Origin of the sequence: Streptomyces sp. NPDC058198 (assembly GCF_042882605.1) — a bacterium.
GTDB lineage: Bacteria > Actinomycetota > Actinomycetes > Streptomycetales > Streptomycetaceae > Streptomyces.
In genome coordinates, this window is the sequence record NZ_JBHVVP010000003.1 from 383,529 (window position 1) to 612,857 (window position 229,329).

Consider the following 229,329-nt stretch of genomic DNA (forward strand, 5'->3'; position numbering starts at 1 on the left):
AAGCGACAGCCCGACGGCCGGGTGCCGGCAGGCGGCGTGCAGGACCCGGGTGCGCCCGCGCGGATCCCACCGGGCCGTTCTGAGGGTCTCGTGCAGCTCCGCGAGGTCCACGGCGTATCTGATCCCGAGGTGGTCCACCACCACGTCCGGCAGCATTGTCGGGTCGATCGCCAGCCGATGGGCCACGGTCAGCAGGGCGACGAGGAGCTGCTCGCGGACGCGCTGTTCGACCGGCGTGGTGCCGGCCAGCTGGCTCACCGGCCGTGCCTTGCGCGGGTCGGGCGCCATCTGCAGGGCGCGCAGCAGCGGCAACAGGCGCTCCGCCCCGAAGACTTCGGCGATCAGCCGGCTGTCGGCCGTCGACAGACCGCTCCCGAGGGAGGCCGCACCACAGGTCAGCTCCGTCAGGGTGTCGTCGCGGTGTTCGTGGGGCTGGAGGGTCAGCCAGCGGTGGAACAGCCACCATCCGATCCCCGAGGCCCCGGCGGTGTCACCCGTATCGGCGGCGCGCCCCGCGCGGCGTACCAGCCTGGACTGGCCGGCGAAGAACCGCTCGTAACGTGCCCGCTCTTCGGACGGCTTCGCCACCCGGGCGAGGTTCTCCGGCTCGACCGTCAGCGCCCGGGCGGCCGCGCGGTTCCGGTAGGCCGTACAGAGGAACGGGGTGACGGCCAGCAGAGCCCCCTCGGCCGGGGACAACGCCAGCTTCTCGGGATTGAGCACCTTGGAGAGCAGCCAGCTGAGCCGGTCGGTCATCCGCTCGGCGAACCCGACGGGACGCCAGGGATCGGCCTTCAGAAGACGGTCGTCCTTGTCGCTGCAGTGGCTGAGCCGGCCGACGAGCGCGGCGCTGGCCTCTTGGAGCGTCCGGGCGCCGGGACCGTCCTCCACCAGCTTCCATACGGGGTGTTCCCTGAGCAGCACCGACCAGATGTGCTGGTCGGGGTGTTCGCTGAGGCGCTCCGGCCGCTCGAAGACGACGAAGCTGTCGAGGTCGGTCTCGGTTCTCACCCGCACCTGCTGCCGCGGGCAGTTGTGCTCGGCGGTCAGCGCGTCGACGGCGCTCTGGAGCTGCTCCTTCACCTCATCGAGCGTGCCCGGGCCCATCTCGTCGGCCACCAGGCCGCTGAGCGCTCGCGAGAACAGACTGAAGGTGCTGGTCCCCGACGTGGTGTAGCGGGCACGCTCGCCGGGCGAGCACGCGTACACATGGCAGTAGTGCCGCTCCCCGGTCTGCCGCACCTGCATCTGCGACCAGCCCGCGGTGTTGGAGGCGGCCATGTCCCGCAGGGTGATGCCCTCGCGGCAGGCGTCGACGAAGACGACGACGTTTCCGGCGCGGCTCCGCTCGACGTAGCTGCCGAAGTCGAGGGACAGGCATCGGCGGCGGAAATCGTGAGAACTGGTTCTCGCGCCGCGAGGCACCAGATAGTCGACATTGTTGTGGTGGATGCCGTGCCCACTGAGATAGAGCAGCAGCGTCTCGCCGTCGCGGGCGTCCTGGAAGAAGCTCTCGACCGCCGAGTCGATGCTGTCGAGATCGGTCTCCTGGACGTCATGGATGGCGACCTCGTACCCCGCCGCGTCCAGCGCCTCGGACAGCTCGGCGAGGTCGTCCTCGATGAACGGCAGGTCGTCGATGTCCTGGTCGCGGTAGTACGGCACACCGATCAGCAGGGCGCGAAACGATTCGCTCATGGCGCGATGCGGTCCGCTACGAGCCGAAGGTCAGCGTGATGGCGCCCTTGGCCGCCACCTGGGCCGAGGTGCCCACCAGGGCGATCCCTCCACCGGCCGTCACCTCGAAGGAGACCTGCGCCTGCATGAGCGGCATTCCGCCCTCCGGCACCGTGATCTCGCCGATCACCTGCTGGAGACCGTTCACCGCGCGCTGGAGATTGTCCCGCAGCACCGCCACCGGGATGTCCCGGATGGATCCCTCCCCGCCGCCGCGGCGGAAGATCCCCTTCTCACCGGCGCTCGCACCGGGCGGCGGCGGCGGGGTGTCGTCGATCGACACCAGGAAGGACAAGGTCTGTACGGGTGGTACGGATACGGGCGGTACGGGCGCCTCGGTGTCGGTGCCGCTTTCCTGACTGCTCCGGAACATGGTCCCCCCAATGTGCCTGCGGTGCGGAAGCTGACACATCATAAGACCGCCCGGGGGCGGCGGCTGTCCGGCGTAACGGATCGGCGACGCGGGGGCGTCAACACGCGCCGCCGCCCGTACGGTGAACGGCACATTCCACACTTCCGGGGGGCCCTCGTGTCGAGTCCGTATCCGCCGCCGCACGGGCAGCGGCCCCAGTGGGGGCCTCAGTCCCCGCCGCCGCAGCGGTGGGACCGTCCGGGCCCGGGATGGGGGCCGCCCCCGCCACCGCCGAAGAAGACCCCGGTCGCCCTGATCGTCACCTTGTCGGTGACGGGCACTCTGGTGCTGCTCGTGCTGCTCGGCGCGCTGGTCTCCGCCGCCGGGGACTCGCCGTGGAAGGAGCGCTCCTCGCCGCCCACACAGACGCCGCAGGGCGCCGAGCAGCCGGCCAAGGACGTGAAGGTCACGGGCTGCGAGGTGAACGGCCTGACGATGTGGCCCGCGGCCGACCTGGAGATAACGAACTCGACCGGGGCGAAGGCCAATTACGTCGTATCCGTGGAGTTCGTAGACGCTGCCGGCACCCGCCTCGGCGAAGGAATGGCAGCCACCAGCAACCTGGCGGCGGGCCAAACGGCCAGAGAAAAGGCCCAGGGCCTCGACCAGGTCTCGGGCAAGGTCGCGTGCAAGGTGACAAAGGTAATGAGATACCCCTCCCGCTAGCCCCTGTCCGCATCGCTCGACGGCACCCACCCACCCCGGCGAAGACGACCGCACCCGGTCCGGCAGGGGCTCCGGGTGGGGAGGTCTGCGGGCCGGGTACGGGCGGGTGGGCGCTGCGGGGAATGTGACCGCAGGTCAGGCCTTCTTGGTCTCCTAGTAAAGGAGACCTCCGGTGATGGGCGCCGCAGGTCGCCGGCCTGGTCTTTTGGTGATGGCTGGCGATGGGGTGCGATGGTCTCGATCGGGTGCCCTGCGGACTGTGTGCGGACTGATGCCACTCGGCATTGACTCTGTGATCAGGACTTGTGATTGCTGCCGCCTCGCACTCGTGCCGTATCCGATCATCCTGTCCGGGTCTGTCCGTCTTCCACCCTCCCTACCGGTTGTGCAGGTCAGTCCCAGGGGAGTGACCGAACTACGGTCACTGTCAGGTGGCGACAGCGAATGCGCTCGTCGAGCCAATGAACGACTTTCGGTCCGTCCAGCACTTCCAGCAGCTCCCGGCAACGTGCCACGCCACCTGTCAACGGCTCCGCCACGATCAGGTGGTTGTCCACGGCCACTGGCTGGTCACCTTGAATGAGAATCCCTGTTCCACGGGCGCCTCCTTTAGCCCCTTGCCCCGGCCTGGATGTACGGCGCATAACCACGAAGGGGGGTTCGAGCAAGCGCCCACCGAAGCGGCGCCTTCGCAGTGGAAGGCCCATCTCGCCTTGACCCGGCAGTTCCCTCGCCGTGAGATAGGGAACCTCTGGTCCGTCGTGAGAGTCTCGGTTGTCGACGACAGGGCCGACTCCAACACGGAAATGGTCGCCTATGGCCCTGTCCGTGGTGGCGGCGGACGGCGGCCACCAGGCGACTGCCCCGGGGTGGCCGCCTGCTCTCCGTATAGCGGAGAGCAAGAAGACGTCTACGTCGGTGTGGTCGTCGAAGAGGCCGTGCGGGCGGATCTCCTCCAGCTCCAGCTGCTGGGTGAGCTGGCCTCGCCATGCTCGGTAGCGGCTTCCGCTGCGTAGTACGTCGGGCAGGACTGCGAAAAGCCTCCCGCCTGGGGCCATCGCGGCTGATGCCTGAGCGGTGAACGTCGCGGCCAAGGATGTCTTGCCCGTCGACCATGTACAGCCGGGGAGTGCCGCGTCCATGCCGTAGGGAGGATTCAGAAGTAGTTGGCCTCCGAAGCCACGGTTTTTGGACACTTGACGCAAGGCCTCCAGACCATCGCCGACTTGTACCCGCAGGAAAGCAGTACGCCACCGCTGTTCCGTGAGCGGGGCATCGGATCCGACAGCGCGATGACGTTCCAGCACGGCCAGGACCAGCCGCATGCGCGCCACCGTTACGAAGGGATCGTGAAGGTCATGCCCCCGTACTCGGCGGTTCCACACAGTGAGCGTCTCCGCTGGCGTCGCCCCCAGTAGGAACTGCGCGGTGCCAGCGATGAGCAGGTCGCCGCCACCACAGGTGGGGTCCCAGATCACTGGTGTCCGTACGGGTGCTGTGCTGCGCGTCAGGAGTTCCTCGTACGACTGCCGGACTCCGCCGGTTGTGAAGAAGGATCCGGTAGCACGGCGGTCGGCTCGTGAAACCATACGTCGCAGTTCCGCCGACGCCTGGCCGTTGAGGGCATGCGCCACGTCGTCCGCCACACGGCGCCAACGGCCTGAGGCCACGTCGGTCACCAAGGTCTCAAGCTGACGTGCGTAGGCGTCGTAGGCGGCAATACTCATGTGTTCCCCTCCTGCTGATCCGGAAGGGATGACGTCCTGGATCAAGTATCTGGATTGGCTGCGATGTCATTCTGCAGCAGCGTCAGGGGCGTTGGGAGCGGATCACCTAATCCCGTCGCGCTATGACCCACCAGCCACTTCCTACAGGCCGACGTTGTCGGGAGCCTTGCGCGGACCGGGGAAGGGGAGTCGGCAGAGCGGATTGGCCACGGCACCGCCGTCGACGAACGACCGATGGGTCTCCAGCGGCGGGTCAAAGCGCAGTCCCGCCTCGACGCGTGACACGGTTACGCTGCCCGCACAGGCCCGGCCGGATTTGCGGCCCGCTGCCGGGAGAACCGCCAGATGCCGGTCGGTGACGAGTTGCTTCTCCTCGTGGCAGTGGACGGACAGTTGCGTGCATGCGATGTGGGCTTCCGGAGCCGCCAGCCGTACGCCCGCCATGATCGCCTGATTCGGATTGGCAGGGCGCAGTCCACCTCGGATGGAGAAGATGACCAGCTGAGGGTCCACCAGCTCCGTCAGCTCTTTGGCGAAAGACTGCGGATCAGCCTTGCCCGGGAGTCCTCCGTGGTGGGGAAAGACGAGGACTGGCGCCGAGAGCTGCTGGCCGTTCCCTTGAATGTGCTTGAGTGCTACCGCGTCCATGTCAGCCGCGAGGAGGACGGCGGGTTCCTCCTCAAGGTGCACGCGGACCACGATGGACACTGTGTTGGTGTCCAGATTGCCGAAGGTCGGGGAGTTCTCCGTTGGGCCGGTGCCGGCCATCAGGAAGCTAGGGTGGCAGACTTCGAGCCTCGCCCGGCCGCAAAACAGCGTTTGCGGTGTCTCCGTGTGCAGCATCTGGTGTCCACCGAAGCCGCCGCGCCTGTGGCGGGTGTAAACGGCTCGGATCAATCGCTCCCAGATTCGGGTGTTCTTCTTCGCATCCGGATTGAACCAGGCAATTCCCACCGTGCGCAGCGGATCTAGCAGGATCTGCGGCCCGCCCCCGGCATGGTCCTGGTCCGAGTGCGAGATGATCAGGTGCTCGATGTGCTGGCATCCAACGCGATCAAGTTCGCGCTGGACGATGTCGCCGGGGGCTGCGTCGATGACAGCGCAGGTTGCGCCATCGCGCACCACCGCAGAGTTGCCGTGCCCGACGTCCAGCACGGTGACAGCTAAGTCTCCTTCTGCTTGCTGGCTGAGAGGCAGTTCCGGGGAAGGGGTTGGGTCAGTCATGCGCTGAGCCACTCCTGCGGAAGATCGGGAGCGAGGATGATGTTGCGATAGAAAAGGTCGGAGGCTTCCTTCGCGTAGCAGTTCACCTCGGCCTCAAGCCACCGACCGGGAAGTTCTTCCGGACGAACACCCGTTGCCTCCTCAATGGGGCGCAACGGCATCCAGACGGAGGAGTCGATCTTCCAGCCGACCACGACGACCTTTGCCTTGGGTTCCTCACCCCCGGGCTGGACCTCGAGGACTTCGATCGGTGTTGCGAATGCTCGACGCTCCCGGGCAAGGTTTCCCGCCAGCTCATCCAGCGTGTACCGGAGCGCCTCGACTACCTCATCAGAGGCATCGGTCTTGTCGACAACGCTCGGGATGCCCTCCCGCCAGCGCAGAATCGCGCCGTTCTGCTCAGTGTTCACATGGCTGCTGATGAGCACGGCGGGCAACGGCGTACCCGCGCGTCGGTTGGCCTTGCAGACCAGCTCCGCGCCCGTGAAGCGGACGTTGCCGCGCCCCGCAAGGATGTGGTCGCACACCACGGCGTCGTAGCGATTGCCCAGGGAGGCAAGAAACGCGTCGGCGTCCTGGCCAGGCGTAAACTGGGTGATCATTTCCGCGCGGAAACCCGCGTCCTGAAGTGGAGGGATGAGGCTGACCGCGTCATTGACGTCGTCGTCGATGACTACGACCGACGATCCCGCTGTCAGTGGATGTACGCTCACTCGGCCCCCAGTTCATGCCCCTTGGCCCCCGGCGGCTTGGGCCGGCAGCCAGATCATGATACGTGCCCCACCCAACTCACCGTGCTCACGGGCTTCTTGGGATCCCCCAAGGTCGGCGACGATGTCTCGGACGATCGTGAGGCCCAGCCCGGTCCCGTTGTCGCGCGTCGTCTTGCCCGGCAGCCAGATCGCGCTCAACGAGATTTCTTTGATTCCAGGACCTGAGTCATCGACACAGAGGCAAAGACGAGTTGTGCCTCCCTCCACGACCAGGCGCGTTCGGACGCGGACCGTGCGCTCAGGCCGGATGGCGTCCGTACGGGTAAAGGCATGCGCGGCATTCACGATCAGATTGGACAGGATCGACTCGATGTCGGCGATCGTGCTGCGAACGATCGCGCCCTCCGCATCCAGATCGTATTCGACCTGAATTCCGCGCTCGTCGAGATAGCGGGAGAACAGTAGGACGATGGCCGGGCACTCCCGGTCGAAATCGACGTCGGTGATCTGCCGCTTGTTCTTCGTGAGGAGGGTCAACGGAAGACGAGCGAAGGTCTCCAGGGTCCTGGCGCTGTCGATCGAGTTCTCAACCGACGAGTGGAACCTGTCTTTGTACTCGTCCTCTGAGACATGCTGTTTGACCCGACGGCTGACCGTCTTAACCTCGTTGATGATGCGCGCCGCTGGCTTCATCGCCTCGTGGGCGAAGACCGCGGTGCTGGTGCCGACTGTAGCCAAGGTCCGATACAGGAGCAGGTCTTCGCGGAGCGCTTCGATTTCCTGGCGCTGCGAGTCGAACACCTCGGATGCTCCGGCGGTGAAGGACTCCAGTACGGCGGAATCAGCGGAGCCATCCAGAGTTGGCGCCTCCGAATCCTTTGGGCTGATGGCCTCCAGGAGGTTCTGGAACTGCTTCTCGGCTTCTTTGACCCGGTCGCGCGCTTTCGGCGCCGCGCCGATGCGACGCTGTTCCCGAAGTTCGAGTCGTTGATCCGCCGACCAGTCTAGAGCGCGCTTGGCGAACTCCTGCAGTTCTAGGAAAGCCAGGTTGTCCACGAAGCCGCTGCGATCCGTCTTAGGCTGGAGGAGGTCATCCGAGTCCTCCACCTGAATGCGGCCCACGGAGTTGTTTGTGGACGGGCGCACCTCGGGGCTCGCGGCGCGCCTCAGGTTAGTGAGCAGCCAGTCATTGCCTATGTCCCCGTAGGGCTGTACGCGCAACTGTCTATGATATAGGTGAGCTCCGCCTACCTGCCTGAGCCACATCTTGATCTCTGGTGTGGGTTGCTGCGCGAGTCGAACTTCCTTGGATGCCCCAGGATTGAGATTGAACATCCACATCTCGAACATGGCTGGTGGTGCAGAAAACCCCAGAGGCGCGTTGCGATTGCCACGCCCTTGGCGTCTCCTGCCCACATCATCGTGCGCCGCCGACTTGATGACTTCGCCACGCCAGTTGTAGAGGGTCGCGGAAGCCTTGCCCCGCTCGTCCAGCTCGGCCATCAGACGAAATTCAGCCCATTGGAGCAGATCTCCCGTGATCACCCTTGAAAGGTACTCGAACTCTGGTGAATCACAGGTCACTCGAAACGCCGAGCCATCCGCGAAGGAAAATGGGCCTGTAAGCATGAGCACTGACCGTGCTAGACGATCAGCGTCCTGCTTGGTGACTCCCTGGCGGAGCCCAGTGATCTCGACGGTTGTGCCGGTCCGTCCCTCGCATCGCTGGGTCGCGACTGTCAGTGGGACGTCTTCAACCGCTTCAGCCCCGTCGATACGGTCCCAGTCAATGGTCAGGGTGTGCTCGAAGTCGGGGTCGTCCACGGAGCGCGTTCGTACGGTGGCTTGCGTGCCGAGCCGGAGGGCGGCAATTCTGCCCAGCCCCTTTTCGCCCACCTTGCGTCGAAATTTACGGGTGTGAGTGTTCGACGATTTTCCGGACTTTCCAATGAGGAGAAATCCATTGGCGAGCTGCTCCGCAGTCATTCCGTCACCGTCGTCCGAGACGATAAGAGTGCCGCCGGGCTGCTCGGCCTCACTCGTCCGTAGTTGACAGTGGGTGGCGTCCGCATCGTAGGCGTTACGGACGAGTTCCATGATGCCCAAGTCGGCGTGTGGGACCAGTTCTTCACCGAGCCGGGCGAGGATCTGCGGGGCGAAGCGGAGGTGGTGCTGCGTCAAGGCGTTCCTCCCGTACGGTGCGGCCAAGGCGCGCCGTTCGGTCGATCGGGCGGGCCATCGAGAATCGTAGCCCTCTCCTCTTCGGCGAACATGAGCGACGAGAAACCACATGTCGCCAGGGCGAGCGTGTCGCGTCTGCCGTCAGGGAAGATCGGGCCGCCGAAGACCGCCAGGTCACGTCGGACCGTACCGTTGGCGAGGTCGCGACCGACGCACTCCTCGGGCATCTCGCCGCCCGACCGTCGAAGCAGTGGCTGTTCACCATGGAGGAGGGGGAGCCGCTCAACTACCGGCGGTGGAAGACCGAGTGGAACGGGGTCCGCAAGGTGCTCCAGGCGGCCGAGAACGGGGCCGCCGAGCGCGAGGGGCGTGAGGACGTCGAGCTGTCGCACATGGTGACGCACGATCTGCGCCACTTCTGCGCCTCTGCCCTGATCGCCGGCGGAGTGAGCGGCAAGCAGGTCCAGCTCGTCTTCGGACGCGTGGCCGCCGTCATCACGCTGCGGACCCAAGCACACCTGTGGCCCGGCAAAGACGACCGCACCCGGTCCGGCAGGGGCTCCGGGTGGGGAGGTCTGCGGGCCGGGTGCGGGCGGGTGGGCGCTGCGGGGAATGTGACCGCAGGTCAGGCCTTCTTGGTCTCCCAGAAGATCTTGTCGATCTGGGCGATGTAGTCCAGAGCCTTCTGGCCCGTCGCCGGGTCCTTCGAGCCCTTCGCGGTCGACAGCGCCTTCAGGGTGTCGTTGACCAGCTGGTGCAGCTCGGGGTACTTCTCGAAGTGCGGCGGCTTGAAGTAGTCGCTCCACAGCACTGAGACATGGTGCTTGGCGAGCTCGGCGCGCTGCTCCTTGATGACTGTCGCGCGCGCCTGGAAGTGGGCGTCGTCGTTGCCCTGCATCTTCTCCTGGACGGCCTTGACCGACTCGGCCTCGATGCGGGCCTGAGCGGGGTCGTAGACACCGCAGGGGAGGTCGCAGTGAGCGCTGACCTTCACCTTGGGGGCAAACAGGCGGGAAAGCATGGAGCTGTCCTTCCTCGTGATCGTCTTCTCAGGTGGGACATTACTCCGTGAGAAGCCTGTTTTCGCGAGTGCCCCCTAGGTCCTGTCCGGCGGATTTCGCGGATCGGCCCGCGGCGTCTGGTGCCGTGCATCGCAAGGCGGAGGATCGCCCATGTACTGGATGTACTGGGGTGACTCCGACAACGCGGCGAGGTGCGGTACCAGGCGTCGCGGGCCCGCGAGGTCCGCCGGACAGGGCCTGGGGCTTAGGACAAAAGTCCGGGGTGAATATGGGACTGGTGGCGGAACGTACCGTGAGACCGGGAGGTGCCGGATGACGGAGCACGGGCGGGAGCCCGGAGCGCGGTTGGGGATCGCTGAAGTGAGGGGTCCGTCCATGTATCCGACGCTCAAACATGGCGATCAGCTGCTGGTGCAGTACCGGGCTCCGGTGAAGGCGGGCGATGTGGCGGTGCTGAAGCATCCGTTGCAGCAGGACCTGCTCATCGTGAAGCGGCTGGTGGAGCGGCGCGACGGGGGGTGGTGGGTGCTCGGGGACAATCCGGGGGCCGAGGGGGACAGCCGGGTGTTCGGCGCCGTGCCCGAGGAACTGCTGCTGGGGCGGGTCAGGGCCCGGTACCGGCCGCTCGGCGATCAGCGGTCGGCGCGCGCGGTGGTCTCGTGGCTGGTGTCGGCGCTGCGTCCGGTGCGGGCCGAGCGCTCGGTCTCCAGGCGTTTGCGGGCCCGGTAGGCGGCGACATTGGCGCGGGTCGCGCAGCGGTCCGAGCAGTAGCGGCGCGAGCGGTTGGTGGAGGTGTCGAGGTAGGCGTTACGGCACGGCGCCGCCTGGCACAGGCCGAGCCGGTCGACGCCGTGCTCCGTCAGATGGAACGCGAGGCCCATCGCGGCGGTCGCGGCGTATCCCGCCGTCGCGTTGGAGGGGTGGTCCGCGAGGTGCAGGTGCCAGCGCGGATGGCCTTCGTCGTCGAGGAAGTCATGGCCGGAGATCTGCGGGCTGACCGGGAACTCCAGCAGCAGGGAGTTGAGCAGGTCCACCGCCTGGGTGGCCTCGCCCGAGTCGGCGGCGGTGAAGACCGCGCGCAGCCTGGCCCGTACCGACCGGAAGCGGGTGACATCCGCGTCGGTGGCGCGGCGTGCCGCCTGGGAGCTTGCGCCGAAGAGGGCACGGACGGCCTCGACCGAGGTCAGGGTGTCCGTGCCGCGGGCCGGTTCCTCGGTGTTGACCAGGCGTACGGCAGAGTCCGAGTAAGAGGCCAATTCCACTTGTAGTCCTTACGGCAGCGGTCTAGAGTCGACGTAATAGCTGATCGTGCTTCTAGGGTATTACGGAGGAGGGTTTCCATGTCGGAGACCGGGACCGGTACGGCGGCCGGCACCGACTGGCGGGCCTGGCAGGAGAGCTGGGACCGCCAGCAGGAGTGGTACATGCCGGACCGCGAGGAGCGCTTCCGGGTGATGCTGGAGATGGTCGAGGCCGTGGCCGGCCCCGAGCCGCGGGTGCTGGACCTCGCGTGCGGTACGGGGAGTATCACGGACCGGCTGTTCCGCCGGTTTCCCGGCGCCACCAGCACCGGCGTGGACCTCGATCCGGCCCTTCTCGCCATCGCCCGCGGGTATTTCGCCGGGGACGAGCGCGTGAGCTTCGTGACCGCCGACCTGAAGGACCCGGGCTGGGTGGAGCGGCTGCCGTACACCTCGTACGACGCCGTGCTCACCGCCACCGCCCTGCACTGGCTGCACAGCGAGCCGCTGACCGCGCTGTACGGACAGCTCGCCGGGCTGGTCAGGGACGGGGGCGTCTTCATGAACGCCGACCACATGAAGGACGGGAGCACCCCACGCATCAACGCGGCCGAGCGCGCCCACCGGCACGCCGCCATGGACCGTGCCAAGGCCGCCGGCGCTCTCGACTGGGCGGACTGGTGGGATCTGGCGGGCAAGGATCCGGTCCTCGCCGGGCCGACCGCCGAGCGCTTCGCGATCTATGGCGAACACGCCGACGGCGACACGCCGTCCGTGGACTGGCACGCGCGGACGCTGCGCGAGGCCGGCTTCGGCGAGGCGCGAGCGGTCTGGTCCTCGCCCTCCGACTCCGTCGTCCTCGCGTTGAAGTAATAAGCAGTCAAGCGAGCGCTGAAGCGAGCACCGCGCATACGTCAGGGGCGGCACGGACCCGTCCGTACCGCCCCTGAACGCTCTCACAGCACCCCTACAGCACCTTCGACAGGAACGACTTCGTCCGGTCGTGCTGCGGGTTCGTCAGTACGTCACGCGGGTGGCCGGACTCGACCACCACACCGTCGTCCATGAAGACCAGCGCGTCGCCCACCTCACGCGCGAAGCCCATCTCGTGCGTGACCACGATCATCGTCATGCCGTCCTGTGCCAGGTCGCGCATGACGTCGAGGACATCACCCACCAGCTCCGGGTCGAGCGCCGACGTCGGCTCGTCGAAGAGCATCAGCTTCGGCTCCATGGCCAGCGCACGCGCGATGGCCACCCGCTGCTGCTGGCCGCCGGAGAGCTGTGACGGATAGTTGGCCGCCTTGTCGGCCAGGCCGACCCGGTCCAGCAGCCGTTCGGCGCGGGCACGGGCCACGGCCTTCGCCTCGCCCCGGACCTGGACCGGCGCCTCCATGATGTTCTCGATCGCCGTCAGGTGCGGGAAGAGATTGAAGCGCTGGAAGACCATGCCGATGTCCCGGCGCTTCCTGGCGACCTCGCTGTCCTTGAGCTCGTACAGCTTGTCGCCCTTCTGGCGGTAGCCGACCAGCTCGCCGTCGACCGACAGCCGGCCGGCGTTGACCTTCTCCAGGTGGTTGATGCACCGCAGGAAGGTCGACTTGCCCGAGCCGGACGGGCCGATCAGACAGAACACCTCACGCGGCGCGACCTCCAGGTCGATGCCCTTGAGGATGTGGGCGGCGTCGAAGGACTTGTGGACGCCCTCGGCCTTCACCATCTGGGTCATGCCATGCCTCCCTTGGGCCGGCCGAGGGACAGCACATTGACTCTGATGCGCTGGAACGGCGTCGGCGGCAGGCTGCGGCTCGACCCGCGCGCGTAGTGACGCTCCAGGTAGTACTGGCCGAGGCTGAGCACCGACGTCAGGATGATGTACCAGACCGCCGCCAGGAAGAGCATCTCCACCGCGGCGCCCGACGTCTGCGCCACATTCTGCGTGGCCCGCAGCAGCTCGGTGTACTGCACGGCCACCGCCAGCGACGAGGTCTTGAGCATGTTGATGACCTCGTTGCCCGTGGGCGGCACGATCACCCGCATGGCCTGCGGTACGACGATCCGGCGCAGCGTCTTGGCATGGCTCATGCCCAGCGCGTGCGCCGCCTCGGTCTGGCCCTCGTCGACCGACTGGAGGCCGGCCCGGCAGATCTCCGCCATGTACGCGGCCTCATTGAGGCCGAGGCCCAGCAGCGCGCACAGGAACGGGGTCATGAAGGACGACCACTCGTCCTTGTAGATCGGCCCGAGGTTGATGTACTCGAAGACGATGCCCAGGTTGAACCAGACGAGCAGCTGCACATAGACGGGTGTGCCGCGGAAGAACCAGATGTAGAACCACGCGATGGCGGAGGTCACCGGGTTCTTCGAGAGCCGCATCACCGCCAGCACGATGCCGAGCACCACGCCGAGGATCATCGCGAGGACCGTGATGATCACCGTGTTCTTGACGCCCGTGAGTATCTGGCCGTCGAAGAAGTAGTCCGGGATGGCGGCCCAGTTCACATCGCCCTGCGCGAAGGCGTAGACGAGCGCGACCAGCACCCCGATGGCCACGACCGCGGACACGTACCGCCCGTAGTGCCGCACCGGAATGGCCTTGATGGACTCCGGTGGGATGCTCGGCTCGTCCCGGGGTGCGTCCTCGGGCCCGTCCGACTTGTTGATCTCAACAGTCACGGATGCTGCCTTTCAGAGCCGGGAGCGGATCAGGAGCCGCCGTTGAGCTTGGCTTCCGTGACCGCGCCGGCTTCGACACCCCACTTGGCGATGATCTTGCCGTACTCGCCGTTCTTGATGATCGCGTCCAGGGCGGACTGGAGCGCCTTGGTCAGTTCGTTGCCCTTGGCCACGGCGATGCCGTACGGAGCGGCCTCGACCTGCTCGCCGACCAGCTGGAAGTCATTGCCGCCGCCCGAGGTCTTCACCGCGTACGCGGCGACCGGGAAGTCACTGGAGCCGGCGTCGGCGCCGCCGCCGCGCAGCCGGGTCTGGGCCTCCAGGTCGTTGTCGAAGGCCTCCAGCGCGATCTTGCCCTTGCCGGCCGCGGTGCACTTCTCGCTCTCGGCCTTCGCCAGGTCGTGCGAGACGGTGCCGCGCTGGACGACCATCTTCTTGCCGCACAGGTCCGACCAGCTCGCGATGCCCTTGTCGGCGCCCTTCTTGGTGTAGATCGAGACACCGGCGGTGAAGTAGTCGACGAAGTCGACGCCCTGGCCGACCTTCTTGCCGGTCTCGCCGTCCACGCCGTCCTGGCGGTCCTTGGTGTCCGTCATGGCCGACATGGCGATGTCGTACCGCTTCGAACGCAGACCCGTGAGCAGCGTGTCGAAGGTGCCGTTCTCGAACTCGAACTTCACCCCGAGCTGCTTGCCGAGCGCGTCGGCGAGGTCCGGGTCGATGCCCACGGTCTTGCCGGCCTTGTCCTTGAACTCGACCGGCGGGTACGCGATGTCGGAGCCGACCTTGATGACGCCCTTGTCCTGGACCGCCTTGGGCAGCTGGTCGAAGAGGGGCGCCTTGGCCGAGTCGGAGGATTCGACCTTCTTCGAGCCACTGTCCGTCTGGTCGCCACAGGCGGTCAGCAGCATGGCGCCCGCGACCGCGATCGCGCCAACCGCGGCGATCCGGGACTTCGCGGCGGTCGTACGACGGGTGGTGCTTGCGGTCATGATCAGGGTCCTCCGACGGGTGAGGGAGCTGCCAGGTGGTCGGGCACGCTTCTTCGAGTGTCGCGACCGTGTGTGATTAGGGCATCCTGCCATTTGGACTGGCCCATTCAGGGGACCAGGCATGTCAAAATCGGGTAACGGGAGACCCCCGCACCCCAATATGGCGGTACATCAGAACCGGACCATCTGTTGGAACGCCTTCTTCCGGCCGGATAATCTCCGGCCCCTTTCGTCCCTCGAACGCGATTCATACCGTGTGACGGAAGTGTCCGAATGTTCGGCTATGAGTCATGTCACCGCGGGGATGTGGACTCGTGGACGATGCGACCGTCGGGTAAGAAGGACGATTACACCCCTCATCCGGGGCTCAGGGCGCGTGTGCGGCGCGCCCGCGCGTGCGCATATCCCCCTGCCGGGCGGGCCAACCGTCGACGCGGGGCGCGGACGCGGTGCCCACCCACCCCTCCTCAACCAGGAGTGGCCACCCTCAACTGATGAAGACTTTAAGGGGTCACCTACATGGCAGCGGAGATCGTCAATCCTCGCAGCGACAGCGCTACTGGCAGCGCTGATGACACCGCTTCTCCCGGCGCCGACAGTACGCGGAACGCCACCGAGGAGCCCTTCGATCCGGCCTTCGCGCTGCACCGCGGCGGCAAGATGGCCATCCAGGCCACGGTGCCGGTGCGCGACAAGGACGACCTGTCCCTCGCGTACACGCCCGGTGTGGCGAAGGTGTGCAGCGCGATTGCCGAGCACCCCGAGCTGGTGCACGACTACACCTGGAAGTCGCAGGTCGTCGCCGTCGTGACGGACGGTACGGCGGTGCTCGGGCTCGGCGACATCGGCCCGGAGGCCTCGCTCCCCGTGATGGAGGGCAAGGCGATCCTGTTCAAGCAGTTCGGCGGCGTCGACGCGGTGCCGCTCGCGCTCGCCACCACCGACACGGACGAGATCATCGAGACGGTCGTGCGGCTCGCTCCCTCGTTCGGCGGGATCAACCTGGAAGACATCGCGGCGCCGCGCTGCTTCGAGATCGAGCGCAAGCTCCAGGAGCGGCTGGACATCCCCGTCTTCCACGACGACCAGCACGGCACGGCCGTCGTCACGCTCGCGGCCCTGCGGAACGCGGCGAAGCTGACCGGGCGCACCCTCGGTGATCTGCGCGCCGTCATCTCGGGCGCGGGCGCGGCCGGTGTCGCCATCGCCAAGTTCCTGCTGGCGGCGGGCATCGGCGATGTGACGGTGGCCGACCGCAAGGGCGTTGTCAGCGCCGACCGCGACGACCTGACCGACGTCAAGCGCGAGCTGGCCGGGATCACCAACCGGGCCGGGCTCTCCGGCTCGCTGGAAGCCGCGCTGTCCGGCGCGGACGTCTTCATCGGCGTGTCCGGAGGTACGGTCCCGGAGCCCGCCATCGCCTCGATGGCGCCCGGCGCGTTCGTCTTCGCGATGGCCAACCCGAACCCCGAGGTCCACCCGGACATCGCGCACCGGTACGCGGCGGTCGTGGCGACCGGGCGCAGCGACTACCCGAACCAGATCAACAATGTGCTGGCCTTCCCCGGGATCTTCGCGGGGGCGCTCCAGGTGCGGGCCTCCCGTATCACCGAAGGCATGAAGATCGCCGCGGCGAACGCGCTGGCGGATGTCGTCGGCGACGAACTCGCCGCGGACTACGTCATTCCGTCGCCGTTCGACGAGCGGGTCGCGCCGGCCGTGACGGCGGCGGTGGCCGCGGCGGCCCGCGCGGAGGGCGTCGCGCGCCGCTGACCGCCTCTGGCGCCTGTACGGCTCGTACGGGCCGCGTCGTGGCCTCCTGGGGAGGTACGACGCGGCCCGTAGCGCTTTCCCGGCGTCCGGGACGTGCGCTTTCCCGGCGTCCGGCCCGTGCTTTCCCGGCGCCCAGGACGCGTGTCACACGCCCGTACGGTTCCTTGCCGTCCGGCTCCAGCCCTAGGGTCAAGGTCATGTTCGCCGCCTACGCAGCACGCATCGACCGCGACCACCCCCTCAACGGCCTTGAGCTGGGCGAACGCCCCGCGCCCGAGGCGCGCCCCGGCTGGACCACCGTCACGGTGAAGGCCGCCTCCCTCAACCACCACGATCTGTGGTCGCTGCGCGGGGTGGGGCTGAGCGAGGACAAGCTGCCGATGATCCTCGGCTGTGACGGAGCCGGCGTCGACGAGGACGGCAACGAGGTCGTGCTCCACTCCGTCGTCGGGCAGACCGGCCACGGGGTCGGGCCGCGCGAGACCGGTTCGATCCTCACCGAGCACTACCAGGGCACCTTCGCCGAGCAGGTGACCGTGCCGACCTGGAACGTGCTGCCCAAGCCCGCCGAGCTGACCTTCGAGCAGGCCGCTTGTCTGCCGACCGCCTGGCTGACCGCGTACCGCATGCTCTTCACCAACGCCGGTGTACGGCCCGGGGATTCGGTCCTCGTCCAGGGCGCGGGCGGCGGGGTCGCCACCGCCGCGATCGTGCTCGGCAGCGCGGCGGGGCTGCGGGTGTACGCCACCAGCCGCGATGCGGCCAAGCGGGCGCGGGCCGTCGAACTGGGCGCGCTCGACGCCTTCGAACCGGGCGCCCGGCTGCCGCAGCGCGTCGACGCCGTCATCGAGACGGTCGGCGCCGCGACCTGGTCCCACTCCATCAAGTGCCTCCGGCGCGGCGGCACCCTGGTGATCTCCGGCGCGACGAGCGGCGACCGGCCGGAGCACGCCGAACTGACCCGGATCTTCTTCCTGGAGCTGAGGGTCGTCGGCTCGACGATGGGGTCCAAGGACGAGCTGGAGGATCTGCTCTCGTTCTGCGCGACGACAGGCGTACGGCCGGTCATCGACCAGGTGCTGCCGCTGGACCGGGCGCGGGAGGGCTTCGCGAAGATGGCCGCGGGTGATCTCTTCGGGAAGATCGTCCTGACCAGCTGAGCGACGGTCAGTCCTCGGACTGGTGCACGAGGATGAAATCGCCGTACGGGTACGAGCCCGGCCGGCCCGCGGTCTCCGTCAGCGCCCGGCGCAGCGTGCGCAGATGCGCGGTCGTGAGCGCGAGCGGGGGCTCGTCCGGCTGGTGGACCGTACCGCGCGGATAGTCCACGTCCGGTGTGGTGGTCATCTCGATATGGCAGCCCAGCACATCGGTGACGGTCCGGGACGCGCAGAAGTCGAGCAGCCGGTCGACGGTCCGGGTGTACGCGGGCGCGTCGCGGACGTAGAGGCGTCCGGGGTAGAGGGAGTCGCCGGTCAGCAGCAGCCCGGTGTGCCGGTCGTGGAAGACGACGGCGGCCCTCTCGTGGCCCGGCCCGGGGATGAGATCGACGACGCGGCCGCCCAGATCCAGTTCACCGAGCCCGTCCGGCCAGCCGGTCAGTCCGTACGCGGCGAGGACGTCGTCGAGGCCCGGTCCGACGACCGTGGTGTGCGGGCGGCCCGCGAACTGCGCGTCCGCCGCGATGTGGTCGCCGTGCCCATGGGTGTGGGCGACGAGCAGGCCGTACGCCTCCGGGCGCGGATGGCGCCGCAGCCAGTCCGCCACCAGCCCGTCGACGGTCTCGCGCAGCGGGAAGCGGGCGGGGTCGGCGGTCGCTCCGGTGTCGAGGAGCAGCGCGCGCTCGTTCCCGAACAGCAGGAAGAGGAACGGCGCCTCGAAGTGCACCGACTTGCCCTGACGCAGGATCAGCGTGTGCTCGCTGTGGACGTGGACCTGAAGGGGTACGTCGGCGTGCCAGTCGACGTCGAGCGTGCCGGGCACGGGTGCGTCCGCGAGGTAGTCGATCACCTGTCCACCCTAGACCCGTCAACTTTGGTTGACAGACGCTTGATGTCAACATAAGTTGACATCATGACCGAAGCAACGGATCTCGCCGAACGGGCGGGTGACCGCGACCCCCGGGTCGGGCTGAGGGCCGTCGCCGCACTGCGGCGGCTGCTGGAACAGCTCGAATCCGTACAGGTGCGCAGCGCCCGCAATCAGGGCTGGTCGTGGCAGGAGATCGCGGACGAGTTGGGCGTCAGCCGGCAGGCCGCGCACAAGAAGTACGGGAGGCAGTGATGTTCGAACGCTTCACCGAGGGCGCCCGAGGTGTGGTCACCGGGGCTGTCGGACACGCCGAGCGCACGGGTGCGGACACGGTCACCGAGGAACACATGCTGCTGGCGCTGCTGGACCAGGAGGGCACGCGCGCGTCCTTCGCGTTCGCCTCGCTCGGGATCGGCGGGCGGCGCGAGTCGGTGGAGACCGCGCTCGCGGAGGCCCGGCGGCGGGGCGGCCTGTCGCAGGCGGAGGCGGAGGCGCTGGCCGGGATCGGGATCGACCTGGGGGAGATCGTCTCGAAGGTCGAGGAGGCGCACGGGGAGGGGGCGATGCGGGTCGGCGCGAAGCCGAAGCGGTGGTGGCCGGGGCGCCGGGGGTTCACGCCGGCGGCGAAGGGGGCGCTGGAGAAGTCGCTGCGGATCGCGGTGGGGCGCGGTGACCGGCATATCGGCGACGAACACATTCTGCTGGCGCTGACGGCGTGTCCTGGTGTGGTGGCGGAGGTGCTGGCGGACCACGGGGCGACGTACGCGACGGTGTCACGCGCGATGTTCGGCGAGCCGGAGTGAGGCGCGCGGGGGCGCGGGCGGCGCGATGCCGGCGCCCCCGCCCTCGGCCGGCCGCGCGTGCTCCCGCGCGCCCCACCCCGCGCCCCACCCCACGCCCCCCACTGCGACCGTCAGGCCCGCGGCGTACGCAGAAGCGCGCTGATGTGGGCCGCCGCCGTGGACAGGTGACGGCGTGCCTCGCCCAGTTGCGCCTCCGTCACCCCGTGGTCCCTCGCCGCGTCGCGGATGTCGTCGCGGAAGCGGTCCAGCAGCCGGTCCAGGGTGCGCGCCGGATCGTCCGTCTCCGGCGTGTCCTTCGCCCAGCCGGGCTCGGGGCCGGGCTCGGGGGAGGGTTCGGCGGCCGACTCGGGAGCCGGAGCCGGAGCCGGGTCCGCCGGCTTCGTACGCGACGGACGTGCCGTACCGGCCAGCCCGCCCAGCTGGCCGACCAGGTCCGAGAGCCCTTCCCGTACCCCCGTCGGCCAGTCGCCCCGCACGAAGTGGTCCTGCACCTGGTCCTGGACCTGCTGCGCGATGCGCTGCATCGCCTCGCGGGCCCGCTGCGCGTCCTCGCGGGCCCGGCGGGACTCGTCCTTCGCCCGGCGGGCCTGCTCCTTCCACTCCTGCTTCGCGCGCCGCAGCTCTTCCTTCGCCGCGCGCCACGACTCCGCGTCGCCGAAGACCGTGTCCCCGAAGGCCGCGTCCCGGTCGCCGTCCCCGGGACCGCCCTGGGCCGTGGAGGACTTCGCGGAGGATTTACGGGTCGCGGACGCCGCCGCCCGCATCTCGCTGCGCAGCTGGCCCGCAGCCCCCCGTACGTCGTCGCGGATCTCCGCGGCGAGTTCGGAGACCGAATCCCGGATCTCCAGCTCCAGATCGGCCAGTTCACCGCTGCGCCCGGCCAGCTCCGCGCGTCCCGCGTCGGTGATCGAGTAGACCTTCCTGCCGCCCTCGGTGGCGTGCGTGACCAGGCCCTCGGCCTCCAGCTTGGCGAGCCGCGGATAGACGGTGCCCGCAGAGGGCGCGTACAGGCCCTGGAAGCGCTCCTCCAGTAGCCGGATCACCTCGTAGCCGTGGCGCGGGGCCTCGTCGAGGAGCTTGAGCAGATAGAGCCGGAGTCGCCCGTGGGCGAAGACCGGAGGCATGTCAGAGCTCCTTCGTGTCGGCCGCTACCGGAACGGTGTCGTGCGGTTCGTCCTCCGCCGGCGGTCTTCTCAGCAGCGCGATCGAGCCCGACACCGTTGTCGCCCTGAGCGTGCCCGTGCCCGCCCCCAGCGTGCCGGTGATCTTCTTCGCGCCCCACTGCCCGCTGACCCGCAGATCCTCGAACGCGTTGGAGACGGTGCCGCTCGCCGTGTTCGCCTCGACCCGCACGTCCGTGGGGTGCGGCAGCCGGATCGCGACCTCGCCGGAGACCGTGGCCAGCTCGAGCTCCGTGGGCTTTCCCGCCGGGGCGAGGTCGATGACCATGTCGCCGCTGACCGAGTCGGCCCGTACGGACGCCCCCGCGCCCTCGATGAACGTCAGATCACCCGAGACCGACTGGAAGCGGAGGTCGCCGGTGACGGCCTGGGCCTCCAGGTTGCCGGAGACGGTGTCGGCGCGGACCGGGCCCGAGAGGCCCACGAGGGTCGTGTCGCCGGTGACCCCGCGGATGTCCGTACGCCCCCGCATTCCGGAGATCACGGCCCCGGCGCCGACCAGTCCGACCTCGACCGCCGTCCCGGCCGGGACGGCGAGGGAGACGACGGCGCTGCGGTGCCGGCCCTTGCGGTCGAGCCACTTGAGGAAGCCCTTCCAGGGCAGGTCCTCGTAGGCGACCGTGAGCGTGGAACCGCTCTTGGTGACGATCAACGGCGGGCCTTCGACGTGGGAGATCTCCAGTCGGGCGCCGCCCTGCTCGTTGAGCACGGCTTCATCCGTGCCGACGACATTCACCGTCCCGTTGACGATGCGCACGTTGAGTGCCGTCACCGGGTCGTCGAAAGTGAGCTTCTTCCGCTCAGCGACTTCCCACGTGGACTCTGCCATGGTGCTGACCTCCCTGGCCGGGCGTGACGCAACATATCGCGTCTTCGATGTAACACGATATATCGCGGTTACGGGAAGTCAAGGCCAGTGGCAGGCCGTAACGGGGCGCAGCGCTCGTATCGGGGCAAAGTGCCCTAGCGTAAGGGCCATGAACGCGACATCCGCAGGGGCGCTGCTGCTGTGCCGGGCCGAGCCGGCGGCGGTACGGCCCGCCGCCCAGCTGCTCCGCGAACGGCTGCTGCTCGCCCCGGCCGGCCGGAACTGGAGCGTGCTGGTCCCGGAGGGGAAGCGCTGGCTGGACGGCGACCACCCGGTCGACCGGGTGGTCGCGGGCTGGGCCACGGCGCTCGCCGTCGGCGCCGACTGGCCGGTCCTCGCCCTGTGGTGGGACACGGACCGGGCCGGGTACACCCTGGCGGCCGGTTTCCGCAGCCCCGTCGGCTACATCTGGCTGGCGGACGGTACGCCGGCCGGCGAGGACGAGGCGATGCGTACGTTCGCGGCCCGCCTCGGCCTCGACCCCGTACTGGACGTCCAGGCGCTGGAGCCGATGACCCGTCAGGCTCCGGAGGCCGATGCCCGGGGCCGGCTGCTCGCGCTGGCCGAGTTCCTCACCCGTACCGGCCTCAGGCTTCCGGCCGGCCTCGCCCCGGGCGAACCGGCGGACCGGTTGCGCGAGGTGGCGCGGATCCGGCCGGGCGCCGAGCAGATCGAGGGGGCCGGCCGGCGCGATGCCGTACGGACCGAACCGGACGTGGTGGAGGGCAGTCCGCTCGGCCCGTGGCTCTGCGGCCCCCGCGCCAGGGCGCTCGGTGCCGCGCAGCTCGCGGCCGGCGTCTCACTGGCCCTCTGGGCAGCCCGCCGCCGCAGCGGTGGCTGGGCCTTCGCCGGCGCGCTGCTGATCGCGCACGGCGCGCTGGGACTCGCGTACGACCGGCTGCGCGCCCAGGACTGAACCCGGCACGTCCCCCATTCAGAACCTCCGCCGGAGACGGCCCGCCTACTCGTCCTACTCGTCCTACTCGTCATCGTCCTCGTCGTCCAGCCGCGCCAGATAGGTGGCGAGGCGCTCGACCGGGACCTCGAAATCGGGATTGAGGTCGACGAACGTACGCAGCTGTTCGGCCAGCCACTCGAAAGTGACCTCCTCCTCGCCGCGCCGCTTCTCCAGTTCCTCGATCCCACGGTCCGTGAAGTACATGGAATCAGCCTAATGCCTGGTGGGGGCGGTGCGGCGGCCAGGAGTACGGACCGTGGGAACGCCGAGAACCGGCCGGGCGCGAATCGCCGTCCTGCTCCATGTACCTCGCTTCGCCGCCGTACTGCCGCTAGCCTGCGGGGAATTGGGGGAACGGGGGATGTCACGGTGGACGGTGAGGCCCGTATTACGCGCATTGAGATGCCGGACGGTACGCCCGTATGGGCCCGGATCTCCGGCGCCGAAGAACTGGAGCGCCCCTCCGGTGGCCTGACGTTCTCCGACACCGGCTTCGGCGACCAGGTGCAGGCGAGGGTCGAGAGCCTGCACGGCGTGGTGACCAGCGTCGCGCGGTCGCTCGTCGGACCGCTGCGCGCGGTGCGGCCCGACGAGGTCAGTATCGAGTTCGGAATCGAACTGACGGCCAAGTCGGGCAAGGTTGTCGGACTGCTCGGGGGTGGCGAGGCCAAGGGGGCGATCAAGGTCACCCTCACCTGGAACGACGGCGGTCCGCCCACCGACCTGTCGTCGCCGCTGGTGCCCCCGCAGGCCGCCGCCCCGGTCCCGCCGCCCGCCGCCACGCCTCCGCCCCCGCCCGGGGGCGCACCGCAGTCCCCCGCCGCCGGAGCATCCCCCGGCGCACCGGCGCATCCGGACGGGCCCACACCGCCCGCCGGGAGCACACCATGATCGACGGGGGCGGCCGGGGCGCACGGGGCGCCTCGGACGACACCCGGCGTGCGCTCGTGGACCTCGTCATGGCGGCCACCGTGCGCATCCATGGCCCCGCGGCCGGGCATGCTCCCGGGGGACCGGGTGGCGGCTTCCTCGGGAGCGGCTTCTTCATCGCCCCGAGCTGGATTCTTACGTGTGCGCACGTGGCGATGCAGGGGGAGGGGCGGGACGTGACAGTGATCTTCGAAACCGGCCCCGGCAGCGGCGAGACCTCGGTGGCGGGCACCGTGGTCGCGGCGCTTCCCGAGCCGTCTCGCGGCCCCGACGCCGCACGCTCGTTCGCTACGGCCGGGGGCTGGCCGGCCCCGGACCTCGCGCTCATCCGGCTCGGCCGGCCCGTCGACCACGCCTGTGTGTACGTCACCGAGCGCCCCGCGGCCTTCTTCGGCGGCGGCCAGGTGCTCTACTCCGGCTGGACCGAAGTGGGCGGGCGGCTGAAGCGGCTCAGCGGACAGTGCGCCGTGCAGGGCACGGTCGGCGGATGGGCCGACCCCGACGAGCAAATGCGGCTCGGCGGGGACGTGCTGCCGCCGGGCGTGTCCGGCGGGCCCACCGTCGACCTGACCCGCGGTGAGGTGGTCGGGGTGCTCAAGTCGCAGCTCGTCGGCGGCATGGGCGGGACATCCATCGGCGTCGAGCGGCTGCGCTCCCTGCCGGTGCCCGCAGCGATGGCCGGCGCGGAGTCCGACGACGACTACCAGGGGGTGTTCCACGCCCACGACCGCTACCACGCCGACCGGCACACCAACCGGGTGGGCACCGGCTGGACCTGGACCGATGTGCAGAGCGGACTCGGCGCGGGAGCCGACCGCGCCCTCAGCCCCCAGCAGCGCGTCGTCCTCCTCGGCGCCCTCGCCGAGCTGCCGCCCCCCGTCAGCACCCACAGCCTGCTCGACCTGCTCGTCCGGCTGCCGGGCGTCCACTCCGTCGACCGCTATCCGGCGCCGCGCAGCTGGCGCGACGGGCTCGGCGCGCTGTACGAGACGCGGGGCGGCGAGGCCGCGCTCGAACTGGTCCTGCGCTACTGCATGAGTGTCATCGCCGCCGAGCGCCCCTATGTCACCCAGTCCACCGCGGCGTCCGAGGAGAGGCTGTGGAAATGGGTGAAGTGGATCGCCGACGAGCGGCTCTCGCGGGAGTTCCGTAACGAGATCACCCGGCTCTGGTCGGCCGGCCGCCATCGCACGGACCGTGAGGAGCGGCGCGCGTCCCCGGCGTACGGCGAGCGGCCCCGGGACGGCGAGCGCCCCTTCGTACTGCTGGAGCTGGAGCCGCGCGGCTGGGAACGGGACAGCTACGACTGGCGGGTCGGGGTCGCCCGGCACACCGGAGAGGTGCAGCCCGTCGCCGAGGACAGCCGGGGCACCCCGGGCCATGCCCTTCAGGACCGGCTCACCGCCTCGCTGACCGAGGCGTTCCGGCGGTGCGACGAGCCGGACAGCCCCGCCGTGCTCCAGGTCGCCGTCGTCCAGGCCCTGCTCGGCATGGACGTCGACACCTGGCAGCTGTCGGCCGACGAGCCGCCGCTCGGGGTCGCCCGTCCGGTGGTCGTCCGCTGCTCGGACCATGAGCCACCGCTGTCGGAGGACGAGGCGCGGGAGCGCAGGGCGCGCTGGAGCCGCGCGTGGAGCGCCGCCATGCGCGCCGAGATCATCGACTGCGAGGACGGATTGCGGGTACCCGTACCGACGGAGGAAGACCTGCGCTCCCTGGCGTACGAAACCGTGCCCGTGCTCTGCCGTTTCGCCGACCGGCCCGACGCGGAGACCGCCGCCGGGCTGGCCCGGATGATGCGCGGCGGCTTCCACATCGCCCTGCTGCGGCGGGGCAAGGACCGGCCGGACGTGGTCTGCGCGGACTTCCACCGCAACGCCGCGGACACCGTCGCCGAGGCCGGGACGGCCGATCAGCTGCCGCGGATGATCCACGAGCTGCGACAGGGCGTGCGCGCGGGCCGTACGGAGACGTACTGGTCGGACGGCGTCGCGCTGTTCTACGACGATCCGCACCATCCGCTTCCCGGTTCCGGCCAGTTGCTGGAGGCGCCGTGAACCGGCCTGTCCGCGGACCTCTTACGGGGCCCGCGGACGATCGCTACCGTGAGGCACGTTCGGCGGTCGCAGCCCCTGGCGGACGAGTGACGACGAGGAACACGCTATGAGTGAACCCAGCGAGTGGCTCATCTACCGCGGGGCCGGCGAACCGCACGCGGGCATCAGCCAGTTGCCTCCGCCGCCGCCCTGGCGGGACTTCGCGGGCCCCGACGGCGGCTCTCCCGATGACGAGAGCGGCGACGGCTCGGCCGACCGGCGGCTCGGCGGCTACCGGCACGAGGCCGAGCTGCACCGGCCGGGCGCCGAGGAGCTGGAAATGATCAACGCCGCGCTCTACTTGAGGCGCCCGCTGCTGGTCACCGGAAGCCCCGGCGCGGGCAAAAGCACCCTGGCGCACTCCGTCGCGCACGAACTGGGACTCGGCCGGGTCCTGCGCTGGCCCATCGTCAGCCGGTCCACTCTCCTCGACGGTCTGTACCACTACGACGCCATCGCCCGGTTGCAGGATGTACAGATCGCCGCGCACAGCGCGGCGGCCGGCGCGGGCGCCGCGGACGGCCAGGATCCCTCCGCGGACATCGGCGGCTATATCCGGCTGGGCCCGCTGGGCACCGCCCTGCTGCCCTCGGAACAGCCCCGCGTCCTGCTGATCGACGAGCTGGACAAGAGCGACATCGACCTGCCGAACGACCTCCTCAATGTGCTGGAGGAAGGCGAGTTCGGCATTCCCGAGCTGGAGCGGATCGCCGACCGGCTGCCCGACGGCGAGGCCGAGGTCCTCACCGACGACGGGAGGAAGGTGAAGGTCAGGGGCGGCCGGGTGCAGTGCAGGGCCTTCCCGTTCGTCGTCCTCACCAGCAACGGGGAGCGCGACTTCCCCGCGCCCCTGATGCGCCGCTGTATCCATCTGGAGCTGGGCCGCCCCGATCACCAGCGGCTCGCGACCTTCGTACGCGCCCACCTCGGCGACGAGGCCGCGCGCGCCGGAGACGATCTCATCGCCCACTTCCTGGAGCGTTCGCGCAGCGAACTCATCTCCACCGACCAGCTGTTGAACGCGATATACCTGACCGACGCCGCCGCCCCCGCCGGCCGTGACCGGCTGGCCGACCTGCTCATCCAGCGACTCGACCGGCCGAGGTGATGCGCTGATGCCCGGCGTCACGTCACGGCACGGACCGGACGACGAGCCGGAGCCGGGACGCGGGTACGACCCGGCGGACCGTACGCCGGACGGCCGGGCGGACGGCGCGGCTGATGCGGACGGGAGTGGGGCCGGGCGGATACCGTACGACGGTGCTCTGCTGACGGCGCTCGTGGCCCGGCTGCGCCAAGCCGGACTCGACCCCGACGTCGAACGGCTCTGCGATGCCCTCTGGCTGGCCCAATGGACCGGTCGCGGGCAGGCGGAGCAGCCGCCCGGCGAGGACACTGGAGCGGCACGCCGTACTGACACGCATCTCGAGGGCCCCGGCCCGTCGGCCCTCGCATCGGCGGCCGGCCCCGACCGCACGCAGGAGACCGAGCCGGTGGACGAGCCAGCGCAGCAGCCGGACCCCCGGGACGACGACCGCCGGATCGCGCTCTATCCCGTGCCGCGTCACAACGCGGCGCGGGAGCGGTTCGACGGCCGCTCCACCACGCTCACCCTCGGGGTGCCCGCCGCTCCCGCGCTCCCCGCCCCGCTCGAACTCCAGCGCGCGCTGCGTCCGCTCCAGCGCTACCGGCCCGCTCTCCCGCCGCTGCGCCGCACGCTGGACGAAGGGGCGACCGCGGAGCTGAGCGCCCGCGCCGGCGGACTGATCATGCCGGTGTTCCGTGGGGTGTCACGGGCGGACGCGCTCCTTCAGTTCGTCATGGACGCCTCGTCGTCGATGCGGGTGTGGGAGCGGCTCTTCGCCGAACTCCAGCAGATCTTCGGGCAGTTGGGGGCCTTCAGGGACGTACAGGTGCGCTATCTGCACCAGGGCCCCGACGGGGCGCCCGCCGTCAGCAGGAGCCCCGACCCGGCCGCCGCGCCGCTGAGCTCCGCCGACCGGCTCAGCGATCCGACCGGACGCCGGGTCACCGTCGTCGTCAGCGACTGCGCGGGACCGCTGTGGCACAGCGGGCGGGCCCAGCGGCTGCTGCACCAGCTCGGCCGCCAGGCCCCCACCGCCGTACTGCAGCCCCTGCCGCAGCGCATGTGGAACCGCACCCGGCTGCGCGTCAGCTACGGCGTGCTGTCCCGGGGCGAAGGGCCGGCCGGGGCCGCGGTGCTGAAGGTCGCTGGCGAGGCCGCCGCGGCGCCGGCCGCGCGGCAGGGAGCCCTCGCGATCCCCGTACTGCCCCCGGTCGCCGGCGCGCTCGGTGCCTGGGCCCGGCTGCTGTCCGGCACCGGCGCGGGACAGATCTCCGGAGCCGTCGGCTGGGTGCGCTCCGACCATCCCGCGGCGCCCGCGCCGCGCCCCGGCGCCGGGATGTCCTCGCTCCAGCTGGTCAGCCGGTTCCGCTCGGCGGCCTCCCCGGTCGCCGGGCAGCTGGCCGTCTATCTCGCCGCCGCCCCGCTGTATCTGCCGGTGATGCAGCTGGTGCAGCGGACGATGCTGCCCGACTCGGGGCCCTCCGAACTCGCCGAAGTGCTGCTCAGCGGGCTGCTGACCCGTGGCAAGGGACATGGCACGGACGACGAGCCGTGGTACGAGTTCGCGCCCGGCGTCCAGGAGGCGCTGCTCGGACCGCTGGGACGGGACGAGGCCCTGCTTGTCCTCAAACACTGTTCCGAGTACATAGAGCAGCGTTTCGGCAGGGGCGGACCGAACTTCCCCGCCCTGGCCCTCGCCCAGCTGGGCGACGGCGGGTACCGCCCGTTCCACCCGCCCGGCGGCCTGGACGAGGACGGCGAGTTCAGCGGCGAGAACGGCGAGAACGGTGATCTCGGGGAGAACGGCGAGCCCGGCAACGGCGGCCCGCGCGTCCCGCATCCCTTCGCCGAGGTCGCGGCCCGGGTGCTGGAGCGGTTCATGCCGCTGCCGGAGGAGTTCGCACCGCACCGGGACCGCGCCGGCCGTCACGACCCCGACCCGACCACGAACGCCGCGGTGGAGAGCGCCCGCGGACTGCTCCGCCAGTTCGAGTCGGACAGCATGGTGCAGTACCTGATCGACGCCGTACAGCTCCTGCGGGGCGCCACCGAGCGCGAGGAACCGGGCGGCGGCTCCGATCCGGAACTGTGGGCCGAGTTCGCCCGCTGTCTGCTGCGGCTGTGGGAGGTCCAGGGCGGCGGCGGCCTGCTGCGCGACGCCGAACGGGCCGCCGAGCGGGCCGCCGCGCACCCCCGGGCCGTACGGGAACGGGCCGTGCTGGCCAAGGTGCTGCACGCCGCGGCCGACGACCGGCGCCGGCGCGGCGACCGCAGGGGCGCGCTGGATCTGCTGCGCCGCGCCGACCGCGAGTACACCGTCGCCTGCGCGGCGCCCGGCCTGGAGCCCGGCGAGGCGCTGCGGCTCACGCTGGAGCGGGTGCGCGCCCTGGAGGCGCAGTGGCGGCTGGGCGGCGACAGCGCGCTGCTCCAGGGTGCCATCGGCATGCTGGAGGCGTTCGCCGACGTCTGGCCCGATCAGGAGAACCGGCCGGCCGGGCTGCCCCTGGCCCATGGACGCACCCTGCTGCGGCTGTCCGGGGCGACCAGTGACACCGAACAGGCGCAGGTGTACGCGGCACAGGCGGCGCGCTCACTGCGCGTGGCGCTCGCGCCGGGCGGCGCCCAGCACACCGTGGGTACCCAGGGCCGGATCCTGCTCGATCTGGTGGACGCCCTGCTGGGATCGGGCGACGGCCTCGACGAGGCGGCGACCCTGGTCGACCAGGCGCTGGCGACGGTACGCGACGAGCGGCTGCTCGCCTCGCTCAGGATCCGGGCCGGCCGGGTGCGGGTCGCCCGGTACGAGCGCTCCGGCGACCCGACGGATCTCCAGGAGGCCGCCGAGTGCTTCAGCCGTGCGGCCCGCGGTGTCCCGCGCGACTCCCGGGCCCACGCGGATCTGCTCGCCGAATGGGGCAGGGCCCTGCTGCGGCGTGCCGAACTGCCGGACGGCAGCGCGCATATCGGCGCGGCGGTGCGGGTGCTGCGCGACTGCCGTACGGAGACGCCGGTGTCCACCGCGCGCCAGGCGGACCGGCTGCTGATGCTGGGGCAGGCCCTGATGCTGCGGCACCGGCTCAATGACGACCGGGTGGATCTGCGGGAGGCCGAGCATCTCTTCGGGCTCGCGGCCCAGGAGGCGCGTGATCCGCTGACGGCGGCCCGCTGCTGGCTGGAGCTGGGGCGCTCTCATCTCGACGCGTACCGCAGTCTGAACCGGCCCGCCCGTCTCGACGAGGCGGCCGAGGCGTTCCGGGACGCGGCGGACGCGGCCAGGACCGCGGAAGCGGAGCTGGACAATCCACAACAGCGGCTGCAAGCAGCCGAGTTGTGTGCTGCGGCCAGCCACTGGCGGGGTATGACCTATGAGGAGGCGGGACGGCCCCGGGCCGCGCGTGAGGCGTACCGGACGGCCCGTACGGAATGGCGCAAGCTGCCGGACGGCGGCGGCGAGGCGGCCCGCGCGACCACGGACCGGCTGGCCGAGCTGGAGCGCTGAGCGTCCGGCGGTGCGCGTTCGGCGGTGCGCGTTCCATGACGAACGTTCGACGGTGCGCGTTCGGCGGTGCGCCGACGGGTGCACGGAACCGGCACGACGACCACGGGGAGACGTGATGAGCGACATGACACAGAACGGGGAAGCGGGCGCGCCCGACGGTCCCGGCGGGATCGTCGACACGGGCGGACTGCCCGATCTGCTGGACCTGGACCTGGAGGCGCTGCGGACCCTGGACCATCCGGTGCTGACCGAGGTGGTGGCGGATCTGCGGGCCAGGGCCGAGCAGCCGAGGGAAATGCTGTGGGGGTTCACCAGCGCGTTCTGAGCGGCGTTTCGCACACAGTTTCGGTCCGGGACGCGGTTGAACAGGACAACCTGACTCCCGCTGTGTTTGCCTCCCGGGCCTTCCAGGGAAACACGCCATCGGCCGGGCAGCCACGGCTGCCCCGGACGCCGTACAGCATGGGGGTTCCGGAGTGTCTCGACGTGCGGTGCCGCGCGTGCCGGGGGCGCCGCGGATCCCGGCGGCGAGGGCCCCGGCGCACGCGACGCCAGGGACGCCCTCCGCCGCCCGGATACCCGTCCCCTTCGGACAGTTCATCGTCAAGGTGCACGGCCGCTGCAACCTCGCCTGCCGCTACTGCTATCTGTACGAAGGCCCCGACCGGACCTGGCGCACCCGGCCCGCCGCCGCCTCGCCCGCCGTCCTGGACCGCGCCGCGACCCGGATCGCCGAGCACACCGCGGCCCACTCCCCGCGCGAGATCTCCCTCGTGCTGCACGGCGGCGAGCCGCTGCTCGCGGGCGCCGGCCGGCTGGCCGCCTTCGCCGCTCTCGTACGCGAGCGGACGGGATCCGGCGGCGCCGTCCCCACCACCGTCCACACCACCGTGCAGACCAACGGCACGCTGCTCACCGAGGGCAGGATCGCCACGCTCGCCCGGCACTCCATCCGCGTCGGCATCAGCCTCGACGGCGGCCTGGCCGCCCACAACACCCTGCGCACCGACCACGCGGGACGCCCCTCCTGGCCCGCCGCCTCACGTGGCGCCCGGCTGCTCGCCGCGCACCACCCCGAGGCGTACGCGGGCATCCTCACCGTCATCGACCCACGGACCGATCCGGTCGAGATGTACGAGTCGCTGCTCGCGCTGCGCCCGCCCGCCCTCGATCTGCTGCTGCCGCACGGGAACTGGAGCCGCCCGCCACCGGGGCTGCCGGCGGCCGTCCCCGGCGGTGAGATTCCGGGCGCCAACCGCCCCACCCCGTACGGCGACTGGCTGTGCACCGTCTTCGACCGCTGGTGGCGGGCCGGCCGCCGGGAGACCCGGATCCGGCTCTTCGAGGAGTGCCTCGCCCTGCTGCTGGGGCTGCCGGGCGCCACCGAATCCCTCGGACTCGACCCCCTCAACGCCATCGTGATCGAGACCGACGGCGCCATCGAACAGGTCGACTCCCTCAAGTCCGCCTACGACACGGCCGCCGCCACCGGACTCGACATCTTCCACCACACCTTCGACGACGCCCTGCGCCATCCCGGTGTCGCGGCCCGCCAGGCGGGCGCGGCGGCGCTCTCCGCCGTGTGCCGTGCCTGCCCCCTGCTCGGCGTCTGCGGCGGCGGCCACTACGCCCACCGCTACCGCGAGGGACACGGCTTCACCAATCCCTCCGTCTACTGCGCGGACCTCGACCGCCTGGTGCGCCATGTGGCAGCCCGGCTCACCGAAGCGACCAGAGCCGAAGCAACCACGGCCGAAGCGACCACGGCGGGAGACGTACGGTGAGCCCCGCCGTCCCCGAGCGGCTGCTGCGTGAACTCGGCCGTACGGAAGGCGGAGCCGAGGCCCTCGGACTGCTCGTACGCGACCAGCACACCCGCCGCCTCGTCCTGCTGCGCGCCCTGCTGGAGGCGGCGGCCGCCGCACCCGCGTCGGTCTGCCCGCCCGGCGCGCTCGACCGGCTGCGCCGCGACTGGGCCCTGCTGGAGGCCGCCGAACGCGCCGACCGCGACGCCGTGCGGACCGTCCTGCTCTACCCGCTGGCCGGTCCCTGGGCGCAGCGCTGCCTGCACGGCCTCACCGCCGGCGCGCCGACCCCCGGACTCGCCGCCGACCTCGCCCACTTCAGCGCCCTCGCCGCGGCGGCCGCGATCCGGGCCCGGCTGCCCTTCACCGGGCGTCTCACCGCCCACGGCGGGCTGCTCGCCCTGCCCACCCTGGGCGCGCTCCGCACCCGACCGGGACCGCCGGCCCCGGTCGGTATCGCCCTGGCCGAAGGCCGTGTGACGCTACGTCAGAAAAGTGCTACGCCTGTCGTCGTACGGATGATGGACGGCGGCGCCCGCTCCGGCGACCCGCGCTGGCTGCCCGTGCGCACGCTGCCCGCCGTACGGGCCGGCGCGGCCCCCGTACCGCTGGACGACATCGACCGCTACCGCGCCGCCGGCAGCGGGCCGGAACGGCAGGGGCCGCGCGCCGACACCAGCCTCGACGACACCGAGCACACGGCGTGGGCGGCGTCCTGGTCGGGCCTGGAATCCCAGCTGCGCGTCGGCGGCGCACACCGGCCGGCCGAGGCGGTGGCCCTGCTGCGCTGTCTGGTCCCGCTCGCCCCGCCGCCGGGATCCGGACCCGACGGCGGGAGCGCGGCGCATTGCAGCGGAACCAGGCGGGAGGCCTTCGGCGCGGTCCTCAGCAGCAGACCGACCACTCCCGCGCACTTCGCGGCGACCCTCGTGCACGAACTCCAGCACACCAAACTCGCCGCGCTCAGCGCGCTCACGCCGCTGCACCACGAGGGCACGGCCGCCCGCTACTTCGCACCCTGGCGGCCCGACCCCCGGCCGTTCGACGGGCTGCTCCAAGGGGCGTACGCGCACCTGGGGCTCGCCGACTACTGGCAGCGTTTCGCGCTCGGCGCGCAGCGTGTCTCGCACCGCGACCCGGCCTGGGCGGAGCACGCCCGCTGCCAGGAACAGGTGGGCGCGGTCCTGCCGGCGCTGGCCGGCTCCGGCGCGCTGACCCCGGCGGGCCGCGTTCTCGTCAACGAGATGATCGCGATGTACCACCGGCTGGCGGACCGTCCGCCGCCGGCCGGCCACCTCGCGCGAGCCACTGCGTATGTCCGTACGGCGCGGGTGATCTGGCGCCAAAGGAACGGAAGCTGAGGCGGCGCGCTCCAGGATGGATTCCGGGGGCTCCGGGGTATGTTAAAAGGGCGTATGACTATGCAGGGAGACGGTCGAATGCCCGGAGCGCGTAAGTCAGTTGGAGCGACCGGGACGCAGGCCGTCACCATCAGTTTCGCCGGGTTCAACCGTGCCTGGGCGGCCTGGATCGGGGACCGTCTGGAGCGGCGCGGACACGTGGTCGTCTACCAGCGCTGGGATCCGCCTGTGGAGACTCCGCTGGAGGAGGCGCTGCGGGATCTGCTGCTCGCCCCCGGCCCCGTCCTCGTCATCCTCAGCGACTGGTACTTCCAGGTCGGCCCCCGCAGCCACGACGAGTGGAACCAGGCGCTGCGCGCCGTGGTGGCCGCCGCCCCCGGCCGGTTCGCCGCCGCCACCGTCACCACCTCCGCGCTGCCGAGCGCCACCGCCGTCTTCGCCGCGGCCGACCTGACCACCGTCGGTGAGGAAGAGGCCGAGCGGCGCATCCTGGGCCGCCTCGGCCTGCCGGCCGATCCGCTGCCCGAGGCCGCCGACCCGCGCCGCGGCCCCCGCTATCCGGCCGAGACCCCCGATGTGTGGGGCGGCGTTCCCCGGCGCAATACGCGCTTCACGGGCCGCGAGGCCCTGCTCAACGACGCGTACCACGCGCTCCAGGAGGCCGGCCGCGGCGCGGGCGTGCTGACGCTGCACGGCATGTCGGGCGTGGGCAAGACCCAGCTGGCCGCGGAGTACGTGTACCGCTTCGGCGCGGAGTACGACGTGGTGTGGTGGGTCTCCGCCGACAAGCGGGTCACCTGCCGGCAGAAGCTCGCCGAACTCGCCCCGGCGCTGGGCCTGTCCACCGGTGTGGAGTACGGCGAGCGGCTGCGCGCGGCACGGGACGCGCTGCGCCGCGGCGACCCGTACGCGCGCTGGCTGCTCGTCCTCGACGGAGCGGACGAACCCGAGCAGATCTGGGACCTGGTGCCGAGCGGCCCCGGCCATGTGCTGATCACGGCGCGCAATCCGGAGTGGGGCGAGTACAACAGCACCCTGGTCGAGGTGCCGGTCTACGACCGGGACGAGTCGGTGGCGTTCGTACGCCGCCGCGCCCCGCGCCTGACGCAGACGGAGGCCGACCAGCTCGCCGTGGCGCTGGAGGACCTGCCGCTGCTGCTGGACCAGACGGCGGGCTGGCTCAACGACTCCGACATGTCGGTCGGCCAGTACATCGAGCTTCTCGAGGACGGCATCGACCAGGACGTGGTCAAGGTCTCCGCCGACTTCCCGCTGGCCTTCCAGACCGGCTGGTCGATACTCCTGAACAAGCTCCGCGAAACCGTCCCCGAGTCCGTCGACCTGCTCCGGCTGTGCACCTTCTTCGCGCCGGGCGCCATTCCCGTACGGCTGGTGCGCGACCTGCCGGTGGACGGGCTTCCTGAGAAGCTCCGCGGACTGGTCGACGACCCGGTGCGGTGGGCACGGGCGATCAACAAGTTACGGCAGTACGCGGTCGTGCGCGCCGCCGGAGTCGGCGAGCGCGAGGTCCACGACCTGGTGAACGACGCCGGTCCCACCGGCATGGCGGGCGACACGCTCTACATGCACCGGATGGTCCACCAGATCGTCCACCAGGACATGCCCGCGCAGGACCACGAGGAGTTCATCGAGGTGGTGCGCAGGGCGCTCGCCGCGGCGGACCCCGGCCGGCCGACCGACACCCGGCTGTGGCCCCGGTACGCGGAGATCACCCCGCATCTGAAGTGGGCCGACGTCCTGAAGAGCACCGACCCCGCGGTGCACACCCTGGTCCTCAACTGCCTGCGCTACATGTATCTCTCCGGGGAGTACCGGGCGGGCATCAACCTCGGCCGGCGTGCCATGGAGACCTGGCAGCGGCTGCTCGGTGCCACCCACCCGAGGATCTGGGACCTGAGCTTCCACTACGCCAATGTGATGCGGGCGGTCGGCGACTACGCCGGCACCGAGGCCATCGAACGGGCCGCCGTCGAGCATCTGCGCGCGGAGCGGGGCCCGATGGACCTGGAGCATCTGCGGGCCGCCGGCGGGCTCGCCGCCGACCTGCGCGGCCTCGGCCGGTACGACGAGGCGTTCGAGGTCTCCGACTGGATCCTGGCCGCCTACCGCGAACTCCTCGGCGACCAGGACTTCCGCACCCTCAACGCGCAGAACAACCTCGCCGTCTCGATGCGCCTGCTCGGACGCTTCGCGGACGCCCTGGAGCTGGACCGGCGTACCCTCGACGCGAGACGCCAGCTGCTGCGCCCCCGCCATGCCTGGGCCCTCTACTCGGAGATCAACTACGCCACGGACCTGCGGCTGCTCGGCCGCTACAGCGAGGCCGAGTCGCTCCAGACGCAGAGCGCGCGCGTGCACCGGACGGTCCTGGGCGTTGACAATCCCCAGACCCTGCGCGCCGAGTACAACCTCGCGCTGTGCCAGTACCGCTCCGGCGACCGCTCCACGGCCGGGGAGCTGCTCACCCAGGTGCTCGAGCGCAGTGAGCGGGTGCTCGGCGAAGACGCCCCGGACACCATGAGGTTCGCGTCCGGCCAGTCCTGCTTCGCCCGCGAGCACGGGGACATCGACCAGGCCAGGGACATAAGTGACCAGGTCGTCGGCGGCTATCTGATGATGCTGGGGGAGACCCATCCCTACGCCGTCGGTGCCCGCGCCAACCATGCCCTGATCCTGCGGGGCGTCGGGGAGCGCGAGCAGGCGCATGCCCTGATCGAGGCCTCCCTCAGAGAGATGACGCGGGCCGTGGGGGCGACCCATCCCTGGACGCTGGGCTGCGCCGTCAACGCCTCGGCGCTGCGCAATATCGTGGGCGACGCGGAGGGCGCCGCCGCGCTGGGCGTCGACACCATCGCCCACGCCACCGAGGTCCTCGGCCGTACCCATCCGCTGACGCTCTCCGCCCGGATCGCGTACGCGGCGGATCTGCGCGCCCTGCGGCACGGGCGGCGCGCCGAGAAGGTCGAGCAGGAGGCCCTGGACGACCTGGCGGCGACGCTCGGCGCACAGCACGTCCACACCGTCTCGGCCCGCTCCCGCAACCGTCCGTACTGGGACTTCGAGCCGCCGATCATCTGAGGCCGCAGTCTTCCGGGGCGGATTCATCCGGGGCCCGCACTCATCCGAGGTCCGCATGCCGGAGGGCCCGGTACCGCGCTCACGCGGTACCGGGCCCTCCGTACTGTCCTCAGCGTCGTACTGTCCTCAGCGCCGTCAGGCGTCGAAGACCTCGCTGACCAGCTGCTGCTGCTCCGCCTGGTGGCGCTTGGCCGAGCCGACCGCGGGGGACGAGGAGTGCGGACGCGAGATGCGGCGCAGACGCTCGTCGTGCGGGATGTCGGCGCCGACCGCCAGGTCCAGGTGGTCGATCAGGTTGAGCGCGATGAACGGCCAGGCACCCTGGTTCGCCGGCTCCTCCTGCGCCCACAGGTACTTCTCGGCGTTCGGGAACTTGGCGATCTCGGCCTGCAGTTCGGCACCCGGGAGCGGGTACAGGCGCTCCAGGCGCAGGATCGCGGTGTCCGTGACGCCACGCTTCTGACGCTCGGCGTCCAGGTCGTAGTAGACCTTGCCGGTGCAGAAGACGACCTTGCGGACCGCGTTCGGGTCCACGCTCACGTCGCCGATCACCGGGCGGAAGCCGCCGGTGGTGAACTCCTCCGCCTTGGACGCCGCGGCCTTCAGACGCAGCATCGACTTCGGGGTGAAGACGACGAGCGGCTTGTGGTGCGGGTTGTGGACCTGCCAGCGCAGCAGGTGGAAGTAGTTCGACGGCAGGGTCGGCATGGCGACCGTCATGTTGTGCTGGGCGCACATCTGGAGGAAGCGCTCGGGGCGGGCGGACGAGTGGTCCGGGCCCTGGCCCTCGTAGCCGTGCGGCAGCAGCAGCGTGACGCCGGAGGTCTGGCCCCACTTCTGCTCGGCCGAGGAGATGAACTCGTCGACGACGGACTGCGCGCCGTTGACGAAGTCACCGAACTGGGCCTCCCACATGACCAGCGCGTCGGGGCGGGCCAGGGAGTAGCCGTACTCGAAGCCCATCGCCGCGTACTCGCTGAGCAGCGAGTCGTAGACGTTGTAACGGGCCTGCTCCTCGGAGAGGTACTGCAGCGGGGTGTAGTCCTCGCCGGACTCCTGGTCGACCAGGACCGCGTGCCGCTGGCCGAACGTGCCGCGGCGGGTGTCCTGGCCGGAGAGCCGGACGGGCGTGCCCTCCATCAGCAGCGAGCCGATGGCCAGGGTCTCGCCCATGCCCCAGTCGATCGTGCCGTCCTCCACCGAGGACGCGCGACGCTGCATCTGCGGCATCAGACGCGGGTGCACGGTGACCGTGTCGGGGATGTTGACCTGCGACTCGGCGATCCGCTTGACCATCTCCTGGGAGACCGCCGTCGTGACGGACACCGGGAACTCGGCCTGGACGTCCGGGACATGGGCCGGGGCGGGCTGCGAGGTGGCCTCGCGGACCTCCGCGAAGACCTTCTCCAGCTGGCCCTGGAAGTCCTGGAGCGCCTGCTCCGCCTCTTCCAGCGTGATGTCGCCGCGGCCGATCAGCGACTCGGTGTAGAGCTTGCGCACCGAGCGCTTCTTGTCGATCAGCCGGACCATCTGCGGGTTGGTGAACTGCGGGTTGTCGCCCTCGTTGTGACCGCGGCGGCGGTAGCAGATGAGGTCGATCACGACGTCCTTGTTGAACGTCTGGCGGAACTCGAAGGCGAGACGGCCGACGCGGACCACGGCCTCCGGGTCGTCACCGTTCACATGGATGATCGGCGCCTCGATCATGCGGGCGACATCGGTCGCGTACATGGAGGAACGCGACGACTCCGGGGAGGCGGTGAAGCCGACCTGGTTGTTGATCACGATGTGGACCGTGCCGCCGGTGCGGTAGCCGCGCAGCTGGGACATGTTGAGCGTCTCGGCGACGACACCCTGGCCGGCGAAGGCCGCGTCGCCGTGGAGCGCGAGCGGCAGGACCGTGAAGTCCGTGCCCGCCTTGTTGATGATGTCCTGCTTGGCGCGGGCGATGCCCTCCAGGATCGGGTCGACCGCCTCCAGGTGGGAGGGGTTCGCGGCCAGCGAGACCTTGATCTGCTCGCCGTCCAGCCCGGTGAAGGTGCCCTCGGCGCCCAGGTGGTACTTCACGTCGCCGGAGCCGTGCATCGACTTCGGGTCGAGATTGCCCTCGAACTCCCGGAAGATCTGGGCGTACGACTTGCCCACGATGTTCGCGAGGACGTTCAGGCGGCCGCGGTGGGCCATCCCGATGACGACCTCGTCGAGGCGCGACTCGGCGGCGGAGTCGATGACCGCGTCGAGCAGCGGGATGACGGACTCGCCGCCCTCCAGCGAGAAGCGCTTCTGGCCGACGTACTTCGTCTGCAGGAAGGTCTCGAAGGCCTCGGCCGCGTTGAGCCTGCGCAGGATCCGCAGCTGCTCCTCGCGCTCCGGCTTGGCGCGCGGACGCTCCACCCGGTCCTGCAGCCACTTGCGCTGCTTCGGGTCCTGGATGTGCATGAACTCGATGCCGGTGGTGCGGCAGTACGACTCGCGCAGCACACCCAGGATGTCGCGCAGCTTCATCATGGACTTGCCGGCGAAGCCGCCGACCGCGAACTCGCGCTCCAGGTCCCACAGCGTGAGCCCGTGCTCGGTGATGTCCAGGTCGGGGTGCTTGCGCTGGCGGTACTCCAGCGGGTCGGTGTCGGCCATGACATGGCCGCGCACCCGGTAGGAGTGGATCAGCTCGAAGACGCGGGCGGGCTTGGTGACGTCGTCGTCGTGCGAGGCGTCGATGTCCTTGAGCCAGCGGACCGGCTCGTACGGGATACGCAGCGCCTTGAAGATCTCGTCGAAGAAGTCGTTCTCGCCGAGGAGCAGCTGGCTGAGGATCCGCAGGAACTCGCCGGAGGCGGCGCCCTGGATGACGCGGTGGTCGTACGTCGAGGTCAGCGTCATGACCTTGGAGATGCCCAGCTTGTTCAGGGTGTCCTGCGAGGTGCCCTGGAACTCCGCCGGGTAGTCCATCGCGCCGACGCCCAGGATGAGGCCCTGGCCGGGCATCAGACGCGGCACGGAGTGGACGGTGCCGATACCGCCCGGGTTGGTCAGCGACGCGGTGACTCCGGTGAAGTCCTCCATCGTCAGCTTGTTGTTCCTGGCGCGGCGGACGATGTCCTCGTACGCCTGCCAGAACTCGAAGAAGTTGAGCGTCTCGGCCTTCTTGATGCCGGCGACGACGAGCTGGCGGTCGCCGTTCGGCTTCACCAGGTCGATGGCGAGACCGAGGTTCACATGCTCGGGCTTGACCAGGGTCGGCTTGCCGTCCCGCTCCGCGAAGGAGTGGTTCATCGACGGCATGGCCTTGAGCGCCTGCACCATCGCGTAGCCGATGAGGTGCGTGAAGGAGATCTTGCCGCCGCGCGCACGCTTCAAGTGGTTGTTGATGACGATGCGGTTGTCGAAGAGCAGCTTCACCGGGACGGCGCGCACGGACGTGGCCGTGGGCAGCTCCAGCGAGGCGTTCATGTTCTTCGCGACGGCGGCCGAGGGGCCACGCAGCGTCACATACTCGGGGCCGGCGTCCGTTCCCGTGGCCGCGCTGCCGTTGGCGGCGGCCTTGGCCGGAGCCGGGGCGGGGGCCGCGGCGGGCTTGGTGGCGGCCGGCTGCGCCGGGGCGGGCGCGGGCTGGGCGGGGGCGGCGGCCGCGGGCTTGGCCGGCGCGGCGGGAGCCGCGGCCGGGGCGGCTGCCTGGGTCGGGGCCGCGGCCGCGGGCGTCGCCGGAGCGGTGGGCGCGGCAGGGGCCGGGGTGGCGGCCGGGGTCGTGGGCACCGCAGCCCCCGCGGCTGCGGTATCGACGGGCTTGTCCGCCGTGCCGGGCGTGCCCGGCTTGTAGTCGGCGAAGAAGTCCCACCAGGCACGGTCGACCGAATTCGGATCCTGGAGGTACTGCTGGTAGATCTCGTCGACGAGCCATTCATTGGCACCGAAGGCAGCGGCAGGGTTCTTCCCCTGCCCGTCTTCGTCGGTCGAGATGCTCGCGTTACTGGGGGACTGAGACGACACGGCGTGAACCGCCCTCTTCCGCTTCACAAGGTGATGGACAGCGGGAATCAAGGCTACGCCTTCCTGGCCGACAGATGGAGACCGGGCGGGGCATCGTCGCGCAAGTCACATCGGACGGCGGGTTTCAGCGTATGAATTGGCGGGAAACTAGCCGGGTTCCGGTGCGCCTGGCACCCACAAATCCCAGGCCACGGTGGGTCCGTGGCCCGTGCCCGCCCGTTCCGGGCCCCGTACCCGTAAGCCGCGCGCTGTACGTTCGAACCCTACGTCAACCGCGTGCCCGGGGGATTCCCGGAAGAGTGACCTGTATCCGGCAGCCACGAGCGGATTCGGCCACCCCGATGCGCCCGCCGTGCAGATCCACCGCCCAGCGCGCGATTGCCAGGCCGAGACCCGTACCGCCGTCGCTGCCCGGACCGTGCGGAGCCGCCGCGCTGCCCCGGTTGAACCGCTCGAAGACCCGGTGCCGCTCCTGCTCCGGGATCCCAGGGCCCTCGTCCTGGACCTCCAGATCCAGGGACTCCGGCTGGGCGCCGCGCCGGGCCCGGACCGTGACGCGGCCGTGCGGCGGGCTGTGCTTGACGGCGTTGTCGATCAGATTGGCGACCACCTGATGCAGCCGCTCCGCGTCCGCGTGCGCGGTCAGCTCGGGCGGCGAGACATCCAGATGCAGATGTACGTCCGTACGGGTGTGATTGCCGGAGCCGGAGCTCAGCCCGCGCTGCGAGGAGGCCAGATTGGCCTCCTTGAGCACGCCGGAGAGATACGGCCACACCTCGAAGCGCCGCGCCTTCAGCGGTACGACACCGCTGTCCAGCCGGGACAGGTCGAGCAGCGTCTCGGTCAGCCTGCCGAGCCGCTCCGTCTGCCTCAGGGCCGTGAGCATGGTCTCGGGGTCGGCGGCCGACACCCCGTCGACGACGTTCTCCAGCACGGCGCGCAGGGCCGCGATGGGGGTGCGCAGCTCGTGCGAGACATTGGCGACCAGCTCTTTGCGGTGCCGGTCCACGGCCTCCAGGTCGTCGGCCATGCGATTGATCGTGGAGGCGAGGTCACCCAGCTCGTCACGGCGGTCCGCGCCGCTCACCCGGCGGGTGTAGTCACCGTGCGATATGCCCTTGGCGACGGTGTTCATCTCGTCGAGCGGGGCGGTGAGGCCATGGGCCACGAACTGGGTGATCAGGAGGGTGGCGATCACCGAGAAGACGGTGATGAAGCGCAGCTCGGTCTCGGTGCGCAGGGCCACCATCAGCAGCCCGGTGGTGATGAAGACGGAGACGACGACGAGGGTGCCGAGCTTGGTCTTGATGGAGAAGGGCCGCAGCCCCGTTCGCTCGGGGCCGCCCGTGGCGCCGCTCCGGGTTCCCCTGCCGGGGCCGGCTCTGTCGTGCCCCGGCCCGCGTCTGCGTCCTTCTCCGTCGGCGCCGCCGCCGCCCCCGGGCCGGGTCACGGCGCGGGGGTCTCCAGCGCGTAACCGACACCGTGCACGGTACGGATCCGCTCGGCGCCGATCTTCCGGCGCAGTGCCTTGATGTGGCTGTCGACGGTACGGGTGCCCGAGGCGTCCGCCCAGTCCCACACCTCGGCGAGCAGCTGCTCACGGGACAGCACCGCGCGCGGTGTGTTCGCCAGGCAGACCAGCAGATCGAACTCGGTGGGCGTCAGATGGACGTCCTCGCCGCGCACCCGCACCCGGCGCTGCGCGTGGTCGATCTCCAGCTCGCCCAGGCGCAGGATGCCGCTGCGCGGTGTCACCGCGGCGAGCGCCGCGCGCTCCACCCGGCGCAGCAGTACGTGCACCCGGGCCGCCAGCTCCCGCATGGAGAACGGCTTGGTCATGTAGTCGTCGGCGCCGACCCCGAGGCCGACCAGCATGTCGGTCTCGTCGTCGCGGGCCGTCAGCATCAGCACCGGCACCGGGCGCTGCGCCTGCACGCGACGGCAGACCTCCAGGCCGTCGAAGCCGGGCAGCATGACGTCGAGGACCATCGCGTCCGGCTGCCACGCCTCGGCCGCGTCGACGGCCGCGGGGCCGTCCACCGCCGTCTGCACCAGAAAGCCCTCGGCCCGTAGCCGCGCGGCGATGGCGTCGACGATCGTCGCGTCGTCCTCGACGACGAGGACCCGGCGCTGGGCGCCGGGCGTGGCCGCGACTCCGCTGTGGCTGGTGTGTGTCTGCTCCATCGCCCCGCCCCTGGTACGCGTTCCGCGATCCTTGATCTCCGATCTCCATGGAGATGGAGATCCGTGTGTGTGGGGAGCAGCGTAGAGGCAGCGGGAGGGTCGCGGCTACGCAGTGCGAACAGCGAGATGGATGACGTCGGGTACGCCTCGGGCAACCTGGATCTCTTCCGTCCTTACCCCAGTGAATCCGGCATTACGTAATGCTTCGTCGAAAGCGGGGGAGGGCTGCGCCGACCATACGGCGAGGACACCCCCTGGATTCAGCCGCGCCAGGCAGTGGGCGAGTCCGTCCGGTGCGTACAGGTTCCCGTTGCTGTCGGTGACGGTCCAGTCGGGTCCGTTGTCGATGTCCAGGCAGAGCGCGTCGTAGCTGTCCGTAGTCGTCCGTACATGTTCCAGCAGGTCGGTGTGCAGGATCACCACGCGCGGATCGGCGAGCGCCGCGCCGGAGATCCGGGCGAGCGGACCCTGGTGGTGCCAGTCGATGACGGCCTGTTCGCGCTCGACGACCACGATCCGGCCCCAGTGGGGATCGGCGGCGGCGTGCGCGAGCGAAAAGCCCACGCCAAGGCCTCCGACCAGGACGGACGGCAGCCGGTCGCGGCGCTCGGCGGGGAGCGCGGCGAGCGCCGCGTCGATCAGCCGCCGCTCGGAACGTCCGTCCGAGGTGTCCATCAGGAAGCAGCCGTTGGCGATGATCTCCAGCCGCTTGCCACGCTGCCGCAGGACGATCTCCCCGTACGGTCCGTCACGACGGTCCAGCGTGACGGGCTCGGTGCCGGCTTCGCCGCCGGGCTCGGCGCCTGCGGCGGACGGGGGCTCGGGCTCTGACACGGTGGGGACCTCCTCGTGCGGCGGATGCTGTCCCGGCCATCCTGACCGGGCAGGACGGAAGGCGGCAATCCGTTTCGGTGGCGCCACGCGGGGGGTGAGGAGAAGGTGGTCGGGTGTGGCCGACGTCATAGACGCGGTCGGGAGCCGTCGCGCCGGCCGGGGAGCGTTCGGCACGGTCCCTGCGGAAGGAGCCGCGGTGAACAGACTCGCTATACGCCGGATCGAGGACGGCGCACGACTCGACGGCGTACGGCTGGACGGCGTACGGCCGGCCGGGTTTCCCCGCCAGCGGACCGCGGTGGTCCGGGTGCGGACGGCTCCTCCTGAGGAGGCGGTCTCCTCAAGGACTCCGCAGGCAAGGACTCCGTCGGCAAGGGCCGGGGCCGCGCTGTTCGGGGACGTACCACCGCTGCGGTGGCGCATCGGGGTGCCTCTGGCGCTGATACCCGGCCCCAGAGGCACCCCGTTCACCTTCGGCTACGCCCTCGTCCTGCTCGCCACCTCGTTCTTCACCGCGTACGGCGATCCCGCCACGGTCTCCGCGCTGCTGCGCGGATCCAGCACGGACGTCGCGCATCTCGTCCACCACCCCGTGCTGGTGCTGCTCGCCAGCGCGCTGTGGATCGCGGGCGGGCCTGCCTCCCCGTACGCCGTGGGGCTCGTCCTCGTCCTGACCGCGCTGGAGCGCCGTATCGGCGGCCCGCGTACGGCCGGGGTCTTTCTGCTCGGGCATGTCGGAGCGACCCTGGCGACCGAGATCCCGATCGGGCTCGCCGTACTGGCCGGGCAGTTGCCCACCACCTCCCTGCACCGCCTCGACTACGGCATCAGCTTCGGGCTGATGGCGAGTGTCGGGGCGCTGGCCGGGCTGCTCGCGCCGATCGTCAGATGGCCCCTGCTCGGGGCGGTCGCCCTGATGCTGGCCCAGGAACTGCTGGCCTACCGGGATCCGATCACCGATTGGGGCCATCCGACGGCGCTGGCGATCGGCGTCGCCTGCTGGCCGGCCGTCCGCCGGGTCAGGAGGGCAGCGGCGTCGCCGCGATGACGCGTCGCAGGCCGGGCACCGGCTCCGCGTCGGACATCACCACTTCATCGCCCCCGTGGCTGATGGCGTAGAGGAAGGCGTCGGGGGCGGGCCGGTCGTAGAGCACGCGGGGGAGCCGTTCGATGCCCGAGGCCGCCAGGGCGTCCCGCAGCTTGGTGAGGGCGGCGGGCCGCATCTTTCCCGAGCCGGTCGTGCGGCCCTTGACGAGGGTGGTGTACGTGCCGTCCGCGTACACCACCACGATGTCGTGGCGTCCGGCGATACCGCCGGTCCTGGTGACGGTGAGGAGGGTCTCGCCGCGCGACGCGGGGAGGTCCTGGGAGGGGGATTCCGACGTCGCCGGGTCCGGCGCGGTCGCCGTCCCGGAGGGGGCCGCGGTCGCCGTCGGGCCGCTCGATTCCGTACCGCGCCCGCTCGGCGGTTCCGTACCACCCGCGCCGCATCCCACCAGCAGTAATCCCGCCAGCGCCACCCCGGCCGCCCCGGTGATCCGCCTCATTCCGGTACCTCCCCCATCTGTCGTCCGTACCGCACCAGCACGTGCCAGAGCTGCTTGACGTACTGCAGCATCTCGTCCTGCGTCCCCCATTCGGCCCATGCCCCCGGCTCCCGTACGACCGAGGCCGCCGCACGCCCCAGCACCTCGGCGTCGAGCATGCCCGCACGTGCGTACGAGCGACAGACCCGGGCGGCGAGCGGAACCATCATCGGGCCGCGGAACTCCGCGGTCACCTCGTCCGGCGCGAGGACGAATCCGGTGTGCCACTCCACCGCGATGCCGCACCGCCGTGCCATGCCGGTCAGCAGCCGGCCGGTCTCCGTGCCGCGGAACGACGGGTCCAGGACGAGGGCTTCCGCGTCGGCCGCGAGATCGAGGTCGCCGTGGACCTGCGCCTCGATGTATTCGTCGAGCTTCCGGCCCGGATATGCGGCGGCGCCGCCGTCGGCGGGGTCCGCTCCGGTGGCGTACGGCAGCTTCGCGATGACCTCGGCGGCGTCCGGCCGCTCCTCCAGCAGCCCCGCCAGCACACAGCTGAACGCGTCGATGGTGCCCACGTCGGCGGGCGCCGCATGGCTGTCGCCGTGGCAGTACGTCGCGCGGTCGTTGATCTCCGGGCGCAGCCGTACATGACAGGAGCCGAAGCGCGGGGAGGCTCCGTCGGGGTGGCCGTACAGATTGACGGCCCCGTACTTGGGCCGGTCACAGGGCCGGACCCCGGGCGCGTGGTACGCCCCGCCGAACAGCCGCTCCTCCCAGCCGTCCCTGGCCCCGCCGGGGACGGCGGAGCGGCTGCCGTTGGAAAGACCGGTCTCGTACTGGCTGCGATAGCGGCCGTCCCGCGCCATGGACCCGGCGATCGTCGTGCCGTCCGCGAGGAGCCGGTCCGGGTGGAAGTTGAGGGTGATGCGCGCATGCGCACGCATCAGCGCGGTGAGCGCGCCGGCTTCCCGGGCGTCGATCCTGGCGGGACGGGCCTCGGAGCGTGCCACCGCGGTCGTCCGCACATGCTGGAGCGCGGCGCGCTGGGCCGGAGTGAGCGGGGTGCCGGGACCGTTCATCGCGGAAGTATCGAGCGCTCCCACGCGGGCGGCAACTGATATCTCCGTCCGGTATCTCCGTCCGGGGCATGGACGGTGAGGCGTGCGCGTTGCACACCATGCGGCAGCTGCTGATCGCTCAGAGCGAACGGGGCCGGGGGAACATCCGGGGGCTCACATGCATTGAGTCGGTATAGCTCAACTTGACTGCCGAAGGGGAGATCATGGCTGCCACGTCCACACCGCTCACGCTTCCCGTGCTGCCGCTCGACGACGAGGTCGTGCTGCCCGGAATGGTGGTGCCGCTGGACCTGTCCGACACCGAAGTCCGTGCTGCCGTGGAGGCCGCGCAAGCGGCCGCCCGCGCTGACGACGGGGGTACGGGCAAGCCCAAGGTGCTGCTCGTGCCGCGCATCGACGGGACCTACGCCGGCACCGGCGTGCTGGGCACCGTCGAGCAGGTCGGCCGGCTCTCCGACGGCGACCCCGGCGCGCTGATCCGCGGCCGCGGCCGTGTGCGGATCGGCGCCGGTACGACCGGGCCCGGCGCGGCCCTCTGGATCGAGGGGATCAGCGTCGAAGAGATCACGCCCGACCCGCTGCCCGGATCCGTGACCGATCTGATCAAGGAATACAAGGCTCTCGCCACCGACTGGCTCAAGAAGCGCGGGGCCTGGCAGGTCGTGGACCGCGTCCAGCAGATCGACGACGTGTCCACGCTCGCCGACAATTCCGGTTACTCACCGTTCCTCTCCACCGCTCAGAAGGTCGAGCTGCTAGAGACCGCCGACCCGGTGACCCGCCTCAAGCTCGCCACCCAGCAGCTGCGCGAACACCTCGCGGAGCAGGATGTCGCCGAGTCCATCGCCAAGGACGTCCAGGAGGGCGTCGACAAGCAGCAGCGCGAGTTCCTGCTGCGGCGCCAGCTCGAAGCCGTACGCAAGGAACTGCGCGAGATCAACGGCGAGGGCGACGACGACGAGTCCGGCGACTACCGGACCCGCGTCGAGGCCGCCGACCTCCCCGAGAAGGTGCGGGAAGCCGCCCTCAAGGAGGTCGAGAAGCTGGAGCGCTCGTCCGACCAGAGCCCCGAGGGCTCCTGGATCCGCACCTGGCTCGACACCGTGCTCGAACTGCCCTGGAACGAGCGGACCGAGGACGAGTACGACATCAGAGGCGCTCAGGCCGTCCTCGACGCCGAGCACGCGGGCCTGGAGGACGTGAAGGAACGGATCACCGAGTACCTGGCCGTGCGCAAGCGGCGCGCGGACCGTGGCCTCGGTGTGGTCGGCGGCCGTCGCGGCGGCGCCGTGCTGGCCCTGGTCGGCCCGCCCGGCGTCGGCAAGACCTCGCTCGGTGAGAGCGTCGCGCACTCCATGGGCCGGAAGTTCGTCCGCGTCGCGCTCGGCGGTGTCCGGGACGAGGCGGAGATCCGCGGCCACCGGCGTACGTACGTCGGCGCCCTGCCCGGCCGTATCGTGCGGGCGATCAAGGAAGCCGGTTCGATGAACCCGGTCGTCCTGCTCGACGAGATCGACAAGGTCGGCTCCGACTTCCGCGGCGACCCGGCCGCGGCGCTGCTCGAAGTCCTGGACCCCGCGCAGAACCACACCTTCCGCGACCACTACCTGGAGGTGGAGCTCGACCTGTCCGACGTGGTGTTCCTCGCCACGGCGAACGTCCTGGAAGCCATCCCCGAGGCGCTGCTCGACCGTATGGAGCTGGTCAGGCTCGACGGCTACACGGAGGACGAGAAGGTCGTCATCGCCAGGGACCACCTGCTGCCCAGGCAGCTGGAGCGGGCGGGCCTGGAGCCCGGCGAGGTCACCCTGCGGGACGACGCGCTGCGCAAGCTGGCGGGCGAGTACACCCGTGAGGCGGGCGTACGAAACCTGGAGCGTTCCATCGCCCGGCTGCTCCGCAAGGTCGCGGCCGAACACGAACTGGGCGAGCGTGAGCTGCCGTTCACGCTCGGCGCCGACCAGCTGCGCAAGCTGATCGGCCGGCCGCACCATGTGCCCGAGTCCGCCCAGGACCCGGCCGAGCGCCGCACGGCGGTGCCGGGCGTGGCCACGGGCCTCGCGGTCACCGGCGCGGGCGGTGACGTCCTCTACGTCGAGGCGTCGCTCGCCGACCCGGAGACGGGCGGCTCGGGGCTGACCCTGACCGGACAGCTCGGTGACGTGATGAAGGAGTCGGCGCAGATCGCGCTCTCCTTCCTCCGCTCGCGCGGCGCCGAACTGGAGCTGCCGGTCGCCGACCTGAAGGACCGGGGTGTGCACATCCACTTCCCGGCGGGCGCGGTGCCTAAGGACGGCCCGAGCGCGGGCATCACGATGACGACGGCTCTCGCCTCGCTTCTGAGCGGCCGCCTGGTCCGTACGGATGTCGCCATGACCGGCGAGGTCTCGCTGACCGGCCGTGTCCTGCCCATCGGCGGCCTCAAGCAGAAACTCCTGGCCGCCCACCGCGCGGGCCTCACGACCGTCGTGATCCCCAAGCGGAACGAAGCCGACCTGGACGACGTCCCGGCCGAGATCCTGGAGAAGCTGGAGGTCCACCCGGTGACGGATGTCCGCCAGGTCCTGGAGATCGCGCTCTCCCCGGCAGAGGTGATGGTCTCGGCGGCGGCCTGAGACCCCACGCGGCGAACGGCCGCGGCCCGGAACGAAAGTCCCGGGCCGCGGCCGTTCGCGTTCCCATGACCTGATGACAAGTAATGGAATGGGCATGTCAACAAGGAGCCGCGCACGTAGACCCATATGACGGAAGGGCGCCACGTCTGTGCCGTTGGTATAAACCTGCGAAATACTGGCCGAGCTGCGACAACAGTCGTCGGCGAAAGAAACTTTCAGGAGCGGAAAAGCGCGCGATGAGTGCTGACGTGCACGGGAGTGGGACGGCGAATGGGCCGGACACTGCCCGGAGCAGTGGCGTGGACCACGAATTCCTGGCTCTGGAACGGGAGCTGGCGGTCTTTCTGCGCCGCGCCCGCGCCAACTCCGGCGAGATGGCACGCGAGGTCCATCCCGAGCTGGAGCCCGCCGCCTACGGACTGCTCGTACGGCTGGAGGAGACCGGCTGTCAGCGGGCCACCGAGCTGGCCGGCTACTTCGGGGTCGGCAAGGCGACGATGAGCCGGCAGCTGCGCGCCCTGGAGGACCTGGGGCTGGTCACCCGCGAACCCGATCCGGCCGACGGACGCGCCTCGCTGATCCGCATCACCGACGAGGGGCAGGCCCGCTTCCGGCGGGTCAGGGACGCGCGCCGCGCGATGTACGTACAGAAGCTGGCCGACTGGGACCGCGGCGAAGTCTCGGAACTGGCCCGTCTGCTCCACCACCTCAACGCCCGCGCGGAGAGCTGACAGCGGCAGAGCGGTGAGGGGGGTGTGAGGAGGGGGTCGCCCCTCCTCACAGCTCCACGAATGTCACCGTCGCGTCATCGCTCGTCTTCCACCGGCGGAACGCCACCCCCTCGGGGTCCGCCCACTCCGCCGCCCGCACCCGGTCGATCAGCTCCTGCGGGCCGTTCTTCCGTACCAGCGCCAGGCAGTCCGTCCAGCCGCCCTCCCGGAACATCTCCACCCAGCGGGCCGCGCCGTCCGTCAGGGCCAGCACGGCACGCACCTCCGAGGCCGGCGTGCGGCCCGTCACCGCCTTCGCCGCGACCGCCGGATCCGCCGCGGCCGTGAAGTAGCCACCCTCCGTGTTGCGCAGGGCGTCCGCCGAGGCGACCGAGCGGAGGGCCTCGCGCGGGAGGCGGTCCAGGCGGTCGTCCAGCACCGCCCGGACCTCGCCGTCCGGCGACTCCAGCAGCAGCGTCGAATCGGAGAGCACCAGATGCTCGACCGCGTCCGTGCCCCAACGCACCAGGACGACCGTCGCCTGAGGGGTACGTACGTGAGAAAGGTCACAGGTGGCGCGATGGGCGTCCGCGGTGCGCAGGATCGACGTGGCCAGAATCTCGCTCAGTGTCATATCCCGCCGCGAACCGGACAGTTCGGCCAGCGCGCCGCCCAACCGGGCGGTGAACCAGGGCACCCCGTGCACACATCCGTCGTCGCCCGTCGGCGGTGTCACCCCGTCCAGGACGACCAGCGTCCCGCCCTCGCCCGCGGCGGGCAGTGCCACCGTGGTCCAGTCCTCATTGGGCCGTGCGGTGGCGCCGGGCGCGGTGGCGAATTCGATACGCATGGATCCCAGTCTGCACGACTCCGGCCGCCGTCCCCCACGACTCCTTCACGAGCTCTGCACGCCATGCCGACAGGCCCGTACCGCCAGGTCAGCCGCTGTCATTCGGCCAGCACAAGCCGCCGGGGGAAGCTGCGGGCGCGCATCCTGCCAAAGCCCGCGCGGAAGGTCCACCCGGCAGGTAAGTTTCCGGAAGGGCCCTCAGTGGGAAGAGTTGTTCGCCAACTCCTTCTTGATGTTCACTCGTTCAGGTGGCGGAGCGGCCGATACACGCCTCCTTCCCAATAGGCTGGAATGGTCGAAAGCCGTACCAGGGGTGGGGGGTTCTCGTCGTGACCGGTCGTCACCTCTGCTTCACAGGCGGACGAATCAAGAATGCGAGCACCGGTGCAGAAAAAGCGGCCTCGGGGCAATGGCGTCACGCGCGGCGAATCTCCGGGCGACGCCCAGAAACCGGGAGTCACCGGGGCCGGCGAGGCCACCGGAGCTGAGGCCATCAAGGCTCAGGAAGGACGCCGAGTGCGGGTACGCAACCGGCTGGTCGCCGGTGTCGCCTTTGTCGGCATCACCGTCGTCGCGGCAGGCGCTCCCGCCGTGCTCAGCGCCTCCTCCGAACTGACCGACGCCCAGCGTCTGGTCACTCTCGCGGAGCTCAACCGGCAGGCCGTGACCCTCGCCCACTCCCTCGCGGACGAACGCGACGAGGTCATCGTCTACATCGCGGCCGGCCGCGACGAGCAGTCCGGCCAGGACGCCGGTTCCACCACCGGCGGCGCCGCCAAGGGCAAGGGCGAGCACCGGATCTCCGGTACCCGCAGCACCCGCGTCGACCGGCAGATCGACGAGATGCGCGCCGTCGCCTCCGCCTCCCCCGGCCTGCTGCGGGACCTCTCCACCGTCCCCTCCATCCGCCGCACCGCCCTCACCGGCAAGGGTTCGGCGCTGGAGGCGTACCGCGCGTACTCCGAGGTCATCGCCAAGCTCCAGGCCCTCGCGGACGAGCTGGCCGAGCGGACCCCGCCGGAAGCCGCCAACGGCACCCGGGCGCCCGCCGCCCTCGGCCGCGCCGTCGAGCAGGCCTCCGCCACGCGCGGGCTGCTGCTGGCGGCGCTCGCCGTGCCGGCCGCCGCCGAGACCACCCCGCAGTTCGACCCGATCACCGGACTCCTCGTCGAGCCCCCGGCCGACGCGGACAGCAAGAAGAACGACCAGCTCCGCGACGATCTCAGCGCCGACGCCCAGCAGTCGCGCGTCCGTGAACTCGCCGCGCTGGCCGACTTCGACCAGACCGCGGGCACCGAGGCGCGCGACTCCCTCACGACCACCGTCACCGGGCCCGACGTCAAGACCGCCGAGGGGTATCTGACCCGGCTCACCGACCAGCCCGAACTCTCCGACGCCGACCGCGACGCCGACCAGGAGAAGGTCGAGTCCTCGCTCTCCGCCAGGATCGACCAGATGCGCGGCGTCGAGTCGGGCCTCGGCTCCAGCCAGCTGGCGCGTCTCGAGCAGCTCCGTGACGACGATGTCACCGCGCTTGAACTGAGCATCGCGCTGCTCGGCGGCTGTCTGCTGATCGCCGTCGGGGTGTCCACCGCCGTCGCCCGCACGCTCACCAGGCCGCTCGCCGTCGTACGGATCGGCGCGGCCCGGCTCGCGGCTGCGCCCGCGACCGAGGAGCCGGTCCGCTTCACCGGCCGCAACGACGAGTTCGCCCAGGTCGTACGGTCCCTGAACACCCTGCACGGCAAGCTGCTCGACCTCTCCAGCCGCACCGGGAAGCTCGACAGCGACCGCACCGACCTGATCGGCGCGCGCGAGAAGGTCGTCGCCCAGCGCGCCGAACTCCAGGAGCGTACGGCCGACCTCGCCGCCCAGCTCCAGCAGCTGCGCCACACCGTCCACCACACCTTCGTGAACCTCTCGCTGCGCACGCTGGGCCTCGTGGAGCGCCAGCTCGGCGTCATCGAGGGCCTTGAGGAACGCGAGCAGGACCCGGAGCAGCTGGCCACTCTCTTCAAGCTCGACCACCTGGCCACGGTCATGCGCCGGCACAGCGAGAACCTGCTGGTGCTCGCGGGCCACGACCACGGCCACGGCTCCACCGGCCCGGTCCCGCTCGTGGATGTCCTGCGCGCGGCCGTCAGCGAGATCGAGCGGTACGAGCGGGTCACCATCCAGTCCCTGCCGCCGCACGCGCAGGTGGCCGGCTTCGCCGCGGACGACCTCAGCCATCTCGTCGCCGAACTGCTGGAGAACGCCACGGCCTTCTCCCCGCCGGACGCCGAGGTCCAGCTCTCCGGCTGGCTGCTGGAGAGCGGCGAGGTGATGCTCTCGGTGGAGGACCAGGGCATCGGGATGTCCGAGGACCGGATCGCCGAGCTCAACGCCCGGCTCGCCGAGCCGGCGGAGCACGACGACCACGAAGACGGCGAAGCCCGTGCGGGCCACGGCGGCCACGAGCCGCAGCGGGCGTACGGAGCCGACGCCGAGGGCGACGGGCTCGGGCTGCGCGTGACCGCGCTGCTCGCGGCCCGCCATGGCGTACAGGTCGAGCTGCGCAAGCACGAGCAGGGCGGGGTGGCCGCGGTGGTCGTACTGCCGCAGGCGCTGCTTCCGTCCTCGCCGCCGGCCGCCTCACCGCACCAGGCGCGTACGGCGGGGGCGGCCCCCGTGCTCAACCTGCCGGGGTCCGCCGCAGAGGCCAACTCCAATGCCCTGCCGGGCCGTTCGGCGGCCGACCCGCTGGTGGCCGCGGCGGAGGCCGCGATCCGCAAGGCGGAAGCGGCCGAGGCGCAGACGGCGGAGCCACAGACGGTGGAGCCACAGCCGCAGCCCGAGCCCGCCCCGGAATCGGAGCCCGTCGCGGAGGCGGAGACCGCCCCGGAGGCGGAGACCGCCCCGGAGCCGGAGCCGACGCAGGCTGTCGCCGTACCCGAGACCGCGCAGCGGCCCGGCCCGTACGCCATCGGCCCTGACAGCCACGCACGCGTTCCCGACGGCGAGCCGGAGACCACCGGCCCCGATCAGGACACCTTCACGATGCGGCTGCCCCGGCAGCAGCCCGCCGCGTCCCCGGCCACCGAGGTGGAACCCGAGGCGGCACCCGACGCGGACGAGTCCCCCGCCGCCGGCCCGGAGCGCATCACGGACAAGGGACTCCCCAAGCGCACCCCCAGGATCGTCGCGCCCGCTGCCGCGCCCACCAGGAGCAGCGGCAGTTTCGACGCGGACGCGCTGCGCCGCAGGCTCGGCGGCTTCCACCAGGGGGCGAAGGAAGGTCGACGCGATGTCGAGGCCGAGCTCACCGAGCAGATAGAGCCCACAGAGCAGACCGAAGAACATACCGATTCGACGGGGGAGACAGTCGAGGAGGCACGCAGTTGACTGCGACCGGCACATTCGGACTCAGTAGCGAAGCCCGTAACCTGCACTGGCTGTTGAGCAACCTCGTGGAGGAGGTGCCAGGAGTGCACTCGGTCGCGGTCGTCTCGTCCGACGGACTCCTGCTGCTCTCCTCGGACCCGGGGCAGAACGCCGAGGCGGCGGCCACCACCACCGTCCGCAAGGAGGGCCCCAGAGGCTCCAGCGCCGACCTGGCCACCATCGTGTCGGGCATCGGCAGCCTGACTGTCGGGGCGGCGAAGCTGATGGACGGCGGCGGGATCAAGCAGACCATGATCGCCATGGAGGAAGGCAGCGTCTTCGTCATGGCCATCAGCGACGGCTCGCTGCTCGGGGTGCATGCCACACCCGACTGCGATATGAGTGTGGTCGCGTACCACATGGCGCTGTTCGTCGGCCGCGCCGGACATGTGCTGACCCCTGAACTCCGCGACGAACTGCGTAAATCGATGGAGAGCGCCCGATGACGCCTCCCGCAGACCCCACCCGCAGACTGCCCAAACGCGGCTCCGACCGCCGGCCGGCCCGGGTGCGCCCGTACTCGCTCACCGGCGGCCGTACCCGCTCCGGACACGTCCTGCTCGTCGAGACGTTCGTCGCCGCGCTGGAAGCGCCCGACGAGCGCAAGGAACTGACGGACGGCGGGGCCTCCTCGGGCGTCATGCCGGAGATGCGGGCCATCGTCGAGCTGTGCCGGCGCATGCGTACCGTCGCCGAGATCTCGGCGCTGCTCAAGATGCCGCTGGGCGTGGTCCGCGTGCTGCTCAGCGACCTTGCCGACCAGGGAAAGATCCGTGTGTACGGGACCGGGCACGGCACCGGCCAGCCCGACCACGCGCTGCTGGAAAGGGTGCTCAGTGGACTCCGCCGTCTCTGACGTCACTGGCGTCTCCGGTTTCACCGGTGTCACCGGTAGGACCGGCTCGCCGGTCGCCGCCGAACCCGAAGAGGCCGTCCAGGCCTGGCAGCTGGACCGTACCCGCGCACCGATCGCCACCAAGATCGTGGTCGCGGGCGGCTTCGGGGTCGGCAAGACGACCTTCGTCGGGGCGGTCTCCGAGATCCCCCCGCTGCAGACCGAAGCGCTGATGACACAGGCCAGTGCGGAGATCGACGACCTCAGCCAGACGCCCGACAAGCTCACCACGACCGTGGCGATGGACTACGGCCGGCTCACCCTCGACGACGACCTCGTGCTGTACGTCTTCGGCACACCCGGTCAGCAGCGCTTCTGGTTCATGTGGGACGACCTGGTCCGCGGCGCGATAGGCGCCGTCGTGCTGGCAGACACCCGGCGGCTGCCCGACTGCTTCCCCGCGCTCGACTACTTCGAGAGCTCCGGACTGCCGTACGTCGTCGCCGTCAACCACTTCGACGGCTCGGCGGCGTTCGAGACGGAGGATGTGCGGGACGCGCTGACGATCCCGCCGCACGTCCCCGTCCTGATCATGGACGCGCGCGACCGGATGACGGTCGTCAAGTCGCTGCTCACCCTGGTGCGTCACGCGCTCGACGCCTCCCCCGAGTAGCGTCGGCCGACGTCAGCCGTCCGCCACGCGCGCACCACGTCGCACCACGTACGCAAACGGAGAACCCGCCATGCGGAAGATACTCATCGTCGGAGCCGGTCAGTCAGGACTGCAACTCGCCCTCGGACTCCAGTCGCAGGGGTACGAGATCACCCTCATGTCCAACCGTACGGCGGAGGAGATCCGGGCCGGCCGGGTCATGTCCACGCAGTGCATGTTCCACACCGCGCTCCAGCACGAGCGCGATCTCCAGCTGGGCTTCTGGGAGTCGCAGGCGCCGAAGATCGAGGGCGTCGGCGTCTCGGTCGCGGCCCCCGACTCGTCCCGCCCCATCGACTGGGTCGGCACGCTCGACGGTTACGCGCAGTCCGTCGACCAGCGGCTCAAGATGGCCGGCTGGATGGAGACGTTCGCACAGCGCGGCGGCCAGCTGGTGATTCACGGCGCGGCCGTCTCCGACCTGGACTACTTCTCCCGTGCGTACGACCTGATCATGGTCTCCGCGGGCAAGGGCGAACTGGTCCAGATGTTCGGCCGCGACGCCTCCCGCTCCCCGTACGACGCGCCGCAGCGCGCGCTCGCCGTCTCGTACGTCCACGGCATGGGCCCGCGCCCCGAGCACCCGGACCACGAGGCGGTCCGCTGCAATCTGGTGCCGGGCGTCGGCGAGCTGTTCGTGATGCCGACCCTCACCACCTCCGGCCGTGCGGACATCCTCTTCTGGGAGGGCGTTCCCGGCGGTCCGCTCGATGTCTTCCAGGGCGTCAAGGACCCCGCCGAGCACCTCTCGCTCACCCTGGAGCTGATGGAGCGGTTCACGCCCTGGGAGTACGCGCGCGCCACGAAGGTCGAGCTGACGGACGCCAACGGCACGCTGTCGGGGCGGTACGCGCCGACCGTCCGCAATCCGATCGGGCGGCTGCCCGGCGGCGGCCTGGTCCTCGGTGTCGCCGATGTCGTCGTCGCCAACGACCCGATCACGGGGCAGGGCTCCAACTCGGCGTCCAAGTGCGCCGCCTCGTACCTCGACTCGATCGTGGCGCGCGGCGACCGGCCGTTCGACGAGGCGTGGATGCAGTCGGCGTTCGACCGCTACTGGGACACCGCGCAGCATGTCACCAAGTGGACCAACGCCATGCTGGGCGTTCCCCCGGAGCATGTCCTCAATCTGATCGGCGCGGCGGGCCAGCTCCCGCCGGTCGCCGACCGGTTCGCGAACGGCTTCAACAACCCGGCCGACTTCGAGAACTTCTTCTACGAGCCCGAGAAGACGAACGCGTACCTGGCGGAGGTCTCGGGCGCGCTCTGACGGACGGCCGGACGGCCGGCCCGGGGCGGGGCTTGTTTTTGATCCGGCGCCGCCCCCGGTCTTCGGCGCCGCCCCCGGCCTTCGGTGTCCGAGGTGTCAGGGCCGTTCTACGGAGCGCTCTCCTCGCTGTAGCCGGTGTCCGTGCCGTCCATGGCGCCCGGCGGCAGCTCCGGCGGCCGGTACGCCGCCGGGGCCAGCGAGCCGGCCGCCGGGTCCGGCCGTACGGCGCCGAGCAGTGGGTTCGCCGCGAGCGGTGAGACCTTGACGTGACTGCCGGGGCGCGGTGCCTGGATCACCATCCCGTCGCCCAGGTAGATCGCCACGTGCGTGGCCGTCGGGAAGTAGATCACCAGGTCGCCGGGGCGCAGTTCATCGAGGGAGACCCTGGGGAGCTCACGCCACTGCTCCTGGCTGGTGCGCGGGATGGCCAGACCGGCGCGCGCCCAGGCCTGTGAGGTCAGCCCCGAGCAGTCGAAGGACCCCGGCCCCTCGGCGCCCCACTCGTACGGCTTGCCGATCTGCTCGACGGCGTACTCCACCGCCTCGCCACCCCTCGCCGAGGGCGCCCTGCGCCCGCCCCCCTGCGGGGCCGCCTCGGGGCCGAGCGCGCCCGAAGTGATCAGATCGCGCTGGGCCTTGTCCGTACCGGCCTTCTCCAGGGCGGTCGCGGCGGCGATCTGCCCGCTGCTGAGGGAGGCGAGCAGCCGCTCGACCTCCTGGAGCCGGGCCCTGACCATGTCGCGCTGCCGCTGCTGCCTCGTGGCGAGGATCTGCTGCTTGTCGAGGGCCTTGCGGGAGGCCGACGCCAGGGCGTCGGCGCGCTTCTCGCCGCCCGTCAGCCGGGCCATGGTGGCCGCCCTGCCGCGCGCCGCGCGCTCCATCAGATGGCCTTCGTCCATGGCGTGCTGCGGGTCGCGGGCGAGCAGCAGCCGGAGAAAGCCGGAGAGTTCCGACCTTCCCTGGTACTGCTCGCGCGCCAGCCGGCCGACGTCGACGCGGCTGCGGGCGAGGGCGGTTCGGGCCCGGGTGAGGCCGGCGCCCAGCCTGGTGGTCTCGTCGCGCAGCCGGGTCAGCTCCGTCTCGGTGGCGTTGTACGCCTCGCTGGCCTCCTCGGCCTCCCGGTACAGCCGCTGGAGCTGGGTGAGCATCCCGGAGACGGTGCCGGGCGCGGCCATCGCCCCGGGCGCGGCGACGGGTGCGGGTTCGGGTTCGGTGGCGGCGGGTGCGGAGGTGGCCGGTGTGGAGGGGGCCGGTGCGGAGGGGGCGGGCGCGGAGGGGTCCGGTGCGGCGGCGGTGTCGGTGGGTACGGCGCCGTCCGCCGCCGCGCCGGGCGTTGGTGACGCGGATGCGCTGGGTGTCGGCGCGGCGGGTGCCGGGGCGCCGGACGCGGACGCGCTGGGTACCGGATCGGCGCCGGGCTCCGCGGCGGCGTGCGACGCGAGGGGCACCGCCGCGAAGACCGTCGCGGTCGCCAGCGCCGCCGTACAGGCCGCGCGCACACGTCTGCCTGACACGTCATCACCTCCGGTTGCGGGATGGAGTATCCAGTCCTAGGTGATGACGAGAGGACAAATGGTGTGACTAGCTCACGAGTAGGCGGTTCAGCGCAACAGCGTCACCCCGGGCGGGCCGATGCGGCCGCCGCCCGGCGTGGCGCTTAGGCCCTGTCCGGGACTTATCGTGTGGAGCCGCCGGGCTTCGACCAGGGCCACTTCAGGGTGCGGGGTTCGCGGCCCTCGGAGACGTACTCGTACATCCAGCCGCGCTGGAGTCCGAGCCGCTTGGTGTAACCGGCCGGCGCGCGCCGGTACGTGTGGATGGTGGGCGGCCCGCCGTCCGCGGCCGGCACCGGGATCTCGTACCACTTGGGCGGATGCCCGGTCGGCCCGGTCAGGACGGGCAGTACGCGCCCGTCCATCGGCCCGCCGACAAAAGGAGTGTCTTCGCTTCTCACACCCCCAGTCTCGCTCAGACCCGGCAGGCCGTCGCTCCGGTACGGCGCGGGCGGACGCCCTGAGAACACCCGGCCCGACACGGGACCTCACACCCGGCCCGCACAGGACCGCGCGGGCTAGAGGAGATGCGCCGCCTCGTTCACCACGGGGATCAGCCGGCGGGCCAGCGTTCCGACAGGCCCGTCCGGATTCTCGTGTGCCGCCAGCCCGCTGATGGCCGCCGAGGTCTCCTCATCCGTGGCCGACGTCGCGGCCAGCAGGGCGATGAGATGGTCGACCAGCCAGTCGCGCAGCTCACCCGCGGTCGGCTGCTTGCCTTCGTCCAGCCATATCAGCGACGCCGACTCGACGGCCGCTATCCAGGTGCGCACCATCATCCGCAGCCGCGCGCCGGGACGGTCCGTCCCGAGGTGCAGCAGGATCTGCTCGGCCGCGACACGCCGTACCTCGTCGACGATGGCGGTCGTCCGGGACGTCTCGCAGACGCTGCCGCCCTGGAGCAGCGCGCTGAACCCGGCGTCGTGCTGGTCGACAAAGGCGAGATAGCGGTCGAGGACGCGCTTCAGCCGCTCGGTGGGCGGTCCCACCGGCGGCTCGGTGAAGCACAGCTCCAGCTCATCGGCGGCGGAGCGCAGCGCGGCCTCGTACAACTGCTGCTTGCCGCCGGTGAAATAGCGGTAGACGAGTGGCCTGGACACCCCGGCGGCCGTCGCGACGTCGTCGAGGGAGACATCCTCGGGCGCCCGGTGCGCGAAGAGCGTGAGGGCCGCGTCGAGGAGTTGAGTACGGCGCTCCTCGACGCTGAGCCGTCGGTACGCGGGCGTTACGGGCGCGGTCATATCGGCAGCGTAACCGCAGCGCACCGCACCGGCGAGCGGCCGGACGGGAGCTGGTCAGGCAAGGAGACCGGATGACTTCCAGAGCTTGCGGCCCGGTCCGCGCAGTACGCCGATGTCGTCGAGGAAATCCGTGAGCCGCTTGGCGCCCGACTGCATCACCTCGCGGCGGTGGCCGCTCGCCCTGACCTGCGCGACGGCCTCCACGCGGTCGAGACCGACGTTCTCGTACACCTGCGGGTTGATGAAGCAGACCGAGAAGACCCGGGCCGCCTGGCCGCAGCTGAGCCGGGTGAACTCCTGTTCCCAGCGCGGGGCGGTCACCATCTGGCGCCGCAACTCCTCACGGGCGTAGCGGACATGGCGTGCCTCTTCGATGACATGGATACGGGTGACGCCACGGACGAGGCTCTGGACGCGCTCGTCGGGGAAGGTCAGCCGCTGCATCCAGTCGAGGATCTCCTCGCCGAGGAGGGTGGCGGCGAAGGACCCCGGGGTGGTGGAGACGGTCTTCAGGACGCGCGCGATGTTGTGGTAGCGCCGGGGGACGGGGTAGGCGGGGGCCCCGCCCTTCTGGATCATTTTCGCGAACATCATCGAGTGCCGGCACTCGTCCGCGATCTCGGTGAGGGCGTAGCGGACGTGGTTGCTGGTCACGGGCTTGTCGTAGATGTGCCTGACCAGCAGCTGCATCAGGATGATCTCGAACCAGATGCCGAGCGAGGCGAGTGACGCGGCCTCGTGCCTGGCCAGGTCCATCCGCTGCTCCTCGGACATCTTCCGCCAGAGCGGAGTGTCGTAGAGGGACACCAGCTCCGGTGGCCAGAACCACTTGCCGTCCTCGGCCGGTGCCTCCCAGTCGAGTTCCTTGTCGGGGTCGAAGGAGTGCTTGGCGGAGGATTCGAGCAGCCGCTCGGCGACCTGCTCGCGATCCCGGAGCGGGCCGAGGGCGTCGCGGAGTATCTGCACGTCGCGTTCGGTCACTGTCGTCATGGCTGAGCGCACCTCATGGCTGGGTCACCGGGCCCGGGCCCGGTAGGGTTACCGGCGGTCACCTCTTATGAGACTGCTCGTCAGCAGGGACGTCAATGCCTTGGGTGGGACTTGTTGACTCGGCGTCTAGTGCGGTGTGGGGGCGGGGTTGTTGTCTGCGGGTCGGGACCGAGGGGTACCCGAGGCGGGCCGGGTTGTGTGGTTCGGGTGGGGCCGCCCCTTTCTGTGTGAGTGTCCCGGCCCGTAACCGCGACACTCAAACAGAAAGGGGCGGCCCCACGGTGCTCAACACGACCCGGTCCACACCGAGTACCCCTCGGTTCTGACCCGCAGACAACACCCCACCGCCTACCCCCGCACCGCAGCCGCCCGCGTTTCCGCCGCTTGGGCGATCTCGAGCAGCGAGGCATCCGCTCCTCGCTCCGTCACCAACTGCAGGCCCACCGGGCAGCCGTCCGGGGTGAAGCCCGCCGGGATGCTTGCCGCTGGGTGACCGCTCAGGTTGAAGGCCCAGGTCAGTGCGGTGGAGTACAGCTCGCCCGGACCCTCGTGCCCGTGCGGCCGGTTCGGGGTCACCGGGGTGATCAGCAGTGACGTACGGGCGAACAGGCCGTCGAGCCTGCGGTCGTTCTCCGCCCGCACCTCCCCGGCCCGTACCCCCGCCGTCCCCGCCGCACCGCCGCCGCGCACCGCAAGCCACGCCTCGCGCGGGTCGAGCAGCGCGAACGGCCGCCGCTGCGGCTCCAGCCGTATGACCCCGGCCGTCACCAGCCGCTCCACCGCGGCCCGTACGACCGTCGCCACCTCCGGGTCCGGCCGGGCGAAGCCCAGGTCGGGGGAGAAGACAGCGGGTACGGGAAGCCGCACCGGGAGCGCCTGCGACGCCACCCCGCCCGGGTCGAGCACGCACCGCAGATACGCCTGCGCCTGTGCCGCCGAGCGGGCCAGTACGCCCGCCGACGCCAGGCCCGTACGGTCCGGTGACGGCAGTAGCCCGTTCGTTGTCTTCAGGCCGAACACCCCGCACCACGCCGCCGGGATGCGGACGGAACCGGCGCCGTCGCTGCCCGTCGCCAGCGGCACCATGCCCGCCGCGACCGCCACCGCCGCCCCCGCGGAGGACCCGCCGGGCGTGCGGTCCGCGCGGTAGGGGTTGACCGTACGGCCGTGTGCGCCCTGCCCCCAGGTCTGCCAGTACGTGCCGGGCCCCGGCACCGCCGTCGAGCCGACCGGCACCGCACCCGCCGCGATCAGCCGCCCCGCCGCGTACGACCGGATACCGGTCGGCCCCTTCACCGCGAACGGCACCCCCGCGAGCGGCAGTCCCTCGTCCACCGTCCGCGCCCGCTCCAGCACTTCGTCGCCCCACACCTCGATGAAGGCGCACAGCTCCGGATCGAGCCGTTCGATCCGCGCCAGCGCCTGCGCCACCCTCTCCACATCCGCCATCGCGCCCCCGCCCCGCCTTCCCCGGTCGCCCCGATCGTCCCCCGGCGCCCTTCGCCGCGCCCCGCTACTTTCTCAGTGCCTCCTCCATCACCGCCCGCGCGATCGGCGCCGCGTCACCGCCCCCGCTGATGTCCGCCCGGTCGGCCGCCGCGTCCTCGACCACCACCGCGACCGCGACCGCCGGCCTGAACGTGTTGTCCGCCTGCGCCCACGCGATGAACCAGGCGTACGGCGTACCGGAGTTGCCCACCCCGTGCTGCGCCGTCCCCGTCTTTCCGCCGACCGTCGCCCCGTCGATCGCCGCGTTCGTGCCCGTACCGTCCGTGACGACGTCGATCATCAACTGCCTGACCTGCTGCGCCGTGGCCGGGTTCATCACCCGCCGATAGGTCCGGTCGCCGGTACGGGACACAGCATCGCCGTCCGAGGCCAGGGTCCGGTCCACCAGATAGGGGTATCTGAGGTCCCCGCCGCCCGCGACCGCCGACGCGACCATCGCCATCTGGAGCGGAGTGGCCGTCGTGTCGAACTGCCCGATCGAGGAGAGCGCCAGCTGATCGTCGCTCATGCGGGTGTCGAAGTGGGACGCGGCGACCCCGGACGGGATCCTGAGCCCGCTGTCGTTGAAGCCGAACCTCTTCGCCATGTCCAGCATCCCGTCCAGCCCGACCTCCACCCCCAGCCCGGCCAGCACCGTGTTGCAGGACCAGGTGATGGCGTACGCCAGCGACGCCCCGTCGCACCCGCCCGCCTCATTGGGAAGCGTGGTCCGCGTGCCCGGCAGGACATACGGCTCGGGGATGCCGGTCGGGGCGTCGACATCGGTGACCGTACGGGAGTCCAGCGCGGCCGCCGCCGTCACGATCTTGAAGGCGGAGCCCGGCGGATAGGTCTGCCGGATGGCCCGGTTGAGCATCGGCTGAGCGGCCTCGCCGTTCAGCCTGGCCCAGGCGTCGGTGACGTCCTGGCCGGTGCCCGACAGCTGTTCGGGGTCGTACGACGGACTGCTGACCAGCGCCAGAATCTTGCCGCTGGTGGGTTCGATCGCCGCGACCGCGCCCCGTCTGCCGGCGAGTCCGTCGTACGCGGCGCGCTGCATCGACGCCTTGATGGTGGTGGCGACCCGGCCGCCGGGCTGCCGGCTGCGGGTGACGTCGTTCCAGAAGGGAAGAGGGGCCAGCCTCGGGTCCGTACCGGAGAGGATGTCGTCCTCGGCGTTCTCGATGAGCGTGGTGCCATAGGTCTGGGAGGCGTAACCGGTGACGGGCGCGTACAGCGGACCGTGCCGGTAGGTGCGTTCGTAGCGCAGCTGCTGCCTGGTGTCCTTCGAGCCGGTGACCGCTTGGCCGTCGACGAGGATATTGCCGCGCGGCTGCGCGTAACGGGCCACGGTGTCACGGCGGTTGGCGGGATTGTTGTCGAGCGAGTGGGCCTCGATGACCTGGATCCTGACCGCGTTGACCAACAGCGCGAGGAGCAGCAGCAGACAGAGGGCGGCGGCCCGTCGGATGTACCGGATCACCGGTCGTCCTCCCCGGTCGGCCTGATGGCGCCGTCCTGCGGTCTGATGGCCCCGTCCTGTTCGTTCCGCCCGTCCTGTCCGCCCCACCCGTTTTGCCGGCCCCACCCGTCCTGCCCGTTCGGGGCGATGACTCCGGTCTCCACGGTCTCCGGATGCGGACTGCGGGCCGAGTCGCTGAGCCTGATGAGCAGCGCCACGATGATCCAGTTGGTGACGACGGACGAACCGCCCTGCGCGAGGAAGGGCATCGCCATACCGGTGAGCGGGATCAGCCCCATCACGCCGCCCGCGATGACGAAGACCTGGAAGGCGAGGATCGAGGCGAGTCCGATGGCGAGCAGCTGTCCGAAGGGGTCGCGCAGGGCGACGCCGGCGCGGTAACCGCGGGCCACGAGCAGCGTGTACAGCAGGAAGATGGCGGTCAGACCGACCAGGCCCAGTTCCTCGCCCGCGGTGGCGAGGATGAAGTCCGACTTGGCGGCGAAGCCGATCAGGATGGACCGGCCGCGGCCGAGGCCGGTCCCGAACAGCCCGCCGGCGGCGAACGCGAAGAGCGACTGGGCGAGCTGGCCCGGGCCGCGGCCCTCGTCGATGGACGCGAAGGGGGCGAGCCAGTCCTGCACCCGGCTGTGGACATGGGGTTCGAGGGAGCCGACCGCGAAGGCGCCGACCGCGGCGAGCAGCAGTCCGACGGCGATCCAGCCGGTGCGCCCCGTCGCCACGTACAGCAGGATCACGAAGAGCCCGAAGAAGAGCAGCGAGGTGCCCAGATCCCGTTCGAGGACAAGGACGATGACGCTGAACAGCCAGATGGCGACGATCGGGCCGAGGACCCGGCCGGTGGGCAGCTGGAGCTTCCAGATGGTGCGGCCGGTGAAGGCGAGGGCGTTGCGGTTGGCGGCGAGATACGCGGCGAAGAAGACGGCGAGCAGGATCTTGGCGAACTCGCCCGGCTGGAAGGAAAATCCGGCGAACCTGATCCAGATCTTGGCGCCGTTCACGGCGGGGAAGAAGATCGGCACGATCAGCAGCACCAGCGCGGTGGCGACCGAGAGATAGGCGTACCGCTGTAAGACGCGATGGTCGCGCAGGAACACGACGACGCCGGTGAAGAGCGCGACACCGAGGGTGGACCAGATCAGCTGGGTGGGCGCGCCCCGGGCGTCCGGAGTCTCCAGGTCGAGCCGGTAGATCAGCACCAGGCCGAGGCCGTTGAGGAGGACCGCGATGGGGAGCAGCAGCGGATCCGCGTACGGGGCGCGCAGACGGACCGCGATATGGGCGAGGAGGGCGAGCATGCCCAGACCGGCGCCGTACGCGGCCGCGTCCTGCGGTACGGCGCCGTCCGCGCCGAGCCCGACGCTGATGTAACCGAAGACGGAGATGAGGACGGCGCAGACGAGGAGCGAGAGTTCGACACCGCGGCGCTTGGGGAGGCGTTGCCCGGGCGGGGGAGCGCCCGCCGTCGTTGCGGTCATGTTCCGCAACGTAGCAAGGCGGCCTGCCTCATGTCCGCTTATGTAAAGACATAAGGCATGTCGAACTCATGTCGAACTCACATAGCCCGATGTCCGTACTGAGGAAGGGTCCGTACTGAGGAAGCGTCGAGAGTCAGGAAGCGTCGAGACTCAGGAAGCGTCGAGAGTCAGGAAGTGTCGAGCCGCGGGAGGGTCAGCCGCGCGAGCGCCCCGCCGTCCGGCGCGTTGCTGAACACCAGCTCGGCCCCGATCACCGCGGACTGGCCGACGGCGATGGTCAGTCCGAGTCCGTGCCCCTTGCCGCCGCCTTCCGTACGGAACCGTTGTGGCCCGTGCTCCAGCAGATACGCCGGATAGCCCGCGCCATGATCGCGTACGGTCACGGCCGGGCCCTCCACGGTCAGGACCACCGGCGGCCGTCCGTGCTTGTGGGCGTTGGCGACGAGATTGCCGAGCACCCGCTCCAGCCGTCGCCGGTCGGTCTCGACGGAGACGTCCCTGACGACCCGTACCTCCGTGGGCGTGCCCGACGCCCGCACCACCCCCGCCGCCAGCGGCGCCAGCGCGTGGACGGCCAGATCGACCTGCTCCGTACGGGCGTCGAGGCGCGAGATCTCCAGCAGGTCTTCGGTCAGTGCCCGCATTGCCCGTACCCGGTCCCGCACCAGCTCGGTCGGCCGGCCTTCGGGCAGCAGTTCGGCGGCCGCGGAGAGGCCGGTGAGCGGGGTGCGCAGCTCATGGGCCACATCGGCGGTGAAGCGCTGTTCGCTCAGCAGCTTGTCCTGGAGCGTGGAGGCCATGGTGTCGAGCGCGCCGGAGACCGTGGCCACCTCGTCCTCGGGGCGTGAAGGGTCCTTCGTACGGGGGTCGTTGACGCGGGCGTCGAGATCGCCGGCGCTGATCCGCCGCGCCACCTGCGCGGTCAGGTGCAGTCGGCGGGTGACCCGGGTGACGGCGAACGCGCCGACGAGGAGGGTGGCGCCGATGGCGAGCACGGAGGAGCCCAGGATCGACCGGTCCAGGTTGGTGATGGTGCTCTGGCTGAGGGTGTAGTCGACGCGGGCCGCGAGCGCTGTGTTTCCGGCGGGTCCGGCCGCCCACATGGTGGGCCGGCCTTTGAAGTCGGCCACCATCGTGCCGCGCCGGCCGCTCGTGGCGAGCGCGCGCAGCGGCTCGGGCAGACCCGGCGCGTCCAGCCCGGCGAACCGGGGGAGCGGCTGGCCCGCCTCGTACGCCCGGGTCACGGTGGCGAGCCGGGACAGCGCCTTCTGGCGGGCCGAGTCGACGGTCTGGCGGGTCACCGATACATGCACAAGGGCCCCGAGCAGGGCGGCGAGGGCGCAGCACATCACGGTGATGAAGACGGCCGACTTCCAGGTGAGAGTGGCGGTCCAGGCGGGCGCACGGGGTCTCATGGGGCGCCTGCCGACGATGAGGTGCGAGGTGTTGGTGGCGCCTGTGTGCCCTGTGGGGGCTGTGTGTCCTGTGTGCTTGGTGGGCCCTGTGGTGGGGAGGGGGAGGGGGCTCCGGAGGCTTCCGGCGCGGGCGGGGTGTACATCCGGGCGGGGACGATCTCGTCCTGGGCGGGGAGCATCGTCCCCTGCCGGGCGTCCCAGGACCACGCCGTCCGGTACTCGTATCCCGGGATGCCCGCCGAGACCACCCGCAGAATCAGATCCTCGCCCGCCAGCTCGACGGCGACGACCTGGTCGGAGGTGGACATGATGCGGGTCAGCCCGCCGTTCTCGGCCTGATAGCAGCGCACGGCCAGCCGTTGGCGGGGCAATGTGACGCCCACGATCAGCTCGTCGCGGCCGTCACCGGTCAGATCGTGGTGGTACGCCTTCAGGACCGGACACGAGGCGGGTGCTTGCGGCTGCCTTTCCGGTCGTGTCCCCGGCCGGCTTCCCGGCCGCTTCTCGCCTTGCGTCGCTGATCGCCTGTCACAGTCCGCGAGCCGCGTGACGGTCTGCTCGGGGAGCCCACCGGCGCCGGTGGCGTCCTTCGGGTGGGCGGCGACCTCCGCCCTGACGACGGTGACGGGATCCAGGCCGCGGGTGCTGTTGTGGGTGACCCGGACGCCCGGGACGCGTTCCTTGTCGCTCTCCCCGAAGCCGAGAGGCGGCGCGGAGATCGCGGGGAGGCCGGGCCAGAGACGCACCGGCCCGACAGCGGCCGTGGTGGGGCCCGCGCTCTTGAGCCCGCTCTCGCTGCCGCACGCGGACAGCGAGAAGGCCAGCGCGGCGGCGGTGGCTGCCAGCACTGTTCCGACTGCGGTGCGACGAGGGGACAAGGAACTCCTGGAACGATCGGTCGTTCCAGCACCCTATGGTGAGAAAAGTTCCTTTAGTCGCTTTTGCGGCGCCGCCGGTCGGTGTGGACGCGGAGAGTGTGGTGCTCGGGGAGGCGGGGGTGGCTCAGCGCTGGTACGGGTTCTGCTGTTCCGGCTGTCCGCCGCCCTGACCGTACCCCTGGCCGCCGGCCTGCCCGTACCCCTGTATGCCGCCCTGCCCGCTGCTCTGGGCCAGCAGCTGGTCCGCCTGCTCCTTGGTCAGCTGCTGCTCGGCACCGCAGAACGTGCACTGGGTCGCGTACTTCGTGGAGAACGGGAACAGCGGTACGAAGAACAGCGTGAACTTGCTGACGCGCTTCCTGAGGGTGTGAGCCGACGGGTTGCCGCAGCGGCCACAGACCAGCGTCAGTATCGCCAGTTGGTAGAGATAGCCCTTGGTACCGAAGATGATCATGCGTGGGATTCCTTCCGCGAGACACGCGCCCTGGGGAGAGTGTGCCGCACGCCTCTGACAGCCGCGCGGCCCGGGCGGATCCGGGGTGGGCCCGAGGTCGGGTCAGGGGTCGGGTCGGGGGTCGGGTCGGCTTCGGGTCAGGTGGCAGATCCGGAGCAGATCTCAGATCCCGGGGCAAGGGCGGTCACGGAAGCCGCCCCGCCCGGTCCGGGTCGGTGAGCGGGCCGAGGAGGTCCCCGTACCGCTCCAGCCGCCCCGCGATGTCGTTCACGCCGAAGACCAGCTGCTCGGCAGCCGTACAGCCCTCGACCTCTTCCCAGGTCAGGGGCGTGGAGACGGTCGGCTCCGCCCTGGCCCGCAGGGTGTAGGGCGTCGCGGTCGTCTTCGCCGCCGCGTTCTGGCTGTGATCGACGAAGACCTTTCCGGGCCGCAGCGACCGGCGCATCCGGTGCACCACCAGCCGCGGCAGCGCCGTCTCGGCCTCGACGGCCAGGCCCTTCGCGTAGGCCGAGGCCTCCGCGGACGGCGCCCGCTCCAGCGGTACGAGCAGATGCAGCCCCTTCGAGCCGGAGGTCTTCGCGTACGCCTCCAGACCGTCCGCGCTCAGCCGCTCACGCAGCCAGAGCGCCACCTCGCAGCACTCCACCGCGGTGGCGGGCGCCCCCGGATCCAGGTCGAACACCAGCCGGTCGGCGCAACCCGGCTCGTCCGCGCACCACTGCGGCGTATGGAACTCCACCACCAGATTCGCCGCCCACATCAGCGTCGGCAGATCCCCCACCACCACCTGCCGGCTGGTCCCCGCGGTGGTGCTGGGCACGTCGGCGATCCGTACCCAGGGCGGGGTGCCCGGCGGCGGATTCTTGGTGAAGAACCGCTGGCCGTCCGGCCCGTCCGGATAGCGCAGGAAGGAGACGGGACGGTCGGCGAGATGGGCCAGCAGAGGGCCCGCCGTACGGGCGTAATAGTGCAGGACCTCGCCCTTGGTGGTGCCGGTGGCGGCGTACAGGACCTTGTCCAGATTGCTGAGCGCCAGGCGCCGCCCCTCCACCTCTGTGATCGGCGTCATACGATGACAATCCCATGAATCTCGTACGAAAGGGATGAAACGTGCGATCCATATGGAACGGCGCGATCTCCTTCGGGCTGGTCAGCATCCCGATCAAGCTGGTGAACGCCACCGAGAACCATTCGATCTCCTTCCGCCAGTTCCACATCGCGGACGGCGGCCGCATCCGCTACCGCAAGGTGTGCGAGCTGGACGAGCAGGAGGTGTCGTCGGCGGAGATCGGCAAGGGGTACGAGGAAGCCGACGGGTCCATCATTCCGATCACCGACGCCGACCTGGCCGCACTGCCGCTGCCCACCGCGAAGACGATCGAGATCGTGGCGTTCGTCCCGGCGACCACGATCGATCCGCTCCAGATGGATACGGCGTACTACCTCTCCGCGAGCGGCGTGCCCGCCGCCAAGCCGTACGTCCTGCTGCGCGAGGCGCTGAAGCGCAGCGAGAAGGTCGCCGTCGCCAAGTTCGCGCTGCGGGGGCGGGAGCGGCTCGGCATGCTGCGGGTGGTCGGCGACGTCATCGCCATGCACGGCCTGCTCTGGCCGGACGAGATCCGCGCCCCCGAGGGGGTCGCGCCCGATACCGAGGTCACCGTACGGGACGCCGAACTCGACATGGCGGACGCCCTGATGGACACCCTCGGCTCGGTCGACATCGACTCGCTGCACGACGACTACCGCGAGGCGGTCGAGGAACTGATCGCCGCCAAGGCGGAGGGCGAACCGGTACCGGAGCGCGAGCCGGCGGCGGGCGGCGGCAAGGTCCTCGACCTGATGGCGGCGCTGGAGAACAGCGTCCGCGCGGCGAAGGAGGCGCGCGGCGAGGGCGGCGAGGTCGCGGAGGTCACGCACCTCAAGCCGCAGGAGAAGCCGGCGAAGAAGGCCGCCGCGAAGAAGCCGGCGGAGAAGACCGCGACGGCGAGCACTGCCGGGACGAAGAGCACCGGGAAGAAGGGCGCGGCGAAGAAGACGTCGGCGTCGAAGGACGATGCCAAGGCCGGTACGGGCAAGCGCGCGGCCAAAAAGACGGACACGGCCGCCGCGAAGAAGTCCGCGTCCGGAAAGCGAGCATCGGCCTGAGCCGCGGCGGGGCAGACACCGCGGCGGCAGCCCGACAACTCGCGCTCCCCGAGGCGGCCGTGGCCAAACACATCGGCAGGACCCTTGCCGCACTCGACCTCCTCCCGACGCACAACACCCCCCGCCGCGTCCTCACGGTCCTGGCCTTCCCCCGCGCCCGAGAACCCCCGCCACCCCCGCCGCGACGCGAAGCGGCAGCCGGAAATACCTGTTCACGGCCACCCCACCGAAGCTGGTAAGGTTTCTTTCGTCGCCAAGCAACACAGCGATACGCCCCCGTAGCTCAGGGGATAGAGCATCGGCCTCCGGAGCCGGGTGCGCAGGTTCGAATCCTGCCGGGGGCACTTCCGGATAGAGGGTCTGACCAGCAGAAATGCCGGTCAGGCCCTTTCTTGTTCGTACCGAAACGCACACGGACGTCCGAGGCCGTTTCGGTTTCCCATCCCTTGTCCTGGCGTTCAGTCAGATGGGCATCGCCGAGCGAAGAGATGACTGTTCGCCGGATGCAGAGGCAGACCGATCCGGGGGGTGAGGTGCGGCGCAGCAACACGATTCCCCGGCCCTCCGGGTCGCCGAGGGACGTTCCCACTCCACGTCGGGAGGATCGCAGGTAGGATAAGGAGCATGAGTGACCCTACTGGGAAGTATTCGATCACGATGCCACGCGACATCGCTGAAGCCGCCCGCGCGCGTAGTGGTCCGTCCGGCCTGTCCGCGTACGTCGCCGCGGCCGTGGCCCGCCAGATCGAGCGGGACAATCTGAACGAGCTCATCTCAGTCGCCGAGGCTGAACACGGACCGGTCACCGAGGAAGAGATCCAGGCCAAGCGCGACCAACTGCACCGTGCCCGCGAACAGCAGCAGGCCGACGCGGTGAGCGCTGCGTGACGCGCTCGCCCGCCGCACCGGGCGGCACGCTGGTTCTCGACAGCGAGGGACTGGCCAAGGCTGTACTGCGCGACCGCGAAGTGACCGGCTGGCTCGCCCTGGCGAGAGCCGACGATATGCGGGTCATCGTCAGCGCGGCCACCCTCGTGGAAGTGATCCACCCCAGGATCAAACGTCCCGCCCTCGAATGGATCCTGTCGCGCATCGTCGTCGAGCCGGTCACTGAGCCCATCGCCCGTCATGCTGCCGCCCTGCTGGCCGACGCTGAACTGCACGGGCACAAGTACGCCATCGATGCCATGCTCTGCGCCACCGCCCTCGCATCCCCCGGGCCTGTCACCGCGCTCACCTCAGACCCTGAGGACCTCGCCGCACTGTGCGGCGGACTTGTCACCGTCATCAAGGTCTGACTGCAGCCCGCGAGTCCCCCCTGACGTCGGGTCAGTGGCTCTTCCGGATCGGGTCGGCGCCTGCGGACGCGCTCGCCTCCTTCACCCGCACTTGGGCGGCCGAGTTCAGCCCCGGCGGCGTCCGCGTCAACAGCGTCGCCCCCGGTCCGACCGTCACCGAAGGCGTCCTGGCCGAGTGGGGCGACGGCGTCGCCGAACTCGGCGAGGGCCTCCCCCTGCGCCGTACCGCCACGCCCACCGAGATCGCCGAGGCCATCCTGTTCCTGGCCTCCCCCCGCTCCAGCTACGTCACCGGCTCCACCCTCGCCGTCGACGGCGGCGCCACCGCCATCTGACCCCCACAACACACCGCCACGGGCGGACCCGGCGGCGGGGGTGGTCGGGGGAGCATGATTGCTCGGGTCAGGGCGAAGGTGATCGGGATGGCGCAGGCCGCCGCGAGGAGCGGGGCTGTGCGGCGGTCCGTGTGGAGGACGTTCACGAGCAGGTGGATGCCGCCGGTGGTGATCAGGAAGTTGGCGGCCGTCGTCAGGGGGAAGGCGAAGAACTTCCGCCAGGTCGGGCGGGTGCGGTAGGTGAACCAGGAGTGCATGAAGAACGAGCCGACCACGCTGAGCGCGAAGGCCAGCACATGCGCCGCCTGGTAGGGCAGGGGGAGCAGGAACAGCAGATAGAGGCCGTAGTAGACGGCCGTGTTGACCACACCCGTCAGCCCGAACCTGATGAGGTGTCCGGACATCAGCCGGCCAGACTGCTGGGCGGGTTGCCGGCGCCGACCGCGAACGGGCGGCGCCGTTCGGCCGGGGCGCCGGTGTTGGTGGCCTTGACCAGGAAGTGAGGGCGGTCCTTCACCTCGTAGTAGACGCGTCCGACGTATTCGCCGATCACGCCGACCATGACCATCTGCACCCCGGCGAGGGCGGTGACGATCACGATGAGGGTGACGTAGCCCGGTGCCTCGACGCCGTTCAGGAGTACGTCCCCGACGGACCACAGCGTGTACACCGCGGCGATCGTCAGGAGCGTCAGGCCCAGGTAGAGCGCGGCGCGCAGGGGCTTGTTGTTGAAGGAGAGCAGACCGTCGAGTCCGTAGTTGAGGAGCTTGCCGAACGTCCAGGTGCTGCTGCCCCGCTCGCGCACGGCGTTCTCGTAGTCGAAGGTCGTGCTGGGGAATCCCACCCAGGCGAACAGGCCCTTGGAGAAGCGGTTGTACTCGGTCAGTTCCAGCACGGCGTCCACCGCCCGGCGGGAGAGCAGCCGGAAGTCGCCCGCCCCGTCGACCAGTTCGACGTCGACCAGCCGGTTGATGAGCCGGTAGTACGCCCGCGCGGTGAGGGTACGGGTCATCCGGTCGCCCTTCCGGGTGCGCCGGGTGATCACCTGGTCGAAGCCCTGTTCGTGCAGGTCCACCATCCGCGGTATCAGTTCCGGCGGGTGCTGCAGATCCGCGTCCATGATGACCACGGCGTCGCCCGAGGCGTGGCGGAGACCGGCGAGCATGGCCGCCTCCTTGCCGAAGTTACGGCTGAAGGAGACGTAGCGGGCGCGGGGATCCTCGTCCGCCAGCCGCGTCAGCAGGCTCAGCGTCGCGTCGCTGCTCCCGTCGTCGACGTACACGAACTCGATGTCGTGACGGACACTCAGGAGCTCACGATCGACGCGCTCATGGAACTGCCTGATGACCTCCTCTTCGTTGTAGCAAGGAACGACGATCGAGATCAGCATGTTTCTCTCCTTCTGCGAAGACGGTGGGCGGCGCGGCGGGCGCGGCGGGCGCGGAGGCCCGGGAGCGCGTGGAGCAGGATCAGGGCCAGCAGCGCGGTGGCCCCCAGCGTGAGGCCCAGCCGCAGGCCGGGTGGGTGGAAGGTGCAGGTGACGGCGGTCGTCGAGGCGGTGAGCGGGACCGCGACGAGGCCGAGGTACTCTCCGGCCGGGCGCGCCTCGCCGTCGCCCGCCGCGCAACGCCACCCGGCGATCCGCGGTACGGCGAGCACGGCGACGCCCGCGCTTCCGGGCGGCAGTTCGGCCCGTACGGTGCTGCCGGAGACCGTCACCTCGGTGGCGCCCGTGGAGGTGAGCCGGTCGACAGCCGTACGCAGCCGTACGGGGTCGAGGCAGCCGATCGCGCCGTCCGGGATGACGCCGCCCTGTTCGGATGTCACGTCCACGGCGACGCGGCCGGACGCCGGCGCCGCGCCCAGCGGCTGCATGGCGGCCCGTCTGCGGGCGGAGTCGCCGTGGAAGCGCTGGGTGAGGGAGCTTCCGGAGAGCGTCGCGGTACCCCGGAACGTCGGCGCCCAGAGGTGGACCTCGCTGCCTGCCGGGCAGGAGGCGGTCAGTACGTACGTGGGCTCAGCCGACCGCTTCGTCGGCGGGGCGGGGATCCGGTGGCCGGAAGCGTCCTCGTCCCTGCGTGGCGCCGGGGCTCCGTCGCCGGCGCGCACGGAGATACGGGGCACGGTGTACACCTCCGCGCCGAGCAGCTTCTCCTGATTGCGATAGGCGGACGGGCCGAAGGCGGGCGCGGTGCCCGTGCTCCGTACGGTCACCAGGGGCGGGACGTTCTGGCGGGACACCGTCGGCCCGCGCAGGTCCGTGACGGCGCCCCGGTCCTGGTCCCGGGACCGGTTCTTCTCCCGGTCCTTCTCCCGCTCCTTCTCCTGGTACGGATCGGGCGGGGAATGCAGCCGGACACCGACGGAGAAGATGGCGTCCGTGACGGCGTTGTCGAGGCTCTGGACGGACCGGCCGCCCGAGGTGTAGCCGCCACCGAGCGCGGTGAGGGTCCTGCTCAGGACGTCGGAGGTGACGCTGCTGTAGTACTGCGCGCCCTGGCCGCCGACCAGCATCGGATCGTTGCCGACCGTCTGCTCGCGGCCCGGATCGGTGCGGTACCGCGGCCAGCCGTCCGCCTCGGCGATCGTCTCCGCCTGCCGCGCTTGGCGCTGTCCCCAGGGCCCGTAGTCGTCGAGACGGGCGATCCTCGCCACATCGCCGTACGCCGTCGTGGCGGCGGACTGGACGAACTGCGTGCCGACGAGGAGCCCGGCCGTGAGGAACAGCGCCCAACGGCCGCCGCCGCGGCGGCCCGTGAGTCGGGTACGCAGCAGCGTCAGGGCAATCGCCGTTGCCGCGAGGCCCGCCAGCAGGAGCGGGATCGTGAGGACGCTGATCAGCCGGCTTTCCCAGGCGACCGCGGTGAGCAGGGCGAGCAGCGCACCGGCGGCGAGCAGCGCGCGCCGGCCGGGCGCGCCCCGCGCCATGGACGTCCAGGCGGCGATCACCAGCAGCCCGCAGAGCACGAACGTCTGGCGGTACGGGCTGCCGTTGGGGGTCGCGAAGGCATGCCAGGCCAGATGGGTGGGGCCCCACTGCATCGACAGGGCCATGGCGACGACCAGCAGACTCCACACCCCGCGCTCGCGCCGGGGGACGGCGCGGTTGAACGGCAGCGTGAGGGCGAGCAGCAGCGCCGCGGTGTCGACGTACGAGGCGGGGGTGCCGAAACTCCACGCGCCGGGAAGCACGCCGGCGAACACGTCCGCCCAGGGCTCGGGCGTGAACTCCCGGACCGCGCCGGGATACGCGTGCCGGGTGCCGAAGTAGACGACGACCACGACGGGTGCGGCGAGACCGATACCGAGCGCCGCGCTCACGGCGGCACGCCGCAGTACGAGGAGCCGCTCCCGGAATGTGACGGGCCCGTCCATCAGCAGCCGGGCGAGTAGCACCAGGGCCGCGCCGATGGTGGCCATGTACGCGGTGTAGAAGTTGGCGGCCCAGACCACCGCGACCACGACCGGGCCGAGGACACGGTGACGGCCGGACATCGCCCAGCCGCCGACGAGACACAGCAGCGGCAGGGCGATGAGACCGTCCACCCACATGGGGTTGTACGACGCTTCGAGGACGGACCAGCCGCACAGGGCGTACGAGGCGCCCAGGATGCCCGCGATCCACCACCGGCCGGTCCTGAGGGTGAGCAGCAGGCAGGCCATGGCGGCCCCGGCCGTCGCCATCTTCAGTACGGTGATCACATAGACCGCGAGATCGATCTCGTCGCGCGGGAACAGTGCGACCAGCGGGGCGAACGGGCTGGTCAGATACGTGCCGAGGTCCGGCAGCAGGCTCGCGCCGAAGCCGGACCGCCAGTTGATGAACAGCCCTCCGTCGCCCCGTCCGTGCAGCAGATCCCACAGATAGGCGTGGAGTGGTACGTACTCGTTGCCGAGGTCGTTCACGCTGCGTGAGCCCGGTCCGAAGGGAAAGGTCCGGGCGGCGGCGTCACCGGCGCAGAACGCCACCACGGTGAGCGCCGCCGCGAGAAGCGCGGTACGCCCGCGGACGTCCCCGGCCGGCCGGAACGGCAGCCGGAGGCGCGGCGACCGGGAGACCGACGACGCGCGAGCAGAAGCTGACGACCCGGCAGCGGGCCCCGGCGGGCTCGATACGGCGCCCGCTCCCGTATCGGCGGCGGCTGCCTCGGAGGGCGGGATGTGTTTCACACTCTGTCCTGTCCGCCCAGCGACTCACGCTGCTGTGACGCCGACCACCTCTCGGGCACACTGGGCTCCGTGGTCTGACGACATCCGAATCGCCGGCCTGAATGCCGGGCCACATACGTGGATCGACGCATGACCGTTGCTGTCACCGAAGCTTTCTACACTTCGGGAGCCTTTGGGCGGTAGCGGCTGTGTTCGCGGCACTCTTGATGGTTTTGGGCGCCATGTGTCGCAATGGGGACTGTGCTCGCGGATCCTGGGGGTGGTTCGGAGGGGCCCCTATTTACGGCTTGTCGTTCCCTGCCCAACGAGGCAACTGGCCGTAGAGGCAAAGCCCGCGGCGCATACCCTCACGGACATGAACGGCTACGAAGGTGTCGCGCGCCTGGAGTGGTGGGCCAACCGCTCAACCTGCCTGGCCCGCATAGCGGTCCGGATCACGAGCGCACCCGGCAGCGGAGCCTGGAACGCGGCCACTTCGCCCGCACTCGACGATGACGAGGGGGATGCCATCCAGTTCCTCATCGACCTCAGCCCCTTCTTCACCCTTCGCTTCGAAGACGACTCGGTCACCGAGGTCGGAGTAGAACATTCCGGAGACATCAACCGCCTGCGACTCAGTGCGGCCCTGAGCCCCGATCCGGGTACGTGACAACCCGAGGCAGCCTTCCCCCGATCGACCGGACTGGATCTAGTCGGAAACTTTATTGATCTCAGCCTGTCCCAGGAAATCCGTGATCAACTTTACGTCCACTTGATCTTTTTCTCGATTGGATCTCCGCTTCCACGCAAGCACCATGTGCAGCGGGCAAAAGGGGACACCCTGAATCAGCTCGGCTGATTCGATCAACTCATCTGATGCCGGTGAGCCGGGCAGCCATTGATCAAAGACTTCGATGTCGCCGTCAAAGAGCAACGCCATGAGGCCGTGACCTGATGGCGCCGACACTGTGTCGACCAAGCTCGAGACCTTCTTCCAGGCTTCGCCCCGCGCCACGACGTCGAGGTCTCCGATTTCCTGCCGGAGACCGTGGGCGAGCAAGGGGCCGCTGCCGGCCACTACGTAGTCGGCCGGCGACAGGTGCAGCGACAGCAGCTCACGAAACAAAGGGTGCTGGCTCAGCTCCAATGGGTCTCCTATAGAACCGGCAGCCCTACTGCTGACCGAGCGGCCATGCTCATGGCCAACGATGCGATGACACTGGCCAGCGTACCGATCAGGAAGTACTCAGAGGCATGCTTGCCGTGGTCGGCTGTCGGAACGCGAGCCAGTGACTTTGCCGCGAGCACCAGGGCTGCGGCGTCCGGTTGCCCAGCGGCGAGGAAGGCGAACAGGAGCCCCCTTTCAAGGAGCCCGATATTCCTGCTCCCACTCATCAGATCGACGGCGGCGTCCTTCTCGGGACCATCCGCAAGGCCGAGGATCTCCTGACGTACAGGCCCCGTAGCTGCCTTGGCGAGCGTTCCGCCCCCGAAGACGGCAATGAGCAGGGCTGAGAACACCACAGTGGCCCTGTCGCTCAGTATCAGCTCCGTACTCAACGCTTTGGTAGTCGTTCCTGCGACCCATAACGACAGGAGGACCGCCGTCGCGAGCGCCGCCGCTCCCAGCCGTTTGGTCGTCGCTGTCCCGGAGGTGAGGGGAAAGGTGAAGGAGAACCCCGCGCTGGGTGTGCTGGCGGAGTGATGCCACATCACCGTCCCAAGGGACACGAGAGTCGCGGCGATGAGGGCGAGCCATGGCTTGCCCTCATCGAGGTACGGAGCGATCGAGTACAAGCCGTACACGGCAGTGAAGAGGACCACGGTTCTCGGGCGCCCGTCATGCCACCCAAGTCCCCACGGGACAAGTACCGCTGCCGCCAGACCGAAGAAAACCCGAGCCGTTTCCATACGTCCCCGTTCTGATGTTCATGCCGCGCACGCTGCTGGGGTCCTAGTCAACTTGCCTTCCCTTGAGGCATTTTGACGTAGCAACAGAGAAATTGACGCGTCAGCGAGTGGGCCGTCGGTCGTCAATCGCCGAGAATCAGGGGGTCGGGTTCGTGGAGGAGTCGTCTGTTCGTTGGTGGGGGAGCTGTCTTGGCGGCAGCAGCTGGTCGAAGCCCTCCCAGCCGTCCCAGGACCAGACGTCGGTCTGCAGGTCGGGCGACAGCGGTACGAAGCGGCCTATCTCGAAGTCGTCGGCCGCCAGGTCGAACCAGCGCTCGTCGACCACCTCGGTGCCCAGTCCGACGGCGCGGGCGTTGAGCCGTACCAGCAGTTTGACGCCCTGTACGTCGCCCAGTTGCTTGCCCTGGATCTCCCGGAACGGCAGCTCGTGGGCCGGTGCCTCGATCGGGATCCATACGGTGAAGGGTGCGCCGCGTTCGACCGCCAGCCACGCTCGCTCATCGGCGAGGTCACCATTGGCATCGAGGACCTTCAGCCACTTCTTGTAGACGACCAGGGTGCCGTCGTGCGGGGACACCTCCAGATACCGCAGATGCGCTCGGGCGTGCAGATCGACGATGGCGAGGTTGTCCAGGTGGTTGTAGAAACGCACTGCGATGATGGCGTTCTCGCTGTCCGCGTACCGTCGCGCGTACCCGGGGAAATCCGCCGTTGAGGCATGGGAGACGCTCGCCCTGCGCCGCCAGACGAAGGGCCGCACCGTGAACATCTTGATCAGGACGACGCCGAGGAGGGTCGCGGGCGCCATGGCGCCGATCACTGACGCGAGCGTGGAGATGACTTCATGAGCGGTGTTGTTCTCCTGCGGTTCGAGGTCGGCCGTGCCGACGCAGGCCCGCAGGGTTTCCAGTGTCGTGTTGAGGAGATGCGTGTGGTCGTCCATCCGGTCGCCCAGGCTCTGCGGTGAGTGTTCGGTGAGCACGTAGAGCAGCGCCAGCGGGACCGCGAGCGTGAGCAGACCGACCAGTGCGATGGCCAGGAGGGCGTGGAGCGAGCGCCCAGCGATCCACCAGCGCACGGAAGCTCGATTTCGAGGGTGAGCGGTACGACGCCCTAAGAACGGCCGGTTCATCTCCAACACCCCGTTTTTACCGTGTAGTTGAGTTGAGAGTACTCAGGCTTCCCCTGCCGCCGTCCGGTCCGTCGCGGCGGAGGGCTCGTGATGTCCTCGCCTCGTGGGTAGAAGCATTGTGGAAAGCTGTGCGCTGGATCCGACCCTCGCGGAAAGGCGTTCCTCGTGAAGAACCGAAGCCTGAAGGCGCTGGGGCTCGCCGGTGTGCCTGCCATGCAGCCGCTCACCTATCCGGGGCGCCCGGTTACCGAACCCAGCTTGCTGACAGGTGATGAGCTGCTCCCTCTGGGTGTGCGACCTGAGCGTCTGGGCGCGTGGGGCGTCAGTGAGGGCGAAGGTGGCGCAGCTGGGTCTCAGACTCCGCTGGACCAGGCACTCTCACATCGGGGACAGGTCGGCGCGGGACACCGCCACCCCGTCATCGCGGTGGGATCCAACGCTTCTCCCGGACAGGTCAGCCACAAGCTGGCGCGCTTGGGCCTCCCCGCCGCGGTGCCGATGGTGCCCGTGCGGGTCCGTGGGATCGCTGTGGGGTGCTCAGGACACATCAGCCCCGCGGGGTATGTCGCCGCCACCCCCTACGTGGATCCGGACGCGGAGGCGACACTCGTGATCGCCTGGCTGGATTCGTGTCAGCTCGAAGCGGTCGACAGCACGGAGATCCCGGATTACCAGCGGGCCATTCTGCCGGGCGACCGGTTCGAGATGACGATGCCCTCCGGCGAGCGGCTCGGCGCGGCGTACATCTACTTCAGCGCCCACGGCGTGCTCGCGGGACCTGACGACCGGCCTCGACAGGGCGGCGGGGACCAGATCGCGCTGCTCGACTCACTCCTCGATGCCTCGCCCCGCCTGCGCGAGCTGCTCGGGCCCGATCCGAAGACCTGGGTGGAACGGGCGGGCGCCGACCGCGAGCTCCGCGAGCTGGGTACGCGCATCTTCGGTGAGGAGGGCTGGGTCCTCCCGCAGAACGAATTCCTGCCGTTCGTGGACGACAACCCCGAGCCCCGTCTGTACGACGATCTGCCGCCGGTCAGTGGCTCGTTGCCTTCCTTCGCCTAGGAGAGGGCCCGGAGGGGCTGAACAGGAACAGAGAGAGGCCGGCCCCGGCCGCGGGGCCCTTTCGGGTGCGGACGGGGCCGGGTGGGTGGGTGGGGGGTCAGCCCTTGATGAGGCGGACGACCACGGTCTCGGCGGCGGTCACGGTTACGCCGTAGTTCGGGTCCAGCGCGGAGGCCTGGGCCTCGACCTCGACTTTGCCCTTCTGGAACGGAGTCGTTCCGGTGGGGGTCGACTTGGCCGTCCAGGCCGCCGGGGTGCCCGGCTCGCAGTCCACCGAGGTGGAGTACGTGCCGTTGATGAGGACGCGGTTCTTCACCTGCGTCACATGGCCCGACAGGGTCACCTCGACCGGCGCGTTGCAGCTCACCGTGCCGTGCAGGGTGGCCTTGCCGTTCAGGGTGGAGGCCGTGCCGTCGAGTGCGACGACGAGGCCGAGGTCGAGCTCCGCGGGCGGGGCGGGGTTGTTGATGTGGACCTCGCCGCGCAGGGCGGCGGAGCCTCCCTCGCAGTGCTGCTCGTACGTGGCGTCCAGGGTCTGTACGTATCCACTCGGCCCGAACACCACGTTCGAGATGGTGAAGGAGCCGGTCAGCGTGTTGCAGCCGCGTCCGTTCCCGTCGAGGGAGAGACCGGGCTCGGCCGCCTCGTTGAACGGGTACCGGGTGGCGCCGGTGTATTCGCCCGGCGTCAGGGTCTGGCCGGCCGGCGCCGCCAGGTCGAGGTACCACCAGTCACCGTTGGCCCCGTCGACCGAGACGGAGATGACCCTGTTGTCGGCGTTGCCGGACGCCGTGAGGCGGTCCTGCGACGCGGTGTCGTAGGAGTAGGACCGGCCGCCGCTGATGTAGTCGTCGGCGTCGCCGCTGAAGCTGAGCGATCCCGTCTCGACGGGTGTCCGGGCCTGCGCGGCGGTGCTCGCGAGGACGGTCGTGCCGGTCGCCAGCGTCAGTGCCAGCGACAGTACGACCGTCACGCGAGCGAGGGCGCGTCTGGGCGCGCTGAGATTCATCGGTGATTCCCCCCCAAGGAGAAGCAGAGTGACCCTGTTGTCGGCGGGGTGTCCTTCCCGCCGGGCCGCAGCGAGTCTGTCAAGCACCGAGGGTAGTCACAACACCTTTTCCTGTAGCGGAAGTTGGCCTGAACGACAGGATTTCTGACGACATCGGGCAGTGGTGGAGGATCAGCGCACCGGAGCCCCCGGGCCCAGCGGGATGCCGAGCAGCCACCAGGCGAAGAAGAGCACCGTCCAGGCGACCAGCATCGCCAGGGCGACCGGCAGGGTGCAGGAGACGAGCGTGCCGATGCCCGCGTTCTTCTTGCGGGTCTGGATGAAGCCGACCGTCAGCATGAAGGTGGTGCTCATGGGCGTGATCGAGTTCGTGCAGGAGTCGGCTATCCGGTAGAGCGCCATCGTCGTCGCCGGATTGATGTGCAGCAGCATCAGCATCGGGACCAGGACCGGAGCGACCAGGGCCCACAGCGCCTGACCGCTGGTGATCAGCAGGTTCATACAGGCGACGGCGGCGATGAGGGCCGCGAAGAGGATCAGGGTCGGCGCGCCCATCTCGCGGATGGCGTCGGCGCCCCTCACCGCGACGTACGTCCCGATGTTCGTCCACTTGAAGAGCGCCACGAACTGCGAGACCGCGAAGAAGATCACCAGCAGCGGAGCGATGGAACGTAGCCCGTCCGCCATGAAGGCCGGTACATCGTGGTTGGAGGCGATGGCGCGGGTGAGCCTGCCGTACACCACACCGATGACCAGGAAGAAGAGCGCGAGGAAGATCGCGATGTTGTCGAAGAGCGGGGACTCGATGACGGCGCCGTCCGCCGCGCGGAGCGGCGAATGCCGGGGAAGGGTGGCGAGGGCGATCAGCGCCCAGTAGGCCAGGGCGGCCCAGCCCGTCAGCTTCAGCGCGCGGATCTCGCGGGGGCCCGGCGCGGGGCGCGCCCCGTCCGTCAGCACCTCGGGGTCGTCCGGCATCAGCGTGTGCTCGCGCCGGGCCAGCACCCGTTCGACCACGAAAGTGATGACGAAGGCGAGCACGACGGCCGACACGGTCGTGAAGTACATGTTGTCGGTCGCGCGTACGACGGTGTCGGGCGAGACCGTCTGCGCGGCCTCGGTCGCCATCGCCGCGAAGGCCGCGTCACCGGGTGCGATCAGCGGGTTCGCGTCACCGGCCGCGTTGATGGAGACGAAGGCCACGATCATGCCGAGGACCGGTGAGCGGCCCACCGTCTGGAACGCGATGGCGCCGAGCGGGATCAGGATGATGTACGCGGAGTCCGAGAGGAACTTCGACAGCGCACCGGCGAGGGCCACGGCCAGCACCACGTACCCGGCGGGCACCCGGGCGAGCGACTTGCGGGCCAGCGTCTCGAAGAAGCCCGCACGCTCGGCGACGGCCACGCCCAGCATCACGATCGTGACGGTCCCGAGCGGACCGAAGGTGACGAAGTTCTCCTCGATCATCGAAAGGAACTCGCGCGAGCCCTCCACGGAGAGCACCGTCTGCACGGCGACCCGCTTGCCCGTGGCCGGGTCGGCGACACCGAGCCCGCCCGCGGCCATCGCCCAGCTCGCCACGGCCGTGATCGCGAAGAGGATCCAGAAGAGCCAGAAGGGGTGCGGGAGCCGGTTTCCGGTGCGCTCGATCGCGCTGAGGAATCTCATGAGCTTGGGTGGTGCGGGGTCGACGGCTGTGGTGTCCACGGCTGCCATGGGCCCTCCTTCTGCGGTGCGACTGCTGTGGGTGGGTCGAACGGTGCCGTCGACCTGTCGGGGTGGCGCGGGAACGGCCGGCGGCCGGCCGGCGCCCTGGGGGTGGGCGGTACGGCCGAGCCGGAGGCGGTCGGCGGTGCGGCGACCCTACGAGCAGCTGAGAGAAGTCTGACCAGGGTTACCTGGGCCGCGGTAATCGGGGTCCGGGGAGACGGCCGCGGCCGCAGTCTCGACGTACGAAGAGTCTCGGCGTACCAGAAGCCCCGGCGTACGGACAGTCCCCCGTACGGACAGTCCTCCGTACGGGCAGTCCTCGCGTACGCCGCTCGTCCACGGCCGGTGTTCGAGCGCGCCGGGAGCGCCGAGCGCGTCGTACGTCAGCACCGCCTCGCACCATGGGAGTCCCCTTGTCCGCTGCCGCCCCCACGCCGCAGTCCCTTGCCGCCGAAATCTCCGCTCTGCGGCCGCGCATGGAGAGCGTCAGCCGCGCGATCCACGCCAGGCCCGAGCTGAAGTTCGAAGAGGTCCATGCCCAGGAGGTGCTGACCGGCTGGCTGGCCGAGGCCGGCTTCACGGTGAAAGCGCCGGTCGGCGGCGTCGGCACGGCCTTCGTCGCGGTCCATGAGGGGAGCGCGCCAGGACCGTACGTCGCCGTGCTCGCCGAGTACGACGCGCTGCCCGGCATCGGGCACGGCTGCGGTCACAACCTGATCGCGGCGGGCGGCGCGGCCGCCGCGATAGCCGCCGTACGGGCGCTGCCCGAGCACCCAGGCACGATCGCCGTGATCGGCACGCCGGGCGAGGAGATGGGTGGCGCGGGCAAGATCCGGCTGGCCGAGGCGGGGGTCTTCGAGGGGGTGGACGCGGCCGTGATGTTCCATCCGGCGGACCGTTCGCTGACCACCCGGCACGGCCTGGCCGCGGCACATCTGCGGGTCGCCTTCTCCGGCGTCAGCGCCCACGCGGCCAAGTCGCCGTGGGAGGGGCGGAGCGCGCTCGCCGCGGCGCAGCTCTTCCTGAACGCTCTCGACGCCATGCGTCAGTTCATGCCGCCGACCGCCCGGATCCACGGGATCGTCACGGACGGTGGGCAGGCCCCCAATGTGGTCCCGGCCCATGCCGCGGTTGACCTGTATGTGCGGGACCGCACGGCGGCGTCCGCCGAGGCGCTGGTCGCCCGGGTCCACCGGGCCGCGCACGGGGTGGCCATGGCCACCGAGACGGAGGCCGAGGTGTCCGAGACCGGCCCGATGTACGCGGACCGGCGCAACAACACAGTGCTGGCGGAGCGCTTCGGGGAGACCGTACGCGTGCTGGGCCTGGACATCGTGCCGGGCGACCCGGCGACCCCGGCGGGCTCCTCCGACATCGGCAATCTCTCGCAGCTGCTGCCGGTCATCCACCCGTACGTCCAGATCGCCGCGACGGGGACGCCGAGTCACTCGGAGGCGATGCGGGAGGCCGCGGTCACGGCGCTCGCCCATGACCGCACGGCGATTGCCGCGACCGGGCTGGCGCGGGTGGTGAGCGACCTGGTCGCCGACCCGGAGTTCCTGGCGGCGGCGCGGGCGGACTTCGAGGGCGCCGGACGGGGCGCCGGGCAAGGTGCCTGACAGGAGGCTCGACCGGTCCCTTCCGGGGCCCTGAGCGGGCGGCGGGACCGGTGCGTACCGGCCGGGGCCCGCCCGTCCGGCCGGTACGTAAACTTCCCGTATGTCGGTCGTCATCGTCCTGGAGGGGGCCGGGCCCGGCTCCTTCACGGTGGCGGTGTCCCCGCTCGCGGAGCTCTCCGCCTGTCTGCACGCGCTGACCGAGTCCGGCCACCACCCGGAGCTGCGGGACTGGGGGCGTACGGTCACCGCGGGCGCGTCCGCGGAACTCCGCGCCGGGCTGCGGCGGTTCTCACCGCTGTGGTCCGCGCTGCGCTGGCGCGGTTTCTACCCCGGGCTCGACGGTACGAGGACGGCCGGCGGCCCCACAGCGGGTACGGGCGCGGCGGGTAGGGCCATGACGGGTAAGGCCGCGGCGGGTACGGACAGGGCTCGTACGGGCCCCGCGCCGGACACCGCCGGTCCGCCTGATCCGCCCGGTACCGGCCGCCTCGGCCCCGGCCTCGGCGAGCAGCTCCGTACCCTCGCGGGACTGCCCACCGGCCGCTTCGCCGAGCTGACGGCCTTCGCCTGCGTGAACGGCTACACCCGCTTCGACTTCTCCCGGCTGCTGCGCTCCGCCGAGCAGCGGGCCGCACTCGAACACGCCGCCGCCGCGCTGTCGGCCGGGCGGCAGGAACTCGCCGCGCAGCTGCTGCGCGACCCCGAGGGCTGCCGCGCCGACCTGCTCGGCTTCCTCGACCTGTGCCGCTCGGAGTTCTTCGCGGAGGCCTGGGCGGGGACCGAGCCCGAGCTCACCCGCTCCGCGCTCGCGGTGCGGCGACGGCTGGCGACGGGCAGCGGGCGCGGTCCGGGTGCCGGGCCTGGTCCGGGCGCCGGGCGCGATCCGGGTGTCAGGCTTGGTCCCGGCGGCACCGAAGACCTCGCCGAGGCCCTCGCCTCCCTCAGCCCCGACTCCTCCCGCCTCGCCGGACCGCCGCGCGTCGTCTTCGACAAACTGCACCACTCGGTGATCACTCCGGCGCGCACTCCGGTCATCCTCGTCCCCACCCGCTACAACTCACCGCACCTCGTCGTCAAGAACGAACCGGGTCTGCCGCCCGTACTGCACTACCCGGTGGACGCCCCCGAGGTGGGCGTCACGCTCGCCCGCAGCCGGATGCTGGCGCTGACCGATCCGCACCGGGTACGGCTGTGCCGGCTGATCGCCCGGGAGCCGATGACCACCCTGGACCTGGCGGCGAGGCTGTCGATGACCCCGCCCCAGGTCTCGCGCCATCTGCGGGCGCTGCGCGACCTCGGCCTGGTCGGGACCGAACGGAGCGGCCGCTTCGTCCACTACCGTCTTGACCTTGCGGCCGTCGAGCGCATCGGCCAGGACGTGGTCCGGGCGCTCCAGCACTGATGAGGAGTCAGTATGCCGATGGACCGGCAGCCCATGGATCTTCCGTCGTACGAGGCGCGGGTGCGCAGCGGACCGTGCTTCGTCTGCGCGTTCCTCGCGGGGGATCCCGCGTACCGGCACGAGACGGTCCATGAGGACGAGGAGCATGTGGCCTTCCTCGACCGGTGGCCCACGCTGCCCGGGAAAGTCCTGGTCGCGCCGAAAGCACACATCGAGCACGCGGTCCGGGAGCTGGACGAGGGCGCGTACACGCGACTGATGCTGGTCGTACGGACGGTGGCGCTGGCGGTGGAGGACACGCTGAAGCCCGAGCGTACGTACCTGCTGTCGCTGGGGAGCCAGCAGGGCAACGCGCATCTGCACTGGCATATCGCGGGGCTGCCGCCCGGGGTGCCCTACGAGCAGCAGCAGTACCACGCGCTGATGACCGAGAGCGGGGTGCTGGCCGCGCGGGAGCAGACCCCCGACCTGGCCGCGCGGCTGCGCGGAGCCGTCGCCGAGCGGCTGCGGACCGCCTGACGCCGGGGACGGCCTGACGCCGCGCACCCGTTGGGAGAGACGGCCGCTCAGTGCGCCGCGCGGTGCGCCGGGAACGCGTGGCGGCGGGCCGCCGCCACGGTCACCAGGGCGGCGGCGATCAGCGGCAGGGCCGTCCAGGGCAGGGCGCCCGCCCCGCCCCCTGAGCTTTCCAGGACAACGCCGCCGGCCAGGGATCCGGCGGCGATACCGCCGTTGTAGACGGTGGTCTGCATGGAGGTCGCCACATCCGCGTCGGCAGGGCCCGAGATGTGCACCAGCGCGGTCTGGAGCAGCGTAGGCGCTCCGCCGAAGGCGACACCCCACGCGGCGACCGCCGTCAGCAGCACCACGGGGCTGTCCCCGAACAGGCCGAGGGCGAGCATCGCGGCCGCGATCAGGGCGAGGGCGCCGAGGAGGGTCGGCCGTGGACGGCGGTCGATCAGGGCGCCGACGATCCAGATCCCGGCGACCGTGGCGACGCCGAAGACGAGCAGGACCAGCCCGGTGCGGCCGAAGCCCGAGCGTGCGGAGAACGGCGCCATGTACGTATACACGGCCTGGTGACCCAGCAGCAGGAGCAGGGTGATGGCCAGCACCGAAGGGATGCCGGGCAGGGAAGCGATACGGCGCAGCGGAACGCGGTCGGCGGCCGGTTCGCCGGGGAAGTCGGGGACCTGCCATCTCACCCAGGCCACCAGGACCACGGCCAGGACGGCCACCGTGGCGAAGGCGGCGCGCCAGCCGAGGAGCGCGGCCAGGGCGGTGCCGGCGGGGATGCCGAGGGAGAGCGCGACGGTGATGCCGGCCAGGACGACGGCGATGGCACGGCCCCGGCGTTCTGCCGGGACCATCCGGGCGGCGTAGCCGGCGAGCATCGCCCACATCGTGCCGCCCATGACGCCGGCCAGCAGCCGGGCCCCGAAGGTGAGGGGGTAGGAGGAGGAGAAGGCGGTGACGGCGTTGCAGAGCGCGAAGCCGGCGAGCGCGCCGACGAGCACCGGGCGGCGGCGCAGGCCACGCAGCGCCGCGGTGAGGGGGATCGCGGCGAGAAAGGAAGCGGCCGCGTAGCCGGTCACGAGGAATCCGACCCGGCCTTCGGACACCCGCAGGCTGCGGCCCATCGGCGGCAGCAGCCCGGCGGGGAGCAACTCGGTCATCACGGCGGTGAACGCGGCCGTGAACAGGGCCAACAGGCCCCACAACGGCAGTTTCCCGGTCGGTGTGGCAGACATGCGACCATGGTGAAACCTTCACATCAATGTGAAGGCAAGCGTGGTCGTACGACCCGCCAGGAGGCCCCCGAGGAGCACAGCGCCATGAAGATCGGTGAACTGTCCCGGCGCACCGGCGTTCCCACCCGGATGCTGCGCTACTACGAGGAGCAGGACCTGCTGCACCCCGGGCGGGCCGAGAACGGCTACCGCCGCTACGACGAATCGGCGCTCCATCGTGTCCAGCAGATCCGCGGACTCCTCGACTCCGGCCTCACCACCGAGATCATCCGCACCATCCTGCCCTTCCTGAACAAGCCGGACGAGATCCATCTCCACCCGGAATGCCTGACCCCGGAGACCGCGGCACTGCTGCGCGGCGAGGCGGAACGGATCCAGCAGCGCATCGACTGCCTGGCCCGCAACCGCGACGCCATCCGCGCCTACCTCGCCGCCGTCCAGCCGGAGACCGCGGGCTGATCCGCGAAGATCCGCGAAGATCCGCCGGACGGGACCGGACCTACGTGACGTCGTTCGGGCGGGACATGCGCAGGGCCAGTTCGCGCAGGACGTCCGCCGAGGTGACGTCCGTACGGCCGGTGTCGTGGGCGGCGGCGAGTTCCGAGAAGACGAAGGTGAAGGCGCCGATCAGCTGCATGATGGCGGGCAGCGCCGCCTCGGTCACCGCGTGCGCAGCTTCGAGCGGGGTGGCGTCCTGGGACACCTCGAACGAGGGAAAGACCTCGGCGAGCAACGAGCCGATCTGCCCTTCCCCGGAGTCCCTGTCCGCCGGCTCCCCGTCCGACTCGTCGTCAACTCTCGCGTCCACGCCCCGGTTGGCGGTGCGGATCCACTCCGCAGACTGCGTGAGAATGCCGATGGCCCTGAGGACGACTTCGCTCTGCTCCATGCCGAGAGTGTCCATGATGCGGGCAGGTGTTTGACCCCGTTCCACCCGGCCCGTTACGTTGCGCGGCATGCAGCGATCCGCGCACCTGACGACTCGAGGTCATGTCGACCTGAAGCGTGTGTGCTCCGCCGCGTGTCACCGGTCCTGAGCGCTGTCCGAGAGTACGGCGCCCGGACCGAACGTCCGCCGCTGATCCGGCCGCACCGCCTCCGGTGCCGGATGAGCCGGCCGATTTCCGCCAGGGCGCCCTCGTACGGGAGAAGACGTCTGCCGCCGCACCGGTGCTGAACCACCGGTCCGCCCGCCGTCGTCCCCGCCGCCATCGAGGACCTGGAAGGCATTCGTGGAAAGACCGCCGTCGTACGAAGCCCGCCCCACACCCCTGCGCCGGTCGGACATCCGCGCCGCCGCACCCGCCCGTCGCGCCCTCGGTACGGGGGCGGTGCTGCGCGCGATCCTCGATCACGGGCCCGTCGCCCGCAGTACGGTCGCCCGGCTCACCGGACTGTCGCCGGCCTCGGTGACCGCTCACTCCGGGCAGCTGCTGGCCCGGGGGCTGATCCGGGAGGCTCCCGAGGCCACCGGGCCGAGAGGTCTGGGCCGTCCCCATATTCCGGTGGAGATCGACACCGGGCGCTATCTGCTGGCCGGAGCGCATATCGCCGTCGGCCACTCGACCGTCTCTCTGATGGATCTGCGCGGCCGTGTCGTGGCCCAGGACCGGGAGCCGCATCGCGGTACGGACCCGGACCGGGTGCCGGGCGGGCTGGCCGCGCGGCTGCCGCGGCTGGTGGCCGCCCGTGCGGCGGGGCGGACCGTGCTCGCGCTGGGTGTGGCCACCGGCCACCGGGTGGACGCCGAGGCCGGGGTGGTCGTCGAGCATCCGCTGCTCGGCTGGCGGGATGTGGCGGTACGGGAGTACCTCGCCGCCGCCACCGGGCTGCCGGTCCATGTGGACGGTCATTCCCGGGCGTTGGTCCGTGCCGAGCAGCTGTTCGGCGAGGCGACGCCCCGCGCGAGCATGGTGCTGCTGTTCGTCGGCGCGGTCGTGGACGCCGCGTTCGCCACCGCCGGAGCCGTCCACCAGGGTCCGCGTTCCGGCGCGGGCAGCGTGGCGCATCTGCCGGTCGGTCCCGGCGACGGCGTCAACCGGTCGGGAACCGAACCCTGTCCCTGCGGCGAGCCCCGCTGTCTCCAGGCCGAGGTCTCCGAGCGGGCCATGGTGCGGCGCGCGGCGGAGGAAGGGCTGCGCGTCCCCTCGTTCCAGGCGCTGCTGGACGCCGCCCTGAGCGGTGAGTCACGGGCGGTGGCGCTGTTCCGCCGGCGGGCGCGGCTCGTCGGGCGGGCCGCGGCGCTGCTGCTGGACATGTTCGATCCCGAAGTGCTGGTGATCGTCGAGCCCGGGACGGGCAGACTGCCGCGGTGTCTGGCCGATCTGCGGGCGGAGGTGGCCGAACGCTCCTGGGTCTGCGACGACCCGGAACGGGCTGTCGTACCCAGCAGCTTCACCGGTTCGGTGCTGGCCACGGCGGGCGGCGCGGTGGCGCTGGACGTCCTGTACACCGATCCGCTGGGGCCCTGGCCCGCCCTGCCGGCCGTGTCCTGACCCGCCCCGGCTCCGTTGTCCCGACCGCCCCTGAATTCCACTAAATTCAGAAAGTTGCATTGTTGACCCGGCCGGACTCCGGCCGCGAGGATGGAACCATGACAAGCCCGCAGCGGATTCCTCAGTACGTGCCCGACCCGGCGCGCTACTGCCGTGCGGCCGTGCCGGCGTGTGTTCCCGCCCGGCTTTTCTGTTGTCGTTCCTGTCCGGGGAAGTAATTCCAGGCCGTCAGCGGCCGACCCCGCTTTCTTCCGCGCCCTAACGCGTCGCAACGCGCCGTAGCGCCTTCATTCCGGGCCGTCCCGCGTCATCCCGCGTATTCCGGGCCCTCCCCGCCTGCCCTTCCCGCCTGCCCTTTCCCTGCTCACTTTCCCTTGGGGGAGACGTTGACTGTCACCGTGTCTTCGCACCCCGCGACGGGCATCGCCCCGGAGCGGTTCAAACAGATATTCCGCCAGTACCCCGCCGGGGTCGTCGTGGTCACCGTGGACGCCGGCCAGGGGCCGGCGGGGTTCACCGCCACCTCGCTCACCTCCCTCTCCCTCACCCCGCCGCTCGTGTCCTTCGGCATCGCGACGACCGCCTCCTCCTGGCCGCACATCGAGCGGGCCTCGACCGCCGTCGTCAACTTCCTGAGTGCGGAACAGGAGCCGGTGGCACGGCGGTTCGCCACCAGCGGCATCGACCGGTTCGCCGCGCCGACCCGGTGGCGGCGGCTGCCGGACGGGGAACCGGCGCTCGACGACGTCGCCGGCCGGCTGCGCGTCAGGGTCGAGCGGCTCGTACCGGCCGGCGATCACCGCATCGTCATCGCCCGCGTGGAGGACTCCTGGCTCGACGGCGGGCGCGGCCCGCTCCTCTTCCATGACGGCGGATATCACTCGATCTGACCGGTCACCGGTCAAGAAAAACAGGATGCCGACGCCATGCTCACCCACTCGCCCCACACATTCCCCGACCGCCGTTCCTTTCTCGCTCTCACCGGCGGGGCGCTGCTGACTCTCGCCGGCTGCGCCCAGGAAACGAAAACCACGATCAGTGCGGCGCCCGCCCGGAAATTGCCCTCCGGTGCGCCGCCGCCAGGAACGAAGCTGGCGATAGCCCTCCGTACCGCACGCCTTCAGCTCGCCGCTTCCGGAATCGACAAGGAATTGCGATTCACGGTCTCCCAGTGGCCCAATCTGAGCGCGGGCCCCGATATCATCCAGGGATTCCGCGCGCACTCGATCGATGTGGCGGGCAACGCGGGAATTCCGCCGATCCAGGCCAAGGCGATCGGTGTGGGAGCCAGGATCGTCGCCGTCCAGGTGCGGAACCACCCGTTGTACGTCTTCGCGACCGCGCCCGGCTCGTCCATCGCCCGCGTCGAGGACTTCCGGGGCAAGAAGATCGCCTTCTCCCAGGGCCAGGCACAGGGCGTGGTCGTCCTGCGCGCCCTCAAGAAGGCCGGCCTGCGCAACAGCGATGTCGAACTCGTCCCGCTGCCCAGCACCCAGTTCCTCACCGCCCTCCAGTCCAGGCAGGTCGACGCGGCGCCGCTGGCCGAACCGACGCTCACCAAGTACCTGAGCCAGTACGGCAAGGACGGCGCCAAGGGGGTCCGTACCGACGTCGTGGACCTGCTCTCGGTCCTCTGGTCGCCGACGGAGGTGCTCGACGATCCCGCGAAGGCGGCGGCCGTCCGTGACTTCGTACCGCTCTGGGCCCGGGGCCAGGTGTGGGCCTGGGAGCACACCGACCGGTGGATCGACACCTACTACGTCAAGGACCAGGGCGTCACCGCGGCGGACGGCAAACGCATCGTCGACTCGCTGGCCGCGCCGCGGTTCCCGGTGAGCTGGGACAGGGCCGTCGCCTGGGAACAGGAGACCGCCGACCTGATGGCCGAGGGCGGCTTCGTACCGGAGCTCGATGTCGCCGACCTGTTCGACCGCCGGTTCGAGGGCCTCGCGGCCGGTGCCGTACCCGCCGCATACCGGGAGGAGTGAGGCGTCATGACCGAAGCGCTGTCATCCGTACCTCTACGAGAGCGGACACAGGAGCCGGCGGAGGTCACCCACGATCCTCCCGGTCCCGCCGTGTCCGCCGAGAAGGCCGCCGCGTCCGCCGCGAAAGCCGCCGCGCCCGCCCGCCGTGGCCGGAGGCGGCTCGGCCCCGGCCGGTCCGTCCCCTTCGGCCGGCTGCTGGGCCCGGCGCTGCTGGTCGCCGTCTGGTGGGCGGCCTCCGCCCTCGGCGCCCTCGACCCCCGCATCCTGTCCGGCCCCGGCGCCGTGGTGGCCACCGCGGTGGATCTGATCGCCGACGGCCGGCTCCAGGACAACGTCCTCATCTCGCTCCAGCGCGCCGGGCTCGGGCTCCTGTTCGGCGTGGCGGCCGGCGTGACCCTCGCCGTCGTCGCGGGACTGAGCCGCGCGGGGGAGTACCTCGTCGACGGCCCGCTCCAGATCAAGCGCGCGATCCCCTCCCTGGCGCTGCTCCCGCTGCTGATCCTGTGGCTGGGCATCGGGGAACAGATGAAGATCACCGTGATCGCGCTCGGTGTCGCGGTGAACATGTACATCAACGCCCACACCTCGCTGACCGGCATCGACAGCCGGTATGTGGAACTCGCCGAGGTCCTCGGGCTGAGCAGGTGGCAGTTCATCCGCAAGGTCGTCGCGCCGGGCGCGCTGCCCGGTTTCTTCGTGGGGCTGCGGCTCGGCGTCACCTCGTCCTGGCTGGGTCTGATCGTGGTCGAGCAGATCAACGCCACCAGCGGTATCGGCTACATGATGTTCCAGGCCCAGCAGTACGCCCAGTCCGACGTCATCATCGTGGGCCTGGTGGCCTACGGGATCTTCGGTTACGCCTCGGACGCGCTGGTGCGCGGGATCGAGAGGAGGGTCCTGTCATGGCGGCGCACCCTGGCGGGCTGACGGCGACGGCCACCGAGCCCGGGGCTTCGGCCGCGACTCCGGCCGCGGTCCGTACCACCCGGCTGGTACGGCGGTTCGGCGACCGGACCGTACTGCGGGAGCTCGACCTCACCCTGGCCGAGGGGGAGTTCACCGCTCTGCTGGGGCGCAGCGGCTCCGGCAAGTCCACCCTGCTGCGGGCCTTCGCCGGCCTTGACCACGAGGTCGAGGGGTCGGGCCGGCTCGATGTCCCCGAACGGGTCTCGCTGTCGTTCCAGGACTCCCGGCTGCTGCCCTGGCTGCGGGTGCTGGACAACGTGGCGCTCGGCATCCGGGGCCGCGGGGCCCGCGAGCGGGGGCTGACCGCCCTGGCCGAGGTCGGTCTGGCGGGCCGCGAACGGGCCTGGCCCCATGAGCTGTCCGGCGGCGAGCAGCAGCGCGCCGCCCTGGCCCGCGCGCTCGTACGCGACCCCGAACTGCTGCTGGCCGATGAGCCGTTCGGCGCGCTGGACGCCCTCACCCGGATCAAGATGCACGGCCTGCTGCGCGAGTTGTACGAGCGGCACCGGCCCGCGGTCCTGCTGGTCACCCATGACGTCGACGAGGCGGTCGAACTCGCCGACCGCGTGCTGGTCCTGGAGGACGGCCGGATCTCCGTGGACCTCGCCGTCGACCTGCCGACGCCGCGCACCCGGCGCGACCCCCGGTTCCAGGAGTACCGCGACACGCTGCTCGCCGCGCTCGGCGTGGCGGAGCATCCCCACCGCGCAGAAGATCCCCACCGCGCCGACCGTCCCCACCCCGAGGAGAAGCCCGCTCATGTCCCCGAGCACTGACCGCACCAGTACGGACCGCACCAGTACGGACCGCACCAGCACGGACCGCACCCCCGCCCGCAAGCAGCTGCACCTCAACGCGTTCCTCATGTCCGTCGGTCACCACGAGGCGGCCTGGCGGCTCCCCGAGAGCGAGCCGTTCGCGAACACCGACATCGAGCACTACAAGAACCTGGCCCGCATCGCGGAGCGCGGCAAGCTCGACTCGCTGTTCCTCGCGGACAGCCCGGTCCAGCTGGGCGATCCCGGCCGGCGGCCCGCCGGCCGGCTGGAGCCCACCGTCCTGCTGACCGCGCTGGCCGGCGCGACCAGCAGGATCGGCCTCATCGCCACCGCCTCCACCAGCTACAACGAGCCCTACAACCTCGCCCGCCGGTTCGCCTCGCTCGACCATGTGTCGGACGGCCGCGCCGGCTGGAACATCGTCACCACGGCCGGCGCCGACGCGGCGCGCAACTTCGGTCTGGACGACACGCCGCTGCACCGCGAACGGTACGAACGGGCCGCCGAGTTCGTCGAGGTGTCCACCAAGCTCTGGGACAGCTGGGCGGACGACGCGGTCGTGGCCGACAAGGAGCGCGGGGTGCACGCCCTGGCGGAGCGCGTACGCCCGATCGACCACACCGGTCCGTACTTCCGGGTGGAAGGAGCGCTGAACGTCCAGCGCTCCCCGCAGGGCTATCCGCTGCTCGTCCAGGCCGGCTCCAGCGAGGACGGCAAGGACTTCGCCGCCCGGTACGCGGAGGCGGTGTTCACCGCCCAGCAGACCCTGGAAGAGGGCATCGCCTTCTACAAGGACGTCAAACAGCGCGCCGCGGCCGTCGGACGCGATCCCGACGGCGTCAAGATCCTGCCCGGCATCGTGCCCGTCATCGGGGACACCGAGGAGGAGGCACGGGAGCTGGACGCCGAACTGGAGCGGCTCATCGTGCCCGAGTACGCGAAGCGCCAGCTGGCCAGACAGCTCAGGATCCCGCCGGACGAACTGGATCTCGACGAGGAGCTGCCGCGGGACATCCCCACCGAGGACCAGATCGAAGGCGCGAAGAGCCGCTACACCCTGATCGTGGAGCTGGCCAGGCGCGAACATCTGACGGTACGTCAGCTCATCGGCCGGCTCGGCGGCGGCCGGGGGCACCGTACCTTCGCGGGTACGGCGGTCCAGGTGGCCGACACCATCGAGCACTGGTACGACCGGGGCGCCGCGGACGGCTTCAACATCATGCCCGCCGTGCTCCCCTCGGGGCTCGCGGTCTTCGTGGACCGGGTGGTGCCGATCCTCCAGGAGCGCGGGCTGTTCCGTACCGAGTACACCGGCGCGACCCTGCGCGCGCACTACGGACTGCCGCGCCCCGCCAACCGGCTGTTCGACCCGGTCGAGCGCGGCGAGGGCTCCCTCGGTATCGGCCTGGCGCCGGTGCTCGCGTCCGCTGCCGGCCGGGAAGCGGGGGCGTAATGTTTTTGCCGGAGACCGACCTCTCCGCGTCGCAGACCGACCGACTCGTCAACGGGAGCGCACGATGACGGAGTACCGCCCCTTCGGACGTACCGGCGTCAGGGACAGCCCGCTGTGTCTGGGCACCATGATGTTCGGGCCGAGGGGAAACCCGGATCACGACGACAGCGTCCGTATCATCCACCGCGCCCTGGACTCGGGCATCAATTTCGTCGATACCGCCGATGTCTACTCGGCCGGTGAGTCGGAGACGATCGTCGGCAAGGCGCTGGCCGGCGGGCGCCGTGACAACGTGGTGCTCGCCACCAAGTTCCACGGCAGCCTCGGCGACGACCCCAACCAGCGAGGCAACTCGCGCCGCTGGATCATCCGCGAGGTGGAGAACAGCCTGCGCCGTCTCGGCACCGACTGGATCGATCTCTACCAGGTCCACCGGCCCGAGCCCGGCACCGATTTCGACGAGACCCTCGGCGCCCTGTCCGACCTCGTCCACCAGGGCAAGATCCGCTATATCGGCACCTCCACCTTCGAGCCCTCCGAGATCGTCGAGGGCCAGTGGACCGCCGAGCGCCGCGGCCGGGAGCGCGTCGTCTCCGAACAGCCGCCGTACTCCCTGCTGGCCCGCGGGATCGAACGCGAGATGCTGCCCGTGGCCCAGCGCTACGGTCTCGCGGTGATCCCCTGGAGCCCGCTGGCCGGCGGCTGGCTGTCCGGCCGCTACCGCAAGGGCGCCGCGCAGCCCACCTCCAGCCGCGCCGACAACCAGGCGGCCCGCTTCGACATCGGCTCGCCGGAGAACGCCGCCAAGCTCGACGCCGCCGAGGCGCTGGCCCAGCTTGCCGAGGAGGCCGGGCTGACCCTCGTACAGCTGGCGCTGGCCTTTGTGCTGGAGCACCCGGCGATCACCTCCGCCATCATCGGGCCGCGCACGATGGAGCAGCTGGAGAGCCAGCTCGGGGCCGGCGAGATCAGGCTGAGCGGGGACGTACTGGACCGGATCGACAAGATCGTCCCGCCGGGCACCAACCTCTCGGCCCGCGATGCCGGATACGCCCCGCCGTCCCTCAGCGATCCGGCTCTCCGCCGCCGTCCGTCGTACTGACACGCCGGAGGCGCCCCCTCCGGTTCTCTCCGGCGGCTCGACGGCCGCCCGTCACCGGTGCCTGACCGTGCGGGCGGCCGGGCCCCGCGCCCGCGTCGCCCGCACCGCGCGGAACGCGTCACCCGCACCGCGCGGAAGTGGCCAAAAGCCGGACGCGGCCCCGGGATCGGACCTACTCTCGAATGGTGTCGGGCGAGTCCGGCCGGGTGCTCGTTGTCGACGACAACAGGGTCATCAGGCAGCTGATCAGGGTCAATCTCGAGCTTGAGGGCTTCGAGGTCGTGACCGCGGCCGATGGTGCCGAGTGCCTGGACGTGGTGCACGAGGTCCGGCCCGATGTCGTCACTCTCGATGTGGTCATGCCCCGCCTGGACGGGCTGCGCACCGCGGCGCGGCTGCGCGCCGACCCGCGCACCAGCGGGCTGCCGGTCGCGATCATCAGCGCCTGTACGCAGTACGAAGTGGATTCCGGCCTCGGCGCGGGAGTGGACGCCTTTCTCGCCAAGCCCTTCGAGCCCGCGGAGCTGATCCGGCTGGTCCGGCGGCTCAGAGCGGAGGGCCCGCCGTCCGTGGACGGCAGGTACGGCGCCGGGCGGGCGAGGAGCACACGGGGCTGACCGCATCGCGAAACCGGTTCGCGAAGAGGCCACCCTCCTCCCATACGCTGGTCCCGTGACCCCCGCAGAACTCTCCCGAACCGTGCTGCACGCCGTGTGCCGCGCGGTCGAGGACGATGCCCTGCCGGGGCCCGTGCCCGAGCGGGTCACGGTCGAGCGGCCCCGCCCCGGCGGCAGCGGTGACTACGCCACCAATGTCGCGCTGCGGCTGGCGGGCCCCGCGGGACGCCCGCCCCGCGAGATCGCCGAGATCCTGCGCGCCCGCATTCTGAGCTCCGGACCGAGCGGCGGCCCGGCCCAAGACATCGGCGAGGGCATCGGCCGGTCCGTCGGCCGGTCCATCGTCCGGATCGAGATCACAGGACCGGGCTTCCTGAACTTCACCCTGGGCCGCGACAGCCGCGCCGGACTGGTCCGTACGGTGCTGCGCGCCGGTCCCCGATACGGACACGGCGACGCACTCGCCGGTACGGCCGTGGCGCTCGCGCCCGCCGAGGAACCGCGGGCCGCGCTCTGGACCCGCACGGTCGTCGCGCTGCTCCGTTCGCAGGGCGCCGAGGCAGCGGTCGTACCGGGCGCCGCGGAGGAACTGCGGGTCGTGCCCGCACCGGCCGCCGACGACCCCTTCGCCCGGCTCGGCCCCGACGCCGCCCGCTGGGGGCTGCTGCGGCCCGCCGCCCACGACCGGCCGCGGCTCGGCGCGGATCTGCTCGTACAGCGCGAGAGCAATCCCCTGTTCCGCGTGCGCTACGCGTACGCCCGCACGCGCGCCCTCGCGCGCAACGCCGTACAACTGGACATCACCCCCGGATACGCGCAATCCGCCGACCCGGACGAGGCACCGGCCCTCCTCACCGCCCTCGGCGACCACCCCGCCGTCCTGGAAGCCGCCGCCCGGCTGCGCGCGCCCGACCGGCTCGCCCGCCATCTCGAACACACCGCGGAGGCGTTCCTGCGCTTCCAGGAGACCAGCCACCCGCTGCCGTTCGGCGACGAGAAACCCTCGGCCGCCCACAGCTCCCGGCTCGCGCTCGCCGAAGCCGCCGGGGCTGTGCTGGCCGGTGGCCTGTCCCTGCTCGGCATCGATGCCCCCGAACACCTCTGAGAAAGCCAAGAGAGCCACGAGATGAGCCGTTCCGCACACCCCGCAGGCCCCCGCCACGCGGATGTCATCACCGAGGGGCACTACACCGCCCCGGCCGCCGATCTCAACGCGCTGGACGAGAAGGTCTGGTCGCGTACGGTCCGCCGGAACGAGGAGGGTGTGGCGACCGTCGGGGGGATCGAAGTGACCCGGCTGGCCGAGGAGTTCGGCACCCCGGCGTACTTCCTCGACGAGACCGACTTCCGCGCCCGCTGCCGCGCCTGGTCCGATGCCTTCGGCAAGGACGCGGACGTGTTCTACGCGGGCAAGGCGTTCCTCTCCCGGGCCGTCGTCCGCTGGCTGCACGAAGAGGGCCTCAACCTCGATGTGTGCTCCGGGGGCGAACTCGCCACCGCGCTGGCCGCCGGAATGCCCGCCGAGCGCATCGCCTTCCACGGGAACAACAAGTCCGCCCAGGAGATCGAGCGGGCCGTGTCCGTCGGGGTCGGCCGTATCGTCCTCGACTCCTTCCAGGAGATCGTGCAGGTAGCGCATATCGCGCGGAGCCTCGGCAAGCGCCAGCGCGTCCAGATCCGGGTCACCGTCGGCGTCGAGGCCCATACGCACGAATTCATCGCCACGGCGCACGAGGACCAGAAGTTCGGGATCGCGCTCGCCGGCGGACAGGCCGCCGAGGCCGTCAGAAGGGCCCTCGGGCTCGACGGGATCGAGCTGATCGGCATCCACTCGCACATCGGCTCGCAGATCTTCGACATGGCCGGCTTCGAGGTCTCCGCCCGCCGCGTCGTGCAGCTGCTCGCCGAGGTCCGCGACGAGCACGGCGTCGAGCTGCCCGAGATCGACCTCGGCGGCGGCCTCGGTATCGCGTACACCTCCGAGGACGACCCGAGCGAGCCGCACGACATCGCCAAGGCGCTCAGCGACATCGTCACCCGTGAGTGTGAGGCGGCGGGACTCAGCACCCCCCGCATCTCCGTCGAGCCGGGCCGCGCGATCGTCGGTCCCACGGCCTTCACCCTGTACGAGGTCGGCACCATCAAGCCGCTCGAAGGGCTGCGCACGTATGTCAGTGTGGATGGCGGCATGTCCGACAACATCCGTACGGCCCTGTACGACGCCGAGTACAGCGTGGCGCTCGTCTCGCGCCGCTCCGACGCCGAGCCGATGCTGTCGCGCGTCGTCGGCAAGCACTGCGAGAGCGGCGACATCGTCGTACGCGACGCGTTCCTGCCCGCCGACCTGGCGCCCGGCGACCTGATCGCCGTCCCCGCCACCGGCGCGTACTGCCGCTCGATGGCGAGCAACTACAACCACGCGCTCCGGCCGCCCGTCGTGGCGGTCAGGGACGGTGCGGCGCGCGTCATCGTCCGGCGCGAGACGGAGGAAGATCTGCTGCGTCTCGATGTCGGTCAGTGAAATACATGTCTCGAATTCTGGACGAAGGGCAGAAACTCCCGTCCGGTGAGTGAGACTGGTTGGCACTCAGGCTTCAAGGGCTGTGGTCTATGAAAGGCGTAGGTCGGATGATGCGTACGCGTCCGCTGAAGGTGGCGCTGCTGGGCTGTGGTGTGGTCGGCTCAGAGGTGGCGCGCATCATGACGACGCACGCCGACGACCTCGCCGCACGGATCGGCGCCCCGGTGGAACTGGCCGGGGTCGCCGTCCGGCGCCCTTCCCGGGTGCGTGCGGGCATCGACCCCGCCCTGGTCACCACCGATGCCACCGCCCTCGTCAAACGCGGCGACATCGACGTGGTCGTCGAGGTCATCGGCGGGATCGAGCCCGCCCGCGCCCTCATCACCGCCGCCTTCGAGCACGGCGCCTCCGTGGTCTCCGCCAACAAGGCGCTGCTCGCCGAGGACGGCGCGACCCTCTACGAGGCCGCCGCGCAGCACGGCAGGGACCTCTACTTCGAGGCCGCGGTCGCCGGCGCCATCCCGCTGATCCGGCCGCTGCGCGAGTCCCTCGCCGGCGACAAGGTCAACCGCGTCCTCGGCATCGTCAACGGCACGACCAACTTCATCCTCGACCGGATGGACAGCGCGGGAGCCGGCTACTCCGAGGCGCTCGACGAGGCCACCGCCCTCGGGTACGCGGAGGCCGACCCGACCGCCGACGTCGAGGGCTTCGACGCCGCCGCCAAGGCCGCCATCCTCGCCGGGATCGCCTTCCACACGCGCGTACGCCTCGACGACGTACACCGCGAGGGCATCACGGAGGTCACCTCCGCCGACCTCGCCTCCGCCCAGCGCATGGGCTGCACCGTCAAGCTCCTCGCCATCTGCGAGCGCGCCGCCGACGGCCGGTCCGTCACCGCGCGCGTCCACCCGGCGATGATTCCGCTCAGCCATCCGCTCGCCTCCGTGCGGGAGGCGTACAACGCGGTCTTCGTCGAGGCCGAGGCGGCCGGACAGCTGATGTTCTACGGTCCCGGCGCGGGCGGCGCGCCGACCGCCTCCGCCGTCCTCGGCGACCTGGTCGCCGTCTGCCGCAACCGGCTCAACGAGGCCACGGGGCCCGGTGAGTCCGCGTACACCCAGCTGCCCGTGAGCCCCATGGGCGAGGTCGTGACGCGCTATCACATCAGCCTCGACGTGGCTGACAAGCCGGGTGTGCTCGCCCAGGTCGCGACGGTCTTCGCCGAGCACGGCGTGTCCATCGACACGGTCCGCCAGAAGGGAAAGGACGGCGAGGCCTCCCTCGTCGTCGTCACCCACCGCGCGCTCGACTCCGCCCTCTCCGGGACCGTCGAAGCGCTGCGCAAGCTCGACACCGTGCGCGGTGTCGCCAGCATCATGCGTGTTGAAGGGGAGTAAGGGAACCCATGACCAGCAATGGCACCCACCAGTGGCGCGGCATCATCGAGGAGTACCGGGACCGCCTCCCGGTGACGGACACGACGCCGGTCGTCACGCTCCGCGAGGGCGGTACGCCGCTCGTACCCGCGCAGGTGCTGTCCGAGCGAACGGGCTGTGAGGTGCATCTCAAGGTCGAGGGCGCCAACCCGACCGGCTCCTTCAAGGACCGCGGCATGACCATGGCCATCAGCCGGGCCAAGGAGGAGGGTGCCCAGGCGGTCATCTGCGCCTCCACCGGCAACACCTCCGCCTCGGCGGCCGCCTACGCGGTACGGGCCGGGATGGTCTGCGCCGTACTGGTGCCCCAGGGCAAGATCGCGCTCGGCAAGATGGGCCAGGCCCTGGTCCACGGCGCGCGCATCCTCCAGGTCGAGGGCAACTTCGACGACTGCCTGACGCTGGCCCGCTCGCTGGCCGACAACTACCCGGTGGCGCTGGTCAATTCCGTCAATCCGGTCAGGATCGAGGGCCAGAAGACCGCCGCCTTCGAGATCGTGGACGCGCTGGGTGACGCCCCGGACATCCATGTGCTGCCGGTCGGGAACGCCGGCAACATCACGGCGTACTGGAAGGGGTACACCGAGTACGCCGCCGACGGCCCCGCGGCCGGCACCCCGCGCATGTGGGGCTTCCAGGCCTCCGGCTCCGCGCCCATCGTGCGCGGCGAGGTCGTCAAGGACCCGCACACCGTCGCCACCGCGATCCGGATCGGCAACCCGGCGTCCTGGCAGTTCGCACTGGCGGCCCGTGACGAGTCCGGCGGCTTCATCGACGAGGTGACGGACCGGCAGATCCTCTCCGCCTACCGCCTGTTGGCCTCCCAGGAGGGCGTTTTTGTCGAGCCCGCCTCGGCCGCCTCCGTGGCCGGCCTGCTCAAGGCCGCCGAGGAGGGCAAGGTCGACCCCGGCCAGCGCATCGTCTGCACGGTCACCGGCAACGGACTCAAGGACCCGGACTGGGCGGTCGCGGGAGCGCCCCAGCCGGTCACCGTCCCCGTCGACGCGGTCCAGGCCGCGGAGCGTCTCGGCCTGAACTGACGCACCCGTCCCGGGCCCCGCGCGGGGCCCGGGACCAGGCCCCCGGCCCCGGGCACCACGGGGCGAAGCACGGCAAGGCCGACATAGGCGCACAGCAAGGCATGCGACACGCATCGTGCGCCTCCTGTGCGCCCTATGTCGCCACAGAACCTTCCTTCGATAGGCTGTACCTCACCCGCCCCGCCGCACATGCCGCGGTGTTGTCGCCCCCGTGGCCCCCCGGGTGTTCGCCACCTCCCCGAACATCTCGCAGTCAGCACATCTCGCCGTCACAAGGAGAGTCGTCAGAGCGATGGCCGGTCCCGCGTTCCGCGCCGCCGCCGTACGGGTGCGCACCCCCGCCACCAGCGCCAATCTCGGCCCGGGCTTCGATGCCTTCGGTCTGTCGCTGGGGCTCTACGACGACGTGGTCGTCCGCGTGGCCGACTCCGGCCTCCATGTCGACATCGCGGGTGAGGGCTCCGACACGCTCCCCCGCGACGAGAACCATCTGCTCGTACGCTCCCTGCGCACGGCCTTCGACCTGCTCGGCGGACAGCCGCGCGGCCTGGAGGTCGTCTGCGCCAACCGCATCCCGCACGGCCGCGGTCTGGGCTCCTCCTCGGCGGCCATCTGCGCCGGGATCGTCGCCGCCCGCGCGGTGACCATAGGCGGGGATGCCAGGCTCGACGACGCGGCCGTGCTGGAACTGGCCACCGAGATCGAGGGCCACCCCGACAATGTCGCCGCCTGTCTGCTCGGCGGCTTCACGCTGGCCTGGATGGACGGGGGAGCGGCGCGCGCGATCAGGATGGACCCCGTCGATTCCATCGTTCCGGTGGTTTTCGTCCCCGGTGAACCGGTCCTCACGGAAACGGCCCGCGGCCTGCTGCCGCGCACCGTCCCCCATGTGGACGCGGCGGTCAACGCCGGCCGTGCGGCCCTGCTCGTCGAGGCGCTGACCAGGCGCCCCGAGCTGCTGCTGCCGGCCACCGAGGACCGGATCCACCAGGAGTACCGGTCCCCGGCGATGCCGCAGAGCCTCGCCCTGGTCAACCGACTGCGCGCGGACGGCGTCCCCGCGGTCATCTCCGGCGCGGGCCCCACGGTGCTCGCGCTGGTCGAGGACGGTGCGGCCGACAAGGTCGCACGGCTGGTGGGGGAGGGATGGGCGGCCTACCGGCTCTCCCTCGACGGCGCGGGTGCGAGTGTTCTGCCGCTCGGCTCGTCGTGACAGGAGATTGCCGGTGAGTGAGAGGGGGAATGTTTGTTGGAGCCGGTAGTGTTAACCTCAAGTCTGCAACCGACGTCTTTGTGGCGCGGTGCTTCGTGTCCCGATTCGGGACCACCCTTCTTCCGGGAGCCTCCCCAACTGCCTGAGCAGCCTGCCTGAGCAGTTTTGAGCACGCACCGGAAACCGGCACGACACCCCCCCGTTTTTCCCAGCGGTGGGCCGAGCAGGGGGACCTCGGGCCGGACCCATTGCACGTACGCATGTTTCTCCGCCATACCCGGCGGGACCACCGCCCCGGCACGGTCCACAAGATGGGACCGCAGTCGGACAGCACAACCGGTCGCCGAGCCAGAAGGCCGACGTCCGCTCCAGGGAAGGACCCTTCGTGAGCGACACCACCGATCTGATGGGCGTGACTGCCGACAACAGTGTCGACGCCACCGCGCCCGCCGCAGGTGCTGCCTCCGGCACCACCGCACGGCGCCGCCGCTCCGGCACCGGCCTTGACGGCATGGTCCTGGCCGAACTGCAGCAGGTCGCGTCCGGCCTCGGCATCAGGGGCACCGCGCGGATGCGCAAGAGCCAGCTGATCGAGGTCATCAAGGAGACGCAGGCCGGAGCCTCGTCCGCGCCCAAGAGCGCCGAGGCCGGCAGCACCGACGCCGAGACCAAGCCGAAGCGCCGCGCGACCTCCAAGGCCCGTACGGGTGACACGGCCGCCGCGGAGAAGACCGACAAGGCCGAGAAGGCCGTGGCCCAGCAGATCGACATCCCCGGTCAGCCGGCCAGCGACGACCAGCCCGCGGGCGAGCGTCGCCGTCGCAGGGCCACCGCGCAGGCGGGCAGCCCCGACACCAAGGCGGAGACCAGGACCGAGGCCCAGGCCGACGTCAAGGTCGAGGCCCAGCCCGACGCCAAGGCCGAGGCCGCCGTGTCCGCGTCCGGCGCGGGCTCCGCCCAGACCGACACCGACGGCCGGCGCGGCGACCGCCAGGACCGCGGCCAGCGGGGCGAGCGCGGCGACCGTGACCGCGGCGACCGCCGTGACCGGCAGCGCGACCGTCGCGGCAAGAGCGACGAGCAGCAGGGCGGCCAGGGCGGCCAGCAGCAGAGCGGCGGCCAGCGCCAGCAGCGCGACAACCGCGGCGGCAGCAGCAGCCAGAGCATCCCCCAGAACAACGGCCCGCAGGACGACTTCGACGACGAGGCGGGCGGCCGGCGCGGCCGGCGCGGACGCTACCGCGACCGCCGAGGCCGCCGCGGGCGCGACGAGTTCGGCCCCGGCGAGCCGACGGTCGCCGACGACGACGTGCTGATCCCCGTCGCGGGCATCCTCGACATCCTCGACAACTACGCGTTCATCAGGACCTCCGGCTACCTGCCCGGTCCGAACGACGTGTACGTCTCGCTCGCCCAGGTCCGCAAGAACGGCCTGCGCAAGGGTGACCACACCACCGGCGCGGTGCGCCAGCCCAAGGAAGGCGAGCGCCGCGAGAAGTTCAACGCGCTGGTCCGCCTCGACTCCGTCAACGGCATGGCGCCCGAAACCGGCCGCGGCCGCCCGGAGTTCCAGAAGCTGACCCCGCTCTACCCGCAGGACCGGCTCCGTCTGGAGACCGACCCGGGTGTGCTGACGACGCGGATCATCGACCTCGTCGCACCGATCGGCAAGGGCCAGCGCGGTCTGATCGTGGCCCCGCCGAAGACCGGTAAGACCATGATCCTGCAGGCCATCGCCAACGCGATCACGGTCAACAGCCCCGAGTGCCACCTGATGGTCGTCCTCGTCGACGAGCGGCCCGAAGAGGTCACCGACATGCAGCGGTCGGTCAAGGGCGAGGTCATCTCCTCGACCTTCGACCGCCCGGCCGAGGACCACACCACCGTCGCCGAGCTGGCCATCGAGCGCGCCAAGCGCCTCGTCGAGCTGGGTCACGACGTGGTCGTCCTGCTGGACTCCATCACCCGTCTGGGCCGTGCGTACAACCTCGCCGCGCCCGCCTCGGGACGCATCCTGTCCGGTGGTGTCGACTCGACCGCGCTCTACCCGCCGAAGCGCTTCTTCGGTGCGGCGCGCAACATCGAGGACGGCGGCTCGCTGACCATCCTGGCCACCGCGCTGGTCGAGACCGGCTCGCGCATGGACGAGGTGATCTTCGAGGAGTTCAAGGGCACCGGCAACATGGAGCTCAAGCTCGACAGGAAGCTCTCGGACAAGCGCATCTTCCCGGCGGTGGACGTGGACGCGTCCAGCACCCGTAAGGAAGAGATCCTGCTCGGCAGCGACGAGCTCGCCGTCGTCTGGAAGCTGCGCCGGGTGCTGCACGCGCTCGACCAGCAGCAGGCGATCGAGCTGCTCCTGGACAAGATGAAGCAGACGAAGTCGAACGCGGAGTTCCTGCTCCAGATCCAGAAGACGACGCCCGGGCCGGGCAACGGCAACAACGACTGACCAGCCCTGACGCCGCACGGAAAACCGCCCCGCCGCCTTGGTGACGGGGCGGTTTTCCGTTGTCCGCGCCCGTCCCGCCCCTGACCCGCCCCCCGCGCGGAACACAGCGCGTTGTGAAACCCTTCTGGGGTGCTCCACCGTCCGTTCGAGTGACCCACGACGCGCCTGATCACCACCCCTGGGGGGAGCGGGACCGGAGCCACGGACAGAGGGAGACCATGACCGAGCGGAGCGGCACCCGAATACGCGGCGGCGGCAAGCGCCGGCGTACGGCCACCACCGTCGTCGCCTGGTCGGCGGCGGCCCTGGTCGCCATCGGGGGATCCGGAATCGGCTTCGCGTATCTCAAGCTCGACGGCAACCTCCGGGGCATCGACATCAACGCCCAGCTGGGCAGGGACCGCCCCGTCAATATCGACAACGGCTCCCAGGACATCCTGGTGCTCGGCTCGGACTCCCGCTCCGGCGCGAACCGCGAGTATGGCCGGCGCATCAGCGGCGCCCGCTCGGACACGGCCATGATCGTCCATGTCTACAAGGGCCATAAGAAGGCCAGCGTCGTCTCCATACCGCGCGACACCCTGGTCGAACGCCCCGAATGCACCGATTCCAAGGGCAAGGCCGTCCCCGGCGCGCAGCTCGCCATGTTCAACTCGGCGTACGAGCTCGGCGGGCCCGCCTGCGCGGTGAAGACCGCCGAGAAGATGTCCGGCATCCGCATGGACCACTTCATCGAGGTCGACTTCACCGGCTTCAAGAAGCTCATAGACGAGCTCGGCGGCGTCAAGATCACCACCACCCGGCCCATCAACGACGCCAAGAGCCATCTGAAGCTCGCGCCCGGTACCCACACCCTCGACGGTGAGCAGGCCCTCGGCCTCGTCAGGACCCGCAAGAGCATCGGCGACGGCAGCGACCTCGGCCGGATCCAGCTCCAGCAGGCCTTCATCAAGGCGCTGATCAACCAGGTCAAGGACATCGGCGTCTTCAGCAGCCCCAAGAAGCTGTACGACGTCGCCGACACCGCCACCCGCGCGATCACCCCCGACTCCCAGCTCGACACGGTCAACGAACTGATCGGCTTCGCCGGCGGCCTCAAGGACCTCGGCACCGGCGACGTCAGGACGATCACGCTCCCGGTGCGCTACGACCCCGCCGACCCGAACCGCGTCCTGCCCCTCCAGAAGGGCTCCCAGCAGGTCTGGACGGCCCTCAGGCACGACAAGCCGATCCCCGCCTCCGCCACCAAGGACTCCGCGGGCGACAAGGGCGACGCACAGGGCGTGATCAAGGGCGGTTAGCTACGGACGCGCCCCCGGAATACTTCCGCCCGCCCCCCGGTTTTGGGAGATACGGCCGGTCCTGGCAGACTGGTACGTCGGCCCCGGTTCACGTACGCGCAATCCGCGCTGACGACCCGGTGCCCTCCCGAAACTAGGAGCCACCTTGAAGCGCGACATCCACCCCGCGTACGTCGAGACCCAGGTCAGCTGCACCTGCGGTGCGTCGTTCACCACCCGGAGCACCATCGAGAGCGGCAGCATCCGTGCCGACCTGTGCTCCGAGTGCCACCCGTTCTACACGGGCAAGCAGAAGATCCTCGACACCGGTGGCCGCGTGGCCCGCTTCGAGGCCCGCTTCGGCAAGGCCGCCGCCAAGAAGTAGCGAGCAGTCCGCGCCGGTTCTCGGTGTCCCGCTCCGGGACGTCGAGACCGGCGCTTTGGCGTCCCGAAGCACCTTCGTACGAACCCAGGAGCCACCGATGTTCGAGGCGGTCGAGGAACTGATCGGCGAGCACGCCGATCTGGAGAAGAAGCTCGCCGACCCGTCGGTCCACGCGGACCAGGCGAACGCGCGCAAGCTCAACAAGCGATATGCCGAGCTGACGCCGATCGTCGGTACGTACCGCTCCTGGAAGCAGACCGGCGACGACATCGGGACGGCCCGCGAGTTCGCGGCCGACGATCCCGACTTCGTCGCCGAGGTCAAGGTTCTGGAGAAGCAGCGCGAAGAGCTCACCGAGAAGCTCCGCCTGCTGCTCGTACCGCGCGACCCCAGCGACGACAAGGACGTCATCCTTGAGGTCAAGGCGGGCGCGGGCGGCGACGAGTCCGCGCTCTTCGCCGGTGACCTGCTGCGCATGTACCTGCGGTACGCCGAGCGCGTCGGCTGGAAGACCGAGATCATCGACGCCACCGAGTCCGAGCTCGGCGGCTACAAGGACGTCCAGGTCGCGGTGAAGACCAAGGGCGGCAACGGGGCCACCGAGCCGGGACAGGGCGTCTGGGCCCGGCTGAAGTACGAGGGCGGGGTGCACCGGGTGCAGCGCGTGCCCTCCACCGAGTCCCAGGGCCGCATCCACACCTCGGCCGCCGGAGTCCTGGTGACACCCGAGGCCGAAGAGGTCGACGTCGAGATCCACGCCAACGATCTGCGCATCGACGTCTACCGCTCCTCGGGCCCCGGCGGCCAGTCCGTCAACACGACCGACTCCGCCGTCCGCATCACCCATCTGCCGACCGGTGTCGTCGCCTCCTGCCAGAACGAGAAGAGCCAGCTCCAGAACAAGGAGCAGGCCATGCGTATCCTGCGCTCGCGGCTGCTCGCGGCCGCCCAGGAGGAGGCGGAGAAGGAGGCCGCCGACGTCCGGCGCAGCCAGGTCCGTACCGTCGACAGGTCCGAGAAGATCCGGACCTACAACTTCCCGGAAAACCGGATCTCGGACCACCGCGTCGGTTTCAAGGCGTACAACTTGGACCAGGTCCTCGACGGAGAGCTGGACGCCGTCATCCAGGCGTGCGTCGACGCGGATTCCGCCGCGAAGCTCGCCGCCGCCCAGTAACCACAACCGCAGTCCGGAGGAACCAGCGTGCAGCCACATTCTGGGGGGCCCAGCGACCCTCAGCGGCTCCGCCGCGGGCCCGGCCCCCGCAGCCTGCTGCTCGCCGAGGTGGCCCAGGCCACCCAGCGGCTGGCCGACGCGGGCGTGCCCTCACCGCGCTTCGACGCGGAGGAGCTCGCCGCTTACGTGCACAGCGTCAAGCGGGGAGAGCTGCACAACGTCAAGGACACGGACTTCGACGCCCGATACTGGGAAGCCGTGGCCCGCCGCGAGGCCAGGGAGCCGCTCCAGCACATCACCGGACGTGCCTTCTTCCGGTATCTGGAGCTCCAGGTCGGGCCCGGGGTCTTCGTACCGCGCCCGGAGACCGAGTCGGTCGTCGGCTGGGCCATAGACGCCGTACGGGCGATGGACGTCGTCGAACCGCTCATCGTCGACCTGTGCTCCGGTTCGGGCGCCATCGCGCTCGCCATGGCGCAGGAGGTGCCCCGCTCGCGCGTGCACGCCGTCGAGCTGTCCGAGGACGCCCTCACCTGGACGCGGAAGAACGCCGACGGGTCCAGGGTCACCGTGCACCAGGGAAACGCCCTCACGGCCCTTCCCGAGCTCGACGGCCAGGTCGACCTGGTCATCTCCAACCCGCCGTACATCCCGCTGACCGAGTGGGAGTACGTCGCCCCCGAGGCCCGCGACCACGATCCGGAGATGGCCCTCTTCTCCGGCGAGGACGGCCTCGACACGATCCGCGGCATCGAACGCACCGCCCACCGGCTGCTGCGCCCCGGCGGCCTGGTCGTCGTCGAGCACGCGGACACCCAGGGCGGACAGGTCCCGTGGATCTTCAGCGAGGAGTCCGGCTGGGCGGACGCCGCCGACCACCCCGACCTGAACAAGCGCCCCCGCTTCGCGACGGCCCGCAAGGCCATGCCGTGACCGCCCCCGCCCTCCCTTCCGCCTTGATCATCCAGACCGTGTACGTGCACGAGGAGGCCCGTTAAATGGCTCGGCGATACGACTGCAACGACGCGACGGATCGTGCGACGGGTCTGCGTGAGGCCGCGTCGGCGGTACGCCGCGGTGAGCTGGTCGTGCTGCCCACCGACACCGTGTACGGGATCGGTGCGGACGCCTTCGGATCCGAGGCCGTCGCCGATCTGCTGGAGGCCAAGGGCCGCGGGCGCAATATGCCCACCCCTGTCCTGATCGGCTCCCCGAACACCCTGCACGGCCTGGTCACCGACTTCTCCGAACAGGCCTGGGAACTGGTCGACGCGTTCTGGCCCGGCGCCCTCACCCTGGTCGCCAGGCACCAGCCGTCCCTCCAGTGGGACCTGGGCGACACCCGGGGCACCGTGGCCATCCGGATGCCGCTGCACCCTGTCGCCATCGAGCTGCTCACCGAGGTCGGCCCGATGGCCGTCTCCAGCGCCAATCTCACGGGACACCCGGCCCCCGAGGACTGCGACGCCGCCCAGGAGATGCTCGGGGACTCCGTCTCCGTCTACCTCGACGGCGGCCCGACACCCGGCAACGTCCCCTCCTCGATCGTCGACGTCACCGGCAAGGTCCCGGTGCTGCTGCGGGCCGGCGCCCTCGACGCGGAGGAGCTCCGCAAGGTGGTACCCGACCTCGAGGTGGCCAATTGACCGCCCCTGAGGGGCGTGGCATAGCGGAGACCGCATACACCGGCAACACCTTCCGCATCCTCCACGTCAGTACCGGCAATGTCTGCCGCTCGCCCATCACCGAGCGGCTGACCAGGCATGCCCTGAGCGTCCGCCTCGGCGAACGGCTCACCGGCGGCCTGATCGTGGAGAGCGCCGGCACCTGGGGACACGAGGGCGCGGCCATGGAGGCCAACGCCGAGGCCGTGCTCGCCGACTTCGGCGCCGACGCGTCCGGCTTCGTCGGCCGTGAACTGCTCGACGAACACGTCATTCGCGCCGACCTGGTCCTCACCGCGACCCGCGACCACCGGGCCCAGGTCATCTCCATGGGCCACTCCGCGGGGCTGCGCACCTTCACGCTCAAGGAGTTCACCCGGCTCGTACGGGCCATAGACCCGGCGACACTCCCCGACCCCCTCGACGAGGGCGTGGTCGAACGCGCCCGCGCACTGGTACGCGCGGCCGCGGCTCTACGCGGGTGGCTGCTGGCCCCGACGGCGGAGGCGGACGAGGTCTACGACCCGTACGGCGCGCCGATCACGTTCTTCCGCTCCATCGGCGACGAGATCAACCAAGCCCTGGACCCGGTAGTCACAGCCCTGACAGGAGTCCCCGCCTGCCCACCCCTACATTGAGGGCTCGGTTCGCCTCCGGGCCCCTCTTTTTTTAGGGCTCGGTTCGCCTCCGGGGCGCTTTATGCCCCTGCCGACGGTCGACCGTGCTCGATTCGCTTGTACCTCGCGAACCTCCGCGCGCTCTCCCTTTCGACAGCGGCGCGCCCCTTCGGCTCACTCGCCGGCGGTCGTGGAGACGGGCGATCGGATGTGCGGGGCGGGGCCCACCGGCGGGAGGGGGGTGGGGGCGCAGGAGGTGTGTGTCCGGACGTAGAGCGTGATTTGTGGCGCTCACTAAGCCGCACCCGACAAACGAGCCGCGCGGCGCCGTAAATCATGCAGTCCGGACACGCACCTCCGGAGCCCGCGACCCCCGCACCACGACGAACGGCCCCGCACCCCCACCGGACCCGCACCCGCACCACCCGCGCCGCGCACCGACAACCGCACCCGCCTACATTGGAAAGCACGCACCCCCTCCGAGGTGGGAGCCCGCCATGCCGGTCGTCGTCACCGCGCCATCAGCCAGCACCCCCTGGGCCGACCCGGACGCGCTGCTCCGGCAGGATCCCGAGATGGCCGAGGTGGTCCTCGGCGAGGCCCACCGGCAGAGCGACAGCCTCCAGCTCATCGCCGCCGAGAACTTCACCTCGCCCGCCGTCCTCGCCGCCCTGGGCTCCCCGCTCGCCAACAAGTACGCCGAGGGCTACCCCGGCGCCCGCCACCACGGCGGCTGCGAACTGGTCGACGCCGCGGAGCGGATCGCCGTCGGGCGGGCGCAGACCCTCTTCGGCGCCGAGCACGCCAACGTACAGCCGCACTCCGGGTCCTCCGCCGTGCTGGCCGCGTACGCCGCGCTGCTGAGGCCCGGGGACACGGTGCTCGCGATGGGGCTGCCGTACGGCGGCCATCTCACCCACGGCGCACCGGTCAACTTCTCCGGCCGCTGGTTCGACTTCGTCGGGTACGGCGTCGACGCCGGGACCGGCCGCATCGACTACGCGCAGGTGCGGAGGCTGGCGCGGGCGCACCGCCCGAAGGCCATCGTCTGCGGCTCGATCTCGTACCCCCGGCACATCGACTACGAGGCGTTCCGGGTGATCGCCGACGGTGTCGGCGCGTATCTGATCGCCGACGCCGCGCACCCGATCGGGCTGGTCGCCGGGGGAGCGGCGCCCAATCCGGTGCCGTACGCCGACATCGTGTGTGCGACGACACACAAGGTGCTGCGTGGTCCCCGCGGCGGGATGATCCTCTGCGGCGCGGAGTACGCGGAGCGGGTCGATCGCGCGGTGTTCCCGTTCACGCAGGGCGGGGCGCAGATGCACACCATCGCCGCCAAAGCCGTCGGCTTCGGCGAGGCGGCGACCCCCGGGTTCACGGCGTACGCCCATCAGGTCGTCGCCAACGCACGGCTGCTCGCGGACGCTTTGGCCGCGGAGGGTCTCCGGATCACCACGGACGGTACCGACACGCATCTGATTACGGCCGATCCGGCACCACTGGGTGTGGACGGCAGAACGGCCCGTGGCCGGCTCGCGGCAGCGGGCATCGTGCTGGACACCTGCGCACTGCCGTACACGGAGGGGCGCGGGATCCGGCTGGGCACCGCCGCCACGACCACTCAGGGCATGCGAGAGGCCGAAATGGCGCGGATCGCGGCCCTCTTCGCCTCGGCGCTGCGCGAGGACGCGGAGGGGGCGCGTGGAGCCCGCGCGGAGGTAAGGGAGCTCGTGCGGCGGTTTCCGCCGTATGGAACCGTTTCCTGAATGAAATGACTGCCGGCGGGAAGCCGTGCGACTATCTCTCTCATTTCCCCGTCCTGGCTCATATGGCGACTCGGTATCCAACGGTGGGTCCGGCGCGGGCTAGTGTGTGGGGCTGAGATGGCCAGCGATTCCTGTGGGGCAGCCCGTGCGTGATTACCTGCTGACGCTCTGTGTGACGGCTGCGGTGACTTATCTGCTGACCGGCCCGGTGCGGAAGTTCGCCATCGCGACCGGCGCGATGCCGGAGATCCGTGCGCGTGACGTTCACCGCGAACCGACGCCGAGACTCGGCGGCATCGCCATGTTCTTCGGCCTGTGCGCCGGACTGCTCGTGGCGGACAACCTGCAGAACCTCAACGGGGTCTTCGAGTTGTCCAACGAGCCGCGCGCGCTGCTCTCCGGCGCCGCCCTGATCTGGCTGATCGGTGTCCTGGACGACAAGTTCGAGATCGACGCCCTGATCAAGCTCGGCGCGCAGATGATCGCCGCCGGTGTGATGGTGATGCAGGGTCTGACGATCCTGTGGATCCCGGTGCCCGGTATCGGCATGGTCTCGCTGACCTCCGGGCAGGGCACCCTGCTGACCGTCGCCCTGGTCGTGATCACCATCAACGCGGTCAACTTCGTGGACGGTCTCGACGGTCTGGCGGCGGGCATGGTCTGCATCGCCGCCGCGGCCTTCTTCCTGTACACGTACCGGCTCTGGTACGGGTACGGCCTGGAGGCGGCCGCTCCCGCGACGCTCTTCGCCGCCATCCTGATGGGCATGTGCGTCGGGTTCCTGCCGCACAACATGCATCCCGCCCGGATCTTCATGGGCGACTCGGGATCGATGCTGATCGGTCTGGTGCTCGCGGCGGGCGCGATCTCGGTGACCGGTCAGGTCGACCTGGACGTCCTGGCTGTCTTCGAGGGCTCCACCCGCGAGGCCACGCACGCGGCGCTGCCGGTCTTCATCCCGCTGCTGCTGCCGCTGACGATCATCGCGATCCCGTTCGCCGACCTGGTGCTCGCGGTCGTGCGCCGTACCTGGAACGGCCAGTCGCCGTTCGCCGCCGACCGGGGCCATCTCCATCACCGGCTGCTGGAGATCGGGCACTCGCACAGCAGGTCCGTCCTGATCATGTACTTCTGGTCGGCGCTGATCGCGTTCGGTGTCGTCGGCTACTCGGTGCACTCGACGTCGATGTGGATCGTGCTGGCCGTCGTCGCGCTGAGCGCGGTGGGCCTGGTGCTTCTGCTGCTGCCGCGCTTCACGCCGCGGGCTCCGCTCTGGGCACAGGCCGTTGTGCCGCCGCGCTACCGGCGCCGCCGGCGGCAGGAGGAGACGTACGAGGCGGCCGCGCCCGGACTCGCCCGCGCACCCCAGGAGATGATCGAGGAGCGCACGCCTGTTCCCGCCGGCGTCAACGGGGCGACCGCCCTGGGCGCTCGTTCGCGTCTTCCCGACCGACGGAAGGCCGGCTCGCGGCACTGACCGTTCGGCCATTTCTCTCATCGAGGCCCAATACCAGACAAGATGCTGTGGCGTCCTGCACACACGCGCGAAGTAACTCTCATGTGTGACAGTCAGCACACGCCCTTGGTAAAGACCTCATCAAATAGTTTGTGATACTGTTCACGAGACCCGGCGACAGAGCCGAAGGACCGTAGTGCGACGGTCCGTTGGCCCGAGAAACCTTCTCTCGGACCGGGCATACGCTCGTCCATGACGACACCATCTGCCCCACCCAGTCAGCGGAGCTGCCGCCATGCCGTCCAACGACGTCCGGAACCTCCTTCACACCGCCGTACCCACTGCTGCCGTCGGCGTCATCGCCGCGGTGACCGGTGGTGTGCTCGCGGGCGGGAAGGGAGCTCTGGGCGCCGCTGTCGGTGCGCTGGTGGTCATCCTCTTCATGGGGATCGGGCTCGTGGTGCTCCAGTGGGTGGCGAAGTCACTGCCGCACTTGTTCCAGGCGATGGGCCTGATGCTCTACACGGCCCAGCTGTTGCTGCTCTTCATCTTCGTGGCCGCTTTCAAGAACACCACGCTGTTCAACCCGAAGGCCTTTGCCCTCACGCTCGTTGTGGCGACCCTCGTCTGGGTCGCAGCTCAGGCCCGTGCGCACATGAAGGCCAAGATTCTTTACGTCGAACCCGAGTCCTCGAAGGCCAACGCGGCCGAGAAGACGGGGTCGTCGACGTGAGGAGTAGGGCCGGGATAAGTACTCGTTCGAGATCCTGCTATCGTCCGGTGCCAACTGCGGCATTGCGGGCGCGGGCATCCGAGCTGACGCCTGTTCTCACGCGAGGCTCAACGCCCGACCGCCGTCCTCACATCCGTCACACCAGTCCAGTGCCGAACCGCGGCTGCGCGCCGCGCCGACACAACGAGGTTGCCGTACCTATGCGCCATGCTGAAGGAGCCCGCGGTGAGTGCTGACCCGACGCAGGTGCTCGCCTTCGAGACCGACTGCCACATCTTCGAAGGATGTGGCTTCCCGGCACCCGGCCTGCACTCGTTCCTGTTCGAGCCGATTGTCGGCAACGCGGACAGCAACTTGTACTTCAACAAGACGATGCTGCTGGCGCTGCTCGGCTCGATCGTCATCGTCGGCTTCTTCTGGGCCGCTTTCCGTAAGCCGAAGGTTGTCCCGGGCAAGCTTCAGATGGTGGCCGAGGCCGGCTACGACTTCGTACGCCGAGGCGTCGTCTACGAGGTCATCGGCAAGAAGGAGGGCGAGAAGTACGTACCGCTGGTCGTCTCGCTGTTCTTCTTCGTCTGGATCATGAACCTCTGGTCGATCGTCCCGGTCGCTCAGTTCCCGGTGACGGCGATCATCGCCTATCCGGCGGCGCTGGCGGCGATCGTCTACGTCCTGTGGGTGTCGCTGACCTTCAAGCGGCACGGCTTCGTCGGCGCCTTCAAGAACTTCACCGGCTACGACAAGTCGCTCGGCCCGGTTCTGCCGCTGGCCATGGTCATCGAGTTCTTCTCGAACCTGCTGGTCCGGCCGTTCACGCACGCGGTGCGACTCTTCGCGAACATGTTCGCGGGCCACACGCTGCTGCTGCTCTTCACGATCGCCAGCTGGTACCTGCTGAACGGCATCGGGATCGCGTACGCCGGCGTCTCGTTCGTGATGGTTCTCGTGATGACCGCCTTCGAGCTCTTCATCCAGGCGCTTCAGGCGTACGTATTCGTGCTCCTGACCTGCACCTACATCCAGGGCGCGCTCGCCGAGAAGCACTGATCGCCCTCCCCCTCAGACCCCCAGACGTCCGGTGGCCAACCCCCACCGGTCCGTGAAAGAGAAGGAAGAACTGGCATGTCCCAGACTCTTGCCGCCGTATCCGGTTCGCTCGGCTCCATCGGCTACGGCCTGGCCGCCATTGGTCCCGGCGTCGGCGTCGGCATCATCTTCGGTAACGGCACCCAGGCCCTCGCCCGTCAGCCCGAGGCTGCCGGTCTGATCCGTACCAACCAGATCCTTGGCTTCGCCTTCTGTGAGGCGCTCGCCCTCATCGGCCTGGTCATGCCGTTCGTCTACGGGATCTGATTCACGACCAGCCCACTAGACGAAAGGCACTGATATGAGCCCGTTGCTCACTATCGCGGCTGAGGAGTTGCAGAGTCCTCTCATTCCGCCGATTCCCGAGCTCGTCATCGGCCTGCTCGCCTTCGTCATCGTCTTCGGCTTCCTTGCCAAGAAGCTTCTCCCGAACATCAACAAGGTTCTGGACGAGCGACGCGAGGCCATCGAGGGCGGTATCGAGAAGGCCGACGCCGCCAAGACCGAGGCCCAGAGCGTCCTTGAGCAGTACAAGGCGCAGCTCGCCGAGGCCCGGCACGAGGCCGCCCGTCTCCGCCAGGAGGCGACCGAGCAGGGCACCGTGATCATCCAGGAGATGAAAGCGGAAGGCCAGCGGCAGCGCGAAGAGATCATCGCCGCCGGTCACACCCAGATCGAGGCCGACCGCAAGGCCGCGGCCAGCGCGCTGCGCCAGGACGTGGGCAAGCTCGCCACCGAACTGGCCGGCAAGCTCGTCGGTGAGTCCCTCGAGGACCACGCCCGGCAGAGCCGCACCATCGACCGCTTCCTCGACGAGCTTGAGGACGGCGCTGCGAAGGCCGAGGCCACGCGATGAACGGTGCGAGCCGCGAGGCACTGGCCGCCGCCCGTGAGCGCCTCGACGCGCTGACCGACAACACGTCGGTCGACGCCGAGAAGCTCGCCGACGAGCTGGCCGCCGTTACCGCGCTGCTCCACCGCGAGGTGTCGCTGCGCCGGGTCCTGACCGACCCGGCTCAGGCCGGCGAGGCCAAGGCCGAGCTGGCGGCGCGGCTGCTGAACGGCCAGGTGGGCGGCCCGGCCGTCGACCTGATCTCCGGCATGGTGCGTTCCCGCTGGTCGCAGCCGCGTGACCTGGTCGACTCGGTGGAGGAGCTGGCGGCCACCGCCGAGCTCACCGCCGCGGAGCGGTCCGGCGCGCTCGACGACGTCGAGGACGAGCTGTTCCGGTTCGGCCGGATCGTCGAGTCCAGCACCGAGCTGCGTGCCGCGCTGACCGACCGGTCGGCGACGGTCTCCGCCAAGACCACGCTGCTGCACAGCCTGCTGGGCGGCCGGGCCAATCCGGCCACCGAACGCCTGGTAGTGCGTCTTGTGACACAGCCCCGGGGACGTAGCCTGGAAGCGGGTCTCCAGACCCTGTCCCGGCTCGCCGCGGCGCGCAGGGACCGCATGGTCGCTGTCGTCACCTCGGCGGTGCCCCTCACGGACGGACAGAAGCAGCGCCTCGGCGCCGCTCTGGCGAAGCTGTACGGCCACCCCATGCACCTGAATCTGGACGTGGACCCCGAGGTCCTCGGCGGGATCTCGGTGCGGGTCGGCGACGAGGTCATCAACGGCACCGTCGCGGAACGTCTCGAAGACGCGGCACGGCGGCTCGCCGGCTGACCGCCGGCAACAGAACAGAGCAAGACGAGCGGCCCGGTTGGGCCGTGCAGAGATTGCAGAAGATTCCTGGGGGTCGCCCCCAGACCCCGAGATACGCAGACCCCCAAAGAAACTTCGGGCCCAACAAGGAGAGCAGGGAACCCAGATGGCGGAGCTCACGATCCGGCCGGAGGAGATCCGGGACGCGCTGGAGAACTTTGTCCAGTCGTACAAGCCGGACGCGGCCTCGCGCGAGGAGGTCGGTACGGTCAGCGTGGCCGGAGATGGCATCGCCAAGGTCGAGGGTCTTCCCTCGGCCATGGCGAACGAGCTGCTGAAGTTCGAGGACGGCACCCTCGGTCTCGCCCTCAACCTCGAGGAGCGCGAGATCGGTTCGATCATCCTCGGTGAGTTCAGCGGTATCGAGGAGGGACAGTCGGTCACCCGTACCGGCGAGGTCCTCTCCGTCGCTGTCGGCGAGGGCTACCTGGGTCGCGTCGTCGACCCGCTCGGCACCCCGATCGACGGACTCGGCGAGATCGAGACCGAAGGACGCCGCGCCCTGGAGCTGCAGGCCCCGGGCGTCATGATCCGTAAGTCGGTCCACGAGCCGATGCAGACCGGCTACAAGGCTGTCGACGCCATGGTGCCGATCGGCCGTGGCCAGCGTCAGCTGATCATCGGTGACCGGCAGACCGGCAAGACCGCGCTGGCCGTTGACACGATCATCAACCAGCGCGACAACTGGCGCTCGGGCGACACGAAGAAGCAGGTCCGCTGCATCTACGTCGCCATCGGCCAGAAGGGCTCCACCATCGCGTCCGTGCGCGGTGCCCTGGAGGAGGCCGGCGCGCTCGAGTACACGACGATCGTGGCCGCCCCCGCGTCCGACCCGGCCGGCTTCAAGTACCTGGCGCCGTACACCGGCTCGGCCATCGGCCAGCACTGGATGTACCAGGGCAAGCACGTCCTGATCATCTTCGACGACCTTTCGAAGCAGGCCGACGCCTACCGCGCCGTGTCCCTGCTGCTGCGCCGTCCGCCGGGCCGTGAGGCCTACCCGGGCGACGTCTTCTACCTGCACTCGCGTCTGCTGGAGCGTTGCGCCAAGCTCTCCGACGCGATGGGCGCCGGTTCGATGACGGGTCTCCCGATCGTCGAGACGAAGGCCAACGACGTGTCGGCGTTCATCCCGACCAACGTCATCTCCATCACCGACGGACAGTGCTTCCTGGAGTCCGACCTGTTCAACGCCGGCCAGCGGCCCGCGCTGAACGTCGGTATCTCGGTCTCCCGAGTCGGTGGCTCCGCCCAGCACAAGGCCATGAAGCAGGTCTCCGGCCGACTGCGTGTGGACCTCGCCCAGTACCGCGAGCTGGAGGCGTTCGCGTCCTTCGGCTCCGACCTGGACGCGGCCTCCAAGGCGTCCCTGGAGCGCGGTAAGCGCATGGTCGAGCTGCTGAAGCAGCCGCAGTACTCGCCGTATCCGGTGGAGGAGCAGGTCGTCTCCGTCTGGGCCGGCACCACCGGCAAGATGGACGACGTACCGGTCAACGACATTCGTCGCTTCGAGACCGAGCTGCTGGAGTACCTGCGCCGCGAGCGCAAGGAACTGCTCAGCAGCATCGCCGAGGGCGGCAAGATGTCCGACGACACGCTGCAGTCCGTCGCGGACGCCATCACCGCCTTCAAGCGGCAGTTCGAGACCTCGGACGGCAAGCTCCTGGGCGACGACGCGCCGGCCGCCAACGTCTCCAAGTGACGACGGAAGGGACCTGACTCATGGGAGCCCAGCTCCGGGTCTACAAGCGTCGCATCAAATCCGTCACCGCGACCAAGAAGATCACCAAGGCGATGGAGATGATCGCCGCCTCGCGCATCGTCAAGGCGCAGCGCCAGGTGGCGGCCTCCACGCCGTACGCGACCGAGCTGACCCGCGCGGTCACCGCGGTGGCGACGGGATCGACGACCAAGCACCCGCTGACCACCGAGGTGGAGTCACCGGTACGCGCCGCGGTCCTGCTCATCACGAGCGACCGCGGTCTGGCCGGCGGCTACTCCTCGAACGCCATCAAGGCGGCGGAGCAGCTCTCCGGGCGGCTCCGCGCTGCGGGCAAGGAGGTCGACACGTACATCGTCGGCCGCAAGGGTGTCGCCTACTACGGCTTCCGTGAGCGCAAGGTCACGGACTCGTGGAGCGGCTTCACCGACAACCCGACGTACGCGGACGCCAAGGAGGTCGCGGCGCCCCTGATCGCGGCTGTCCAGCAGGACACGGCCGAGGGCGGCGTGGACGAGCTCCACATCGTCTTCACCGAGTTCGTCTCGATGCTGACGCAGACGCCGGTGCAGAACCGGCTGCTGCCCCTCAGCCTCGAGCAGGCGGCTGAAGAGTCCGGTACGAAGGGCGAGATCCTTCCGCTGTTCGACTTCGAGCCGTCGGCGGAGGACGTCCTCGACGCTCTGCTGCCGCGCTACGTCGAGAGCCGTATCTACAACGCGCTGCTCCAGGCCGCTGCTTCCAAGCACGCTGCCACCCGCCGCGCGATGAAGTCGGCGACCGACAACGCCGGAGAGCTCATCAAGACGCTCTCCCGGCTTGCCAACGCGGCCCGCCAGGCCGAAATCACCCAGGAAATCAGCGAGATCGTCGGTGGCGCCAGCGCCCTGGCCGACGCGACCGCGGGGAGTGACAAATAATGACCACCACTGTTGAGCCGACCGCTCCTGCCGGCGTGGCCACTGGCCGTGTCGCGCGGGTCATCGGCCCGGTTGTCGACGTGGAGTTCCCCGTCGACGCGATGCCGGACATCTACAACGCACTGACCGTCGAGGTGGCCGACCCGGCCGAGGACGGCAAGATCAAGAAGCTGACCCTCGAGGTCGCCCAGCACCTGGGTGACGGTGTGGTCCGCGCCATCTCGATGCAGCCCACCGACGGTCTGGTCCGCCAGGCCCCGGTGACCGACACGGGCAACGGCATCACGGTGCCGGTCGGCGATATCACCAAGGGCAAGGTGTTCAACACCCTCGGTGAGATCCTGAACAAGCCCGAGGCCGAGTCGGAGATCACCGAGCGCTGGCCGATCCACCGCAAGGCCCCGGCCTTCGACCAGCTCGAGTCCAAGACCGAGATGTTCGAGACCGGCGTCAAGGTCATCGACCTGCTGACCCCGTACGTCAAGGGCGGCAAGATCGGTCTGTTCGGTGGTGCCGGTGTCGGCAAGACCGTGCTGATCCAGGAAATGATCTACCGCGTCGCCAACAACCACGACGGTGTGTCGGTGTTCGCGGGCGTCGGTGAGCGTACCCGTGAGGGCAACGACCTCATCGAGGAGATGGCCGAGTCCGGCGTCATCGACAAGACGGCGCTTGTCTTCGGTCAGATGGACGAGCCCCCGGGCACCCGTCTGCGCGTCGCGCTGGCCGGTCTGACCATGGCGGAGTACTTCCGCGATGTGCAGAAGCAGGACGTGCTCTTCTTCATCGACAACATCTTCCGGTACACCCAGGCCGGTTCCGAGGTGTCCACCCTGCTCGGCCGTATGCCGTCCGCGGTGGGTTACCAGCCGAACCTGGCGGACGAGATGGGTCTCCTGCAGGAGCGCATCACCTCGACCCGCGGTCACTCGATCACCTCGATGCAGGCGATCTACGTCCCCGCGGACGACCTGACCGACCCGGCTCCGGCCACCACCTTCGCCCACCTCGACGCGACGACGGTGCTCTCCCGTCCGATCTCCGAGAAGGGCATCTACCCGGCCGTGGACCCGCTGGACTCCACGTCCCGGATCCTGGACCCGCGCTACATCGCGCAGGACCACTACGACACGGCGACCCGTGTCAAGGGAATCCTGCAGAAGTACAAGGACCTCCAGGACATCATCGCGATCCTCGGTATCGACGAGCTGGGCGAGGAGGACAAGCTCGTTGTCCACCGTGCCCGTCGCGTCGAGCGCTTCCTGTCGCAGAACACCCACGTCGCCAAGCAGTTCACCGGCGTGGACGGTTCGGACGTACCGCTCGACGAGTCGATCACCGCGTTCAACTCGATCTGCGACGGTGAGTACGACCACTTCCCCGAGCAGGCGTTCTTCATGTGCGGTGGCATTGAGGACCTCAAGGCCAACGCCAAGGAGCTCGGCGTCTCCTGAACCGTTCGGTTCACGGAGGGGGGCGGGTTCGTCCCGCCCCCCTCCGACGCTCTCATCGCCACCCCATAGAATTAAGCCCAACACCCGGCCGAACAGCCGGGTGGTGACCCGAGGAGCCACCCATGGCTGCTGAGCTGCATGTCGAGCTGGTCGCCGCGGACCGCAGTGTCTGGTCCGGCGAGGCCACCCTGGTCGTCGCGCGCACCGCGTCCGGCGACATCGGCGTCATGCCCGGTCACCAGCCGCTTCTCGGTGTGCTGGAGTCGGGCCCTGTGACCATCCGTACGAGTGAAGGTGGAACGGTCGTCGCCGCTGTGCACGGCGGCTTCATCTCGTTCGCCGACAACAAGCTTTCGCTGCTGGCGGAGATCGCCGAGCTCGCGGATGAGATCGACACCCAGCGCGCGGAGCATGCGCTGGAGCGCGCCAAGTCGGCCGACGACGACGCCGCCGAGCGGCGCGCCGACGTCCGGCTGCGAGCGGTGGCGGTGCGTTAAGCGCTGCTTTCGCAATGGATTCAACCTCAGCCGCGGCCCGTTCCGGACTCTCCGGACCGGGTCGCGGCTGAGGCGATGCAGGTGCAGGTGCGGTTCTTGGTCCGGTACTGGATGAGGCGAGGAGGTCGGTGTTGATGGTCCTCGCTCTGCTCGTATGCGGACTGGTCGTCGTGCTGGTTGCGGTGGGGCTTTTCGTCTTCGGTCTGCGCCGGCGGCTGATTCAGCGCTCGGGCGGGACCTTCGACTGCAGTCTGCGCTGGAACGTGCCGGAGGAGACCGATCTCTCCGGCAAGGGCTGGGTGTACGGCGTCGCCCGCTACAACGGGGACCGGATCAACTGGTTCCGGGTCTTCTCCTACGCCCCGCGGCCGCGCCGCACCCTGGAGCGCTCCGCGATCGAGGTGCTGGCCCGCCGTGCGCCCCACGGCGAGGAGGAGCTGGCGCTGCTCTCCGACGCGGTCGTCCTCGGCTGTCTGCACCGCGGGGTCCGCCTGGAGCTGGCCATGAGCGACGACGCGCTCACCGGCTTTCTCGCCTGGCTCGAAGCGGCGCCGCCCGGACAGCGTGTGAATGTGGCCTGACCCCGGTCTCTCCGGGACGTGATGAGACGTGATGAAGGGGGCGGCGCTCGGGCGCCGCCCCCTTCATCTCTGTCATCTCTGAGCGCTGACGGCTATCCGAGCCCGTTGTTGATCGCGGTCACCAGCTCGCCGTTGGCGGTGTCACCGGTGAAGTCCCAGAAGAACGCGCCTCCCAGGCCCTGCTGGTTCGCCCAGGCCATCTTGGACGTGATGGTGGCCGGGGTGTCGTAGCTCCACCAGTTGGTGCCGCACTTGGCGTACGAGGTGCCGGCGATGGTGCCGGTGGGCGGGCAGGTGTTCTTGAGGACCTTGTAGTCCTCGATGCCCGCCTCGTACGTGCCCGGCGCGGCGCCGGTCGCGGTGCCACCCGGGGCGGCCTGGGTCACGCCGGTCCAGCCGCGCCCGTAGAAGCCGATGCCGAGCAGCAGCTTCTTGGCCGGCACGCCCTGCGCCTTGAACTTGGCTATCGCCTCGGCGGAGTTGAAGCCCGCCTGCGGGATGCCCGGGTACGAGGTGAGCGGGGAGTGCGGAGCCGTCGGGCCCTGCGCGGCGAAGGCGCCGAAGAAGTCGTAGGTCATCACGTTGAACCAGTCCATGTACTGGGCTGCTCCCGCGTAGTCGACCTTGTCGATCTTGCCGCCGGCCGACGCGTCCGCCGTGACGGCCGCGGTGACCAGGTTGTTCGCGCCGAACTTGGCACGCATGGCCTGCATCATGTTCTTGAAGGACGCGGCGCCGCTGGTGTCACAGGACAGACCACAGGAGTTCGGGTACTCCCAGTCCAGGTCGATGCCGTCGAAGACATCGGCCCAGCGGGGGTCCTCCACCAGGTCGTAGCAGGACTGCGCGAAGGCCGTCGGGTTCTTCACGGCGTCCGGGAAGCCGCCGGACCAGGTCCAGCCGCCGAAGGACCAGAGGACCTTGATGTTCGGGTTCTTCGCCTTGAGCTTGCGCAGCTGGTTGAAGTTGCCGCGCAGCGGCTGGTCCCAGGTGTCGGCGACGCCGTCGACGGCCTGGTCGGCGGTGTACGCCTTGTCGGTCGCCGCGTAGCTGTCACCCATGACGCACTTGCCGCCGGTGACATTGCCGAACGAGTAGTTGATGTGCGTGATCTTGGACGCGGAACCGGACGTCACCAGGTTCTTGACGTGGTAGTTCCGGTCGTAGACGCCCCACTCGGTGAAGTAACCGAGCTTGACCTTGCCGCCCGTGGGGGGTTCGCCGCCGCCACCGCCGGTGGTGCGGACCGCGCGGGAACCGCTGACCGGCCCCGTCTGGTCGGCCGTGTCACGCGCCTGGACGGTGTACGAGTAGTCGGTGCCCGCGGTCAGACCGGTGTTGGTGTACGTCGTACCGGTGACCGTGGCGATCTTCGCGCCGTCCCGCAGGACGTCGTAGTTCTTGATGCCCTTGTCGTCCGTCGCCGCGGTCCAGCTCAGCTTCGCCGAGGTGTTGGTGATCTCGCTGGCGGTCGGGGTGCCGGGGGCGGAGGGCGGGTTGTCGCCGGGGACACTGGGTCCGCCGTCGCACGACGCGCCGTTCAGCTTGCAGCCGGACGGGGATCCCGTACCGGTGCCGTTGAAGCCGAAGCTGACCGAGGCGCCGGGGGCGAGGGTGCCGTTCCAGGTCTTGTTCTTGGCGGTCCAGTGGTTGGCCGCGCCGGTGATGTCGGCGTCCCAGCCGGAGGTGACGGCCGTGCCGGAGGGGAAGTCCCACTCCACGGTCCAGGAGGCGATGCTCGTGGTGCCGGTGTTCTTCACCGTCCACTTGCCCTCGAAGCCCGTGCCCCAGTCGGAGGCCTTGCTGTAGGTGGCGGTCGCCGAGGTGGCGGCCTCCGCGGGGCTGGCCAGTCCCACCATGGCTGCCAGCGGAAGCAGCAGCGCGGTAAGGCCCGCGACGGTTCTGGATCTGAATCGGGGTCTGCGGAGGATGGGTTGGGTGTTCAAGCGTGCTCCTCAGGTGAGTACCGGACAATCCGGGGGTGGTCCGTGCACTGCTCACCCTGCGACGGCTCACCGCAGCGTGTGCGGTGAGAGTAGGAAGGTCTGGACCACTCGTCAATAGGTCCAGACCAAAGGCGGGCCGGTTGGGGCACCGGGCGGGCACGCACCGGTCAGATACCCAACTCCTGAGCGAGGACGGCGGCTTGCACCCGGCTGCGCAGCCCCAGCTTGCCGAGCACCCTGCTGACATGCGTTTTCCCCGTCGCCTCTGCCATCCCGAGCCGGACCGCGATCTCGGCGTTCGACAGCCCTTCGCCCAGGCAGGAGAGCACTTCACGCTCCCGGCGCGTGAGCGCCTCCAGCGCCGCGGGAACGGGCGCGTTCACGGCTCGTACGGGCTTCGGCGCCGCGAATTCGGCGATCAGCCGGCGGGTGACGGCCGGGGCGATCAGACCCTCGCCGCGCGCCACCGTCCGTACCGCCGTGAGCAGATCCCCGGCCTCCGCGTTCTTGAGCAGAAAGCCCGCCGCCCCGGCCCGCAGCGCCCCGAAGACGTACTCGTCCAGATCGAACGTCGTCAGCACCAGCACCTCCGCGAGCCCCTCCGCGACCACCTGCCGGGTCGCCGACACCCCGTCGAGCCGTGGCATCTGCACATCCATCAGCACCAGATCGGGCCGCAGTTCCCGGGCCAGGACGACCGCCTCCGCGCCGTCCGCGGCCTCCCCGACGACCTCGATGTCCCGCGCGCTGCGCAGGATGAGCACCAGCCCCGCGCGCACCGACGCCTGGTCCTCGGCGACCAGAACCCGGATCGTCATACCGTCCCCCGCCCTTCCCCGACGGGCAGTTCCGCCCGTACCTGCCAGATCGTGCCGCCGTCACCGGTGCCGGCGGGACCGGCCTCGAACACGCCGTCGAGCAGCGCGGCCCGCTCCCGCATCCCGACCAGACCGGCGCCGGACCCCGGCGCGCGCGGTCCTGACCGGTCACCGAAAGGACTCCCGATCCGTACGGTCAACGCCTCCTCCGAACAGTCCAGTTCGACGGCGACCGGGCCGGGCGCCGCGTGCTTGAGGGCATTGGTCAGCGACTCCTGGACGATGCGGTACGCGGCCAGCTCGACGGGCGTGGGCAGCTTCGGCCCCGCGCCGCGCCGGTCGTCCAGGGTGAAGGTGAGCCCGCTGGAGGCGCCGTTCGTCCCGGCCTGTTCCAGCAGCGTGTCGAGCGCGGCCAGCGTCGGCGCGGCGGCGGGCTCCGTGTCGGCCCCGCTGTCCCGCAGCAGCCCGATCAGCCGGCGCATCTCGGCCAGCCCGTCGACGCTGTTCTCCCGGATGACGGTGAGCGCCTCGCGCGTGGTCCGCGCGTCGTCCAGCGAGAGCGCGGCGGTCGAGTGGATCGCGATGGCGGAGAGATGGTTGGCGACCATGTCGTGCAGCTCACGGGCCATCCTGGCGCGCTCCGCGGTCACCGCCTGGGTCCGGTCGATCTCGGCCAGCAGCGCGGTCTGCTCGGCCCGCAGCCGGGCCGCCTCCGCGGCGTCCCGGTGGTTGCGCACCAGCACCCCGGTGGTGGCGGGGGCGAAGCTGATCAGCGCGGTGACCACGCCGATCAGCAGGGCGTCCGCCGAGCGGAACCACGCGGCGAACCCGATGGTCACCGCGACCGTGACCAGCGCGGTGGTCCAGGGGATACGGCGGGCGGCGGCGGGCGTCCCGTACAGCACGGCCGCGTACACGATGTCCGTGAACATCAGCACCGTCGCGAGACTGGTGCCCGTGAACTGATCGGCGATCAGGCCGAGCGTGCCGAGGACCAGGGCGGTCTGGGGCGCGGTCCTGCGCAGCAGCTCCAGCCCCGCGAGGACGGTCATCGGTATCAGCGCCCACGCACCGGGCAGCGGTCCGCCCACCTGGGTGTGCACACCGAGTGTCCACAGGACGAGGCCGCCGAGCAGGCCGGCCGCGGCGATCAGGACGTCGTCACGGTGCGGACGGAGGGAAGCGGTCACCCCTCCATCAAACACGGCCCGCCGCGCACCGTCCTCCACGTACCGGGGGAGAGGCGAGTACATCGAAGGATGCAGTGACGGTTCGTCACTGACGACGACGTGTGCGGGGCTTCAGGACAGGAGGCTGGAGGGGACCGGAGGGAGAAGTGCCGTGATCGTCACGCTGATCGTCGTCTGCGAGGCCGGCTTCTGGGTCCTGCTGGCCGGCGGGCTGGCGCTGCGCTATCCGGCCGGGATGCCGCGCGCGGGCGCCGCCGTCCTGCTGCTGGAACCCCTGCTGGAGGTCGTCCTGCTGGTCGCCACGGCCATCGACCTCAAGAACGGCGCGGAGCCGGACTGGAAACACGGCCTGGCCGCGCTCTACCTCGGCTACACCGTCGCCTACGGCCACTACACGATCAGCTGGATCGACGGCCACGCCGCCCACCGCTTCGCCGGCGGCCCGCCACCGGTGAAGCCGCCGCGCTACGGCCTGGCCCGCGCGAAGCACGAGGGCACGCTGTGGCTGCGTACGGTCCTGGCCGCCGCGGTCGCGGCCGGCCTGCTCCAGATCGCGATCTGGTACGTGGACGACGCGAGCAGGACCGGACCGCTGACCGACTGGCAGCTCACCGCGGTGCGGGCCGCCGGGATCCACGGCGTGATCGCCCTGACGTACGCGATCTGGCCGAAGAAGGCCCCGGCGCGCGTGGAGCGCTGATCCGGGCCTCGCTGCCCAACGGCTCAGCGCTCGCCGCCCGGCACCCACAGCACGTCTCCGACCTCCTTGTTCGCCACCCGCGCGAGAATGAACAGGAGGTCGGAGAGACGGTTCAGATACGTCGCCGTCAGCGGGTTCATCAGCTCGCCGTGGACCTCGAACGCCGACCAGGTCGAGCGCTCGGCACGCCGTACCACCGTGCAGGCCTGGTGCAGCAGCGCCGCCCCCGGCGTACCACCGGGCAGGATGAAGCTGCGCAGCTTCTCCAGCTCCTCCAGGAACCGGTCGCAGTCCGCCTCCAGCTTGTCGATGTACGGCTGCTCGACCCGCAGCGGCGGGAACTCCGGGTTCTCCACCACCGGCGTGGCCAGGTCGGCGCCCACGTCGAACAGGTCGTTCTGGACGCGGACGAGGACCTTCACGACCTCCTCGGAAAGCTGCCCCAGGGCGATGGCCGTACCGATGGCGGCATTGGCCTCGTTGGCGTCGGCGTAGGCGGAGATCCGCAGATCGGTCTTGGCGGTACGGCTCATGTCGCCGAGCGCCGTCGTGCCCTTGTCGCCGGTACGGGTGTAGATACGCGTCAGATTGACCATACGGCCAGCCTAGGCCGCGCCCGCGTGGTGGCAGGCGTGGCGGCCGAAGACTCGGCGCGGTGCCGGGCGGGGGCGGTGGGGCCCCATGGACGACATGGAAGAGATCCGGGGGGAAACGGTGCTCAAGTACGCGGTACGCGGCGCCTGATGGACCCCGCCGGTGTGATGTCCGTCATGTGAGACGTGACGCGCATCTCTTCACCGCCACACGGCCGTCCGCGGACGCTAACCTCCGGCAGAGCACGCAAAGGTAAACAGGATGTTAAGGCCGAAGAGGAATCGTGGGGTGCGTCGTGGCCAGGAAGCTCGCCGTCATCGGGGCCGGACTCATGGGGTCGGGTATCGCGCAGGTCTCGGCCCAGGCGGGCTGGGACGTCGTACTGCGTGATGTCACCGATGCGGCCCTGGCCCGGGGAATCGACGGCATCCGGGCCTCCTTCGGCAAGTTCGTCACCAAGGGCAAGCTCGAAGAGGCGGACGCCGACGCGGCGCTCGCCCGGATCACCACCACCACCGACCTCGACGCCGTCGCCGACGCGGACATCGTCGTCGAGGCCGTCTTCGAGCAGCTCGACGTCAAGCACGAGATCTTCCGTACGCTCGACAAGCTCGTACGGGACGACGCCGTCCTCGCCTCCAACACCTCGGCCATCCCGATCACCAAGATCGCGGCGATCACCGAGCGCCCGGAGCGTGTCGTCGGTACGCACTTCTTCTCACCGGTGCCGATGATGCGCCTCTGCGAGCTGGTCCGCGGCTACAAGACGAGCGACGAAACTCTCGCCACCGCACGGGAGTTCGCCGAATCCGTGGGCAAAACGTGCATCGTCGTCAACCGCGATGTGGCAGGCTTCGTCACCACACGACTGATCTCCGCGCTCGTCGTCGAGGCCGCCAAGCTCTACGAGTCGGGCGTCGCGTCCGCGGAGGACATCGACACCGCCTGCAAGCTGGGGTTCGGCCACGCCATGGGCCCCTTGGCCACCGCCGATCTGACGGGCGTCGACATCCTTCTCCATGCGACCGGCAACATCTACACCGAGTCGCAGGACGAGAAGTTCGCACCGCCGGAGCTGATGCGCCGGATGGTGGACGCGGGTGACATCGGCCGCAAGAGCGGGCAGGGGTTCTACAAGCACTGAACCGCGCAGGCCGTCCCGGTACCGCCCCCACAGGGTGAATTCGGTATCGGTTCGCTTACGGACGGCAACTTCTTCGGCCGCACGGCAGTCAGTTGTTGGAAGACAGAACAGACAACGGAGCACAGAAGCACTCTCGGGGAGCGCATATGCACATCAGGGGCGACCACGCCGAGCTGGTCGTCGAGGGCCGCCTCGACGTCCGCAGCGCGGCGGACGCCCGTACGGTCCTGCACTCGGCCGTCGACGACGGAGCCGGCGATCTCGTGCTCGACCTGACCGATCTGGACTCCTGGGACGCCACGGGACTCGGCGTCATCATGGGAGCCCACCGACGTGCGGGGCGCTGTGGCCGCAGACTTGTGCTGCGTGGCGTCCCGCCACAGATGCAGAGACTGCTGGTGGCCACCCGATTGCACCGCATTCTCGCCATCGAGGGCGGAATCGCCGCAGAGTCGCTCCCTCGGGTCTGACCCGGCCACATCGCACAATCATCACGAGACCGTGACGTCTTGGACGGGGTGGCACCCCGCCTGTTCGCGGATACCCTGCGGAGGTCTAGGGTTCGGCCGTCTGCCGATTGACGGACCCATAGAGCAGGCACCGGACTGGATGGGCGTGCGAGGGCCGGGGGGTAACGGCACGCCACGATCTGGGGGCTTTCACCATGGACCCGATGAGCCGGGGACCGGAAGAGTACGGGCACGACGGCGAACACGTCGGCGGGCGCGCGGACTCGCAGCGTCCGCCGCGTGTCGCGATCACGCCGGCGATCACCGCCGCGATCACACCGGCGCTCGCTCCCGCGAGCCCGCCCCCGATCACCTCTTCCCTGGGACATCTCAAGGGCGCCAGCTCCGCCACGCCGGTGCCCGTCCGCACGGTCCAGCTGATCTCGGGCGACTTCCTGCTGACCGTAAATCCCGTCGACGGCAGTGAGATCGAGCTCTGCCCGCCGGGGAGACAGCCCGCCGCCCCCGCCCGGCGCGACGCCAAGGAACGGGCCGATCTGCAGCGCGCCGGCCGGCCGCCCGTACCGCCGGGACCGGCGGCGCCGCCGCTGCCGCTGCTGCAGCGGCGGGAGGAACGCGCCGAGCTGATACGGCTGCTGGGCCGCGGCCGCTCCGTACGCCTCACCGGACCCGCCGGCTCAGGACGCACCGCACTGCTCGAAGCCGTCGCGATGGACTGCGCCGCTCTCGCGCCCGACGGAGTCGTACGGCTCTCCGGCTATCGCCGCACCGTCACCGAGCTGCTGTACGAGCTGCACGCGGCCGTCCACCGGTCCGCGCTCCACCGGCCCGATCGCGCCGGACTGCTCGAACTGGTCCGTGACATCGGCGCGGTCGTCGTCCTGGACGACCTGGAGTTCGGCGGCGAACCGCTGGACGAACTGCTGGCCGCCACACCCGAGTGCGCCTACCTGCTCGCCGTGACTCCCGACATCGACGAGCCGTCGGCGGACGCGCCCCTGGACGAGGTCCTGCTCGGCGGCCTGGGCCGCGGCGCCTCGCTGGAACTGCTGGAGCGCGCCGTCGAACGGCCGCTCACCGACGAGGAGGCGAACTGGGCGGGCGACCTCTGGTTCGAGTCCGAGGGACTGCCGCTGCGCTTCGTCCAGGCGGCGGCGCTGCTGCGCCAGCGCGACCGGCTGCGCCGCGGCCCGGAGGCCTTCGACGAGTTCGAGCCCTTCGACCAGGCTGCCGTGAACGCGCTGTTCGACACGCGCGACGGGTACGACGTACCCCTGCCCAGCCTCGGTGAGGGCGCGGCGCCCGCGGCGCTGCTCGCCTCCCGGCTGAGCGAGGCCGCCCGCGCCACCCTGCGGTTCGCCGTCGCCCTCGGCGGCGAAGTCCCGCACCAGGCCCATCTGCCGGCCCTGGTGGGCGACACGCACGCGGACGCCGCGCTCGGCGAACTGATGAGCTGTGCGCTGCTCACCCCGGTCGGCGGGCGCTACCGGCTCGCCGCCGGAGTCGCCGCCCAGCTGGAGGAGAAGGGGTACGGCGACGACGCCGTGGCCCACGCGCACACCGCCGCCCAGCACTACGCCTGGTGGGCCGGCCACCCCTCGGTCACGCCCGAGCGTGCCGCCGCCGAGGCGGACGCCGTCCTCGCGTCGATGGGGCCGCTGGTACCCGGCCAGGAGTCGGGGCACCCGAGCGCCGCCGTCCTGCTGGCCCGCAGCGCCGCGCCCGCCTTCCTGGCGGGGCTGCACTGGGGCGCCTGGGAGCGGGCCCTGCGGGCCGGCTCGGAGGCCGCCAGGCTCGCCGGGGAGGTCGCGGAAGAGGCGTACTTCCACCATGAGTTGGGCGTGCTCGCGCTCTGCGTCGGAAATCTGGACCGGGCCCGGGCCGAACTGGAGGCCTCGATCGGGATGCGCGGGGCCGTCGCCGACAAGAGCGGCACGGTCGCGGGACGCAGGGCGCTGGCCCTGGTCACGGACCGCGAGAAGGCGCTGTCCGGCGGACGCGCGCCCGTGGGCGAGGAGATGACGCTCGCGCGGTACGAGGAGCAGACGTCGCCGCACGGCGGCGCACCGGCGCTGCCCGGACTGCCGGCGCTGCCGGCCCCGGTCGAGAGCAGGGCGCTGGTCACCCGGCGCGACGTCCCGGCACTCGGCCCCGGCCCGAGCGCCGCCGCGGGTTCGGGCTCGGGCTCGGGCTCCGGCTCGGGTTCGGGTTCCGCTGCCGGTCCCGGTCCCGGCCCCAGGCCCAGGCCCGCGGCGCACGGTCGTCGCCCGGCTGCCGGCGGCGCCCGCCGCAACCTGGTCGCGGCCGGCGCGGGCGCGGTCCTCGCGGCCGTACTGGGCACGGTGGTGACGCTGGGCGCGACCTCGGGCAACGACAACACGCCGACGGACAGGGTCCAGACGGAACAGACCGACCCGGACGACAGCGACGAGGGCCTGCCCGCCGAGCAGCCCACCGACGGCTCGACCCACCGCCCCGGCGGCGGCCAGTCCGAGGCGGGCGTTCCCGGTACGTCCGCACCGACGGGCAGCGGAGCGCCTTCGGGTACGGCGTCGACGCCGGGCGGCTCCACCGGCAGCAGTTCGTCCCCGGCCGGCAATCCGTCGACGCCGGGCAAGCCGCCGAAGCCCCCGACCAAGCCGCCGACGAGCCCTTCCACCAAGCCGCCGGGCAGCCCGTCGTCGAGCCCGTCGGGCACCCCCTCGACCTCGCCGTCCGAGACGCCCACCGGCGACCCGACATCCCCGTCGGAACCCGCCACCACGGCAAGCGGCACATCCCCCAGCATCACCGAACCCACCCCGGAGCCCGACGACACATTCCTCTAACCGGACCCGCCCAGACGGTCTACGAACGCCACCGCTTGTGGTCGGCCGACGGAACCTGGGAACGGCTGCCGCAGCAGGTCCAGGCCTCGGCCGACGCGGCGGGCGGGATCGGCTGGGACGTGGCGGTGGACTCCACGACCGTGCGCGCGCCAGCACGCGGCCGGCGCCCGCCTACAGCAACGGTCCCTGCCGCCAGTACCTGCGACGACGGGGCATCCGGCACACGATCCCGGAGAAGACCGACAGCCAGGCCACCCGCCGGGAAGGGATCACGAGGCGGGCGGCCACCGGGCTTCGACGAAGACCGGTACAAGAAGCGCAACACGGTCGAGCGGGCCATCAACAAGCTGAAGAACTCCCGAGCCGTCGCGACCCGCTATGACAAGCGCGGCTACGTCTTCCTCGGCACCCGTCACCGCGGCGGCCCTGGTCATCTTCTGGCTGCGAGCCTGAGGCTCTCTCAGAGCGCGAACGGCCGGTAGGCCAGAGCCTGATCGACCACCTCGGCCGCCGACGACTCCGGCCCTTCGGGCCAGAAGATCAGGTCACTGACGTAGCCGCTCGGACAGGCAAAGGCCTTGTCGAGCTCGTCCAACCAGCCGTCCAGCTCGTCATCGTCGGCATAGTCCGCATTCATGATCCGTTGCACCAACGCAACGGCAGCCTCGCGGGCCATCACCACATCCACACCCCTCTCCAGACAAGGCGGCAGCCTAACGACTCACATGATCGGCCGGACAGCTCCTCAGTGCTCTCTCCGATCACGATCGGAGCCGTATGAGGAGCGCGGCGGCAGTGCCGGTGCCCAAGTGATCTCCGCAATCACGTGCCGGTCACCGCGCCTGCGCAGGTAGGCCCGGGTCCTTCGACCGCTGTAGGCCATGTCGGCGCCGACGCTGTCCGGCATGCGGCGGGGCCCGGACATGGCGCAGGGGCCGCCCGCGGGCGGCCTTCTGGATCCGGGGCCCGTCAGCAAGCTGTCTCGGAGCCCATCCAGGGTCGGGCGAGAGCGGCGGTCATTCCGGTTCGTGCTGGGCGAGAACTCGGGTGAGCAGGCGGGTCAGGGTCTGTCGGTCCTCGGCCGACAGCGGTTTGAGCAGGTCGTCCTGCACCTGATCGAGCACCCCGTCCATGCGTCGCAGTTGCCGGGCGCCGCCCCTGGTGAGGGTCACCTTGTTGCGCCGTCCGTGGTTTGGGTCCGGCGTCCGGTCGACGAAGCCCTGCTCGACCAGTTCGTTGATGGCCGCCACGACGTCGCTGCGGTCGATACGGCCCCGGCGGCCGAGTTCTGCCTGGCTGGCGGGCCCGAACTCGTGCAGTGCCGCCAGGATGCGGTAGTGATACCCGCGCGCCCCGGCGGCGGTGAAGCCGTCGGACACCAGCCGGCGGGCGTGCACGGCCAGTTGGGTGATCAGCCAACTCGGCTTCGCCGTCAAGCGCTCGGGGGTTTCATCGCCCGGACCGCCGGCCGTGCTCACCGGGATCGCCGACCTGTTCGCCCGCCTGGCCAACCTGCTGGACGAGTGCCGCCACGAAGACGCCGACACCGTCTACCACGACGACGTCGTGGTGCGCTCGCCTCGGGGCGAGCTGCACGGCCTCGATGAGGTGACCGCCCACCTGAAGCGAAGCCAGGTCGAGGGAGAGCACACCCAACACGTGCACGGGGACGTGCTGGTGCAGGTTGACGGTGACCGCGCGAAGGCCACCGCGAACCAGCTCACGTACTTCTACCGCAACGGCGAAGCGCCCCATCGGACAAGCGGTCTGCGCGTGGCCTGCACCGCGGTGCGGACATCGGCCGGCTGGCGATTCAGCGAGAGCCAGATCACGCTCGCCTGGATGCAGGAGAAGTGACGTGGTGAGTCAGGACCGGACCTCAGCCCTGACTGCGCGGCGGGCCGAGCCGACCCCACTCATCTGACAACGGAACCTGCTCACGGCGGTGCGGGCGGCGGCATCCGGCCGGCCAGCGACACCGTCCGCCCGAAGGTCCAGCGGTGCCGACCCCGCCCGCTGGAGGACTCGACGCCGTAGCCCTTGTCCCCGTGGAGCTCGACCGATCGCGGCGTCGTCGCTCTCCCTTGAATCGGGGCGGACCGCCCGCGGGGTACCGCTCGCCCAGTCGCGCACCTCAACCCAAAGACGTTCATCGTCCAGGCGATATGTGACGGTGACGCGACTGTCTTTCGCCGCGCGTGGCAACCAACTCGGAGACCGCCGACTTCAAGGCGTCCCCCACTTCGGGGAGTCCCCACCTTTTGGATAATTCGCGCTTCAACTCGAGCCGCTCTCGCGCCGGGTCGATAATGCCGATAGCGCGCCCGTTCAGTCCTTCGGACAGTCATTCTTAACCCTTGGAAAGTGTCAAGTCCCCACTTTGGGGAGTGGCGAAGGACTGTTGCTCTCACAGTCGGCGGACGGCACACTTGACCTGCAAGAAGATGTAAAGGAGGCGGCGCGCAAGTGCCCACCAACAGCAACCCGACGATCCGTCAGCGAAGGCTGGCAAGGCGACTCCGCGACCTGCGAACAGACGCCGGGCTGACGCATGCTGACGCTTCGAAGGTGCTTGGGTCGGCTGAATCGAAGATCGGGCGCATCGAGAACGCCCAGTCCGGTGTTCGGCTGCCGGATCTTCGTGCCCTGATGGATGCGTACGGCATGACGAACCCCGCCGAGCGCAGCGATATCGAACTTCTCGCACGTGAGGCCAAACAAAAAGGCTGGTGGTCGCGCTACGCCAACGCTGTTGATTCTGCCTACGCTGCATACGTCTCCGTCGAGTGGGACGCCGCAGAGCTGTACAACGTCGAGACCAATTTGGTCCCGGGCTTGCTCCAGACTCCGGAGTACACGAAAGCGCTGGTCCAACTCCAAGCGCCGGATGCCACTCCGGAACAGGCTGAAGCACAGATCAACGTGCGACGTGAACGTCGAAAGATCCTGACCCGCGAAAATCCACTTCAGCTGCGGGTGATCGTGACGGAAGGCGCCCTGCTCCACCGTGTCGGTGGCTCCAAGGTGATGAGAGCACAGCTCGAAGCCCTGCTTGAGGCCAGTCGAGAGGCGAACATCCAGTTCCAGGTGTTGCCACGGGAAGATCCGATGAACGTGTGCCTGTTCGGGCCGTTCGTCATCATGAGTTTTCCGACCTCGGCAGAGACCGACATCATTTACACCGAGTCACCCACCAGCACGTTGTACTACGAGGAGGTGGCCGACGTAGAGACATACACGATGCTGTTTCGACGGCTCAACATGGCCGCCGCGAACGTCAGCAGGTCACGGGAGCTCATCGTGGACGCCATAAAGGGAATGGAATAGAAGGATGAAGCCTTACATCGAATCTGCTTCAGCAGTGGGGCTTGAGTGGGTGAAGTCCTCGTACTCCGGGAACAACGGCAACTGCGCGGAAGTCGCCGTGATGCCGGATGGCCGTCGCGCACTGCGTGACAGCAAGAACTCACACGGCCCCGCGCTGGTCTTCACCACGGACGAGTTCAGCGCGTTCGTCCGCGGTGTCATGGACGGCGAGTTCACCGAGCAGTAGCCGCCCCATGAAAGGCACCACAGCGAGAGCGCCCGCCCCCTCTTCGAGGGCGGGCGCCCTCGCGCCTCGCGCCGCCGGCGCCGCCGGCGTTCCACTGACCGCGTGGCCACGTTGGCCGCATGGCTGCCGCCGCTTGTCGGCCGTTACTGGGCGGGCCATCCGAGTGCGTTGAAGACTGCGACGGGGTCCAGGTAGTCCCGCCAGTGCGTGACTTTGCGGTCCTTGATTGTGATCACAGAGACGAAGCGGTTGTCGTAGGTCCGCCCGGTGTGGACTGCCTGCCCGTGCACCGCGTACTCAAGCACGATCACCGACGCCTCATGATCCCGGTGAACGGCCAGTTCGTCCGCGCTGCGCAGGACCATGGTGCTGCCGTAGCCGCGGTACAGCTCCGCCACGGCCCGGCGTCCCTCAACCCGTCGGGGGTATCCGGGAACGGAGATCACATAGTCGAAGATGACGTCTTCCGCCAGGAGATCGAAGAAGTGCTGTCCGTCAACGAAGCCCGCCAGTCCTTCCTCGATGATTCGGAAGAAGGGATCCAGCGCCGCGAAGTCGTCGAAGTCATCGAAGTCGTTGATGGGCGTGGTCACTTGGCCGCCTGGAGGGTCCACGCGCGTGCGTTCCGCCGGGCGAAGTCCTGGAAGGTGACCGGCGGCCTGCCCGTGACCTTCTCAACGTCGTCATTCGGCCGGGAACCGTTGCCGGAGATGATGGTCCCCGTCAGCCAGCGGAGCATCACGGCGTAGTCGGCGGGTACGAAGCCGCCTGCGATCGCACCGCCGATCCATGCGTCGGGGTCGATGTCGTTGTGGGTGACGGGTCCGCCGATCACGTCGGCGATGATGTCGGCGACCTCGCTGACCGCGAGCGACCGGGGGCCGGCCGGCGCGTACTGCGCGCCGACGTGGGCGTCGGGGTCGACCAGCGTCTCCACCGCGACCGCCGCGATGTCCTCGGCATCGACGAAGGCTTCCGCGCCGCCGCGGGTCGGTACGGTGATGGCACCTTCGATGACCGGCAGGTGTTCGTCACTGAAGTTCTGCATGACCCACGCGGGACGCAGGACGGAGTGGGTGAAGGCTCCTCGGCCCGCGAGGTCGAGCTCGACGGCCCGGATGTCGACCTCCGGTGGTGCCTGGTCGCTGCCGTAGGTGCTGAGGTACGTCACGTGCCGCACCCCGGCTCCTGCGGCACGATCGAGGAAGTCGGAGACCAGGCCGGCGTACTTGGCCCGCATGACGGGCGTGACGAGGTAGACGCGGTCGACGCCGTCCAGGGCACGGGGATGCGTAGCCGGGTCGTCCCAGTCGAACAGCACGTCGGCGCCGTGGCGCGAGGCCGTACGCGCAGGCAGACCCCGCTCGATGAGTTTCCGCGCCACCAGCGAGCCGGTTCGTCCGGTACCGCCGAGCACAAGTGTCGTCTGCTGTGAATCAGTCATGACTCCATGGTGAGAGCGGGTATCGAGCGAATCAATGCGTGATTCTCTCATTCCTTTGTTTTGAACGCTCATATAATTGACCGCTGTGATTGTCTGGCTTAATACTTGGCGCATGGATCTGCTGGACGACCACCTGGTGAGAGCGCGCGCCTCGGGCGCTGTTTTCGCTCGAACAGTGGCCACGCCCCCCTGGGGATTGCGGCTGGGGGGCTCGATCCAGCTCGCGGTGCACGCTGTCGTACGGGGGCGGGGGTGGCTGTGGTTCGACGACGACTCTCAGAGCCCGATGGAGCTCTCGCCGGGCGACGTGACACTTGTGCGCGGGGGCCCCGACCACTACATCGGCCATGAACCCGGCGCCGACTGCCTCGAACCGGAGGAGTTCCGGGAGCGTCACAGGCGCGACGGACGCGCGGACGACCCGCGGGCCACGGTGTTCCTGTGCGGCGCCTACCGGTTTTCGGGGGACATCGGCAGCGGCCTGCTCGATGCGCTGCCTCAGGTGCTGCCACTCTCGGCGGCCGTCGGCGATCCCCTGCGCGACGTGATTGGCCTGCTGTCCCGCGAGCTGGCTTCCCCTGAGCCGGGTCAGCCCACTGTGCTGGACCGGCTCCTCGACATACTTCTGGTGCTTGCCATCCGTACCAGTTTCCGTCAGAGCGCTACCGCACCTCGCTGGTACCGGGCCTCGGCGGACCCCCGGCTGAACGCGGCGTTGCAAGCCATGCACGAGGATGCCGGGCACCCGTGGTCGGTCCCCGAGCTTGCCGAGATCAGCGGACTGTCCCGGGCGGCCTTCGCACGAACCTTCCGGGACGCGCTCGGCCAGACACCGATGCAATACCTGACGGACTGGCGAATGGCCCTGGCCCGCGACTACCTGCGCAACGGCGAGCTGGGCCTGGCGAAAATCGCCCACGTGATCGGCTACGGCTCGCCCTACGCGTTCGCCGCGGCCTTCCGGCGCCATCACGGAGACCCACCCGGAGCCTGGCGGCAACGGGAGTTGACCCGCACCAGCAGTCCGCCGGCCGGCGACCGCAGCCACCTCCGCTGACGCCCGCACGCCTCAGCCTCACCGGTCGGATCGGACGTCACCACACATCCGACCGCCACGAACCACCAACACGGCGAACCCAGTGCTAGCCGGGTTTGATGGTGGCGAGCTGGACGAGCAGCAGGACCAGCCGGTAGGCCTCGGCGAAGTCGGTGGCGGTGAAGGTGACCGTACGGCCGCCCCCAGCGCGTGAGACACCTGGCACGAGTGTCGCCAGCTCAACCATGTACGTGCCGTAGAGGTCGACCTCGACATCAAGTGGTCCGGCAAGGGTCAGCGGCGAAACCCCTGCACGCCGCGTCATGGCTTCGGCCGCCGCCCGGCGCAGGCGATCCCGCGCTTCTTCGGGGTGCAGGACGACAGCGGCAGCCTGACCGAGGGCTTGTTTGACCGCGACGGTGACCGCGGAGGGGACCAGATCACCCAGTTCGGCGCAGGCGATGTCGTCACCACTGAGCAGCACCACCGGCACGCCCAAATGTCCGGCCATAGCTGCGTTGAGCCCGATCTCACCCATGGAACGCCCGGCCACGCGCACGTCGAGGACGTTGTCGCTCATGGTGTGCGCCAGCACAGCCGGCCCGCGACCGGCGCGGGCGTGGTAGCCGACCAACAGGACAGCGTCGGTGTGTTCGTCGAGCCCGCCGAGCATGCCCAGCGGGCGCGGCTTGCCACGAACCAGGTGTGCCCGTCGGTCAAGTTCCTCCGGCAGCAGGTTACGGAAAGGCCCGTGTGCGTCGGCTACCAGAACCACAGCAGTGGGTTCGGCGTCCAGGACGCCGGCGATCACGGCGTTCGCATCAGCCGTCATCAACGCCCGGCCGCGCTCGTAGTCGTAGCGATCCGGATTCGTCTCGGTGGGATGCACGATCCCCGAGATGCCCTCCATGTCAACTGAGATCAGCACCTTCATGAGTCGGGGAGTCTACGCACCGTGCTCATGGCGCGGGGGCCGCCCTTGGGCGGCCCCCGCGTGTGTGTACGCGTCAGAACAGGCGGAGCTTGTCGTCCTCGATGCCGCGCAGGCCGTTGTAGTCGAGGACCACGCAGCCGATGCCGCGGTCCGTTGCCAGGACCCGGGCCTGCGGCTTGATCTCCTGGGCCGCGAACAGGCCCTTGACCGGGGCCAGATGGGGGTCGCGGTTAAGGAGTTCGAGGTAGCGGGTGAGCTGCTCGACCCCGTCGATCTCGCCGCGCCGCTTGATCTCCACCGCCACCGTCGCGCCGTCCGCGTCCCGGCACAGGATGTCCACCGGGCCGATGGCCGTGGGGTACTCGCGGCGGATCAGGCTGTAGCCCGCGCCGAGCGTGTCGATACGGTCCGCGAGGAGTTCCTGGAGGTGCGCTTCCACGCCGTCCTTGATGAGGCCCGGGTCGACGCCGAGCTCATGCGAGGAATCGTGAAGGACTTCCTCCATCGTGATGATCAGTTTCTCGCCCGCTTTGTTCACGACGGTCCAGACGCCGGCCTCCTCGTCCACGCCCTCTTTGAGCGTGCACGGCGGCGACATCCAGTTCAGCGGTTTGTACGCCCGGTCATCGGCGTGGATCGACACACTGCCGTCGGCCTTGACCAGGATGAGGCGGGGAGCGGAGGGCAGGTGGGCGGTGAGCCGGCCCGCGTAGTCCACGGAGCAGCGGGCAATGACGAGACGCATGGTCGGCAACGCTACTCGACCGGCGGTGCCGGGCGCGATTCGCCCCGGAAGCCCCCTTCGTTATTGGCCGGTTGTGTTCCCATTCGCCTGGTGCGGGCCGGGTCACGCGCCTAACGTGGATGCAGGAGGTCGCCGGTCGTGCACGCTGCGTCGTCGTCGCCTCCTTCCCTGCCCGAAAGGCCCCGATTCCCGGGGTCGCGAGAGGAGAACCCATGTCGCTCGACGTCTCACCGGCTCTGTTGGATCAGGCCGAGCGAGGCGAGGTCGACGAAGCGGCTTTCGTCGATTGCGTCCGGACCTCCCTGCCCTTCGCATGGGAGATGATCAGCTCTCTGGTGGTCCAGCTGAAGGTGGACGGCGGACAGTTCGCCGACAATCAGACGCCCCCGCCGGACGAGCAGGCTCGAGGCCAGCTGCTGCGCGCGCTGGCGAGTGATGCCATACGCGGCGCACTGCAGCGGCACTTCGGAGTGCGTATCGCATTCCAGAACTGCCACCGTGTGGCGGTGTTCCCGCTGGACACCTCGGTCGATGAGCGGCTGGCCCGCTTCACCTCGGTAAGGGCCCAACTGCTCAACCAGTCCCCGGAACTGCGGGACTGCTGACGTCGCTTGCTGTCGCTCCGCACCGCGGGGGGAGGTGCCATGGGGTGCCGGAGCGGCAGCGGCCCGTACCGCTCGAACGACGGTCGGACACCCGGCGTTCGCACCACTGACGTTCGCACCACTGACGGTCGCGCAACCGACGCTCGCACGGCCGTCGTTCGCCCGGCCGGCGGTCAGTGCAGCAGCGGCAGGACCTCGGTCCCCAGCCGTCGTACGTTCTCCTCCGTCGTCGCCAGATCGCCGGAGCCCTCGACGAGCAGCGCGAAGCGTGTGATGCCGGTACGTTCCGAGGTGGCCGCGAGCCGGTCCGCGGCCAGCCGGGGCGGACCCACCGGATGCAGTCCGCACAGCAGTTCCGTGTACGCCACCGGGTCGCGCATCGACCGGGGCCTGCCGTCGACCGTCACATGGGCGCCGAGCCCCTGCCGCAGCCAGCCGGGCATCGCCTTGACGAGGCTCTCCGTCGCCTCGGCCCGGCCGTCCGCGATCTGGGCGACCCCGGCCGACACATGCCCGGCGGTCGCGATCTCCGTCGCCGTCCGGCCCGCGGTGCGCGCGTGATCGCGCCACAGGGCGACCATCTCCGCCTTCTCCTCGTCGCCGCAGTGCATCCCCAGCAGCATCGGCAGGCCGTTCTCGGCGGCGAGTTTCACGCTCTTCGGCGAGGTGCACGCCACCACCACCTCCGGCCCTCCGCCGCCCCCGCCACCGGCCTCCGCGTGGGCGTCGATCAGCTCGTCCGGCCTTGGTACGACGGGGACTTCGCGGAAATTGAAGCGCTCCCCCGAGGCCGACACCCGGGGCTCGCGCAGCCAGCGCAGCAGCAGCTCCAGCGACTCGGGGAAGTGCTGCTCGTACGCGCTCAGACCCGTGCCGAAGACCTCCAGATCGACCCAGGGGCCGCCCCGGCCCACACCGAGCGAGAACCGCCCGCCGGAGACGAGATGGAGCAGCGCGGCCTGCTCGCCGAGGGCCACCGGATGTACGTTCGGCAACACGCTGACCGCCGTACCCACCCGGATGTGTCGGGTACGGCCGAGGAGCAGCCCGGCCAGGGTCACGGCCGACGGGCACACGCCGTACGGCACGAAGTGGTGCTCGGCCAGCCAGACCGAATCCAGTCCGGATTCCTCGGCCAGCTCGGTGGTGCGTACCGCTCTGTGCAGCGCTTCACCCTGTCCCTGGCCCGGGAACTGCGCCGCCAGTACAAAAGCTCCAATACGCATCGCCTTCTGCCTCCTTGCGGCCGACGCGGCTCCCCCTACTGGCAACAACGTCTGACACGTGCCAAAGGCACGGTCATCCGTGAAGTTCTTGCGATTGTCCGGTAAGTACCATCTGTGGGGGTGGCGGTCCTGTGCCGTCCGGGACATCTACCCGGTGGTACGGGCCGTAGGCTGGAGGAGAACCGTGCTGTCGGCCCCGTGAGGTGTCCTGTGTCCCCGCGCCGCAACCGCCCCCGAGGCGGCGAGAAACCGATCGAGCGAGCCGGTGAGGGCGAGGCGGGCGACCGGTACGGCGGCTTCCAGCGGTCGGAGTCCTGGCAGGGCGAGGAGTGGTCGGTCCGTCATGTAGCGGGGGCGAGCGCCGCGGGCAAGCGGTATCGCTGCCCGGGATGCGACCAGGAGATCCCCTCCGGCGTCGCGCATGTGGTCGCCTGGCCGGAGTTCGGCGGCGTGGAGGACCGGCGCCACTGGCACCAGGCCTGCTGGAACGCGAAGGACCGCCGCACCACGCGGGTGCAGCGGTCCCGTAACGCGCCGAAGTACTGACGACACGTACTGACGGCACGTACTGACGAGGTACCGGCGAAGTACTGGCGACGTACCGACGCGTGGGCTCAGCGGCTCACACGTCGCGCTTGTCGAGCGCGAAGAAGGCGCCGGACATCACGACCGCCGTCACGCCCGCCAGGATCCACAGCGGATCCCAGCCGGAAGGGCCCGAAGTGCCCGCGGCGGTGACGGTGTTGTTGTAGAACACCCCGAGCTGGTTCGGGATCGAGTACTCGAACAGGGCCGTCCGCAGGCCGTCGAGCGACTGCGAGAACATGAACATCGCCAGCACCAGCGGCAGCAGGACCACACCGATCATGATCGTGATCGCACCCGCCGAGTGCCGGATCAGCGTGCCGACCGCCAGCGACAGCAGGCCGAGCGTGGCCAGATAGAGGCCGACGCCGACCGTCGCCTTGAGCCACTCGGAACCGGTGGGCGAGGTGGCGTCCAGGATCGCGGTCTGCAGCGCGCCGACGATCGCCGTGGTCACCGTCGTGATCACGAAGACCAGCAGGAAGAAGACCAGCGATTTCGCCGTCAGCACCCGGGCCCGGCTGGGGCACGCGGTCAGGGTCGTACGGATCATCCCCGTGCCGTACTCCGAGGCGATCGTCATCACCCCCAGCGTCATCACACAGATCGAGCCGAGCAGCACGCCGAAGAAGCCGAGTGCGAGCGCGGACTCGTCATCGGTGGCCGCGTCCGCGGCGACGATGGTCACCGCCACGAGCAGCCCGATGCCCAGCATCAGCGCGATCATGATGCCGAGCGTCCACATCGTGGAGCGTACGGAACGGAGCTTGGTCCACTCGGAGGCCAGGGCGTCGCCGAGCGTGGCCCGGCGGACCGGGATCGGCGAGGTGTAGCCGCCCACGGGCCCGCCCTGCCACTGCGGGGCGGGCGGGGCCTGCTGGTACGGGGTCGTCATCGGGTGTCCTCGCTGCTGTCGTGCTTCGTCAGGTCCGCGGCGGATGCCGGCGCCGCCGCCACAGGAGCCGCTGCGGGAGCCGCCACAGGAGCCGCCACAGGAGCGACTGCGGGAGCGGCCGCCTGGGGAGCCGGCGCCGCGTTCGCGTACGGGTTCTCCCCGGGCGGCGGCGGGGCGTACCAGCCCTGCTGCGGCACCTCCGGGGCGACTGGCGCCACGTACCCCTGCTCTCCCTGCCCGTAGCCCTGCGGCCCGTAGCCGGGCAGCTGCGGCGGCTGGAACCCGGCCAGCGCGTCGGCCGTCGAGCGGTAGTCCACGGCGCCCTGCGTCATCCGCATGTACGCCTCCTCCAGCGACGCCTGGTGCGGCGAGAGCTCCCAGAGCCGTACGTCCGCCTCGTGCGCCAGATCGCTGATCCGCGCCAGCGGCAGCCCCGTGATCCGCAGGGCGCCGTCCGGCTCGGACATCACCTGGCCGCCCGCCTCCGTGAGCGAGGACATCAGCTTCTCCCGCTGCTCCGGTTCCGTCCCCGGCGTGCGCACCCGGGCGAAGTCCGCGGAGTTGGCCGAGATGAAGTCCGTGACACTCATGTCGGCGAGCAGCTGACCCCGGCCGATCACGATCAGCTGGTCGGCGGTGAGAGCCATCTCACTCATCAGATGCGAGGAGACGAAGACCGTACGGCCCTCGCCGGCCAGCTGCTTCATCAGATTGCGGACCCAGAGGATGCCCTCGGGGTCGAGGCCGTTGACCGGCTCGTCGAAGAGCAGCACCTGCGGGTCGCCGAGCAGCGCCGCCGCGATACCGAGCCGCTGGCCCATACCGAGCGAGAAGCCCTTCGAGCGCTTACGGGCGACGTCCTGGAGGCCGACGACACCGAGCACCTCGTCGACCCTGGCGGCCGGGATTCCGGAGAGCTGAGCCAGCGAGAGGAGGTGGTTGCGGGCGCTGCGGCCGCCGTGCACCGCCTTGGCGTCGAGGAGCGCGCCGACCTGGCGCGGCGCGTTGGGCAGCTGCCGGAAATGATGCCCGCCGACCGTCACCTGGCCCGAGGTCGGCTGATCGAGTCCGAGGATCATCCGCATCGTCGTCGACTTGCCGGAACCGTTGGGGCCCAGGAACCCGGTGACATATCCGGGCCGTACCTGGAAGGAAAGGTTGTACACGGCCGTCTTGGCGCCGTAGCGCTTCGTCAGGCCGACTGCCTCGATCATTCTCCAGCCCCATCGACAGGTCAGGTCGTCGGGGCAGTGGCCGCTCCGGGCCGAAGGCCCCCGTAAGAGTTAGGAGCGTATCCGGGCGTTGACGGTTCCGGCCACGTCGTTCCGGCGGAGCGTCGCCGGGGGATTCGCTACGCGTCGCGCTTTTTCAGTACGGCGTATCCGCCCACGAGCGCCGCCACCACCCAGAGAACGAGGATTCCCAGCCCGCCCCACGGCCCGTACGGCGCCGGGTTCGAGTTCATCGCGTCGGGGACGACCTGAAGGATCTTCGAGCCGGCCTGGTCGGGGAAGTAGTGCGCGACGTCCTTGGCGACCGGGACCGCCGAAAGGATCTGCGAGACCAGGAAGAAGAACGGCATCAGAATGCCCAGCGACAGCATCGAGCTGCGCAGCATCGCCGCGACGCCCATCGAGAAGACGGCGATCAGTGCCATGTAGAGGCCGCTGCCGATGACCGCGCGCAGCACATTCGGCTCACCGATGCTCGTGCCGTGGTCGCCCAGCAGCGCCTGGCCGAGGAAGAAGGCCAGGAAACCGGTCACGATCCCGACGATCAGCGCCAGCACCCCGGCCACCAGGATCTTGCTGAAGAGGAAGGTGGCGCGCTGCGGCACGGCGGCCAGCGAGGTACGGATCATGCCCGAGCTGTACTCCGAGCCGACCACCAGTACCCCGAAGACCACCATCGCCAGCTGGCCGAGGATCATCCCGGAGAAGCTGGTGTACGTCGGGTCGAAGGTGGACTGCTGCTCCCGCGGAAGGTCGCCGAACGTCGAGTTCAGCAGCGCGGAGAGCGCCGCGCCGAGGGCCACGGTCACGATCAGGGCGCTGATCAGCGTCCAGGTCGTGGAGGAGACCGTACGGATCTTGGTCCACTCGGACTGGAGGACCGCTGGTACCGATGCCATGGTGTCAGGCTCCCTTGCCCTGGTGGTCCTGGTGCGCGCCGAGCCCGACGGGCTGTCCTCCGGGGTCCTGACCCCAGCGCGGGCCCGGGGGCTGCCCCTCGCCGCCGCCGGAGTGGGCGTGGTACTCGACCGACCCCGCCGTCATCTGCATGAAGGCCTCTTCGAGCGACGCCCGCTGGGAGCTCAGCTCGTGCAGCACGATCTGGTGACGCGCGGCCAGTTCACCGAGCTCCTCGGTGGAGGCCCCGTCGATTTCCAGTACGCCGCCGTCCGTCTCGGCCGCGGTGAAACCGGCCTCGTGAAGGACGTCCTTCAGCCGCTCCTGCTGCGGCGAGCGCAGCCGCGCGTAACTGCGCGAGTTCTCATGGATGAAGTCCGCCATCGAGGTGTTCGCCAGCAGCCTTCCCTGGCCGATCACGATCAAGTGATCGGCGGTCAGGGCCATTTCGCTCATCAGATGACTGGATACGAAGATCGTGCGGCCTTCTTGTGCAAGATGCTTCATCAGATTGCGGATCCAGTGAATTCCCTCGGGATCCAGACCATTGACCGGCTCGTCGAACATCAGGATCTCGGGATCACCGAGCAGGGCCGAGGCGATTCCCAGCCGCTGCCCCATACCGAGGGAGAAGCCCTTCGACTTCTTTTTCGCGACCGCCGTCAGTCCGACCATGTCGAGCACCTCGGACACCCGGCTCACCGGGATGCGGTTGCTCTGCGCCAGACAGAGGAGATTGTTGTAGGCGGTGCGGCCGCCGTGCATGGCCTTGGCCTCCAGCAGCGCCCCGATGTGCTTGAGCGGTTCCGAGAGCTCACGGTACTGCTTGCCGTCGATACTGACCGACCCGCTGGTCGGGTTGTCCAGACCGAGCATCATGCGCATCGTGGTCGACTTGCCCGCCCCGTTGGGGCCCAGGAAGCCTGTCACCACACCCGGTCTCACCTGAAAGGACAGCTGGTCGACCGCGACCTTGCGGCCGAAGTGTTTGGTGAGCCCCACAACCTCGATCATGCGGCCAACCTAGAGCGGCGCAAAGCCCCTCGCCACCGCTGTGGCGAGGGGCTTGCCCGATCGTTACCTACCCGACCTTCGTTCTATCGGCCGATCCTGCCTCGCTCAGCGGGTCTGCTGGGCCGGCACCCCACGGGAGATCGGCTCGTCGTCGGCCGGGGAGCCGGCGGCGGCCACCGCGGCACCGGTCAGCGTGGCCAGCATCTCGCGGACGTTGGTCAGCTGGGCGTTGATCGAGTCGCGGCGGTTGGTGAGCGCCGCCAGCTCGCGCTCCGATTCGCTGCGGATCCGGTCGGCCTTGGCGTTCGCGTCGGCCACGATGTCCTCGGCCTGGCGCTGGGCCGTCTCGACCGTCTGACGGGCCCGGCGCTCCGCGTCCGTACGAAGCTTCTCGGCCTCCAGGCGCAGCTGCTCGGCGCGGTGCTCGATCTCGGCCAGACGCTTCTCGGCCTTCGCCTGACGCGAGGCGAGGTCGCGCTCCGACTGCTCACGCCGCTTGGCGAGGTTCGTCTCGAAGTCCGCGGCGGCCTGGGCGGCCTTGGCGCGGGTCTCCTCGAAGAGCGCGTCGGCCTCCTCGCGCTTGGACTGCGCGTCCTTCTGCGCCTCCGTGCGCAGAGTGGAGGCGTCACCCTTCGCCTTCTCGACGATCCGGACGCCCTCGTCCTCGGCCTTGGACTTGCGCTCCGAGGCGAACGCCTCGGCGTCGTTGCGGACCTGCTGGGCCGCCGACTCGGCGAGCTCGCGGTGCTGCTCGGCCGCGCGACGGGCCTCCTCGCGCAGGTCCTTCGCCTCCTCCTCGGCGAGGCGGAGGATCTTCTCGACGCGCGCGCCGAGGCCGGCGTACGACGGCTCGGCGTCGGTGACCTGGGCCTGGGCGTTCTGCGTCTCGAGGTGGAGTTCCTCGATGCGCTTTTCCAGAGCGGTGATGCGTGCCAGGGCGCTGTCTCGGTCGGCGACGAGCTTGGTAATGCGGTCGTCCACCTGACCGCGGTCGTAACCACGCCGCACGAGCTCGAAGCCGAATGGGGAGGAAGTGTCGCTCATGGGGTTCCTGTCGAATGAGACCGGTGAGGTGATAGGGGGAATCCTAGGGGCCTAAGCGGCGTGTCATCGAGCGGATGGCGGTTTGATCTGGAGAATGTCCAGTCTTTTGGGTGGCTAGCTCTCGGAAGTCTTGCCACTCGAACGGCCGGTCCCCGCCGTGGCACCCGCCTTGACGGGGTTGTCCTTCGTCGGTACTGCCGGTGCCTCGAACGACTCCAGTGCCTCCAGCACGTCCTGGACCCGGGAGATCTCGGCCTGAATGTCCTCACGTCTGCGGACCAGGACATCGAGTTCGCGCTTGCCGTCCTCGACCATCTGCTTCGCTTCCCGGGAGGCGTCGGCGCGCAGCTCTTCGGCCTCTCTGATCAGTCCGGCCTTCTTCTGCTCGGCTTCCTTGAGCAGTCCCTCGGCCTTCTTGACCGCGGCGATCCGGACCTTGCTCGCCTCCGAGTTGGCGTCGGCGATCAACGCCTTCGCCTTCGCCTCCGCCTCCGTCCGCTGTTCGTTGGCGGCCTTGATCAGATTGTCGACGCGCTCGCCGGCGGTCTTCAGCTGCTCGGACGTCTCCCGGCGGGCCCGCTCGTGCAGCTGCTCGATCTCGCCCTCGATGCGGACGCGCAGCTCCTCGGCCCGGTCCCGTACGGCCGTCGCGTCACGGCGGGCGCCGACGAGCAGCTCGTCCGCGTCCGTACGGGCCTTCTCCACCAGGGAGTTGCCCTCGACCGTCGCGTCCGCGGTGATGCGGCCCGCCTCGTTGCGTGCCGCGCCGACCATCGCGTCGGCCTGCGTCTCGGCCTCGGTGGCGGCGCGCAGCGCCTCCTCCTGTGCCTTGTTGATCAGCTGGTCGGCCTGTTCGGCGGCGTCGGCGCGGCGCTTGGCCGCGTCCTTGCGCGCCTCGTCCAGGAGCCAGTCCGTCTCCTCCTGGGCTTCGTTCCTGAGCCGTTCGGCGGTGACCTCGGTGTCCGTCTTGAGCTTCTCGGCCTCGGCGCGCATCCGCTCGGCGGCCTGCCGCGCGGAGCCCACCATCTCGGCGGCGTCGGCGCGCATCCGCTCGGACTCGCTGGTGGCCTCGCCGATGAGCCGGTCGGCCTGGGCCGCGGCGTCGCCACGGATACGGTTGGCGTCCTCGCGGGCCTCGGCGCGGGCGCGGGAGGCGTCCTGCTCGGCCGTGGCGAGCGAGTCCGACGCCTCGGTACGTACCCGCTGCGCGTACTCCGCGGTGTCGGAGCGCATCCGCTCCGCCTCGGTGATCGCCTCACCGACAGTGCGCTCGGCGAGCACCTGGGCGGCCGCCGACTCCTCCTGGGCCCTGGCGCGGACCCGGTTGGCGTCCTCGGTGGCGCGCTCCCGCTCGGCGTACGCGTCGGCGCGGACCCGGTCAGCCTCCTCCTGCGCCTCGGTCCTGGTCCGGTCCGCGGCGTGCTCGGCGGCGGAGCGCAGCCCGGCGATCTCCTGCTCGGCCTGGTCCTGGAGCCCGGAGACGGAGTCCCGTACCTGCTGGGCGGTCTGCTCGGCGGCGGACACCATCTCCGTGGCACGGCGGTCGGCCTCCTCGACCAGCCGGTGCGCCTCGGTCTGCGCCTCCTCGACCCGCTTGCGGGCCGAGGCGAGCAGCTCCTCGCTCTGTTCGCGGGCCCGCTCGCGCTCCTGGTCCGCTTCTGTACGGGCGGCCGCGAGGGTCTCCTCGGCCTCACGGCGGCGCCGGATGGCCTCCTCCTGCGCGGCGGCCAGCGCCTCGGCGGCCTCCGTGCCGACCCGCTCGGCGGCGGCCGCGGCCTCGGCCCTGACCCGGTCGGCGCTCTCCTGCGCCTCGGTCTTGAGCCGCTCGGCCTCCGTGGCGGCTTCGGTACGCAGCCGTACCGCGGCGGTCTCCGCCTCGGCGCGGGACTCCGCCGCGTCGGCCGCGGCCTCGGTACGGAGCCGCTCGGCCTCCTGCTCGGCCTGCGCCTGGAGCGTACGGATGCGCTCGGCCGCTTCGGTACGCAGCCGCTCGGCCTCCTCGGCGGCCTCCCGCCGGATCCGCTCGGCCTCGGCGCGGGCGTCGGTGAGCGCCTCCTCGGCGGAGGAGAGCCGCTGCTCCGCCTCCGTGTGCAGCCGGGTCAGTTCGCCCGCGGCCTCGGCCTTGCGGGACTCGACCCCGCGCTCGGTCTCCTCGCGCAGCTCGGTCGCGGCCTGCTCGGCGGCGGCCTTGGTGGCCTCGCCCTGCTCCTCGCCCTCGGCGCGCAGCCGCTCGGCCTCGCCGCGGGCCCGCTCCAGGGTCTCCTCGGCCTGCCGGCGCAGTGTGGTGGCGCGCTCGATGGCCTCGGTGCGTACCCGCTCGCTCTCGGTGGTCGCACCCGAGCGCAGCTCGTCGGCGTCCGCCTTGGCCTTCGTCAGCAGTTCCTCGGCGGAGCTGGCCGCCTCCTCGATCTGCTGGACGGCCTCCCTGCGGGCCTCGCCGCGGATCCGCTCGCCCTCGGCGACGGCCTCGGACCGCAGCTGCTCGGCCTCGCCGCGCAGCCTGCGCGCCTCCTCCTGCAGCTCGACCGTCTTGGCGCGGTACTCCTTGGTGTCGTCCTTGGCCGCGCCCTTGAGCTGGTCGGCCTGCTCCTCGGCCTCGCCGCGCAGCCGGTCCGCCTCGGCCTCGGCCTCGCGGCGGATCCGCTCGGCCTCCTCGCTCGCGGACCGGGTGGTGGCCTTGGCGTCGTCGGACGCCTTGGTCAGCACTTCCTCGGCGGTACGGGCCGCCTTGGCCAGCTGGGCCGCGGTGTCCTCGGCGGCGACCGTACGGGCCTTCTCGGCGGCCTCCGCGACCAGCTTCTCGGCCTCGGCGCGGGCGTCGGCGAGGGCCTGCTCCGCCTCGCTCTTGGTGGCCTCGGCCTCCTTCGTGGCCTCGCCGACCAGCCGGGCGATCTCCGACTTCGCGGTGCGGGTGCGCTGCTCGTTCTGCGACTCGGCGCCGGCCAGCCGCTTGGCCGCGGCCTCCTTGGCCTCCGTGACGACCTTCTCGGCCTCGGCGCGCGCCGCGCGCAGCCGCTGCTCCGCCTCCTGGGCCCGCTGCTCGGCGGCCCGGCTCAGCTCCGCGGCCTGCTGGCGTGCCTGGTCGGTCTCCGCGGTCGTGGACGTACGCAGCTGCTCGGCGTGACGGTTGGCCTCCTGGGCCTGCCCTGAGGCGGCGTTCAGCAGGCGCTCCGCGTCCCTGCGGGCCCGCAGCAGGATCGCCTCGGCCTCGGAACGGGCCGCCTCGGCCTCCGAGCCGAGCCGCCTGCGCGCCTCCTCGGTGACCCGGGTGGCCTCCGCGCGGGCGGCGGCGAGGGACTGCTCGGCCTCGGCGCGTGACTCGTCCAGCAGCCGGCGGGCCTGGGACTCCGTCCTGGCGCGCAGCTGCTCGGCCCAGGCGACGTTCTCGTTGACATGCGATTCGACGGTCTGGCGGCGCTCGGCCAGCTCCTGGTCGAGCCGCTGCCGGCGCTGCACGGCCTCGGCGTGCAGTTCGGCCTGCAGTCTGGCCTGGTGCTCGGCGTGCTCCTGAAGGATGCGCTGGGTCTGGGCGCGGGCGTCGCGCAGCTCGCGCTCGGCGTCCGAGCGCATCTGCTCGGCCTGCATCTGCGCGTTACGGAGGTGCTGCTCGGCCTGATAGCCGAGATCGGCGTTGTCGTAGGAGGGACGGGTCGCCAGGCTGCGGCGCGCCTCATGGAGCTTGGCGCGCAAGACCTCGACCTGGTAACCGAGGTCCTCGGCGTGCTGGACGGCCTTCTCTCGCGCGGTCTTCAGCCGGTCCATCTCGGCTTCGAACCGCGAGAGGTGGTCGTCGTCAGCTCGGTGGCTCTCCTGGCGTTCGTAGCCCCGCACTGCGCGGTCCCATCCGTCCCCTGGTCGCAACTGCCCAATCGAGCACCGTTCGCGGCGAACGGCCCCCCGGGGAATGGTGACAGATATACGGCAGGGGCGCGGCCCCGACCCGGCCCCGGCCCGGAGCGGTCCACTGTACCGGGCCGGGAATCCTTAAGGTCAGTGCTCTCGGGCTGAGGTGACCAGTTCTGTCAGTACGCCGTGACAGTCCTTGGGGTGGAGGAAGGTGATCCGGGAGCCCATGGAGCCGATGCGCGGCTCGTCGTACAGCACACGAACGCCCTTGTCACGGACGGCCTGGGCGTCGCCGTCGACGTCCGCGGTCCCGAACGCGATGTGGTGGACACCCTCGCCGTTCTTGGCCAGCCACTTGCCCACGGCGGAATCCTCGCGGGTGGGTTCCAGGAGCTGGAGATACGAAGCTCCGCCGTCGGATGTCTCGTTGATCTTGAGCATGGCCTCGCGGACGCCCTGCTCCTCGTTGACCTCGGTGTGGAACACCTCGAAGCCGTAGGTGGCCCGGTAGAACTCGACGGTGGCGTCGAGATCGAAACAGGCGATTCCGATGTGATCGATTCGCGTCAGCATGGACCCAGTGCAGCGCCATCACGGTGGTTACGCAACGTGCGCGCGATCACACGCGCCGCCCGGTGACCCGGAGCCGTACCGCTCAGTACATTGAAAGTAAACCCTCGTTCACTCCTCACGCTGTACGCAAAAAGGGGATCGCGTCTCATGTCGGATACGAACACCACCACTTCCGTGATCGTCGCGGGCGCCCGTACCCCCATGGGGCGGCTTCTGGGCTCGCTGAAGTCCTTCTCCGGTGCGGAGCTGGGCGGCTTCGCCATCAAGGCCGCGCTGGACCGCGCCGGTATCAGCGGCGACCAGGTGCAGTACGTGATCATGGGCCAGGTACTGCAGGCCGGGACCGGGCAGATCCCGGCCCGCCAGGCCGCGGTCAAGGGCGGCATTCCGATGAATGTCCCCGCGCTCACCATCAACAAGGTCTGTCTCTCCGGCCTCGACGCCATCGCACTCGCCGACCAGCTGATCCGCGCGGGCGAGTTCGACGTGGTGGTCGCGGGCGGCCAGGAGTCCATGACCAACGCCCCGCACCTGCTCCCCAAGTCCCGTGAGGGCTACAAGTACGGCGCGGTCGAGATGCTCGACGCGATGGCCTACGACGGGCTGACCGACTCCTTCGAGGACATCGCCATGGGCGCCTCGACGGAGAAGCACAACACCCGGCTGAACATCGCCCGTCCCGAGCAGGACGAGTTCGGCGCGCTCTCCCACCAGCGGGCCGCGGCCGCCCAGAAGAACGGGATCTTCGAGGCGGAGATCGCCCCGGTCGAGATCCCGCAGCGCAAGGGCGACCCGGTGGTCTTCTCGCAGGACGAGGGCATCCGCCCCGAGACCACCGTGGAGTCCCTGGGCAAGCTGCGTCCCGCGTTCGCCAAGGACGGCACGATCACGGCGGGCACCGCCTCGCAGATCTCCGACGGTGCGGCGGCGGTCGTGGTGATGAGCAAGGCCAAGGCGCTGGAGCTGGGCCTCGACTGGATCGCGGAGATCGGCGCGCACGGCAATGTGGCGGGCCCGGACAACTCCCTCCAGTCCCAGCCGTCGAACGCGATCCAGCACGCCCTGAAGAAGGAGGGCCTGGCCGTCGGGGACCTCGATCTCATCGAGATCAACGAGGCCTTCGCCGCGGTGGCGGTGCAGTCGATGAAGGACCTCGGGGTGTCCCCGGAAAAGGTGAATGTGAACGGCGGCGCCATCGCCCTCGGTCACCCGATCGGTATGTCCGGCGCCCGGCTGGTGCTGCACCTGGCGCTGGAACTGAAGCGGCGAGGCGGCGGGGTCGGCGCGGCGGCGCTGTGCGGTGGCGGTGGCCAGGGTGACGCGCTGATCGTGCGCGTGGCCGGCGTGGCCAAGTAGTCGTCGTACGTTTCGAAGGAACGGAGCTGTGATGCAGGACGTCCCCGAGCTGGTGGCTCAGGCACGGGAGGGCCGGCCGCGCGCCGTGGCCCGGCTGATCTCACTGGTCGAGGGGGCGTCCCCGCAGCTGCGCGAGGTGATGGCGGCGCTGGCGCCGCTCGCGGGCAACGCGTACGTCATCGGGCTCACCGGCTCGCCCGGTGTCGGCAAGTCGACATCGACCTCCGCGCTGGTCTCCGCGTACCGGCGCGCGGGCAAGCGGGTCGCGGTGCTGGCCGTCGACCCCTCGTCGCCCTTCTCCGGCGGAGCGCTGCTCGGCGACCGCGTCCGGATGTCCGAGCACGCCTCCGACCCCGGCGTCTACATCCGCTCCATGGCGACCCGCGGCCATCTCGGCGGGCTCGCGTGGGCGGCCCCGCAGGCGATCCGGGTCCTGGACGCGGCGGGCTGCGACGTGATCGTGGTCGAGACCGTGGGGGTCGGCCAGTCGGAGGTGGAGATCGCCTCCCAGGCCGACACCTCGGTGGTGCTGCTGGCCCCCGGCATGGGCGACGGCATCCAGGCGGCCAAGGCCGGAATCCTGGAGATCGGCGACGTGTACGTGGTCAACAAGGCGGACCGGGACGGCGCGGACGCGACGGCCCGTGAGCTGAACCACATGCTCGGCCTCGGCGAGTCCCGGGGCGCCGGCGACTGGTGCCCGCCCATCGTCAAGACCGTCGCCGCGCGGGGCGAGGGCATCGACGAGGTCGTGGAAGCTCTGGAGAAGCACCGGGCCTGGATGGAGGAACACGGCGTCCTGGCTTTGCGCCGGGCCCGCCGCGCGGCCCGCGAGGTGGAGACCATCGCGGTCACCGCGCTCCGCGAACGCATCGACGACCTGCACGGCGACCGCCGCCTGGACGCATTGGCGGAACGCATCGTCGCGGGCGAACTGGACCCGTACACGGCGGCGGACGAACTGGTCGCGGGCATCACAGAGGGTGCGTAGGTTCGCGCCCGGCGGTCCCGGGGCGAGAGCCCCGGGACCGCCGGCGAGTGAGCCGAAGGGGCGCGCCGCTGTCGAAAGGGAGAGCGCGCACAGGCCCCGAGGAACGAGGGGCCGAGCACGGTCGACCGTCGACAGTGGCACAAGGCGCCCCGGAGGCGAACTGAGCCCCTAAAGAAGGGGGTCAGTCGTCCTGGCCGTGGTCGTCGTCACGGTCGTGGTCGCGGCCGTCGTCGTCGCGGTCCGCCGTGGTCTTGGCCGTCTGCGCGTGGACGTTCAGCTCGTGCGTACGGCCGTCCTTGCCGCGCACGTCCACCTCCCAGCGGCTCTTGTGATCGTCGTCGAGGTCGACCGAGGTCACCGTTCCCGGTACGGAGGCGAGCGCGGCGGCCGCCGCCTGCCGGGCGTCGACCTTCGCGCCGCGCAGCGCGGCCCGGTCGTCGCGGTCGTCGTCATCGTCGTGGCGGTCGTCGGTGCGCACGGCGCCGGTGACCGCGTCGACCTTCAGCTCGTGCCACCGGTTGTCGGTGCCGAGGAGTTCGACCTCCCAGCGGCTGGTGCGGTCGCTGCCGTCGTCGTCCCGCTCGACCGAGGCCACGGCGCCGGGGTACTTCTTGAGGGCCGCGGCGGCCGCGTCGCTCGCGGTGAGGCCGGTACGGGTCGCCACCACGTCGTCGGCCGTGTCGTCGGTCCCGGTGCCGGCCGTCGCGTCGTCCGAGGCCGTCACCCGCGACACCGGCAGGGGCGCCGTCGCCGTTCCCGTACCGCTCCGGTCGTCGTCGCCCATGGCGACCGCCGTGTACGTCCCGCCGCCGATCAGTGCCGCCGCGGTGATGGCTGCGATGACGAGATTGCGCTTCATGAGGGGTCCTCCCCGAGTCGGTCCGTATCGAACGACTTCAATGTCGCTGAGGGAAGCTGAAGGCAGCCTGAAGCCACCTGAAGAGATCTTCAGGTTCCGTTTGGGAAGCTGGGGCCATGCGCTTGTTGATCGTGGAGGACGAAAAGCGGCTCGCCGTGTCGCTGGCCAAGGGGCTGACGGCCGAGGGCTTCGCCGTGGATGTCGTCCACGACGGCCTGGAAGGGCTGCACCGCGCGGGTGAGGGCGTGTACGACCTGGTCGTGCTCGACATCATGCTGCCCGGCATGAACGGCTACCGCGTCTGCTCCGCTCTGCGCGCCGCCGGCAACGACGTGCCGATCCTGATGCTCACCGCCAAGGACGGCGAGTACGACGAGGCGGAAGGGCTCGACACCGGCGCGGACGACTATCTGACCAAGCCGTTCTCGTACGTCGTGCTCGTCGCCCGGGTCAAGGCGCTGCTGCGCCGCCGGGGATCGGCCGGCGCCTCGCCCGTGCTGCGCATCGGCGGACTCAGCGTCGATACCGCGGCCCGTCGCGTCTTCCGGGACGAGACCGAAGTGGCGCTCACCGCCAAGGAGTTCGCCGTCCTGGAGCAGCTGGCGGTGCGTTCCGGCGAGGTGGTCGGCAAGCCGGAGATCCTGGAGCACGTCTGGGACTTCGCCTACGACGGTGACCCCAACATCATCGAGGTCTACATCAGCGCGCTGCGGCGCAAGATCGGCGCCGCGTCCATCCAGACGGTGCGCGGCGCCGGATACCGGCTGGTCGCGTCATGAACCCCATAACCCCTATAACCCCCGCGAGGCCCGTGAGCCCCGTGAGCCCCGTGGCTCCCGAGAGGCCCGTAGGCGCCCTGAGACGCCGGCTGGCGTCCGTACGGGCCAAGGCGTCGCTCGGTGCGACGGCCGTCGTGGCGGTGGCGCTGGTGGCCGCCGGGATCGCCGTGCTCATCTCGCTCCACTCGAACCTCACCGGCCAGGCGGACCGGGAGGCCGATTCCCTGGCGCGCAAGGTCGCCCTGGACATCGCCTCCCAGGTCCCGGGCCGGACCTCCTATGCCGGTCTCGAACTGCCCGACGACCCGGACCACCCCGTACAGGTGGCCGACGAGAGCGGCAGTCTGCTCACGGTCAGTGAGGACCTGGAGCGGATCAGCGGAACCGGACTGTCCGCGGTGACACCCGCGAAGAGCGCCTCCCCGCAGGGGACCGGCCTGGCCGGTGGTGAGGACAGCGACGACGACAGCGGTGACGACAGCAGCGACGACGACGGCGGCGGCCGCGGCCGCGGCGGCGATGACGACGACGATCCCGCGATCGGCGAGATCGGCGACATCTCGTACAGCTCGGGAAGCGCGACGGTGGACGGTACGGCCGGCGAGTACCGCTTCGCCACGATCGAGGTGACCGACGGCTCGGGCGAGACGGTTCTCGTCCACGCGGGCGCGTCGCTGGCGGCCCGGCAGAGCGCGGTCGGCACGGCCGCCGTGGCGATGCTGGTGGGCCTGCCCGTCCTGCTGCTGGTCGTCGGGGGAGTGACCTGGCTGGTGACCCGGCGGGCGCTGCGGCCCGTGGAGGGCATCCGGCGGGAAATGGCGGCCATCACCGCCTCCGAGGACCTCTCCAGGCGGGTGCCTGAGCCCGCCACGTACGACGAGGTGGCCCGGCTGGCCCGTACGACCAATGAGACGCTCACCGCCCTGGAGGCCGCCGTCGAACGGCAGCGCCGCTTTGTCGCGGACGCCTCGCACGAGCTCCGGAGCCCGATCGCCTCGCTGCGTACCCAGCTCGAAGTGGGCGACGCGCACCCCGAGTTGCTGGATGTCCCCGGCGCGGTCCAGGACACCGTACGGCTCCAGCAGCTTGCCGCCGATCTGCTGCTACTGGCCCGGCTGGACGCGGGGGAGCGGGCGGGGCGGGCGCGGGTCGATCTGGGCGCGCTGGCCCGCGAGGAGGTCTCCCAGCGGACCGCCGACCGTGTCCCGGTCTCGCTGGAAGTGGCTCAGGGTCTCGAAGTGACCGGTTCACGCGGCCAGTTGGCCCGGGTGCTGGGCAATCTGCTCGACAACGCCCAACGGCACGCCAAGACATCGGTCGCCGCGTCCGTACGCCGGGAGGGCGGCCGGCTGGTGCTCGCGGTCGCCGACGACGGCTCGGGGGTGCCGGACGCGGAGCGTGAGCGGATCTTCGAGCGGTTCGTACGGCTCGACGACGCCCGCAGCCGTGACGACGGCGGCGCGGGGCTGGGGCTGGCCATCGCCCGCGACGTGGCCGAGCGCCACGGCGGCACGCTCACGGTCACCCGCGCCCCAGCCGGCGGCGCCCTGTTCGAACTACGACTACCCCCGGCGCCCGACGACGCGGGCTAGGCCGGACAGGGCCTGACTCGCGCGGTCAGTCGTCAGAGCCTGCCGCGTCGGCCGCGTAGTTGCTCCGCCACCGGGGTGAGCGAGGTGCGCAGGTCTGCGAGTGCCTCGGGGGAGAGCAGGTCGATGAAGTGCTTCCGTACGGACGCGACATGGTGCGGCGCGACCTTCCGCATCGTTTCCATGCCCTCGTCCGTGAGGACCGCGTACAGTCCCCGGCGGTCGGACTCGCAGTGCTCCCTGCGGACCAGGCCCGCGGCTTCCATGCGGGTGATCTGGTGCGAGAGCCGGCTCTTGGACTGGAGCGTGGTGGCCGCGAGGTCGCTCATCCGCATGCGCCGGTCCGCCGACTCCGAGAGATTCACCAGGATCTCGTAGTCGTTCATGGTCAGGCCGAACGGCTGCAGGTCCTTTTCCAGCTGATGCGTCAGCAGCTTGTTGACATCCAGGTGGGTGCGCCAGGCGCACTGCTCCGCGTCGGTCAGCCAGCGGGTGGCCGTCTCGCTCTCCATATGTGGATTCTACCTAAGAAGTTGAATTCTGGACGAAGTCTGCGGCTGTGATGCCGCGCACCCGCTCACCCACGGGGGCGCAGGCGTTCGACCTCACACTCCGCAGACTACCGTTCACAGGCCGAAGCGACGCTGGAGATCCCCGAGCTGACCCGGCAGCCGGGGCGTGGCCCCCTGCTGCCCGTGCTGCCCGGGGGTGGGGGCGCCGTGCCCTGGCACCCCGGGCTGCTGGGGTGTGGCCCCCGTCGCCAGCTCCGCCATCAGCAGCTCGGTCGACTGGAGCAGTACGGTGCCGGCGCCGACGAACTCGAACTGGTGCTCCTCGCCCGAGGTTCCGCCGATGCCGGTCAGCGCCCGTACGCCGCCCATCACGCCCGTCATATAGCCGTGGTCGTAGTGATGGCAGGGGGAGGGGCAGTCCGACCAGCCCACCAGGGCCTGCGGATCCACCCGGATCGGCGGCTCCATGAACACCACAGGCCCGTTGGACGCCGCCACGAACTTCCCCGTACCGATCAGGGTCAGAAAGCCCGGCACGATCGACTGCTTCAGCGCCAAAGTGGGCTGATAGGCCAGCAGATTCCCCGAACGGATCGTCAGATTTCCCTGGTCGAGATCGAACGAGTTGACGTCGAAGGCCCGGTCGGCGAGCAGCATCTTGCCGCTGCCCTCCGCCACCACCCAGTCACTGGCGTGCAGCGGCGAATGGAAGCTGGTGCGCACCAGCCGATCGAACCGGCCGTGCCCGATCCCGTTGAAGTCGATCCGCCCGTAGTAGGCGATCATCTTCCCCTTCTGCAGGAACCACTGGCTCCCCTTCAGTTCCACACAGAAGGTGTACGCGTTGACGTTGTCGTCGCTCGGCAGCGTCATCGGGTCGAAAATCACGGGCGCGCTCACAGCTTCTCCTCCGACGCCTGGACATAGACCGCGCCACTGCCGCTCAGCTCCAGCTGGAAGGCCTCGCCCGAGCCGCGCCCCACCATGTCGCGCCAGCCGAGCGCCGTGGAGAGCTTGTTCCGTACGTCGCCGTGGTGCGCCACGTACGCCTGCGGGTCCACATGGACGGGCCGGCCCGGGGTGATGGGCACCTCGATCACCCCGCCGTGGGCCATCACCGCGACCGCGCCATGGCCCTTGAGTGTCGTGGTGAACAGGCCCTGGCCCGTCACCTGGCCGCGCACCATGCCCATGACCCCGCCCTGCGAGCCCATGAACATCGTCCCCTGCTGGAGCGTCCCGTCGAAGGCCAGCAGCCGGTCGGCCTCGACATACAGGGTGTCGCCGGCGAGGCCGATGACCTGGATGTGGTGGCCGCCGTGACCGAACATCACCGTGCCGCTGCCCTCGACCGTCATCAGCGGGGTCGCCTCGTTGGCCACCCGCCGGCCGATCATCGACATCAGGCCGCCCTGGCCGCCCTGGATGTTCGGGGTGAAGCTGACCTCGCCCCGGTACGCGAGCATCGCGCCGCGCTGGCTGAACATCTTCTGGCCGGGGGCCACCGTCGCCTCGACCATCTTCGAGTTGATCTCACGGAACGGCATCAGACGTCACCACCGATCGTGTTCCGCTCACTCGGCTGTACGTAGACGAGTCCGTCGCCCTCGAAGCGGATCTGGAAGGCCTCGCCCGAGCCCTCGCCGATGAACGTCCGGAACGTGACTCCGGACTGGAAGTGCTGCTGCAGGTTGCCCTGGTGGGCGATGTACGCACCGGGGTCGACGAAGAGCGGGTACTGCGGGGTCACCCGCAGGATCACCGCCTGGCCGTCCGACATGATCGCGGCCTGGCCCATGCCCTCGACGGTCGTCGTGAACAGGCCGTTGCCGGACGCCCCGCCGCGCAGGCCGGTGAAGGACGTGCCGGTCCGCAGCCCCGCGTCCGCGCAGAGCAGATTGCTCGCCTCCACGTAGAGCTTGTCGCCGTGCAGCGAGACGAGGTTGATCTCGCTCGCCCGGTCGGCGAAGTAGCAGGTGCCCTGGCCCTTCACCTCCATCACGGTCATCTGTTCGCCGGTGAGGCGGCGGGTCACCATCCCGCGCACGCCCTCACCGCCGCCGGACATCTTCTTGAAGGCCATCTGGCCGTCGTACGCGACCATCGAGCCGTTCTTCGCTTTGACGGCATCGCCGGTCATATCGACGGCGAGCACCTTGCTGCCTTGGAGTCGAAACTGAGCCACGGGTCGAAGGTAACGGGACATGCCACCCGCGCACAGGGCCTCTCGCCCTTTATCACCCCTGAACGGACCCTGATAACGGTCGGGCAAAGTCGGGCTGCCACAATGAGCCGACGCTTGTGCGTGGATTCACAAGATCACCTTGCCCCCGATGACGAAGGTGCCTGCCTCGTGGACATCAAGACCGCCTCCTCCCTCCATCGCCTCCGCCTGGTCTCCGCACCGGAGGCCGTGTCCTTCCTGCTGCTTCTCGTCTGCTCGGTGCTCAAGCGCACGACGGAGTTCAACGCGGTTCCCGTGATGGGCGCGGTCCACGGCCTGCTCTTCGTGCTGTACGTGATCTTCTGGCTGGACGCCTGGAACCGCACCAAGTGGTCCTTCGGGACGGCCGCCCTCTACTTCGTCCTCTCCGTCCTGCCGGCCGGCGGCTTCTTCGCCGAGCGCAAGCTCAGGCGCGCCGCCGACGACGCGGTCATCGCCTCCCGCGCCCCCGCGAAGGTACGGTGAGCGCATGATCGTCGCCTTCTCCGTGAGCCCGCTGGGTGTGGGCGAGGACGTCGGTGAGTACGTCGCCGAGGCCGTACGGGTGGTCCGTGAGTCCGGGCTGCCGAACCGTACGGACGCCATGTTCACCTCGATCGAGGGGGAGTGGGACGAGGTGATGGACGTGGTCAAGCGCGCCGTCGCCGCTGTCGAGGCCCGCGCCCCGCGCGTCTCGCTGGTCCTCAAGGCCGACATCCGGCCCGGCGTCACGGACGGCCTCACCTCCAAGGTCGAGACGGTGGAGCGCCACCTCTCCGCCTGAGAGCCTGATGCGCCCCGGCGGACCGTCGGTGCCCGGCCGCGACGGCGGTCCGGCCGGGCTGATCGGACCGAAGTTCGAGACGGGGCTGACCAGCATGTGACCAGTGGGTAAGGTCGGGCCCGTGCCGAAGCCGCTCAGCCTCCCCTTCGACCCCATCGCCCGCGCCGACGAACTCTGGCAGCGGCGCTGGGGCCCCGTTCCCTCGATGGGCGCGATCACCTCGATCATGCGCGCGCACCAGATCCTGCTCGCCGAGGTCGACGCGGTCGTCAAGCCGTACGGGCTGACCTTCGCCCGGTACGAGGCGCTCGTGCTGCTCAGCTTCTCCAAGGCGGGCGAGCTGCCGATGTCCAAGATCGGCGAGCGGCTGATGGTCCACCCGACGTCGGTCACCAACACCGTGGACCGGCTGGTGCGATCCGGTCTGGTCGACAAGCGGCCCAATCCCAACGACGGCCGCGGCACTCTCGCCTCCATCACGGAGAAGGGCCGCAAGGCGGTGGAGGCGGCCAGCCGCGATCTGATGGAGATGGACTTCGGACTCGGGGCGTACGACGCCGAGGAGTGCGCGGAGATCTTCGCGATGCTGCGCCCGCTGCGCGTCGCGGCCCAGGACTTCGACGAGTAGGGCCCGGGTCGTCGGCGAGTAGCACGACGACCGGACGGCGGGAGGGCGCCGGAAGATCGCCCGTCGTGCCCGGTTAGGCTCGACGCCATGAAGTCGAATGTGCTGACCCGCTACCGGGTGATGGCCTACGTCACCGCCGTATGGCTGCTGGTGTTCACCGTGGCGATCATCCTGAAGTACGGGTTCGATACCGGCGACACGATGCTGATCTCGCAGATCCACGGCGTGCTGTTCATCGTCTATGTGATCTTCGCCTTCGACCTGGGCTCCAAGGCGAAGTGGCCGTTCGGCAAGCTGCTCTGGGTGCTGGCCGCCGGCTGTATCCCCGTCGCGTCGTTCTTCGTCGAGCCGAAGATCACCCGTGAGGTCCAGCCGCTGGTCTCCGGCCGCGACCAGGCCACCGTCGAGGCGTAGTAACCGCCCCGCCGCCCCGCCCGCACGATGTGCGGGCGGTTCGCCATCGACATTTACTTGGACGTCCTAGTAAATTCGAGGGTATGGACGGTGTAGGCAGGGACGGTACGGACGCTCACGCGAACGGCGCGGCGGCCATCGAGGAAGGCCGCCGGCGCTGGCAGGCCCGTTACGACAAGGCCCGCAAGCGCGACGCGGACTTCACGACGCTCTCCGGTGACCCGGTGGAGCCGGTCTACGGGCCCCGGCCCGGCGACACCTATGAGGGCTTCGAGCGGATCGGCTGGCCCGGCGAGTACCCCTTCACCCGCGGACTCCACCCCACCGGCTACCGCGGCAGGACCTGGACCATCCGCCAGTTCGCCGGCTTCGGCAACGCCCAGCAGACCAACGAGCGCTACAAGACGATCCTGGCCAACGGCGGTGGCGGGCTCTCCGTCGCCTTCGACATGCCGACGCTGATGGGCCGCGACTCCGACGACCCGCGCGCGCTCGGCGAGGTCGGCCACTGCGGCGTCGCCATCGACTCGGCCGCCGACATGGAGATCCTCTTCGGGGACATCCCGCTCGGCGAGGTCACCACCTCGATGACGATCAGCGGCCCGGCGGTCCCGGTCTTCTGTATGTACCTCGTCGCGGCGGAGCGCCAGGGCGTCGACCCGGCCGTCCTCAACGGCACGCTCCAGACGGACATCTTCAAGGAGTACATCGCGCAGAAGGAGTGGCTCTTCCAGCCCGAGCCGCATCTGCGTCTGATCGGCGACCTGATGGAGCACTGCGCGCGCTCCATTCCCGCGTACAAGCCTCTCTCGGTCTCCGGCTACCACATCCGCGAGGCGGGCGCGACGGCCGCGCAGGAGCTGGCGTACACCCTCGCGGACGGCTTCGGCTACGTCGAGCTGGGGCTCAGCCGCGGGCTGGACGTGGACACCTTCGCGTCCGGCCTCTCCTTCTTCTTCGACGCCCACCTCGACTTCTTCGAGGAGATCGCCAAATTCCGCGCGGCCCGCCGGATCTGGGCGCGCTGGATGAAGGAGGTGTACGGCGCCAGGACCGACAAGGCCCAGTGGCTCCGCTTCCACACCCAGACCGCGGGCGTCTCGCTCACCGCGCAGCAGCCGTACAACAACGTCGTACGGACCGCCGTGGAGGCGCTGGCGGCCGTCCTCGGAGGTACGAACTCCCTGCACACCAACGCCCTCGACGAGACCCTCGCGCTGCCGAGCGAACAGGCCGCCGAGATCGCGCTGCGCACCCAGCAGGTGCTGATGGAGGAGACCGGCGTCGGCAATGTGGCCGACCCGCTCGGCGGCTCCTGGTACATCGAGCAGCTGACCGACCGGATCGAGGCCGACGCCGAGAAGATCTTCGAGCAGATCAAGGAGCGCGGGCTGCGGGCCCACCCGGACGGACAGCATCCGATCGGTCCTGTCACGTCGGGCATTCTGCGCGGGATCGAGGACGGCTGGTTCACCGGCGAGATCGCCGAGTCCGCCTTCCAGTACCAGCGCTCCCTGGAGAAGGGCGAGAAGCGGGTCGTCGGCGTCAACGTCCACCACGGCTCGGTCACCGGCGACCTGGAGATCCTGCGGGTCAGCCACGAGGTCGAGCGGGACCAGGTCCAGGTCCTCGGTGACCGCAAGGGCGCGCGCGACGACGCCCGGGTGCGCAAGGCCCTGGACGCCATGCTGGCCTCGGCCCGCGACGGCTCCAACATGATCGCCCCGATGCTGGAGGCGGTCAGGGCGGAGGCGACGCTCGGCGAGATCTGCGGCGTCCTGCGGGACGAGTGGGGCACATACACGGAGCCGCCCGGCTTCTAGGGAACTCCGAACGGCCGCTCCCGGTGCCGGTTGACGGCGCGGGGGGCGGCCGTCGGCTGTTTACTGGGACGGGTGGACCGCGAGGGGCGGAGGAGCCGTGGCACATACCTCTGAGTGAGAGCTAAAATATGGTATGGCCACAGAGGAGTTCCCCGACTCGCTCGCCGCCGTGCTGGCCGGTGTCCAGCGGATGGTCAGACGGCGGCTGCGCCAGAGTCTGACCGCCCCGCCGCTGCGTGGCGCGCAGGTCGAACTCCTGCGCCTGGTCGCGGCCCGCCCCGGCATCAGGGTGTCGGCCGCCGCGAAGGAGCTGTATCTCGCGGGCAACTCGGTCTCCACGCTGGTCAACCAGCTCAGCCGGGCCGGCTATCTGCGCCGCGAGACCGACCCGGACGACCGCCGCTCCGGGCTGCTGCTGCCCACCCAGGCCGCCGAGTCGCGGCTGCGTGACTGGGAAGCCCGCCGGAGCGCGCTGATGCACGCGCAGGTGGAACGTTTGACGGAGGAGGAACGCTCGGCCCTCGCCGCGGCGCTTCCGGCGCTCCGCAAGCTCGCCCAGAACCTGCACGAGGAAGTGGAGGGGACATGACCGATGAACCGGTGACACAGGAGGGGGAGAACGGGCCCGACGCCGTCAGCTGCCGCGGACTGGAGTACGCGTTCGGTGAGACCAAGGCCGTCGACCAGCTCGACCTCTCCGTCCACGCGGGCGAGGTCTTCGGGCTGCTGGGCCCGAACGGCGCCGGCAAGACCACCGCGATCCGCTGCATCACCACGCTGCTGCCCGTCCCCGCGGGCATGGTGCGGGTGTTCGGGCATGACGCGGCCAAGGAGAAGATGGCGGTGCGCCGGCTGCTGGGGTACGTACCGCAGCAACTGTCCGCCGACGCCGCGCTGACCGGCCGGGAGAACGTGACCCTGTTCGCCCGCGTCTTCGACGTCACCCGCCGGGAGCGGTCCGAGCGCGTCGCCCAGGCGCTGTCGGCGGTCGGCCTGACCGACGCGGCCGACCGGATGGCCAAGACGTACTCCGGCGGCATGATCCGCCGGCTCGAACTCGCCCAGGCGCTGGTCAGCGCGCCGCGGCTGCTGATGCTGGACGAGCCGACGATCGGCCTCGACCCGATCGCCCGTACCAGCGTGTGGGAGCACATCAACGCCGTACGGATCGCCACCGGCATGACCGTGCTGGTGACCACGCACTACATGGACGAGGCCGACCAGTACTGCGACCGGGTCGCGCTGATGCACCGCGGCCGCATTCACGCGCTCGGCACCCCCGATGAGCTGCGGGCCGAGCTGCGTGAGCGCCGTCTCGCCTCGGGCGAGTCGGCCGAGAAGGACGCCGTGCCGACCCTGGAGGACGTCTTCCGGGACGTGGCCGGCAGCGGCCTCGACGAGGAGGGAGGCGACTTCCGCGATGTCCGGAGCACCCGCCGCACCGCGACCCGCGTCGGCTGAAACCACGGGCCCGGGACGGCTCGATCTGCTGCTGATCCCGCCGCGCCCCCGCACCGGCTGGCGGGTCCTGCCCGTCAGGGTCGTCGCGATGTGCGTGGTGGAGCTGCAGAAGCTGCGCCACGACCGCACCGAGCTGTACACCCGGGCCGTCCAGCCCGCCCTGTGGCTGCTGATCTTCGGTGAGACCTTCACCCGGATCAAGGCCATCCCGACCGGCGGTGTCCCGTACATCGACTTTCTCGCGCCCGGCATCATCGCCCAGTCCGCGATGTTCATCGCGATCTTCTACGGCATCATGATCATCTGGGAGCGGGACGCCGGCATCCTCACCAAACTGCTGGTCACCCCGACCCCGAGAGCCGCCCTGATCAGCGGAAAGGCCTTCGCCTCCGGGGTGAAGGCGCTGATCCAGGCGGTCGTGGTGATCGTCATCGCGGCGGCCCTCGGCGTGGGCCTGACCTGGAACCCGCTGCGGCTGCTGGGGGTGGCCGTCGCGGTGATTCTCGGCTCGGCCTTCTTCTCCTGCCTGTCGATGACGATCGCGGGGATCGTGCTGACCCGCGACCGGCTGATGGGGATCGGACAGGCCATCACGATGCCGCTCTTCTTCGCCTCGAACGCCCTCTATCCGGTGGCGATCATGCCCGGCTGGCTCCAGGCGGTCAGCAAGGCCAATCCCCTGAGCTATCAGGTCGACGCCCTGCGCGGGCTGTTGCTCGGTACGCCGTCGCATCTGCTGCTCGACTACGGCGTGCTGCTGGCGGCGGCGGTGGCGGGTATCGCGGCGGCCTCGTCACTGCTCGGACGACTCGCGAGATGACCCCGGCGCCTGGCCGGCCAGGCCGCCCAGCAGCAGGGCCGTGAAGGAGCGCGCCCACTCCTGGTCGACCGGTTCCGCGCTGACCAGGGCGCGGTGCACCACCGCGCCGGCGATCACATCGAAGACCAGGTCGGTGGTGCGGGCCGCCGTCGCCCCGTCCGGCTCGCGGGGGAGTTCACCACGAGCCCGGGCCCGCTCCCGGCCCAGCAGCACCAGCCTCTTCTGGCGGTCCACGATGGAGCCGCGGATCCGCGCCCGCAGCGCCTCGTCCCGGGTGGACTCCGCGACCACCGCCATGAACGCGGTCCTGGTCTCGGGCCGTTCCAGCAGGGCCCCGAACTGCAGCACCACGTTCTCTACATCGGCCGCCAGACTGCCACGGTCGGGGAGCTCCAGCGCGTCGAAGAGGGCCGCGACCGCGTCCACCACCAGCTCGCTCTTGCACGCCCAGCGCCGGTAGAGGGTGGTCTTGGCGACGCCCGCCCGGCTCGCCACATCGCCCATCGTCAGTTTGGCCCAGCCCAGCTCCACCAGGGCGGCCCTGGTCGCCTCCAGGATCGCGGAGTCGGCCGTGGCGCTGCGGGGGCGGCCCGCCCGGGACGTGGCCGGCCCGGGCGTCGTCACCTCGGACGTCCGCGCGTCGGCGGGGCGGGGGCGGCTGCACATGACGGCGACCATACCGGCCAGTAGCCCATCTGCTGTGAGCCAGTTCACCGGGAAAATCTCACACGCGTTCAGGACCGGGAAGTTACGCTACGGCCCGTAGCGAAAGCCGTGACCGGCCGGTGGCGACGCGGCGGTGCGCGTACCGCTTTCCTGAAGTGTGCGCGGAAGGGGGAGGATGTACTCATGCAGCCTAGGAACATGTCTATGAGCGGCGTCGTCGACCTCGCCGCGGTGAAGGCGGCCGGTGAGGCCAAGGTGAAGGCGGAGCAGGCCCGCGCCGAAGCGGCCCGCCAGGGCGGCACCGGTGCCGTCCCCCCTTCCAGCCTGGTGATCGACGTCGACGAGGCGGGCTTCGAGCGCGATGTCCTCCAGCGTTCCACCGAGGTCCCGGTCGTCATCGACTTCTGGGCCGAGTGGTGCGAGCCGTGCAAGCAGCTCAGTCCGGTACTGGAACGGCTGGCGCGGGAGTACAGCGGCCGGTTCGTCCTCGCCAAGATCGATGTCGACGCCAACCAGATGCTGATGCAGCAGTTCGGGATCCAGGGCATCCCCGCGGTCTTCGCGGTGGTGGCCGGCCAGGCGCTGCCGCTCTTCCAGGGCGCGGCCCCGGAAGCCCAGATCCGCCAGACCCTGGACCAGTTGATCCAGGTCGGCGAGGAGCGCTTCGGGCTGACCGGGATCGCGGTCGACGCCGGCGCGGAGGCGGAGCCCGGCGACGAGCAGGAGGCCGTGGTGCCCGAGGGGCCGTACGACGCCCTGCTGGAAGCCGCCGTACGCGCCCTGGACGCCAACGACTTCGCCGGCGCCGCGCAGGCGTACCGCAATGTCCTCTCCGACGACCCCGGCAACACCGAGGCCACGCTGGGTCTCGCCCAGGCCGAACTGCTCGCGCGGGTGCAGGGGATGGACCAGCAGCAGGTGCGCAAGGACGCGGCGGAGCAGCCGGGCGACGTCCAGGCGCAGATCGCCGCGGCCGACCTCGATCTGGTCGGCGGACATGTGGAGGACGCCTTCGGCCGGCTGGTCGAGGCCGTGCGCCGGACCTTCGGTGACGAGCGGGAGGCGGCGCGGGTGCGGCTGCTGGAGCTGTTCGAGGTCATCGGCGGGGATGATCCCCGGGTGACGGCGGCCCGTTCGGCACTGGCGAGGGTGCTCTTCTGAGGCGTACGCCGGAGCGCCGGCTGACGCGCTGACAGCTCTGCCGCGGCAGGGCGGATTTGGCGACAGAACGACAACAGCGGCCGCGCTTTGCCAAAACTTGGTAAACGTGGCCGCTGTTACTCGCAGTACAGTGAGCCTCTTGGTCTGCCCCTCTATGGGGGGCAATCGCCGCTTCTGGCGCACCCGTTGGCCCCACCCTGTGTGGCCGCTCGATACCCTGGGGTCGCCTGCTGGTTATCGGGTCGTTACTAGCCAGTAACGAACCCCCTTGTGTCGCGGCCTGTAATGCACCACGATCGTCGACGCTCGGTCCAATTCCGTACCAGCACGGCAGCCAGCCGCGCCGTCGGTCCTGGGTCCCCACCGAGCGGACCGGCGGCAGCGCCGCCGGCCCGGACAGGGGGGTTCCTGCCCACCGGCAGGGCCTGTCCAGAGGTTGCGCGAAATGGCGTGGCCAGTGGTTGTCGCTCGGGGGTGATCGCCGGTGATTTCGGACGCACCTCGCGCCTCCGGATCAGGCGCTCTCCTTCCCGAGGACGTAGCACTTCTCCCATCCCAGGACGGGCTCCGGCCCGATCCGGAGATGTACGTCCGAGAAGGAGGAAATTCATGGAGTCCCAAGTTCGTGGCGGGACCAGATGGAAGCGGTTCGCGGTCGTCATGGTGCCGAGCGTGGCCGCGACGGCAGCGATAGGTGTCGCTCTCGCTCAGGGAGCGCTGGCCGCGTCGTTCAGCGTGTCGGGCCAGAGCTTCAAGGTGCGGGCCGACAAGCTGGTCGGTCACGACTTCGTGCAGTACGGCGGAGTCGCCGAGGGGACCGACCTCGAAGGCAAGAAGGCCATCCACCCGGTTGCTGTCTCCGGGTTCAAGACGGCCGAGATCACGGCCATGTGCCAGTCCGTGGTCACCCCGCTGCCGATGCTCAACACCAGCGTCACGCTGGTGCTGAACGCCGGTAACAAGGGGAGGGACATCGAGGCCGAGAACCTGTACCTGGACGTCGAGTCCCTCGACGCCGACGCGGTGTTCAAGAACATCGACATCGGTGTGGCGGCCGGCGCGAACAAGTCCCCGGGTATTCAGCCGGGGACGAAGGCGAATCCGTACGGCTTCGCCCAGCAGGCCGAGACGGCCACGCTGACCGACGTGAAGCAGACCGCCTGGGCGACCACCGCGGGCACGTTCAAGCTTCCTGACCTCAACCTGAGGCTCAAAGTCGGTGACCCCAGCAAGTACGAGTGCTACTAAGCACTTTTCCCGGGCGGGCCGTACGGTCCCAGGACTGTTCGGCTCGCTCGGCCCCCTGTCTTTCATCGCGATACCGCTTCCAGGGAGCTGTTTTCCATGAGCGCCGAGTCCACAGGTTCCCGCGGATTCACGTACTGGCGGCTTCGTTTCCGGGCCTGGCGAGGCGCCCGGCCGTTCTGGGCGGGCCTGTTCACTCTTCTCGGCGGACTGCCGATCGCCTATTTCCCGTACGCGAAGCTGCACCTCGGGAACCTCACGCTGGCCATGTCCACCACGGCCGGTGCGGGTTCGCTCATCATCGGCGTACTGCTGGTGACGCTGGGGCTGACGATGTGGTTCCACAGCATCGTCCGCGTCTTCGCCGGTGTCGCCGCCATCCTGCTCGCGCTGGTGTCGATCCCGGTCTCCAACATCGGCGGTTTTCTCCTGGGCTTCCTGCTCGCCCTGTTCGGTGGCGCGCTCTCCCTCTCCTGGGCACCGGGCAAGCCGGCCGAGCACGCCGCCGAGAACGACATCCCCCACTACCGGTCTGCGGAGCCCGAGGGCGCCGACGACCCCCTCTTCCCCGGTCCGCGCGAGGGGGAGGACCCGAACGTGACGGATATGACTGCCCATGCCAACGGCGGGAGGAACAGTGCGGGGTGAAGAAACGCAGCGGTTCGCGGCCGGAGGCGATGATTCCCGGGTGAGAAAAGGGCCGCGCCACGCGGCCCCCAGGAAATCGCTCCTGACCAAGCTGCAGATACCCGCCGGCAAGGCCATGGCTCTGGCCGCGATGCCGACGGCGGTCTTCGTGGGGATGGGGCTCACCCCCAGGCTCGCGCTGGCCGACGACAACAAGGACATACCCTTCGCGCCGGGTCCGTGTGTGACCCGTTCCGACGAGCCCGACGCGTCCGAGTCGCCTTCTCCTTCCGAGTCGGCGAAGCCGTCCGGGTCGCCGTCGCCCTCGTCCTCGGCGACGCCCGGCCCGTCCGCGAGCAGTACGGCCGGGGACGGTACGGACGCGAAGCCGTCAGGGGCTTCGACCTCCGGGCCGGACCAGACGAAGGAGCCGGAGTCCAAGGCTCCCGCGGCTCCGCAGCCGACCGAGAGCAAGAACCCGCTGGACCCGCTGGGTCTGGGTGACGCGCTGGGCGACATCCTCGGCATTCCCGGCAAGGGGACGACGAGCAGCCCGGCGCCGAGCACCACCGGGAAGCCGGACACCGGAGGAACGTCGAAGCCCACGTCCGAGCCGAAGCCGGACGATCCGTTGGGTGACACGGCCGACGGGGCCGTGGACGGGATCAAGGACGCCATCAAGGAAGCGGCGGACCAGGCCGGGGCCACGGTCGAGGAGCTGGACGAGGACGCGAAGGGTCTCGACGCCCGCAAGGACGACGAGATACCGGCCGGCGCGGACGGGAAGGAATCCTTCCCCTGCCCGACCGCCGACCCCGAGGCCCTCGCCGCGGCCGATCTGGAGCCGGGCATCCCGCTGCTGCCGGACGAGCCGTGGAAGCTGCAGAGCACGCGGCTGACGCTGAACGGTCTCGACTACCACGGCATCGTCGAGGTGAAGACCGGCAGCGGCAAGATCAAGAAGGCGCTGAAGTTCACCGCGTCGTCGCTGGACATCAAGGACCTGCACCAGACCGTCGTCTACCCGCAGGGAAAGACGGCCCATGTGAAGGCCCGCGAAGGCTCCACGTCCACGATCCGCGACGGCGAGGTGACGATGTACACGGAGGAGCTGAAGGGCAACCTCTTCGGCCTCATCCCGATCACCTTCAGCCCTCAGACTCCGCCCCCGCTGAACGTCCCGTTCGCCTTCTTCACGGACGTCCAGGTCACCCAGGCGGGCCAGTTCGGCGGCACGCTCACGGTCCCCGGCCTCCAGAACTACATGACGGACTGACAGACCTCCCGGGAGCCGCGGGAAAAACTGTGGCCCGCACCCCCCACCGGGGTGCGGGCCACAGCCATGCCAGGGGCGTACGGGTCAGTCGCGGTCGCCGCTGCCCACGTGGTGGACGCGCACCATGTTCGTGGTGCCGGGGACGCCGGGAGGCGAGCCGGCCGTGATGATCATGGCGTCGCCCTCGTTGAAGCGCTGGAGCTTCAGTACTTCCTCGTCGACCAGGTCGACCATCTCGTCCGTGCTGCCCACCCAGCGGACGATGAAGGACTCCACGCCCCAGCTCAGCGAGAGCTGGTTGCGGGTCGCCTCGTCCGTGGTGAAGGCCAGGATCGGCTGGGCCGCGCGGTAGCGGGAGAGGCGGCGGGCCGTGTCGCCGGACTGGGTGAAGGCGACCAGCGCCTTGCCGCCCAGGAAGTCCGCGATCTCACAGGCCGCGCGGGCCACGGAACCGCCCTGCGTACGGGGCTTCTTGCCCGGCACCAGCGGCTGGAGGCCCTTGGAGAGCAGCTCCTCCTCGGCGGCGACCACGATCTTCGACATCGTCTTGACCGTCTCGATCGGGTACGCGCCCACCGAGGACTCGGCGGAGAGCATGACCGCGTCCGCGCCGTCCAGGATCGCGTTCGCGACGTCGGACGCCTCGGCGCGGGTGGGACGGGAGTTGGTGATCATCGACTCCATCATCTGGGTCGCCACGATCACCGGCTTGGCGTTGCGGCGGCACAGCTCGATGAGCCGCTTCTGCACCATCGGGACCTTTTCGAGCGGGTACTCGACGGCCAGGTCACCGCGGGCGACCATGACACTGTCGAACGCCGCGACGACGGCCTCCATATTGTTCACCGCCTGCGGCTTCTCCACCTTGGCGATGACGGGGACGCGGCGGCCCTCCTCGTCCATGATCTTGTGGACGTCCAGCACGTCGTGCGCGTCCCTGACGAACGAGAGCGCGACCATGTCGCAGCCCATCCGCAGGCCGAAGCGCAGGTCGTCGATGTCCTTCTCGGACAGGGCGGGGACATTGACCGCCGCGCCGGGCAGGTTGATGCCCTTGTGGTCGGAGATGACCCCGCCCTCGATGACGATGGACTTGACCTGCGGACCCTCCACCGCGACGACCCGCAGCTCGACGTTGCCGTCGTTGATCAGGATCTGGTCGCCCTTGGAGACATCGCCCGGCAGGCCCTTGTAGGTGGTGCCGCAGATGGACTTGTCACCGGCGACGTCCTCGGTGGTGATGGTGAACTCGTCACCGCGCACCAGCTCGACCGGTCCCTCGGCGAAGGTCTCCAGACGGATCTTCGGGCCCTGGAGGTCGACGAGCACACCCACCGCGCGGCCGGTGTCCTTCGCCGCCTTGCGGACGCGGTTGTACCGCTCCTCGTGCTCCGGGTGACTCCCGTGGCTCATGTTCAGACGGGCCACGTTCATACCGGCCTCGATGAGCGACTTCAGCTGCTCGTACGAGTCGACGGCGGGGCCCAGTGTGCAGACGATTTTGGAACGGCGCATGAGGCGGATCCTATCGGTTTGTTTCGACGCGGAATATTCCGTCTGGTGGAAAGTACAAATGGGCGGGCGGCCGCTCAGGCGTCGACTGTTCGAACCTCGCCGACGAGTGCGAAGGTCTGCTGGGCGATCTCCAGCTCCTCGTCGGTCGGGACCACGGCCACCACGGTCCTGGCACCGTCCGGCGAGATGATCCGCGGCTCATCGGAACGTACGGCATTACGATCGGCGTCCACCGCCAGGCCCATCGGTCCCAGACCTGCGACGGCGGCTTCCCGTACCGCCGCGGCGTTCTCACCGACGCCCGCCGTGAAGGCCACGGCGTCCACCCGGCCGAGCACCGCGCTGTAGGCGCCGATGTACTTCTTCAGCCGGTGGATGTAGATGTCGAAGGCGAGCCGTGCCCGCTCGTCGCCCTCGTCGACCCGGCGGCGGATCTCCCGCATGTCGTTGTCCCCGCAGAGGCCGGCCAGACCGCTTTTCTTGTTGAGAAGTTCATCGATCTCGTCCACGGACATCCCGGCGACCCGCGTGAGATGGAACGTGACCGCCGGATCGATGTCTCCGGAGCGGGTACCCATCACCAGCCCCTCCAAGGGGGTCAGTCCCATCGAGGTGTCCACACACCGGCCGCCCGCGACGGCCGCGGCCGAGGCGCCGTTGCCGAGATGCAGGACGATCACATTCACCTCGGAAGGGTCCTTGCCCAGCAACGCGGCGGTCTTCCTGGAGACATACGCGTGCGAGGTGCCGTGGAAGCCGTAGCGGCGGATGCGATGGGCGTCGGCCGTCTCGGTGTCGATGGCGTAGCGGGCGGCGTACTCCGGCATCGTCGTGTGGAACGCGGTGTCGAACACGGCCACCTGCGGGAGGTCCGGGCGCAGCTCCCGGGCGGTACGGATACCGGTGAGATTCGCCGGGTTGTGCAGCGGCGCCACCGGCACCAGCCGCTCGATCTCCGCCAGCACCCCGTCGTCGATGACGGTCGGTTCGCTGAACTTCAGCCCGCCGTGCACGACCCGGTGGCCGATCGCCGCCAGCTCGGGGGAGTCGAGCCCGAGCCCGTCCCGCGCCAGCTCGTCCGCGACCGCCCGCAGCGCCTCCGTATGGTCGGCGATCTTCCCCGTACGCTCGCGTTTTCCCCCGGCGCCGGCCGTCAGCGGGGTGTGCACCAGCCGGGAGTCCCGCTCACCGATGCGCTCGACCAGACCGACGGCGAGGCGGGAGTTGTCCTTCATCTCCAGCAGCTGGTACTTCACCGACGAGGAACCGGAGTTGAGGACGAGGACACGGGTGGCATGCGCGGTCACGGATCGGGTGCCTTCTGTCGGGGTGGCGGACGCCGGGGCGGTGGACGTCGTGGTGGTGGACGCCGGGGTGGAAGCGGCGGTCATTCGGTCCCGCCCTGCGCCTGGATCGCCTGGATCGCCGTGATCGCGACGGTGTTCACGATGTCCTGGACGAGCGCGCCACGCGACAGGTCGTTCACCGGCTTGCGTAGACCCTGGAGCACCGGGCCCACGGCCACGGCGCCGGCCGAGCGCTGCACGGCCTTGTAGGTGTTGTTGCCGGTGTTCAGGTCCGGGAAGATCAGCACCGTCGCCCGGCCCGCCACCTCGGAGCCGGGCAGCTTGGTCGCGGCCACGGACGGCTCGACCGCCGCGTCGTACTGGATCGGCCCCTCGATCCGCAGATCGGGACGGGCGGCGCGCACCAGCTTGGTGGCCTCGCGCACCTTGTCGACATCGGCTCCCGAGCCCGAGGTGCCGGTGGAGTACGAGAGCATCGCGATCCGCGGCTCGACCCCGAACCGGGCGGCGGTGGCCGCCGCCTGGACGGCGATGTCCGCGAGCTGCTCCGCGTCCGGATCCGGGTTGACCGCGCAGTCGCCGTACACCAGCACCTTGTCCGCCAGGCACATGAAGAAGACCGAGGAGACGATCGAGGCGTCCGGCTTGGTCTTGATGATCTCGAACGCCGGCCGGATGGTCGCGGCCGTCGAGTGCACCGCGCCGGACACCATGCCGTCGGCCAGGCCCTCCTGGACCATCAGCGTCCCGAAGTAGTTCACGTCCGCCACGACGTCGTACGCCAGCTCCACCGTCACGCCCTTGTGGGCGCGCAGCCCCGCGTACCGCTCGGCGAACTCCTGGCGCAGCTCGGAGGTGGCCGGGTCGATCAGCTGCGTGGTGCTCAGATCGATACCGAGGTCGGCGGCCTTCTTCCGGATGGCGTCGGTGTCACCGAGCAGGGTGAGATCACAGACATCACGGCGTACGAGGACGTCGGCGGCGCGCAGCACGCGCTCCTCGGCGCCTTCCGGGAGGACGACACGGCGGCGGTGCGCGCGGGCCTGCTCCAGCAGTTCGTGCTCGAACATCATCGGGGTCACCCGGCCGCTGCGGGCCACCGACAGCCGGGCCAGCAGATCGGCGGTGTCCACATGGCGCTCGAACAGCCCGAGCGCGGTCTCCGCCTTGCGTGGTGTGGCCGCGCTCAACTTTCCTTCCAGGCCGAAGAGTTCGGTCGCGGTGGGAAAGGAGCTGCCCGGCACCGAAATGACGGGGGTGCCGGGCGCCAGCCGGGCGGCCAGGGTCAGGATGGAATCGCCCGGCCGCTCGTCGAGGGTGAGCACCACGCCCGCGATGGGCGGGGTGCCAGCCGAGTGCGCGGCGAGGGCGCCCACCACCAGATCCGCGCGGTCGCCCGGGGTGACCACCATGCAGCCGGGGGTCAGCGCGGACAGGAAGTTCGGCAGCATCGCGCCGCCGAAGACGAAATCGAGCGCGTCCCTGGCCAGGCCCGAGTCGTCCCCGAGCAGCACCGTGCCCCCCAGGGCCTGGGTGATCTGGGCGACGGTCGGGGCCGCGAGCGCCGGCTCGTCGGGCAGGACGTAGCAGGGGACCGGCAGCCGGGCCTTGAGCCGCTCGGCGATCACCTCGCGGTCCTCGGCGGCGACCCGGTTGACGACCACGGTCAGGACATCGCAGCCCAGGACCTGGTAGGCGCGGTGGGCGTTGCGCGCCTCGGCCCGTACGGACTCCGCCGTCTGGCCCTTGCCGCCCACCACGGCTATGACGGACGCCCCGAACTCGTTGGCGAGCCGGGCGTTGAGTGAGAGCTCGTCGGGGAGCTGGGTGGCCGCGAAGTCCGTGCCGAGGACGAGAACGACCTCGTACTCCCGCGCCACCTCGTGGAAGCGGCCGACCAGCCGGGAGACCAGCTCGTCGGTGCCCTGCTCGGCCTGGAGCGCGGACGCCTCGTGGTAGTCCAGGCCGTAGACGGTGGCCGCGTCCTGTGACAGCCGGTAGCGGGCACGCAGCAGATCGAAGAGGCGGTCGGGGCCGTCGTGCACCAGCGGACGGAACACCCCCACCCGGTCGACCTGGCGGGTCAGGAGCTCCATGACTCCCAGCTCGACGACCTGCCGGCCGTCTCCGCGGTCGATCCCGGTCACGTACACGCTGCGCGTCACGCGTGCTCTCCCGTCCATGCTCGTGGGACGCCCCGCGCAGAGCGGGGTGCCCCCGCGCCCGATGGGATGTCCCGGCTCAGTGAACAAAAATTCCCGTTAGGGTGACAATGCCCTCTTGACAATACCTCCGCGGGTGATTACGGCGCCCGTGGATCAAAAGGCGGGGAAACACCAGGCCGGACGCCCCCTGACCGGGGTCCGCGGCCGGCGCGACGGTCGGAGGCGCACGGCCCCGATCGACCGTGGGAGGATCGAACCTGGCTCATGCTGGAGGGCCGGAGGCCCGCCCCCCAGAAAAGCACAGCACTAGCGAGCAGGAGACACAGCACGATGCGTATCGGAGTTCTCACCGCAGGCGGCGACTGTCCCGGCCTGAACGCAGTGATCCGTTCGGTCGTGCACCGGGCCAAAACCGGGCACGGAGATGAAGTCATCGGATTCGAGGACGGATTCAAGGGGCTGCTCGACGGCCACTACCGCACCCTCGACCTCAACGCCGTCAGCGGCATCCTGGCGCGCGGCGGCACCATCCTGGGCTCGGCCCGGCTGGAGCGCGGCCGGCTGCGCGAAGCCGCCGAGAACTGCGCCGAGTTGGCCCACCGGTACGGCATCGACGCGCTCATCCCGATCGGCGGCGAGGGCACGCTCACCGCGGCCCGGCTGCTCTCCGACGCGGGGATGCCCGTCGTCGGCGTACCGAAGACCATCGACAACGACATCTACTCGACGGACCGCACGTTCGGGTTCGACACCGCCGTCACGGTCGCCACGGAGGCCATCGACCGGCTCAAGACCACCGCCGAGTCGCACCAGCGTGTGATGGTCGTCGAGGTCATGGGCCGGCACGCGGGCTGGATCGCGCTGGAGTCCGGCATGGCGGGCGGTGCGCACGGCATCTGCCTGCCGGAGCGGCCCTTCGAGGTCGACAGCCTGGTGAAGATGGTCGAGGCGCGGTTCTCCCGGGGCAAGAAGTTCGCGGTCATCTGTGTCGCGGAGGGCGCGCATCCGGCGCAGGGCTCGATGGAGTACGGCAAGGGCGAGATCGACAAGTTCGGCCACGAGCGCTTCCAGGGCATCGGCAACAGCCTCGCCGCGGAGCTGGAACAGCGGCTCGGCAAGGAGGCCAGGCCGGTCATCCTGGGCCATGTCCAGCGCGGCGGCACCCCGACGGCCTACGACCGGGTGCTCGCGACGCGCTTCGGCTGGCACGCGGTGGAGGCGGTGCACCGGGGCGAGTTCGGGCGGATGACGGCGCTGCGGGGGACAGCGGTGGAGATGGTCCCGCTGGCCGAGGCGGTCACCCAGCTCAAGACGGTCCCCGAGGACCGGATGCACGAGGCGGAATCGGTCTTCTAGGGCACGGTCCGGCGGGGGGCGGCTCCGCCGGACCACCACCCGTCAGCCCTTCACCGCGCCGCCGAGCGCGAAACCGCCTCCCAGCCGGCGTGAGATGAGGATGTACAGGACCAGGACCGGCGCCGAGTACAGGATCGAGAAGGCCGCGAGCTGACCGTAGATCACCGATCCGTAGTTGCCGAAGAAGTTGAAGATCGAGACCGACGCCGGCAATTGGTCCGGGGTCAGCAGCAGCATGAACGGTACGAAGAAGTTGCCCCAGAGCTGGATGAACGTGTAGATCGTCACCACCGTCAGCCCCGGCCCCATCAGCGGCAGCACCACCCGGGTCAGCGTCTGGAGGTTCGAGGCCCCGTCCGTCCAGGCCGCCTCCTCCAGGACGGTTGGCACCCCGTCCATGAAGTTCTTCATCAGCCAGATGGAGAAGGGCAGTTGGGAGGTGGCGAGGAAGAGCGACGTGCCGTACATCGTGTCGACCAGATCGACCTGTACGAACAGCCCGTACACCGGCACCATGATCGCGGTGATCGGCAGACACGTCGTGAACAGGATCGTCAGCAGATACGGACGGTTGAAGCGCGAGCGGTAGCGGGAGAGCGGATACGCGGCCAGCGCCGCGCACACCACCGTCAGCAGCGTCGCACTCCCGCACAGCAGCAGGCTGTTGAGCATCGGCGTGAAGGTGATCTCGTCGGTGAGGACCCCGGCGAAGTTCTCCGTGGTCAGCGACGAGGGGGCCCGTACCCGCAGATCGGCCTCGGCGTCGACGGACGCCAGCACCAGCCAGAGCAGCGGCACCGCGAACGCCGCCGCGGTCAGCAGCAGCGAGGCGTCCGCGGCGAGGCGCCCGCGGGTGCGGCGGCTGAGGGAGCGCGTCATCAGACCTCCACCTTCATCAGCCGCAGATAGACGAGGGAGAAGAGCGAGCCGACGAGGAGCAGGAGCAGCGCGACCGCCGTGCCGTACCCGATCAGGCTCTTCAGGAACGCCTGGTCGTACATGAACACCGGCAGGGTCTGGCTGCGGTTGCCGGGACCACCTCGGGTCATCGCCCAGATCAGGCCGAAGACGGAGAGCGTGGAGAGGGTGTTGAGCATCAGGTTGGTGCCGATGGAACGGCGGATCATCGGCAGCGTGATGTGCCAGAGCCGCCGCACCCCGCTCGCGCCGTCGACCTGCGCCGCCTCCGTGATCTCCTGGGGGATCTCGGACAGCGCGGCCGAGTAGATCAGCATGGAGAACGCCGTGCCGCGCCAGACGTTGGCGAACGACACCGCCAGGATCGGCAGGGTGAACAGCCAGTTCTGGGACGGCAGATGGAGCCAGTCCAGGATCGCGTTCAGCGTCCCCTCACGGCGGAAGAAGGCATAGAGCAGAAACGCCGCGACGATCTCCGGCAGCACCCAGGCGGCGATCACCAGGGAGCCGGTGAGCGTACGGACCGGCCGGGAGGCGGCGCGCATCAGCCCCGCCAGGGCCAGCCCCAGGGTGTTCTGGCCGACGATCGACGAGATGAAGGTGAAGACGAGCGTCAGCCAGACGGCGTTGCGGAAGTTCTCGTCGGCGAAGGCCCGGCGGAAGTTCGCCAGGCCGACGAAGTCCGAGGTCGACGAGCCGGTCAGCTGGGTGTTGGTGAACGCGATCCAGACGCAGTAGCCGATGGGTCCTGCCAGGAAGAGCAGCAGCAGGATCGTGGCGGGGGCGAGCGGCACCCACCGCCACAGCCGTCCCTGCTGCCGCCCGGCGGGGGGCTTCCTCGCCGGGCGGGCCGGCCGCGCCGGGCCTGGCATGCCCGTGGCGTCGGCCGTATCCAGCGCGCTCACTTGCTGACGACCGCACCGTCGACGATGGTGTTCAGCTGGTCGTCGTAGTCCTTCGCCGCGTCCGCCGGAGACCCGTCACCCGTGGTGACCTTCTCCATCGCCTCACCGATCGCTGTCGACACCTGCGGATAGACCGGCAGCGCCGGGCGGTAGTGGGTGGCCGCGACCAGCCCGGTGAAGAACTCGATGCCCGGCATGGACTTCAGATAGCGGGGATCGGCCGCGACATCCTTGCGTACGGCGATCTGCGCGGCGACCACATCCCACTCGACAGCGTTGTCCTTCGTCTGCTGCGTGGTGATGAACTCCCAGGCGAGGTCCGGGTTCGCGGACTTCTGCGGGATCGCCCACGTCCAGCCGCCGGACATCGACACCTTGCCGGGCGCCTGCCCGTGCTGTGTGGGCATCGGGGCCTGCGCGAGATCCTTCGACCAGTCCGGCCACTCCTTGGGGCCCTTGTTGATCCAGTTCTGGCCCATCCACGAACCGTCCAGGGAGATGGCGAGCTTCCCCTCGGGGAAGAACTCCGTGGCGACGCGGGTGCCGATATTGGGGTCGAGGGCGTCGGAGACATCGGGGCCGAGCTTCTCCGCGTACACCGTCCGTACGAAGCCCAGCGCGTCCCGGAAACCCTGGCTGCCCGCCACCCACTTCTTGGCGGAGGGGTCGTAGAGGGGGTCCGCGCCGGTGCCGTACAGCAGCATCTCGAAGCCCTGCATCACCGCTGCCTCGCCGGGCCCCTTGCCGGTGTAGACATTCAGCGGGATGACACCGGGGACCTTCTCCTTGACGGTACGGGCCGCGTCCAGCACCTCGGCCCAGTTCTTGGGCTGCCAGTCGGCGGGCAGGCCCGCTTGGGCGAAGATCTTCTTGTTGAACCAGAGGCCGCGGGTGTCGGTGCCGTCGGGGATGCCGTACGTCTTGCTGTCGTCCGCCTTGGCCGCCGCCTTCGCCGTGTCGACGAACTGGTCCCAGGTGTCCCACGTCGCCAGATACTCGTCCAGCGGGCGCAGATAGCCGGCCTTGATGTCGGAATTGATGCGGAAGGTGTCCTCGTAGACCAGGTCAGGGGCGGTCTTCGGGGAGCGCATCATCTGCTGCGCCTTGGTGGCGTAGTCGTTGTCCGGGGCCTGGATCGGGATGAGCTCGACCTTCTTGCCCGGATGGGCCTTCTCGAACTGCTTCTTCACGGACTCCAGGTAGTTGTCCTTGAAGCGGATCTTGTTGTCCGTGGAGCGGTTGTAGGCGACCTTGATGGTGTCCGGATCACTGCCTGAACCGCCGCCGCACGCGGTGAGTGAACCGGCGGCGAGTACGGCGACGAGGATCAGCGGAGCGGTGGGGCGCACGGGCACGACCTCCTCATGAGCCGGTGAGGGCTGCCCGGCGACCGTAGGACTGGGCCGTTACCAAGGTCAATCCCCGTGCAGGACCCGGTCGTTGCCGGTCCCCGGATCAGCGGGTGGCGGAGATCCAGCGGTACTGCAGCTCCGGGCGCCCGATCTGCCCGTACTGCGGGCTGCGTTCCGCGCGCCCGTTGGAGACCAGGTGTTCCAGATAGCGGCGCGCGGTGATGCGGGAGATCCCGGTCCTGATTCCGGCCTCGGCGGCGGTGAGCCCGTCGGCGGACGCGCGCAGCGTACGGGTCACGGCCTCCAGCGTCGGAGCGCTCAGCCCCTTCGGCAGCGAGGCCGGATGGGGCGACCGGAGCGCGCCGAGCGCGCGGTCCACCTCGTCCTGGCCACTGGCCTCCCCGGCCGCCGCGCGGAACTCCGCGTACCGGACGAGCCGGTCCCGCAGGGTCGCGAAGGTGAAGGGCTTGAGGACGTACTGCACGACTCCGAGGGACACGCCTTCCCGCACCACGGCGAGATCGCGCGCCGAGGTGACGGCGATGACATCCGCCTGGTGTCCGCCGGCGCGCAGACTGCGCAGGAGCTGGAGACCGTGCCCGTCGGGGAGGTAGAGGTCGAGCAGGATGAGATCGATGTCCGTACGCTCCAGCAGCCGGCTCGCCTCCCCCCGCGAGTGGGCGACGCCCGCGACGGCGAACCCGGGCACCCGGGCCACGTACAGCTGATGGGCGTCGGCCGCGACCGGATCGTCCTCGACCACCAGCACCCGGATCGCCTGGCTCACGGGGCCGGTGGCGGTCACCGGGCCGCCTCGACGCCGTCGGCGTTGCGGGCACCGTCCGTGTCCTCGCGCGGCGCCACCACAGCGGCGTTCCGCGCGCCCAGCGGCAGCCGTACGGTGAACACCGCGCCGCCCTCCGCGCCCCGCGTCAGCTCCACCGTCCCGTGCGCGCGGTGCACGGCCTGCCGTACGAGCGCCAGCCCGAGCCCCCGTCCAGGACCCCTGGTCGACCAGCCGCGCCGGAACACCTCGTCCATGTCACCGGGATCGACCCCGGCCCCGGTGTCCCGCACGCCGAGCAGCAGTTCGCGGCCGTCCACGAGCGCGGTCACGGTGACCCGCGCGCCCTCGCCGCCCTGGGCCGCGTCCACGGCGTTGTCGATCAGATTGCCCAGGATGGTCACCAGGTCGCGCGCCGGCAGCGTCCGGGGCAGCACACCGTCGTCGATCCGGCTGTCCTCGGCGAGCACCAGCTCCACCCCGCGTTCGTTGGCCTGCGCCGCCTTCCCCAGCAGCAGCGCCGCGAGGACCGGCTCGCCGACGGCTCCGACCACCCGGTCCGTGAGCGCCTGGGCCAGCTCCAGCTCCGCCGTGGCGAACTCCACCGCCTGCTCCACCCGCCCCAGCTCGATCAGCGAGACCACCGTGTGCAGCCGGTTGGCCGCCTCATGAGCCTGTGAGCGCAGGGCCTGGGTGAAACCACGCTCGGAGTCCAACTCCCCGGACAGCGCCTGGAGTTCGGTGTGGTCGCGCAGGGTGATGACCGTACCGCGCCGCTCACCGCCGACCACCGGACTGGTGTTGACCACCACGATCCGGTCGGCGGTCATATGCACCTCGTCGACGCGCGGCTCCGGTGCGAGCAGCGCGTCGGTGAGCGGCGCGGGCAGCCCCAGCTCGGTGACGGGACGGCCCACCGCGGAGTCGTCGAGACCGAGCAGCTCCCGGCCGCCGTCGTTCATCAGCGCGATGCTGCGCCGACCGTCGAGCATCAGCAGCCCTTCGCGTACGGCATGCAGCGCGGCCTGGTGGTAGTCGTGCATCCGGCTCAGCTCGGCGGCGTTCATGCCATGGGTGTGCCGGCGCAGCCGGGCGTTGATGACGTACGTCCCCAGACCACCGAGCGCCAGCGCGGCCCCCGCCGCCAGGGCCAGTACCTTGACCTGCTGGGTCACCTCGGTGGAGATCCGGTCCACGGTGATACCGACGCTGATCAGACCGGTGACCCGGCCGCCGTCCCGCACCGGGGTGACGGCCCGCACGGACGCGCCGAGCGTGCCGGTGTACGTCTCGGTGAACGTACCGCCGCGCAGCGCCGGCGCCGTACGGCCCAGGAAGGGCATCCCTATCTGCCCCGGATCGGGGTGCGTCCAGCGGATGCCCTGCGGGTTCATGATCGTGATGAAGTCGACGCCGGTGTCCCGCCGCACCCGCTCCGCGTACGGCTGGAGCGTGGCCGTCGGGTCTGCCGTACGGATCGCCTCCCGTACAGAGGGCGAATCAGCCATCGTCCGCGCGGTGGCCAGAACTTGCTTGCGTGCGGTCTCGTCCGTGTGGGCACGACCTGTGACATAGGCGAAGACCGAACACCCCGCCACGACGGCCGCGACCAGTACGACCTGCATGGCGAAGAGCTGGGCGGCGAGACTGCGCGGACGGGGCAGGTGCATGAAGCAAGTCTGCATCGCCGCATTCATATGAACGAAATGAACACAAGGGTGACCGGCATCACATGCGTGGTGGATAGTCTCCGAGACCCCTCGGGACAGGGACGGGGGCATTGCAGGGACGAGTCAAGGAGGACCCGTGGCCGCAGCAAGGCGGGACCGTACCCACTATCTGTACATCGCGGTGATCGCAGCCGTAGCGCTCGGCATTCTGGTGGGCTTCGCGGCTCCCGGTGTCGCGGTGGAGCTGAAGCCGCTCGGTACCGGCTTCGTGAACCTCATCAAGATGATGATCTCGCCCGTGATCTTCTGCACGATCGTGCTGGGGGTCGGGTCGGTCAGGAAGGCCGCGAAGGTCGGAGCGGTCGGCGGGCTCGCCCTCGGCTACTTCATCGTGATGTCGACCGTCGCGCTGGCCATCGGCCTGGTCGTCGGCAACATCCTGGAGCCCGGCGCGGGCCTCCACCTCACGGACGCCACCCGCGGCGCGGGAGCGGCCCAGGCGGAAGGCGCGAGTGAATCCCTTCCCGACTTCCTGCTGAGCATCATTCCGCACACGATGGTGTCGGCGTTCACCGAGGGCTCGGTGCTCCAGACACTGCTGGTGGCGCTGCTGGCCGGCTTCGCGCTCCAGGCGATGGGCTCGGCGGGTGAGCCGGTGCTGCGGGGCATCGGGCACATCCAGCGCCTGGTCTTCCGCATCCTCGCCATGATCATGTGGGTCGCGCCGGTGGGTGCCTTCGGCGCCATCGCGGCCGTGGTCGGCGAGACGGGCCTCGACGCCCTGAAGTCGCTCGCGATCATCATGATCGGCTTCTATGTCACCTGCGCGCTGTTCGTCTTCGTCATGCTCGGCGCGCTGCTGAGGCTGGTCGCGGGCATCAACATCCTCTCGCTGCTGAAGTACCTGGGCCGCGAGTTCCTGCTGATCCTCTCCACCTCCTCCTCCGAGTCGGCGCTTCCCCGGCTCATCGCGAAGATGGAGCACCTGGGTGTGAGCAAGCCCGTCGTCGGCATCACCGTGCCGACCGGCTACTCCTTCAACCTGGACGGCACGGCCATCTATCTGACGATGGCCTCCCTCTTCATCGCCGAGGGCATGGGCGACCCGCTCTCCATCGGGGAGCAGATCTCGCTGCTCGTCTTCATGATCATCGCGTCCAAGGGCGCGGCGGGTGTCACCGGCGCGGGTCTGGCGACGCTGGCCGGCGGGCTCCAGTCGCACCGGCCCGAGCTGGTCGACGGCGTCGGCCTGATCGTCGGCATCGACCGCTTCATGAGCGAGGCGCGCGCCATGACGAACTTCGCGGGCAACGCGGTCGCCACGGTCCTGGTCGGTACCTGGACGAAGGAGATCGACAAGGCGCGGGTGGACCAGGTGCTGGCCGGCCAGATCCCGTTCGACGAGAAGACCCTGCTGGACGACGGCCACGGCGGTGACGCCGACGCACCGCAGGAGGTGCCGGCGCCGCGCGACGGAGAGAAGACCCAGGCCGGGGTCTGACCCCCCCTTACCCCGGCCCAGCGAGGACCGGCCCGCACGGAGGCGCTTCCGTGCGGGCCGGTCCGTTTTCCATGACCCATCCCCGCCCCGCGCGCACGCGTTCGCTCGGGTGTCCGCCGGGTGTCCGCGCTAGCGCCACCGCGGGGTCGGCCCGCCAGTGCGCGGTACGACCTCCTCGACCTTCGTCCTGATCTCCCGCATCACGGCGACGATCCGCCGTTCGTGCTCCTCGGTGAGCCGCGCCGTCGGCACCGAGCAGCTGATCGCGTCCGCGGCGGGTGTGTCGTACCGCAGTGCGAAGCCGAAGCCCGTGATGCCGGCGACGCCCTCCTCGCGGTCGATCGCGTAGCCCCGCTCCCGTACCTGTGCGAGGTCGGCGGCGAGCGACCTGCGGTCGGTGTGCGTGTTGGCGGTGAGCTGTTCCAACGGGTCTTCGGGCAGCGGCAGTTCCTCGGGATCGCGCTCCGCGAGCAGGGCCTTGCCGAGCGCCCCCGCGTGGGCCGGGAGCCGGCGGCCCACGCGGCTGAAGGTACGCAGGTACTCGTGCGACTCGCGGGTGGCGAGATAGACGACGTCACCGCCGTCCAGCCGGGCGAGGTGAATGGTCTCCCCGAGCGCGTCGGACGCCTCGTCGAGGTACGGGCGCGCGGCCTGGACGCGCGGGTCGCTGTCCAGGTAGCTGGTGCCGGTGAGCAGCGCCCGTATGCCGATCCCGTAGAGCGATCCGGTGTCGTCGGTGCGGACCCAGCCGCGGTCGATCAGGGTCTGGAGCAGCGCGTACATGCTGCTGCGCGGCACCCCCAGCTCCTCGGCGAGCTCCCGCAGCCGGGCGGGCCGGTCGGCCCGTGCCGCGAGGAGCTCCAGCAGCTCCGCGGTGCGGGCCGCCGACTTCACTTCGCGTACGCCCCCGGTGTCGGACATGCCTCAGATCGTAATCGGCGGCGCGCGCCGCGCGCGGGCGCGGGTATTGACGCTCCTCGTCCACGTCTCTAACCTCCATCTCCATACGTAGATATCATCTACATAGGGAGACGATGGCATGACGGCTCTCACGGCCGACGCGGCGACGACGGCGGATCTGACCATCACCGAGGTACGGCTCACCCCGATCCTTGTCGCCGACCCGCCGCTGCTCAACACCCAGGGCGTGCACCAGCCGTACACGCCCCGGCTGATCGTGGAGGTGGTCACGTCCGGCGGGGTGACGGGGATCGGGGAGACCTACGGCGATACGAAGTACCTGGAGCTGGCACGGCCGTTCGCCGAGCAGCTCCCCGGGCACAGCGTCACCGACCTGAACGGGCTGGTCACGCTGGCCGGCCAGGTCGCGGTGGACTCCGCCCGGGTGGACGACTCCGTCGACGTCGGCGGACTGCGCGGTGTGCAGACCGCCGACAAGCTGCGGCTCTCGGTCGTCTCCGGCTTCGAGGTGGCCTGCCTGGACGCCTGGGGCAAGGCCGTCGGGCTGCCCGTACACGCGCTGCTGGGCGGCAGGATCCGCGACCGGGTGGAGTACAGCGCGTACCTCTTCTATCGCTGGGCCGAGCACCCGGACGGCGCGGGCGAACCCGACGACTGGGGCGCCGCCGTGGACCCGGCCGGGATCGTCGCCCAGGCCGAACGGTTCGCCCGCGACTACGGCTTCACCTCCTTCAAGCTCAAGGGCGGTGTGTACGAGCCGGCGGAGGAGATCGCCGCCGTCCGGGCGCTGGCCGAGCGCTTCCCGGGACAGCCGCTGCGCCTGGACCCCAACGGCGCCTGGACCGTGCAGACGTCGCTGAAGGTGGCCGATGAGCTGCGCGGGGTCCTGGAGTATCTGGAGGACCCCACCAGCGGCACCCCGCGCATGGCCGAGGTCGCCGCCCGCGCCGGTGTCCCGCTGGCCACCAATATGTGCGTCACCACCTTCGCCGAGATCCGCGAGGCATTCACGCGCGGCGCGGTCCAGGTGGTGCTGAGCGACCACCACTACTGGGGCGGCCTGCGCAACACCCGCGAACTCGCCGCCATCTGCCGGGCCTTCGGGGTCGGCCTGTCCATGCACTCCAACACCCACCTCGGTATCAGCCTGGCCGCGATGACCCATGTCGCCGCGACCGTCCCCAACCTCGACTACGCCTGCGACAGCCACTACCCCTGGCAGACCGAGGACGTCATCACCGAGCGGCTCACCTTCACCGACGGCTGCCTGGACGTACCGGACGCCCCCGGGCTCGGCGTCGAACTCGACCGCGACCGGCTCGCCGTACTCCACCGGCGCTGGCTCGACGACGACGGCGCCCTGCGTGACCGCGACGACGCGGCCGCCATGCGCGTCGCCCACCCCGACTGGGTCACCCCCGCCGTCCCGCGCTGGTGACCCCGGGCGGCGGTGACGGTGACACTCGTACGAGGCGGCGGACCCGGAGGCGGTCAGCGCCCCGCGGGGGGCGCGTTCACGAACCGGATGCACGCGGGATAGCGGTGCCGCTCTCCCCGGCTGGCCGCGTCGGCCGCCATGACCTGCAGGATCAGACAGCCCACGAACAGCAGCAGACTCAGGACCATGCCGACGGCTCCCGCCGCCAGGGTGACGAGATAGCAGACGACCGCCGCGATCAGTGCGGTGAGCTGCCAGTTCAGAGCCTCACGGGCCTGGTCCCGCAGGTGCTCGGTCTTCGCCGTCGTCATCAGGATGAGAGGCGGAAGGCAGCAGAGCGGCCACATTAGCGGGAAGAGCAGCAGGGCGAGGAACGCCACCAGCAGCGGTGACCAGTGCGCCACCGCGGCGAGTGTCCGCTCACTCGCCCCGCCGCCCGACGGCGCAGCGCTCCCGGGCGCGTACCCCGGGGGAGTCGGCCCGTACCCGGGAGGAGTCGGCCCGTATCCGGGCACGACTCCGGGCGGCGGTGGCCCGTACCCCGGCGCGACTCCGGGCGGCGGTCCCGCAGGCGGCGGCGGCACCGCGCCGCCCCCGGGAACCGAGCGCGGTGCCTGTCCGGGCGCGGGCCCGTACTGCCGCTGGTAGCGGAAGAGCTGGCAGGGATGGCAGTCGCACGACTCGACGTCATGCGGGTGCCGGCCGGGGCTGGGTATCGCGTTCATGGCCCTCATCCCTCGTCACGAATCCACGTCACCGCCGAGCGGCTCGTCCCGCCCGCCCCGCGACACAGCGACGGAAGGCCCGACGAGCCCCGATTCACGCGCGTGCATCGTACAGCGCCCGTCCCTCAACAACCCTTCCTCGCAAGCTACTTGACCGGCAACGCGCGGGTTGGACGATGGCGTCCGTTCAGACCGCGGTCCGTTCCACGGGGATCCACAGTTCCGCGTCCGCCTGTGCCGCGTCCGGGGACAGGCGGGTGCGCAGGATCTCGGGGCCCGGCCTGCTGCGGTACGGGTTCGACGGGAACCACTGGGTGAACACGTCCCGCCACAGATACTGGAGCGCCTGCGGGAACGGCCCCGAGTTCTCGAAGACGGCCCACATGCCCGCCGGGACGGTGAGGGTGTCCAAGCCCTCGGGTGCGGCGGAACGGGTCACCACCCCGTGGTAGTAGTCGAGTTCGGTGCCCTCCGCCCGGCTGTCGGCGAGGTTGTCGCTCGCCGAGACGATCCCCTTCGGCTCCCCGTCGGACAGCTCCTCGATCTGCCGCAGTGTCTCCTGGCCGATGCCCCGGATGAACGAGGCGATGGCCGGGTTCATCCCCTCGTGGACGAGCGGGACACGAGCCTTCTTGCCCACCACACGGAACTCCTCCTTCTCCACAACCCGGTATCGCATGCTGCCACTCCCTTCGACGATGAGACGGAAGGACATCCGTGGCTGGGAGTGCAGAGCCGCACCGGTCCGCCTGGCCTCACCCGGACCGACGCCGTGCACGGCACGGAACGCGCGCGCGAACGCCTCGCCCGATCCGTAGCCGTAGCGCACCGCGACCGCCAGGAGCGTTCGCTCTCCGGCGAGCACCTCGGCGCCCGCGACGGTCAGCCGCCTGCGCCGGATGTACTCCGACAGCGGGATACCGGCCAGCGCGGAGAACAGCCGCCGCAGGTGGTACTCCGATGTCAGAGCGATCCGTGCCAGCTCGGCCACCTCGATCCGCTGATCGAGATGGCCCTCGATGTGCTCCATGGCCTGGTTCAGCCGCTCCAGCACCCCGGCCTCCTTCCCTTCGGTCACCGACACTAGGAAGAAGTCACCCTGCCGGACCCGACATTCTGTGCCCGCCCCGGTCGGGCCCACGAAGACCGACCGGACACCGCTGACCGGACACCGCCTAGGCTGAGCGGGTGACCGAGACCTGGAAGCCCACCGACCCGGGAGTGCTGCGCCTTCCCTCCGGACGCCTGGTCCGAGGCCGAGGGCTGCGCCGGCCGCTTCCGGCCGGTCCGGTGCCCACGTACGCCGTCCATCTCCTCGGCAAGCAGCCACCCGAGGTCCCCTGGGACGCCCAATGGCTGCGCTGGCCGGACTTCCGGCTGCCCAGCAGCCGTACGGACGCCCAGCGCATCCTCCGTGAGGCCTGGGCTCGCGCCGACGAGGAACGTGTCGAGTTCGCCTGCGGCGGCGGCCGTGGACGTACCGGCACCGCGCTGGCCTGCCTCGCCGTCCTGGACGGAGTGCCGGCCGGCGAGGCGGTGGAGTTCGTACGGCAGCACTACGACCGCCACGCCGTGGAAACGCCCTGGCAGCGGCGGTACGTGCTGCGCTTCGCCGACTGACGGGCGGCGTCCTGAATCCCGCCGGGCCCCCATGGGTTCCCGGCGGGAAGCGACGGCCGCGCGTCAGCTGAACGGGATACGGACCACCGACTGGTTGCCGATGCCGAGGGTGCCGGCGCCGTTGCCGATGGCGTTCCAGACCTCGACACGTACCTTGCCGTTGACCAGATTGCCGTGCGATCCGGTGGCCGAATTCAGCCCCTTCGCCTGGGTGTAGTGCTCATAGCCGGCGACGGGGTCGGTCGCGAAGTACCCGTACGTCTCCGTCCGGTCCCAGGTCCCGTCGCCCGTACGGTCGTAACTCACCCTGACCTGTTGCCCGTTGCCGACCGTCGTGCCTGAGTCCACGAAGAGGTCGAACTGCGTCGAGCCGCCGTTGTACGTCCGGGTGATCCCGCTGGAGGTGAACACCTGCGGGCTGTGCGGGGAGCCGTCGTAGTTGGCGCCGCCCGCCGAGGCCACGGTGGCTGTCGCGGCCGAGCCCGCGGAGTCGCCGAGTCCGGCGCCGGTGCGTGCGTACAGCTGCGAGGAGCCCGACGGCGGGGGGTCGGTGGGCGGGTCCGTCGGCGGGTCCGTCGGCGTCGAACCGCCGCCGCGGGTCCAGACGGCCACATAGTCGACGAGCATGGGGTGGCCGGGAACGGTCGCGGCGGTCGGGGTCGGGCCTCCCAACGCGTCGGGGAACGCGCCGCCGATCGCCACGTTGAGCAGGATGAAGTACCCGGCGTGGTCGGTCATATTGGCCCAGGTGCCGGCGTCGACCCTGTCCTGGCGCACGGTGTGGAAGAGCTGGTCGTCCACGTACCAGCGCAGCTCGTTCGGGGTGACGGAGCGGTCCCACTCGAACCGGTAGGTGTGGAAGGCGGACTGGCAACTCGCCCCGGGGCAGGCGCGGTTGGCGCCGATGCCGGTGGTCTCGTTACAGGGGCCGCCCGGGTTCACGCCGCAGTGCAGCACGCCCCAGACCGAGTTGATGCCGTTGACGTTCTCCATGATGTCGAACTCGCCCGTGCCCGGCCAGTTCCAGTAGTTGCCGCGGTACGGCGAGCCGAGGGCCCAGAAGGCGGGCCAGTAGCCGAGCGCGGCGCTTCCCGTCACGTTCGGCATCTGGATACGGCCCTCGATGCGGAGGGTGCCGCCCGTCGGAGCCTTGAAGTCGGCGCGCCGGGTCTCGACCCGCGCCGAGGTCCAGTTGCCCCCGCCGTCCCTGAGGGGGGTGATGCGGAGATTGCCGTTGCCGTCGAGGCTCAGGTTGTCGGGGCTCGCGGTGTAGTTCTGGATCTCGCCGGTGCCCCAGTTGCCGGGTCCGCCGGGGTAGCCGTGGCCGGTGTCGGTCTGCCAGTTGGCGGACGACGGCGGGGTGCGGTCGGCGCCGTTGAAGTCGTCGCTCCACTGCAGGTTCCAGCCGGGCGCGGGCGGTACGGCGCCGCGCGCGGTGCCGGCGCCCGTGACGCCGATGAAGCCGGCCAGGGCGACGGTCATCGCGAGGACCGCGGTGAGGAGGGGCGTACGTCTGATGCGGCTCGTTCTCAAGGAAGGACCTCCGGTGCGAAGCGTGCAGAGGAAGGATTGAGAGCGCTCTCAGTACGTCTTGTAGTGGCGCGGGAAGGGGGCGTCAATGGGCTGCGGCGCGTTAACTTCCCGAAAGATCGAGGGCGGGTCCGCCGACGCCCCCGCGCCGGCACCCCCACCGGGCGCGGGGGTGTCGGCGCGGGGGGTGGGGGCCGTCAGGTGTACCTGTAGGGGCTGGGGGCGGTGGCACTTCCCCCGCCGCCGGTGACGGTCACGTTGACCGCTCCGGTGGAGTGGGCCGGAGCGGTGGCGAAGATCCGGGTGTCGGACGCGATGCTGAACGAGGCGGTGGTGGCGCCGAAGGTCACGGTGGTCGCGCCGGACAGGTTGGTGCCGTTGATCGTGACGCTGGTGCCTCCCGCCGCCGGGCCGGTGGCCGGGGTGCAGCCGGTGACGGACGGCGGGTTGAGGTAGGTGTAGTTGGCGTTGCCCACGATGCCACCGACGGTGGTGATGACGACGGGGGCGGTGCCGGCCACCGTGGGGGGTGTGGCGACGGTGAGCAGGCTGTCGGAGACCACGGTCGGGGTGACGGTCGTGGTCCCGATGGTCATCTTGGTGACGGTGGCCAGGTTGAAGCCGTTGACGCTGACGGTGGTGCCGCCCGCGGCCGGTCCGGAGGCGGGCACGAGCGAACCGATGCGGGGCGGGGGGATGTAGTAGAAGGGGACGGGGTTGCTGGTGCCACCGGGCGTGGTGACGGTGACATCGACGACGCCCTGGCCGGCCGGCGAGATGACGCTGATCTCGAAGTCGCTGATGACCACGATGTGGGTGGCCAGTCGGGTACCGAAGCGGACCGCGGTGGTCCCGGTCAGATGGGTGCCGATGATGGTCACCAGCGTTCCGCCGCCGGTGGGGCCCTGGTTGGGGAGGAGGCCGGTGAGCCCGGCCAGGACGCTGACCGATGTGTTGCCATGGTTGGTCGCGTAGAGCGTCCGGCCGTCCGGCGAGGCCGCCAGGAAGTGGGGCACGTTCAGTCCGCCGTAGCTGCTGAGGACCGTGTTGGTGGTGGTGCTGAGGGCGCGTACGGTGCCGTCGCCGTTGTTGGTGACGTAAGCGAGCCTTCCGCTGTTCGTCATCGTGACCATGAAGGGCAGGGTGAAGCCCGGGATGGACGCGATGACCGCGTTGGTCGCCAGGTTGACGACGTCCACGGTGTTGCCACCGTAGTTGGGTACGTACAGGCGCGTCCCGTCCGGGGTGATGGCCGGTACCCGGGGGAACAGGAAGCCGGTGAGAACGGCGTTGACGGTATTCGTGACGGTGTCGATCACGCTGATCGCGTTCGAGCCCTCCTCGCTCACGTAGACGCGCTGCCCGTTGGGGGCGATCGTAATGTTCCGAGGCCCGACGCCCACGGGGATGGTCGCGATGTCCGTGCGGGTCGCGGTGTCGATCACACGCACTTCGTTCTGGGCCTGGCAGGCCACGTAGACGCGGCTGTTGTCGGGAGTGACGGCCAGCCCGACCGGGTTGGCCGTGCCGAGGTCGATGGTGGCGACGAGCGTGTTGGACGCGGTAGCGATCACGCTGACCGTGTTGCCGCCGTAGTTCGCCACGTAGACGAGCTGTCCGTCGGACGTGATCGCGGCGCCCCAGGGCCCGATGCCGACACCGATCGTGGCGCTGACCGCCCTGGTGGCTGTGCTGATCACCTTCACGCTGGCCTCACCGTAGTTGGTGACATAGGCCCGCAGTCCGTCCGGTGTGATGGCCATCCCCACCGGCCCCGCGCCCACCGGCAGGGTGATCGCCGCCATCGGCGTCAGTGCCTCCCGCCGGTCTCTCGATATCCCCGTACCGATGATCGGCGGCCGTGGTCGTTCCAGCTGCTGTCCGGGTGAAGTGTTCATTTCCAGCTCCCTTCGGCCGCGCCCACAGGCGCGTCGGTGCGGCAGGCGATCCCGCCGTGGGGGAGGGAAGGCCCGTGGATCCGCGGTGTACCGCGCAGCCCCCGGGAGGGAGAGTCGGTCATACCGGTTCGGATGAGACTCAGTAACCCAATGGAAATAATTTCATGACAAGTACGGAGGTATTAATCCGCTCGTGTGGCGGAGCGCGCGAGGTGCTGCGCTCAGGGGGGTGGTACGGCCCCGCGAAGGCCATGCCCGTACGGGCGCCCCGCGGCAATACGGGTGTGACGGGAGCGCAACCGGTACGCGGCCCGGTATCCGTGGGGCGCACTCGACCGGGCGGCATCGGGCAGCTTGCCTTGACCTCGGCGTCAAGGATTACGGTCGGGGACATGCGAATCGGCGAGCTGGCGGAGCGGGCCGGGACGACCACCCGCACTCTGCGTTATTACGAGTCCCGTGGTCTCCTGCCCGCCCGGCGGGCGGTGAACGGCTATCGCACGTACGACGAGAACGATCTGCGGCTCCTCCAGCAGATCAGGACCCTTCAGGACGTCGGGTTCGACCTCGAGGAGACGCGGCCGTTCGTCGAGTGCCTGCGCGCCGGGCATCCGGCGGGGGACTCCTGCCCTGCCTCGCTCGCCGTCTATCGCCGCAAGCTCACCGAGCTGGACGGTCTGATCGACCAGCTCCAGTCGGTCCGCGCCCAGGTCGGGGCGCAGCTCGCGCGGGCCGAAGAGGCGCGCACCGGGCCGGCGGCCGGCGCGGACGCGCTGGGCGGTCCTGAACCGCGGTGCGAGCTGACGGGGACGCTGACGGGCGGGCTGACGGGCGCGCTGAATCACGGCGGTTACGAGAGCGACGAAAGCTATGGAGGCGTAAAGAAATGATCACGATAGAGGGCGTCGACGCGGTCACCGACGCGGACTTCGACGACGCGGTACTGAATTCCGGGCTGCCGGTCCTGGTGGAGTTCACCGCCGACTGGTGCGGTCCGTGCCGACAGCTCGCACCGGTCCTGAGCGCCCTGGCCGCGGAGGAGGCCGGCCGGATCAAGATCGTGCAGCTCGATGTGGACAGCAACCCGGAGATCACGGCGCGGTACGGCGTACTCGCGATGCCCACGCTCCTGGTGTTCCGCGAGGGCGAACCGGTGAAATCGATGGTCGGCGCACGCCCCAAGCGCAAGCTGCTCCAGGAACTGGCAGAGGTGCTGTGAGCTCCTCTGCCGACCCCCGGGCCCGGAGCCGCAGACCCCGGGGGAAGTGACGACACACCCATCATGACAGGTCAGAGGCTGTTTTCGTAGGACGAACGGCACAGGTCACCAGGCTTGTCCGGCCTTCTCCGAGGCACCCAGAATCTCCGTCATGAATCACTCCGGAAAAGTCGATCAGGACGACATCATGCGGGCGCGGAATGTCCTGCTCGCATCGGGACGCCGCACTCCACGTGAGGAAGTCGACGCCTACCGGGTGCTCGCCCAGGTCAGTCCTGCCGCCTACCTGCCGCGCCTGGCCAAGGCCCTGCAGCGGCTGAGTTACGACTCCGGCTCCGGCCAACGGCATCCGGCCTGTCTCGCGCTGCGCGAGGAGGCGGTGGCCGCGGCGCGGGCCATCGATCCGGCCGAACCCGCCCGTGCGGATCTTCTGTACGAGGCACTCGACACGTGCCAGAGAGAGCTGTACACCCTGGGTCGACGCGCCGAAGGGCTCGCCATGCGCGCCGAGATGCTCTCCATCGGCCGTGCGCAGGCCGAACTGTCCGGAGGCCCCGCGGTCAAGGGGCTGTGTGACTGGGCTGCCGGTCTCTCCGAGGAAGGCCGGTATGCCGAGGCTGCTGATGCCCTGACCGAGTGGGTCGCTGCGATCCTGCCCGACGGGCCCGGCGAGGGGAGTCTCGCCTGGTCACTCCTTGAGTGGATCGCCGCTCTCGATGACGCCGGCCGGTCCGGCGAAGCACTCGCCGCGTTCGAGACACTCGTCAGCATGGAAGCGGTCGAGGCCACGAACGACCGCGGCCCGATGGCCTGCCACCTCTACTCGCTGATCGGGTACGCGCAGATGCTCGACACCTGTGGCCGAGGAGAACAGGCGGCCGCCGTACGGCAAGAGGCGCTCGCCTTGCTGACGGAGCTGGCCGCCACCGGTGAGCGCAAGTCCTGGAGCGGCTATCAGGCGTCCTACTGGGCCGTTCTGTTGTCCTGCTCCGGCGCCGACAGCGAGCGACCGACGGCCGGCGGGCCGCGTCCGCCTTCGGGGGCGACGCCCATGCAGTGGTCCCCCGATGCGAAGCGGCGCTACTTCGACAGCCGTATCACTCTGCGCGAAGAAGTGGACGCCCTTGCTCCGCGAGCCGCCGAAGATCCGGACCGGCACCTGGCCGAACTGGTCCGGCTGCACCGGGTACTCACCGTCCGCTCCGCTGTCTACTGGAAGCACCGCACCCATCTGTTCGCGGAGCAAGTGCGCTCCCTGTTCGATGACGGGGTGGGCCTGGCCCGCCGGCTGTACCAGCACCACCCGGTATGCGGAGCCCCAGTACTGGCCCAGGTCCTGACGGACCGATCGACCTTCCACACCGCCGTCGGCGAGTTCGGGCCCGCCCTCGATGACTTCCGCCAAGCCCTGAGCTATCTGGGGGAGGCCGGCTGACGCGAGCTCTCCGTCGCGCGGAGAACGTGCGCACAAAAATACCCCGATCCGAATTGGCGGTCGGGGTGTTTCTCTGCGTATATTGGGGGTTTCCATGTCTGGCGTGAATGAAGACATGGAACCAGGTCGCTGAAGGCAGCATATCGAACAGGGGCTGAATTGTCAAACGAGGAATTGCAGAACGAGCAGCAATTCGTCTCCCTTCTCTATGGGCGTCTCGACGCTCTCCGGGAGCAGGCCGAGGACGCCGTGCGGGCGTCGATCGGGCAGGTCAACACCGTGCGGCAGGCTCGGGTCGAGCGTGATATCAGCGTGGCTGAGCAGTCCGGCCTGGTGTCCTCGTTGAATGCCGTGGAGTCCGGGCTGTGTTTCGGCCGGATTGACCTCGGGGCCGGCGAAACAAGTGACGGCGAAACCGGCGGCGGCACGACCCATCACATCGGGCGTATCGGAATGCGGCGGGACGATCCGGAACGCACTCCTCTGCTGATCGACTGGCGGGCCCCGGTGGCGCGGCCCTTTTATCTCGCTACCGGATATTCCCCGATGGGGCTGCGCCGGCGCCGGCACATCACCACCGAGGAGCGCCGTGTCACCGCGCTGCATGACGAGATCATGGATCTCACCGACACCACCCGCACCGGGTACGAGGACCCGGACGGCGACGCCGTCCTGCTCTCCGCGCTGAACTCCGCGCGTACCGGCCGGATGAGCGACATCGTGCAGACCATCCAGGCCGAGCAGGACCGCGTCATCCGCGCACCGCACCGCGGGGTCCTGGTCGTCGAGGGTGGTCCCGGCACCGGGAAGACCGCGGTGGCGCTGCACCGCGCGGCGTATCTGCTCTACGCCTACCGTGAGCAGCTGGCCCGCCGCGCCGTGCTGATCGTCGGCCCCAACCCCGCCTTCCTCGGCTACATCGGTGAGGTGCTGCCCTCACTCGGTGAGACCGGGGTGCTGCTGGCGACGACCGCCGAACTGTTCCCCGGCGTACGGGCCACCGGGACCGACACCCCGCACGCCGCCGAGGTCAAGGGCCGGGCGGAGATGGCCCAGGTGCTGGCCGCGGAGCTGCGCGACCTGCAGACCCTTCCCGACCCCGTCCTGGAGATCGCGCACGAGGACCACGGCACGCTGCTGCTCGACCGCGCTACGGCGTACGAGGCGAGGCAGCGCGCCCGCGACACCGGGCTGCCGCACAACCAGGCCCGGCCGGCCTTCGCCTTCCGGGTCATCGACGCGCTCACCGAGCAGCTCGCGGACCGGATCGGCGCGGACCCGCTCGGCGGGCCGAACCTCCTCGACGCCGCCGACATCGCCCAGCTCGGCAAGGAGATCGCCACCAGCCCCGACGTGCAGGCCGCCATCGACACGCTGTGGCCGAGCCTCACCCCGCAGCAGCTCGTCGGCGGGTTCCTGGAGGAGCCCGGGCGGCTCGGCGCGCGCGACGCCGCCGCCGTACGGCGTCCGGTGCCCCGGACCGGCGCCGACGCCAGGACCGACTGGACCCCGGCCGATGTGCCGCTGCTCGACGAGGCGGCCGAACTGCTCGGTGAGGACGACACCGAGGCCCGCGCCGCCGCCGCGCGGGAGCGGCAGGAGCGGATCGCCTACGCACAGGGCGTACTGGAGCTGTCGTACGGCTCCCGTACCCAGGAGTTCGAGGACGAGCAGGAGTCGGAGGTCCTCGCCGCGCACGACATCATCGACGCCGAGCGGTTCGCCGACCGGCACGAGGAGACCGACACCCGCAGCGCCGCGGAGCGGGCCGCCGCCGACCGCACCTGGGCCTTCGGCCATATCGTCGTGGACGAGGCCCAGGAGCTGTCCGCCATGGCCTGGCGGCTGCTGATGCGCCGCTGCCCGAGCCGCTCCATGACCCTGGTCGGCGACCCGGCCCAGACCGGGGACGCGGCGGGCTGCGACTCCTGGCAGCAGATCCTGGAGCCGTACGTCGGGGAGCGCTGGGAGCTGGCGAAGCTCGGCGTCAACTACCGCACGCCCACCGAGATCATGGCGGTCGCGGCCGAGGTGCGCAGGATGGCGGACCCGCTGTTCGAGCCGCCGGAGTCCGTACGCTCGACGGGCACCGGGCCGCTCGTACGGGTGGTGGAGCCGGCCGCTCTCGCCCGTACGGCCGCCGGACTGGCGACCGAGCACCCGGGCGAAGGACGGCTCGCGGTGATCGCCCCGGCCGCGCTGCTGCCCGCCCTCGCGACCGAACTGCCCGACGCCTCCTGGGGCGCCACGCCCGATCTGACCCGTCCGGTGGTCCTGCTCGACGCCCGGCAGGCCAAGGGGCTCGAGTTCGACACGGTGATCGTCGTCGACCCGGAGGGAATTCTCGACGGCTCGCCGCGCGGCACCAATGATCTGTACGTCGCGCTGACCCGGGCGACCCAGCGGCTCGGGATCGTACGCGACTCCGAAGTCCCGTCCCGGCTGGCGTCGTTGGACCCCACCGACTCGGCGCTCAACACGGCACGGTGAAAGGGCCGTGACGGCGCCGAAAGCGCCGAAAGCGCCGTGACAGCGCGGTGGCCCCGCCGGAGCGGATCCGGCGGGGCCAGCGCATATATGAGGGTACGTCAGGAAGGCCGCAGCCAGACCGTCGCCAGTGGCGGCAGTGTCAGCTGGATGCTCGCGGGACGGCCGTGCGTGCCCACCGACTCGGGCTTCAGCGGCTCGGTGTTGAGCACATCGCTGCCGCCGTAGCGCGCCTCGTCCGTATTGAGGACCTCGGTCCAGGCCGCGAACTCCTCGGGGACACCGAGGCGGTACTGATGGCGGACCACCGGCGAGAAGTGGGAGACCGCCAGCAGGGGGGAACCCGCCGCGTCGAAGCGCAGGAACGCGAAGACGTTGTCCTCACCGGCGTCGCCGTCCACCCACGAGAAGCCCTCGGGCACGGTGTCCCGCTGCCAGAGCGCGGGCGTCGAGCCGTAGACCGTGTTGAGATCGCGGACGAGATCCCGCACACCCCGGTGATCCGCCTCCGCCCCGTACGACGGGTCGAGCACCCACCAGTCCGGGCCGTGGCTCTCCGACCACTCGGCTCCCTGGGCGAACTCCTGTCCCATGAAGAGCAGTTGCTTGCCGGGATGCGCCCACATGAAGCCGAGATACGCACGTGCGTTGGCGCGCTGCTGCCACCAGTCGCCGGGCATCTTGGAGACCAGCGAGCGCTTGCCGTGCACGACCTCGTCGTGCGAGATCGGCAGGACGTAGTTCTCGCTGTACGCGTAGACCATGGAGAAGGTCATCTCACCGTGGTGGTACTTACGGTGGACCGGCTCCTTGGCGACGTAGTCCAGCGAGTCGTGCATCCACCCCATGTTCCACTTCAGCCCGAAGCCCAGCCCGCCGAAGCCGTCGGGGCCGACTTCGTGCGTGGCGCGGGTGACGCCGTTCCAGGCGGTGGACTCCTCGGCGACGGTCACCACACCGGGGCAGCGGCGGTAGACGGTGGCGTTCATCTCCTGCAGGAACGCGACGGCGTCCAGATTCTCGCGGCCGCCGCGCTCGTTCGGCGACCACTGGCCTTCCTCGCGGGAGTAGTCGAGGTACAGCATCGAGGCGACCGCGTCGACGCGCAGCCCGTCGATATGGAACTCCTCGCACCAGTACACGGCGTTGGCGACCAGGAAGTTACGGACCTCCGTACGGCCGTAGTCGAACTCCAGCGTGCCCCAGTCGGGGTGCTCGGCCCGCTGCGGGTCGCTGGGCTCGTACAGCGGACGGCCGTCGAACTGCGCCAGCGCCCAGTCGTCCTTCGGGAAGTGCGCGGGCACCCAGTCGACGAGCACGCCGATGCCGGCGCGGTGCAGGGCGTCCACGAGATACCGGAAGTCGTCCGGGGTGCCCATCCGGGACGTCGGCGCGTAGAAGCCGGTGACCTGATAGCCCCAGGAGCCGCCGAAGGGATGCTCCGCGACCGGCATCAGCTCGACATGGGTGAAGCCCAGATCCTTGACATAGGCGGGCAGCTGGGAAGCGAGCTGACGGTACGTCAGGCCGGGCCGCCAGGAGGCCAGATGGATCTCGTAGACGGAGAACGGCGCCTCGTGCACGGGGCGGTCGGCGCGGTGCGCCATCCATTCCTCGTCGTGCCACACATGGTGCGACTCGGTCACGATGGAGGCGGTCGCCGGCGGCACCTCGGTGCGCCGGGCCATCGGGTCGGCGCGCAGCGTGTGCGACCCGTCGGGCCGGGTGATGTCGAACTTGTAGAGCGCGCCCTCGCCGATCCCCGGCACGAACAGCTCCCACACGCCGGTGGAGCCGAGCGAGCGCATCGGGAGGCTCGTACCGTCCCAGTAGGTGAAGTCGCCGGAGACCCGCACCCCCCGGGCATTGGGCGCCCATACGGTGAAGCGGGTGCCGGTCACGTTCTGGTGGATCATGGGCTGGGCGCCGAGGGCCTTCCACAGCTCCTCGTGCCGGCCCTCGCCGATCAGATGTAGATCGAGATCCCCGAGGGCGGGCAGGAAGCGGTACGGGTCCTGGATCTCCAGCTCGTCGGGCTCCGCGTCGTCGTCGCCGTAGCGGACGAGCAGCGAGTACTCCGGCACGGCGCGCAGCGGCAGGACACCGGAGAAGAGGCCGTCCCCGTCATCGTTCAGCTCGGCCCGCATCTCCTTGGCGACGACGGTCACGGCGCGCGCGTACGGCCGCAGCGCGCGGAAGAGCACTCCGTCCTCCGTCGGGTGCGCGCCCAGCAGCGCGTGCGGATCGTGGTGCGAACCGGTGAGCAGCCGCTCCCGGTCGCCGTCGTCCAGCGGCCGCGCGGCCCGCACCCCGCGGTCGCCCGCGTCCTTGCGCGGCTTGGGGGCCGTGGGAGACGCGGGGGCGGCGCCGCCCTTGGCGGGCTGGGGGCGCTTGCGGCGCGCGGACTGCTTCCCCGCGGCCGGGGCGGGGACCGGGGCCGGGAGGGAGGTGATGGGGTGCTCTGGCTCGGACGGGCTGTCGGACGGCGGGCGGGCGGTCACGGGAGCTGCCTCCTCGGCGGGCTTGGGTACGGGACGGTCGGATGCGGATGCGGATGCGGTTGGGGACGCGGTTGGGGATGCGGTGGGGGACAGGGACGGGGTGGTGTCGGGACCGGAGTGGCGCCGGGGGCGGGACGGCGGGGATGCGGCCCGTGGGACGTCAGAGGCAGTACGGGACCGGTGCCCGCGGCCCCCGGCGCGGCGGCCGCCCCGCCGTCAGGCGTCGCCCGCCAGCCGGCGGATCGCCGCCATCGGGACCGGCAGCCAGTCGGGGCGGTGCCTCGCCTCGTACAGGACCTCGTAGACCGCCTTGTCCGTCTCGTACGCCCGCAGCAGCTCGGGTTCCGCGCGCGGGTCGATGCCGGAGGACAGGGCGTATCCCTCGCAGTACGCCGCCCGGCAGCGCGCCGCCCAGTCCGGGCGCCACGGCTCGTGGGAGCGGGCCGCGTAGTCGAAGGAACGGAGCATGCCCGCGACATCGCGGACCGGTGGCTGAGGGCGGCGCCGCTCGGCCAGCGGCCTGGCCGGCTCGCCCTCGAAGTCGATGACCGACCATCTGCCGTCCGGAGTCCGCAGGGCCTGCCCGAGGTGCAGATCGCCGTGGACGCGCTGGGCCGGCCTGCCGCGCCCCGCCTCGTCGAGCCTGGCGAGCGCGCCGAAGGCGGTGCGCAGCCCGGGGACGTACTGCCGCAGGGTCGGCACCGCCTGCGCCGCCGCCTCCAGGCGCTCGGACATCCCGCTCGCCAGCTGCGCGGTCTGCCGGCGGCCCAGGGTCACCGTCGGCAGGGCGGCGGCGAGCGCGGTGTGCACCTCGGCGGTGGCCCGGCCCAGGGCGCGGGCCTCCGTGGTGAACTCGCGGCCGCCCGCCAGCGCCGCCAGCGCCAGCTGCCAGCCGTCCTGGGAGCCGCGCAGATAGGGCTGGAGCACGCCGAGGGTGAGAGAGTCCCCGCTGCCCGACGGGTCGGCCGCCTCGAACCACCCCACGGGCGCGGGCACCCGGTCGCAGCCTTCCGCCGCCAGGGCCAGCGGCAGCTCCAGATCCGGATGCGGGCCGGGGAAGACCCGGCGGAGGATCTTCAGAATGTAGGCGTCCCCGTAGACCAGGGAGGAGTTCGACTGCTCGGCGCCGAGGAGCCGGCCGGTGAGCCCGGCCGGGATCGCACCCGCCCGGTCGAACCGCAGCGGCCCCAGCGCGCCGGGGTTGCGCAATCGTTCCAGCAGAAGGTCGGCGAGGCGTGGATCGTGCAGTCCCTCGTAGACGGTACGGCCGGTCAGCGGCCCCTGCGTCGCATGGCCGATCAGCGCGGACGCGAGATACGGCGGCAGCGCCTTCCGCACCCCGAGCAGCAGCTGATAGCAGTCTCCGGCCGACGGCGCCACCGAGGGGGTGGAAGACGGGATCGACGGCGGCGGCCCGGAGGCACCCCGCTGCTCGACCCGTACGAGCAGATGCAGCAGACCCGGACCCCCCGGTTCCATGGGCAGCAGCTCGGTGACCGCCACCGGCACGAAACCGGTGATCTGCCGGCCCTTGCCCGCGAACCAGCGCTGGCGGGGCAGCCAGTCATGGAGCAGCGGCGCGAGCGAGCCGGCCAGCGCTCTCGCGTCGGCGGGTGACACGGCGGGCGAGGCGGCGGGCGAGGCGGCGGCGAGGAACGGGGTAGTCCGGGTGGATGCAGCCTTCGACATGGCATCGCGTCCTTTCCCCGGGCACACCACAGGATGCGCAGAGTGTCCCGGATTGCGGCAATGGCTGTCCGGCTGTGCGGGACGTGTCGGGTGAGGATGATCCGTACGGCTTGATTCCGTACGAAACTCGATCGAACTGGATGTGAGGGAGGGTGCCCCGTGCGGGGCGGTGGAAACCGCCCCGCACGGGGCCACGGGTTAACACCGTGTCACGAGGACGCGATGTCCTTCCTGAGCCGGAACCAGTAGAAGCCGTGGCCCGCGAGCGTCAGCAGGTAGGGCCATTCCCCGATGGCGGGGAAGCGCACCCCGCCGATCAGCTCCACCGGATGACGCCCGCTGAAGGCCTTCAGATCGAGCTCCGTGGGCTGTGCGAAGCGTGAGAAGTTGTGCACGCAGAGCACCAGATCGTCGCCGTCCCCCTCTTGGGAGGGCGCCTCGCGCAGGAAGGCGAGCACCGCCGGGTTCGACGACGGCAGCTCGGTGTACGAGCCGAGCCCGAAGGCGTGGTTCTGCTTCCGGATCTCGATCATCCGGCGGGTCCAGTGCAGCAGCGAGGACGGCGACGCCATCGACGCCTCCACGTTGGTGACCTGGTAGCCGTAGATCGGGTCCATGATCGTCGGCAGATAGAGCCGCCCGGGGTCGCTGGAGGAGAATCCCGCGTTCCGGTCGGGGGTCCACTGCATCGGGGTCCGCACGGCGTCCCGGTCGCCGAGCCAGATGTTGTCGCCCATCCCGATCTCGTCCCCGTAATAGAGGATCGGCGAGCCCGGCAGCGACAGCAGCAGAGCGGTGAACAGCTCGATCTGGTTGCGGTCGTTGTCCAGCAGCGGGGCGAGCCGGCGCCGGATGCCGATGTTGGCGCGCATCCGCGGGTCCTTGGCGTACTCCGCGTACATGTAGTCGCGCTCTTCGTCCGTGACCATTTCGAGGGTGAGCTCGTCGTGGTTGCGCAGGAAGATGCCCCACTGGCAGCCCGTCGGGATCGCCGGGGTCTTCGCCAGGATTTCCGAGACCGGGTAGCGGGACTCGCGCCGTACGGCCATGAAGATCCGCGGCATGACGGGGAAGTGGAACGCCATATGGCATTCGTCGCCGCCGGCCGCGTAGTCCCCGAAGTAGTCGACGACATCCTCGGGCCACTGGTTGGCCTCGGCGAGGATCACCGTGTCGGGGTAGTTGGCGTCGATCTCCTTCCGTACCCGCTTGAGGAACTCGTGGGTGGCCGGGAGGTTCTCGCAGTTGGTGTTCTCGCGCTGGTACAGATACGGCACGGCGTCCAGCCGGAAGCCGTCGATGCCCAGGTCCAGCCAGAAGCGCAGCGCGGAGACGATCTCCTCCTGCACCGCCGGGTTCTCGTAGTTGAGATCCGGCTGGTGGGAGAAGAACCGGTGCCAGTAGTACTGCTTGCGCACCGGGTCGAAGGTCCAGTTGGACGTCTCCGTGTCGACGAAGATGATCCGGGCGTCCTGGTACTGCTTGTCGTCGTCGGCCCAGACGTAGTAGTCGCCGTACGGCCCGTCGGGGTCCTTGCGGGACTCCTGGAACCAGTCGTGCTGATCGCTCGTGTGGTTCATGACAAAGTCGATGATCACGCGCATGCCGCGCTGGTGCGCGGCGTCGACGAACTCCACGAAGTCGGCGAGATCGCCGAATTCGGGGAGCACCGCCGTGTAGTCGGACACGTCGTAGCCACCGTCGCGCAGCGGCGACTTGAAGAACGGCGGCAGCCAGAGACAGTCGACCCCGAGCCACTGGAGATAGTCCAGTTTGGCGGTGATGCCCTTGAGGTCACCGATGCCGTCGCCATTGCTGTCCTGGAACGAACGCACCAGGACCTCGTAGAAGACGGCTCGCTTGAACCAGTCGGGATCGCGGTCCTTGGCCGGGGTGTCCTCGAAGGTGTCGTGGACGGGCTCATTGACGATCATGTTGTGGGTGACCCTCCGATCGGCGGGGACGGTCGCAGCACCACGATGTGCGCGGGCGTGACGCCCGGCTCTAGGCGCACATAGTTGGCTCTGCCCCAGTGATAGGTCTCGCCGGTGAGCTCATCGCGCACCGGGGCGGTCTCGTGCCGGTCGAGGCCGAGCCGCTCCATGTCCAACGAGACCGTCGCCTCCTGGGTGTGGTGAGGGTCGAGGTTCACGACCACCAGAACGATGTTCGAGCCTGACCGCTTGCTGTACGCGATGACCGCGTCGTTGTCGGCATGGTGGAAGTGGATGTCGCGCAGCTGCTGCAGGGCGGGATGGCGCCGTCTGATCCGGTTGAGCGTGGTGATCAGCGGGGCGATGGTGCGGCCCTCACGCTCGGCCGCATCCCAGTCCCGGGGCCTCAGCTGGTACTTCTCCGAGTCAAGGTACTCCTCGCTGCCCGGCTTGGCAGGGCTGTTCTCGCAGAGTTCATATCCCGCGTACACGCCCCACGTCGGCACCATCGTCGCGGCCAGCACGGCCCGCACCTCGAACGCCGGGCGCCCGCCCTCCTGGAGATAGGCGTGCAGGATGTCCGGAGTGTTCACGAAGAAGTTGGGCCGCATGTACGAGGCGGACTCGCCGGACAGCTCGATGAGGTAGTCGGTGAGCTCCTGCTTGGTGTTGCGCCAGGTGAAGTACGTATACGACTGCTGGAAGCCGACCGCGCCCAGGGTGCGCATCATCGCGGGCCGGGTGAAGGCCTCGGCCAGGAAGATCACATCGGGATCGGTGCGGTTGATGTTCGCGATGACCTTCTCCCAGAAGACCACCGGCTTCGTGTGCGGATTGTCGACGCGGAAGATCCGTACACCGTGGGTCATCCAGTGGCGCAGCACGCGCGTGGTCTCCCGGACCAGACCGCGCAGATCGTGGTCGAAGTCGATCGGGTAGATGTCCTGGTACTTCTTCGGCGGGTTCTCGGCGTAGGCGATGGAGCCGTCCGCGCGGTGGTGGAACCAGTCGGGGTGCTTGGCGACCCAGGGGTGGTCGGGGGAGCACTGGAGCGCGAAGTCCAGCGCGACCTCCATCCGCAGTGTGCGCGCCGTCTCCACGAAGTGGTCGAAGTCCTCGATCGTGCCCAGGTCGGGGTGGACCGCGTCATGGCCGCCCTCGGCGGAGCCGATCGCCCAGGGCACGCCGACATCGTCGGGGCCGGGATCGAGGGAGTTGTTGGGGCCCTTGCGGTACGTGGTGCCGATGGGGTGGATCGGCGGCAGATACACGACGTCGAAGCCCATCGCGGCGACCGCGGGCAGCCGCTCGGCGGCCGTTCTGAACGTGCCGCTGACCGGCGGCTCGCCCTCCTTGACGACCGCGCCCTCGGAGCGCGGGAACAGCTCGTACCACGAGCCGAACAGCGCCCGCCGGCGCTCGACCAGCAGCGGCGCCGGGCGCGAGGAGCTGACCAGCTCGCGCAGCGGATGGCGGGCGAGGGCGGCATCCGCCTCGGGGGAGAGCGCGGCGGCGAGCCGGGCCGTGGCGGGGAGCGACTCGTCACGCAGGGCGTCGACGGCGGCCAGCACGGCTTCCCGGCCTTCGCGCTTCGGTACGCCGGCGGCGGCCCGCTCGTACAGCTCGGCGCCCTCCGCGAGGACGAGAGCGGTGTCGATGTCCGCCGGGATCTTGATGCCGGCGGCGTGGCGCCAGGTGGCGACGGGATCGCTCCACGCTTCGACGGTGTAGGTCCAGCTGCCTTCCTCCGTGGGGGTGACCTCGGCGCCCCAGCGGTCCGTGCCGGGGGCGAGCTCGTGCATGGGGGTCCAGGGGCCGGGGTGGCCACCTGGATCCAGCAGGACGACATTGGCCGCGACGGCGTCATGGCCCTCGCGGAAGACGGTCGCGGTGACCTGGAAGGACTCACCGCTCACCGCCTTCGCGGGGCGTCTGCCGCAGTCGACGAGCGGGCGTACGTCCAGGACGGGAATGCGACCAATCAGCGGTTTCACTGGATCACCTGAGGGCTGTGCGGGCTTGACAGGCATGGCAGGTCGAGCGGGTTGGGAACCTTTACGGGGTTTTGATGTTCTTTGTAGCTGCTCGGTAGACGACTGGGAGGCTGCGGGCATGGCCGCTCCTGTCCGCGTTCACTCGAATAGCGCTGGAATCGCCCGGAATCGTGTGGAGACGCGCTCGTGTGCCGTGCGTAAGGGCTGTGCGGGTGCGCCGTGCGGGTGGACCGTGTGTACCGGAGGAGCCTTCCCCCTCCATTCGGGTGAGCAATCCGGTGTTTTGTTAATTGCCGGGGCGCGGAGGAAGACACCCGTTGCTTTATCGGATGCCCCGCCGGGGCGCGGAAACCCGGGGACATGTGCACGGATGCGCCGTGGTTGCCGAGGGCGGGGTGCGACTACCGTCGGAGGGACGGCGGGGCCGCACACCGTGGCGCGTCCCCTCCGGCTCGTACGTCCCCTGCGAAGGTGGAACACGTGAAGGCAATCCGTCGGTTCACCGTCCGCCCCGTCCTGCCCGAACCACTCCAACCGCTCAGCGACCTCGCCCGCAATCTGCGCTGGTCCTGGCACAGCGAGACCCGTGAGCTCTTCGAAGCCGTCGACCCCGCCGGCTGGCGTGCCGCCGACGGCGACCCCGTACGGCTGCTCGGGGCCGTATCCGCCGCCCGCCTCGCCGAGCTGGCCGGGGACCGTCCCTTTCTGGACAGACTGACCGCCGCCGCCGACGATCTCGACACCTATCTGCGCGGCGAGCGCTGGTACCAGGCGCGCGACGGGCAGGGCGCCGAGCTGCCGGCCGCCGTCGGCTACTTCTCGCCCGAGTTCGGGGTCACCGCGGCCCTGCCGCAGTACTCCGGCGGCCTCGGCATCCTCGCCGGCGACCATCTCAAGGCCGCCAGCGACCTCGGCGTACCGCTCATCGGTGTCGGCCTGCTCTACCGGCACGGCTACTTCCGCCAGTCGCTGTCCCGGGACGGCTGGCAGCAGGAGCAGTATCCGGTCCTCGACCCCAACGAACTGCCGCTCACCCTGGTGCGGGAGGAGGACGGCACACCCGCTCAGGTCGTCCTCACCCTGCCGGGCCGGCGGGCGCTGCGCGCCTGTATCTGGCAGGCGCACGTCGGGCGCGTGCCGCTGCTGATGCTCGACTCGGACGTCGAGGAGAACGGTCCGGGCGAGCGCGATGTCACCGACCGGCTCTACGGCGGCGGCAGCGAGCACCGCCTCCTCCAGGAGATGCTGCTCGGCATCGGCGGGGTCCGGGCCGTGCGCACGTACTGCCGGCTCACCGGCCACCCCGCGCCCGAGGTGTTCCACACCAACGAGGGCCACGCCGGATTCCTCGGCCTGGAACGCATCAGGGAACTCGCCGGCACCGGCCTCGGCTTCGACGCCGCGCTGGAGGTCGTCCGGGCCGGCACGGTCTTCACCACCCACACCCCGGTGCCCGCCGGGATCGACCGGTTCGACCGCGAGCTGATCGCCCGCCACTTCGGGGACGACGGGGAACTGCCCGGCGTGGACGCCGAGCGGATCCTCGGCCTCGGCCTGGAGACCTATCCGGGCGGCCGGCCGAACCTCTTCAACATGGCCGTGATGGGACTGCGGCTCGCCCAGCGGGCCAACGGCGTCTCCGCCCTGCACGGCGCCGTCAGCCGGGAGATGTTCGCCGGGCTCTGGCCCGGCTTCGACCCCGAGGAGGTGCCGATCACCTCCGTGACCAACGGGGTGCACGCGCCGACCTGGGTCGCGCCCGAGGTCGCCCGGCTGGGCGCGGCGGGGACATCCGGGGCCGCGAGCGCGGACCCCGGGAGCGGCTCGTCGCGCTGGGACGCCGAATCCGAGATTCCCGACGGCGATCTCTGGGACGTGCGCCACGTCCTGCGCGAGCAGCTGGTGGCCGAGGTACGCAAGCGGCTGCACGCGTCCTGGCGGCTGCGCGGCGCCCAGGCCGCCGAGCTGGGCTGGATCGACGGCGTGCTCGACCCGGACGTCCTCACCATCGGCTTCGCCCGCCGGGTGCCCTCGTACAAACGCCTCACGCTGATGCTGAGCGACCGCGACCGGCTGCGGGCGCTGCTGCTCCACCCGGAGCGGCCGGTGCAGATCGTGGTCGCCGGCAAGGCGCATCCGGCGGACGACGGCGGCAAGCGGCTGGTGCAGGAGCTGGTGCGGTTCGCCGACGATCCGCGGGTGCGCCACCGCATCGTCTTCCTGCCCGACTACGGCATGGCGATGGCGCAGAAGCTCTATCCGGGCTGCGACGTCTGGCTGAACAATCCGCTGCGGCCGCTGGAGGCGTGTGGCACCAGCGGAATGAAGGCCGCGCTCAACGGCTGTCTCAACCTGTCGGTCCTGGACGGCTGGTGGGACGAGTGGTTCGAGCCGGACTTCGGCTGGGCCATCCCCACCGCGGACGCCTCGACCTCCGACGAGCACCGCAGGGACGAACTGGAGGCGAACGCCCTCTACGAGCTGATCGAGGACCGGGTCGCGCCCCGCTTCTACGACCGGGGCGCCGGCGGGCTGCCCGACCGCTGGATCGCGATGGTCCGCCGCACGCTGGGCACACTCGGTCCCAAGCTGCTCGCCGACCGGATGGTCCGCGAGTACGTGGAGCGGCTGTACGCCCCCGCCGCCCACGCCCACCGCCTCCTGGACACCGGCACCGCGACGGAGCTGGCGGCCTGGAAGGACCGGACGCGCGCGCTCTGGCCGCGGGTCTCCGTCGACCATGCCGAGGCCGTGGCGGCGACCGCCGTCGGCAGCACCGCCGAGCTGGGCTCCACGCTCTCCCTGCGGGTACGGATCGGCCTGGGCGAACTCGACCCGGACGATGTGGAAGTGCAGGCCGTCGCGGGACGGGTGGGCTCCGACGACGCGATCGTGGACGCCCGGTCCTTCCCGCTGAAGCCGGCCGGCGGGCCCGACATAGAGGGCCGCTGGATGTACGAGGGGCCGCTCGCCCTGGACCGTACGGGCCCCTACGGCTACACGGTCCGTGTGCTGCCGGCCCATCCGCTGCTCGCCACCAGCGCGGATCTGGGGCTGGTCGCTCTGCCGACGGAGGCGACGGGGGAGGGCGCGGGCGTGCTGATGCGCTGACGGACGCGCCGGCCGGCGCGTTGACCGAGGATCAGGGCCGGGCACCGCGGGTGCCCGGCCCTTCGCGTGGGCCCACGGAGGAACCTGACGTTCCATAGGTCCAGACCTTGACGTGTTCATGCGATGGTTCTAGGTTCCTCAGTCAATAACGGGTTCACAACTCCACTCAATGTTCACATGAGTGAACGGAGTTGCGGGCCGTCCATCTGACCGGAAGGCACCCCCACATGCGCCCCGGATCCATCCCCAGATTCCTCGGACTCTCCGCAGCCCTGGCCGGCGTGATCGCCGCGGCCTTCATGGCTCCCGCCTCCGCCGCGAAGGCGCCGGAGGCCCGGGTCTCGGCCACGAAGACGGCGGCCGTCGCCGCCGCCCCGGCGAACTTCACCCACCCCGGCGTGAACCTCAGCACCGCCCAGCTCGACTTCGTACGGGGCAAGGTGCAGGCCGGGGCGCAGCCCTGGAAGGCCGCGTACGACCAGATGATGGCGAGCAGGTACGCCTCCCTGTCGCGGACGGCCAAGCCGCGCGCGATCGTCGAGTGCGGCTCGTACTCCAACCCCAACTACGGCTGCACGGACGAGCGCGAGGACGCGATTGCCGCCTACACCGACGCGCTGGCCTGGTACATCACCCGCGACGAGCGGTACGCGAAGAAGTCCATCGAGCTGATGGACGCCTGGTCCAACTCCATCCAGGACCACACCAACAGCAACGCCCCGCTCCAGACCGGCTGGGCCGGCTCCTCGTGGCCCAAGGCCGCGGAGATCATCAAGCACGTCTACGGCAACTGGCCGAACTCCGGGCGTTTCAGCACCATGCTGCGCAACGTCTATCTGCCCAAAATCATCAACGGCTCCAACTCCAACGGGAACTGGGAGCTGACCATGATGGAGGCGGCGGTCAGCATCTCCGTCTACCTCGATGACGCGGCCAGTTACGACAAGGCGATCGGCAAGTACCTCGTCCGCGTGCCCGCGTACATCTATCTGTCCTCCGACGGCGCGCTGCCCAAGACCGTGCCCAGCCAGAACCTGGACACCCGCGACAAGATCGTCAACTACTGGCAGGGCCAGGGGACCTTCGTCACCGGTCTCACCCAGGAGACCTGCCGCGACTTCGTCCACACCGGCTACGGCATCTCGTCCGTCTCGCATGTCTTCGAGACCGCCCGTCTCCAGGGACAGGACCTCTTCCCGCAGGTCGGCGAGCGGCTGCGGCAGGCGCTCGGCTTCCAGTCCAAGTACGAGGTGCAGGCCGAGCCCGTGCCGTCGTCGCTGTGCGGCGGCAGCGTGACCCGCGGTCTCGGGCCCATCACCGAGGTCGGCTACAACGCCCTCAACACCCGGCTGGGCTACGCGATGACCAACACCCAGCGCCTCACCGAGCAGCAGCGGCCCTCCGGGACCAACAACCTGTTCGTGGCCTGGGAGACCCTGACGAACGCGAGCAACCCCAACTAGGTGGACAGTGGCCGACGACAGAGCCGCCCGGGGTGTGTGGCACCCTGGGCGGCTCGTTTGCGTCAAGCGGTTGTGCGGTCGGGACTCAGGCCCCGCTCAGGCAGGCTCAGGCTCAGAAGGTGAGCTTGAAGCTGTTGATGCGGCCGGTGTCCTGCGCCGCGACATCCTGGACCCGCAGCTTCCAGGCACCGTTGGCGACCTCGGAGGAGGCGTTCACGGTGTAGGTCTCCACGACGTTGTCCGCCGAGTCGCCGCTGCTGGAGTTCTTCACGCGGTACGCGGTGCCGTCCGGGGCGACCAGGTCGATGACCAGGTCACCGCGCCAGGTGTGCGTGATGTCCACGCCGACCTGGAGGGCGGCGGGGGCGTTGCCGGTGATTCCGGTGACGTTGACGGTCGAGGTGACCGCCGCGCCGGCGTCCGGGATGGTGACGGCCGTGGTGCTCTCGAAGACCGTGCCGCCTCCGCCACCGCCGCCGCCGGGACGGGTGCCGACCGCGATACCGGCCCAGGCGTCCGCGACGGACTTGTACTCGGCGCTGGCGGTGCCGTACAGCTCACCGGCGACCGCGAGGGTGCCCGTGCGGGCCGCCGCGTAGTTCGTCGTGGAGGTGAACTTCGTGGCGAGCGCCTTGAACCAGATCTGCTCGGCCTTCGCCCGGCCGATGCCGGTCACCGGCAGGCCGTCGGAGGTCGCGGAGTTGTACGAGACACCGTTGACGACCTTGGCGCCGCTGCCCTCGGAGAGCAGGTAGAACCAGTGGTTGGCCGGGCCCGAGGAGTAGTGGACGTCGACGCTGCCGATGCCGGAGTACCAGTAGTCCTTGGAGGCGCCGTCCTTGCTCGGCTTGTCCATGTACCGCAGCGGCGTGCCGTTGCCGTTGATGTCGATCTTCTCGCCGACCAGGTAGTCACCCGGGTCCTGCGGGCTGTTCGCGTAGAACTCGACCGCCGCGGCGAAGATGTCGGAGGTGGCCTCGTTCAGGCCGCCGGACTCACCGCTGTAGACCAGGCCGGCCGTGTTGGCGGTGACGCCGTGGGACATCTCGTGGGCGGCCACGTCGATGGACGTCAGCGGCTTGGCGTTGCCCGTGCCGTCGCCGTACGTCATGCAGAAGCAGCTGTCCTGCCAGAAGGCGTTGACGTAGCCGCTGCTGTAGTGGACGCGGGAGTACGCGCCGACACCGTCACCGCGGATACCGGTGCGGCCGTGCACGTTCTTGAAGTAGTCCCACGTCTCGCCGGCGCCGTACGCGGCGTCCGCGCCCGCGGTCTCCAGGTTGGCCGGGGCGCCGTTGCCCCAGACGTCGGTGGAGTTCGAGAAGAGGGTGCCGGTGCCCGAGGTGCCGCGGTTCAGGTTGTACGTCTTGTGGCTGCCGCGGGTGCCGTCGGTCAGGTTGTACGTCGACCCCGACTGGGTGGAGCCGATGCTGACCTGGCCGCTGTACTGCGTGTTGCCCACGCCCGTCTCGACGCCCTGCCACTCGTAGATCTTCTTGCCGGTGGCGGCGTCGGTGACGACGTGCAGCTCGTTCGGGGTGCCGTCGTGCTGGAGGCCGCCGACGACGGTCTCGAAGGCGAGGGTGGGCTTGCCCTGCGCCATCCACACGACCTTGCGCGGGGCGCGGTCGGCCTCGGTCTTCTTCGAACCGTCCGCCGCGGCGGCGCTCAGCGCCTGCTTCTCGGCGGCGGCCGGGGCGATGTCCGCGGTGGTGGCGACGTCCTTGAGGGCGGACTGCGACGCCTTGCTGACGGACTGGGTCGCGCCCGCCTTCGTCGCCGCTACCACGAGGTCACCGCCGAGGACCGGAAGGCCCTTGTAGGTGCGCTCGTAGCGGGTGTGCGTCGTGCCGTCGACGTCCTGGAGGACGTCACGGACGACGAGCTTCTCCTGCGTGCCGAGGCCGAGGTCCTTGGCGGTGGCCGCCTTGGTGGCGTCGGCCTCGCGTATCAGCGCGGCGCGCTGAGCGGGAGAGAGATCGCGCGGCAGCGCACCGGGGTCGGCCTTGCCGGCCACCGGTGCGGCGGGAGCGGTGTCGGGCTGCGCGGTGGCGGTGCCGGCCTGCACACCGACGGTGAGCAGCGCTGCTGCGGCGATCAGAGCGCCGGTCGCGGTGGCGCGACGGCTGGGCGTGGATCTCACGCGAACTCCTTCTGCGAGGGGGGTACCGGGCCGCTCGGTGGGCCGCCCGGAAGTGCACGCGGAGCAAGGTGGTGCGAAGAACGGGGGAAGAGTGGCAGTCGTGACGCCTCGCTGTCAGGACCGCGTCAACAAGTTGGCCGGAAATCGTCCGCTGCCCGAAAGCGCTTGTTCGTTAAGCGGACGTTTCGTCGATCATCATCGCAACGCCGCCAAGGGTTCGCCCCGCTGCTTCAAAGAGTCTGTGGAGAACCAGTTCGAAGTTGGCGTATGTGAACGGGGTGTTGAACGGAGCATGCGTGAAGGCTGACGCGATCGGTTCGTAACGTGGCTGGATTTATACCATCCACTTGTCGCCGAAGACCGGGCCGGACGGCCGGAGTCAGGCGGTGGGCCGGTAGGAGTCGATCAAGCGGGCCAGATGGCTCCCCGCGATGCGCAGGGGTTCGTCGCTTCGTGAGACCTGGGCGGCCAGTTCGGCGCCCTCCAGGGTGCTGATCACCGTGTGACCCAGATCGAGGGCGTCCTGCTCGGCGATGCCGGTGCGGCGGAGGGTGTCGGACACGAGGCCCCGCCAGTGCTCGAAGGCCTGCGCGGCGGCCTGTTGGATGTCCGGGGCGCGGCCCGCCGTGCCCAGGGCGGTGGCGGTGACCGGGCAGCCGTCGAGCCAGTCGGAGGCGCGCAGGCCCTCCGCGAGGCTCCGGGTGCAGGCGACGACCGCCTTGGCCGGGTCCTCTTCGCTGTCCAGTACCTCACGCAGGATGCCGGCGAACTCCTGGTCGCCGTGGTGGACCGCCGCGACGGCCAACTCCTGCTTCCCGCCGGGGAAGAAGTGGTAGACGGAGCCGAGCGTGGCGCCGGCCTCCTGGGCGATCTGCTTGATCCCCGATCCGTCGTACCCCTGTCGCTGCATCAGGCGCGAGGCCGCGCGGACGACTCGCTCGCGCGTGCCGAGGGCGGCGTCGGGGCCCGGGGTCCTGTCGTCTCGCGGCTTCGTCTTCACCGGCCCAGGCTATCGGATAGAGCGTTCGTTCCAGTGGCGTGCTAGGTTCCCTCCTGGATAGAGCGTTCGTTCTAGAGGGGGGAATCTCATGAGCAAGCAGACCGGCACCGGCACCGTCACTGTCATCGGCCTGGGTCCGATGGGCCAGGCGATGGTGCGGGCGTTCCTGGACGGCGGCCGCCAGGTGACCGTGTGGAACAGGACCGCGAGCAGGGCCGACGAGCTGGTGGCCCGGGGCGCGACCCGCGCGGCCACCGTCGAGGAGGCGCTGACCGCCAACGAGCTGGTGATCCTCAGCCTGACGGACTACGACGCGATGTACGCGATCCTCGGACCCGCCGCCGGGTCGCTCTCCGGGCGGGTCCTCGTCAACCTCAGCTCGGACACACCCGCGAAGGCCCGCGAGGCCGCCGGCTGGGCGGCCGGCCACGGCGCCCGCTATCTCGCCGGCGGTGTGCAGGTGCCGCCCTCGGGCATCGGCAGGCCGGAGTCGTCCACCTTCTACAGCGGCCCCAAGGACGTCTTCGAGGCGCACGCCGGCAGCCTGGCGGTGCTGACCGGCACCGACTACCGCGGCGAGGACCCGGGGCTGGCCCCGCTGTACTACCAGATGCAGATGGACATCTTCTGGACCGCGATGACCAGTTACCTGCACGCCCTCGCGGTGGCCGACGCGAACGGCATCTCGGCCGCGGAGTTCCTGCCGTACGCCACGTCCACGGTCTCCTCGCTGCCGGGCTTCCTCGCGTTCTACGCGCCCCGGATCGACGGCGGCGAGCACCCCGGCGACGTGGACAAGCTCGCCATGGGCGTGGCGAGCGTCGACCACATCGTCCACACGGCCAAGGACGCCGGGGTCGACACCGCGCTGCCGGAGGCGGTGCTCGGCCTCTTCCGGCGGGGCGTGGCGGCCGGCCACGCGGATGACAGCTTCACCAGCCTGATCGAGGTCTTCGGGCGGACCGCCCCGTAGGCTCGGTCCGTCCCGTGGGGCAAGCCGTGAAGTGCGTCACAGTGCCGTGAGCGGACGGTGTCTGTCGTTCAGGGCTTGGTGCCGGCAACGGCCCACCCCTGTCGTTCGATCCGTGGGTGCCCCGTCGACGGGCCGGGTGGAGCGTCGCCCCGGGCGGTCCCGGGGCGACTTAGGCCACCCTTCCCTGTGGGCGTGGCCGCCTGGTAGAGATGGTGGGGTTCCGCCAGCACATCGGGAGTCTCGCCATGAACCAGGACAACGCCACCGGCCTCATCCCCTTCACGATCGATCTGACCTTCGAGGAAGTCCGGCGGCGGGCCGAGGTCGTGGCCGCGCTGGGGCCCGACTGGGATCCGGTGGCCGCCCTCCGAGGCGAGGACGAAGCGTATGCCCTTCTCTACTCGGGCCTGGACGCCGAGCAGCAGCGCACCTACGACCTGCTGGTGGCGGCCGGTGTCCTGCCGGGGGAGGAGCAGGGCCGTGCGGCTGCCCATTGATCCACAGGCGGACCTCGCCCGCCGCGCCTGGGTGGCCTGCCCCGTCTGCGACGACGCCCGCCACTGCGCGACCTGCGCCGACCGCCGCAACTGCGGCGAGCACTGGCGCTATCTGATCTCCAGCAACGGGCCGGTCGTCCACCTCCAGTGCCCGCGATGCACGCACCTGTGGTCCCTGAACACCCGGCCCGGCGTCACCCGCCCCGGCGACACCACCCCCTGCTCCTGACGAATCGCGCCACCAGCGACTGACCCCGCCCCTCGTCGGGTCAGGCCAGGCTGTCGCGCCAGGCGCGGTGGAGGTCGGCGAAGTGGCCCGTGGCGGCGATCAGTTCCGCCGGCGGGCCGTCCTCGACGACACGGCCGTGCTCCATCACCAGCACCCGGTCCGCGATCTCGACCGTCGACAGGCGGTGGGCGATCACCACCGCGGTGCGGCCGTGCAGGACCGTGTCCATCGCACGCTGCACCGCGCGTTCACCCGGGATGTCGAGGGAACTGGTCGCCTCGTCGAGGATGAGGACCGCCGGGTCGGCGAGCAGCGCGCGGGCGAAGGCGACCAGTTGGCGCTGTCCTGCGGAGATACGGCCGCCCCGCTTGCGTACGTCCGTGTCGTAGCCGTCCGGCAGACCGCTGATGAAGTCATGGGCGCCGATCGCCTTCGCCGCGCGCTCGATGTCCTCGCGGGAGGCGTCCGGGCGGCCGATGGCGATGTTCTCGGCGACCGTGCCGGAGAAGAGGAACGCCTCCTGGGTCACCATCACCACCCCGCGCCGCAGCTCGGGTGTGTCCAGCTCGCGCAGATCGACACCGTCGAGGAGGACCCGCCCCTGGGTCGGGTCGTAGAACCGGGCCAGCAGCTTGGCCAGCGTGGACTTGCCCGCGCCCGTCGAGCCGACGACCGCGACCGTCTGGCCGGCCGGGACCGTCAGGTCGAACGCGGGCAGGACCTCGCCGCCCGTACGGTACGCGAAGCTCACCCCGTCGAAGACGACCTCGCGGCCGGGGAGTTCGCCGGTGAGCGCGGGCAGCGGCCGGGGATCCGCCGCCTCGGGCACCGAGGGCGTCTGGGCCAGCAGACCCGCGATCTTCTCCATGGAAGCGGCGGCGGACTGATACGAGTTGAGGAACATCCCGAGCCGGTCGATCGGGTCGTAGAGCCGCCGCAGATACAGCACGGCCGCGGCCAGCACCCCGAGCGCCAAGGTGCCGCCCGCCACCCGGTAGGCGCCCCAGAGCACGATCCCGGCGACGGCGACGTTGGCGATGAGGCGGGAGCCGATCACATAGCGGGCCATCTCCAGGAGGGCGTCGCCGTTGCTGCGTTCATGGCGGTGGTTGAGCACGTGGAAGTCCGCGTCGTTGGCGCGCTCGCGCCGGAACGCCTGCACCGGCCTGATGCCGTTCATCGTCTCCGCGAACTTGACGATGACGGCGGCGATGGCGGTGGAGCGCCGGCCGAAGACCTGGGCCGCCCGGCGCTGGTAGAGCCGGACCAGCAGATACAGCGGCACGAAGGAGATCACGGCCACCGCGCCGAGACCGACGTCCAGATAGAGCAGCATCGCCGAGATGTAGACGAAGGCCAGCACCACCGCGATCAGTTCCTGGAGACCTTCGCCGAGCAGCTCGCGCAGCGACTCCACATCGGTGGTCGACCGGGAGATCAGCCGCCCGGAGGTGTAGCGCTCGTGGAAGTCCACGCTCAGCGCCTGGGCATGACGGAAGATCCGGCCGCGCAGATCCAGCAGGACGTCCTGGTTGACCCGGGCGGCGGCCCGGATGAAGGCGTACTGAAAGGCTCCCGAGCCCAGCGCGCAGACCAGATAGCCCGCGCCGACGGCGATCAGCGGACCGTGGTCGCCGTCCCGGAAGGCGGGCACCCCGCGGTCGATGGCGTACGCGACGATCAGCGGGCCGGCCTGGGCGGCGGCCTGCTGGAGCAGCAGGAGCAGCGCGGCCACGACGACCCTGCCGCGCCGGGCGCGCAGCAGCGACCGCAGCAGGGCGCCGGTGGCCCCCGGAGGCGCGGGCAGCGCGTCCTTGCCGAAGGGGTCGTCGGGCGGGGTGGGGGCGCCGGGAAGCGCCGCCTCGTCCCCGCTCCCGGTCGTGTCCCCGGCCCCGTCCGGAGCCGGGCCGGCGCCCTGGGTGGCGGTCGACGTGGTCATCGGATGCTCTCCTCAACGGCCTCGGCGTCGGCGTCCGATGCCGTCCCGGTCTCCGTGCCGGACATCAGCCAGGCATACTCCGCGCTGCTCCGCAGCAGTTCCTGATGGGTGCCGACCGCCGCGATCCGCCCCCGCGAGATCAGCGCCACCCGGTCGGCGAGCAGCACCGTCGACGGGCGGTGCGCCACGACCAGCGCGGTGGTCCCCTGGAGCACCCGGCGCAGCGCCGCCTCCACCAGCGCTTCCGTATGGACATCCAGCGCGGACAGCGGATCGTCCAGCACCAGGAAGCGCGGCCGCCCGATCACCGCCCTGGCGAGCGCGAGCCGCTGGCGCTGGCCGCCGGAGAGGCTGAGCCCCTGCTCGCCGACCTCGGTCCGCACCCCCTGCGGCAGATCCCGTACGAAGCCCGCCTGGGCCACGTCCAGCGCCCGCAGCAGCGCCTCCTCGTCGGCGTCCTCCGCGCCCATCCGCACGTTCTCCCCGACGCTCGCGGAGAACAGCGTCGGCTCCTCGAAGGCCACCGACACCAGCTCCCGCAGCCGCCGGCGCGGTATCAGGGCGACGTCCTCGCCGTCGAGCGTGATCCGCCCGCCGGTCACTTCGTGCAGCCGCGGTACGAGCGCGGTGAGCGTGGTCTTGCCCGAACCGGTGGCCCCGACGAGGGCCATGGTCTCGCCGGGTCTGATGTGCAGATCGACCCGCGCCAGCACGGGTACGGAGTCCTCGTCGGCGTCCGGGTAGCGGAAGGAGACCCCCTCGAAGCGCAGTCCGCCGCCGGAGGCGTCCGCCGGCTTCACGCGCGCGGCGTCCGCCGCCTCCGCCTCTTCCCGTACGTCCATCACTTCGAAGAACCGCTCGGTCGCCGTCGCCGACTCCTGGCTCATCGCCAGCAGGAACCCGATCGACTCCACGGGCCACCGCAGCGCCAGCGCCGTCGAGAGGAAGGCGACCAGGGTGCCCGCCGAGAGTTCGCCGTCCGCCACCTGGATCGTGCCCAGCACCAGCGCCGCGCCGATGGCCACCTCAGGAATGGCCATGATCAGCGCCCAGATGCCCGCCAGCAGCCGGGCCTTGCCCAGCTCGGTGGCGCGCAGCCGCTGCGCGAGCGCGCGGAAGGCGAGGGACTGGCTGTGGTGGCGGCCGAACCCCTTGATGATCCGGATGCCGAGCACGCCCTCCTCGACGACCGTCGTCAGATCGCCGACCTGGTCCTGCGCCCGGCGCGCGACGAGGGCGTACCGCGACTCGAAGAGCGAACACAGGATGACCAGTGGCGCGGCCGGGGCCAGCAGCACCAGCCCCAGCGACCAGTCCTGCATCAGCAGGATGATGAAGCCGGCCAGGATCGTCGTCGCGTTGACCAGCAGAAAGGTCAGCGGGAAGGCCAGGAACATCCGCAGCAGCATCAGATCCGTCGTCCCGCGCGAGAGCAACTGGCCCGACGGCCAGCGGTCGTGGAAGGCGACAGGAAGGCGCTGCAGATGCCGGTAGAGATCGGCCCGCATCGCCGCCTCCACCCCGGCCAGCGGCCTGGCCACCAGCCACCGCCGGAAACCGAACAGCACGGCCTCGACGATCCCGAGCACCAGCAGGACGAGCGCCCCCAGCCAGACGCCGCCCGGATCCCGGTCCGCGACCGGTCCGTCCACCATCCACTTCAGTACGAGGGGGAACACCAAGCCGAGGCAGGATGCGACGATCGCGACAAATGCCGCACTGAAGAGACGTGTTCGCACCGGGCGTACGTACGGCCACAGCCGCAGGAGTGAACGTGCGGCGGACCGGTGCTCGGTGGCTTCGTGTGTTTCGGACATCAGGAGCGAGCCTACGGTTTGCCACTGACATCGCCCATGTGATTTTCCGCCGGTCGCCGTCATGGTCACCGGGTCGTACCACCGCATCAACCGATCGGCTGATGCGCGGTCGAGCGTGACGGCGGATGTTCCTCGCTCCCGGCGGGTGCGACCCTCGGCGCATGGCGATTATCGAAGTGACCGGCCTGCGCAAGGCCTACGGCGCCACGGCCGCCGTGGACGGGGTGTCCTTCGCCGTCGAGGAGGGCGAGATCTTCGGAATCCTCGGCCCCAACGGCGCGGGCAAGACGACGACCGTCGAATGCGTCGAGGGGCTGCGGATCCCCGACGCCGGTACGGTCCGGGTGGCGGGGCTCGATCCGGTCGCCGACCACGAGCGGGTGACGCGGATTCTCGGCGCCCAGCTCCAGGAGAGCGAGCTGCAGCCCAAACTGACCGTGCGGGAGGCGCTGGAGCTGTACGCCGCGTTCTACCCGACGCCCGCCGACTGGCGGCCGCTCGCCGAGCGTCTCGGGCTCGCCCCGAAGCTCACGACGCGGTTCGCGAAGCTGTCCGGCGGCCAGAAGCAGCGGCTGTTCATCGCGCTCGCCCTGATCGGCAACCCGCGTGTCGTCGTACTCGACGAGCTGACCACCGGACTCGACCCGCGCGCCCGCCGGGACACCTGGAGCCTGATCGAGGAGATACGGGACTCCGGCGTGACGGTGCTGCTCGTCACCCACTTCATGGAGGAGGCGCAGCGGCTCTGCGACCGTATCGCCGTGATCGACAAGGGCAAGGTCGCCGCGCTCGACTCCCCGGCCGGGCTGATCGGCAGGTCGACCGCCTCCACCGTCATCTCCTTCACGCCCTCGCGGCCGCTCGACGACCAGGAACTCGCCGGGCTGCCGCAGGCCGCGTCGGTGGAGACCAAGGGCGACCGCGTCGTGATCAACGGTACGGACGAGACCGTCAACGCGGTGATCTCCCTGCTCGTCCGCCACCGCGTCACCGCCCACCAGCTCCGGGTCACCGAAGCCACGCTGGACGACGCGTTCCTCGACCTGACCGAGACCCCGACCGCGACCGAGAGCGGTCCCGCGGCCGAAACCGGGACCGACACCCACCAGCCGGAAGAGAGGGTCTGAGATGGCCTCCGCGTCCACCGCCGTCCTCAGGACCGAGGCACGGCTCTTCCTGCGCGAGCCCGGAAGCCTCTTCTGGGTCATCCTGTTCCCGACGCTCCTGATGACGATCCTCGGGCTGATCCCGACCTTCCGGGAAGCCGACGCCGCCCTCGGCGGCCGCCGGGTCATCGATCTCTATGTCCCCATCGCCGTCCTGCTCGCACTGATCACGGCCGGGATCCAGGCGATGCCCCCGGTCCTCACCGGCTACCGGGAGCGCGGCATCCTGCGCCGGATGTCGACCACGCCGGTACGGCCCGCCTCCCTGATCACCGCCCAGCTCACCCTGCACGGCGTGTCCGCCCTCTGCTCGGCCGTGCTCGTGATCGCCGTGGGCCGGTTCGCCTTCGACGTACGGCTGCCGGCGCAGCCCGCCGGATACGCCCTGGCCCTGGTCCTGACGACGGCGAGCGCCCTCGCGCTCGGCGCCACGGTCTCCGCCATTTCCCGGACCCAGAAGATCGCCGGCGCCATCGGCTCGGTCGTCTTCTTCCCCGCGATGTTCACCGCGGGCGTCTGGCTGCCGGTGCAGACGATGCCCGAGAGCCTTCGGCACATCGTGGAGTTCACCTCCTTCGGCGCCGCCTCCGAGGCGCTCGACCAGGCGATGCGCGGCGGCTGGCCGGGCTGGGACCACCTCGGGGTGACGGCGCTGTGGGCGGTCCTGCTGACCTGGGCCGCGGCCCGCTGGTTCCGGTGGGAGTGAGCCGGGTCTCCGGGCGGCCGGAGACCGGGCGCGGCGGCCCGACACGGGGACGGACCACGGCCGTGCCGGGCAGCTCCGTCTCCGTCGAAGAGCGCTGGGAGCAGTTCTACCGCTGGGGCCCGTACGCCCTGCTGGCCCTCGCCACCCTGATCGCGGCCGCGACCGCCGGCAGCCTGGAGATGAGCCGCGCCGCGATCTACGCGGCCGGGGCGCTCGTCCTGGCCGCGGCCGCCCTCCAGCTGTGGTGGGGCCGGGCCGGGTGCGGGCAGCCCGGGCATGCCGTACCCGGCCGGATCTACTACGGCGTGCGGACCGCGCTCGCGTTCGCGCTCACCTGGCTCAACCCCTTGTTCGCCGTCTACGCGGTCCTCGGTTACTTCGACTCCGAGCGGCTGCTGCCGAAACGCGCCGTCAGACCAGGACTGATCGTCACCGCGGTGACCATGGCGGGATCGCAGGCCGGTGGCCTGCCGCCCCAAGGGGTCGTCGGCTGGACCCTCTTCGGAGGTCTCTTCGCCCTCAACGGATTCCTGACCCTCATCTTCGCCCACCTCGCGATCAGGGAGGCCGAGGCCGCCAGGGAGAAGGCGGCCACCATGGCCGAGCTGGAGCGCGCCAACGCCCGGCTGGAACAGGCCCTCGCGGAGAACGCCGGGCTCCACGCCCAGCTCCTCGTCCAGGCGAGGGAGGCGGGTGTCGCCGACGAGCGCCGCCGGCTCGCCGCCGAGATCCACGACACCATCGCGCAGGGCCTGACCGGCATCATCGCCCAGCTCCAGGTGGTGTCGGGTGCCCCCGACGGCGCGCTCGCCCGCGAACATCTGGAGCGCGCCGCCGCTCTCGCCAGGCACAGCCTCGGCCAGGCACGCAGGTCGGTGCAGAACCTCAGCCCGGCCGAGCTGGAGAACGACGCGCTCCCCGTGGCGCTCAGGAAGACGGTCGCCGCCTGGGCCGACCACGCGGGCCTGCGGGCACGGTTCACCGTCACCGGTACGGAGGAGCCCCTGCACGACGAGGTCGCGGCGACCCTGCTCCGTATCGCCCAGGAGGCCCTGGCCAACACCGCCCGGCACGCGCGGGCCACCCGGGCCGGCGTCACCCTCTCCTACATGGGCGACGAGATCAGCCTGGACGTCCGGGACGACGGCCGCGGCTTCGACCCGGTCGCCCTGCCCCCGCGCTCCGGCACCGGCGGCTTCGGCCTGGCCGGCATGCGCGCCCGCGCCGAGCGCATCGCGGGCACCGTCACCGTCGAGTCCGGGGAAGGCCGGGGCACGGCCGTCTCGGCTCGCGTACCGTTGGTCCGCCATGGCTGACCGGACCATCACCCTGATCGTCGTCGACGACCATCCCGTCGTACGGGACGGTCTGCGCGGCATGTTCGACTCCTCGCCCGGCTTCGAGGTGCTCGGCGAGGCCGCCGACGGAGTCGAGGGCGTCGAACTCGCCACCCGGCTCGACCCCGATGTCGTCCTGATGGACCTGCGGATGCCGGGCGGCGGCGGGGTCGACGCGATTGCCGAACTGACCCGCCGCGGCGCCCGTTCCAAGGTGCTCGTCCTCACCACGTACGACACCGACTCCGACACGCTGCCCGCGATCGAGGCGGGCGCCACCGGCTACCTCCTCAAGGACGCGCCGCGCGAGGAGCTGTTCACGGCGGTACGGGCGGCCGCCGAGGGCCGTACGGTGCTCTCGCCGGCGGTCGCCTCCCGGCTGGTCTCCCGGGTGCGGACCCCGGCCGCCGCGGGCCGGGAGCCGTTGTCCGCGCGCGAGCGCGAGGTCCTCGCGCTGGTCGCCAAGGGCACCTCGAACCGCGAGATCGCCGTCGAACTGTTCATCAGCGAGGCGACGGTGAAGACCCATCTCACGCACCTCTACGCCAAGCTCGGCGTCAAGGACCGTGCGGCGGCGGTCGCGGTGGCGTACGAGCGGGGCATCCTCGGCTGACACCGCCCCGTACCCAAGCCGGCCCCGCCGCCCCGCCCCGCGTCGGCAGCGCTCACGCACGGACCTTGAACAGCAGCACCGCCCGCTCCGGCACCCGCACCCTCGCCCCGCCGACGTGCACCGTCCCCGGCGCCCGGGTCTGGTCCTCCCGTGAGGTGTCGACCACCAGCTCGTACGCCTCCGCCCACGGCGGCCCCGGCAGTACGAAGTCCACCGGCCGGTCCGCCGCGTGCAGGACCGTCAGGAAACTGTCGTCCGTGATCTTCTCCCCGCGCGCGTCCCGCCCCGGGATGTCCCGCCCCGACAGGAAGAGCCCGAGCGTCGACGCCGGCGCGTACCAGTCCTGCTCCGTCATCTCCGCGCCGTGCGGGGTGAACCACGCCAGGTCCCGCAGCCCGTCGGCCGTCTGCGGCCGGCCGGAGAAGAAGGCGCGGCGGCGCAGCACGGGATGGGCGTTGCGCAGGGCGAGCAGCCGGACGGTGAGCTGGTGGAGCCCGCGCGTGTCCGGCCGCTCCAGCAGCGACCAGTCGAGCCAGCTCACCTCGTTGTCCTGGCAGTACGCGTTGTTGTTGCCGCCCTGCGTACGGCCCATCTCGTCGCCCGCCACCAGCATCGGTACCCCGGTCGACAGCAGGAGCGTGGTGAGCAGATTGCGCTGCTGGCGCCGCCGCAGGGCGTTGACCTCGGCGTCGTCCGTCTCGCCCTCCACCCCGCAGTTCCAGGCGCGGTTGTCGTTCGTCCCGTCCCGATTGTCCTCGCCGTTGGCCTCGTTGTACTTCTGCTCGTACGAGACCAGGTCGCGCAGCGTGAATCCGTCGTGCGCGGTGACGAAGTTGACGGAGGCGTACGGCCGCCGCCCGCCCCAGGCGTACAGATCGCTCGACCCGGACAGCCGGTAGCCGAGGTCCCGGACATCCGGCAGGGCGCCGCGCCAGAAGTCCCGTACGGCGTCGCGGTAGCGGTCGTTCCACTCCGTCCAGAGCGGCGGGAACGCCCCCACCTGATAGCCGCCGTCGCCCACGTCCCACGGCTCGGCGATCAGCTTCACCCGGCGCAGCACCGGGTCCTGGGCGATCACGGCGAGGAACGGCGAGAGCATGTCGACGTCGTGCATGGAGCGGGCCAGCGCCGCCGCCAGATCGAAGCGGAAGCCGTCGACACCCATCTCGGTGACCCAGTAGCGCAGCGAATCGGTGATCAGCCGCAGCACATGGGGCTGGACCACATGGAGGGTGTTCCCACAGCCGGTGTAGTCGGTGTACCGGCGGGCGTCGGCCGGGAGACGGTAGTAACCGCGGTTGTCGATCCCGCGCAGGGAGAGGGTCGGGCCCAGCTCCCCGGCCTCGGCTGTGTGGTTGTAGACCACATCGAGGATGACCTCGATCCCCGCCGCGTGCAGGGCGCGCACCATCTGCTTGAACTCCTCGACCTGCTGTCCCCGGGTGCCGCCCGCCGCGTAGCCGGCGTGCGGCGCGAAGTAGCCGAGGGAGTTGTAGCCCCAGTAGTTGTGCAGCCCCCGCCGCAGCAGATGGTCCTCGTGCGCGAACTGGTGCACCGGGAGCAGCTCGACCGCCGTCACCCCGAGCCGCCGCAGATGGCCGATCGCCGCCGGGTGCGCGAGGCCCGCGTACGTGCCGCGCAGCTGCTCCGGGATCCCCGGATGGAGCTTGGTGAAGCCCCGCACATGCAGTTCGTAGATGACCGAGTCGGCCCAGGGCGTCTTGGGCCGCCGGTCGTCGGCCCATTCGTCGTCGGGCGCGTCGTCGTGGACGACGACCCCCTTGGGGACGTACGGAGCCGAGTCCCGGTCGTCACGCACGGTGTCCGCGACCTGACGCTGCGGCCAGTCACGCACATGGCCGTAGACCTCGGGCGGCAGCCGGAAGTCCCCGTCGATCGCACGGGCGTACGGATCGAGCAGCAGCTTCGCCGGATTCCAGCGGGCGCCCGTCCAGGGATCCCAGCGGCCGTGCACCCGGAAGCCGTACCGCTGCCCCGGCTGGACGTCCGGCACGAAGCCGTGCCAGATCTGATGCGTCAGCTCGGTCAGCGACAGCCGGGTCTCGGCGCCGTTGTCGTCGAACAGACACACCTGGACCGCCTCGGCGCCGCCCGCCCAGAGAGCGAAATTGGTCCCCGCCACCCCGTCGGGGCCGACCCGGTAGCGGGCCCCCAGCGGGGTCGGCGCCCCCGGCCACACGGGGAGCCTGACAGCGCCGGGCTCCCGGCGGCGGCCGTTGCCCGCGGCCGAGGGGAGTGCGCCGGTCCGTCTGTTCCGTACCATTCGCCGCCCTTCCTCGGCCGTCCCCTCCGCCGCTTCCCGCGCCGCCTCCTCCACCGCCTGCTGCACTGCCCGCTGCTCGGCTGCGCTCGCCACCGTCCGGCCTCCCGCGGCTCGTCGGCCTCGCGGATCGGTGCGCACGGCGTCCCGGCCGTGGCTCTCCTCGCGTGGTCCTTCCCCGTGTTCTTCCCGCAAGAGGGGCCGCCTTCACGTTTCCCCGGGAGGGGGGTGGTCGTTGGGCGGGCGTGAGACACGTACTGAAGCGGACAGGGACGGGCATCGCCGCGGCCCTGACATGGGCAGGACTGATGGCAGGGCTGGCCGGACTGGCGGGATGCACCGGCGGGGACGACTCCGGGGACACCGGGAAAAAGTCGTTCACGAAGGGCACGTCACGCGCTCCGGGGGACACGATCCGGATCACCCCGGACAACGGCGCGAAGGGAATCGGCCTGACTGACCGAATCGAGGTGAAGGTGCCCGACGGACGACTGGAGCGGGTCACGGTGATGCAGATCGAGGACGCGCAACCCACCGAGCTGCTGGGACAGATCTCCAAGGACGGCCGCTCCTGGACACCGGCGCGCGGCGCGCGGGTCACGCTGGCCGCCAAATACACGATCGACGCGGTGGCCGTGGACGCGCAGGGCCGCCGCTCGGCCCGCCACACCACCTTCATGACGGCCGTCCCCAAGGACCGGTTCATCGGCTACTTCGCTCCGGAGAACCGCGCCACCGTCGGCACCGGCATGATCGTCTCCTTCGACTTCAACCGGCAGATCCAGGACCGCGCCGCCGTCGAGCGTGCCATCAAGGTCACCTCGGTGCCGCGGGTGGAGGTCGCGGGACACTGGTTCGGCGACAAGCGTCTCGACCTCCGGCCGGAGGCGTACTGGAAGCCGGGCACCAAGGTCACGATCGAGGTGGGACTGCGGGACGTCGAGGCGGCTCCGGGGGTGTTCGGCATCCAGCGGAAGACCGTCCGCTTCACGGTCGGCCGCTCCCAGGTCTCCCTGGTCGACGCCGCCGCGCACACCATGGAGGTACGGCAGGACGGCGAGCTGGTCTCGACGCTGCCGATCACCGCGGGCGCCCCGGAGAACACCACGTACAACGGGAAGATGGTGGTCTCGGAGCTGTACGACGTCACCCGCATGGACGGCAGGACGGTCGGCTTCGGCGGGGAGTACGACATCCCGGACGTGCCGCACGCGGTACGGCTGACCACCTCGGGGACCTTCCTGCACGGCAACTACTGGGCGTCGGCGGACACGTTCGGCACGGCGAACGTCAGCCACGGCTGTGTCGGGCTGCGTGACATCAAGGGCGGCGGATCGGACACCCCGGCCGGCTGGTTCTTCGAACGGACCCTGGTCGGTGACGTGGTGGAAGTCGTCAACTCCCTCGACCGTACGGTCTCCCCGGACAACGGCCTCAGCGGCTGGAACCTGGACTGGCCGACATGGAAGGCCGGTTCGGCCGTGAGCTGAGCTGTTCCGGACTCCTCCGATCCCCTCGCGCCGCCCCGCGCGGCCCGTATGACCTGCACCGTCACGTCCCTGTTGGGACGGAATGGTGACATGCGCGAGATCTCCGCAACGCCCCTGGTGTGATTATCTTTTGCCGTGCGCGTGGACTCAACGCGTGGGAGTGCGGGCCGTGGCGGGGCCAGGCCGCGCGAGGGGAGACGACCATAGTGAACGGGCTGCCGATATCGGGGACATCGGCCGGGTCGGGCCGGGGGCCGCAGGGCCGGGGACCGGTACGACGGAGGGGACGCGGGGGGACGGGGCCGCTGGCCCTGATGCTGGGGGCGCTGCTCCTGGCCGTCACCGCGTGTGGCGGCGGGGGCGGGGACTCCGGCGCCGGGAGCGGTGACAAGAACGGCGGCAAGGGCGCGGCGAAGGTCGAGAACGCCGCCTCCGTGGCGGTCGTGACGATCGCACCGAAGGACGGGGCGAAGGGGGTCGCCACCACCGGCGCCCTCAAGGTCTCCGCGGCCAAGGGCAAGCTGACCACGGTCACGGTCAAGGACGACAAGGGCAGCCCGGTCGAGGGCAAGCTGGCCGCCGACGGCGCCAGTTGGGAGCCGCTGCAGCATCTGGCCGGTGCCACCAAGTACAAGGTGCACGCCATCGCCAAGGACGACGAAGGACGGGAGTCCGCCAAGGACATCGCCTTCACCACGCTCGTCCCGCAGAACACCTTCATCGGCCAGTACACGCCGGAGGACGGTTCGACCGTCGGTGTCGGTATGCCGGTCTCGATCAACTTCACCCGGGGCATCACCGAGCCCGAGGCCGTGGAGAAGGCGATCACGGTCACGGCCGAGCCGGCCGTGCCGATCGAGGGCCACTGGTTCGGCAACGACCGGCTCGACTTCCGGCCCGAGCAGTACTGGGCGGCGGGCACGAAGGTGACCGTCAAGCTCAACCTGGACGGCGTCGAGGGCCGCCCCGGGGTGTACGGCAAGCAGGCCAAGTCAATGTCCTTCACCGTCGGCCGCAGCCAGGTCTCCACCGTCGACGCGAGCGCCCACACGATGAAGGTCGTGCGGGACGGCAAGCAGATCAAGAACATCCCGATCACCGCGGGCGCCCCGTCGACCACCACGTACAACGGTCAGATGGTCATCAGTGAGAAGTACGAGGTGACCCGCATGAACGGCGCGACGGTCGGCTTCGGCGGTGAGTACGACATCAAGGACGTGCCGCACGCGATGCGCCTGTCCACCTCGGGCACCTTCGTCCACGGCAACTACTGGGCGCCCCCGAGCACCTTCGGCTCGGCGAACGTCAGCCACGGCTGTGTGGGCCTGCGGGACATCCGCGGCGGCGGCGACAACGGCTCCCAGTCGGCCTGGTTCTTCAACTCCTCGATCATCGGCGACGTGGTGATCGTGAAGAACTCCAAGGACAAGCAGATCGCCCCGGACAACGGCCTGAACGGCTGGAACATGTCCTGGGCGGAGTGGACCGAGTAACACCTGACCGACCGACGGACGGACCCGGCGCACAGTGATCGAGTGCGCCGGGTCCTTCTGCGTTAGCGACGGTTAACCTCGTCCATATGGCAACCGTGAACCTCGAAGTCTCCGGCGGCGTCGGTACGATCCGGCTCGACCGCCCCCCGATGAACGCTCTGGACACCTCCATCCAGGACCAGCTGCGCGAGCTGGCCGAGGAGGCGGGCCGGCGTGACGACGTACGCTCCGTGATCCTGTACGGCGGCGAGAAGGTCTTCGCGGCCGGCGCCGACATCAAGGAGATGCGGGGCGTCGACCACGCGGGGATGGTCGTACGCTCCCGGGCGCTCCAGGAGTCGTTCACCGCCGTGGCCCGTATCCCCAAGCCCGTCGTCGCGGCGGTCACCGGATACGCGCTGGGCGGCGGCTGCGAGTTGGCCCTCTGCGCCGACTTCCGGATCGCCGGGGACAACGCCAAGCTGGGCCAGCCCGAAATCCTGCTGGGACTGATCCCGGGCGCCGGCGGCACCCAGCGGCTCGCCCGGCTGATCGGTCCTTCCCGGGCCAAGGACCTCATCTTCACGGGCCGTCAGGTGAAGGCGGACGAGGCGCTGGCGATCGGCCTGGTCGACCGGGTGGTCCCGGCGGCGGAGGTGTACGAGCAGGCGCACGCCTGGGCCGCGAAGCTGGCCAAGGGCCCCGCGCTCGCGCTGCGGGCCGCCAAGGAGTCGGTGGACGCCGGTCTGGAGACGGACCTGGAGACCGGACTCGCCATCGAGCGCACCTGGTTCGCGGGTCTGTTCGCCACCGAGGACCGGGAGCGCGGCATGCGCTCCTTCGTGGAGGACGGTCCCGGCAAGGCCGAATTCCTCTGATGGCAACCCCTGTTGGCCGGAGGGACCGCCGCGTCAACCTGGCGCACGGCCTGACACAACCTTAAGAGAACCTTAAGATAATCGCCGTGATCGCTCTTGGCGATCATCCGAACGCGGAACGTTATCGCAGGTCAAGTGGGAGACCGGGCAGGCATACTGCCAGAGTCATATGCCATTCACGCCCCCCGGAATGACCCGTTCCGGGGGGCTGATTACTCCGGAACGGCCCCGGAGGGCGCGCGCGGCGGCCATGATGGTGCCCATGGCGGGCCTGGAGGGTGTGGAGCAACCGCGGCAGCGCGCTAACGCGGCCGCTGCGCGGTGGACGCCGTCCGTCGAAGAGGACGAGCAGGCGCTCAGAGCGGTGGAACTGTTCGGCGATCCGACGGATGAGGAAGTCCAGCTGCCCTCCCGCCCCGAATCCGCCTTGGCCGCCCGCCGGATCACCCAGTGCGTGGTGCTGCGTCAGTGGGCGCTCTCGCCGCAGACCGCGGAGTACGCGGTCCTGCTCGTCTCGGAACTCGTCGGAAACGCCGTACGGCACACCGGGGCGCGGGTCTTCGGGTTACGGATGCTGCGCCGCCGCGGCTGGATCAGGATCGAGGTGCGCGACCCCAGTCGCGGGCTGCCGTGTCTGATGCCGGTGCGTGAGATGGACACCAGCGGCCGTGGGCTCTACCTCGTCGACCGGCTCTCCGACCGGTGGGGCGTGGATCTGCTGCCGCGCGGCAAGACGACCTGGTTCGAGATGCGGGTCACCGACCGTCAGGCGCCGTGAGTCTCCCCGGCGTTCGACGCACAGAAGCCCCCGGGCGGCCGGGGTGCGGCACCGAGGGGCTTCTGTGAGGCGCCGTGGATGAGGGGGTGTATCCACGGCTGGTGTGCGGCGACCTGGCCCGGGTCAATGGAGGTCGTTTCTTCGACTATGACAGACGGGTGGGTGTGAAGCCAAAGTTTTCCAGAGGAATCCTCGGTGAACTGCGCCACTCGCCTGGTAATTATTGAGTGAATGGAAGGTTCCGGGGATGATTCATTGATCAATTCGGTGGCAGGGCTCGCCTGAGGGGCGACCCGCAAAGTCCCCGGACCGGGTCAATCGTCACCTTTCGCCCT

At 70.3% G+C, this 229,329-nt stretch carries 202 protein-coding genes, 1 tRNA gene and 3 pseudogenes (1 of these 206 cut by a window edge); 116 read left to right on the plus strand and 90 right to left on the minus strand.

Annotated elements, in window-relative coordinates:
• A protein-coding gene (locus ACFVWW_RS14020) for a caspase family protein (protein WP_386878357.1) crosses the window boundary here: on the minus strand, positions 1–1,698 show its start. It extends 3,054 nt beyond the left edge of the window; the window shows 1,698 of its 4,752 coding nt (coding positions 1–1,698); the start codon lies at positions 1,696–1,698; its stop codon lies beyond the left edge, outside the window.
• 16 nt (positions 1,699–1,714) lie between these two features.
• Positions 1,715–2,110 carry a hypothetical protein gene (locus ACFVWW_RS14025; RefSeq protein ID WP_384336829.1) on the minus strand — a complete coding sequence of 132 codons (396 nt, stop codon included), beginning with the start codon at positions 2,108–2,110 and terminating at the stop codon, positions 1,715–1,717.
• 309 nt (positions 2,111–2,419) lie between these two features.
• Between ACFVWW_RS14025 and ACFVWW_RS14030 the strand changes: the two genes are divergently transcribed.
• Positions 2,420–2,815, plus strand: a complete 396-nt coding sequence (locus ACFVWW_RS14030; protein ID WP_386878356.1) for an FxLYD domain-containing protein — start codon at positions 2,420–2,422, stop codon at positions 2,813–2,815.
• A 392-nt stretch (positions 2,816–3,207) separates the two neighbouring features.
• Here ACFVWW_RS14030 and ACFVWW_RS14035 read toward each other — a convergent pair whose 3' ends face one another.
• From ACFVWW_RS14035 to ACFVWW_RS14050, 4 genes are all read right to left on the minus strand, one after another.
• Positions 3,208–4,542 carry a hypothetical protein gene (locus ACFVWW_RS14035; protein WP_386878355.1) on the minus strand — a complete coding sequence of 445 codons (1,335 nt, stop codon included), beginning with the start codon at positions 4,540–4,542 and terminating at the stop codon, positions 3,208–3,210.
• A gap of 141 nt (positions 4,543–4,683) precedes the next feature.
• Entirely contained in the window at positions 4,684–5,766 is a 1,083-nt protein-coding gene (locus ACFVWW_RS14040) for a ComEC/Rec2 family competence protein (protein ID WP_386878354.1), read from the minus strand.
• Entirely contained in the window at positions 5,763–6,479 is a 717-nt protein-coding gene (locus ACFVWW_RS14045) for a response regulator (RefSeq protein WP_386878353.1), read from the minus strand. Before ACFVWW_RS14045 ends, ACFVWW_RS14040 begins: the two co-directional genes overlap by 4 nt.
• 12 nt (positions 6,480–6,491) lie before the next feature.
• Complete coding sequence (locus ACFVWW_RS14050) at positions 6,492–8,660, minus strand: ATP-binding protein (protein ID WP_386878352.1); 2,169 nt, start codon at positions 8,658–8,660, stop codon at positions 6,492–6,494.
• A 17-nt stretch (positions 8,661–8,677) separates the two neighbouring features.
• On the opposite strand from ACFVWW_RS14050, the gene ACFVWW_RS14055 reads away from it, so the two are divergent.
• Positions 8,678–9,334 (plus strand): tyrosine-type recombinase/integrase, encoded by a 657-nt coding sequence (locus tag ACFVWW_RS14055; RefSeq protein WP_389679617.1) that lies wholly within the window; start codon positions 8,678–8,680, stop codon positions 9,332–9,334.
• Here ACFVWW_RS14055 and sodN read toward each other — a convergent pair.
• Positions 9,286–9,681: a superoxide dismutase, Ni gene (sodN, locus tag ACFVWW_RS14060; RefSeq protein ID WP_030352782.1), complete on the minus strand. Its 396-nt coding sequence runs from the start codon at positions 9,679–9,681 to the stop codon at positions 9,286–9,288. The two genes, ACFVWW_RS14055 and sodN, sit on opposite strands and share 49 nt — an antisense overlap.
• 313 nt (positions 9,682–9,994) lie before the next feature.
• Between sodN and sodX the strand changes: the two genes are divergently transcribed.
• A complete protein-coding gene (gene sodX, locus ACFVWW_RS14065) occupies positions 9,995–10,411 on the plus strand; it encodes a nickel-type superoxide dismutase maturation protease (protein ID WP_384184157.1) in 417 nt (138 codons plus the stop codon).
• Here the strand turns inward: sodX and ACFVWW_RS14070 are convergent.
• The gene (locus ACFVWW_RS14070) at positions 10,315–10,944 is read right to left on the minus strand and encodes a CGNR zinc finger domain-containing protein (RefSeq protein WP_384184160.1); all 630 of its coding nucleotides are present in this window, start codon (positions 10,942–10,944) and stop codon (positions 10,315–10,317) included. The genes sodX and ACFVWW_RS14070 overlap by 97 nt on opposite strands.
• A gap of 78 nt (positions 10,945–11,022) precedes the next feature.
• Here ACFVWW_RS14070 and ACFVWW_RS14075 point away from each other — a divergent pair, with 78 nt between their 5' ends.
• Positions 11,023–11,796, plus strand: a complete 774-nt coding sequence (locus tag ACFVWW_RS14075) for a class I SAM-dependent methyltransferase (protein ID WP_386878350.1) — start codon at positions 11,023–11,025, stop codon at positions 11,794–11,796.
• A gap of 94 nt (positions 11,797–11,890) precedes the next feature.
• On the opposite strand, the gene ACFVWW_RS14080 is transcribed toward ACFVWW_RS14075, so the two are convergent.
• The 3 genes from ACFVWW_RS14080 to ACFVWW_RS14090 are packed head-to-tail and all read right to left on the minus strand — an operon-like array spanning position 11,891 to position 14,591.
• Positions 11,891–12,643 (minus strand): amino acid ABC transporter ATP-binding protein, encoded by a 753-nt coding sequence (locus ACFVWW_RS14080; RefSeq protein ID WP_386878491.1) that lies wholly within the window; start codon positions 12,641–12,643, stop codon positions 11,891–11,893.
• Between the two features lie 5 nt (positions 12,644–12,648).
• Entirely contained in the window at positions 12,649–13,599 is a 951-nt protein-coding gene (locus tag ACFVWW_RS14085; protein ID WP_386878349.1) for an amino acid ABC transporter permease, read from the minus strand.
• Between the two features lie 29 nt (positions 13,600–13,628).
• Positions 13,629–14,591, minus strand: a complete 963-nt coding sequence (locus ACFVWW_RS14090; protein ID WP_386878348.1) for an ABC transporter substrate-binding protein — start codon at positions 14,589–14,591, stop codon at positions 13,629–13,631.
• Between the two features lie 519 nt (positions 14,592–15,110).
• On the opposite strand from ACFVWW_RS14090, the gene ACFVWW_RS14095 reads away from it, so the two are divergent.
• A complete protein-coding gene (locus ACFVWW_RS14095) occupies positions 15,111–16,364 on the plus strand; it encodes an NADP-dependent malic enzyme (RefSeq protein WP_384184172.1) in 1,254 nt (417 codons plus the stop codon).
• 197 nt (positions 16,365–16,561) lie between these two features.
• Positions 16,562–17,524, plus strand: a complete 963-nt coding sequence (locus ACFVWW_RS14100; protein ID WP_386878347.1) for a zinc-binding dehydrogenase — start codon at positions 16,562–16,564, stop codon at positions 17,522–17,524.
• 7 nt (positions 17,525–17,531) lie between these two features.
• Here the strand turns inward: ACFVWW_RS14100 and ACFVWW_RS14105 are convergent, their stop codons facing one another.
• Entirely contained in the window at positions 17,532–18,374 is an 843-nt protein-coding gene (locus ACFVWW_RS14105; protein ID WP_384184177.1) for an MBL fold metallo-hydrolase, read from the minus strand.
• Between the two features lie 63 nt (positions 18,375–18,437).
• On the opposite strand from ACFVWW_RS14105, the gene ACFVWW_RS14110 reads away from it, so the two are divergent.
• Both ACFVWW_RS14110 and ACFVWW_RS14115 read left to right on the plus strand, forming a co-directional pair.
• Positions 18,438–18,647, plus strand: coding sequence for a helix-turn-helix domain-containing protein (locus tag ACFVWW_RS14110; protein ID WP_384184180.1), 210 nt, complete (start codon positions 18,438–18,440; stop codon positions 18,645–18,647).
• Positions 18,647–19,198, plus strand: a complete 552-nt coding sequence (locus ACFVWW_RS14115; protein ID WP_384184183.1) for a Clp protease N-terminal domain-containing protein — start codon at positions 18,647–18,649, stop codon at positions 19,196–19,198. The genes ACFVWW_RS14110 and ACFVWW_RS14115 overlap by 1 nt, the downstream gene beginning before the upstream one ends.
• Before the next feature lie 110 nt (positions 19,199–19,308).
• Here the strand turns inward: ACFVWW_RS14115 and ACFVWW_RS14120 are convergent, their stop codons facing one another.
• Together ACFVWW_RS14120 and ACFVWW_RS14125 are read right to left on the minus strand one after the other, a co-directional pair.
• Entirely contained in the window at positions 19,309–20,322 is a 1,014-nt protein-coding gene (locus tag ACFVWW_RS14120) for a helix-turn-helix transcriptional regulator (RefSeq protein ID WP_386878346.1), read from the minus strand.
• Between the two features lies 1 nt (position 20,323).
• Positions 20,324–21,208 carry a DUF4097 domain-containing protein gene (locus ACFVWW_RS14125; protein WP_384184188.1) on the minus strand — a complete coding sequence of 295 codons (885 nt, stop codon included), beginning with the start codon at positions 21,206–21,208 and terminating at the stop codon, positions 20,324–20,326.
• Between the two features lie 148 nt (positions 21,209–21,356).
• Between ACFVWW_RS14125 and ACFVWW_RS14130 the strand changes: the two genes are divergently transcribed.
• A complete protein-coding gene (locus ACFVWW_RS14130; protein WP_386878345.1) occupies positions 21,357–22,163 on the plus strand; it encodes a hypothetical protein in 807 nt (268 codons plus the stop codon).
• Positions 22,164–22,226: 63 nt separating this feature from the next.
• On the opposite strand, the gene ACFVWW_RS14135 is transcribed toward ACFVWW_RS14130, so the two are convergent.
• Positions 22,227–22,409, minus strand: a complete 183-nt coding sequence (locus tag ACFVWW_RS14135) for a DUF6104 family protein (RefSeq protein ID WP_384184194.1) — start codon at positions 22,407–22,409, stop codon at positions 22,227–22,229.
• 198 nt (positions 22,410–22,607) lie between these two features.
• Here ACFVWW_RS14135 and ACFVWW_RS14140 point away from each other — a divergent pair, with 198 nt between their 5' ends.
• The 8 genes from ACFVWW_RS14140 (at position 22,608) to fxsT (ending at position 36,082) form a co-directional block, all read left to right on the plus strand.
• Positions 22,608–23,096, plus strand: coding sequence for a CU044_2847 family protein (locus ACFVWW_RS14140; RefSeq protein ID WP_384184196.1), 489 nt, complete (start codon positions 22,608–22,610; stop codon positions 23,094–23,096).
• Positions 23,093–25,192: a trypsin-like peptidase domain-containing protein gene (locus ACFVWW_RS14145; protein ID WP_386878344.1), complete on the plus strand. Its 2,100-nt coding sequence runs from the start codon at positions 23,093–23,095 to the stop codon at positions 25,190–25,192. The genes ACFVWW_RS14140 and ACFVWW_RS14145 overlap by 4 nt, the downstream gene beginning before the upstream one ends.
• Before the next feature lie 106 nt (positions 25,193–25,298).
• A complete protein-coding gene (locus ACFVWW_RS14150; protein ID WP_384336815.1) occupies positions 25,299–26,339 on the plus strand; it encodes an AAA family ATPase in 1,041 nt (346 codons plus the stop codon).
• 7 nt (positions 26,340–26,346) lie between these two features.
• Positions 26,347–29,817, plus strand: a complete 3,471-nt coding sequence (locus ACFVWW_RS14155) for an SAV_2336 N-terminal domain-related protein (protein ID WP_386878343.1) — start codon at positions 26,347–26,349, stop codon at positions 29,815–29,817.
• A 115-nt stretch (positions 29,818–29,932) separates the two neighbouring features.
• On the plus strand, positions 29,933–30,142 hold the full coding sequence (gene fxsA / locus ACFVWW_RS14160) for an FxSxx-COOH cyclophane-containing RiPP peptide (RefSeq protein ID WP_384336811.1): 210 nt from the start codon (positions 29,933–29,935) through the stop codon (positions 30,140–30,142).
• A gap of 250 nt (positions 30,143–30,392) precedes the next feature.
• A complete protein-coding gene (locus ACFVWW_RS14165) occupies positions 30,393–31,601 on the plus strand; it encodes an FxsB family cyclophane-forming radical SAM/SPASM peptide maturase (protein WP_386878490.1) in 1,209 nt (402 codons plus the stop codon).
• Positions 31,598–32,983, plus strand: coding sequence for an aKG-HExxH-type peptide beta-hydroxylase (locus tag ACFVWW_RS14170; RefSeq protein ID WP_386878342.1), 1,386 nt, complete (start codon positions 31,598–31,600; stop codon positions 32,981–32,983). The genes ACFVWW_RS14165 and ACFVWW_RS14170 overlap by 4 nt, the downstream gene beginning before the upstream one ends.
• A gap of 78 nt (positions 32,984–33,061) precedes the next feature.
• Positions 33,062–36,082 (plus strand): FxSxx-COOH system tetratricopeptide repeat protein, encoded by a 3,021-nt coding sequence (gene fxsT / locus ACFVWW_RS14175; RefSeq protein WP_386878341.1) that lies wholly within the window; start codon positions 33,062–33,064, stop codon positions 36,080–36,082.
• Between the two features lie 135 nt (positions 36,083–36,217).
• On the opposite strand, the gene ACFVWW_RS14180 is transcribed toward fxsT, so the two are convergent.
• The 4 genes from ACFVWW_RS14180 to ACFVWW_RS14195 form a co-directional block, all read right to left on the minus strand.
• Positions 36,218–40,069: a multifunctional oxoglutarate decarboxylase/oxoglutarate dehydrogenase thiamine pyrophosphate-binding subunit/dihydrolipoyllysine-residue succinyltransferase subunit gene (locus ACFVWW_RS14180; RefSeq protein ID WP_389679624.1), complete on the minus strand. Its 3,852-nt coding sequence runs from the start codon at positions 40,067–40,069 to the stop codon at positions 36,218–36,220.
• A gap of 268 nt (positions 40,070–40,337) precedes the next feature.
• Entirely contained in the window at positions 40,338–41,393 is a 1,056-nt protein-coding gene (locus ACFVWW_RS14185; protein WP_384193787.1) for an ATP-binding protein, read from the minus strand.
• A gap of 122 nt (positions 41,394–41,515) precedes the next feature.
• A complete protein-coding gene (locus ACFVWW_RS14190) occupies positions 41,516–42,253 on the minus strand; it encodes a response regulator transcription factor (protein ID WP_384193778.1) in 738 nt (245 codons plus the stop codon).
• Between the two features lie 105 nt (positions 42,254–42,358).
• Positions 42,359–43,015: a spermidine synthase gene (locus ACFVWW_RS14195; RefSeq protein ID WP_384193784.1), complete on the minus strand. Its 657-nt coding sequence runs from the start codon at positions 43,013–43,015 to the stop codon at positions 42,359–42,361.
• Positions 43,016–43,283: 268 nt separating this feature from the next.
• Here ACFVWW_RS14195 and ACFVWW_RS14200 point away from each other — a divergent pair, with 268 nt between their 5' ends.
• Complete coding sequence (locus ACFVWW_RS14200; RefSeq protein ID WP_386878160.1) at positions 43,284–44,135, plus strand: rhomboid-like protein; 852 nt, start codon at positions 43,284–43,286, stop codon at positions 44,133–44,135.
• Here ACFVWW_RS14200 and ACFVWW_RS14205 read toward each other — a convergent pair.
• Together ACFVWW_RS14205 and ACFVWW_RS14210 are read right to left on the minus strand one after the other, a co-directional pair.
• Positions 44,107–44,634: a hypothetical protein gene (locus tag ACFVWW_RS14205; protein ID WP_384336800.1), complete on the minus strand. Its 528-nt coding sequence runs from the start codon at positions 44,632–44,634 to the stop codon at positions 44,107–44,109. The two genes, ACFVWW_RS14200 and ACFVWW_RS14205, sit on opposite strands and share 29 nt — an antisense overlap.
• Positions 44,631–45,695 carry a DUF3626 domain-containing protein gene (locus ACFVWW_RS14210; RefSeq protein ID WP_386878161.1) on the minus strand — a complete coding sequence of 355 codons (1,065 nt, stop codon included), beginning with the start codon at positions 45,693–45,695 and terminating at the stop codon, positions 44,631–44,633. The genes ACFVWW_RS14205 and ACFVWW_RS14210 overlap by 4 nt, the downstream gene beginning before the upstream one ends.
• A 203-nt stretch (positions 45,696–45,898) precedes the next feature.
• Here ACFVWW_RS14210 and lon point away from each other — a divergent pair, with 203 nt between their 5' ends.
• Positions 45,899–48,310, plus strand: coding sequence for an endopeptidase La (gene lon, locus ACFVWW_RS14215; protein WP_384193769.1), 2,412 nt, complete (start codon positions 45,899–45,901; stop codon positions 48,308–48,310).
• Positions 48,311–48,546: 236 nt separating this feature from the next.
• Positions 48,547–49,041, plus strand: a complete 495-nt coding sequence (locus ACFVWW_RS14220; protein WP_384193544.1) for a MarR family winged helix-turn-helix transcriptional regulator — start codon at positions 48,547–48,549, stop codon at positions 49,039–49,041.
• Positions 49,042–49,087: 46 nt separating this feature from the next.
• Here ACFVWW_RS14220 and ACFVWW_RS14225 read toward each other — a convergent pair whose 3' ends face one another.
• On the minus strand, positions 49,088–49,870 hold the full coding sequence (locus ACFVWW_RS14225) for a protein phosphatase 2C domain-containing protein (protein ID WP_386878162.1): 783 nt from the start codon (positions 49,868–49,870) through the stop codon (positions 49,088–49,090).
• 384 nt (positions 49,871–50,254) lie between these two features.
• Here ACFVWW_RS14225 and ACFVWW_RS14230 point away from each other — a divergent pair, with 384 nt between their 5' ends.
• The 5 genes from ACFVWW_RS14230 (at position 50,255) to ACFVWW_RS14250 (ending at position 56,110) form a co-directional block, all read left to right on the plus strand.
• Entirely contained in the window at positions 50,255–53,254 is a 3,000-nt protein-coding gene (locus ACFVWW_RS14230; protein WP_386878326.1) for a nitrate- and nitrite sensing domain-containing protein, read from the plus strand.
• Positions 53,251–53,739, plus strand: coding sequence for a roadblock/LC7 domain-containing protein (locus ACFVWW_RS14235; RefSeq protein ID WP_384193550.1), 489 nt, complete (start codon positions 53,251–53,253; stop codon positions 53,737–53,739). The genes ACFVWW_RS14230 and ACFVWW_RS14235 overlap by 4 nt, the downstream gene beginning before the upstream one ends.
• Complete coding sequence (locus tag ACFVWW_RS14240; protein ID WP_384193553.1) at positions 53,736–54,149, plus strand: DUF742 domain-containing protein; 414 nt, start codon at positions 53,736–53,738, stop codon at positions 54,147–54,149. Before ACFVWW_RS14235 ends, ACFVWW_RS14240 begins: the two co-directional genes overlap by 4 nt.
• Positions 54,130–54,801, plus strand: coding sequence for an ATP/GTP-binding protein (locus ACFVWW_RS14245; protein WP_384193556.1), 672 nt, complete (start codon positions 54,130–54,132; stop codon positions 54,799–54,801). The genes ACFVWW_RS14240 and ACFVWW_RS14245 overlap by 20 nt, the downstream gene beginning before the upstream one ends.
• Positions 54,802–54,871: 70 nt before the next feature.
• Positions 54,872–56,110, plus strand: coding sequence for a styrene monooxygenase/indole monooxygenase family protein (locus tag ACFVWW_RS14250; protein WP_384193559.1), 1,239 nt, complete (start codon positions 54,872–54,874; stop codon positions 56,108–56,110).
• A 107-nt stretch (positions 56,111–56,217) separates the two neighbouring features.
• Here the strand turns inward: ACFVWW_RS14250 and ACFVWW_RS14255 are convergent, their stop codons facing one another.
• From ACFVWW_RS14255 to ligD, 11 genes are all read right to left on the minus strand, one after another.
• Positions 56,218–57,624 carry an NlpC/P60 family protein gene (locus tag ACFVWW_RS14255; protein WP_386878163.1) on the minus strand — a complete coding sequence of 469 codons (1,407 nt, stop codon included), beginning with the start codon at positions 57,622–57,624 and terminating at the stop codon, positions 56,218–56,220.
• 161 nt (positions 57,625–57,785) lie between these two features.
• Positions 57,786–58,064: a hypothetical protein gene (locus tag ACFVWW_RS14260; protein WP_386878164.1), complete on the minus strand. Its 279-nt coding sequence runs from the start codon at positions 58,062–58,064 to the stop codon at positions 57,786–57,788.
• A 117-nt stretch (positions 58,065–58,181) separates the two neighbouring features.
• Entirely contained in the window at positions 58,182–58,904 is a 723-nt protein-coding gene (locus ACFVWW_RS14265; protein WP_384193567.1) for a TetR/AcrR family transcriptional regulator, read from the minus strand.
• Between the two features lie 54 nt (positions 58,905–58,958).
• Entirely contained in the window at positions 58,959–59,894 is a 936-nt protein-coding gene (locus ACFVWW_RS14270) for a diiron oxygenase (RefSeq protein WP_384193569.1), read from the minus strand.
• A gap of 348 nt (positions 59,895–60,242) precedes the next feature.
• Positions 60,243–61,343 (minus strand): amidase family protein, encoded by a 1,101-nt coding sequence (locus tag ACFVWW_RS14275; RefSeq protein ID WP_386878165.1) that lies wholly within the window; start codon positions 61,341–61,343, stop codon positions 60,243–60,245.
• A gap of 64 nt (positions 61,344–61,407) precedes the next feature.
• Positions 61,408–62,865 (minus strand): penicillin-binding transpeptidase domain-containing protein, encoded by a 1,458-nt coding sequence (locus tag ACFVWW_RS14280; protein WP_384335641.1) that lies wholly within the window; start codon positions 62,863–62,865, stop codon positions 61,408–61,410.
• A complete protein-coding gene (locus ACFVWW_RS14285; RefSeq protein WP_384335638.1) occupies positions 62,862–64,343 on the minus strand; it encodes an FtsW/RodA/SpoVE family cell cycle protein in 1,482 nt (493 codons plus the stop codon). Before ACFVWW_RS14285 ends, ACFVWW_RS14280 begins: the two co-directional genes overlap by 4 nt.
• Before the next feature lie 167 nt (positions 64,344–64,510).
• A complete protein-coding gene (locus tag ACFVWW_RS14290; RefSeq protein ID WP_386878166.1) occupies positions 64,511–65,758 on the minus strand; it encodes a histidine kinase dimerization/phospho-acceptor domain-containing protein in 1,248 nt (415 codons plus the stop codon).
• The gene (locus ACFVWW_RS14295; RefSeq protein ID WP_386878167.1) at positions 65,755–66,606 is read right to left on the minus strand and encodes a hypothetical protein; all 852 of its coding nucleotides are present in this window, start codon (positions 66,604–66,606) and stop codon (positions 65,755–65,757) included. Before ACFVWW_RS14295 ends, ACFVWW_RS14290 begins: the two co-directional genes overlap by 4 nt.
• A 154-nt stretch (positions 66,607–66,760) precedes the next feature.
• Positions 66,761–67,090, minus strand: a complete 330-nt coding sequence (locus ACFVWW_RS14300; protein ID WP_384186269.1) for a zinc-ribbon domain-containing protein — start codon at positions 67,088–67,090, stop codon at positions 66,761–66,763.
• Positions 67,091–67,274: 184 nt separating this feature from the next.
• Positions 67,275–68,159 (minus strand): non-homologous end-joining DNA ligase, encoded by an 885-nt coding sequence (gene ligD / locus ACFVWW_RS14305; RefSeq protein ID WP_386878168.1) that lies wholly within the window; start codon positions 68,157–68,159, stop codon positions 67,275–67,277.
• Positions 68,160–68,200: 41 nt separating this feature from the next.
• Between ligD and ACFVWW_RS14310 the strand changes: the two genes are divergently transcribed.
• The 5 genes from ACFVWW_RS14310 to ACFVWW_RS14330 all read left to right on the plus strand — a co-directional run bounded on the left by ACFVWW_RS14310 (position 68,201) and on the right by ACFVWW_RS14330 (position 70,868).
• Positions 68,201–69,235 (plus strand): Ku protein, encoded by a 1,035-nt coding sequence (locus ACFVWW_RS14310; protein ID WP_386878169.1) that lies wholly within the window; start codon positions 68,201–68,203, stop codon positions 69,233–69,235.
• A gap of 272 nt (positions 69,236–69,507) precedes the next feature.
• A tRNA-Arg gene (locus tag ACFVWW_RS14315) sits at positions 69,508–69,579 on the plus strand.
• Positions 69,580–69,859: 280 nt separating this feature from the next.
• Complete coding sequence (locus ACFVWW_RS14320) at positions 69,860–70,123, plus strand: CopG family transcriptional regulator (RefSeq protein ID WP_384186277.1); 264 nt, start codon at positions 69,860–69,862, stop codon at positions 70,121–70,123.
• A complete protein-coding gene (locus ACFVWW_RS14325; RefSeq protein ID WP_384186280.1) occupies positions 70,120–70,533 on the plus strand; it encodes a PIN domain-containing protein in 414 nt (137 codons plus the stop codon). Before ACFVWW_RS14320 ends, ACFVWW_RS14325 begins: the two co-directional genes overlap by 4 nt.
• A complete protein-coding gene (locus ACFVWW_RS14330; RefSeq protein WP_386878170.1) occupies positions 70,500–70,868 on the plus strand; it encodes an SDR family NAD(P)-dependent oxidoreductase in 369 nt (122 codons plus the stop codon). Before ACFVWW_RS14325 ends, ACFVWW_RS14330 begins: the two co-directional genes overlap by 34 nt.
• On the opposite strand, the gene ACFVWW_RS14335 is transcribed toward ACFVWW_RS14330, so the two are convergent.
• The 3 genes from ACFVWW_RS14335 to ACFVWW_RS14345 are packed head-to-tail and all read right to left on the minus strand — an operon-like array spanning position 70,817 to position 75,038.
• The gene (locus ACFVWW_RS14335; protein WP_386878171.1) at positions 70,817–71,272 is read right to left on the minus strand and encodes a GtrA family protein; all 456 of its coding nucleotides are present in this window, start codon (positions 71,270–71,272) and stop codon (positions 70,817–70,819) included. The genes ACFVWW_RS14330 and ACFVWW_RS14335 overlap by 52 nt on opposite strands.
• Positions 71,272–72,258, minus strand: coding sequence for a glycosyltransferase family 2 protein (locus ACFVWW_RS14340; RefSeq protein ID WP_386878172.1), 987 nt, complete (start codon positions 72,256–72,258; stop codon positions 71,272–71,274). Before ACFVWW_RS14340 ends, ACFVWW_RS14335 begins: the two co-directional genes overlap by 1 nt.
• Positions 72,252–75,038, minus strand: coding sequence for a YfhO family protein (locus ACFVWW_RS14345; RefSeq protein ID WP_386878173.1), 2,787 nt, complete (start codon positions 75,036–75,038; stop codon positions 72,252–72,254). Before ACFVWW_RS14345 ends, ACFVWW_RS14340 begins: the two co-directional genes overlap by 7 nt.
• 355 nt (positions 75,039–75,393) lie before the next feature.
• On the opposite strand from ACFVWW_RS14345, the gene ACFVWW_RS14350 reads away from it, so the two are divergent.
• Positions 75,394–75,687, plus strand: a complete 294-nt coding sequence (locus ACFVWW_RS14350) for a hypothetical protein (RefSeq protein ID WP_386878174.1) — start codon at positions 75,394–75,396, stop codon at positions 75,685–75,687.
• Between the two features lie 39 nt (positions 75,688–75,726).
• Here the strand turns inward: ACFVWW_RS14350 and ACFVWW_RS14355 are convergent, their stop codons facing one another.
• From ACFVWW_RS14355 to ACFVWW_RS14365, 3 genes are all read right to left on the minus strand, one after another.
• Positions 75,727–76,164, minus strand: coding sequence for a hypothetical protein (locus tag ACFVWW_RS14355; RefSeq protein ID WP_384335613.1), 438 nt, complete (start codon positions 76,162–76,164; stop codon positions 75,727–75,729).
• Between the two features lie 8 nt (positions 76,165–76,172).
• Positions 76,173–76,841, minus strand: a complete 669-nt coding sequence (locus ACFVWW_RS14360; RefSeq protein ID WP_384335610.1) for a hypothetical protein — start codon at positions 76,839–76,841, stop codon at positions 76,173–76,175.
• Between the two features lie 223 nt (positions 76,842–77,064).
• Positions 77,065–78,006: a hypothetical protein gene (locus ACFVWW_RS14365; RefSeq protein ID WP_384335607.1), complete on the minus strand. Its 942-nt coding sequence runs from the start codon at positions 78,004–78,006 to the stop codon at positions 77,065–77,067.
• A gap of 528 nt (positions 78,007–78,534) precedes the next feature.
• Between ACFVWW_RS14365 and ACFVWW_RS14370 the strand changes: the two genes are divergently transcribed.
• Complete coding sequence (locus ACFVWW_RS14370; protein WP_384335604.1) at positions 78,535–79,122, plus strand: hypothetical protein; 588 nt, start codon at positions 78,535–78,537, stop codon at positions 79,120–79,122.
• A gap of 97 nt (positions 79,123–79,219) precedes the next feature.
• Here ACFVWW_RS14370 and ACFVWW_RS14375 read toward each other — a convergent pair whose 3' ends face one another.
• Both ACFVWW_RS14375 and ACFVWW_RS14380 read right to left on the minus strand, forming a co-directional pair.
• Positions 79,220–80,095 (minus strand): hypothetical protein, encoded by an 876-nt coding sequence (locus tag ACFVWW_RS14375; RefSeq protein ID WP_384335601.1) that lies wholly within the window; start codon positions 80,093–80,095, stop codon positions 79,220–79,222.
• Positions 80,096–80,302: 207 nt separating this feature from the next.
• The gene (locus ACFVWW_RS14380; protein WP_386878175.1) at positions 80,303–81,847 is read right to left on the minus strand and encodes an AbgT family transporter; all 1,545 of its coding nucleotides are present in this window, start codon (positions 81,845–81,847) and stop codon (positions 80,303–80,305) included.
• 407 nt (positions 81,848–82,254) lie between these two features.
• Here ACFVWW_RS14380 and ACFVWW_RS14385 point away from each other — a divergent pair, with 407 nt between their 5' ends.
• The 3 genes from ACFVWW_RS14385 (at position 82,255) to ACFVWW_RS14395 (ending at position 85,381) form a co-directional block, all read left to right on the plus strand.
• Positions 82,255–83,460 (plus strand): M20 family metallopeptidase, encoded by a 1,206-nt coding sequence (locus ACFVWW_RS14385; protein ID WP_386878176.1) that lies wholly within the window; start codon positions 82,255–82,257, stop codon positions 83,458–83,460.
• Between the two features lie 100 nt (positions 83,461–83,560).
• On the plus strand, positions 83,561–84,862 hold the full coding sequence (locus ACFVWW_RS14390; protein ID WP_386878177.1) for a DUF5937 family protein: 1,302 nt from the start codon (positions 83,561–83,563) through the stop codon (positions 84,860–84,862).
• Between the two features lie 18 nt (positions 84,863–84,880).
• Positions 84,881–85,381: an HIT family protein gene (locus tag ACFVWW_RS14395; RefSeq protein ID WP_386878178.1), complete on the plus strand. Its 501-nt coding sequence runs from the start codon at positions 84,881–84,883 to the stop codon at positions 85,379–85,381.
• 47 nt (positions 85,382–85,428) lie between these two features.
• On the opposite strand, the gene ACFVWW_RS14400 is transcribed toward ACFVWW_RS14395, so the two are convergent.
• Positions 85,429–86,613, minus strand: a complete 1,185-nt coding sequence (locus ACFVWW_RS14400) for an MFS transporter (protein WP_386878179.1) — start codon at positions 86,611–86,613, stop codon at positions 85,429–85,431.
• A gap of 84 nt (positions 86,614–86,697) precedes the next feature.
• Between ACFVWW_RS14400 and ACFVWW_RS14405 the strand changes: the two genes are divergently transcribed.
• On the plus strand, positions 86,698–87,072 hold the full coding sequence (locus tag ACFVWW_RS14405) for a MerR family transcriptional regulator (protein ID WP_384186304.1): 375 nt from the start codon (positions 86,698–86,700) through the stop codon (positions 87,070–87,072).
• Between the two features lie 40 nt (positions 87,073–87,112).
• On the opposite strand, the gene ACFVWW_RS14410 is transcribed toward ACFVWW_RS14405, so the two are convergent.
• Positions 87,113–87,502 (minus strand): hypothetical protein, encoded by a 390-nt coding sequence (locus ACFVWW_RS14410; RefSeq protein WP_384335583.1) that lies wholly within the window; start codon positions 87,500–87,502, stop codon positions 87,113–87,115.
• A 343-nt stretch (positions 87,503–87,845) separates the two neighbouring features.
• Between ACFVWW_RS14410 and ACFVWW_RS14415 the strand changes: the two genes are divergently transcribed.
• From ACFVWW_RS14415 to ACFVWW_RS14570, 32 genes are all read left to right on the plus strand, one after another.
• Positions 87,846–89,108, plus strand: a complete 1,263-nt coding sequence (locus ACFVWW_RS14415; RefSeq protein ID WP_386878180.1) for an ROK family protein — start codon at positions 87,846–87,848, stop codon at positions 89,106–89,108.
• A 386-nt stretch (positions 89,109–89,494) separates the two neighbouring features.
• Positions 89,495–89,998 carry a flavin reductase family protein gene (locus ACFVWW_RS14420; protein ID WP_386878181.1) on the plus strand — a complete coding sequence of 168 codons (504 nt, stop codon included), beginning with the start codon at positions 89,495–89,497 and terminating at the stop codon, positions 89,996–89,998.
• Between the two features lie 36 nt (positions 89,999–90,034).
• Positions 90,035–91,096 (plus strand): ABC transporter substrate-binding protein, encoded by a 1,062-nt coding sequence (locus ACFVWW_RS14425; RefSeq protein ID WP_386878182.1) that lies wholly within the window; start codon positions 90,035–90,037, stop codon positions 91,094–91,096.
• A gap of 6 nt (positions 91,097–91,102) precedes the next feature.
• Positions 91,103–92,023: an ABC transporter permease gene (locus ACFVWW_RS14430; RefSeq protein ID WP_386878183.1), complete on the plus strand. Its 921-nt coding sequence runs from the start codon at positions 91,103–91,105 to the stop codon at positions 92,021–92,023.
• Positions 91,999–92,838, plus strand: a complete 840-nt coding sequence (locus ACFVWW_RS14435) for an ABC transporter ATP-binding protein (RefSeq protein ID WP_386878184.1) — start codon at positions 91,999–92,001, stop codon at positions 92,836–92,838. Before ACFVWW_RS14430 ends, ACFVWW_RS14435 begins: the two co-directional genes overlap by 25 nt.
• Positions 92,822–94,294, plus strand: coding sequence for an LLM class flavin-dependent oxidoreductase (locus ACFVWW_RS14440; protein WP_386878185.1), 1,473 nt, complete (start codon positions 92,822–92,824; stop codon positions 94,292–94,294). Before ACFVWW_RS14435 ends, ACFVWW_RS14440 begins: the two co-directional genes overlap by 17 nt.
• A gap of 64 nt (positions 94,295–94,358) precedes the next feature.
• Positions 94,359–95,396: an aldo/keto reductase gene (locus ACFVWW_RS14445; protein ID WP_386878186.1), complete on the plus strand. Its 1,038-nt coding sequence runs from the start codon at positions 94,359–94,361 to the stop codon at positions 95,394–95,396.
• Positions 95,397–95,578: 182 nt separating this feature from the next.
• The gene (locus ACFVWW_RS14450) at positions 95,579–96,013 is read left to right on the plus strand and encodes a response regulator (protein WP_386878187.1); all 435 of its coding nucleotides are present in this window, start codon (positions 95,579–95,581) and stop codon (positions 96,011–96,013) included.
• Positions 96,014–96,068: 55 nt separating this feature from the next.
• The gene (nrtL, locus tag ACFVWW_RS14455) at positions 96,069–97,118 is read left to right on the plus strand and encodes an ArgS-related anticodon-binding protein NrtL (RefSeq protein ID WP_386878188.1); all 1,050 of its coding nucleotides are present in this window, start codon (positions 96,069–96,071) and stop codon (positions 97,116–97,118) included.
• 21 nt (positions 97,119–97,139) lie between these two features.
• Complete coding sequence (gene lysA / locus ACFVWW_RS14460; RefSeq protein WP_384186335.1) at positions 97,140–98,534, plus strand: diaminopimelate decarboxylase; 1,395 nt, start codon at positions 97,140–97,142, stop codon at positions 98,532–98,534.
• 107 nt (positions 98,535–98,641) lie between these two features.
• Complete coding sequence (locus tag ACFVWW_RS14465; protein ID WP_384186337.1) at positions 98,642–99,934, plus strand: homoserine dehydrogenase; 1,293 nt, start codon at positions 98,642–98,644, stop codon at positions 99,932–99,934.
• An 8-nt stretch (positions 99,935–99,942) separates the two neighbouring features.
• Positions 99,943–101,013 carry a threonine synthase gene (thrC, locus tag ACFVWW_RS14470; RefSeq protein WP_384335568.1) on the plus strand — a complete coding sequence of 357 codons (1,071 nt, stop codon included), beginning with the start codon at positions 99,943–99,945 and terminating at the stop codon, positions 101,011–101,013.
• 292 nt (positions 101,014–101,305) lie between these two features.
• The gene (thrB, locus tag ACFVWW_RS14475; protein ID WP_384186343.1) at positions 101,306–102,226 is read left to right on the plus strand and encodes a homoserine kinase; all 921 of its coding nucleotides are present in this window, start codon (positions 101,306–101,308) and stop codon (positions 102,224–102,226) included.
• A gap of 385 nt (positions 102,227–102,611) precedes the next feature.
• Entirely contained in the window at positions 102,612–104,678 is a 2,067-nt protein-coding gene (rho, locus tag ACFVWW_RS14480; protein WP_384186345.1) for a transcription termination factor Rho, read from the plus strand.
• Between the two features lie 218 nt (positions 104,679–104,896).
• Positions 104,897–105,979: an LCP family protein gene (locus ACFVWW_RS14485; protein ID WP_386878189.1), complete on the plus strand. Its 1,083-nt coding sequence runs from the start codon at positions 104,897–104,899 to the stop codon at positions 105,977–105,979.
• Positions 105,980–106,124: 145 nt separating this feature from the next.
• Complete coding sequence (gene rpmE, locus ACFVWW_RS14490; RefSeq protein WP_384186350.1) at positions 106,125–106,343, plus strand: 50S ribosomal protein L31; 219 nt, start codon at positions 106,125–106,127, stop codon at positions 106,341–106,343.
• Between the two features lie 97 nt (positions 106,344–106,440).
• On the plus strand, positions 106,441–107,520 hold the full coding sequence (gene prfA, locus ACFVWW_RS14495) for a peptide chain release factor 1 (protein ID WP_384186353.1): 1,080 nt from the start codon (positions 106,441–106,443) through the stop codon (positions 107,518–107,520).
• Between the two features lie 93 nt (positions 107,521–107,613).
• Positions 107,614–108,453: a peptide chain release factor N(5)-glutamine methyltransferase gene (gene prmC, locus ACFVWW_RS14500; RefSeq protein ID WP_384186479.1), complete on the plus strand. Its 840-nt coding sequence runs from the start codon at positions 107,614–107,616 to the stop codon at positions 108,451–108,453.
• A 65-nt stretch (positions 108,454–108,518) separates the two neighbouring features.
• Positions 108,519–109,166 carry an L-threonylcarbamoyladenylate synthase gene (locus ACFVWW_RS14505; RefSeq protein WP_384186356.1) on the plus strand — a complete coding sequence of 216 codons (648 nt, stop codon included), beginning with the start codon at positions 108,519–108,521 and terminating at the stop codon, positions 109,164–109,166.
• A complete protein-coding gene (locus ACFVWW_RS14510) occupies positions 109,163–109,822 on the plus strand; it encodes a protein-tyrosine-phosphatase (protein ID WP_386878190.1) in 660 nt (219 codons plus the stop codon). Before ACFVWW_RS14505 ends, ACFVWW_RS14510 begins: the two co-directional genes overlap by 4 nt.
• Before the next feature lie 476 nt (positions 109,823–110,298).
• Positions 110,299–111,570: a serine hydroxymethyltransferase gene (glyA, locus tag ACFVWW_RS14515; RefSeq protein WP_386878191.1), complete on the plus strand. Its 1,272-nt coding sequence runs from the start codon at positions 110,299–110,301 to the stop codon at positions 111,568–111,570.
• Positions 111,571–111,715: 145 nt separating this feature from the next.
• Positions 111,716–113,047 carry an MraY family glycosyltransferase gene (locus tag ACFVWW_RS14520; RefSeq protein ID WP_384186364.1) on the plus strand — a complete coding sequence of 444 codons (1,332 nt, stop codon included), beginning with the start codon at positions 111,716–111,718 and terminating at the stop codon, positions 113,045–113,047.
• A gap of 274 nt (positions 113,048–113,321) precedes the next feature.
• Positions 113,322–113,759: a hypothetical protein gene (locus ACFVWW_RS14525; RefSeq protein ID WP_384186367.1), complete on the plus strand. Its 438-nt coding sequence runs from the start codon at positions 113,322–113,324 to the stop codon at positions 113,757–113,759.
• A 210-nt stretch (positions 113,760–113,969) separates the two neighbouring features.
• Entirely contained in the window at positions 113,970–114,806 is an 837-nt protein-coding gene (gene atpB / locus ACFVWW_RS14530) for a F0F1 ATP synthase subunit A (RefSeq protein ID WP_384186482.1), read from the plus strand.
• Positions 114,807–114,881: 75 nt separating this feature from the next.
• Positions 114,882–115,112 (plus strand): ATP synthase F0 subunit C, encoded by a 231-nt coding sequence (gene atpE / locus ACFVWW_RS14535; protein ID WP_066950113.1) that lies wholly within the window; start codon positions 114,882–114,884, stop codon positions 115,110–115,112.
• A 34-nt stretch (positions 115,113–115,146) separates the two neighbouring features.
• The gene (locus tag ACFVWW_RS14540) at positions 115,147–115,701 is read left to right on the plus strand and encodes a F0F1 ATP synthase subunit B (RefSeq protein ID WP_384186371.1); all 555 of its coding nucleotides are present in this window, start codon (positions 115,147–115,149) and stop codon (positions 115,699–115,701) included.
• Positions 115,698–116,513, plus strand: coding sequence for a F0F1 ATP synthase subunit delta (locus ACFVWW_RS14545; RefSeq protein WP_384186374.1), 816 nt, complete (start codon positions 115,698–115,700; stop codon positions 116,511–116,513). Before ACFVWW_RS14540 ends, ACFVWW_RS14545 begins: the two co-directional genes overlap by 4 nt.
• Before the next feature lie 145 nt (positions 116,514–116,658).
• Positions 116,659–118,254, plus strand: coding sequence for a F0F1 ATP synthase subunit alpha (gene atpA / locus ACFVWW_RS14550; protein ID WP_384186377.1), 1,596 nt, complete (start codon positions 116,659–116,661; stop codon positions 118,252–118,254).
• A gap of 20 nt (positions 118,255–118,274) precedes the next feature.
• Positions 118,275–119,192 (plus strand): F0F1 ATP synthase subunit gamma, encoded by a 918-nt coding sequence (locus ACFVWW_RS14555; protein ID WP_384186379.1) that lies wholly within the window; start codon positions 118,275–118,277, stop codon positions 119,190–119,192.
• A complete protein-coding gene (atpD, locus tag ACFVWW_RS14560; protein WP_384186382.1) occupies positions 119,192–120,646 on the plus strand; it encodes a F0F1 ATP synthase subunit beta in 1,455 nt (484 codons plus the stop codon). Before ACFVWW_RS14555 ends, atpD begins: the two co-directional genes overlap by 1 nt.
• A gap of 122 nt (positions 120,647–120,768) precedes the next feature.
• On the plus strand, positions 120,769–121,143 hold the full coding sequence (locus tag ACFVWW_RS14565; protein ID WP_384186385.1) for a F0F1 ATP synthase subunit epsilon: 375 nt from the start codon (positions 120,769–120,771) through the stop codon (positions 121,141–121,143).
• Positions 121,144–121,277: 134 nt separating this feature from the next.
• A complete protein-coding gene (locus ACFVWW_RS14570; protein WP_384186388.1) occupies positions 121,278–121,724 on the plus strand; it encodes a DUF2550 domain-containing protein in 447 nt (148 codons plus the stop codon).
• A 92-nt stretch (positions 121,725–121,816) separates the two neighbouring features.
• Here ACFVWW_RS14570 and ACFVWW_RS14575 read toward each other — a convergent pair whose 3' ends face one another.
• From ACFVWW_RS14575 to ACFVWW_RS14585, 3 genes are all read right to left on the minus strand, one after another.
• Complete coding sequence (locus ACFVWW_RS14575) at positions 121,817–123,583, minus strand: glycosyl hydrolase family 18 protein (protein WP_386878327.1); 1,767 nt, start codon at positions 123,581–123,583, stop codon at positions 121,817–121,819.
• 254 nt (positions 123,584–123,837) lie between these two features.
• Complete coding sequence (locus tag ACFVWW_RS14580) at positions 123,838–124,488, minus strand: response regulator (protein ID WP_386878192.1); 651 nt, start codon at positions 124,486–124,488, stop codon at positions 123,838–123,840.
• Positions 124,485–125,678, minus strand: a complete 1,194-nt coding sequence (locus tag ACFVWW_RS14585; RefSeq protein WP_386878193.1) for a sensor histidine kinase — start codon at positions 125,676–125,678, stop codon at positions 124,485–124,487. The genes ACFVWW_RS14580 and ACFVWW_RS14585 overlap by 4 nt, the downstream gene beginning before the upstream one ends.
• Positions 125,679–125,829: 151 nt before the next feature.
• Here ACFVWW_RS14585 and ACFVWW_RS14590 point away from each other — a divergent pair, with 151 nt between their 5' ends.
• Positions 125,830–126,378 (plus strand): hypothetical protein, encoded by a 549-nt coding sequence (locus tag ACFVWW_RS14590; RefSeq protein ID WP_386878194.1) that lies wholly within the window; start codon positions 125,830–125,832, stop codon positions 126,376–126,378.
• A gap of 23 nt (positions 126,379–126,401) precedes the next feature.
• Here the strand turns inward: ACFVWW_RS14590 and ACFVWW_RS14595 are convergent, their stop codons facing one another.
• Positions 126,402–126,974, minus strand: coding sequence for a cob(I)yrinic acid a,c-diamide adenosyltransferase (locus tag ACFVWW_RS14595; RefSeq protein ID WP_384335544.1), 573 nt, complete (start codon positions 126,972–126,974; stop codon positions 126,402–126,404).
• A gap of 293 nt (positions 126,975–127,267) precedes the next feature.
• Here ACFVWW_RS14595 and ACFVWW_RS14600 point away from each other — a divergent pair, with 293 nt between their 5' ends.
• The 4 genes and pseudogenes from ACFVWW_RS14600 to ACFVWW_RS14615 all read left to right on the plus strand — a co-directional run.
• A complete protein-coding gene (locus tag ACFVWW_RS14600; protein ID WP_384186403.1) occupies positions 127,268–128,116 on the plus strand; it encodes a 3-hydroxyacyl-CoA dehydrogenase family protein in 849 nt (282 codons plus the stop codon).
• Positions 128,117–128,262: 146 nt separating this feature from the next.
• Entirely contained in the window at positions 128,263–128,586 is a 324-nt protein-coding gene (locus tag ACFVWW_RS14605; protein ID WP_384186406.1) for an STAS domain-containing protein, read from the plus strand.
• 194 nt (positions 128,587–128,780) lie between these two features.
• Positions 128,781–131,414: an ATP-binding protein gene (locus ACFVWW_RS14610; protein WP_386878195.1), complete on the plus strand. Its 2,634-nt coding sequence runs from the start codon at positions 128,781–128,783 to the stop codon at positions 131,412–131,414.
• 2 nt (positions 131,415–131,416) lie between these two features.
• Positions 131,417–131,867 (plus strand): annotated as a pseudogene (locus ACFVWW_RS14615) (IS5/IS1182 family transposase); the annotation flags it as partial.
• A 7-nt stretch (positions 131,868–131,874) separates the two neighbouring features.
• Here the strand turns inward: ACFVWW_RS14615 and ACFVWW_RS14620 are convergent.
• Both ACFVWW_RS14620 and ACFVWW_RS14625 read right to left on the minus strand, forming a co-directional pair.
• Positions 131,875–132,090, minus strand: coding sequence for an e9imm peptide (locus ACFVWW_RS14620; protein WP_384186488.1), 216 nt, complete (start codon positions 132,088–132,090; stop codon positions 131,875–131,877).
• A 340-nt stretch (positions 132,091–132,430) separates the two neighbouring features.
• The gene (locus tag ACFVWW_RS14625) at positions 132,431–132,892 is read right to left on the minus strand and encodes a MarR family winged helix-turn-helix transcriptional regulator (protein ID WP_386878196.1); all 462 of its coding nucleotides are present in this window, start codon (positions 132,890–132,892) and stop codon (positions 132,431–132,433) included.
• On the opposite strand from ACFVWW_RS14625, the gene ACFVWW_RS14630 reads away from it, so the two are divergent.
• The 3 genes from ACFVWW_RS14630 (at position 132,885) to ACFVWW_RS14640 (ending at position 134,967) form a co-directional block, all read left to right on the plus strand.
• Complete coding sequence (locus ACFVWW_RS14630) at positions 132,885–133,271, plus strand: nuclear transport factor 2 family protein (RefSeq protein WP_386878197.1); 387 nt, start codon at positions 132,885–132,887, stop codon at positions 133,269–133,271. The two genes, ACFVWW_RS14625 and ACFVWW_RS14630, sit on opposite strands and share 8 nt — an antisense overlap.
• A 609-nt stretch (positions 133,272–133,880) precedes the next feature.
• Complete coding sequence (locus tag ACFVWW_RS14635; RefSeq protein WP_386878198.1) at positions 133,881–134,741, plus strand: helix-turn-helix domain-containing protein; 861 nt, start codon at positions 133,881–133,883, stop codon at positions 134,739–134,741.
• Between the two features lie 4 nt (positions 134,742–134,745).
• Positions 134,746–134,967, plus strand: a complete 222-nt coding sequence (locus tag ACFVWW_RS14640; RefSeq protein WP_384335519.1) for a DUF397 domain-containing protein — start codon at positions 134,746–134,748, stop codon at positions 134,965–134,967.
• A gap of 143 nt (positions 134,968–135,110) precedes the next feature.
• Here the strand turns inward: ACFVWW_RS14640 and ACFVWW_RS14645 are convergent, their stop codons facing one another.
• Both ACFVWW_RS14645 and ACFVWW_RS14650 read right to left on the minus strand, forming a co-directional pair.
• The gene (locus ACFVWW_RS14645; protein WP_386878199.1) at positions 135,111–135,560 is read right to left on the minus strand and encodes a nuclear transport factor 2 family protein; all 450 of its coding nucleotides are present in this window, start codon (positions 135,558–135,560) and stop codon (positions 135,111–135,113) included.
• Positions 135,557–136,411, minus strand: coding sequence for an NmrA family NAD(P)-binding protein (locus ACFVWW_RS14650; RefSeq protein ID WP_386878200.1), 855 nt, complete (start codon positions 136,409–136,411; stop codon positions 135,557–135,559). Before ACFVWW_RS14650 ends, ACFVWW_RS14645 begins: the two co-directional genes overlap by 4 nt.
• Before the next feature lie 112 nt (positions 136,412–136,523).
• Here ACFVWW_RS14650 and ACFVWW_RS14655 point away from each other — a divergent pair, with 112 nt between their 5' ends.
• Positions 136,524–137,468 carry an AraC family transcriptional regulator gene (locus ACFVWW_RS14655; protein WP_386878201.1) on the plus strand — a complete coding sequence of 315 codons (945 nt, stop codon included), beginning with the start codon at positions 136,524–136,526 and terminating at the stop codon, positions 137,466–137,468.
• An 85-nt stretch (positions 137,469–137,553) separates the two neighbouring features.
• On the opposite strand, the gene ACFVWW_RS14660 is transcribed toward ACFVWW_RS14655, so the two are convergent.
• A complete protein-coding gene (locus tag ACFVWW_RS14660) occupies positions 137,554–138,381 on the minus strand; it encodes a M55 family metallopeptidase (protein ID WP_386878202.1) in 828 nt (275 codons plus the stop codon).
• Positions 138,382–138,454: 73 nt separating this feature from the next.
• The gene (nucS, locus tag ACFVWW_RS14665) at positions 138,455–139,126 is read right to left on the minus strand and encodes an endonuclease NucS (protein WP_384186439.1); all 672 of its coding nucleotides are present in this window, start codon (positions 139,124–139,126) and stop codon (positions 138,455–138,457) included.
• A 212-nt stretch (positions 139,127–139,338) separates the two neighbouring features.
• Here nucS and ACFVWW_RS14670 point away from each other — a divergent pair, with 212 nt between their 5' ends.
• Positions 139,339–139,731: an SCO5389 family protein gene (locus tag ACFVWW_RS14670; protein WP_384186442.1), complete on the plus strand. Its 393-nt coding sequence runs from the start codon at positions 139,339–139,341 to the stop codon at positions 139,729–139,731.
• Positions 139,732–139,904: 173 nt separating this feature from the next.
• On the opposite strand, the gene ACFVWW_RS14675 is transcribed toward ACFVWW_RS14670, so the two are convergent.
• Positions 139,905–140,957, minus strand: a complete 1,053-nt coding sequence (locus ACFVWW_RS14675) for an LLM class flavin-dependent oxidoreductase (protein WP_386878203.1) — start codon at positions 140,955–140,957, stop codon at positions 139,905–139,907.
• A gap of 210 nt (positions 140,958–141,167) precedes the next feature.
• Between ACFVWW_RS14675 and ACFVWW_RS14680 the strand changes: the two genes are divergently transcribed.
• Complete coding sequence (locus tag ACFVWW_RS14680; RefSeq protein ID WP_384186447.1) at positions 141,168–141,503, plus strand: ATP/GTP-binding protein; 336 nt, start codon at positions 141,168–141,170, stop codon at positions 141,501–141,503.
• Positions 141,504–141,579: 76 nt separating this feature from the next.
• Here ACFVWW_RS14680 and ACFVWW_RS14685 read toward each other — a convergent pair whose 3' ends face one another.
• From ACFVWW_RS14685 to mce, 7 genes are all read right to left on the minus strand, one after another.
• On the minus strand, positions 141,580–142,437 hold the full coding sequence (locus ACFVWW_RS14685; RefSeq protein ID WP_384186450.1) for an ABC transporter permease: 858 nt from the start codon (positions 142,435–142,437) through the stop codon (positions 141,580–141,582).
• A complete protein-coding gene (locus ACFVWW_RS14690; RefSeq protein WP_386878204.1) occupies positions 142,434–143,651 on the minus strand; it encodes an ABC transporter ATP-binding protein in 1,218 nt (405 codons plus the stop codon). Before ACFVWW_RS14690 ends, ACFVWW_RS14685 begins: the two co-directional genes overlap by 4 nt.
• Positions 143,652–143,788: 137 nt before the next feature.
• Positions 143,789–144,568 carry an ABC transporter permease gene (locus ACFVWW_RS14695; protein ID WP_384186455.1) on the minus strand — a complete coding sequence of 260 codons (780 nt, stop codon included), beginning with the start codon at positions 144,566–144,568 and terminating at the stop codon, positions 143,789–143,791.
• Positions 144,569–144,572: 4 nt separating this feature from the next.
• Entirely contained in the window at positions 144,573–145,580 is a 1,008-nt protein-coding gene (locus ACFVWW_RS14700; RefSeq protein ID WP_384186458.1) for an ABC transporter ATP-binding protein, read from the minus strand.
• Between the two features lie 105 nt (positions 145,581–145,685).
• Positions 145,686–146,624, minus strand: a complete 939-nt coding sequence (locus ACFVWW_RS14705) for a cellulose-binding protein (protein WP_384186461.1) — start codon at positions 146,622–146,624, stop codon at positions 145,686–145,688.
• Between the two features lie 114 nt (positions 146,625–146,738).
• A complete protein-coding gene (scy, locus tag ACFVWW_RS14710; RefSeq protein WP_384186464.1) occupies positions 146,739–150,455 on the minus strand; it encodes a polarized growth protein Scy in 3,717 nt (1,238 codons plus the stop codon).
• A gap of 159 nt (positions 150,456–150,614) precedes the next feature.
• The gene (mce, locus tag ACFVWW_RS14715) at positions 150,615–151,043 is read right to left on the minus strand and encodes a methylmalonyl-CoA epimerase (protein WP_384186467.1); all 429 of its coding nucleotides are present in this window, start codon (positions 151,041–151,043) and stop codon (positions 150,615–150,617) included.
• A 147-nt stretch (positions 151,044–151,190) separates the two neighbouring features.
• Here mce and ACFVWW_RS14720 point away from each other — a divergent pair, with 147 nt between their 5' ends.
• Together ACFVWW_RS14720 and meaB are read left to right on the plus strand one after the other, a co-directional pair.
• Positions 151,191–152,399 carry an acetyl-CoA C-acetyltransferase gene (locus ACFVWW_RS14720; RefSeq protein WP_384186470.1) on the plus strand — a complete coding sequence of 403 codons (1,209 nt, stop codon included), beginning with the start codon at positions 151,191–151,193 and terminating at the stop codon, positions 152,397–152,399.
• Positions 152,400–152,430: 31 nt separating this feature from the next.
• The gene (gene meaB / locus ACFVWW_RS14725) at positions 152,431–153,390 is read left to right on the plus strand and encodes a methylmalonyl Co-A mutase-associated GTPase MeaB (RefSeq protein ID WP_386878205.1); all 960 of its coding nucleotides are present in this window, start codon (positions 152,431–152,433) and stop codon (positions 153,388–153,390) included.
• Between the two features lie 181 nt (positions 153,391–153,571).
• On the opposite strand, the gene ACFVWW_RS14730 is transcribed toward meaB, so the two are convergent.
• Positions 153,572–154,249, minus strand: coding sequence for a PepSY domain-containing protein (locus ACFVWW_RS14730; protein WP_386878206.1), 678 nt, complete (start codon positions 154,247–154,249; stop codon positions 153,572–153,574).
• A gap of 116 nt (positions 154,250–154,365) precedes the next feature.
• Between ACFVWW_RS14730 and ACFVWW_RS14735 the strand changes: the two genes are divergently transcribed.
• On the plus strand, positions 154,366–155,028 hold the full coding sequence (locus ACFVWW_RS14735; RefSeq protein WP_384181499.1) for a response regulator transcription factor: 663 nt from the start codon (positions 154,366–154,368) through the stop codon (positions 155,026–155,028).
• A gap of 89 nt (positions 155,029–155,117) precedes the next feature.
• A complete protein-coding gene (locus tag ACFVWW_RS14740) occupies positions 155,118–156,620 on the plus strand; it encodes a sensor histidine kinase (RefSeq protein ID WP_386878328.1) in 1,503 nt (500 codons plus the stop codon).
• Positions 156,621–156,652: 32 nt separating this feature from the next.
• Here the strand turns inward: ACFVWW_RS14740 and ACFVWW_RS14745 are convergent, their stop codons facing one another.
• From ACFVWW_RS14745 to ACFVWW_RS14760, 4 genes are all read right to left on the minus strand, one after another.
• Positions 156,653–157,129 (minus strand): MarR family winged helix-turn-helix transcriptional regulator, encoded by a 477-nt coding sequence (locus ACFVWW_RS14745; RefSeq protein ID WP_384181501.1) that lies wholly within the window; start codon positions 157,127–157,129, stop codon positions 156,653–156,655.
• A 114-nt stretch (positions 157,130–157,243) separates the two neighbouring features.
• Complete coding sequence (locus tag ACFVWW_RS14750) at positions 157,244–158,029, minus strand: AIM24 family protein (protein ID WP_386878207.1); 786 nt, start codon at positions 158,027–158,029, stop codon at positions 157,244–157,246.
• Positions 158,026–158,676 carry an AIM24 family protein gene (locus ACFVWW_RS14755; RefSeq protein WP_384334575.1) on the minus strand — a complete coding sequence of 217 codons (651 nt, stop codon included), beginning with the start codon at positions 158,674–158,676 and terminating at the stop codon, positions 158,026–158,028. Before ACFVWW_RS14755 ends, ACFVWW_RS14750 begins: the two co-directional genes overlap by 4 nt.
• Positions 158,676–159,335, minus strand: coding sequence for an AIM24 family protein (locus ACFVWW_RS14760; protein ID WP_384181507.1), 660 nt, complete (start codon positions 159,333–159,335; stop codon positions 158,676–158,678). Before ACFVWW_RS14760 ends, ACFVWW_RS14755 begins: the two co-directional genes overlap by 1 nt.
• 147 nt (positions 159,336–159,482) lie before the next feature.
• On the opposite strand from ACFVWW_RS14760, the pseudogene ACFVWW_RS14765 reads away from it, so the two are divergent.
• From ACFVWW_RS14765 to ACFVWW_RS14800, 8 genes and pseudogenes are all read left to right on the plus strand, one after another.
• Positions 159,483–159,826 (plus strand): annotated as a pseudogene (locus tag ACFVWW_RS14765) (DUF3817 domain-containing protein).
• Positions 159,823–160,116: an MTH1187 family thiamine-binding protein gene (locus ACFVWW_RS14770; protein ID WP_384181509.1), complete on the plus strand. Its 294-nt coding sequence runs from the start codon at positions 159,823–159,825 to the stop codon at positions 160,114–160,116. Before ACFVWW_RS14765 ends, ACFVWW_RS14770 begins: the two are co-directional and overlap by 4 nt.
• Positions 160,117–160,237: 121 nt before the next feature.
• Positions 160,238–160,744, plus strand: a complete 507-nt coding sequence (locus tag ACFVWW_RS14775; protein ID WP_384181512.1) for a MarR family winged helix-turn-helix transcriptional regulator — start codon at positions 160,238–160,240, stop codon at positions 160,742–160,744.
• A gap of 87 nt (positions 160,745–160,831) precedes the next feature.
• A complete protein-coding gene (locus ACFVWW_RS14780) occupies positions 160,832–161,158 on the plus strand; it encodes a DUF3817 domain-containing protein (RefSeq protein ID WP_384334572.1) in 327 nt (108 codons plus the stop codon).
• Positions 161,159–161,241: 83 nt separating this feature from the next.
• On the plus strand, positions 161,242–162,981 hold the full coding sequence (locus ACFVWW_RS14785) for a methylmalonyl-CoA mutase (RefSeq protein ID WP_386878208.1): 1,740 nt from the start codon (positions 161,242–161,244) through the stop codon (positions 162,979–162,981).
• Positions 162,982–163,114: 133 nt separating this feature from the next.
• Positions 163,115–163,570: a MarR family winged helix-turn-helix transcriptional regulator gene (locus ACFVWW_RS14790; protein ID WP_384181518.1), complete on the plus strand. Its 456-nt coding sequence runs from the start codon at positions 163,115–163,117 to the stop codon at positions 163,568–163,570.
• Entirely contained in the window at positions 163,567–164,442 is an 876-nt protein-coding gene (locus ACFVWW_RS14795) for an ABC transporter ATP-binding protein (RefSeq protein ID WP_386878209.1), read from the plus strand. The genes ACFVWW_RS14790 and ACFVWW_RS14795 overlap by 4 nt, the downstream gene beginning before the upstream one ends.
• Positions 164,402–165,262 carry an ABC transporter permease gene (locus ACFVWW_RS14800; protein ID WP_384181522.1) on the plus strand — a complete coding sequence of 287 codons (861 nt, stop codon included), beginning with the start codon at positions 164,402–164,404 and terminating at the stop codon, positions 165,260–165,262. The genes ACFVWW_RS14795 and ACFVWW_RS14800 overlap by 41 nt, the downstream gene beginning before the upstream one ends.
• Here ACFVWW_RS14800 and ACFVWW_RS14805 read toward each other — a convergent pair.
• Positions 165,236–165,928: a TetR/AcrR family transcriptional regulator gene (locus ACFVWW_RS14805; protein ID WP_384181524.1), complete on the minus strand. Its 693-nt coding sequence runs from the start codon at positions 165,926–165,928 to the stop codon at positions 165,236–165,238. The genes ACFVWW_RS14800 and ACFVWW_RS14805 overlap by 27 nt on opposite strands.
• 198 nt (positions 165,929–166,126) lie before the next feature.
• Here ACFVWW_RS14805 and ACFVWW_RS14810 point away from each other — a divergent pair, with 198 nt between their 5' ends.
• From ACFVWW_RS14810 to ACFVWW_RS14825, 4 genes are all read left to right on the plus strand, one after another.
• Positions 166,127–167,089: a tetratricopeptide repeat protein gene (locus ACFVWW_RS14810; protein ID WP_384181526.1), complete on the plus strand. Its 963-nt coding sequence runs from the start codon at positions 166,127–166,129 to the stop codon at positions 167,087–167,089.
• Positions 167,090–167,698: 609 nt separating this feature from the next.
• Complete coding sequence (locus ACFVWW_RS14815) at positions 167,699–168,337, plus strand: DUF6230 family protein (protein ID WP_384334563.1); 639 nt, start codon at positions 167,699–167,701, stop codon at positions 168,335–168,337.
• Positions 168,338–168,433: 96 nt separating this feature from the next.
• Positions 168,434–168,982, plus strand: coding sequence for a DUF6114 domain-containing protein (locus ACFVWW_RS14820; protein ID WP_384181530.1), 549 nt, complete (start codon positions 168,434–168,436; stop codon positions 168,980–168,982).
• Positions 168,972–170,237, plus strand: a complete 1,266-nt coding sequence (locus ACFVWW_RS14825; protein ID WP_386878210.1) for a hypothetical protein — start codon at positions 168,972–168,974, stop codon at positions 170,235–170,237. Before ACFVWW_RS14820 ends, ACFVWW_RS14825 begins: the two co-directional genes overlap by 11 nt.
• Positions 170,238–170,321: 84 nt before the next feature.
• Here ACFVWW_RS14825 and pyk read toward each other — a convergent pair whose 3' ends face one another.
• The 3 genes from pyk to pta all read right to left on the minus strand — a co-directional run bounded on the left by pyk (position 170,322) and on the right by pta (position 175,224).
• Positions 170,322–171,752: a pyruvate kinase gene (gene pyk / locus ACFVWW_RS14830; protein WP_386878211.1), complete on the minus strand. Its 1,431-nt coding sequence runs from the start codon at positions 171,750–171,752 to the stop codon at positions 170,322–170,324.
• A gap of 74 nt (positions 171,753–171,826) precedes the next feature.
• Positions 171,827–173,059: an acetate kinase gene (locus tag ACFVWW_RS14835; RefSeq protein WP_384334596.1), complete on the minus strand. Its 1,233-nt coding sequence runs from the start codon at positions 173,057–173,059 to the stop codon at positions 171,827–171,829.
• An 80-nt stretch (positions 173,060–173,139) separates the two neighbouring features.
• Positions 173,140–175,224: a phosphate acetyltransferase gene (gene pta, locus ACFVWW_RS14840; RefSeq protein ID WP_386878212.1), complete on the minus strand. Its 2,085-nt coding sequence runs from the start codon at positions 175,222–175,224 to the stop codon at positions 173,140–173,142.
• 330 nt (positions 175,225–175,554) lie between these two features.
• Between pta and ACFVWW_RS14845 the strand changes: the two genes are divergently transcribed.
• Complete coding sequence (locus ACFVWW_RS14845) at positions 175,555–176,580, plus strand: ATP-dependent 6-phosphofructokinase (protein WP_384181539.1); 1,026 nt, start codon at positions 175,555–175,557, stop codon at positions 176,578–176,580.
• 42 nt (positions 176,581–176,622) lie between these two features.
• On the opposite strand, the gene ACFVWW_RS14850 is transcribed toward ACFVWW_RS14845, so the two are convergent.
• The 5 genes from ACFVWW_RS14850 to ACFVWW_RS14870 all read right to left on the minus strand — a co-directional run bounded on the left by ACFVWW_RS14850 (position 176,623) and on the right by ACFVWW_RS14870 (position 182,209).
• Positions 176,623–177,459: a carbohydrate ABC transporter permease gene (locus tag ACFVWW_RS14850; RefSeq protein WP_384181541.1), complete on the minus strand. Its 837-nt coding sequence runs from the start codon at positions 177,457–177,459 to the stop codon at positions 176,623–176,625.
• Positions 177,459–178,370, minus strand: a complete 912-nt coding sequence (locus ACFVWW_RS14855; protein ID WP_386878329.1) for a carbohydrate ABC transporter permease — start codon at positions 178,368–178,370, stop codon at positions 177,459–177,461. The genes ACFVWW_RS14850 and ACFVWW_RS14855 overlap by 1 nt, the downstream gene beginning before the upstream one ends.
• A gap of 29 nt (positions 178,371–178,399) precedes the next feature.
• Positions 178,400–179,752, minus strand: a complete 1,353-nt coding sequence (locus tag ACFVWW_RS14860) for an extracellular solute-binding protein (protein WP_386878213.1) — start codon at positions 179,750–179,752, stop codon at positions 178,400–178,402.
• Positions 179,753–179,858: 106 nt separating this feature from the next.
• Positions 179,859–180,560 (minus strand): response regulator, encoded by a 702-nt coding sequence (locus ACFVWW_RS14865; RefSeq protein WP_386878214.1) that lies wholly within the window; start codon positions 180,558–180,560, stop codon positions 179,859–179,861.
• Positions 180,557–182,209, minus strand: a complete 1,653-nt coding sequence (locus ACFVWW_RS14870; RefSeq protein ID WP_386878215.1) for an ATP-binding protein — start codon at positions 182,207–182,209, stop codon at positions 180,557–180,559. Before ACFVWW_RS14870 ends, ACFVWW_RS14865 begins: the two co-directional genes overlap by 4 nt.
• A gap of 136 nt (positions 182,210–182,345) precedes the next feature.
• On the opposite strand from ACFVWW_RS14870, the gene ACFVWW_RS14875 reads away from it, so the two are divergent.
• The gene (locus ACFVWW_RS14875) at positions 182,346–183,710 is read left to right on the plus strand and encodes a cation:dicarboxylate symporter family transporter (RefSeq protein ID WP_386878216.1); all 1,365 of its coding nucleotides are present in this window, start codon (positions 182,346–182,348) and stop codon (positions 183,708–183,710) included.
• A 129-nt stretch (positions 183,711–183,839) separates the two neighbouring features.
• Here the strand turns inward: ACFVWW_RS14875 and ACFVWW_RS14880 are convergent, their stop codons facing one another.
• On the minus strand, positions 183,840–184,631 hold the full coding sequence (locus ACFVWW_RS14880) for an IclR family transcriptional regulator (protein ID WP_386878217.1): 792 nt from the start codon (positions 184,629–184,631) through the stop codon (positions 183,840–183,842).
• A gap of 118 nt (positions 184,632–184,749) precedes the next feature.
• On the opposite strand from ACFVWW_RS14880, the gene ACFVWW_RS14885 reads away from it, so the two are divergent.
• Positions 184,750–186,069, plus strand: coding sequence for a glucarate dehydratase family protein (locus ACFVWW_RS14885; RefSeq protein WP_386878218.1), 1,320 nt, complete (start codon positions 184,750–184,752; stop codon positions 186,067–186,069).
• Between the two features lie 53 nt (positions 186,070–186,122).
• Here the strand turns inward: ACFVWW_RS14885 and ACFVWW_RS14890 are convergent, their stop codons facing one another.
• Positions 186,123–186,794, minus strand: coding sequence for a DUF4870 domain-containing protein (locus ACFVWW_RS14890; protein ID WP_386878219.1), 672 nt, complete (start codon positions 186,792–186,794; stop codon positions 186,123–186,125).
• Between the two features lie 187 nt (positions 186,795–186,981).
• Positions 186,982–187,848, minus strand: coding sequence for a GyrI-like domain-containing protein (locus ACFVWW_RS14895; RefSeq protein WP_386878330.1), 867 nt, complete (start codon positions 187,846–187,848; stop codon positions 186,982–186,984).
• Positions 187,849–187,982: 134 nt separating this feature from the next.
• Between ACFVWW_RS14895 and ACFVWW_RS14900 the strand changes: the two genes are divergently transcribed.
• Positions 187,983–188,414, plus strand: a complete 432-nt coding sequence (locus ACFVWW_RS14900; protein WP_386878220.1) for a protein-tyrosine phosphatase family protein — start codon at positions 187,983–187,985, stop codon at positions 188,412–188,414.
• Between the two features lie 63 nt (positions 188,415–188,477).
• On the opposite strand, the gene ACFVWW_RS14905 is transcribed toward ACFVWW_RS14900, so the two are convergent.
• The gene (locus ACFVWW_RS14905; protein WP_384181755.1) at positions 188,478–189,896 is read right to left on the minus strand and encodes a glycoside hydrolase family 16 protein; all 1,419 of its coding nucleotides are present in this window, start codon (positions 189,894–189,896) and stop codon (positions 188,478–188,480) included.
• Between the two features lie 245 nt (positions 189,897–190,141).
• Positions 190,142–191,842: an IPT/TIG domain-containing protein gene (locus ACFVWW_RS14910; RefSeq protein ID WP_386878221.1), complete on the minus strand. Its 1,701-nt coding sequence runs from the start codon at positions 191,840–191,842 to the stop codon at positions 190,142–190,144.
• 392 nt (positions 191,843–192,234) lie between these two features.
• On the opposite strand from ACFVWW_RS14910, the pseudogene ACFVWW_RS14915 reads away from it, so the two are divergent.
• The 3 genes and pseudogenes from ACFVWW_RS14915 to ACFVWW_RS14925 all read left to right on the plus strand — a co-directional run.
• Positions 192,235–192,651: pseudogene (locus tag ACFVWW_RS14915) on the plus strand (MerR family transcriptional regulator); the annotation flags it as partial.
• 77 nt (positions 192,652–192,728) lie between these two features.
• Positions 192,729–193,061, plus strand: a complete 333-nt coding sequence (gene trxA, locus ACFVWW_RS14920) for a thioredoxin (protein WP_384181561.1) — start codon at positions 192,729–192,731, stop codon at positions 193,059–193,061.
• Positions 193,062–193,212: 151 nt separating this feature from the next.
• On the plus strand, positions 193,213–194,496 hold the full coding sequence (locus tag ACFVWW_RS14925; RefSeq protein ID WP_386878222.1) for a hypothetical protein: 1,284 nt from the start codon (positions 193,213–193,215) through the stop codon (positions 194,494–194,496).
• A gap of 162 nt (positions 194,497–194,658) precedes the next feature.
• Here the strand turns inward: ACFVWW_RS14925 and ACFVWW_RS14930 are convergent, their stop codons facing one another.
• Entirely contained in the window at positions 194,659–194,931 is a 273-nt protein-coding gene (locus ACFVWW_RS14930) for a hypothetical protein (protein WP_386878223.1), read from the minus strand.
• An 18-nt stretch (positions 194,932–194,949) separates the two neighbouring features.
• Here ACFVWW_RS14930 and ACFVWW_RS14935 point away from each other — a divergent pair, with 18 nt between their 5' ends.
• The gene (locus tag ACFVWW_RS14935; protein WP_384334529.1) at positions 194,950–196,986 is read left to right on the plus strand and encodes a HelD family protein; all 2,037 of its coding nucleotides are present in this window, start codon (positions 194,950–194,952) and stop codon (positions 196,984–196,986) included.
• Positions 196,987–197,084: 98 nt separating this feature from the next.
• On the opposite strand, the gene glgB is transcribed toward ACFVWW_RS14935, so the two are convergent.
• The 4 genes from glgB to ACFVWW_RS14955 form a co-directional block, all read right to left on the minus strand.
• Positions 197,085–199,292, minus strand: a complete 2,208-nt coding sequence (glgB, locus tag ACFVWW_RS14940; protein WP_386878331.1) for a 1,4-alpha-glucan branching enzyme — start codon at positions 199,290–199,292, stop codon at positions 197,085–197,087.
• 408 nt (positions 199,293–199,700) lie between these two features.
• Positions 199,701–201,173: a phosphotransferase gene (locus ACFVWW_RS14945; RefSeq protein ID WP_384181569.1), complete on the minus strand. Its 1,473-nt coding sequence runs from the start codon at positions 201,171–201,173 to the stop codon at positions 199,701–199,703.
• A gap of 209 nt (positions 201,174–201,382) precedes the next feature.
• Complete coding sequence (gene treS, locus ACFVWW_RS14950) at positions 201,383–203,107, minus strand: maltose alpha-D-glucosyltransferase (protein WP_384181571.1); 1,725 nt, start codon at positions 203,105–203,107, stop codon at positions 201,383–201,385.
• The gene (locus ACFVWW_RS14955) at positions 203,104–205,092 is read right to left on the minus strand and encodes an alpha-1,4-glucan--maltose-1-phosphate maltosyltransferase (RefSeq protein ID WP_386878332.1); all 1,989 of its coding nucleotides are present in this window, start codon (positions 205,090–205,092) and stop codon (positions 203,104–203,106) included. The genes treS and ACFVWW_RS14955 overlap by 4 nt, the downstream gene beginning before the upstream one ends.
• Before the next feature lie 489 nt (positions 205,093–205,581).
• Between ACFVWW_RS14955 and glgP the strand changes: the two genes are divergently transcribed.
• Together glgP and ACFVWW_RS14965 are read left to right on the plus strand one after the other, a co-directional pair.
• Positions 205,582–208,212: an alpha-glucan family phosphorylase gene (gene glgP / locus ACFVWW_RS14960; RefSeq protein WP_386878224.1), complete on the plus strand. Its 2,631-nt coding sequence runs from the start codon at positions 205,582–205,584 to the stop codon at positions 208,210–208,212.
• 227 nt (positions 208,213–208,439) lie between these two features.
• Positions 208,440–209,675 carry an alginate lyase family protein gene (locus ACFVWW_RS14965; protein WP_386878225.1) on the plus strand — a complete coding sequence of 412 codons (1,236 nt, stop codon included), beginning with the start codon at positions 208,440–208,442 and terminating at the stop codon, positions 209,673–209,675.
• A gap of 112 nt (positions 209,676–209,787) precedes the next feature.
• Here ACFVWW_RS14965 and ACFVWW_RS14970 read toward each other — a convergent pair whose 3' ends face one another.
• Positions 209,788–211,818, minus strand: a complete 2,031-nt coding sequence (locus ACFVWW_RS14970) for a M4 family metallopeptidase (RefSeq protein ID WP_384181577.1) — start codon at positions 211,816–211,818, stop codon at positions 209,788–209,790.
• A 379-nt stretch (positions 211,819–212,197) separates the two neighbouring features.
• Positions 212,198–212,818, minus strand: a complete 621-nt coding sequence (locus tag ACFVWW_RS14975; protein ID WP_386878226.1) for a TetR/AcrR family transcriptional regulator — start codon at positions 212,816–212,818, stop codon at positions 212,198–212,200.
• Positions 212,819–212,906: 88 nt separating this feature from the next.
• Between ACFVWW_RS14975 and ACFVWW_RS14980 the strand changes: the two genes are divergently transcribed.
• The 3 genes from ACFVWW_RS14980 to ACFVWW_RS14990 all read left to right on the plus strand — a co-directional run bounded on the left by ACFVWW_RS14980 (position 212,907) and on the right by ACFVWW_RS14990 (position 214,517).
• Positions 212,907–213,791, plus strand: a complete 885-nt coding sequence (locus ACFVWW_RS14980; RefSeq protein WP_386878227.1) for an NAD(P)-dependent oxidoreductase — start codon at positions 212,907–212,909, stop codon at positions 213,789–213,791.
• 245 nt (positions 213,792–214,036) lie between these two features.
• Positions 214,037–214,288, plus strand: a complete 252-nt coding sequence (locus ACFVWW_RS14985) for a DUF6400 family protein (protein WP_386878228.1) — start codon at positions 214,037–214,039, stop codon at positions 214,286–214,288.
• Positions 214,272–214,517: a hypothetical protein gene (locus ACFVWW_RS14990; RefSeq protein ID WP_384181585.1), complete on the plus strand. Its 246-nt coding sequence runs from the start codon at positions 214,272–214,274 to the stop codon at positions 214,515–214,517. The genes ACFVWW_RS14985 and ACFVWW_RS14990 overlap by 17 nt, the downstream gene beginning before the upstream one ends.
• A gap of 40 nt (positions 214,518–214,557) precedes the next feature.
• Here ACFVWW_RS14990 and ACFVWW_RS14995 read toward each other — a convergent pair whose 3' ends face one another.
• Together ACFVWW_RS14995 and ACFVWW_RS15000 are read right to left on the minus strand one after the other, a co-directional pair.
• Positions 214,558–216,456, minus strand: a complete 1,899-nt coding sequence (locus ACFVWW_RS14995) for an ABC transporter ATP-binding protein (protein ID WP_384181587.1) — start codon at positions 216,454–216,456, stop codon at positions 214,558–214,560.
• The gene (locus ACFVWW_RS15000) at positions 216,453–218,273 is read right to left on the minus strand and encodes an ABC transporter ATP-binding protein (protein ID WP_384334514.1); all 1,821 of its coding nucleotides are present in this window, start codon (positions 218,271–218,273) and stop codon (positions 216,453–216,455) included. The genes ACFVWW_RS14995 and ACFVWW_RS15000 overlap by 4 nt, the downstream gene beginning before the upstream one ends.
• Before the next feature lie 161 nt (positions 218,274–218,434).
• On the opposite strand from ACFVWW_RS15000, the gene ACFVWW_RS15005 reads away from it, so the two are divergent.
• The 4 genes from ACFVWW_RS15005 to ACFVWW_RS15020 all read left to right on the plus strand — a co-directional run bounded on the left by ACFVWW_RS15005 (position 218,435) and on the right by ACFVWW_RS15020 (position 222,095).
• A complete protein-coding gene (locus tag ACFVWW_RS15005; protein ID WP_386878229.1) occupies positions 218,435–219,400 on the plus strand; it encodes an ABC transporter ATP-binding protein in 966 nt (321 codons plus the stop codon).
• Position 219,401: 1 nt separating this feature from the next.
• Positions 219,402–220,145 carry an ABC transporter permease gene (locus ACFVWW_RS15010; protein WP_384181592.1) on the plus strand — a complete coding sequence of 248 codons (744 nt, stop codon included), beginning with the start codon at positions 219,402–219,404 and terminating at the stop codon, positions 220,143–220,145.
• Positions 220,146–220,207: 62 nt separating this feature from the next.
• On the plus strand, positions 220,208–221,461 hold the full coding sequence (locus tag ACFVWW_RS15015; protein ID WP_386878230.1) for a sensor histidine kinase: 1,254 nt from the start codon (positions 220,208–220,210) through the stop codon (positions 221,459–221,461).
• On the plus strand, positions 221,454–222,095 hold the full coding sequence (locus tag ACFVWW_RS15020) for a response regulator (RefSeq protein WP_386878231.1): 642 nt from the start codon (positions 221,454–221,456) through the stop codon (positions 222,093–222,095). Before ACFVWW_RS15015 ends, ACFVWW_RS15020 begins: the two co-directional genes overlap by 8 nt.
• A 52-nt stretch (positions 222,096–222,147) precedes the next feature.
• Here ACFVWW_RS15020 and glgX read toward each other — a convergent pair whose 3' ends face one another.
• Positions 222,148–224,472 carry a glycogen debranching protein GlgX gene (gene glgX / locus ACFVWW_RS15025; protein ID WP_386878232.1) on the minus strand — a complete coding sequence of 775 codons (2,325 nt, stop codon included), beginning with the start codon at positions 224,470–224,472 and terminating at the stop codon, positions 222,148–222,150.
• Between the two features lie 149 nt (positions 224,473–224,621).
• On the opposite strand from glgX, the gene ACFVWW_RS15030 reads away from it, so the two are divergent.
• The 4 genes from ACFVWW_RS15030 to ACFVWW_RS15045 all read left to right on the plus strand — a co-directional run bounded on the left by ACFVWW_RS15030 (position 224,622) and on the right by ACFVWW_RS15045 (position 228,994).
• On the plus strand, positions 224,622–225,866 hold the full coding sequence (locus ACFVWW_RS15030; protein ID WP_384181600.1) for an Ig-like domain-containing protein: 1,245 nt from the start codon (positions 224,622–224,624) through the stop codon (positions 225,864–225,866).
• Between the two features lie 206 nt (positions 225,867–226,072).
• The gene (locus tag ACFVWW_RS15035) at positions 226,073–227,359 is read left to right on the plus strand and encodes an Ig-like domain-containing protein (protein ID WP_384181602.1); all 1,287 of its coding nucleotides are present in this window, start codon (positions 226,073–226,075) and stop codon (positions 227,357–227,359) included.
• 86 nt (positions 227,360–227,445) lie between these two features.
• Entirely contained in the window at positions 227,446–228,216 is a 771-nt protein-coding gene (locus tag ACFVWW_RS15040; RefSeq protein ID WP_384181604.1) for an enoyl-CoA hydratase/isomerase family protein, read from the plus strand.
• 250 nt (positions 228,217–228,466) lie between these two features.
• Positions 228,467–228,994, plus strand: coding sequence for an ATP-binding protein (locus ACFVWW_RS15045; protein ID WP_384181761.1), 528 nt, complete (start codon positions 228,467–228,469; stop codon positions 228,992–228,994).
• Positions 228,995–229,329: the final 335 nt, after the last annotated feature.

Excerpts from the sequence above, each read along its gene's own strand:
- ACFVWW_RS14025 (WP_384336829.1), bottom strand. The coding sequence starts at position 2,110 with ATGTTCCGGAGCAGTCAGGAAAGCGGCACCGACACCGAGGCGCCCGTA.
- ACFVWW_RS14035 (WP_386878355.1), bottom strand. The coding sequence starts at position 4,542 with ATGAGTATTGCCGCCTACGACGCCTACGCACGTCAGCTTGAGACCTTG.
- ACFVWW_RS14040 (WP_386878354.1), bottom strand. The coding sequence starts at position 5,766 with ATGACTGACCCAACCCCTTCCCCGGAACTGCCTCTCAGCCAGCAAGCA.
- sodN (WP_030352782.1), bottom strand. The coding sequence starts at position 9,681 with ATGCTTTCCCGCCTGTTTGCCCCCAAGGTGAAGGTCAGCGCTCACTGC.
- sodX (WP_384184157.1), top strand. The coding sequence starts at position 9,995 with ATGACGGAGCACGGGCGGGAGCCCGGAGCGCGGTTGGGGATCGCTGAA.
- ACFVWW_RS14075 (WP_386878350.1), top strand. The coding sequence starts at position 11,023 with ATGTCGGAGACCGGGACCGGTACGGCGGCCGGCACCGACTGGCGGGCC.
- ACFVWW_RS14080 (WP_386878491.1), bottom strand. The coding sequence starts at position 12,643 with ATGGTGAAGGCCGAGGGCGTCCACAAGTCCTTCGACGCCGCCCACATC.
- ACFVWW_RS14090 (WP_386878348.1), bottom strand. The coding sequence starts at position 14,591 with ATGACCGCAAGCACCACCCGTCGTACGACCGCCGCGAAGTCCCGGATC.
- ACFVWW_RS14095 (WP_384184172.1), top strand. The coding sequence starts at position 15,111 with ATGGCAGCGGAGATCGTCAATCCTCGCAGCGACAGCGCTACTGGCAGC.
- ACFVWW_RS14100 (WP_386878347.1), top strand. The coding sequence starts at position 16,562 with ATGTTCGCCGCCTACGCAGCACGCATCGACCGCGACCACCCCCTCAAC.
- ACFVWW_RS14110 (WP_384184180.1), top strand. The coding sequence starts at position 18,438 with ATGACCGAAGCAACGGATCTCGCCGAACGGGCGGGTGACCGCGACCCC.
- ACFVWW_RS14115 (WP_384184183.1), top strand. The coding sequence starts at position 18,647 with ATGTTCGAACGCTTCACCGAGGGCGCCCGAGGTGTGGTCACCGGGGCT.
- ACFVWW_RS14120 (WP_386878346.1), bottom strand. The coding sequence starts at position 20,322 with ATGCCTCCGGTCTTCGCCCACGGGCGACTCCGGCTCTATCTGCTCAAG.
- ACFVWW_RS14125 (WP_384184188.1), bottom strand. The coding sequence starts at position 21,208 with ATGGCAGAGTCCACGTGGGAAGTCGCTGAGCGGAAGAAGCTCACTTTC.
- ACFVWW_RS14130 (WP_386878345.1), top strand. The coding sequence starts at position 21,357 with ATGAACGCGACATCCGCAGGGGCGCTGCTGCTGTGCCGGGCCGAGCCG.
- ACFVWW_RS14135 (WP_384184194.1), bottom strand. The coding sequence starts at position 22,409 with ATGTACTTCACGGACCGTGGGATCGAGGAACTGGAGAAGCGGCGCGGC.
- ACFVWW_RS14140 (WP_384184196.1), top strand. The coding sequence starts at position 22,608 with ATGCCGGACGGTACGCCCGTATGGGCCCGGATCTCCGGCGCCGAAGAA.
- ACFVWW_RS14145 (WP_386878344.1), top strand. The coding sequence starts at position 23,093 with ATGATCGACGGGGGCGGCCGGGGCGCACGGGGCGCCTCGGACGACACC.
- ACFVWW_RS14150 (WP_384336815.1), top strand. The coding sequence starts at position 25,299 with ATGAGTGAACCCAGCGAGTGGCTCATCTACCGCGGGGCCGGCGAACCG.
- ACFVWW_RS14155 (WP_386878343.1), top strand. The coding sequence starts at position 26,347 with ATGCCCGGCGTCACGTCACGGCACGGACCGGACGACGAGCCGGAGCCG.
- fxsA (WP_384336811.1), top strand. The coding sequence starts at position 29,933 with ATGAGCGACATGACACAGAACGGGGAAGCGGGCGCGCCCGACGGTCCC.
- fxsT (WP_386878341.1), top strand. The coding sequence starts at position 33,062 with ATGCCCGGAGCGCGTAAGTCAGTTGGAGCGACCGGGACGCAGGCCGTC.
- ACFVWW_RS14190 (WP_384193778.1), bottom strand. The coding sequence starts at position 42,253 with ATGGAGCAGACACACACCAGCCACAGCGGAGTCGCGGCCACGCCCGGC.
- ACFVWW_RS14205 (WP_384336800.1), bottom strand. The coding sequence starts at position 44,634 with ATGAGGCGGATCACCGGGGCGGCCGGGGTGGCGCTGGCGGGATTACTG.
- ACFVWW_RS14210 (WP_386878161.1), bottom strand. The coding sequence starts at position 45,695 with ATGAACGGTCCCGGCACCCCGCTCACTCCGGCCCAGCGCGCCGCGCTC.
- lon (WP_384193769.1), top strand. The coding sequence starts at position 45,899 with ATGGCTGCCACGTCCACACCGCTCACGCTTCCCGTGCTGCCGCTCGAC.
- ACFVWW_RS14220 (WP_384193544.1), top strand. The coding sequence starts at position 48,547 with ATGAGTGCTGACGTGCACGGGAGTGGGACGGCGAATGGGCCGGACACT.
- ACFVWW_RS14225 (WP_386878162.1), bottom strand. The coding sequence starts at position 49,870 with ATGCGTATCGAATTCGCCACCGCGCCCGGCGCCACCGCACGGCCCAAT.
- ACFVWW_RS14240 (WP_384193553.1), top strand. The coding sequence starts at position 53,736 with ATGACGCCTCCCGCAGACCCCACCCGCAGACTGCCCAAACGCGGCTCC.
- ACFVWW_RS14250 (WP_384193559.1), top strand. The coding sequence starts at position 54,872 with ATGCGGAAGATACTCATCGTCGGAGCCGGTCAGTCAGGACTGCAACTC.
- ACFVWW_RS14265 (WP_384193567.1), bottom strand. The coding sequence starts at position 58,904 with ATGACCGCGCCCGTAACGCCCGCGTACCGACGGCTCAGCGTCGAGGAG.
- ACFVWW_RS14270 (WP_384193569.1), bottom strand. The coding sequence starts at position 59,894 with ATGACGACAGTGACCGAACGCGACGTGCAGATACTCCGCGACGCCCTC.
- ACFVWW_RS14275 (WP_386878165.1), bottom strand. The coding sequence starts at position 61,343 with ATGGCGGATGTGGAGAGGGTGGCGCAGGCGCTGGCGCGGATCGAACGG.
- ACFVWW_RS14285 (WP_384335638.1), bottom strand. The coding sequence starts at position 64,343 with ATGACCGCAACGACGGCGGGCGCTCCCCCGCCCGGGCAACGCCTCCCC.
- ACFVWW_RS14290 (WP_386878166.1), bottom strand. The coding sequence starts at position 65,758 with ATGAGACCCCGTGCGCCCGCCTGGACCGCCACTCTCACCTGGAAGTCG.
- ACFVWW_RS14300 (WP_384186269.1), bottom strand. The coding sequence starts at position 67,090 with ATGATCATCTTCGGTACCAAGGGCTATCTCTACCAACTGGCGATACTG.
- ligD (WP_386878168.1), bottom strand. The coding sequence starts at position 68,159 with ATGACGCCGATCACAGAGGTGGAGGGGCGGCGCCTGGCGCTCAGCAAT.
- ACFVWW_RS14320 (WP_384186277.1), top strand. The coding sequence starts at position 69,860 with ATGAGTGACCCTACTGGGAAGTATTCGATCACGATGCCACGCGACATC.
- ACFVWW_RS14335 (WP_386878171.1), bottom strand. The coding sequence starts at position 71,272 with ATGTCCGGACACCTCATCAGGTTCGGGCTGACGGGTGTGGTCAACACG.
- ACFVWW_RS14340 (WP_386878172.1), bottom strand. The coding sequence starts at position 72,258 with ATGCTGATCTCGATCGTCGTTCCTTGCTACAACGAAGAGGAGGTCATC.
- ACFVWW_RS14350 (WP_386878174.1), top strand. The coding sequence starts at position 75,394 with ATGAACGGCTACGAAGGTGTCGCGCGCCTGGAGTGGTGGGCCAACCGC.
- ACFVWW_RS14380 (WP_386878175.1), bottom strand. The coding sequence starts at position 81,847 with ATGGCAGCCGTGGACACCACAGCCGTCGACCCCGCACCACCCAAGCTC.
- ACFVWW_RS14390 (WP_386878177.1), top strand. The coding sequence starts at position 83,561 with ATGTCGGTCGTCATCGTCCTGGAGGGGGCCGGGCCCGGCTCCTTCACG.
- ACFVWW_RS14395 (WP_386878178.1), top strand. The coding sequence starts at position 84,881 with ATGGACCGGCAGCCCATGGATCTTCCGTCGTACGAGGCGCGGGTGCGC.
- ACFVWW_RS14400 (WP_386878179.1), bottom strand. The coding sequence starts at position 86,613 with ATGTCTGCCACACCGACCGGGAAACTGCCGTTGTGGGGCCTGTTGGCC.
- ACFVWW_RS14405 (WP_384186304.1), top strand. The coding sequence starts at position 86,698 with ATGAAGATCGGTGAACTGTCCCGGCGCACCGGCGTTCCCACCCGGATG.
- ACFVWW_RS14410 (WP_384335583.1), bottom strand. The coding sequence starts at position 87,502 with ATGGAGCAGAGCGAAGTCGTCCTCAGGGCCATCGGCATTCTCACGCAG.
- ACFVWW_RS14425 (WP_386878182.1), top strand. The coding sequence starts at position 90,035 with ATGCTCACCCACTCGCCCCACACATTCCCCGACCGCCGTTCCTTTCTC.
- ACFVWW_RS14430 (WP_386878183.1), top strand. The coding sequence starts at position 91,103 with ATGACCGAAGCGCTGTCATCCGTACCTCTACGAGAGCGGACACAGGAG.
- ACFVWW_RS14435 (WP_386878184.1), top strand. The coding sequence starts at position 91,999 with ATGGCGGCGCACCCTGGCGGGCTGACGGCGACGGCCACCGAGCCCGGG.
- ACFVWW_RS14440 (WP_386878185.1), top strand. The coding sequence starts at position 92,822 with ATGTCCCCGAGCACTGACCGCACCAGTACGGACCGCACCAGTACGGAC.
- ACFVWW_RS14445 (WP_386878186.1), top strand. The coding sequence starts at position 94,359 with ATGACGGAGTACCGCCCCTTCGGACGTACCGGCGTCAGGGACAGCCCG.
- ACFVWW_RS14450 (WP_386878187.1), top strand. The coding sequence starts at position 95,579 with ATGGTGTCGGGCGAGTCCGGCCGGGTGCTCGTTGTCGACGACAACAGG.
- lysA (WP_384186335.1), top strand. The coding sequence starts at position 97,140 with ATGAGCCGTTCCGCACACCCCGCAGGCCCCCGCCACGCGGATGTCATC.
- ACFVWW_RS14465 (WP_384186337.1), top strand. The coding sequence starts at position 98,642 with ATGATGCGTACGCGTCCGCTGAAGGTGGCGCTGCTGGGCTGTGGTGTG.
- thrC (WP_384335568.1), top strand. The coding sequence starts at position 99,943 with ATGACCAGCAATGGCACCCACCAGTGGCGCGGCATCATCGAGGAGTAC.
- thrB (WP_384186343.1), top strand. The coding sequence starts at position 101,306 with ATGGCCGGTCCCGCGTTCCGCGCCGCCGCCGTACGGGTGCGCACCCCC.
- ACFVWW_RS14485 (WP_386878189.1), top strand. The coding sequence starts at position 104,897 with ATGACCGAGCGGAGCGGCACCCGAATACGCGGCGGCGGCAAGCGCCGG.
- prfA (WP_384186353.1), top strand. The coding sequence starts at position 106,441 with ATGTTCGAGGCGGTCGAGGAACTGATCGGCGAGCACGCCGATCTGGAG.
- ACFVWW_RS14505 (WP_384186356.1), top strand. The coding sequence starts at position 108,519 with ATGGCTCGGCGATACGACTGCAACGACGCGACGGATCGTGCGACGGGT.
- glyA (WP_386878191.1), top strand. The coding sequence starts at position 110,299 with ATGCCGGTCGTCGTCACCGCGCCATCAGCCAGCACCCCCTGGGCCGAC.
- ACFVWW_RS14525 (WP_384186367.1), top strand. The coding sequence starts at position 113,322 with ATGCCGTCCAACGACGTCCGGAACCTCCTTCACACCGCCGTACCCACT.
- atpE (WP_066950113.1), top strand. The coding sequence starts at position 114,882 with ATGTCCCAGACTCTTGCCGCCGTATCCGGTTCGCTCGGCTCCATCGGC.
- ACFVWW_RS14540 (WP_384186371.1), top strand. The coding sequence starts at position 115,147 with ATGAGCCCGTTGCTCACTATCGCGGCTGAGGAGTTGCAGAGTCCTCTC.
- ACFVWW_RS14545 (WP_384186374.1), top strand. The coding sequence starts at position 115,698 with ATGAACGGTGCGAGCCGCGAGGCACTGGCCGCCGCCCGTGAGCGCCTC.
- atpA (WP_384186377.1), top strand. The coding sequence starts at position 116,659 with ATGGCGGAGCTCACGATCCGGCCGGAGGAGATCCGGGACGCGCTGGAG.
- ACFVWW_RS14555 (WP_384186379.1), top strand. The coding sequence starts at position 118,275 with ATGGGAGCCCAGCTCCGGGTCTACAAGCGTCGCATCAAATCCGTCACC.
- atpD (WP_384186382.1), top strand. The coding sequence starts at position 119,192 with ATGACCACCACTGTTGAGCCGACCGCTCCTGCCGGCGTGGCCACTGGC.
- ACFVWW_RS14565 (WP_384186385.1), top strand. The coding sequence starts at position 120,769 with ATGGCTGCTGAGCTGCATGTCGAGCTGGTCGCCGCGGACCGCAGTGTC.
- ACFVWW_RS14570 (WP_384186388.1), top strand. The coding sequence starts at position 121,278 with ATGGTCCTCGCTCTGCTCGTATGCGGACTGGTCGTCGTGCTGGTTGCG.
- ACFVWW_RS14575 (WP_386878327.1), bottom strand. The coding sequence starts at position 123,583 with ATGGTGGGACTGGCCAGCCCCGCGGAGGCCGCCACCTCGGCGACCGCC.
- ACFVWW_RS14580 (WP_386878192.1), bottom strand. The coding sequence starts at position 124,488 with ATGACGATCCGGGTTCTGGTCGCCGAGGACCAGGCGTCGGTGCGCGCG.
- ACFVWW_RS14595 (WP_384335544.1), bottom strand. The coding sequence starts at position 126,974 with ATGGTCAATCTGACGCGTATCTACACCCGTACCGGCGACAAGGGCACG.
- ACFVWW_RS14605 (WP_384186406.1), top strand. The coding sequence starts at position 128,263 with ATGCACATCAGGGGCGACCACGCCGAGCTGGTCGTCGAGGGCCGCCTC.
- ACFVWW_RS14610 (WP_386878195.1), top strand. The coding sequence starts at position 128,781 with ATGGACCCGATGAGCCGGGGACCGGAAGAGTACGGGCACGACGGCGAA.
- ACFVWW_RS14620 (WP_384186488.1), bottom strand. The coding sequence starts at position 132,090 with ATGGCCCGCGAGGCTGCCGTTGCGTTGGTGCAACGGATCATGAATGCG.
- ACFVWW_RS14640 (WP_384335519.1), top strand. The coding sequence starts at position 134,746 with ATGAAGCCTTACATCGAATCTGCTTCAGCAGTGGGGCTTGAGTGGGTG.
- ACFVWW_RS14650 (WP_386878200.1), bottom strand. The coding sequence starts at position 136,411 with ATGACTGATTCACAGCAGACGACACTTGTGCTCGGCGGTACCGGACGA.
- ACFVWW_RS14655 (WP_386878201.1), top strand. The coding sequence starts at position 136,524 with ATGGATCTGCTGGACGACCACCTGGTGAGAGCGCGCGCCTCGGGCGCT.
- ACFVWW_RS14660 (WP_386878202.1), bottom strand. The coding sequence starts at position 138,381 with ATGAAGGTGCTGATCTCAGTTGACATGGAGGGCATCTCGGGGATCGTG.
- nucS (WP_384186439.1), bottom strand. The coding sequence starts at position 139,126 with ATGCGTCTCGTCATTGCCCGCTGCTCCGTGGACTACGCGGGCCGGCTC.
- ACFVWW_RS14670 (WP_384186442.1), top strand. The coding sequence starts at position 139,339 with ATGTCGCTCGACGTCTCACCGGCTCTGTTGGATCAGGCCGAGCGAGGC.
- ACFVWW_RS14675 (WP_386878203.1), bottom strand. The coding sequence starts at position 140,957 with ATGCGTATTGGAGCTTTTGTACTGGCGGCGCAGTTCCCGGGCCAGGGA.
- ACFVWW_RS14685 (WP_384186450.1), bottom strand. The coding sequence starts at position 142,437 with ATGACGACCCCGTACCAGCAGGCCCCGCCCGCCCCGCAGTGGCAGGGC.
- ACFVWW_RS14690 (WP_386878204.1), bottom strand. The coding sequence starts at position 143,651 with ATGATCGAGGCAGTCGGCCTGACGAAGCGCTACGGCGCCAAGACGGCC.
- ACFVWW_RS14695 (WP_384186455.1), bottom strand. The coding sequence starts at position 144,568 with ATGGCATCGGTACCAGCGGTCCTCCAGTCCGAGTGGACCAAGATCCGT.
- ACFVWW_RS14700 (WP_384186458.1), bottom strand. The coding sequence starts at position 145,580 with ATGATCGAGGTTGTGGGGCTCACCAAACACTTCGGCCGCAAGGTCGCG.
- ACFVWW_RS14705 (WP_384186461.1), bottom strand. The coding sequence starts at position 146,624 with ATGAGCGACACTTCCTCCCCATTCGGCTTCGAGCTCGTGCGGCGTGGT.
- mce (WP_384186467.1), bottom strand. The coding sequence starts at position 151,043 with ATGCTGACGCGAATCGATCACATCGGAATCGCCTGTTTCGATCTCGAC.
- ACFVWW_RS14720 (WP_384186470.1), top strand. The coding sequence starts at position 151,191 with ATGTCGGATACGAACACCACCACTTCCGTGATCGTCGCGGGCGCCCGT.
- meaB (WP_386878205.1), top strand. The coding sequence starts at position 152,431 with ATGCAGGACGTCCCCGAGCTGGTGGCTCAGGCACGGGAGGGCCGGCCG.
- ACFVWW_RS14730 (WP_386878206.1), bottom strand. The coding sequence starts at position 154,249 with ATGAAGCGCAATCTCGTCATCGCAGCCATCACCGCGGCGGCACTGATC.
- ACFVWW_RS14735 (WP_384181499.1), top strand. The coding sequence starts at position 154,366 with ATGCGCTTGTTGATCGTGGAGGACGAAAAGCGGCTCGCCGTGTCGCTG.
- ACFVWW_RS14745 (WP_384181501.1), bottom strand. The coding sequence starts at position 157,129 with ATGGAGAGCGAGACGGCCACCCGCTGGCTGACCGACGCGGAGCAGTGC.
- ACFVWW_RS14755 (WP_384334575.1), bottom strand. The coding sequence starts at position 158,676 with ATGCCGTTCCGTGAGATCAACTCGAAGATGGTCGAGGCGACGGTGGCC.
- ACFVWW_RS14760 (WP_384181507.1), bottom strand. The coding sequence starts at position 159,335 with ATGTCCCGTTACCTTCGACCCGTGGCTCAGTTTCGACTCCAAGGCAGC.
- ACFVWW_RS14770 (WP_384181509.1), top strand. The coding sequence starts at position 159,823 with ATGATCGTCGCCTTCTCCGTGAGCCCGCTGGGTGTGGGCGAGGACGTC.
- ACFVWW_RS14780 (WP_384334572.1), top strand. The coding sequence starts at position 160,832 with ATGAAGTCGAATGTGCTGACCCGCTACCGGGTGATGGCCTACGTCACC.
- ACFVWW_RS14785 (WP_386878208.1), top strand. The coding sequence starts at position 161,242 with ATGGACGGTGTAGGCAGGGACGGTACGGACGCTCACGCGAACGGCGCG.
- ACFVWW_RS14790 (WP_384181518.1), top strand. The coding sequence starts at position 163,115 with ATGGCCACAGAGGAGTTCCCCGACTCGCTCGCCGCCGTGCTGGCCGGT.
- ACFVWW_RS14795 (WP_386878209.1), top strand. The coding sequence starts at position 163,567 with ATGACCGATGAACCGGTGACACAGGAGGGGGAGAACGGGCCCGACGCC.
- ACFVWW_RS14800 (WP_384181522.1), top strand. The coding sequence starts at position 164,402 with ATGTCCGGAGCACCCGCCGCACCGCGACCCGCGTCGGCTGAAACCACG.
- ACFVWW_RS14805 (WP_384181524.1), bottom strand. The coding sequence starts at position 165,928 with ATGTGCAGCCGCCCCCGCCCCGCCGACGCGCGGACGTCCGAGGTGACG.
- ACFVWW_RS14810 (WP_384181526.1), top strand. The coding sequence starts at position 166,127 with ATGTCTATGAGCGGCGTCGTCGACCTCGCCGCGGTGAAGGCGGCCGGT.
- ACFVWW_RS14815 (WP_384334563.1), top strand. The coding sequence starts at position 167,699 with ATGGAGTCCCAAGTTCGTGGCGGGACCAGATGGAAGCGGTTCGCGGTC.
- ACFVWW_RS14820 (WP_384181530.1), top strand. The coding sequence starts at position 168,434 with ATGAGCGCCGAGTCCACAGGTTCCCGCGGATTCACGTACTGGCGGCTT.
- pyk (WP_386878211.1), bottom strand. The coding sequence starts at position 171,752 with ATGCGCCGTTCCAAAATCGTCTGCACACTGGGCCCCGCCGTCGACTCG.
- ACFVWW_RS14845 (WP_384181539.1), top strand. The coding sequence starts at position 175,555 with ATGCGTATCGGAGTTCTCACCGCAGGCGGCGACTGTCCCGGCCTGAAC.
- ACFVWW_RS14850 (WP_384181541.1), bottom strand. The coding sequence starts at position 177,459 with ATGACGCGCTCCCTCAGCCGCCGCACCCGCGGGCGCCTCGCCGCGGAC.
- ACFVWW_RS14855 (WP_386878329.1), bottom strand. The coding sequence starts at position 178,370 with ATGCCAGGCCCGGCGCGGCCGGCCCGCCCGGCGAGGAAGCCCCCCGCC.
- ACFVWW_RS14870 (WP_386878215.1), bottom strand. The coding sequence starts at position 182,209 with ATGCACCTGCCCCGTCCGCGCAGTCTCGCCGCCCAGCTCTTCGCCATG.
- ACFVWW_RS14880 (WP_386878217.1), bottom strand. The coding sequence starts at position 184,631 with ATGTCCGACACCGGGGGCGTACGCGAAGTGAAGTCGGCGGCCCGCACC.
- ACFVWW_RS14885 (WP_386878218.1), top strand. The coding sequence starts at position 184,750 with ATGACGGCTCTCACGGCCGACGCGGCGACGACGGCGGATCTGACCATC.
- ACFVWW_RS14890 (WP_386878219.1), bottom strand. The coding sequence starts at position 186,794 with ATGAACGCGATACCCAGCCCCGGCCGGCACCCGCATGACGTCGAGTCG.
- ACFVWW_RS14905 (WP_384181755.1), bottom strand. The coding sequence starts at position 189,896 with ATGACCGTCGCCCTGGCCGGCTTCATCGGCGTCACGGGCGCCGGCACC.
- ACFVWW_RS14910 (WP_386878221.1), bottom strand. The coding sequence starts at position 191,842 with ATGAACACTTCACCCGGACAGCAGCTGGAACGACCACGGCCGCCGATC.
- trxA (WP_384181561.1), top strand. The coding sequence starts at position 192,729 with ATGATCACGATAGAGGGCGTCGACGCGGTCACCGACGCGGACTTCGAC.
- ACFVWW_RS14925 (WP_386878222.1), top strand. The coding sequence starts at position 193,213 with ATGAATCACTCCGGAAAAGTCGATCAGGACGACATCATGCGGGCGCGG.
- ACFVWW_RS14930 (WP_386878223.1), bottom strand. The coding sequence starts at position 194,931 with ATGGGTCGTGCCGCCGCCGGTTTCGCCGTCACTTGTTTCGCCGGCCCC.
- ACFVWW_RS14935 (WP_384334529.1), top strand. The coding sequence starts at position 194,950 with ATGCGGCGGGACGATCCGGAACGCACTCCTCTGCTGATCGACTGGCGG.
- ACFVWW_RS14945 (WP_384181569.1), bottom strand. The coding sequence starts at position 201,173 with ATGTCGAAGGCTGCATCCACCCGGACTACCCCGTTCCTCGCCGCCGCC.
- treS (WP_384181571.1), bottom strand. The coding sequence starts at position 203,107 with ATGATCGTCAATGAGCCCGTCCACGACACCTTCGAGGACACCCCGGCC.
- ACFVWW_RS14965 (WP_386878225.1), top strand. The coding sequence starts at position 208,440 with ATGCGCCCCGGATCCATCCCCAGATTCCTCGGACTCTCCGCAGCCCTG.
- ACFVWW_RS14980 (WP_386878227.1), top strand. The coding sequence starts at position 212,907 with ATGAGCAAGCAGACCGGCACCGGCACCGTCACTGTCATCGGCCTGGGT.
- ACFVWW_RS14985 (WP_386878228.1), top strand. The coding sequence starts at position 214,037 with ATGAACCAGGACAACGCCACCGGCCTCATCCCCTTCACGATCGATCTG.
- ACFVWW_RS14995 (WP_384181587.1), bottom strand. The coding sequence starts at position 216,456 with ATGACCACGTCGACCGCCACCCAGGGCGCCGGCCCGGCTCCGGACGGG.
- ACFVWW_RS15000 (WP_384334514.1), bottom strand. The coding sequence starts at position 218,273 with ATGTCCGAAACACACGAAGCCACCGAGCACCGGTCCGCCGCACGTTCA.
- ACFVWW_RS15005 (WP_386878229.1), top strand. The coding sequence starts at position 218,435 with ATGGCGATTATCGAAGTGACCGGCCTGCGCAAGGCCTACGGCGCCACG.
- ACFVWW_RS15010 (WP_384181592.1), top strand. The coding sequence starts at position 219,402 with ATGGCCTCCGCGTCCACCGCCGTCCTCAGGACCGAGGCACGGCTCTTC.
- ACFVWW_RS15020 (WP_386878231.1), top strand. The coding sequence starts at position 221,454 with ATGGCTGACCGGACCATCACCCTGATCGTCGTCGACGACCATCCCGTC.
- ACFVWW_RS15040 (WP_384181604.1), top strand. The coding sequence starts at position 227,446 with ATGGCAACCGTGAACCTCGAAGTCTCCGGCGGCGTCGGTACGATCCGG.
- ACFVWW_RS15045 (WP_384181761.1), top strand. The coding sequence starts at position 228,467 with ATGATGGTGCCCATGGCGGGCCTGGAGGGTGTGGAGCAACCGCGGCAG.